This is a genomic window from Acinetobacter sp. WC-141 (assembly GCF_000313935.1).
Taxonomy (GTDB): Bacteria; Pseudomonadota; Gammaproteobacteria; order Pseudomonadales; family Moraxellaceae; genus Acinetobacter.
In genome coordinates, this window is sequence record NZ_AMSS01000088.1 from 57,672 (window position 1) to 250,346 (window position 192,675).

General features: G+C 38.3%; 172 protein-coding genes, 2 tRNA genes and 2 pseudogenes (1 of these 176 cut by a window edge). 83 read left to right on the plus strand and 93 right to left on the minus strand.

Annotation, left to right across the window (positions count from 1 at the left end; all coding sequences use genetic code 11):
- The 3 genes from hemL to ACINWC141_RS17515 form a co-directional block, all read right to left on the minus strand.
- Positions 1-159, minus strand: partial view of a glutamate-1-semialdehyde 2,1-aminomutase gene (gene hemL, locus ACINWC141_RS17505; protein WP_009393469.1) — the beginning only. The gene continues 1,140 nt to the left of window position 1, outside the view; only the first 159 of its 1,299 coding nucleotides appear in the window; its start codon is at positions 157-159; its stop codon lies off the left edge, out of view.
- Positions 160-201: 42 nt separating this feature from the next.
- A complete protein-coding gene (gene thiE, locus ACINWC141_RS17510; protein WP_009393527.1) occupies positions 202-813 on the minus strand; it encodes a thiamine phosphate synthase in 612 nt (203 codons plus the stop codon).
- A gap of 116 nt (positions 814-929) precedes the next feature.
- Positions 930-1,313, minus strand: coding sequence for an Mpo1-like protein (locus ACINWC141_RS17515; RefSeq protein WP_052018277.1), 384 nt, complete (start codon positions 1,311-1,313; stop codon positions 930-932).
- 165 nt (positions 1,314-1,478) lie between these two features.
- Between ACINWC141_RS17515 and ACINWC141_RS20585 the strand changes: the two genes are divergently transcribed.
- Positions 1,479-2,942: a CYTH and CHAD domain-containing protein gene (locus ACINWC141_RS20585; RefSeq protein WP_009393644.1), complete on the plus strand. Its 1,464-nt coding sequence runs from the start codon at positions 1,479-1,481 to the stop codon at positions 2,940-2,942.
- Positions 2,943-2,977: 35 nt separating this feature from the next.
- On the opposite strand, the gene ACINWC141_RS17525 is transcribed toward ACINWC141_RS20585, so the two are convergent.
- Positions 2,978-3,610, minus strand: a complete 633-nt coding sequence (locus ACINWC141_RS17525) for a hypothetical protein (protein ID WP_009393435.1) — start codon at positions 3,608-3,610, stop codon at positions 2,978-2,980.
- A 107-nt stretch (positions 3,611-3,717) separates the two neighbouring features.
- On the opposite strand from ACINWC141_RS17525, the gene ACINWC141_RS17530 reads away from it, so the two are divergent.
- Positions 3,718-4,101, plus strand: a complete 384-nt coding sequence (locus ACINWC141_RS17530; RefSeq protein WP_004790823.1) for a DUF3144 domain-containing protein — start codon at positions 3,718-3,720, stop codon at positions 4,099-4,101.
- A 61-nt stretch (positions 4,102-4,162) separates the two neighbouring features.
- Here the strand turns inward: ACINWC141_RS17530 and ACINWC141_RS17535 are convergent, their stop codons facing one another.
- The 4 genes from ACINWC141_RS17535 to ACINWC141_RS17550 all read right to left on the minus strand — a co-directional run bounded on the left by ACINWC141_RS17535 (position 4,163) and on the right by ACINWC141_RS17550 (position 10,491).
- Entirely contained in the window at positions 4,163-6,925 is a 2,763-nt protein-coding gene (locus ACINWC141_RS17535) for a M16 family metallopeptidase (RefSeq protein WP_009393457.1), read from the minus strand.
- Positions 6,926-7,047: 122 nt separating this feature from the next.
- Positions 7,048-7,863 (minus strand): PhzF family phenazine biosynthesis protein, encoded by an 816-nt coding sequence (locus tag ACINWC141_RS17540; RefSeq protein ID WP_009393675.1) that lies wholly within the window; start codon positions 7,861-7,863, stop codon positions 7,048-7,050.
- A gap of 146 nt (positions 7,864-8,009) precedes the next feature.
- Positions 8,010-9,401: an L-cystine transporter gene (locus ACINWC141_RS17545; RefSeq protein WP_009393531.1), complete on the minus strand. Its 1,392-nt coding sequence runs from the start codon at positions 9,399-9,401 to the stop codon at positions 8,010-8,012.
- A 208-nt stretch (positions 9,402-9,609) separates the two neighbouring features.
- Positions 9,610-10,491, minus strand: a complete 882-nt coding sequence (locus tag ACINWC141_RS17550; protein ID WP_009393714.1) for a LysR family transcriptional regulator — start codon at positions 10,489-10,491, stop codon at positions 9,610-9,612.
- Positions 10,492-10,539: 48 nt separating this feature from the next.
- Here ACINWC141_RS17550 and ACINWC141_RS17555 point away from each other — a divergent pair, with 48 nt between their 5' ends.
- Positions 10,540-11,766, plus strand: a complete 1,227-nt coding sequence (locus ACINWC141_RS17555; RefSeq protein WP_009393686.1) for a YbfB/YjiJ family MFS transporter — start codon at positions 10,540-10,542, stop codon at positions 11,764-11,766.
- Entirely contained in the window at positions 11,763-11,888 is a 126-nt protein-coding gene (locus tag ACINWC141_RS19915) for a hypothetical protein (protein ID WP_009393577.1), read from the plus strand. Before ACINWC141_RS17555 ends, ACINWC141_RS19915 begins: the two co-directional genes overlap by 4 nt.
- Before the next feature lie 39 nt (positions 11,889-11,927).
- Here ACINWC141_RS19915 and icd read toward each other — a convergent pair whose 3' ends face one another.
- Positions 11,928-13,184 carry an NADP-dependent isocitrate dehydrogenase gene (gene icd, locus ACINWC141_RS17560; protein WP_009393694.1) on the minus strand — a complete coding sequence of 419 codons (1,257 nt, stop codon included), beginning with the start codon at positions 13,182-13,184 and terminating at the stop codon, positions 11,928-11,930.
- Positions 13,185-13,380: 196 nt separating this feature from the next.
- Between icd and ACINWC141_RS17565 the strand changes: the two genes are divergently transcribed.
- Complete coding sequence (locus tag ACINWC141_RS17565) at positions 13,381-14,169, plus strand: rRNA large subunit pseudouridine synthase E (protein WP_034679063.1); 789 nt, start codon at positions 13,381-13,383, stop codon at positions 14,167-14,169.
- Between the two features lie 117 nt (positions 14,170-14,286).
- Here the strand turns inward: ACINWC141_RS17565 and ACINWC141_RS17570 are convergent, their stop codons facing one another.
- Positions 14,287-16,524 (minus strand): NADP-dependent isocitrate dehydrogenase, encoded by a 2,238-nt coding sequence (locus ACINWC141_RS17570; protein ID WP_009393692.1) that lies wholly within the window; start codon positions 16,522-16,524, stop codon positions 14,287-14,289.
- A gap of 398 nt (positions 16,525-16,922) precedes the next feature.
- The gene (locus ACINWC141_RS17575; RefSeq protein WP_009393616.1) at positions 16,923-18,626 is read right to left on the minus strand and encodes a M61 family metallopeptidase; all 1,704 of its coding nucleotides are present in this window, start codon (positions 18,624-18,626) and stop codon (positions 16,923-16,925) included.
- A 170-nt stretch (positions 18,627-18,796) separates the two neighbouring features.
- Between ACINWC141_RS17575 and ACINWC141_RS17580 the strand changes: the two genes are divergently transcribed.
- From ACINWC141_RS17580 to ACINWC141_RS17620, 9 genes and pseudogenes are all read left to right on the plus strand, one after another.
- The gene (locus ACINWC141_RS17580; protein ID WP_009393456.1) at positions 18,797-20,116 is read left to right on the plus strand and encodes a D-alanyl-D-alanine carboxypeptidase PBP6B; all 1,320 of its coding nucleotides are present in this window, start codon (positions 18,797-18,799) and stop codon (positions 20,114-20,116) included.
- A 100-nt stretch (positions 20,117-20,216) separates the two neighbouring features.
- Complete coding sequence (locus ACINWC141_RS17585; RefSeq protein ID WP_009393578.1) at positions 20,217-21,503, plus strand: NAD(P)/FAD-dependent oxidoreductase; 1,287 nt, start codon at positions 20,217-20,219, stop codon at positions 21,501-21,503.
- Positions 21,504-21,638: 135 nt separating this feature from the next.
- Positions 21,639-22,121, plus strand: coding sequence for an FKBP-type peptidyl-prolyl cis-trans isomerase (locus ACINWC141_RS17590; RefSeq protein WP_003650377.1), 483 nt, complete (start codon positions 21,639-21,641; stop codon positions 22,119-22,121).
- Between the two features lie 116 nt (positions 22,122-22,237).
- Positions 22,238-23,680: pseudogene (locus tag ACINWC141_RS17595) on the plus strand (cryptochrome/photolyase family protein).
- A 190-nt stretch (positions 23,681-23,870) separates the two neighbouring features.
- Positions 23,871-24,614: a hypothetical protein gene (locus ACINWC141_RS17600; RefSeq protein ID WP_009393419.1), complete on the plus strand. Its 744-nt coding sequence runs from the start codon at positions 23,871-23,873 to the stop codon at positions 24,612-24,614.
- Entirely contained in the window at positions 24,614-25,510 is an 897-nt protein-coding gene (locus tag ACINWC141_RS17605) for a hypothetical protein (RefSeq protein WP_009393630.1), read from the plus strand. The genes ACINWC141_RS17600 and ACINWC141_RS17605 overlap by 1 nt, the downstream gene beginning before the upstream one ends.
- Positions 25,497-26,747: a glycosyltransferase family 2 protein gene (locus ACINWC141_RS17610; RefSeq protein WP_009393707.1), complete on the plus strand. Its 1,251-nt coding sequence runs from the start codon at positions 25,497-25,499 to the stop codon at positions 26,745-26,747. Before ACINWC141_RS17605 ends, ACINWC141_RS17610 begins: the two co-directional genes overlap by 14 nt.
- Positions 26,748-28,592 carry a hypothetical protein gene (locus tag ACINWC141_RS17615; RefSeq protein WP_009393455.1) on the plus strand — a complete coding sequence of 615 codons (1,845 nt, stop codon included), beginning with the start codon at positions 26,748-26,750 and terminating at the stop codon, positions 28,590-28,592. It abuts the gene before it with no gap.
- The gene (locus tag ACINWC141_RS17620) at positions 28,570-29,490 is read left to right on the plus strand and encodes a hypothetical protein (protein WP_034679068.1); all 921 of its coding nucleotides are present in this window, start codon (positions 28,570-28,572) and stop codon (positions 29,488-29,490) included. Before ACINWC141_RS17615 ends, ACINWC141_RS17620 begins: the two co-directional genes overlap by 23 nt.
- On the opposite strand, the gene wecB is transcribed toward ACINWC141_RS17620, so the two are convergent.
- The gene (gene wecB, locus ACINWC141_RS17625; RefSeq protein WP_009393602.1) at positions 29,475-30,617 is read right to left on the minus strand and encodes a non-hydrolyzing UDP-N-acetylglucosamine 2-epimerase; all 1,143 of its coding nucleotides are present in this window, start codon (positions 30,615-30,617) and stop codon (positions 29,475-29,477) included. The two genes, ACINWC141_RS17620 and wecB, sit on opposite strands and share 16 nt — an antisense overlap.
- 1 nt (position 30,618) lies before the next feature.
- Complete coding sequence (locus ACINWC141_RS17630) at positions 30,619-31,836, minus strand: tetratricopeptide repeat protein (RefSeq protein ID WP_034679070.1); 1,218 nt, start codon at positions 31,834-31,836, stop codon at positions 30,619-30,621.
- Between the two features lie 266 nt (positions 31,837-32,102).
- Between ACINWC141_RS17630 and ACINWC141_RS17635 the strand changes: the two genes are divergently transcribed.
- Complete coding sequence (locus tag ACINWC141_RS17635) at positions 32,103-32,804, plus strand: VIT1/CCC1 transporter family protein (RefSeq protein WP_009393429.1); 702 nt, start codon at positions 32,103-32,105, stop codon at positions 32,802-32,804.
- 117 nt (positions 32,805-32,921) lie between these two features.
- Positions 32,922-33,968 carry an NAD(P)H-dependent flavin oxidoreductase gene (locus tag ACINWC141_RS17640; RefSeq protein WP_009393610.1) on the plus strand — a complete coding sequence of 349 codons (1,047 nt, stop codon included), beginning with the start codon at positions 32,922-32,924 and terminating at the stop codon, positions 33,966-33,968.
- Between the two features lie 37 nt (positions 33,969-34,005).
- Here the strand turns inward: ACINWC141_RS17640 and dusB are convergent, their stop codons facing one another.
- The gene (dusB, locus tag ACINWC141_RS17645; protein ID WP_009393525.1) at positions 34,006-35,031 is read right to left on the minus strand and encodes a tRNA dihydrouridine synthase DusB; all 1,026 of its coding nucleotides are present in this window, start codon (positions 35,029-35,031) and stop codon (positions 34,006-34,008) included.
- A gap of 83 nt (positions 35,032-35,114) precedes the next feature.
- On the opposite strand from dusB, the gene ACINWC141_RS17650 reads away from it, so the two are divergent.
- Both ACINWC141_RS17650 and ACINWC141_RS17655 read left to right on the plus strand, forming a co-directional pair.
- Positions 35,115-36,323 (plus strand): DUF1615 domain-containing protein, encoded by a 1,209-nt coding sequence (locus ACINWC141_RS17650; protein ID WP_009393680.1) that lies wholly within the window; start codon positions 35,115-35,117, stop codon positions 36,321-36,323.
- On the plus strand, positions 36,290-36,946 hold the full coding sequence (locus ACINWC141_RS17655) for an HAD-IB family hydrolase (RefSeq protein ID WP_009393596.1): 657 nt from the start codon (positions 36,290-36,292) through the stop codon (positions 36,944-36,946). The genes ACINWC141_RS17650 and ACINWC141_RS17655 overlap by 34 nt, the downstream gene beginning before the upstream one ends.
- 27 nt (positions 36,947-36,973) lie before the next feature.
- Here ACINWC141_RS17655 and proB read toward each other — a convergent pair whose 3' ends face one another.
- The 8 genes from proB to uvrB all read right to left on the minus strand — a co-directional run bounded on the left by proB (position 36,974) and on the right by uvrB (position 46,524).
- Positions 36,974-38,107 (minus strand): glutamate 5-kinase, encoded by a 1,134-nt coding sequence (gene proB, locus ACINWC141_RS17660; protein ID WP_009393721.1) that lies wholly within the window; start codon positions 38,105-38,107, stop codon positions 36,974-36,976.
- A 15-nt stretch (positions 38,108-38,122) separates the two neighbouring features.
- Positions 38,123-39,346, minus strand: a complete 1,224-nt coding sequence (cgtA, locus tag ACINWC141_RS17665; RefSeq protein WP_009393540.1) for an Obg family GTPase CgtA — start codon at positions 39,344-39,346, stop codon at positions 38,123-38,125.
- Between the two features lie 182 nt (positions 39,347-39,528).
- Entirely contained in the window at positions 39,529-40,203 is a 675-nt protein-coding gene (locus ACINWC141_RS17670) for a hypothetical protein (protein WP_009393498.1), read from the minus strand.
- Positions 40,204-40,214: 11 nt separating this feature from the next.
- Positions 40,215-40,940 carry a hypothetical protein gene (locus ACINWC141_RS17675; protein ID WP_009393449.1) on the minus strand — a complete coding sequence of 242 codons (726 nt, stop codon included), beginning with the start codon at positions 40,938-40,940 and terminating at the stop codon, positions 40,215-40,217.
- 149 nt (positions 40,941-41,089) lie between these two features.
- Positions 41,090-42,547, minus strand: a complete 1,458-nt coding sequence (locus ACINWC141_RS17680) for a glyceraldehyde-3-phosphate dehydrogenase (protein ID WP_009393547.1) — start codon at positions 42,545-42,547, stop codon at positions 41,090-41,092.
- A gap of 222 nt (positions 42,548-42,769) precedes the next feature.
- On the minus strand, positions 42,770-43,711 hold the full coding sequence (gene rarD, locus ACINWC141_RS17685) for an EamA family transporter RarD (protein WP_081400210.1): 942 nt from the start codon (positions 43,709-43,711) through the stop codon (positions 42,770-42,772).
- 110 nt (positions 43,712-43,821) lie between these two features.
- A complete protein-coding gene (locus ACINWC141_RS17690) occupies positions 43,822-44,409 on the minus strand; it encodes a lipocalin family protein (RefSeq protein WP_009393636.1) in 588 nt (195 codons plus the stop codon).
- Between the two features lie 93 nt (positions 44,410-44,502).
- On the minus strand, positions 44,503-46,524 hold the full coding sequence (gene uvrB, locus ACINWC141_RS17695; protein WP_009393438.1) for an excinuclease ABC subunit UvrB: 2,022 nt from the start codon (positions 46,522-46,524) through the stop codon (positions 44,503-44,505).
- Between the two features lie 180 nt (positions 46,525-46,704).
- Here uvrB and ACINWC141_RS17700 point away from each other — a divergent pair, with 180 nt between their 5' ends.
- Together ACINWC141_RS17700 and ACINWC141_RS17705 are read left to right on the plus strand one after the other, a co-directional pair.
- Positions 46,705-47,496, plus strand: a complete 792-nt coding sequence (locus tag ACINWC141_RS17700) for an A1S_2505 family phage non-structural protein (RefSeq protein WP_009393627.1) — start codon at positions 46,705-46,707, stop codon at positions 47,494-47,496.
- 173 nt (positions 47,497-47,669) lie between these two features.
- Complete coding sequence (locus tag ACINWC141_RS17705) at positions 47,670-49,109, plus strand: sensor domain-containing diguanylate cyclase (RefSeq protein ID WP_009393617.1); 1,440 nt, start codon at positions 47,670-47,672, stop codon at positions 49,107-49,109.
- A gap of 29 nt (positions 49,110-49,138) precedes the next feature.
- Here the strand turns inward: ACINWC141_RS17705 and ACINWC141_RS17710 are convergent, their stop codons facing one another.
- Positions 49,139-49,318, minus strand: a complete 180-nt coding sequence (locus tag ACINWC141_RS17710; protein WP_009393483.1) for a hypothetical protein — start codon at positions 49,316-49,318, stop codon at positions 49,139-49,141.
- A gap of 206 nt (positions 49,319-49,524) precedes the next feature.
- Here ACINWC141_RS17710 and ACINWC141_RS17715 point away from each other — a divergent pair, with 206 nt between their 5' ends.
- Positions 49,525-50,760 carry a pyridoxal phosphate-dependent aminotransferase gene (locus tag ACINWC141_RS17715; protein ID WP_002118408.1) on the plus strand — a complete coding sequence of 412 codons (1,236 nt, stop codon included), beginning with the start codon at positions 49,525-49,527 and terminating at the stop codon, positions 50,758-50,760.
- Between the two features lie 53 nt (positions 50,761-50,813).
- Here the strand turns inward: ACINWC141_RS17715 and ACINWC141_RS17720 are convergent, their stop codons facing one another.
- Entirely contained in the window at positions 50,814-51,653 is an 840-nt protein-coding gene (locus ACINWC141_RS17720; RefSeq protein ID WP_009393729.1) for a DMT family transporter, read from the minus strand.
- Between the two features lie 238 nt (positions 51,654-51,891).
- Between ACINWC141_RS17720 and ACINWC141_RS17725 the strand changes: the two genes are divergently transcribed.
- Positions 51,892-52,329 carry a PaaI family thioesterase gene (locus tag ACINWC141_RS17725; RefSeq protein WP_009393470.1) on the plus strand — a complete coding sequence of 146 codons (438 nt, stop codon included), beginning with the start codon at positions 51,892-51,894 and terminating at the stop codon, positions 52,327-52,329.
- A gap of 15 nt (positions 52,330-52,344) precedes the next feature.
- Here the strand turns inward: ACINWC141_RS17725 and ACINWC141_RS17730 are convergent, their stop codons facing one another.
- Both ACINWC141_RS17730 and ACINWC141_RS19925 read right to left on the minus strand, forming a co-directional pair.
- Positions 52,345-52,776 carry a hypothetical protein gene (locus ACINWC141_RS17730; RefSeq protein WP_009393624.1) on the minus strand — a complete coding sequence of 144 codons (432 nt, stop codon included), beginning with the start codon at positions 52,774-52,776 and terminating at the stop codon, positions 52,345-52,347.
- A gap of 41 nt (positions 52,777-52,817) precedes the next feature.
- Positions 52,818-52,964, minus strand: a complete 147-nt coding sequence (locus tag ACINWC141_RS19925; RefSeq protein ID WP_081400212.1) for a hypothetical protein — start codon at positions 52,962-52,964, stop codon at positions 52,818-52,820.
- A gap of 46 nt (positions 52,965-53,010) precedes the next feature.
- On the opposite strand from ACINWC141_RS19925, the gene ACINWC141_RS17735 reads away from it, so the two are divergent.
- Positions 53,011-53,086, plus strand: a tRNA-Asn gene (locus ACINWC141_RS17735).
- Positions 53,087-53,278: 192 nt separating this feature from the next.
- Here ACINWC141_RS17735 and ACINWC141_RS17740 read toward each other — a convergent pair.
- From ACINWC141_RS17740 to ACINWC141_RS17800, 13 genes are all read right to left on the minus strand, one after another.
- Positions 53,279-54,037 carry an SDR family oxidoreductase gene (locus ACINWC141_RS17740; protein WP_009393481.1) on the minus strand — a complete coding sequence of 253 codons (759 nt, stop codon included), beginning with the start codon at positions 54,035-54,037 and terminating at the stop codon, positions 53,279-53,281.
- Between the two features lie 273 nt (positions 54,038-54,310).
- Complete coding sequence (locus ACINWC141_RS17745; protein ID WP_009393638.1) at positions 54,311-54,955, minus strand: MiaE family protein; 645 nt, start codon at positions 54,953-54,955, stop codon at positions 54,311-54,313.
- A gap of 6 nt (positions 54,956-54,961) precedes the next feature.
- Positions 54,962-55,687 (minus strand): pyridoxine 5'-phosphate synthase, encoded by a 726-nt coding sequence (pdxJ, locus tag ACINWC141_RS17750; RefSeq protein WP_009393543.1) that lies wholly within the window; start codon positions 55,685-55,687, stop codon positions 54,962-54,964.
- Between the two features lie 13 nt (positions 55,688-55,700).
- Positions 55,701-56,414 (minus strand): DNA repair protein RecO, encoded by a 714-nt coding sequence (gene recO / locus ACINWC141_RS17755; protein ID WP_034679079.1) that lies wholly within the window; start codon positions 56,412-56,414, stop codon positions 55,701-55,703.
- Positions 56,415-56,423: 9 nt separating this feature from the next.
- Positions 56,424-56,627: an NF038104 family lipoprotein gene (locus ACINWC141_RS17760; RefSeq protein WP_004790744.1), complete on the minus strand. Its 204-nt coding sequence runs from the start codon at positions 56,625-56,627 to the stop codon at positions 56,424-56,426.
- A gap of 17 nt (positions 56,628-56,644) precedes the next feature.
- A complete protein-coding gene (era, locus tag ACINWC141_RS17765) occupies positions 56,645-57,667 on the minus strand; it encodes a GTPase Era (RefSeq protein WP_081400221.1) in 1,023 nt (340 codons plus the stop codon).
- Between the two features lie 11 nt (positions 57,668-57,678).
- Positions 57,679-58,371, minus strand: a complete 693-nt coding sequence (gene rnc, locus ACINWC141_RS17770; RefSeq protein WP_034679083.1) for a ribonuclease III — start codon at positions 58,369-58,371, stop codon at positions 57,679-57,681.
- Positions 58,343-58,717 carry a DUF4845 domain-containing protein gene (locus ACINWC141_RS17775; protein WP_009393539.1) on the minus strand — a complete coding sequence of 125 codons (375 nt, stop codon included), beginning with the start codon at positions 58,715-58,717 and terminating at the stop codon, positions 58,343-58,345. The genes rnc and ACINWC141_RS17775 overlap by 29 nt, the downstream gene beginning before the upstream one ends.
- Positions 58,718-58,741: 24 nt before the next feature.
- On the minus strand, positions 58,742-59,569 hold the full coding sequence (lepB, locus tag ACINWC141_RS17780; RefSeq protein WP_004790734.1) for a signal peptidase I: 828 nt from the start codon (positions 59,567-59,569) through the stop codon (positions 58,742-58,744).
- Positions 59,570-59,645: 76 nt separating this feature from the next.
- Positions 59,646-61,463: a translation elongation factor 4 gene (lepA, locus tag ACINWC141_RS17785; protein ID WP_009393568.1), complete on the minus strand. Its 1,818-nt coding sequence runs from the start codon at positions 61,461-61,463 to the stop codon at positions 59,646-59,648.
- Positions 61,464-61,635: 172 nt separating this feature from the next.
- Complete coding sequence (locus ACINWC141_RS17790) at positions 61,636-62,184, minus strand: GNAT family N-acetyltransferase (RefSeq protein ID WP_009393471.1); 549 nt, start codon at positions 62,182-62,184, stop codon at positions 61,636-61,638.
- Between the two features lie 16 nt (positions 62,185-62,200).
- On the minus strand, positions 62,201-62,656 hold the full coding sequence (locus tag ACINWC141_RS17795) for an acyl-CoA thioesterase (RefSeq protein ID WP_009393650.1): 456 nt from the start codon (positions 62,654-62,656) through the stop codon (positions 62,201-62,203).
- A gap of 124 nt (positions 62,657-62,780) precedes the next feature.
- Positions 62,781-64,157: a Do family serine endopeptidase gene (locus ACINWC141_RS17800; RefSeq protein WP_009393584.1), complete on the minus strand. Its 1,377-nt coding sequence runs from the start codon at positions 64,155-64,157 to the stop codon at positions 62,781-62,783.
- Positions 64,158-64,387: 230 nt separating this feature from the next.
- Here ACINWC141_RS17800 and nadB point away from each other — a divergent pair, with 230 nt between their 5' ends.
- Complete coding sequence (nadB, locus tag ACINWC141_RS17805; protein ID WP_009393724.1) at positions 64,388-66,031, plus strand: L-aspartate oxidase; 1,644 nt, start codon at positions 64,388-64,390, stop codon at positions 66,029-66,031.
- 57 nt (positions 66,032-66,088) lie between these two features.
- Here the strand turns inward: nadB and ACINWC141_RS17810 are convergent, their stop codons facing one another.
- The 4 genes from ACINWC141_RS17810 to pabC all read right to left on the minus strand — a co-directional run bounded on the left by ACINWC141_RS17810 (position 66,089) and on the right by pabC (position 69,136).
- Complete coding sequence (locus tag ACINWC141_RS17810) at positions 66,089-66,505, minus strand: PaaI family thioesterase (RefSeq protein WP_009393656.1); 417 nt, start codon at positions 66,503-66,505, stop codon at positions 66,089-66,091.
- A gap of 137 nt (positions 66,506-66,642) precedes the next feature.
- Positions 66,643-67,242 carry a dTMP kinase gene (gene tmk / locus ACINWC141_RS17815; RefSeq protein ID WP_009393551.1) on the minus strand — a complete coding sequence of 200 codons (600 nt, stop codon included), beginning with the start codon at positions 67,240-67,242 and terminating at the stop codon, positions 66,643-66,645.
- 9 nt (positions 67,243-67,251) lie between these two features.
- The gene (mltG, locus tag ACINWC141_RS17820) at positions 67,252-68,322 is read right to left on the minus strand and encodes an endolytic transglycosylase MltG (RefSeq protein WP_009393661.1); all 1,071 of its coding nucleotides are present in this window, start codon (positions 68,320-68,322) and stop codon (positions 67,252-67,254) included.
- A gap of 1 nt (position 68,323) precedes the next feature.
- Positions 68,324-69,136, minus strand: a complete 813-nt coding sequence (gene pabC, locus ACINWC141_RS17825) for an aminodeoxychorismate lyase (protein WP_009393629.1) — start codon at positions 69,134-69,136, stop codon at positions 68,324-68,326.
- A gap of 263 nt (positions 69,137-69,399) precedes the next feature.
- Here pabC and ACINWC141_RS17830 point away from each other — a divergent pair, with 263 nt between their 5' ends.
- The 6 genes from ACINWC141_RS17830 to ACINWC141_RS17855 all read left to right on the plus strand — a co-directional run bounded on the left by ACINWC141_RS17830 (position 69,400) and on the right by ACINWC141_RS17855 (position 74,909).
- Complete coding sequence (locus tag ACINWC141_RS17830) at positions 69,400-70,407, plus strand: sulfate ABC transporter substrate-binding protein (protein ID WP_009393632.1); 1,008 nt, start codon at positions 69,400-69,402, stop codon at positions 70,405-70,407.
- Between the two features lie 30 nt (positions 70,408-70,437).
- Positions 70,438-71,046, plus strand: coding sequence for an alpha/beta hydrolase (locus ACINWC141_RS17835; protein WP_009393545.1), 609 nt, complete (start codon positions 70,438-70,440; stop codon positions 71,044-71,046).
- 80 nt (positions 71,047-71,126) lie between these two features.
- A complete protein-coding gene (gene cysT, locus ACINWC141_RS17840) occupies positions 71,127-71,960 on the plus strand; it encodes a sulfate ABC transporter permease subunit CysT (RefSeq protein ID WP_034679088.1) in 834 nt (277 codons plus the stop codon).
- The gene (gene cysW, locus ACINWC141_RS17845) at positions 71,957-72,841 is read left to right on the plus strand and encodes a sulfate ABC transporter permease subunit CysW (RefSeq protein ID WP_009393600.1); all 885 of its coding nucleotides are present in this window, start codon (positions 71,957-71,959) and stop codon (positions 72,839-72,841) included. Before cysT ends, cysW begins: the two co-directional genes overlap by 4 nt.
- A gap of 11 nt (positions 72,842-72,852) precedes the next feature.
- Positions 72,853-73,914: a sulfate/molybdate ABC transporter ATP-binding protein gene (locus tag ACINWC141_RS17850; protein ID WP_009393420.1), complete on the plus strand. Its 1,062-nt coding sequence runs from the start codon at positions 72,853-72,855 to the stop codon at positions 73,912-73,914.
- A 71-nt stretch (positions 73,915-73,985) separates the two neighbouring features.
- The gene (locus tag ACINWC141_RS17855; RefSeq protein WP_009393590.1) at positions 73,986-74,909 is read left to right on the plus strand and encodes a CysB family HTH-type transcriptional regulator; all 924 of its coding nucleotides are present in this window, start codon (positions 73,986-73,988) and stop codon (positions 74,907-74,909) included.
- Positions 74,910-74,997: 88 nt separating this feature from the next.
- Here ACINWC141_RS17855 and carO read toward each other — a convergent pair whose 3' ends face one another.
- Positions 74,998-75,738, minus strand: a complete 741-nt coding sequence (gene carO / locus ACINWC141_RS17860) for an ornithine uptake porin CarO type 3 (protein ID WP_009393424.1) — start codon at positions 75,736-75,738, stop codon at positions 74,998-75,000.
- Between the two features lie 294 nt (positions 75,739-76,032).
- Here carO and dapD point away from each other — a divergent pair, with 294 nt between their 5' ends.
- The 8 genes from dapD (at position 76,033) to ACINWC141_RS17900 (ending at position 81,110) form a co-directional block, all read left to right on the plus strand.
- Positions 76,033-76,854, plus strand: a complete 822-nt coding sequence (gene dapD, locus ACINWC141_RS17865) for a 2,3,4,5-tetrahydropyridine-2,6-dicarboxylate N-succinyltransferase (RefSeq protein ID WP_009393559.1) — start codon at positions 76,033-76,035, stop codon at positions 76,852-76,854.
- 78 nt (positions 76,855-76,932) lie between these two features.
- Positions 76,933-77,643: a 7-carboxy-7-deazaguanine synthase QueE gene (queE, locus tag ACINWC141_RS17870; protein ID WP_009393676.1), complete on the plus strand. Its 711-nt coding sequence runs from the start codon at positions 76,933-76,935 to the stop codon at positions 77,641-77,643.
- Positions 77,644-77,683: 40 nt separating this feature from the next.
- Entirely contained in the window at positions 77,684-78,352 is a 669-nt protein-coding gene (queC, locus tag ACINWC141_RS17875; RefSeq protein WP_004643680.1) for a 7-cyano-7-deazaguanine synthase QueC, read from the plus strand.
- A 16-nt stretch (positions 78,353-78,368) separates the two neighbouring features.
- The gene (locus ACINWC141_RS17880) at positions 78,369-78,785 is read left to right on the plus strand and encodes a hypothetical protein (RefSeq protein ID WP_003650267.1); all 417 of its coding nucleotides are present in this window, start codon (positions 78,369-78,371) and stop codon (positions 78,783-78,785) included.
- Between the two features lie 95 nt (positions 78,786-78,880).
- A complete protein-coding gene (locus tag ACINWC141_RS17885; protein ID WP_009393696.1) occupies positions 78,881-79,567 on the plus strand; it encodes a Dph6-related ATP pyrophosphatase in 687 nt (228 codons plus the stop codon).
- A gap of 18 nt (positions 79,568-79,585) precedes the next feature.
- A complete protein-coding gene (locus ACINWC141_RS17890) occupies positions 79,586-80,050 on the plus strand; it encodes a peroxiredoxin (RefSeq protein WP_009393569.1) in 465 nt (154 codons plus the stop codon).
- A gap of 116 nt (positions 80,051-80,166) precedes the next feature.
- Positions 80,167-80,736, plus strand: coding sequence for a CAP domain-containing protein (locus ACINWC141_RS17895; protein ID WP_009393513.1), 570 nt, complete (start codon positions 80,167-80,169; stop codon positions 80,734-80,736).
- Between the two features lie 11 nt (positions 80,737-80,747).
- Positions 80,748-81,110 (plus strand): glyoxalase superfamily protein, encoded by a 363-nt coding sequence (locus ACINWC141_RS17900; RefSeq protein ID WP_009393633.1) that lies wholly within the window; start codon positions 80,748-80,750, stop codon positions 81,108-81,110.
- A 15-nt stretch (positions 81,111-81,125) separates the two neighbouring features.
- Here ACINWC141_RS17900 and ACINWC141_RS17905 read toward each other — a convergent pair whose 3' ends face one another.
- On the minus strand, positions 81,126-81,698 hold the full coding sequence (locus tag ACINWC141_RS17905) for a nicotinate-nicotinamide nucleotide adenylyltransferase (RefSeq protein WP_081400213.1): 573 nt from the start codon (positions 81,696-81,698) through the stop codon (positions 81,126-81,128).
- A gap of 109 nt (positions 81,699-81,807) precedes the next feature.
- Between ACINWC141_RS17905 and ACINWC141_RS17910 the strand changes: the two genes are divergently transcribed.
- A complete protein-coding gene (locus ACINWC141_RS17910; protein ID WP_009393496.1) occupies positions 81,808-82,608 on the plus strand; it encodes an enoyl-CoA hydratase-related protein in 801 nt (266 codons plus the stop codon).
- Here the strand turns inward: ACINWC141_RS17910 and ACINWC141_RS17915 are convergent.
- The 4 genes from ACINWC141_RS17915 to purL form a co-directional block, all read right to left on the minus strand.
- A complete protein-coding gene (locus ACINWC141_RS17915) occupies positions 82,601-82,921 on the minus strand; it encodes a YqfO family protein (protein WP_009393705.1) in 321 nt (106 codons plus the stop codon). The two genes, ACINWC141_RS17910 and ACINWC141_RS17915, sit on opposite strands and share 8 nt — an antisense overlap.
- Before the next feature lie 68 nt (positions 82,922-82,989).
- Positions 82,990-83,115, minus strand: coding sequence for a KGW motif small protein (locus tag ACINWC141_RS20635; RefSeq protein ID WP_005307535.1), 126 nt, complete (start codon positions 83,113-83,115; stop codon positions 82,990-82,992).
- A 200-nt stretch (positions 83,116-83,315) separates the two neighbouring features.
- Positions 83,316-84,521 (minus strand): multidrug effflux MFS transporter, encoded by a 1,206-nt coding sequence (locus tag ACINWC141_RS17920; protein ID WP_009393728.1) that lies wholly within the window; start codon positions 84,519-84,521, stop codon positions 83,316-83,318.
- Positions 84,522-84,603: 82 nt separating this feature from the next.
- Positions 84,604-88,437: a phosphoribosylformylglycinamidine synthase gene (purL, locus tag ACINWC141_RS17925; RefSeq protein ID WP_009393558.1), complete on the minus strand. Its 3,834-nt coding sequence runs from the start codon at positions 88,435-88,437 to the stop codon at positions 84,604-84,606.
- A 309-nt stretch (positions 88,438-88,746) separates the two neighbouring features.
- Between purL and ACINWC141_RS17930 the strand changes: the two genes are divergently transcribed.
- The 10 genes from ACINWC141_RS17930 (at position 88,747) to pal (ending at position 98,546) form a co-directional block, all read left to right on the plus strand.
- Positions 88,747-90,087 carry a deoxyguanosinetriphosphate triphosphohydrolase gene (locus ACINWC141_RS17930; protein WP_009393671.1) on the plus strand — a complete coding sequence of 447 codons (1,341 nt, stop codon included), beginning with the start codon at positions 88,747-88,749 and terminating at the stop codon, positions 90,085-90,087.
- Between the two features lie 93 nt (positions 90,088-90,180).
- Complete coding sequence (gene ruvA / locus ACINWC141_RS17935) at positions 90,181-90,780, plus strand: Holliday junction branch migration protein RuvA (protein WP_009393659.1); 600 nt, start codon at positions 90,181-90,183, stop codon at positions 90,778-90,780.
- Between the two features lie 7 nt (positions 90,781-90,787).
- Positions 90,788-91,792, plus strand: a complete 1,005-nt coding sequence (gene ruvB, locus ACINWC141_RS17940) for a Holliday junction branch migration DNA helicase RuvB (protein ID WP_009393711.1) — start codon at positions 90,788-90,790, stop codon at positions 91,790-91,792.
- A gap of 204 nt (positions 91,793-91,996) precedes the next feature.
- Positions 91,997-93,331, plus strand: a complete 1,335-nt coding sequence (locus ACINWC141_RS17945) for a M20 family metallopeptidase (RefSeq protein ID WP_009393573.1) — start codon at positions 91,997-91,999, stop codon at positions 93,329-93,331.
- A gap of 210 nt (positions 93,332-93,541) precedes the next feature.
- On the plus strand, positions 93,542-93,949 hold the full coding sequence (gene ybgC, locus ACINWC141_RS17950; RefSeq protein WP_009393444.1) for a tol-pal system-associated acyl-CoA thioesterase: 408 nt from the start codon (positions 93,542-93,544) through the stop codon (positions 93,947-93,949).
- Positions 93,950-93,972: 23 nt separating this feature from the next.
- Positions 93,973-94,671: a protein TolQ gene (gene tolQ, locus ACINWC141_RS17955; protein ID WP_003650232.1), complete on the plus strand. Its 699-nt coding sequence runs from the start codon at positions 93,973-93,975 to the stop codon at positions 94,669-94,671.
- Positions 94,671-95,123 carry a protein TolR gene (tolR, locus tag ACINWC141_RS17960; RefSeq protein WP_003650231.1) on the plus strand — a complete coding sequence of 151 codons (453 nt, stop codon included), beginning with the start codon at positions 94,671-94,673 and terminating at the stop codon, positions 95,121-95,123. The genes tolQ and tolR overlap by 1 nt, the downstream gene beginning before the upstream one ends.
- Positions 95,124-95,126: 3 nt before the next feature.
- Entirely contained in the window at positions 95,127-96,584 is a 1,458-nt protein-coding gene (locus tag ACINWC141_RS17965) for a TonB family protein (protein WP_009393691.1), read from the plus strand.
- A 93-nt stretch (positions 96,585-96,677) separates the two neighbouring features.
- Positions 96,678-97,958, plus strand: coding sequence for a Tol-Pal system beta propeller repeat protein TolB (tolB, locus tag ACINWC141_RS17970; RefSeq protein WP_009393565.1), 1,281 nt, complete (start codon positions 96,678-96,680; stop codon positions 97,956-97,958).
- Positions 97,959-97,985: 27 nt separating this feature from the next.
- Complete coding sequence (pal, locus tag ACINWC141_RS17975; protein WP_009393712.1) at positions 97,986-98,546, plus strand: peptidoglycan-associated lipoprotein Pal; 561 nt, start codon at positions 97,986-97,988, stop codon at positions 98,544-98,546.
- A gap of 58 nt (positions 98,547-98,604) precedes the next feature.
- On the opposite strand, the gene ACINWC141_RS17980 is transcribed toward pal, so the two are convergent.
- Positions 98,605-98,790 carry an NF038105 family protein gene (locus ACINWC141_RS17980; protein ID WP_009393678.1) on the minus strand — a complete coding sequence of 62 codons (186 nt, stop codon included), beginning with the start codon at positions 98,788-98,790 and terminating at the stop codon, positions 98,605-98,607.
- Positions 98,791-98,974: 184 nt separating this feature from the next.
- On the opposite strand from ACINWC141_RS17980, the gene ACINWC141_RS17985 reads away from it, so the two are divergent.
- The 5 genes from ACINWC141_RS17985 (at position 98,975) to ACINWC141_RS18005 (ending at position 102,245) form a co-directional block, all read left to right on the plus strand.
- The gene (locus ACINWC141_RS17985; protein ID WP_009393508.1) at positions 98,975-99,946 is read left to right on the plus strand and encodes a class 1 fructose-bisphosphatase; all 972 of its coding nucleotides are present in this window, start codon (positions 98,975-98,977) and stop codon (positions 99,944-99,946) included.
- Positions 99,947-100,005: 59 nt separating this feature from the next.
- The gene (locus ACINWC141_RS17990) at positions 100,006-100,782 is read left to right on the plus strand and encodes a TrmH family RNA methyltransferase (protein ID WP_009393594.1); all 777 of its coding nucleotides are present in this window, start codon (positions 100,006-100,008) and stop codon (positions 100,780-100,782) included.
- Between the two features lie 159 nt (positions 100,783-100,941).
- Entirely contained in the window at positions 100,942-101,556 is a 615-nt protein-coding gene (locus tag ACINWC141_RS17995) for an RNA polymerase sigma factor (RefSeq protein WP_004790645.1), read from the plus strand.
- A complete protein-coding gene (locus ACINWC141_RS18000) occupies positions 101,546-101,866 on the plus strand; it encodes a hypothetical protein (RefSeq protein WP_004643705.1) in 321 nt (106 codons plus the stop codon). Before ACINWC141_RS17995 ends, ACINWC141_RS18000 begins: the two co-directional genes overlap by 11 nt.
- A complete protein-coding gene (locus ACINWC141_RS18005; RefSeq protein ID WP_009393622.1) occupies positions 101,856-102,245 on the plus strand; it encodes a DUF3106 domain-containing protein in 390 nt (129 codons plus the stop codon). Before ACINWC141_RS18000 ends, ACINWC141_RS18005 begins: the two co-directional genes overlap by 11 nt.
- A 95-nt stretch (positions 102,246-102,340) precedes the next feature.
- Here the strand turns inward: ACINWC141_RS18005 and ACINWC141_RS18010 are convergent, their stop codons facing one another.
- The 4 genes from ACINWC141_RS18010 to cxpE all read right to left on the minus strand — a co-directional run bounded on the left by ACINWC141_RS18010 (position 102,341) and on the right by cxpE (position 108,870).
- Positions 102,341-104,758, minus strand: a complete 2,418-nt coding sequence (locus tag ACINWC141_RS18010; protein ID WP_009393690.1) for a CSLREA domain-containing protein — start codon at positions 104,756-104,758, stop codon at positions 102,341-102,343.
- A gap of 15 nt (positions 104,759-104,773) precedes the next feature.
- Positions 104,774-106,624 carry a rhombotarget A gene (gene rbtA / locus ACINWC141_RS18015; protein WP_009393557.1) on the minus strand — a complete coding sequence of 617 codons (1,851 nt, stop codon included), beginning with the start codon at positions 106,622-106,624 and terminating at the stop codon, positions 104,774-104,776.
- A gap of 330 nt (positions 106,625-106,954) precedes the next feature.
- A complete protein-coding gene (gene hda / locus ACINWC141_RS18020; RefSeq protein ID WP_003650214.1) occupies positions 106,955-107,653 on the minus strand; it encodes a DnaA regulatory inactivator Hda in 699 nt (232 codons plus the stop codon).
- A gap of 20 nt (positions 107,654-107,673) precedes the next feature.
- The gene (gene cxpE, locus ACINWC141_RS18025; RefSeq protein ID WP_009393553.1) at positions 107,674-108,870 is read right to left on the minus strand and encodes a chloramphenicol efflux transporter CxpE; all 1,197 of its coding nucleotides are present in this window, start codon (positions 108,868-108,870) and stop codon (positions 107,674-107,676) included.
- A 135-nt stretch (positions 108,871-109,005) separates the two neighbouring features.
- Between cxpE and purM the strand changes: the two genes are divergently transcribed.
- Positions 109,006-110,076: a phosphoribosylformylglycinamidine cyclo-ligase gene (purM, locus tag ACINWC141_RS18030; RefSeq protein WP_009393601.1), complete on the plus strand. Its 1,071-nt coding sequence runs from the start codon at positions 109,006-109,008 to the stop codon at positions 110,074-110,076.
- Positions 110,073-110,702 carry a phosphoribosylglycinamide formyltransferase gene (gene purN / locus ACINWC141_RS18035; RefSeq protein WP_009393679.1) on the plus strand — a complete coding sequence of 210 codons (630 nt, stop codon included), beginning with the start codon at positions 110,073-110,075 and terminating at the stop codon, positions 110,700-110,702. Before purM ends, purN begins: the two co-directional genes overlap by 4 nt.
- Before the next feature lie 69 nt (positions 110,703-110,771).
- On the opposite strand, the gene ACINWC141_RS18040 is transcribed toward purN, so the two are convergent.
- The gene (locus tag ACINWC141_RS18040) at positions 110,772-111,581 is read right to left on the minus strand and encodes an alpha/beta fold hydrolase (protein WP_009393517.1); all 810 of its coding nucleotides are present in this window, start codon (positions 111,579-111,581) and stop codon (positions 110,772-110,774) included.
- 21 nt (positions 111,582-111,602) lie between these two features.
- Positions 111,603-112,619 carry a signal peptide peptidase SppA gene (gene sppA, locus ACINWC141_RS18045; protein WP_009393720.1) on the minus strand — a complete coding sequence of 339 codons (1,017 nt, stop codon included), beginning with the start codon at positions 112,617-112,619 and terminating at the stop codon, positions 111,603-111,605.
- A 133-nt stretch (positions 112,620-112,752) separates the two neighbouring features.
- Between sppA and ACINWC141_RS18050 the strand changes: the two genes are divergently transcribed.
- Positions 112,753-113,736, plus strand: coding sequence for a lysophospholipid acyltransferase family protein (locus ACINWC141_RS18050; protein ID WP_009393703.1), 984 nt, complete (start codon positions 112,753-112,755; stop codon positions 113,734-113,736).
- Here ACINWC141_RS18050 and ACINWC141_RS18055 read toward each other — a convergent pair.
- The 3 genes from ACINWC141_RS18055 to ACINWC141_RS18065 all read right to left on the minus strand — a co-directional run bounded on the left by ACINWC141_RS18055 (position 113,689) and on the right by ACINWC141_RS18065 (position 118,119).
- Complete coding sequence (locus tag ACINWC141_RS18055; RefSeq protein ID WP_034679097.1) at positions 113,689-116,121, minus strand: DNA internalization-related competence protein ComEC/Rec2; 2,433 nt, start codon at positions 116,119-116,121, stop codon at positions 113,689-113,691. The two genes, ACINWC141_RS18050 and ACINWC141_RS18055, sit on opposite strands and share 48 nt — an antisense overlap.
- An 83-nt stretch (positions 116,122-116,204) precedes the next feature.
- Positions 116,205-116,891, minus strand: a complete 687-nt coding sequence (gene lolD / locus ACINWC141_RS18060; protein WP_009393586.1) for a lipoprotein-releasing ABC transporter ATP-binding protein LolD — start codon at positions 116,889-116,891, stop codon at positions 116,205-116,207.
- On the minus strand, positions 116,884-118,119 hold the full coding sequence (locus ACINWC141_RS18065; RefSeq protein WP_034679099.1) for a lipoprotein-releasing ABC transporter permease subunit: 1,236 nt from the start codon (positions 118,117-118,119) through the stop codon (positions 116,884-116,886). The genes lolD and ACINWC141_RS18065 overlap by 8 nt, the downstream gene beginning before the upstream one ends.
- Before the next feature lie 149 nt (positions 118,120-118,268).
- Between ACINWC141_RS18065 and ACINWC141_RS20595 the strand changes: the two are divergent.
- A pseudogene (locus ACINWC141_RS20595) lies at positions 118,269-118,349 on the plus strand (PilZ domain-containing protein); the annotation flags it as partial.
- 29 nt (positions 118,350-118,378) lie between these two features.
- Here the strand turns inward: ACINWC141_RS20595 and ACINWC141_RS18070 are convergent.
- Both ACINWC141_RS18070 and ACINWC141_RS18075 read right to left on the minus strand, forming a co-directional pair.
- Positions 118,379-119,287: a DMT family transporter gene (locus ACINWC141_RS18070; protein WP_009393637.1), complete on the minus strand. Its 909-nt coding sequence runs from the start codon at positions 119,285-119,287 to the stop codon at positions 118,379-118,381.
- 7 nt (positions 119,288-119,294) lie between these two features.
- Positions 119,295-119,783 carry a YaiI/YqxD family protein gene (locus ACINWC141_RS18075; RefSeq protein ID WP_081400224.1) on the minus strand — a complete coding sequence of 163 codons (489 nt, stop codon included), beginning with the start codon at positions 119,781-119,783 and terminating at the stop codon, positions 119,295-119,297.
- A gap of 245 nt (positions 119,784-120,028) precedes the next feature.
- Between ACINWC141_RS18075 and ACINWC141_RS18080 the strand changes: the two genes are divergently transcribed.
- Positions 120,029-120,970, plus strand: coding sequence for a hypothetical protein (locus tag ACINWC141_RS18080; protein WP_009393649.1), 942 nt, complete (start codon positions 120,029-120,031; stop codon positions 120,968-120,970).
- 33 nt (positions 120,971-121,003) lie between these two features.
- Positions 121,004-121,150: a hypothetical protein gene (locus ACINWC141_RS20325; RefSeq protein ID WP_171061988.1), complete on the plus strand. Its 147-nt coding sequence runs from the start codon at positions 121,004-121,006 to the stop codon at positions 121,148-121,150.
- 58 nt (positions 121,151-121,208) lie between these two features.
- Here ACINWC141_RS20325 and serC read toward each other — a convergent pair whose 3' ends face one another.
- A complete protein-coding gene (gene serC, locus ACINWC141_RS18085) occupies positions 121,209-122,288 on the minus strand; it encodes a 3-phosphoserine/phosphohydroxythreonine transaminase (protein ID WP_009393618.1) in 1,080 nt (359 codons plus the stop codon).
- Between the two features lie 386 nt (positions 122,289-122,674).
- Here serC and ACINWC141_RS18090 point away from each other — a divergent pair, with 386 nt between their 5' ends.
- From ACINWC141_RS18090 to ACINWC141_RS18125, 8 genes are all read left to right on the plus strand, one after another.
- Positions 122,675-124,162, plus strand: a complete 1,488-nt coding sequence (locus tag ACINWC141_RS18090) for a TolC family protein (protein ID WP_034679102.1) — start codon at positions 122,675-122,677, stop codon at positions 124,160-124,162.
- A 12-nt stretch (positions 124,163-124,174) separates the two neighbouring features.
- Positions 124,175-125,296, plus strand: a complete 1,122-nt coding sequence (locus ACINWC141_RS18095) for an HlyD family secretion protein (RefSeq protein ID WP_009393598.1) — start codon at positions 124,175-124,177, stop codon at positions 125,294-125,296.
- A gap of 3 nt (positions 125,297-125,299) precedes the next feature.
- Complete coding sequence (locus ACINWC141_RS18100; RefSeq protein ID WP_204388722.1) at positions 125,300-126,427, plus strand: ABC transporter permease; 1,128 nt, start codon at positions 125,300-125,302, stop codon at positions 126,425-126,427.
- A complete protein-coding gene (locus tag ACINWC141_RS18105) occupies positions 126,427-127,518 on the plus strand; it encodes an A1S_2622 family ABC transporter permease subunit (protein ID WP_009393611.1) in 1,092 nt (363 codons plus the stop codon). The genes ACINWC141_RS18100 and ACINWC141_RS18105 overlap by 1 nt, the downstream gene beginning before the upstream one ends.
- A 260-nt stretch (positions 127,519-127,778) precedes the next feature.
- Positions 127,779-128,573 carry a ChbG/HpnK family deacetylase gene (locus ACINWC141_RS18110; protein WP_009393628.1) on the plus strand — a complete coding sequence of 265 codons (795 nt, stop codon included), beginning with the start codon at positions 127,779-127,781 and terminating at the stop codon, positions 128,571-128,573.
- Complete coding sequence (locus ACINWC141_RS18115; RefSeq protein WP_009393452.1) at positions 128,570-129,550, plus strand: glycosyltransferase family 2 protein; 981 nt, start codon at positions 128,570-128,572, stop codon at positions 129,548-129,550. Before ACINWC141_RS18110 ends, ACINWC141_RS18115 begins: the two co-directional genes overlap by 4 nt.
- On the plus strand, positions 129,550-129,930 hold the full coding sequence (locus tag ACINWC141_RS18120) for a GtrA family protein (protein ID WP_009393634.1): 381 nt from the start codon (positions 129,550-129,552) through the stop codon (positions 129,928-129,930). The genes ACINWC141_RS18115 and ACINWC141_RS18120 overlap by 1 nt, the downstream gene beginning before the upstream one ends.
- Before the next feature lie 9 nt (positions 129,931-129,939).
- The gene (locus ACINWC141_RS18125; protein ID WP_009393432.1) at positions 129,940-131,586 is read left to right on the plus strand and encodes an ArnT family glycosyltransferase; all 1,647 of its coding nucleotides are present in this window, start codon (positions 129,940-129,942) and stop codon (positions 131,584-131,586) included.
- 52 nt (positions 131,587-131,638) lie between these two features.
- Here ACINWC141_RS18125 and gyrA read toward each other — a convergent pair whose 3' ends face one another.
- The 6 genes from gyrA to xerA form a co-directional block, all read right to left on the minus strand.
- Positions 131,639-134,353, minus strand: a complete 2,715-nt coding sequence (gyrA, locus tag ACINWC141_RS18130; RefSeq protein ID WP_009393504.1) for a DNA gyrase subunit A — start codon at positions 134,351-134,353, stop codon at positions 131,639-131,641.
- A gap of 415 nt (positions 134,354-134,768) precedes the next feature.
- Positions 134,769-135,728 carry an MBL fold metallo-hydrolase gene (locus ACINWC141_RS18135; protein WP_009393592.1) on the minus strand — a complete coding sequence of 320 codons (960 nt, stop codon included), beginning with the start codon at positions 135,726-135,728 and terminating at the stop codon, positions 134,769-134,771.
- A 90-nt stretch (positions 135,729-135,818) separates the two neighbouring features.
- The gene (locus ACINWC141_RS18140; protein WP_009393451.1) at positions 135,819-136,661 is read right to left on the minus strand and encodes a helix-turn-helix domain-containing protein; all 843 of its coding nucleotides are present in this window, start codon (positions 136,659-136,661) and stop codon (positions 135,819-135,821) included.
- 76 nt (positions 136,662-136,737) lie between these two features.
- Entirely contained in the window at positions 136,738-137,670 is a 933-nt protein-coding gene (locus ACINWC141_RS18145; RefSeq protein ID WP_009393589.1) for an electron transfer flavoprotein subunit alpha/FixB family protein, read from the minus strand.
- Positions 137,671-137,687: 17 nt separating this feature from the next.
- Positions 137,688-138,437: an electron transfer flavoprotein subunit beta/FixA family protein gene (locus ACINWC141_RS18150; protein WP_009393511.1), complete on the minus strand. Its 750-nt coding sequence runs from the start codon at positions 138,435-138,437 to the stop codon at positions 137,688-137,690.
- 455 nt (positions 138,438-138,892) lie between these two features.
- Positions 138,893-139,789, minus strand: a complete 897-nt coding sequence (gene xerA, locus ACINWC141_RS18155; protein WP_081400225.1) for a site-specific tyrosine recombinase/integron integrase — start codon at positions 139,787-139,789, stop codon at positions 138,893-138,895.
- Positions 139,790-139,959: 170 nt separating this feature from the next.
- On the opposite strand from xerA, the gene ACINWC141_RS18160 reads away from it, so the two are divergent.
- Positions 139,960-140,583: a LysE family translocator gene (locus ACINWC141_RS18160; RefSeq protein WP_009393555.1), complete on the plus strand. Its 624-nt coding sequence runs from the start codon at positions 139,960-139,962 to the stop codon at positions 140,581-140,583.
- 49 nt (positions 140,584-140,632) lie between these two features.
- Here ACINWC141_RS18160 and ACINWC141_RS18165 read toward each other — a convergent pair whose 3' ends face one another.
- The 5 genes from ACINWC141_RS18165 to ACINWC141_RS18185 form a co-directional block, all read right to left on the minus strand.
- Positions 140,633-141,238, minus strand: a complete 606-nt coding sequence (locus tag ACINWC141_RS18165) for an alpha/beta fold hydrolase (protein ID WP_009393550.1) — start codon at positions 141,236-141,238, stop codon at positions 140,633-140,635.
- A gap of 100 nt (positions 141,239-141,338) precedes the next feature.
- Entirely contained in the window at positions 141,339-142,184 is an 846-nt protein-coding gene (gene dapF / locus ACINWC141_RS18170; protein WP_003650169.1) for a diaminopimelate epimerase, read from the minus strand.
- A gap of 5 nt (positions 142,185-142,189) precedes the next feature.
- Positions 142,190-143,440, minus strand: a complete 1,251-nt coding sequence (gene lysA / locus ACINWC141_RS18175; protein ID WP_004643799.1) for a diaminopimelate decarboxylase — start codon at positions 143,438-143,440, stop codon at positions 142,190-142,192.
- 22 nt (positions 143,441-143,462) lie between these two features.
- Positions 143,463-143,687: an LPS translocon maturation chaperone LptM gene (gene lptM / locus ACINWC141_RS18180; RefSeq protein WP_005038802.1), complete on the minus strand. Its 225-nt coding sequence runs from the start codon at positions 143,685-143,687 to the stop codon at positions 143,463-143,465.
- 140 nt (positions 143,688-143,827) lie between these two features.
- Entirely contained in the window at positions 143,828-145,234 is a 1,407-nt protein-coding gene (locus tag ACINWC141_RS18185; RefSeq protein ID WP_009393603.1) for an amino acid permease, read from the minus strand.
- A 488-nt stretch (positions 145,235-145,722) separates the two neighbouring features.
- Between ACINWC141_RS18185 and radA the strand changes: the two genes are divergently transcribed.
- Together radA and ACINWC141_RS18195 are read left to right on the plus strand one after the other, a co-directional pair.
- Positions 145,723-147,111, plus strand: a complete 1,389-nt coding sequence (radA, locus tag ACINWC141_RS18190; RefSeq protein WP_009393526.1) for a DNA repair protein RadA — start codon at positions 145,723-145,725, stop codon at positions 147,109-147,111.
- An 82-nt stretch (positions 147,112-147,193) separates the two neighbouring features.
- Positions 147,194-148,183, plus strand: coding sequence for a Tim44 domain-containing protein (locus tag ACINWC141_RS18195; RefSeq protein WP_009393436.1), 990 nt, complete (start codon positions 147,194-147,196; stop codon positions 148,181-148,183).
- 58 nt (positions 148,184-148,241) lie between these two features.
- Here the strand turns inward: ACINWC141_RS18195 and epmA are convergent, their stop codons facing one another.
- The 5 genes from epmA to ACINWC141_RS18220 all read right to left on the minus strand — a co-directional run bounded on the left by epmA (position 148,242) and on the right by ACINWC141_RS18220 (position 154,199).
- Positions 148,242-149,216: an EF-P lysine aminoacylase EpmA gene (gene epmA, locus ACINWC141_RS18200; protein WP_009393502.1), complete on the minus strand. Its 975-nt coding sequence runs from the start codon at positions 149,214-149,216 to the stop codon at positions 148,242-148,244.
- Positions 149,213-150,280 (minus strand): 4-phosphoerythronate dehydrogenase, encoded by a 1,068-nt coding sequence (locus ACINWC141_RS18205; RefSeq protein WP_009393657.1) that lies wholly within the window; start codon positions 150,278-150,280, stop codon positions 149,213-149,215. Before ACINWC141_RS18205 ends, epmA begins: the two co-directional genes overlap by 4 nt.
- A gap of 106 nt (positions 150,281-150,386) precedes the next feature.
- Entirely contained in the window at positions 150,387-150,779 is a 393-nt protein-coding gene (locus tag ACINWC141_RS18210; RefSeq protein ID WP_009393458.1) for a YkvA family protein, read from the minus strand.
- Positions 150,780-150,930: 151 nt separating this feature from the next.
- Positions 150,931-151,713 carry a formate dehydrogenase accessory sulfurtransferase FdhD gene (fdhD, locus tag ACINWC141_RS18215; RefSeq protein ID WP_009393685.1) on the minus strand — a complete coding sequence of 261 codons (783 nt, stop codon included), beginning with the start codon at positions 151,711-151,713 and terminating at the stop codon, positions 150,931-150,933.
- Positions 151,714-151,790: 77 nt separating this feature from the next.
- On the minus strand, positions 151,791-154,199 hold the full coding sequence (locus ACINWC141_RS18220) for an FdhF/YdeP family oxidoreductase (RefSeq protein WP_009393418.1): 2,409 nt from the start codon (positions 154,197-154,199) through the stop codon (positions 151,791-151,793).
- 397 nt (positions 154,200-154,596) lie between these two features.
- On the opposite strand from ACINWC141_RS18220, the gene ACINWC141_RS18225 reads away from it, so the two are divergent.
- Both ACINWC141_RS18225 and ACINWC141_RS18230 read left to right on the plus strand, forming a co-directional pair.
- Entirely contained in the window at positions 154,597-155,739 is a 1,143-nt protein-coding gene (locus tag ACINWC141_RS18225) for a glycerate kinase (protein WP_009393621.1), read from the plus strand.
- Positions 155,740-155,790: 51 nt separating this feature from the next.
- Positions 155,791-156,399 (plus strand): nitroreductase family protein, encoded by a 609-nt coding sequence (locus tag ACINWC141_RS18230; protein WP_009393677.1) that lies wholly within the window; start codon positions 155,791-155,793, stop codon positions 156,397-156,399.
- A 268-nt stretch (positions 156,400-156,667) separates the two neighbouring features.
- Here ACINWC141_RS18230 and ACINWC141_RS18235 read toward each other — a convergent pair whose 3' ends face one another.
- Entirely contained in the window at positions 156,668-157,228 is a 561-nt protein-coding gene (locus tag ACINWC141_RS18235; RefSeq protein ID WP_034679114.1) for a TetR/AcrR family transcriptional regulator, read from the minus strand.
- A 678-nt stretch (positions 157,229-157,906) separates the two neighbouring features.
- Here ACINWC141_RS18235 and ACINWC141_RS20600 point away from each other — a divergent pair.
- From ACINWC141_RS20600 to ACINWC141_RS18255, 3 genes are all read left to right on the plus strand, one after another.
- Entirely contained in the window at positions 157,907-158,413 is a 507-nt protein-coding gene (locus tag ACINWC141_RS20600) for a hypothetical protein (protein ID WP_227617001.1), read from the plus strand.
- 197 nt (positions 158,414-158,610) lie between these two features.
- Positions 158,611-159,129 carry an SRPBCC domain-containing protein gene (locus ACINWC141_RS18250; RefSeq protein WP_034679117.1) on the plus strand — a complete coding sequence of 173 codons (519 nt, stop codon included), beginning with the start codon at positions 158,611-158,613 and terminating at the stop codon, positions 159,127-159,129.
- A 21-nt stretch (positions 159,130-159,150) separates the two neighbouring features.
- Positions 159,151-159,567: a MerR family transcriptional regulator gene (locus ACINWC141_RS18255; protein ID WP_009393689.1), complete on the plus strand. Its 417-nt coding sequence runs from the start codon at positions 159,151-159,153 to the stop codon at positions 159,565-159,567.
- Positions 159,568-159,647: 80 nt separating this feature from the next.
- Here the strand turns inward: ACINWC141_RS18255 and ACINWC141_RS18260 are convergent, their stop codons facing one another.
- The 4 genes from ACINWC141_RS18260 to ACINWC141_RS18275 all read right to left on the minus strand — a co-directional run bounded on the left by ACINWC141_RS18260 (position 159,648) and on the right by ACINWC141_RS18275 (position 167,248).
- Positions 159,648-160,430, minus strand: coding sequence for a hypothetical protein (locus tag ACINWC141_RS18260; protein ID WP_009393431.1), 783 nt, complete (start codon positions 160,428-160,430; stop codon positions 159,648-159,650).
- 292 nt (positions 160,431-160,722) lie between these two features.
- Positions 160,723-161,601, minus strand: a complete 879-nt coding sequence (locus ACINWC141_RS18265) for a MetQ/NlpA family ABC transporter substrate-binding protein (RefSeq protein ID WP_009393726.1) — start codon at positions 161,599-161,601, stop codon at positions 160,723-160,725.
- Positions 161,602-162,067: 466 nt separating this feature from the next.
- Positions 162,068-166,066, minus strand: a complete 3,999-nt coding sequence (posA, locus tag ACINWC141_RS18270; RefSeq protein WP_009393528.1) for a delta-poly-L-ornithine synthetase PosA — start codon at positions 166,064-166,066, stop codon at positions 162,068-162,070.
- 279 nt (positions 166,067-166,345) lie between these two features.
- On the minus strand, positions 166,346-167,248 hold the full coding sequence (locus ACINWC141_RS18275) for a LysR family transcriptional regulator (RefSeq protein ID WP_009393614.1): 903 nt from the start codon (positions 167,246-167,248) through the stop codon (positions 166,346-166,348).
- Positions 167,249-167,355: 107 nt separating this feature from the next.
- On the opposite strand from ACINWC141_RS18275, the gene ACINWC141_RS18280 reads away from it, so the two are divergent.
- Both ACINWC141_RS18280 and ACINWC141_RS18285 read left to right on the plus strand, forming a co-directional pair.
- Complete coding sequence (locus ACINWC141_RS18280) at positions 167,356-167,679, plus strand: nuclear transport factor 2 family protein (protein WP_009393473.1); 324 nt, start codon at positions 167,356-167,358, stop codon at positions 167,677-167,679.
- Positions 167,679-168,461 carry an SDR family oxidoreductase gene (locus tag ACINWC141_RS18285; protein WP_009393623.1) on the plus strand — a complete coding sequence of 261 codons (783 nt, stop codon included), beginning with the start codon at positions 167,679-167,681 and terminating at the stop codon, positions 168,459-168,461. Before ACINWC141_RS18280 ends, ACINWC141_RS18285 begins: the two co-directional genes overlap by 1 nt.
- 106 nt (positions 168,462-168,567) lie before the next feature.
- Here the strand turns inward: ACINWC141_RS18285 and ACINWC141_RS18290 are convergent.
- Positions 168,568-168,657 (minus strand) — tRNA-Ser (locus ACINWC141_RS18290).
- 89 nt (positions 168,658-168,746) lie between these two features.
- The gene (gene greB, locus ACINWC141_RS18295; protein WP_009393688.1) at positions 168,747-169,241 is read right to left on the minus strand and encodes a transcription elongation factor GreB; all 495 of its coding nucleotides are present in this window, start codon (positions 169,239-169,241) and stop codon (positions 168,747-168,749) included.
- A gap of 372 nt (positions 169,242-169,613) precedes the next feature.
- Between greB and ACINWC141_RS18300 the strand changes: the two genes are divergently transcribed.
- Complete coding sequence (locus ACINWC141_RS18300) at positions 169,614-170,726, plus strand: MltF family protein (protein WP_034679120.1); 1,113 nt, start codon at positions 169,614-169,616, stop codon at positions 170,724-170,726.
- Positions 170,727-170,817: 91 nt separating this feature from the next.
- On the opposite strand, the gene ACINWC141_RS18305 is transcribed toward ACINWC141_RS18300, so the two are convergent.
- Complete coding sequence (locus tag ACINWC141_RS18305; RefSeq protein WP_002118641.1) at positions 170,818-171,201, minus strand: SCP2 sterol-binding domain-containing protein; 384 nt, start codon at positions 171,199-171,201, stop codon at positions 170,818-170,820.
- Positions 171,202-171,406: 205 nt separating this feature from the next.
- The gene (gene ttcA / locus ACINWC141_RS18310; protein ID WP_009393631.1) at positions 171,407-172,312 is read right to left on the minus strand and encodes a tRNA 2-thiocytidine(32) synthetase TtcA; all 906 of its coding nucleotides are present in this window, start codon (positions 172,310-172,312) and stop codon (positions 171,407-171,409) included.
- A gap of 505 nt (positions 172,313-172,817) precedes the next feature.
- Between ttcA and ACINWC141_RS18315 the strand changes: the two genes are divergently transcribed.
- Positions 172,818-173,678 (plus strand): lytic transglycosylase domain-containing protein, encoded by an 861-nt coding sequence (locus tag ACINWC141_RS18315; protein ID WP_034679122.1) that lies wholly within the window; start codon positions 172,818-172,820, stop codon positions 173,676-173,678.
- Between the two features lie 247 nt (positions 173,679-173,925).
- Entirely contained in the window at positions 173,926-174,831 is a 906-nt protein-coding gene (htpX, locus tag ACINWC141_RS18320) for a protease HtpX (protein ID WP_005307880.1), read from the plus strand.
- Between the two features lie 51 nt (positions 174,832-174,882).
- Here htpX and ACINWC141_RS18325 read toward each other — a convergent pair whose 3' ends face one another.
- Together ACINWC141_RS18325 and ACINWC141_RS18330 are read right to left on the minus strand one after the other, a co-directional pair.
- Complete coding sequence (locus ACINWC141_RS18325) at positions 174,883-175,458, minus strand: DUF4112 domain-containing protein (protein ID WP_009393446.1); 576 nt, start codon at positions 175,456-175,458, stop codon at positions 174,883-174,885.
- A gap of 72 nt (positions 175,459-175,530) precedes the next feature.
- Positions 175,531-178,626, minus strand: a complete 3,096-nt coding sequence (locus tag ACINWC141_RS18330) for a multidrug efflux RND transporter permease subunit (protein WP_009393561.1) — start codon at positions 178,624-178,626, stop codon at positions 175,531-175,533.
- A 263-nt stretch (positions 178,627-178,889) separates the two neighbouring features.
- Here ACINWC141_RS18330 and ACINWC141_RS18335 point away from each other — a divergent pair, with 263 nt between their 5' ends.
- Positions 178,890-180,032 (plus strand): glycerophosphodiester phosphodiesterase, encoded by a 1,143-nt coding sequence (locus ACINWC141_RS18335; protein ID WP_009393701.1) that lies wholly within the window; start codon positions 178,890-178,892, stop codon positions 180,030-180,032.
- A gap of 46 nt (positions 180,033-180,078) precedes the next feature.
- Here the strand turns inward: ACINWC141_RS18335 and ACINWC141_RS18340 are convergent, their stop codons facing one another.
- Positions 180,079-181,041, minus strand: a complete 963-nt coding sequence (locus ACINWC141_RS18340) for an MBL fold metallo-hydrolase (RefSeq protein ID WP_009393454.1) — start codon at positions 181,039-181,041, stop codon at positions 180,079-180,081.
- A 106-nt stretch (positions 181,042-181,147) separates the two neighbouring features.
- Here ACINWC141_RS18340 and ACINWC141_RS18345 point away from each other — a divergent pair, with 106 nt between their 5' ends.
- Positions 181,148-181,522 (plus strand): diacylglycerol kinase, encoded by a 375-nt coding sequence (locus ACINWC141_RS18345; RefSeq protein WP_009393710.1) that lies wholly within the window; start codon positions 181,148-181,150, stop codon positions 181,520-181,522.
- Between the two features lie 171 nt (positions 181,523-181,693).
- On the opposite strand, the gene groL is transcribed toward ACINWC141_RS18345, so the two are convergent.
- The 3 genes from groL to ACINWC141_RS18360 all read right to left on the minus strand — a co-directional run.
- Positions 181,694-183,328 (minus strand): chaperonin GroEL, encoded by a 1,635-nt coding sequence (groL, locus tag ACINWC141_RS18350; RefSeq protein ID WP_004790490.1) that lies wholly within the window; start codon positions 183,326-183,328, stop codon positions 181,694-181,696.
- A gap of 58 nt (positions 183,329-183,386) precedes the next feature.
- Positions 183,387-183,677: a co-chaperone GroES gene (locus ACINWC141_RS18355; protein WP_002120604.1), complete on the minus strand. Its 291-nt coding sequence runs from the start codon at positions 183,675-183,677 to the stop codon at positions 183,387-183,389.
- A gap of 240 nt (positions 183,678-183,917) precedes the next feature.
- The coding region (locus ACINWC141_RS18360) for an Ig-like domain-containing protein (protein ID WP_009393533.1) at positions 183,918-192,675 on the minus strand (8,758 nt) is incomplete at its 5' end.

The following is a 192,675-nucleotide window of genomic DNA, read 5'->3' on the forward strand; positions in this document are numbered from 1 at the left end:
CTTACCATCTACATCCCATAAATAAGCACCTTTTGCTTTCTCGATGAAAACAGGTGTTCCTCCAACGCCATTAAAGGCACGTACCGGAGAGTTCACACCACCTGGAATGTGTTTGCTGGCTTGTTTAAATAACTGTTCTTGCTTTGGAGATAAACTCATGGAAATGCTCGTCTTAAATATCTAAAAAATAATTTTGAAAGCTTAAGAAAATAATTGTGCCCACGCTTGTACACGGGCAGGAATTTCAGCAGTTGATCGGCCTAATATATCACTAATGACTGCACACAGGTCAGCCCCAGCCTCAATCACAGGCTTTGAGTTTTCAACCGTTAAACCACCAATCGCACAAATTGGTAAATCATATTGGGCTGCTGCTTGCTTAATCACATCGATACCCACATTACCTGCTTCAGGTTTTGTAGAGGTCGCGTAGACTGCACCAAATGCAATATAAGTCGCGCCATCTGTAATTGCTTTTTGTGCAAGCTCTAAAGAATTTAGGCAAGTACGACCGATAATAACACCTTCCGGTAATTGCGATTTTGCATCGGTAATTTCGCCATCACTTTGCCCTAAATGCACACCTAATCCAAACTGAGCGGCCAGTTTTAGGTCATCATTAATCACAAAAGGAACCTGATATTTTTCACATAAAAGTTTGATTTGTTCGACTTCAGCAGGCTGGTCGGCTTTGTCTATTTTCTTACGGCGGTACTGCAAAATTGCGACCTGTTTGGTAGCGAGCGCGGCATCTAGTTTTTCTAATAATAATTGGATTGGGTCATCGTTGGTAATGAGATATAAACCGCGCATACTCTACTCTCGTTTTAAAAAACTTCGCTAGTATAACGGATTTATAGAACATCATAAGTACCGATTGATATAGGCTTACCAGTACCAATCGGTATATTAAAATTAGAAAGTAAATATTAGCTCAGAATTTTGTCGTGCTTACGGTCAACCAAACTCAAACGACCACGTGCAACATCAGACAACATTCGCCAATCAGAAATAAAGCTATAGAAAGGTTGTTTAAAACTGGCAGGCTTATTTTTTTCAAACACAAAATGTCCAACCCATGCATTTGCATAACCCGCTACCAAACCATAGAGCACATATTTGGCTTGTTTTTTACGAATGGCTTTAGAAAAAAAGTATAGACCAATGCTACTGCCCACCACATGTAAGCGTCTGCTCATGATGTTACGGTGTTCAGTTAAATAAAAATGATAAAATTCCTGATAGTTTTTAATCGGCAATTCAAACTCTGGCTGAGCTTCATGGTTAAAATTCACTGGTGCATTCACGATCATCTTCCTGATTTTTATTTGATCAAAACATCACCTGATTGTACACCTAAATAAAAGTGTAGCGTCATATGTTTGATTGTAACTTTCTCTATCAAAACCATTATTTTTAGCACTAAGCTATTATACTTATTCAAGATAGTTTAAATACCTGATTCAGGGAGATATATTATGGTCGAAGTCGAGCTAAAGTTTCAGTTACCTGAATCGAAGAAAAAAACTGTCCAGCAATACTTAAAAAAACATAAAGCAAAGAATATTCACTTACAGGCAAAGTATTACGATACCCCTGATCGTTTACTTGCAAAAAATGGCATGGCCCTACGTCTACGTAAAGAAGATGATCAATGGGTACAAACATTTAAAGCCGCAGGGCAAAGCCACCTACACCGTGTTGAAGAAGAAATTCATTTAGGTGTGTGTGACCAAGAGCCCAACTTAAACCTTGAGCTATATCAAGATAATAAAGTCATAACTGATTTAATTAATACAGCTCTAGGTAAAGAAGCCGAAAAGTTAAGTTTGCAATTTGAGACGGATGTACAACGTACTTATCATGTATTTGAAGCAGACAATACAGCTATTGAAGTTTGCCTTGATGACGGTGTCGTAAAAACAGCAGATGCACAAAGTGTAATTTGCGAAGTTGAGTTTGAACTCAAGCAAGGCGCAGTGAAAACGCTCATTCAGTTTGCACAGCAATGGATTAATCGTTATGCCCTTTGGCTTGATGTAAGAAGTAAAGCCGAGCGTGGTAATTTATTAGCACTGGGGCAAGCAGCCTCACCTGCTGTTCATGCTAAAGCGCTGACATTAAATAAAGATATTACTGCTGAACAGGCCCTCAAAAAGATTGTTGAAAACTGTTTAGGACAATTTTTACCAAATATGGCTGCAATTGCCGATGGTGTTGCCGAAGCTGAACATATTCATCAGGCGCGTGTGAGTTTGCGCCGTTTACGTAGTGCACTTAAGCATTTTTCTGGCTGGTCAAGCGAGTTAAATCCCCTTTGGGAAGAACAAATTGCCGAGCTTTTTCGCCAGCTTGGCGACACTCGTGATGAAGATGCTATTCGTACTGAAGTGTTACCTACTATTCAAAAACATGGCTCACCTGAGCTTTTACTGCCAGTTTCAGCACAGCCCACAAAGGAACTCTCAACACTCTTTACTTCTGCGGACACGATTAAGCTATTACTCGATTTATTAGCATTTGCGTATTCAGAAGAAGATTCAAAGAACAAAACAGGTGGCTTAAAAAAACATATTAAAAAGAGTTTAGATAAGCTACATCATAAAGTGATCAGTAATGCTGAACATTTCTCTGAACTTGAAGTTGCTGAACAGCACAAAATACGAAAGCAAGCTAAACAGTTACGTTATTGTGTTGAGTTTATTTCAAGTCTTTATCCCGACAAGAAAGTACAGCAATATTTAAAACAGCTACAACCAGTACAAAATACCTTAGGTCACTATAACGACTTATTTATTGCAGAAGGTATTTTCAATAAAGTTGTCGAAAATGACTCGTCTTTCTGGTTTGCTCTAGGCTGGGTAAAAGCAAAACAGCCTCACCTACAAAAGCGCTCGGCAAAAGCTTTACAAACTTTTAGTCAGGCTGAAACTTTCTGGTAATTTATAAAAAGTCGCTGCGTGTTTACAGCGACTTTTTATCGATACTTACCAAATACTTTCCATACACCGTTATCTGCTAACGGATCACTATAGCTATCACTACGTTGCTTTCTTGGCTTATCGCGAGCATCGACCAATTTAAAATGTGGCTCAACTCCTAACACAATACCATTGGTGTAAAACCGTGAACGTGTATATTCGCTTTGCCCATGCTGGAATACATAGGTTCTTAAGTCGATGAACTCACGATGAGCAACCAAAGCCGCAGTATCATCGCTCTGCAACCATTCTTGCATCGTAAAAATCTGGTCTGTTTCGAACTGTCCGCATTTTTCAATAAGACTCGCAACACCACGGAAAGTTTTAGATTCTTTTGCGCGTGTTTTATTAATCCGAATTCGGTCTACATGAAAAAAGAATAGCGGTAAATTTAAATGGCTTGGCAAATGAATCGCATCTGGTAATTCATCTTCCATAAATGGCTGAAAAAGTTCTTGTGCCCTTTCAATTAGCCCCTGCCATTGCTGGTAATAATTTTCGACTTCTTCTTGCAACCCATAATAAATTGGCAGCCCTTCAACATGTTCTAAATATTGAGGGGGGAAAATATGCTGGCGTAATAAAGCAATGTCTGTTTTTAAACTTTGAATCGCAATTGCATCTTGCATATTAGTCTCTCCTACCAATACTTAGGCTATTTACAGACTAAGTCAAAGGTTTTGTTTCCGCAAGCGTTTGCCTATAATAAGCAGCTCTATTTTTGCGGGAATAAGTCATGTCTCAAAAGATTAATGCAACAGATATTACTGAAGAAGAAGCATTAAATGCTGTTTTCTTTGAGCGTGCGGATGAATTCATTAAACAAGCCAATGATTTTTGTCGCCCGCCAAAAGGTGAAAAGCCTGATCCAGCCGAGCTGCGTGGTCAAGTAAGTGCCGCAATGTTGTTTGCGAGTGCGCGTTTTAACACATGGGTAGCAGCAAATAATTTTAAAGATGGCGAAGAAATGCGCGCTGCTAAAGATCAAGTCATGTCTTATCTTGTGCAACAATTTCAAATGATGCTTGAAGATAACTTTGATGAATATTGTGAACAGTTCGAAAATTATTTACGTTTCCGTAAAAATGAAGATTTTCACGCGCATAAACATGATCATTAAGATGATTTAAATAGCCAAATAAAAAGCCACAATTTAGTGGCTTTTTATTTAAAAGAAGACTTTATTTTTTTGCTGCCTGACCATATTGATCAGCCATAACTTCAACTAAATGTTCAAGTTTAATATACTTTTTAATGACTTTATTTACGTCTGCAACAGTCAGTTTAGTCAGCTCTAGATCATGTCGAATTCGATCTTGTAATGTTTTATCAGACTCGAGCTGAAGATTTAACATACCATGAATATTACGTTCATCTTCTAATGCCGTAACTCGTTTCTTCATGATATCTGCTTTAGCAGCTTCAAGCTCTTGCTCAGTCACACCTTTTTTCAACAAGTCATTTAATACTTTGTGTATTGAAGCAGAAACTTGCGCTGAACGACCCGAAGTATAATTTGCGCTAATGCTTAAGGCTCCAACATTCGTATCACGATCAAGCTGTAACCCACTTCCAAAACCATACACTAATGCATTTTTCTCACGAAGCTCTTGAGCCAAACGTGATGAAATTTGAGACTCACCTAAAATATAGTTGAGTAAAATTAAAGCAGATGCATCAGGATGATTTTTCCCGACTGGTAGAGCGAGCACACTTTGGTAGCTACCAAATTCACGCTGCTCAGATAAAACATGCACTTGCTGAGCCGGAAAATCTACATGATCAATCAAGATTTTTTGATAAGGCTGCTTCCCATTCCAACGTCCAAACTCCTGATTAAGTAATTTCTGCATTTTTTTCGCATCAAATTTACCCGTAATGGCAATTTGAGCGTGGTTCATTGCAAAGAAACGCTCATACAACTCTTTCACTTGCTCTTGAGTTGCATTCTTCAATTGCTGTTTTGCCAGTTCAGGTTCAAAGTGATAGCGCAAATCACCCGGTTGATATTCTTCAAGCAAACGTGAAAGTGTTAAGCCTGCTACTACATCTGGCTCGGTATAAGGACGATCTAGACTTGATAAACTCTGTGATTTAATTAAATCAAATTGAGATTGCTCAAATTTCGGATTTTTCATCACATCAAGAACAAACTTAAAAAACTCATCAAATTTTTCTGATTTAGACTGAATGTTAATGGTCATGCCATTGCCATCGGCACTTGCATAGGCCGCACCACCTGCATCAATCGATTTATCAGCAATATCTTGCAAACTGTATTTATCAGAACCACGTAGTAATAAATATGAGGTTAAATCGACGACCGTACCTTTATTAAATAAAGATTTTTCTGTCCCGAAATCCATTGTAATCGTTGCATAAGTGCGATCATCACGTGTTTCGACTGGGAATAAAGCGTACTTCATTCCATTTTTCAGTTTTCCACGAATAATCTTTTTCTCATTACTTTCTACATATTGTTTTGAAGCTTTTAAAAACTCTGTCACTTCTTGTTGATAAGCTTTCGGGTCTTTTAAAGGCTCTGCCTTTGCTTCTACCTGATCGAGAGTTTTAGGTGCCTCTTTTGAATTTTGCTGTTGAGCTTTTTTCTGGTCTTCAGGTGTTGGTAAAATATCACCATCAATACGATGATCAGCAACAAGGAACTGTTTTAAAGTTTGATTTACTTGATCTAACTTAACATTTGCTACTGAATCTAAATCTTTAAAATATTGATCCCATTGCCCACCAGCGACAGTGTAATCACTCAAACGTGACCCAAGTGCTACTGCATCTTTAGTGATTAAATCGCCTTGTGTTTTCATTAAACTCTTAACACGATTTAACTCAACTTCAGTGAAAGGCTTCCCTTTCTCAATACCTGCAAGCAAAGAACTCTCAACTTTTTTAGGGTCATTACTTGGCGCATAAATGGCACCCAGAAATACCACATTAAAATCTTGATCTAACCAAGTACTCGCCTCAACATTGGTGGTAATACCTGTTTCAACCATGTTCTGATATAAATGACCACTTGGTTGCATGGTATATAACAAAGGAGCTAACGCGAGTGTCGGCTGAATTTTGGTATTTTTACCATTCATATAGATATGGAATTTAGCGAGATCACTCCCCTTTTTCACCACAAACTGACGATCTTTTATTTTTGTAGAGTCAAGCACAGGAATCTGTACAGTCTTCGGGACTTCTCTTGCCGCAATTGGACTAAAATATTGATCAATTGTTTTTAAAACATCTGTTTTATCAAACTTACCTGAAATCACCATGACTGCATTATTGGGTGCATACCAGCTACGATAAAAGCGGTCTAGCTCAGCCATTTTAATCGATTTAAGCTCAGGTAAATCCCCAATCGGTAAACGACCTAAATATTGATTACCATAAGCCGATTTCCACATTTGATCCATCAAGACAGCAAATGGCTGATCCATACGGACTTCGCGTTCACGTTTTACGATTTCAATTTCTGAAGGAACAAACTTTTCTTGTAAAACTAATTTATCCATACGTTCCGATTCAAGATACAGCACTTGATCTAGTGCAGTCTTTTCTGGACGAACGATATTGGTATATTTGGTCGAATAATAATCTGTGCTGGCGTTCGTCATTAACGTATATTGATCTAAACGACGCTGGAATTCTTCCCCTTTAACGTTCTTGGTGCCCTTAAAAGCCAAGTGCTCAAGCAAATGAGCTAAGCCACTTTTGCCTTGGGGGTCATTTAATGAACCTGTTAAATAAATGGTATTAATAAAGATTTTATTTTCTTTGTCATTCGGTGCAAGTACAACCCGAAAGCCATTATCTAATTTATATTCCTCAATATTTTGCTTACTTTTTACTAATGTAGTTTGTGCCCAAGACGCAGCACTTAAACCAAGAATACACAGGGAGAGAGTCAGTTGTTTAAACTGCATAAACATATAAATACCAATTAATTTGAATAATAAAAAATCAATAGTTGTGGGGCTATAGTAGGAAATTTAAGCTGACTTTCATAGTAAAGTTTTGAAAAAAAAGCCGTTTATTTAAACGGCCTTATATTTTAAGGAAAAATTTCAGCTTGCATATAAAGTTTCCCATAACCTGAAATTTCAATACGATCTTCAGACAGGATATTGCAATATAAAACCCCACCGCGGCTAGAAGCCTGATAAGCCATAATATTATTTTTGCCCAGCTTTTCTGCCCATAACGGCGCTATAGCAGTATGGATTGAGCCTGTAACAGGGTCTTCATCAATACCAGCGACAGGAGCAAAATAACGAGAAATGCAGTCATATTGCAGGTCGGCTTTTGAAGTTATTGCCACGTCCATACCTGTAGTTGTAATTGCAGTCCGTTTACCTAAATTTTTGAGTAAGTTCATGTCAGGTTGTTCATCTAATACATCTTGAACTGACTCATATTCAACAATGTAAGCTTGAACATTTTGATAAACGGCTTTAAAGGGCTTAGTTAATGCCTCACGTAAAACAGCCGGATAATCTTCGACTTGATGAGCTTTACGAATCGGAAAATCCATTCTGATTTTGCCATCATCATCTTGATGAACGATAAAAAGACCTAAGTTTCGTACATGAAAATTAATCGTCTTCTTGTCAGTAAAATCTTTAAATATTACAAAAGCGCTAGCCAGTGTGGCATGCCCACAAAAATCGACTTCAACCGTTGGCGTAAACCAACGAATTTCATAATTTTCAGCATCTATAATTTTTACAAAGGCAGTTTCAGATAAGTTATTTTCAAGTGCTATCTTCTGCATTAGCTCTTCATTTAGCCATTCTTTTTCAACAACGATAGCAGCGGGATTGCCACGAAATAACTCTTTTGTAAAAGCATCGACTTGATACATTTTCATGATATTTAACTCTTATAATTTAGCTCATTTTCTTCAATTTTTTTAAATATAAACAGACATAGATTTTAAAAAATTAGCATCACAGTCATCATTCACTCGTAAAAAAACGACCCAATCAAATTGATTGGATCGTCTCTTACAGTGTATTAGTGATGTGTTAATTCAATTTCATCTTCACTGTTTAATATGTCTTTATCTGTCTGGCCCATCAATTGACTGGTCACAACACCAGCAGTCATCGAACCATTTACGTTTAACGCAGTACGGCCCATATCAATGAGTGGTTCGATTGAAATAAGAAGTGCAACTAAAGTCACAGGTAAGCCCATAGCGGGAAGAACAATCAGCGCAGCGAAAGTCGCACCACCACCTACTCCGGCAACACCAATTGAACTTAAGGTCACAATACCCACTAACGATGCAATCCACATTGGGTCTAATGTGTTAATTCCCATGGTTGGCGCAACCATAACTGCTAGCATTGCTGGATATAAACCCGCACAACCATTTTGACCAATGGTCGCACCAAAAGAAGCAGAGAAACTTGCAATAGATTCAGGAATACCTAAACGGCGAGTTTGCGCTTCAATACTCAGTGGAATACTGGCAGCGCTTGAACGGCTGGTAAATGCAAAAGTCAGAACAGGAGCAACTTTTTTAAAGAACTTAAGTGGAGAAACACCTGTCAGGGTCAAAATAATGGCATGCACAACAAACATGATGGCTAAACCTAAATAAGATGCCACCAAGAAGCCGCCTAAGTTTAAGATATCTGCGACATTCGAACTTGCCACAACTTTGGTCATAAGCGCAAAAACACCGTAGGGTGTTAATGTCATAACGAGACGAAGCAACTTCATGACCCAAGACTGTAAAGTCTGGATTGCGGTTAAAATACGCTGACCTTTTTCTTCATCATCTTTCATTAGGTTGAGCGCTGCTATCCCTAAAAAGACAGCAAAAATAACCACACTAATAATTGAAGTTGGGTTGGCACCAGTTAATTCAGCAAATGGATTACTTGGAATAAAGGAAAGAATAAACTGCGGTACACTTAAATCGGTAACTTTACCCACATAATCTGTATTAATGGCAGTTAAGCGTGCAGTTTCAGCAGCGCCTTGCACCAAACCTTTCGCCGTTAAGCCAAACAGGTTAGTAACAAATACCCCTACCAATGCAGCAATGAGCGTTGTAAAGAGTAAAGTGCCGATCGTATAAAAACTGATTTTGCCTAATGACGATGCTTGGTGTAGTTTTGCAACCGCTCCCAAAATAGACACAAATACCAAAGGCATAACAACCATTTGTAAAAGTTTTACATAGCCGTTTCCAACGATATTAAACCAGCTAATAGATTCAGCAAGAATCGGATGGCCACCGCCATAAATCAAATGTAGTCCTAAACCAAACACCACACCGAGAATTAAGCCAGCCAGAACTTTTTTCGATAAGCTCCAATCTGTTTTACGTGTTTGGGCGAGTAAAAATATTAACCCGACGAAAACCACAATATTGATGATTAAGGGTATATTCATTCCCAAACTCCAAATTATTGCTTGTGTCATCTTTCAAGGGGGCATATTTGACCATAGCCGGCCTATATAAACTACCCTTTTCCACAATTTTATAGCATCAAGATGATTACAAACTTGCGTGAGAATATAAAATGACTTTTAAATACATATATATCACTTTTAATTTATAAATTACGTAGGATATTTATGTATAAAAATCAACCTCTACCTAAGCAACCTTTAATTCAAATTGTTGCTCAATAAAATAAATAAACTGCTTTAAATTGCTTCCCCAGGTTTCTGGTGACTGGGCAACTAAATATGTAGTGAAATAAGCAGATTCAGTATTTAGATCAAAACAATTGACTGACACTTTATCTGCAACTTTTGTGAGATATGACTTCGGTAATAAAGCAAAACCCACTCCCAGCTCTACACAGCTCACGATTCCATCCAGACTTCCCATTTCCATAATTTGCGAGGGTGGAATACTAAAGTCATTCAAGAAAAGCTCTATGGCATGTCGATATGAGCAACCTTGTCGAAAGGCAATAAATCTAGTTTTTGCAAGGGTTGCCATGTCTGGAAAGCTTTCTTGTTGCTTAGGACAAACCAGAACCAGCTCTTCATGCCACACAGGAAAACTATATAACTCAGGAATAGAATGTTTAGATGCCATAAAAGCACAGTCTAATTCACCCTGATGTACTGCATTTAATAAATAACGCGTCGGATGAGTTTGGAGCTCAATGGGTAAAGTAGGATATTGCTGCATACATTGATTGAGTAACTGTGGCAAACGTATTGCGGCAGTTGTCTCCATGCTTCCAAGGCGAATTATTTCAGTAGGATCAACTCCACCTTCTTGAAAGATCTTCTTAGCTTTATTGTGTAGTGCAATCATTTGAACAGCATAACTATGTAGCTGTTGTCCGGCATTCGTTAAAGTCACAGGATTATTACGATTGAATAAAATCACCCCTAACTCTTCTTCAAGTTTTTTTATATGACTCGTAATGTTCGATTGAACCGTATACATTTTTTGCGCAGCTAATGAAAAACTTCCACTCTCTGCCACTGCTAAAAAAAACTCTAGAGACTTAAGCAACATACTACTATCTCAAAACAAGATAACTACAATCATATTAAATCATTTTTAATGATGAAGAAACTCGCTTTTAATAATAAAAAAATTGAGCGTCTTCTCATGTCTACGTTTTATCGAATGAGCTTACTTGTCTTTTTGGCAACTTGTTTGGGAATTGGTGTTTTTAGATTTTCCTATACTGCGCTTATGCCCATCATGATCGAGCAATACCATTGGACCCATGATTTTGCCAGTTACTTAGGCAGTGCAAATTTATTGGGATATCTCATAGGTGCTTTATTGGCGTTATTGAGTATTAAAGAAAAGTACATTCCATTCATGATCGTACTCTCAACTATTGCGGGTAGCGTCAGCCTACTAGGCTGTTCATTCATGGATATGCCTCTGGCATGGTTTATTTTCTGGCGTACGATTTCAGGTATTGCTGGAGGCTTACTTATGATTTTAGCCCCTAGCTTTGCGATGAAATACATTCCAGCCAATCAAAGATTAAAAGTTAATTTTTTAGGATTTAGCGGGATTGGTGTGGGCGTTTTATCTGCCACTATTATTATTCCCCTACTTAAAAATATGCCTGTGCAGTATGTTTGGGATATTTTTGCTAGTCTTTCTCTATTAGGAAGCTTAACTCTTTATCAATTATTAAGCACTAATAAGGCTCAGATGATTAAGCCGCATTCTACAACGCTGCAAGTCTCCCAAAAATCACGTTTAGGCCTTGTCATTATTATTGCCTATATGTGTAGTGCCTTTGCCTATATTCCACATTCTTTGTTCTGGATGGATTATTTATCTGGGACTCTGCATTTTCCATTACAGCAAAGGAATTTATTTTGGGTTCTCTATGGAGTGGGAAGCTGCATTGGTGCATTTGTCGCTTATTGCTTAAGCCGAATAGTGGGATATATACAGGCGATTAAATGGTTATATGGCATTTACTGCCTAGCCGTTGTTTTACCTTTCCTTTCACAGACCACTTCTTTACTCGCCCTATCTTCTTTTCTGACCGGCTTACTGACCCCCGCAACGGTGTTTATTAGCTCTTATAGCTTGCTACAGATTTATGAACAGCGTTATCAAAAGCTCTGGAGTCTTGCCACGATTGGGTTTGCTAGCACTCAGCTTTTAGGTGGCGTAGTCATTAGTACTTTGCATCATTTGCATTGGTCTTATGCCCACCTCTTTCTTTTGGGTGGAATCGTTCTTCTCTTTGCAATTTGCCTTTTACTACCTGTACGCCCTTCTTTCACCTCAACTCTCGGAGAAACCGAATCATGAAAACTCTGCTCTTTCCTTTATTTCTAGTTGCTTTCGTTCTCGTTATTCAGGCCCTAGATCAGAGTTATCAAAAGAAAATCGGTCTTATTAAAACTCCGAAACATCCCGAATTTATGCAATAAAAAAAGCCCTCAACTGAGGGCTTGCTTATACAAGATTTTTCAATCTTCCATATGTTTTATAATCGCACCACCAAATTCAGAGCAACGTAACAAGGTTGCACCTGGCATTAAACGCTCAAAATCGTAAGTTACGGTTTTAGCGGCAATCGCTCCTGAAATCCCTTTAATGATCAGATCAGCAGCTTCTGTCCAACCCATATCACGTAGCATCATTTCCGCAGAAAGAATGATAGAACCCGGGTTTACTTTATCCTGACCCGCATATTTAGGTGCAGTACCATGCGTCGCTTCATAAACTGAAATTGCACCACCAATATTTGCACCCGGTGCAATACCAATGCCGCCTACTTCTGCCGCTAAAGCATCGGAAATGTAGTCACCATTTAAGTTAAGCGTTGCAATAACAGAGTAATCGGCGGGACGCATTAAAATTTGCTGTAAAAACGCATCTGCAATCACATCTTTAATGATGATGTCTTTACCAGTTCTCGGATTTTTAATTTTAACCCATGGGCCACCATCAATCAGCTCACCGCCAAAACGATCTAGAGCCAGCTCATAACCCCACTCTTTAAATGCCCCTTCGGTGTATTTCATGATATTGCCCTTGTGAACAAGGGTCACAGAAGGCTTGTCATTTTCAATTGCAAACTGAATGGCTTTACGCACTAAACGCTGAGAACCTTCTTTCGATACAGGTTTAATTCCAATGCCACATCCCTCAGGGAAACGGATTTTCGTCACACCCATTTCTTCTTGAAGAAATCTAATTACTTTTTTAGCTTCTTCAGAATCGGCCTTCCATTCAATCCCTGCATAAATATCTTCCGAGTTCTCACGGAAAATCACCATGTCAGTTAATTCTGGGTGTTGAACTGGAGAAGGAACACCTTCAAACCAACGCACTGGACGTACGCATACATACAAATCTAACTCTTGGCGTAAGGCAACGTTGAGTGAACGAATACCACCACCTACGGGGGTGGTTAAAGGACCTTTAATGGATACAACAAACTCACGAAGCGCTTCAAAAGTTTCTTCTGGCATATAGCTGCCATAAATTTTATTTGCTTTTTCACCGCAATACACTTCCATCCATTCGATCGAACGTTTGCCACCGTAAGCTTTTAAAATAGCAGCATCTACGACTGCTTTCATGGTTGGTGTAATATCCACACCAATACCATCACCCTCAATGAAAGGAATAATTGGATGATTTGGTACGTTCAGTGACAGGTCTGCATTTACTGTAATTTTGTCGCCATCTGCAGGAACCACAATCTTCTGATAACCCATTGTGTGTTTTCTCCCTTTTATAATATTTAATTAACTAAAAATAATTATCGATACACAATACTTTCAACGCTTCTTAACGCATAATAGCTTAATTGAATTTAATCATTTTTGGGATTTATATGAGAAATAATAAAATTTCTCACTTAAATAAACCTCAATGTTTTCTCTAGTTATTTGAAAGAAGAAGCCATTTTTTATGAAAATTGTCATTCTCAACAAACCATATGACGTTCTCTCCCAGTTTCGTAAAGACGAAGCGCATATGACCGTCTCTGACTTTGTTGATGACCCGACTTTGCGTTTGGCAGGCCGTCTTGATATGGACTCTGAGGGTTTAGTTTTTTTAACCGATCATGGTGGTCTGAATCAGTTCATTACCAACCCTGCGAATAAAAAATACAAAACCTATTTAGTTCAAGTTGATGGCGATGTAACTGAAGAAGCGCTTGAGCAGCTTCGTAAAGGTGTAGAACTTAATGATGGTATGACGCTTCCTGCCACAGCCATTAAAGTAAGTGAGCCAGAATGGTTATGGGAACGTAACCCACCTGTACGTTTTCGTGCAAATATTCCAACATCTTGGATCGAAATTTCAATTTGCGAAGGCCGCAACCGTCAAGTTCGTCGTATGACTTCTGCGGTTGGTTTTCCAACTTTACGTTTAATTCGTACTAAAATTGGTTCAATTGATCTAGTTCAACTCGGCTTAAAACCAGGCGATGTTAAAGAAATTGAACCTTTGCTTTACCCTGACTTTAAAGATGTTCCAGCTGAAGAACCTTATCGTTCACGTTCATATGTGAAAAAACCAGGTGGTACTGGCGGTAAACCAATGGTTCGTAAGAATAAAGATGGTTCTGCGAAAAAGTCTGGTACAAAACGTATTTGGCAGATGGATGAAAGTGAGAAGCCGCGTCGTAAGACCAACGGTACAACTCGTCCAAATGCTAAAGCCCCACGTGGTCGTGGACGCAATGCTCGATAAGATCTAAATTTTCAAAGCTCACCTAGGTGGGCTTTTTTAATGCCTTTTATTTTTATAAAAATAAAAAAGCCGGTGTATAAACACCGGCTTTTGAGCTATTTACTAACGAATTAGTAATTAAGCTTCAACAGTTGCAAGAGCTGCATTAAATGTAGCACTTGGACGCATTACAGCATCTACTTTTGCTTTATCAATTGCATAGTAACCACCGATGTCAGCTGGTTTACCTTGTACTTGAGCAAGTTCAGCAACAATCTTCTGTTCTTCTTCAGCTAAAGTTTTTGCAAGAGGAGCAAATTTAGCTTTTAACTCAGCATCTTCGTCTTGTGCAGCAAGCGCTTGAGCCCAGTAAAGTGACAAGTAGAAATGGCTACCACGGTTGTCAATCTCCCCTGTACGGCGTGATGGTGACTTACCATTGTCAAGTAACTTGTCAGTCGCTTCATCAAGAGTCTTCGCAAGCAACTTAGCACGAGCATTATTTTCTTTAATACCCATTTCTTCTAAAGAAGCCGCTAAAGCAAGGAACTCTCCAAGTGAATCCCAACGTAAATGGTTTTCTTCAACAAGCTGTTGTACGTGTTTTGGCGCTGAACCACCTGCACCAGTCTCGTACATACCACCGCCCGCCATAAGCGGAACAATGGACAACATTTTTGCAGAAGTACCAAGTTCCATAATCGGGAACAAGTCAGTTAAGTAGTCGCGTAAAATGTTACCAGTCACAGAAATAGTATCTAGACCACGTACTACGCGTTCAAGTGTGTAACGCATTGCACGTACTTGAGACATAATCTGGATATCAAGACCAGTCGTGTCATGATCTTTTAAGTACTTTTGTACTTTTTTGATCAATTCATTTTCGTGTGGACGGTACGGGTCAAGCCAGAAGATTGCAGGCATGCCTGAGTTACGTGCACGAGTTACTGCAAGTTTTACCCAGTCACGAATCGGAGCATCTTTAACCTGACACATACGCCAGATATCGCCTTCTTCAACATTTTGAGTCAATAACACTTCACCAGTGTCAAGATCGGTAATGTTTGCAATACCAGCTTCTGAAATTTCAAAAGTCTTGTCGTGAGAACCGTATTCTTCAGCTTTTTGAGCCATCAAACCAACGTTCGGTACAGTACCCATAGTCTTCGGATCGAAGTTACCATGCCACTTACAGAAGTTGATCATTTCTTGGTAAATACGGGCAAATGTTGATTCTGGCATAACGGCTTTAGCATCATATTGCTTACCATCAGCACCCCACATTTTACCACCAGCACGGATCATTGCTGGCATAGAAGCATCAACGATGATGTCGTTTGGTGAGTGGAAGTTAGTGATGCCTTTTGCCGAGTCAACCATTGCAAGTGCAGGACGGTGTTCTTGACAAGCATGTAAGTCTTCAATGATTTCTTCACGTAATGACGTTGGAAGAGTTTCGATTTTCTCGTATAACCCAGCCATACCGTTATTAACGTTAATACCTAATTCGTCAAATAACTTACCATGTTTTTCGAAAGCTTCTTTGTAATAGATTTTCACACAGTGACCGAAAACAATCGGGTGTGAAACTTTCATCATTGTCGCTTTTACGTGTAAAGAGAATAAAATTCCTGCTTCTTTACAATCATCAAGTTCTTTTTCATAGAAATCACAAAGTGCTTTCTTGCTCATGAACATTGAGTCAATAATTTCGCCTTCTTGAAGCGCAACTTTTGGCTTAAGAACAATGCTCTTACCACTGTTCGTGATAAGTTCCATTTTCACATCACGTGCGCGATCAAGTGTCATTGATTTTTCGCCATGGTAGAAGTCACCTTCTTCCATATGTGAAACGTGAGTTTGTGACCACTGTTTCCACTCGCTCATTGAATGAGGGTGTTTTTTCGCATAGTTTTTAACTGCTGCTGGAGCACGGCGGTCAGAGTTACCTTCACGAAGGACAGGGTTTACTGCTGAACCAAGGCACTTACCATAACGAGCTTTGATTGATTTTTCTTCTTCGGTTGCAGGATTTTCCGGATAATCAGGAATTGCATAACCTTTTGATTGAAGCTCTTTGATACATGCAGTTAATTGCGCAACAGACGCACTAATGTTCGGGAGTTTGATAATGTTAGTATCTGGATCTTGTGTAAGACGACCAAGCTCTGCAAGGTTGTCGGATACCTTTTGCTCTTCACTTAGGTAATCAGCGAATTCTGCGAGCACACGTGCAGCTACAGAGATGTCACTTTTAATAATCTCGATGCCAGCTGGCTTAGTAAAGGTCTCAATGATCGGCAGTAGCGAATAGGTCGCCAATAGTGGCGCCTCGTCAGTCAGTGTGTAAATAATAGTTGACTTTTCACCAGCCATATATAGCCCCTTCCGTTTGATTGAGTGTTGAGGACCGAGCTTTTGACCCAGTGCCTACGAACCGATATGCTTAAATAAAACCCTGAGAGTATCGGCTCTCATTGCCTTCCAGTCAACGAAATATCCAGTGATAACGACATTTCGCAATGAAATAATACATAATTCAAATGTATAGATAATTTTCTGATATCTAAGTCATTGTAATACGCATATACAGATTACATTTTAGACATTAAACATCATTAAAATACATGAGATATCTTTCAGTGTTCTGACAATTATTATACTTTTCATTCAAAATAAACTCAAAGGTAAATCGGATTTCACCATTGGGAAGTACATAAAAGTAAAAACCGATGTGCAAAACATCGGTTTTTTATAAACTATTTAGCTTTAATTTAAGCTTTTAACCATTTTTCAGTTTTAGCTTGATCTTCAACGATGAGTTCAACTTCAGTTAAATCAGTTGTAGTGCAATCGACTTCAAAAGATATTAACTCATCACGACGGAAAGCAAAGACAGTATACGTACCACCTTGTTTTGAATATTTCTCAATAAGCTTGGTGGTCGCTTTTAAACCATCAATTGCAACAATCACATCATTGGCAGAAATACCTGCTTTCGCTGCTGCACTATCACGGCGAGCACTTTGCACAAGCACACCTTCTGGTTTATCGACAAGTTTTAAGCCTAATGGCAAAGATTTATCGGTTTTAACTCTATAGCTTAAGCCAAATTCAGGAAACAATTGATCAAGCGGTAATTCATCAGTCGTGTTAATCAAATGATTAATTTGTTCAATCCAATTATCACCCGTTAGTTCTTTACACAAATCAAAAATGGTTCTTTCATTTACTTGCATACCATTTTGAGTATTTTCATATAATCGACGCATTAAAGCATCAAGACTAGAACCACGTAGACGTAAACCTAAATCTAGGCACAACGCAACTAAAGCACCTTTATTGTAATAACTGGTGCCTGCGTTATTTGAGTTCTCATCTTGACGATAAAATTTAATCCATGCATCAAAACTTGATTCAGCAACGGTTTGAACAAAACGGCCCGGGTTTTGCAAATAACGGTCAATTTGTGCTTTAAGTAAATCAAGATAAGACTTCTGAGAAATTACGCCACTACGCAATAAAATCAGGTCATCATAATATGAAGTAAAGCCTTCAAATATCCAAAGCAAAGAAGTGTAGCCTTCTTGATGCAAATTATAGTTTGCAAAGTTTTCTGGACGGATAAACTTTACCAACCATGAATGAAAATATTCGTGACTACATAAGCCTAAAAAGCGTTGATAATCTTTAGAAGGTTCAGTTGGTTCATTCGATTTTGGCAAATCTTCGCGTGGTGTAATCAGACTGGTGCTATTGCAGTGTTCTAAACCACCATAACTATTCCCGGTTGCCATCGTCATAAAGGTATAGTTTTTAAATGGCGCTGAACCGAACATATTTATTTCGGCTGCACAAATCTTTTCAATGTCGGCTTTTAAGCGCTCCGTATTGGCATTATGTGGGCCGGAAATTACAAACTCATGTTCAATGCCATGTGTTTCAAAATTAAAGCGTGTTTGATCAGCCAACTCAAACGGGCTATCAATCAGTTGATCATAATGATCAGCTTTTAAAGTAAAGCGACCTTTGACTAGGCTTTTTGAGGCTAAGCCTGTTGCTAACTGAAAATGCTTTAATTCATCTGGCAAGAAAACTTCGACTTCACAAGCAGACTGTTCTTGCCCTTCTAATGCTAAACATACACACGCCGGATTAATATATAAGCGCGTCTGGTCTACATAGGCACCGCGTACAGACAAATCATATGCATAAACATCATATTCAATTGTCATTAATTCATGATCTGTATTAAATAAACGCCAACGATTTTTGCTCGTTTTTTTAATATCCAGCATACGTCCTGCTTCATCATAAGCTTTAACGGATTCAATGTGTTTTGAGAACTCTCGAATTAGATAACTACCCGGAATCCACGTTGGCAGCCACAGCTCCTGATTCGGATTGGCTAAAAAACGAATTGTTACGTGAACAAGGTGCTGTTTGTAATCATCGAACTCAATTTGATAATGCAACATAAATTCTTCAATTTAAAATAAGAACGGCTTCACATTAGCTTAGCATTTTTTTATATCGTCTTGCGTAGATGTATTTTTTGGCAACAATTCCCACTAGCCTTCCACGAAAAAAAGGCATAGCATGCTGTGCATCTGTGCCCCGTATTTGCTCGTAAAAGTTAAGGTCATCCGTGAAATTTTTTCTATCTCTTTTTACCCTCTTCAGTATTTTTTGCACTACCCTAACCAATGCTGCGTTACTCAATATTGCACCTGAAAGTGTAGAAGCCGCAGCATGGACTATTGTAGATACTCAATCGGGTCAAATCATTGCCGAGCATAATAGCCATGTGCAACGCGCACCAGCATCTTTAACAAAAATGATGGTTGCTTATATTGCTTTAAAAGAGATTAAAGCTGGAAGGCTTAAAAAAGAAGAAATCATTACTGCAACGCCGGTGGTTGGTGTGGTGCAGTGGGATGAATCACAAATGTATCTTAAAGCTGGTGAACAAATTTCAGTTGATCAGTTATTAGCAGGTTTAATTGTGATGTCGGCAAATGATGCAGCTGTGACTTTAGCTGAAAAAATTTCTGGCGATGTTCCTCACTTTGTACAACGTATGAATCAGGAAGCTCAAGCGTTGGGCATGAAAGATACTCACTTTAGTAATCCTCCCGGGATTACAATGCCGGATCATTACACCACAGCGCATGATTTAAGCTTATTAGGTCAGGCTGTAATTAAACAAACTCCTGAATATTTACATTATTCAAAAATGCCAAGCTTTAGCTACAACCAACGTTTCCATCATGCGACTAACCTTGCACTGAAATATGACCCATCTGTTGATGGCTTAAAAACGGGTTACACGAAAGCAGCGGGTTATAATTTGGCATTAACGGCATCTCGTCCTTCATTTTCATCTGACTTAGCTCAAAGACGTTTATTGGTGATTGTTTTAGGTACACCGAGTGCGGTAAAACGCGCTGAGATCGCAGATAAATTAATGAATCTTGCTTATGCCTATACACGCGATGAAGTCATTATTCCTGAGCAAAAAATAATTGCCGAACTGCCTGTTGTAAAATCGACTTTAAAAATGTTTAAGGTAGCAACAAAGCAACCGACAATTGTCACGACGTCTTTATATGCTGACCCAGCACCGATTGACTTAAATACTTTTGATAATGTGACTCAACGCGTTCAAGTGCTTGATAGCAACCTGCAACCAAAGGTTATTGCTCCACTTGAAACGACACAAACACGTGTAAATATTGAACTCAATGAAAAACAGTTAACTGCGCCATTAATGAAAGTCATGAGTTTGGCAACAGTATCTATTTATCAAAACAACCAGCTTATCCGTAGTCTTCAAATTGAAGATAACGTGCATATTGAAGAAGCCAATATTTTCCAAAAAATCATGATGTGGTTTTCTAGCCTTTTCTCTATTTTTTCATCGAGTGAACATAGTGCCGCAAAACTCTACCCTGTAGATTCGCACTAAAAACATCAAATTGTGCACAGACGCACAATAAATTTTATAAAAAAAAGATGGCATAATTCAGCCATCTTTTTTTTTATAGAAAAATAATTAGGTGATAAAAATGACCCAAAATTTACATCATATTGTAATTGTTGGTGGTGGTGCTGGAGGCTTAGAACTGGCGACACAACTGGGTGAAACTTTTGGGAAAAATCGTAAAGCGAAGATTACGTTAATTGACCAAAACCTAACGCATATCTGGAAACCTTTACTTCATGAAATTGCTGCTGGATCTTTAAACCCACACGAAGAACAAACTAATTATTTTGCACATGCAGAAAAGCATCATTATGAATTTGTGCTTGGAACCTTAACCGGGGTCAATAAAGATAAAAAATTAATTGAGTTAATTCCCCCTCAAGTGTCTAAAGATCAACAGAATCATCCGCAAGAGCTCAGTTATGACACGCTTATTTTAGCGCTTGGTTCAGTATCAAATGATTTTAATACCACAGGTGTGCGTGAAAACTGTCATTTCCTCGACAGCAGAAAGCAAGCCGATGTTTTCCAGCAAGACTTATTACATCTTTATATTGAAGCTCAAAATCAGCCAAATCAGCGGACTTTAAATATCGGAATCGTTGGGGCTGGAGCAACTGGTGTAGAACTTGCAGCCGAATTAATTGAAACAACAAAAAACTTTTATAAATATGGCTTAAAAAAGATTCATCCTAACCAAGTTAAAATTACACTCATTGAAGCATCTGAGCGCATTTTACCTGCGCTGACCGATAAAACTGCTGAACACAGTGCCGAGCAACTCAAAAAAATGGGCGTTGAAATTTTAACTCAACATCGCGTTGAAAAAATTGATAAGCATTGCATCTATTTTAGTAATGGTAACCAATTAAAAAGTGATATTACGGTCTGGGCTGCGGGCGTAAAAGCACCTAAAGTACTAGAAAACTTTACTGATTTTAAACGCGATAACATTAACCGTTTAATGGTCTATGCAACTTTACAAACTTATTCCGATCCAAATGTTTTTGCCTTTGGTGACTGTGCGCATTGCCAACTTGATGCGAGACAACCTCCACTTGGGCCGCGTGCACAGGTTGCAAGCCAGCAAGCGAGCTTTTTAGTCGATGCGATGGCAGCTCGATTAAACAATCGTTCACAACCTATGTTTACCTTTAACGACAAAGGTTCTCTCGTGTCTTTAAGTCGTAATAAAGCCGTTGGAGAATTACTGGGCGATGTAAGTATACAAGGCTATATTGCCAAAACCATGTATGTATCTTTATATCGTTTACATCAAGCAACAATTCATGGATACACTCAAGCTGGACTACTCACAATGAAAGATTTACTTACAAGACGTGTACGTCCAAAAATTAAGCTGTATTAAGTTGAATTTTTTAAATTCATCCCTATTTATATAAAAACGCATCAGAAAAAGTGACAAAGATTAAGATTTTGTAGTCTACAAAATTTATTTTTCACTTTATGATGTACGCTTTAATTGATTGAATGGATCAAAAACATGACTGCTATTGCAAATAACCACGTGGTTTCATTCCACTACAAATTAACAAACGCTGAGGGTGAAACACTTGATCAATCTCAAGGTGAACCACTTGCCTATTTGCACGGTGCAGGCAATATCATTCCTGGTCTAGAAAATGCATTAACAGGTAAAACTGTTGGTGAAAAATTTACTGTTAATGTACCAGCAGCTGAAGGTTATGGCGAATACAACCCAGACCTAGTACAAGAAGTTCCAGCTCAAATGTTCCAAGGTGTTGAAAACATTCAACCTGGTATGCAATTCCAAGCGCAAACAGATGACGGCGTTCAGATCGTAACTGTTAAAGCAGTTGAAGGCGACAACATTGTTGTTGATGCTAACTTCCCACTTGCTGGTCAAGATTTAACTTTTGAAGTTGAAATCGTAGAAATCCGTGAAGCTTCTGAAGAAGAATTAGATCACGGTCACGTACACGGTGCGGGTGGTCATCACCACTAATTCATCTTTCAAGATAATAAGAGCAAAGCTTCGGCTTTGCTTTTTTTATGTATTTATTTTATATAATATTTTGATAATAAACCTCTAACTCACTCAACATTATAAGGGTAGCTTTCATGTCAAACGTAAATCAGCTGATTTGGTTTCGTCAGGATTTGAGAGTTCGGGATCATGCTGCCTTATGGCATGCCTGCCAGCAAGGACCTTCGATCGGGTTAATTATTTTGTCGCCTGAATAGTGGAAAATACATCGCGATGCGCCTATAAAAATTAATTTCTACTTACTTCAGCTTCAACAACTTAAAAAAGAATTAGAACAGCTTAATATTCCACTTATCATTCAAGTCATTCCCTACTGGCAAGATATTGCAGATTATATTTGCGAGCTTACACATCAACTTCATATCGAAAATGTTTACTCAAATATAGAAGTCGGTGTGAATGAATTAAAAAGAGATAAAACTGTACAACAAGCTTTGAATCAGCAGAATAAAGAACTTTTTTTATTCCATGACCGTACCATTTTTCCTTTACGTTCCATTCGCAATCAGTCACAGCAACCCTATCAAGTTTTCGGTGCATTTAAAAAAGCATGTTATTCGAAACTAGATATAAGTGGTTTGCCTCAGTGCTATCCCATTCCCGGAAAGCAAACAGCCAATCCCGAGTCTGATTCAAATATCAAAAGTTTAGGTCTAGAAGATATTGAAGCTTTTTTCGACTCATCTGTTTCTAAAGAGCAACAAGACCTATGGCCGACTGGAGAAGATTATGCTCTGGAGCAGCTCGATTTATTTATTGAAGATCATTTATCTCATTATAAATCAGAACGTGACTTTTCAAATGTAAAGGGAACTAGCCAACTTTCTCCGTATTTAAATCTTGGAATTTTGTCTATTCGTCAATGCTTACAAGCCCTTTTTCGAGCTGAGCATGGCAACTTCCATCTTGCAAACGAAGGTCAGCAAACATGGTTAGATGAGCTTCTTTGGCGCGAGTTTTATCAACATATTTTGTTTGATTTCCCAAAGGTTTCTAAGCACTATCCTTTTAAACAAAATATGCAAAATATTAAATGGGAAAATAATCAAGCGCACTTATTGGCTTGGCAAACTGGCCAAACAGGTATACCGATTATCGATGCAGGTATGCGTCAGCTACAAAAAACAGGATGGATGCATAATCGCGTCCGCATGATTACCGCTATGTTTTTGTGTAAAAACTTACTCATCGATTGGCGAATAGGTGAACAATGGTTTATGCAGCATTTAATTGATGGTGATTTAGCGGCGAATAATGGTGGTTGGCAATGGTGTGCCTCAACTGGAACTGATGCTGTACCCTATTTCCGAATTTTTAACCCTATTGCTCAATCTAAGAAATTTGATCCAAACGGTGACTATATTCGTCAATGGGTGCATGAGTTAGCTCATCTAGACAATAAAATGATTCATGAACCCTACTCAATCAAAACTCCTCTTCAGTTGAATTATCCAAAGCCAATTGTTGATTTAAAAGAAACTCGTATAAAAGCAATTGAAACATACAAGAACATTTAGATGCCACTTCAGTCTTTTGTGTTTATTTTTGATTAAAAAAATACGAGAAATTTGACTATATTGTGACTTTAATCTAAATATAATTCTAAAGGGATTTATAAAAGGACAAACACAACAATAATTTCAAAAGTCATCACAGTTCATTATAAAAGTATAAAAATTAACATTACAAAATAGGCGCATATCTCGCATGCAACAAAAAAACCCGGGAAGAACACTCATCTTATGGATTATCGCAGCTCATCTATTTATGGGCATGGTGGCATATGAGTGGTTGCCTGTGAGTTTTAGAGGAAGCTGGATTTTTATTCTCATTCTTTTAATTTCTGGGGCTTTTTTAGAAGTCGGTGCCTCTTTAATTGTAGGTTTAATCGCTTTTGTAGGCGTTGCAGTATATTTTCTACTAGATTTAGGTGCACAAACCCATATTGAACGGCAGCTTCTTTTACTTTTTATTATCCCCCTGATTCCTCTTTTTCTTAGTGCTGTACGCCACAATATTGAAATTAATGTCCAAAAATACCGTGATATTCAAAGTTATGACCGTAATTACCGCCGTGATATTTTTCCACTTAGCGCACTAAAGTATTTTCAACGTAGTTTCTTTAAACTTCTAGATCATCATCAAATACAAGATTATGAAGTCTTTGAAATTAGGATTCTCAATCGAAGCTTAATTAAAGAAATGTTAGGCGATGATGTATGGAAAACCACTCAAAATGAAATGATTAAAATTTTGAGTCAGCATCTTCCACAAGAAATTATTTTCCAGTTTGCTGATGATGATCTTGAAAAGATATACAGTATTGTCATTCGTAAACAAAAAACGGAAGAAGAACCCGATTTTATTAAAAAGCTAAGAGAAATTATGACGTTACGGCTTGAGGTAGAATATAAGATTATTCAGATTCCACCTGAAGAGGAGACTACTTAATGTCTAACCTTCTTAATATTTGTGGAATTATTATTGCCTCTAGCCAATATCCGGATGGCACTTTACAGCAGTTCTATCGTCAATATTATCATTGTGAAATTAAATCTGAACAAACAAAAACCGAGGTTCAGAGTATTAACGACCTTTCCATGTTTTTCCCCTCGCAGGACACATGGTGGCCGATTTTTACAATTGACCAAATTAGTTCGGACAGCTTTCAAAGGCTTATTCATAAAGGGATAAAGCCCGGCATCATTCTACCGGATGAAGTTTTTAGCTTTTCTCATTATTTCTTATTAAAAGAAGCAGTCAGCCAAGGTGCAATTCCTATTGCGCATTTTAAATCGGAACAACCCCAATATTTTGCGGCCAAAGCGACTTTCTCGACTGCAATAGGATTACGGCCTATGGCTGCTTTTGTTTCAACAGGTTGGGATGAAAACTTAATTTCACAAACCGCTGGCAGCTATATTATTCAGTTTAATCCACTGGAACTTCCTCTCCCCTCTAGAGAGATTAAACAAAAGCAGCACTTATTTTATTCGGCTAAAAGTTTTAATGGCCATGTTTCGGGTTATGAAATTATTATTAACCCACCTGCTGATCTACCAACCACAAATATTCGATATCCTCAACTCGGCATTTCATGGAAATTTAACAATATTAATTATATAAGCACACCTGAACATATAAAAACTAGTTTTCTTGGGTATCTTTTTATTGGTTTAAGCACAGTCGTGGTTCCACTCGATCTGATTTTAACCACGACCTATCCTGACCTTCTGGGCACCTTCGGCAGCTATATTTCATGGTTCTCGTTGGTCATCGGGGTGATTTTATTGTTATTGCTGATCTCATCTATTATTAGGAGGGTTAAATCAAATGGCTCCCATTGATATTCTCTTCCTATTTGGATTTTTAGGAATCTGGATTCCTCAAGCATTTTGGGCATGGTTAAGTTATCAGGCTTGGAAATACTCAAAAACAGCAGAGAAAGAGTTACAGAACCTGCCTGTGCCAGATAGATGGCCCGTTTTGAGTGTCTTGATTCCTGCCTATAATGAAGGCATAGTCATTGAAGATACTTTACATGCAATCGCTCAACAGGATTATCCTGCCGAAGCATATGAAGTTTTACTTATTAATGACGGCTCTAAAGATAACACCCTTGAAATAGCCGAAAAACTAGCACAGATTTACCCTTGCATAAAAATTGTCAACGTTCCTAAAGGAATGGGAGGCAAAGGTAAGTCTAGAACACTTAATAATGGCCTACCCCATGCCACAGGTGAACTCATTGTCGTCTATGATGCAGACAGTACACCTGAACCCGATTGCGTAAGGTTATTAGCTCAAACCTTACTTGCCGATAAAAAATTAGTGGCTGTAAATGGCAAAGTCAGAACCCGTAATTGGCAAGATAGTATTTTGACTCGATTTATTGCCATCGAATTCATCTTTTTCCAATGGATTTTCCAAGGGGGGCGTTGGCAACGATTTGAGCTATCCACATTAATGGGTACTAACTATGTTATTTGGCGAGATGCATTAGAAACCTTAGGTGGTTTTGATGAGAAGTCATTGGTCGATGACACTGAAATGAGCTTTCGGATTTTTATCGGCCAAAAACGAATTAAGTGGGTTCCCTATGCAATTGGTTGGCAGCAAGATCCACCATCTTTGAGTGTATTTGTTAAACAACGCTCACGTTGGACTCAAGGTAATTTTTATGTGACTCGTAAATATTTACCTGTCGCGTTAAGAACACCTTTTCCAATTGGCATTGAAATTCTAAATAATATTATGTGCTACATACTTTTCGTACCCGCTTTATTCTGGAGTCATATCACTTTAACGCTTGGTTTACTGGGTATCGCAGGCATTTCAGTTCCGGGTCCATTTACCACCTTGTGGGGTCTCTCATTTTGCCTGTACGTTGCGCAAATGTGGTTTACTCTTTCTTTAGAAAAGGTCAAACCAGAACTCTACTTTTACTCTGTTTTATCTTATGTAAGTTACTCACAAATTTTTCTATTTATTGTTTTTAAAGCCGCATATGACATGCTTAAAAATAAAATACAGGGCAACTCCCTTCAATGGTACAAAACGGAACGTAGCAAGGAGAAAAAATAAATGAAATACCCTTCAAATTTCTACCAAATGGTTCAAGTACTCCTTGCCAGCACCAGTTTTATATTTATTGCTCCTAGTTATGCAAATACATGGAAACTGGATGATATTAGTACCTCAACCAAATATACGGTCGAGCCACATTTTTTCTATATTGGAAAAGGTGCCCAATGGGAAAAAACGCAGTTTTCAAGTGATTATTCGACTGGAAGTGATACAACTTTATTAGTTAAATATGATGATAAGCTCATCTACAACACAACGCTGAGTGGCGATGGTCAATTTAAATTTGATATTCCCCCAAGTCAAAGTGGTTTCCACCGTCTAGATTTTATTATTCAGCAATATTCTAAGCCTACCTCTTTAAATCAAACCAAAGAAACATTCTGTACAGAAGATATTGATCATTTAACTTATTTAAGTAACTCTCAAATCGATTTTACGCCTATTCGCAACGAATACCGCTTAAAAGACTTACCCGATGCCTTATTTAACCCGCAAGCAAGACGACCTACCCCATTTGTTGGCATCTTAAAATATAATCGTAAAGAAATTACAGAAGCTTCCATGCTTGCTAGGCTAGCTAGTTCGTGGAGTTCTATAACACCAATAGAATGGGTCGATTCAGGACAAATCAACTTAAATCCTGAAACCAATTTTATTATTGAAGTGAACCACTCAGCTACTCCACTCAAAGGAGGTGCTTTAGTCCAAATTGCAAAACCAGCAGACGGCGTGGCAACTCTTTCAATTACCTATCACACCCAACAAGAACTCACTGCTGCCATAAATGGATTAATTAATCCTTCTTATGTCCAGCAACTTAATACAGGAAGTGCAGTTTTCCCTACAACAATTTCCAATCCGACTTGGGCGCAATTTAAAAAAATTAATACACTTGCAGACTTAGGTATTGAAGACTTCAGATTAAATCACGCTGAAAAGAACTTATTTCTTGATTTCCCGGCAGTATGGCAACCCACCGATATCTTGCAAGGACAAATTGCACTTCGAATTCAAAGTGGTTTATTGCAAGGTTCAAATATTACGGCTTGGATTGATGGCGGTCTCGCAGGAAGTATGAAAACAGCCGACCTTGCTTCAGATCCGGTAAACCGTCAATTCAATATTTTTGCCAAAGCGATTTCAAATACGACTAATTTTAGTCTAAAACTTGAGAATTCAGTCATTGCTAACTCTCAGTGTCTACCCAATGCCCATGGGTCACTCTGGATTGATACAGCCAAATCTACTTTAAAACTACCGCATAAACTCAAAAATGGCGTAGCTGCAATTTCAATGACTTTGGCAACCACCCCAACCATTGCGATTGATGACCAATCTGGTGCCTTAAATATTGCTATTGTGTTAGGACAAGTTGCTAAAAAAATGCTTTTAACACAAGCACCAATGCCTTTGAATCTAGTTCGTTATACATCCAATGCCCCACAATCAATAAATGTTCGAGTGAATAAAGATATTTATAAACAGCAAGTATTAATGCATCAAGATATTATTTATGCACCTGCCGCTGTGAATGGGTTTATTGTGAGTTATAACAATAACCGTTTTGATGTTATTACCGATTCAGAAGGTGGTGCACAAAGCTTTATGCATCTTTGGGAAAAAATACAGCATAAAATTCCAAATAATGTGACCAAAATGTTGGTTTCAGAAAATGGGAATATTTATGTTTTACAAAAACTCATTGTCGGCAATCAAAAAGCACCTTTAGTTCAACAATCTTCGTTCTTCTTATTGGTTATGATTATATCTGCCATTATGATAATAATTATCTTCTTGTGGTACTGGTTAAGACGAAATAATGAAAAAACAGATACCAATTAAAATAGCTGCTTTTATTATTTTAATTATATGTAGTGTCATGGTTTACGCGGGGTTGTTCAAACATCAAGGACAAGCCCCGCGTATTGAAGGAATTTTTTGGCAGCCTGACAATAACACTAGTCCACCAGAGGGAAACTGGCATTACTTGGGTGTCAATACATTTGTTCCTCAGTGGTCTGTTGTTGAGTCTAAATCATGGTGGAAAGAATCAAACTTTCCTCAATGGGAAAAAGCCATTAATTTAGAAAAAATTAAACAAGAGCCATGGGCTAAAAATGTAATTTTGGGCTTAGCAGGCGAATATAACGAACCTAAAGCTCGAGCAAATGTAACTGAATTAGGGGAAAAATCTGCTCAAATTATAAAAGAGCAAAAAACAGCGCTTAAAGGTTATTATTTTCCAGTAGAGGCAGATCCAACTTGGTTAAGAGTAAGTGCTTTAGGTCAGGTTTTAACCACGCTCCCAGTACCAGTTTGGGTGAGTATTTATAGTGGTGAAAGCGAACCCGAACATTATGATTTATGGGTTAAAAGCTGGTTACCGGAACATAACGGCGTTTTCTTCCAAGATGGGGTTGGTGTAGGTGTAAGATCACCTAAGCAAGCCAAACATATTTTAGACCAACTTGAACAAAGGCTTGGAAAAGATAAAGTCATTATAGTGCTAGAAGCTTTTAGAGTGAAAAATAATGGGCAATTTAGAGCCGCATATCCTTGGGAGATTATTTCTCAACTAAAAGCATATGAAGGTAAAACCGTCTATATTTTTGATGGTCCACACTACATGAATCGCTGGTGCGTTAATATTGTGAGCTTGTGGTACCGACTCACTTATGGGGGTAAAAGCACCTTCATAAATGAGAATAAATCCTTAGCTCACAATTATGCTAATTCATAAGATTTAGCAATTTGATCGAGAATACGCCGAGCAGCTTGCCCGTCACCAAATGGATTTTCTACATGTGCCATTTTTTCATAGTGCTGTTGGTCGGTGAGTAGCTTTTCAGCTTCTTCAATAATTTTTTGCTGGTTTGTACCCACCAAAACACCTGCTCCAACTTCAACAACTTCAGGTCGTTCTGTAGTGTCTCGCAAGATTAAAACTGGCTTATTAAATGATGGACTCTCTTCTTGTAAACCACCTGAATCCGTCAAAATAAAAGTAGATCGATCTATCACTGCCAATAAACTTGGATAATCTAATGGTTTAACAAGATGGATTTGAGGATGATCATTAAACTTATTATGGACGACATCATGTACTGCCGGGTTTAAATGGACTGGCCAAATAAAATGTAAATCAGGATGTTTGTTAGCTAAATGCTCAACCGCATTACAAATATTTTGAATTCCTTCTCCAAAGTTTTCACGGCGATGAGCCGTAATAAGTACAACTTTGTCATTTTGTTTTAACTGAATTCCATAGGGTTCAAGCTGATTTTTCAAACCCGATTTTTTAGAAATTAATTTGCGTCCTAAATATACGGCATCAACAACGGTATTGCCTGTAACAGTAATGAGCTCTGACGGAATTTGCTCATTAAGTAAATTTCTTTTTGATTGTTCAGTCGGGGCAAAATGCCATTTGGTAATACGAGAAACTAACTGACGATTTCCCTCTTCTGGAAAAGGATGATCTAAATCATAAGAACGTAAACCAGCTTCGACATGCGCAACAGGAACTTTCATTGAAAACGCAACTAAACCTGCCGCTAAAACAGTTGTTGTATCTCCCTGAATAACAATTGCATCTCTTTTTTGCCCATCAGTGTATACATTCTCGATTTGGCTCAAACCATGTATTAATAGCTGATTTAAACTTTGTCCAGCATTCATAATTTTAAGACGGTGATCAATTTCAACCCCAAAGAAATCTATCGCATCTCTTACCAATTCGTCATGTTGCCCAGTAAAAATGACTTCAACTTGAAAGCGAGGGTCTTGTTTTGCCAATAAAATAACAGGAGCAAGTTTGATTAATTCAGGACGGGTTCCAAATACAATAGATATAAAAACTTTCTTCATTTTAGAAATCCTTATAAAAGACGAGTTCTACTCGAGTATTGTTGTAATGATCTTTTGTATTTACTGGCACATCTTTAAAGTAATTGCCATATAGTCGTTCTACACGTAATTTTATAGGTTGATAATTAAAAGGCTGCCATGAAATGCCTGGGCCATATTCGAATAAATTATTGTAATATTCATCTTTACTGTCAGCCAAGCCATGCAACTTCACATAAGCCTGTACATTTCCATTTTCGCCTTTATAGACATTTAAGCCCGTACGTAAGCGCAAATCGCCAATAACGTTATAATCTTCTCTAGAATAAGTCGCTGCATTGCCATATAAGTCGGTAAAGTAATCATTAAAGCAAAGTGCATAATTACAATTATTTTGAGAATACCATTCTTGATAACCTGTCACCCCACCGACCACACTTTCACGAAATTTATCTCTATTTCGATCAATCAGATCGTAGCTTCCCCCCACCTCTAAATACATGCGCACAGGTATAGATGTCCAAGGCTGATAATTAGCGCCCACACCTAGAGTTACTGCATTTTCATCAATAATTTCAGGTCGTACACCACCTTGAGATTGAGTATCGCGGTTTAGGTTTAAAAAGCCATACACCTGTGCTCGACCATTATCAAGATTCTTACCATAACGGGCTTTCAGTGGGAAAATCACATCGTCATAACGCGACTCATATGAAGGTGCAAAATAAACATCACGGAAATAAGTTTTGACCTCCCCACCACTCAGATTTTTTACAGCTTGTGTCGCTTTATTGGCAATATCAGTATCTTTAGATTGCGTAAGCTCCTTAAAAACTAGTAAAGCTTCTTTATTATTTTTCTGAGAATTAAGCAGATACGCTTCTTGTAATTTTAAATTATCGTCAGCTGGGTCTAATGCCTCTGCTTTTCTTAAACTTTGTAAAGCTGCTTCTTGTTTCCCTATTCTAATCTGTAAATAAGTTAAACTTTTCCATACCTTAATATCTTGTGGAGTCATATCTCCGAGTTCTAATAATAATTTCTCAGCATTTTCCGGTTGAGTCTTCTCAATTTTATAAAATTGATCCCATTTATCATAAATTGGATTACCTGGTTTATATTCTTGATTAACAATCTCTTGGGCAAATGTAGTCTCCATACTTAAGAGGCCTAAAGCTGGACAGATTGAACCGATAACGATAAAGGAACGGGTTAGAGATTTTATTGTTTTGCTATTCATCGAGACCTCTAGAGTAAATTGAATAGAATCTAAGCGTAGAAATAAAGTTAAAATTTAATCAATAAATACTATAGTCAAGCTCATAAATTACACGATTTAGGTAAATGGAAGAATCCCATAAGTTAGACATTTTATCTCCTTTTATATTATGTTTTAAAAAGTACTTATCTGATTGTTTTTCCTATAATGACACATTTTTTAATCGTATTATTGTAAATAATCTTATAGGATAAGATAAAAAGTTATAACTACAATTAGGTAAAATCATGTCCTTTTCTCAACATCCAGAACATCATTTTATTCACCGCTCAGGTTGGTTAAGGGCAGCTGTTTTAGGGGCTAATGATGGAATTATTTCCGTTACTAGTTTAATTATGGGAATGGCTGCAAGTGGCGCTTCTGCTCATACTCTTTTTATTGCTTGTATTGCAGGTTTAATTTCTGGTGCAACCTCCATGGCCGCCGGAGAGTATATTTCTGTAAAATCCCAAGAAGATATTGAAAAAGCTGACTTAAAATTTGAAGCACAAGAATTAAAGAAACATCCTCAACGTGAACTAGATGAACTCACTCAAATTTATATAGCCAGAGGGTTAGCACCTGATTTAGCTCGACAAGTTGCTACCGAACTTACAAATCATGATGCCTTAGGTGCTCACGCACGTGATGAAATTGGTATTCATGAAAATACTGCAGCAAATCCTGTTCAAGCCGCACTAGCTTCAGCTGGCTCATTTTCATTTGGGGCCTTGTTTCCTATGCTCGCTATTTTACTCAGCCCAGATATTTGGGTTGAAAAAATGGTCTTACTATTTGGCATTATCTCATTAGCTTTTTTAGGAGCGCTATCAAGCCATTTCGCGGGTACTTCTAAGCTTAAAGGAAGTTTACGCATTACCTTGTGGGGAATTTTAGCAATGGCTTTTTCAAGCTGGATCGGATCTTTGTTTCATGTTACTCCCCTTTAAAAAACCTGAACTTATAAATGTTTAAGAACTAAATATTTAAAAACTAAATGCCCAATATTATTTGCTCTTGGTTCTGATTTCACGTTATGGTGAAGAGAAAGAAATGAGGTGAATAAAATGACCCTGTTACAACAACTTGAAATTAAACATCCGATTTTTCTTGCTCCAATGGCGGGCGTATCTACACCTGAACTTGCCGCAGAAGTTTCTAATCAAGGTGGACTTGGGTCATTAGGACTCGGAGCAAACACGGCACAAAGTGCTCGAGAACAGATTTTAAAAACCCAAACACTTACAGAGAAATCATTTCAGGTTAATTTTTTCTGCCATCAACCCGAGCAACTTAATCCTCAAATTTCAGCACAATGGATTGAATATTTACGTCCACAATTTGAAAAGTTTGGAGAACAGCCTCCTCAAAACTTAAACTGTATTTATCCAAGTTTTCTTGATAATGATGATTTTCTAAATGTCGTATTAGAAACCAAGCCTAAAGCTGTCAGTTTTCATTTTGGCATTCCCCATCCCCATCAAATTCAGGCATTAAAAGATGCCGGAATTATAACAATGGTTTCTGCTACCAATTTGGTTGAAGCACAAGCCATTGGAGCAGCTGGTATCGATATTATTATTGCTCAAGGGATTGAAGCAGGTGGACACCGTGGAATCTTTAACAAGACCTTTGATGCAGCAATTAAAACCAGCGATTTAGTACATCTTATTGTGAAACATTGCAAACTGCCTGTGGTTGCTGCTGGCGGTATTATGAACGGTGCTCAAGCACGACATATGTTGAGCTTAGGTGCTAGTGCTGTCCAACTCGGAACTGCTTTCGTTCAATGCCTATCTTCGAACGCATCAAGTGAATATCGCAAAGCTCTATTTAATGAGTCTGTAACGCAAATTAGTGCCAGCCTTTCTGGACGTCCTGCACGTGGATTGCTCAACCATTGGCACACACAAATTGATTTACCGAATCGGCCGCCTCAACCAGAATATCCATATACCTATGATTTAGCCAAGCAACTCAATGCAATTGCAAGTAAACATCATGACTATGGTTTTGGCGCTTTTTGGGCGGGTAGTAATGTCTCACAAATACGTGAATTAGCTGCTGCCGATTTGGTTAACCAACTAGTGGTAGAAATGCTAGAAGATGAGTAAATCTTAAAAAGCCAGTCATCATATACTGGCTTTTTATTTAATGAGTTTGCAATAAATTAACCTGTTCAACTTGCACATCACTCATTAAATTGCCTTCGGCCAATAGCTGGTTAAAATAGTTTTCAACCACTAAAGCTTGTTCAGCTGTACTTTCAACTTTATACATATTTTGGCGAAACTCATTACTTGAATGTAATCCTTTTGTGTACCAAGCAATATGTTTACGGGCAATACGGCAACCTGAATATTCACCATAAAATTGATATAACTCAGACAAATGTCCTAAAAGTACATCTTTGACTTCTTCAATATTAGGCGCAGCTAAGTGCTCTCCAGTTTTTAAATAATGAGCAATTTCACGAAAAATCCATGGTCGACCTTGAGCAGCACGACCAATCATAATCGCATCGGCTCCTGTGTAGTCGAGCACATATTTTGCCTTTTCAGGACTATCAATATCACCGTTCGCAATGACTGGAATATTAATTAATTCTTTGACATGTTTGATCAAATCATAGCGGGCTGTATTTAAATACATGTCTTCACGGGTACGGCCATGTAAAGCCAATGCAGCAATTCCCGCTTCTTCCGCTCTTTTTGCGACTCTTAAAATATTTTCTTGACCATTTAAAAAGCCCAAACGGGTTTTTAAAGTCACAGGAACATCAACAGCCGTTACCACAGCATCAAGAATTCGGGCCACTAAGTCTTCATCTTGTAATAACGCAGAACCTGCGAGTTTATTACATACTTTTTTGGCAGGACATCCCATATTGATATCAACAATTTGTGCGCCATTTGCTACTTGATAACGTGCAGCCTCTGCTAATTGCTCTGGATCAGAACCAGCAATTTGAGCAGAGATTGGAGCGAGTTCGCCATCAAAGTTCGCACGGTAAAGGCTTTTCTTGCTCATCCGCAAAGTTTTATCGGCAGTCATCATTTCGCTGACTGCATGACCTGCGCCAAAATACTTGCAGAGCGTTCTAAATGGACGGTCAGTGACCCCCGCCATAGGAGCAACGATTAAATTATTTGACAGTTGATAGGGACCAATATACATATATATTCATACAATTGATGATCAACATAGTATACTTCATCCGCTTGATCGGCTCATCTTTTTATGCAGGTGTTTTCCTCGCCATGAACAAACCGTTGTCTTCCCGTTTTTTATTAAAATCATTCGGTATGGTCGCCGTGTGCATGAGTTTAGCTGCTTGTGGTGATAAAGCTTGGTGGTCAAACAATGATGAGCCTGAACTAGAAAACCAACAAATTAAACGTCTGATCCCATCGCGTGTGCATGACCGTGAGTCATGGGCTAAAGATATTGACGACATTATGAAAGACTTGGATATTCCTAAAACCAAGAAAAATGTTTGTAGTATCGTGGCTGTAGTTGATCAGGAATCTAACTTTGTAGCTAATCCTCAAGTACCGGGGTTAGGCCAAAAAGCAGTTGAAGAAGTTAGTACCCGTTTAAATGAAAAATTTGAAGATAAGCTCGGAAAAACTATTGGTGGAACAATTGCTGGTTATTTTGAAGAAGTGCTAAAAACCCAGCCCTCTCCTGATAATAACTATATGAGTCAAATGCGTAAGGTTAAAACCGAGAAAGACCTCGACTTACTTTATCGAGAAATTTTCGATTTTATGGCTAAGCATTACCATGTGAGTGCATTAACAGGTGCAGCCAAATTAGTTGGTCAAGATATTGGCGAGAAAATGAACCCTATTACGACCTTGGGTTCTATGCAGGTTCACATTAATTATGCAAAAGCCAATAAACGCTCAAGCATGAGCACTGCTGCTCTTCGTGATGATCTATATACCGAATATGGCGGTTTATATTACGGCATACATCGTTTAATGGTTTATCCAGCTAATTATGACAAAGCTATTTATCGATTTGCAGACTATAACTCAGGCATGTATTCTAGCCGTAATGCTGCTTTTCAAAGCATGCTAAATGACTTAACTGATACAGGAATAAGTCTTGATGGTGATCTACTTCTTTACACAAAAGATGGTGATCCACGCCCGACTCAAAGCCAGTCAGAAAGAGAGCTCATTACGGTATTTGCAAAAAATAATGTATTAGTTACCCCAAGACAAATTCGTGATGATCTTAAATTAGAAAAAGAGAAAAAGTTTGAAAGTACACAAACCTATATTGCCCTGACTAAACTTTATAAAGCGAAGAAAGGTAAAGAACCGATCTATGCCATTATGCCGCAAGTCGTTATTTCTGGGCCAAAATTAAGTCGTGACTATAATACTAACTGGTATGCAACCCGCGTAAACGGACGATATGAATCATGTATGCAACGAGCGAAACGAATAAGACTATAAAGAGTCTCGCCCTGTTCGATTTTGATGGAACCTTGTGTAGCAAAGATAGTTTTACAGGGTTCATCTTTTATGCTTTATCTAAGCGCCACATTGTTAAACAAGGCTTAAAAATTCTGCCATGGATTCAAGCCTACTATCTTAATTTTTATCCAGCCCATGCTATGCGCGCTAAGTTATTTCGCAGCATGTTCAAAGATACCCCCGCAATTGAATTGCAAAGATTAGGTGAAGAATATGCACAAGAGTTAGTCTCTGCGCTTTCACCTGAACTTTTCGCACAGTTACAACACCACCAGTTACGTGGTGATCGGGTGGTACTGGTTTCTGCTTCAATCGATGTCTACCTTGCCCCACTTTGCAAGTTACTAGATATCGAATTAATTTGTACCGAAACTCAAATTAAAAACGGCATGATGACGGGTTACTATTCCACCCCAGATTGTAGTAGTGAACAAAAAAAGTTAAGAATACATCAGCAATATACGCTACAGCATTACCATCAAGTTTATGCGTATGGTAATAGCTCAGAAGACCTAGATATGCTGAGTCTGGCGACACATCCATATATGGTGGGTGAAGATCGTGTTCTACCTCGTTTAACGCCAGAAAAAAAGCTCGCATAAAGCGAGCTTTTTTAATTTCACAACAAACTAGTAAATCGCCATATGATCACGATGAATCATTTCAAGTGAACGAGCTTCACCAAGTACTTGATAAACCTTATCAGAGGCTAGGCCTTTAATAATTTCAGCAGATCGCGAGCTAAAGTTCACTCGACCCACTGCAATACGTTTACCTTGTTTATCTACACATTCAACTACATCGCCACGATCAAAATGTCCTTCAACAGTCTTAACTCCAACAGGGAGTAAACTGCGATGTTTCAATTTAATCGCTTCAATAGCGCCATCATCAATCACAAGACGACCTGCTGTCTGCAAATGGGCAGCAAGCCACTGTTGATGAGCAGTCATACGGTCTTTATCTGTAGTAAACAATGTACCTAGCATTTCACCAGCCATAGCACGTGACAAGACATTATCACTTTCACCACTCGCAATGAGTGTTGGACAACCCGACTTAGCTGCTAAACGTGCGGCACGAACTTTAGTGACCATACCACCTCGCCCGAGTAAACCGCCGCCGCCGGCCATTTCGAATAAATCATCATCCATGGCACGAACAGTAGAGAGTAATTTAGCATCAGGGTTATGACGTGGATCTGAATCAAACATCCCTTGCTGATCCGTTAAAATGATCAACAATTCTGCATGAACCTGACCTGCAACCATCGCAGCTAAAGTATCATTATCGCCAAAGCGGATCTCATCGGTAGATACCGTATCATTTTCATTAATGACTGGAATTACACGCCAATCAATCAAATTTTGCAAAGCATCACATGAGTTTAAATAACGACGGCGATCTGCCAAATCATCATGTGTCAGTAAAACCTGAGCAGTACGAATGCCATGTTTTTCAAGCACACTAGACCAAGTATGAATTAAACCCATCTGCCCAATCGCAGCACAGGCTTGTAGACTGGGTAGATCGGTGGGTCGACTCGCAAGCTTCATACGAACCATACCTTCTGCTACAGCTCCAGAAGACACTAAAATAATTTCGTGTCCTGCATTGTGTAGATCTGCAATCTGTTTCGCCCAAAGCGAAATAGCATCCAAATCTAAACCTTGCCCATTGGCTGTGAGTAAAGATGATCCGATTTTAACAACGATTCGTTTACACTCACTGAGCTGACGTTGCCCATCGACCACTTCTATCATGTTTTCCTCGGTTTTCTAGTCACGAACGTAGATGATTTCTACATCATTGTCGTCGTCTTCATCATCGTCAAAATCATCATCATCGCCCAACATGCCTTCAAGACGTTGTGCTCGACGCATAGCGCGATATGCTTCTTTTGCCGCAATGGTTTGTTCACGTGTTTCAACTTCAAGTTGTTCGCGGAAAGCTTTTACTTCTGCTGCATATTCAGGATCTTCAACTTCGCGTTCACGTTGTTGTTCAATCTGATCCATGAGGTAATACACAACCTCTTTTGTTCCTTCACTTAATAAGCCTGATGTCTTAAAGACAGGTCCAGTCCACTCTAGTTCATCTAGAATATGCTGACACCACTCTTCACGACTTTCTTCAGCAATCTGATCAAGTTTATTGAGTACTAAAACAATCGGTAGTTTCGCCAAAGTAGGTGAAAACTTAGCTAACTCGTTCATAATTGCTTTGGCATTATGAGCAGGATCTGAACCATCAATTGGTTGCACATCAATAATGTGTAAAAGGATACGCGTACGTGCTAAATGCTTAAGGAAACGAATTCCCAAACCAGCACCTTCTGCTGCACCTTCAATCAACCCAGGAATATCGGCCATTACAAATGAACGATGACGGTCAGCATCTACAACACCAAGGTTCGGAACCATAGTTGTAAATGGATAATCTGCTACTTTTGGTTTTGCAGCACTTACAGCACGAATAAAGGTTGATTTACCAGCATTTGGCATGCCCAATAAACCAACATCTGCTAATACTTTTAATTCAAGGCGAATTTCACGGAATTCACCTTTGATGCCTGTCGTACATTTACGCGGAGCACGGTTAGTAGATGATTTAAAGTGGGTATTCCCCAAACCACCGTCACCACCACCTGCAACCAGAATTCTTTGGCCGTCTTCAACCAAATCGCCAATAATATCGCCTGAATCTGTATCAACAATTGTTGTACCAACGGGTACTTTTAAAACCACATCTTCACCACCACGTCCGGTACAGTTAGCGCCTGCACCATTCTTCCCGCGCTCAGCACGGAACTTACGTGTGTAACGGTAATCGACTAGCGTACTCGTATCATCATCAGCTTGAATATAGATACTTCCACCACGTCCGCCATCACCACCATCTGGGCCACCAAATGGTACAAATTTTTCACGGCGAAAACTGGCTACGCCATTGCCACCGTCGCCAGCCTCTACGGTAATGACTGCTTCATCAACAAAGCGCATCTGCCAATCCTCTAAAAACTCTAAAACCGCCTATTCTGCCATATTTTCATAAAATTCTCGAATAGAAAATGGGACAATTCCCATATATAACGAACTGTTTTTATCTTTAAGTCATCAAAAGCATTTTAGATTCACAAATATGAGCTTTACCCAAAATAAAATGCAACATGACTATTTAATTTTTAAGGATGAACATTGCGTAAAGGTAAAGTCATTTGCATATCAAGATTTGCTTTTGTTTTTGGAACCGAATTATACATAATGGCATTAAATGAAGAAATATTTCCCATTTCCATAGGATCATTCACTTCTAGGCTTGGTTTAAACTGATGTTTAACTGATAAATTTACTGGCTCATCAAATTCAAAATAAACAGGACCATCAAAAACAATTTTAACTGGAATGGTATAACTACGTTTTAAATTAAAAGGAACGTCCAACTTGATAGGAATATCCAGTTTAAGTGGAAATTTTGGTAAAAATTTACTTTGATAGATCAAATCAGTCGTTGTTTCAAGAGGCATAACCTGATCAATCTTTAGAGTCGTTGAATAATCAACACTTACCGTAATGGGCGTCTCTACAGCAAAACTTAAATCTGCTAGATATTTCCCTTTTAAAGGTAAAGTCAGTTGGCGATCTATATCTAATGTGGTATCAAGTTTACCAATGGACTGAACCTGCAAAGTATTGCCAACTTGGATCTTTGTTTCTAAAGAGTCAGGTAAACTAATATCTGCATTATGAGCCGATACGACTAAATTAGCTTGAATATTGAGGTATACCCAAAACATAACAGCAGCAAGGATCATCATTAAAAAGAAACTGATGAGCATACTTTTGAGTGAACGAAACATTAGCATCCACCCTATTGATCAGTTGTTGTCTGCGGTGTTTCTGAACCTACTACCCGATTTAACCGCATAGTGGAGAGAGGAATCTTTAACTCACCATTTGCAATCTTCACAGGCAATGTATTTTTCACATCAACCGAAGCATTTAGTGCTGTTTTAACAGGAACATTTAAATTACCCTCAATTGGAATATTAGTATCTAATCTTGCCTTTAGAGGAATATGTAAATTTTCTTTTAATACTGTCCGTACTGGTGCATCGAATTTTAAATGAACCTTTTGTTCAAGCGGAACATTAATATCAATCGGAACATCAAGTTTTAAGGGTATTGATCCCTTTAACGGCAACGTAATGTCACGCCCTAAAACTCTCACCTGAACCTTCGTATCGATTGGTAAATTTTGCTCAACTTTTAGTGTTTCTTTAACCGGAATTGTTGTGCTAATTGGCACCATATTATCGAAATAAACACGCGGTGTTAATGTTTGTGTTAATGGAATATTCAGTTTCTCATCAATTGGAATACTGGCATTTACCCGCCCTTTTACATCCACATTTAAAGCATCTTGCACTTTAACCTTAACTTGTAGAGGCTCTTGCAAATCAATAGCAACTGCTTGATTTTTCAATGGAATACAAATATTGAAATGCTTAAATACCCATATTGCAATGAGTACACCACATAGATTGGCAATAATGATGAATATAAAAACGACCAACAAACGTTTAAACTGCGACAATTCCTATCCCTTACTCTATTCTTTTTTTCCTTAATTCCTATTCTCATTTATTTACAAAAAATAGTCAGCATATATTTTGTACGGTTGTAAAAAAACCCAGTTTAAACTGGGTCTTTTTGTGAAAATCTTTTATCGATCGTTAAATGATCTTAAGCATTCAATTCTGCTGGGATTTTTTTATAGCTTACGCCGCACATTTGTTCAGCAATACGTAATACCTGACAGCTATAACCAACTTCGTTATCGTACCAAACGTAAGCAGTTAAACGGTTACCAGAAGTAATCGTTGCTTGAGCATCGTATACACCTGCTGTACGAGAACCGATAAAGTCACTCGATACAACTTCAGTCGAGTTGGTATAACCAATTTGACCTTGAAGGTTAGAGTTAATCGAAATTTGACGAATGTATTCATTCACTTCTTCACGATCAACTTCTTTATCAAGCGTTAAGTTCAAGATTGCAAGAGATACGTTTGGAGTAGGAACACGTACAGAGTTACCAGTTAACTTACCTTTTAATGCAGGTAATGCTTTAGCAACTGCTTTAGCTGCACCAGTTTCTGTAATTACCATGTTTAAAGTAGCAGCACGACCACGACGATCTGCTTTATGGTAGTTATCGATCAAGTTCTGGTCATTTGTAAATGAGTGAACAGTTTCAACATGACCGTTAAGAACTTTATATTTGTCATCCAATACTTTAAGAATTGGAGTAATCGCATTTGTTGTACAACTTGCAGCAGAGATGATTTTGTCTTCATCTAAGATGTCTGAGTTGTTTACGCCAAATACAACGTTTTTCATTTCACCTTTACTTGGTGCAGTCAATACAACACGTGCAACGCCTGGGCATTTCAAATGTTGGCTTAGACCTTCAGCATCACGCCATTTACCAGTGTTGTCGATTAAAAGTGCATTTTCAATACCGTATTCAGTATAGTCAACTTCACTTGGGCTAGACGCATAAATCACTTTAATGAAGTTACCGTTAGCAATAATTGCTTCGTTTTCTTCATCAACAGAAATTGTACCAGCGAAAGTACCGTGAATAGAGTCACGACGAAGTAAAGAAGCACGTTTTGCTAAGTCACCGTCAGAAGACTTACGTACAACGATTGCTTTAAGGCTTAAACCACGGCCTAAACCTGATTGGCTAATGATTAAACGAGCCAAGATACGGCCAATACGACCAAAACCGTAAAGAACTACATCTTTAGGTTGTTCAGAAGTTGCGCTTCCTTTGATTGACTCAACAGATTGAGCAACAAAAGCGTCAATATCACCGCCTTTTTCTTTATATTCAACAGCAAGTTTACCAATATCAACTTCTGCAGAACCAATGTTTTCAACTTTTGCTAAAGCTTCTAAAATTGGGAATGTATTTACAACAGAAAGCTCAACGTCTACAACACGTGTACGGCGGTGAGTTTTCAAAATTTGGATAACAGAACGGTTAATTAAAGAGCGACCGTAAACAGATACGACAATATTTTTTTCACGGTATAATTGACCGATTAATGCAATCATACGTTCCGCGATTTCTTCACGGTTTTTCCAACGGCCTTGGTGTTCAGCATGCAGGGCGATGATAGTGTCTTTGCTCACAGATACGTCCTCTAATTAATTATATCTAGGCGTGATTTTTTAAACCCCGTAATTGTAATGGAATTATTGGCAAGAATGAATCAAAAGCTGACGTTAGTGATTAGATTTTCCTAAAATTCATCATAAATTCATAAAATACCTATAATTATTTTTTATTATCTTATTGTTTAAAGCAGCTAAATTTTTGCTTTTTCTTACTTTTTAGTTTCTGATGCTCTAATTCTAAGCATCATTTTTTAATCTTTTTTGATATTTTGCGATATTTAGCTGCAAATTCTTGGCTTTTTGACGTTGTTGATAAAGGTGAACTGCGCCTTCTAAAACCAACACAAATACTGCGCACCAGATCGGAATATAAGTGAACCACTCTTCTTGACCAATACTCTCCCCTAAAACTAGAGAAGCCAAAGCAAGTAAGACAGGTTCCAAATATCCTAAAAGACCAAACACAACTAAGGGTAAAAAGCGGCTTGCTAGGATATAACTTCCCAAACCAATAGCACTTAAAATTCCAAGCCCAACAATGACGAATGTAAGACTCGGTTGGTCCATAAATTTGCTATAAGGGAGTAAACCTGTATGGGTCAAATAAATTACAATCGGCAGAATAATGACCAAATCCCACCAGAAGCCGCCTAAATTGTCTGTTTTAATTGTTTTACGTAATAAAAAGTAGGCAGAATAGCCAACCGCAACCAGTGCTGTTTCCCAAGCAATACTTCCTAAACGCCAGATTTCATGACCCACGCCAATAACAGCAAGAATAATGGCGACCCATTGAAATTTTGATATTTTTTCGCCATAAAGGACACTTCCAGCCAAGACAAGAACAAGTGGCAATAGAAAATATCCTAAAGATACTTGTAGGCCTCGCCCATGCATAGGTCCCCATAAAAAAAGCCAAAGTTGGACTGAAGTTAAAATGGAAGTCGTGATTAACAACAATAATAAAGAGGGCTTAGCTAAAATACGCTGATAGATAGTTTTGATATACGCTAAATCACCACTCCACCACATAAACAAAGTTAGAAATGGGATTGTTGCAATAATCCGCCAGCCAAAAGTCTGTTCACTATCAAGCTGACTTAACAATTGAGTATAAAAATAAAGTACACCAAAAGTGACAGATGCCATGACAGACAAGCTCACGCCCTTAAACATCATCACCCTCTTAGACTTTAGTAAAAACAGCTCACCACAATACTTGATTTATCCACTATAAAAAAGAAAAAACCATGTGAAAACATGGTTTTTTCTTAATCAGACGTATACAGTTATTCTGTATGCTCTGTACGGATAACATCACGAATATCAAAACCTAATGTTTTTGCATAATTTAGATATTCATCGACCACTTCTTGTTCAGGATGAGGCGTTCTTGATAAAACCCAAAGATATTTACGAGAAGGTTCCCCGACTAAAACAGTTTGATAGTCTTCGTCTATTTTTAAAATCCAGTAATCTCCACGAATAACTGGAATCCATCTCACAGCTTCGGGTAAGAAACTCACCTTCAATTTCGTGTTATAGGGTGGGTTAACCACGAAGGCTTCACCGATAGATTGCTGTAATTGTTTTCTATTGTCATAGCAGCGATTATCTACAACAACATTTCCATTTTCATTTAGGGTGTAAGTTGCAGATACGTTATAAGCACATTTTTTTTGGAAAAATGCAGGCTTACGGGCGGCTTCATACCAGACACCTAAATATCGGTCCAGTTCAACTTTATAAACAGTTTGCAAGGGTTTCGGCTGAGCATAGACATAGGTTCCAACAGCTAAACCAGCCAAAACGACACCGCCCAACGCAATTTTAGCCAAACGCCAACTGGCTTGCGGAACATTATTTCGAAATGCCATTGTTGCCCTCAACGATTAGTTGTGAATACAAAAGAACTCAAACATCTACAGTAGCTTGTTTTTTAAACACATTATGTAGCGTTATGTATTCGTTTATTGCAACATTTGCGCTTTTAATCGAATGATTTCATCACGTATCCGCGCTGCTTGCTCGAACTGTAAATCTTTCGAGGCCTTTAACATATCTTTTTCAAGCTTAGTGATATGTTTACTAAACAATTTTGGATCTGAAAGAATATGTCTTTCATCGGCACTCAATGCTTGTGCTTGTTCAAGTACTTTTTCATCAATCTCATCGTCTGAAAGTACCTCACCCGAGTCAATTTCTTTGATAGCCTGACGAACAGCACTACGTGGTGTAATACCATGCAGCTCATTAAATTCGATTTGTTTGGCTCTACGGCGATCAGTTTCATCTATTGCTTTTTGCATAGAGTCGGTAATTCGGTCAGCATATAAAATTGCTTTACCTTTCACATTACGCGCCGCACGACCAATCGTCTGAATGAGTGAACGTTCAGAACGTAAAAAACCCTCTTTATCTGCATCTAAAATAGCAACTAAAGAAACTTCTGGCATATCCAGACCTTCACGGAGCAGGTTAATACCGACTAAAACATCAAATACACCTGTACGTAATTCATGAATAATTTTGACACGTTCAACTGTATCAATATCTGAGTGGAGATAAGCAACCTTGACGCCATATTCTTTCAAATAAGAAGTCAGGTCTTCTGCCATACGTTTTGTTAAGGTCGTAATTAATACCCTTTCATTCAAATTCTTACGAATATTAATTTCAGAAAGAACATCATCTACTTGGGTTAAAACAGGACGAATCTCAATTTCAGGGTCGATTAGACCTGTTGGACGTACCACTTGTTCAACAATTTGATCTGACTTTTCTAATTCATATTTAGCAGGTGTTGCACTTACAAAAATGGTAGTCGGTACAATACGCTCCCATTCTTCAAACTTCATTGGGCGGTTATCAAGCGCACTTGGCAAACGGAACCCATAATTCACTAAGTTTTCTTTACGTGAGCGGTCACCTTTATACATTGCCCCAATTTGCGGAACCGTAACATGTGATTCATCAATAATGAGCAAAGCATCTTCTGGAATATAGTCGAATAAAGTCGGTGGTGCTTCACCAGACGGACGTCCAGACAAATGACGTGAATAGTTTTCGATACCATTGGTATAACCCAACTGTTGCATCATTTCCAGATCGTAACGTGTCCGTTGCTCAATACGCTGTGCTTCGAGCAATTTGTCATGTTCACGGAAGAATTTGAGCTGATCTTGTAACTCATCCTTAATTGTATCGATGGCACGAGTTAAATGATCTTTTGGTGTTACATAGTGGCTTTTCGGATAAATCGTAACTCGAGAAACTTTACGAACCATTTTACCTGTTAATGGATCAAACCAACGGATTGAATCGACCTCATCATCAAATAGTTCAATGCGAATGGCATGTTGATCGGATTCAGCTGGGAAAATATCAATAATTTCGCCGCGAATTCGATAAGTACCGCGTAAAAATTCAAGTTCATTACGCGTATATTGCATTTCAACCAAACGGCGGATGATTTCATCACGGCTTACTCGGTCACCTTCAACCACATGCAGTAACATTTGCATATAAGCATTGGGGTCACCCAAACCATAAATTGCAGATACCGATGCGACAATAATTGCATCACGACGTTCTAATAAAGCTCGTGTTGCAGATAATCGCATCTGATCAATGTGATCATTGATGGCCGCATCTTTTTCGATAAACGTATCCGAAGATGGAACGTAAGCCTCGGGCTGGTAGTAATCGTAATAACTTACGAAATATTCAACCGCATTATTAGGAAAGAAAGATTTAAACTCACCATAAAGTTGGGCCGCCAAGGTTTTGTTATGGGCCATCACAATTGTAGGTCGCTGTGTTTGGGCGATCACATTTGCCATGGTATAGGTCTTACCCGAGCCAGTTACCCCTAGCAATAACTGATTACGAAAACCCTGCTCGATACCATTGACCAGCTTTTCAATTGCCTGTGGCTGATCACCTGCTGGCTGATAATGTGTGACCAAATCAAAAGGTTGATTTTCGTTCAAAGTTATCTCTCTTTATGAAAAAATTGAATTTAACGTCTCCCTCATTAATGGGGATTTTTATCTTAATTTAAAGTGCAAATTGAGTTGGAAATTCAATGTAAAAGATTAAGCATCTTAACACTTGACCAATACTCTAATCAGTTGCAACATGAAGCTATCCATTAAATAAAAAGCATAACCATGACCTACCAATATCATGATGAAAGTATTGTAACCGAACTTCCCGAAGATACAGTTTTTGTGTTTGGAAGTAACCTTGCTGGACAGCACGGTAGCGGTGCAGCACGCGTTGCCAGACAACACTTCGGAGCAGTTGAAGGTGTAGGTCGCGGCTGGGCTGGTCAAAGCTTTGCAATTCCCACCTTAAATGAACATATTCAACAAATGCCTCTTTCACAAATTGAGCACTATGTTGAAGATTTTAAAATATATGCAAAAAATCATCCTAAAATGAAATATTTTGTCACTGCTTTAGGTTGTGGCATCGCAGGTTATAAAGTTTCTGAAATTGCACCACTGTTTAAAGATATTCATCACAACGTTATTTTTCCAGAATCTTTTAAACCCTATGTTGAAGATAATGCAGTTTCTCAATTTCCGACATTAACTGAAAAGATGGTAAAAAGTTTCATTAATGATGAAGTTATTTTTTACTTTAATCATGGAAGTGAATCTTTTGAAGAAGCCTTAGATAAAACAGATTTATCAAGTGCCGAAAAAGCCATTGCTCTTATTGTATTAAATGAAGAGCTATACCCTCGTGATCGTTATGGACGAGGCCGTGATCATGAGCTTCGTGATATTTTAGGTAAACTCAATGGTAAAATTTTTGACCTTCATGGAAACTCTGAAGGCGCCATGATTTTTGTGAGTGCTATTGTTGCCCTCATGGAACTTTACGATTTTGACGAGCAAGATTTTATCAAATTATGGCGTGGTGAAAAAAATATTGATCACCCCATTAATCGTTAAACTCTCTTATAAATTTATGAGCTAAGCAGAGCATTTCTGCTTTCTCATTATTTTATTTTACTTACATTTAATGTTTTTATTTTTAATTATTCTAATAAATTTAAGTTCTTTATTTCCCAAATCTTAATTTTTCTCATTATACTTTAAGACAAACTGAATACTTAAAGAAACATATGGAAACTTTAGATTCTTCAATTTTTGACCTTAGCCCAATTCCAATGTGGATTGAGGATTTCAGTGAAATTAAACAACAATTTGATTTATGGAGAAATCAAGGTATTGAAAATCTCCATGAATTTTTGAGTCAAAATAAAAATTTAATTATTGAATGTGCGCATAAAATTAAAATTGTTCGTGTGAATCAAAAAACATTAGAAATTTTTGAAGCACGAACTCACGAAGAGCTATATTCCAATTTAAATCTTATTTTTAAACAAGAAATGTTCGAATCACATATTCATGAACTTGAAGAACTATGGAGTGGTAAAACTCACTTTTCAAGTACGACAGTGAATTACACATTATCTGGTAAACGTATTGATGTTCAGTTAAGAGGCTCAATTTTACCTGGCTCTGAATCTACATTCGAACGTGTATTAATTACCACCGAAGACATTACGCCTTATCAAAATGCCCTTCGTGAAGAAGAAAAGAATCGTCGATTAGCAGAGTCTATGTTTATTTACTCACCGACGTCTCTTTGGGTCGAAGATTTCAGCCGTATAAAAAATAGAATTGATCAACTTAGACTATTAGGTATTGAAGATTTTAGAACTTTTCTAGACGTCCATCCTGAATTTGTCCGTCAATGTGTAGAAGATATTCTGATTTTAGATGTTAATCAGGCAACTCTTGATTTATTTAAGGCGCCTGATAAGTCGACACTTTTAAGAAATACACATAAGATTTTTGCTGAAGAGATGATTGAAACCTTTCGAGAACAACTTATCGAATTATGGCAAGGTAATATTCATCATAAACGTGAAGCCATTAACTATGCTTTAGATGGCCAAATAAGAAATGTCTTACTTCAATTTACCGTTTTTCCCGGTTATGAAGAAACTTGGGGACTGGTACAAGTTGCACTTACTGATATTACGGCGCGAAAAAAAGCAGAAAACTATCTTGAATATTTAGGACAACATGATGTTCTTACCAAACTATATAACCGCGCTTTTTTTACAGAAGAACTTAATCGTTTAAACCGAAGCATTATTCGCCCTGTTTCTTCAATTTTCTTAGATATGAACGGATTAAAAGAAACCAATGATCAGTTTGGTCATGATATTGGGGATGGGTTATTACGTCGCGTTGGAAATATTCTAGGTCAAGCTATTTTAAATACAGCCTATACGGCTTCTAGAATAGGTGGCGATGAGTTCGTGATTTTAATGCCAGGGGCAGATGAGGCGAATGTTCTCATTATGCTTCAAACCATTCAGGAGCTTTTTAATATCGACAATCAATATTATTCAAGCCACCCAATTAGCATCGCAATTGGACATGCGACTACGCAAGTCAATGAACAAATTGAGGACATGTTAAAACGAGCAGACCATCACATGTACCAAAGGAAAAAATCTTATTATCAGGAAATTTTATTTAATCAATAAAAAACAGGCATATTGCCTGTTTTTCAAAATTAGCGTTTTCCCATAGAACGACGAGTACCACGTGGCGGCATCCACGTTCTATCTGCGTATTGCTCTGGTTTAGGACGCACTTGGTTGTGTACCGCATCGTCGGCTTGATTGCTATCATTCGGCATTGGGAATGGCAATTTCACCAAAGCCTTTTTCTGTTTTGGCTGTTGCTCAGTCATGATTCTTTCTCGAAATTTCGATTGCGACCTATTATAAATGATTTTCTCACTTCTTTCTAAAAAAGCTTCAATTGAATAAATCTTGTTTAAGATGATTACTAAACTAAACTTTTTTACATCTGAAAAGGTTCACATCCGCAAATTGCTTAATTTTTGCGATAAGATAGAGTGCTTTTTATTTTTAATCCCATAAGAGGAATATTGCCGTGGACGTACGTCTTTCTGATCGTGTCAATGCCATCAAACCGTCCCCTACACTTGCTGTAACCAACAAAGCTGCTGAACTTAAAGCTGCCGGCAAGAATGTGATTGGTTTAGGTGCTGGCGAACCAGACTTTGATACCCCTCAACACATCAAAGATGCTGCAATTGAAGCGATTAATAATGGTTTCACCAAATATACGGCTGTAGATGGTACTCCTGGGTTAAAAAAAGCAATTATTGCTAAATTTAAGCGTGATAATAATCTTGATTATCAAGCGAATCAGATTTTGGTTTCATGTGGTGGTAAGCAAAGCTTTTTTAACTTGGCACTTGCACTATTAAACAAAGGCGATGAAGTTATCATTCCAGCACCTTTCTGGGTAAGCTATCCAGATATGGTCATTATTGCTGAAGGTACTCCAGTCATTGTGAAATGTGGTGAAGACCAACGTTTCAAAATTACTCCTGAACAATTAGAAGCTGCGATTACGCCTAATACTCGTTTAGTTGTATTAAACAGTCCATCTAACCCAACAGGTATGATCTATAGCAAAGCTGAATTAGAAGCTTTAGCTGAAGTTTTACGTCGTCACCCACAAGTATTTGTTGCATCTGACGATATGTATGAACCAATTCGTTGGGAAGATGAGTTCTACAACATCGCAACTGTTGCTCCAGATTTATATGATCGTACGATTGTTTTAAATGGTGTTTCTAAAGCATATGCAATGACAGGTTGGCGTATTGGCTATGCAGCCGGTCCAGCAAAAATCATTGGTGCAATGAAAAAAATCCAATCTCAATCAACTTCAAACCCAACTTCTATTTCACAAGTTGCTGCTGAAGCTGCATTGAATGGTCCACAAGATGTTTTACAACCGATGATTGAAGCGTTTAAACGCCGTCATGACTTAGTTGTAAATGGCTTAAATGATATTAAAGGTATCTCTTGCTTACCTGCTGACGGTGCTTTCTATGCCTATGCAAACATTCGCCCTCTTATTCGCGCAAAAGGCTTAAAGTCTTGCACAGAGTTCTCTGAATGGTTACTAGAAGAAACTGGTGTAGCAGTCGTACCTGGTGATGCATTTGGTTTAGGCGGCTTTATGCGTATTTCATATGCAACAGCTGACGAAGTGCTTGTTGATGCGTTAGCACGTATCAAAAAAGCTGCTGACTCAATTGAAGGTGTAGATGCTGCTATCGCTTCAATTGAAGCTGAAAAAGCTGCGAAATAAACTGCATTTTTACATAAAAAGGGTTCTATTAAGAGAGCCCTTTTTTAATTGACCTATACGTTACCTTTCTTCGGCGTCATATAAATAACCAGCAAAATTCCAAACAAAACCATAAAACTAGACAAAATCACTCGCCCTGTTACAGCTTCATTTACAAACAGGCTTCCACCTATAATTGCCAAACATGGCACACTCAACTGTACGGTACTGGCCGTCACGCGATCAATATGCTTCAAAATTGCATACCAAACTACATAAGCCCCACTTGAAGTCACGCCACCAGACAAAATTGCTAACATCCAACCTTGCAAATCAATATACTGCTCTTGATTAAACAATATATTTACCAACAAAACGATTGGTACAGCCAATATAAAATTTGCCAATGTACTACCAACAGGTTGCGTCATGTTACGGCCAGCAATACTGTATCCTGCCCATGCCAACCCAGACATCATCATAAGCAAAGCATAGTTCCAATGAGGCGCTTGAGCACCGGGTAATAACAAAACAATAATTCCGGCTAAAGCTATACATAAACCTATGCCACGGTATATACCAATCTGTTCACCATGCCAATAACCGTAAAGCACCATGGTCAGTTGTACAACACCAAATAAGAGTAAAGCACCAATGCCAGCATCGATTTGAAGATAGGCACAAGAAAATGCCAGAATATAAACCGCTAGAAAAAATGCATTCTTAAAACTCCAATGAACAAGAGTTTGAGACGATCTGGAATAAAAAAACAGTCCGAATAAAACAACTGCGCCACTCACTACTCGTACAAGGCTAAAACTCATTGGGTCAATATGATGTCCTGCTAAAGCCAAACGGCATAACACAGAATTTGCTGCAAAAGCCCCCATCACAAGTGCAATTCTAAAAAGCATTATCCTTATGCTCCTGTTATTTTTTATAGTGTATAAGAAGACTTACTTATCTATCTAATTCATTATGCAACTAATTTACTTCTATTTTTATCATAAAGACATTTTATATTAATAATTAAGCTTTTAATATTTAACTTGTCAGTTCAATCTTTAACTCATGGAATTGACATATCGATGACTTAATAATAGGCTAATATCAAGTTCCGTTTTAGAACTCATAAAATTAAAGGACTCAAAAATGAAAAATCCTATGGAAATGACTGGTCTCGAATTTTTACAAGCTATGATAGATGGCCATATTCCAGCAGCAAGTATTAGCAAAACTATACCTATGCAACCTACTGAAATTTCAGAAGGATCTGTTACATTTAAAGCCCAAGCAGATCATAACCATTTAAACCCACTCGGTGGCGTACATGGTGGTTTTGCTGCTACAGTTTTAGACTCTGTAACTGGGTGTGCAATACATACGATGTTACCTGCAGGTGTAGGCTACGGAACAATCGATCTTAACGTAAAAATGTGCCGCCCTCTTCCAAAGAACCATCCTTTAATTGCAACAGGTAACGTCATTAACTTAAGTAAAAATTTAGGTATTTCCGAAGGAAAGATTATTGATGAGGAAGGTAAACTGTATGCCTATGCAACAGCAACCTGCATGATTATTCGTCCATAGTCATCAAAGGCAGCCTTAAACCGCTGCCTTTTTTATTGAGTAATCTTGATTATCTGGACGTTCACAAGTTTGTGCAATCACATACGGTGCCCAAATGTTTTTAAGTTGAAGTTCTATAATTTCTTGATGTTCAGTAGACCAAGCGAGAACTTTATTTTTGCCCAACAATAATTCCCCTTCTAACTGAAAAATATATAAGGGTTTAGAGGAATTTAATACTTTTGAACTTTTTAAAACTTTTAGTGAGCTATGTACATTCCATTTAGAACTGAACCAAAGCTGCAATAAATCGCCTAAATATAAATCTTGTTTTTTGAAAGGATAAGCATCAATCCATGCATCTTCTACAGGCGTGTAATAAGACTCTGAATGACTTAAGAAACTGAGATAATTACGTTGATAAAAATCAAAATTAGAAAAAATAGAGGCAACAGTAAGTGTTTTCATACTTATCTCCGATTTAGCCATTTTAGTGCTGGCAAGTTGGTTTAAATCCACACTGTTTGAATTTCTTCAAACGTTTGTTCTGTCTCGAATCTAGCAATTGATTTTTTAAAGTGCAAGTAATTTCTCAGCTCACTACTTAACTGATCAAATAAAAAGCATACAACACAAAAATGAAGTAAACATGACAATTTAGACTTGACCCTTCTCAAAATCTCCTTATAATCGCATGCAGATTCTCCCATAGCTCAGTCGGTAGAGCGACGGACTGTTAATCCGCAGGTCCCTGGTTCGAGCCCAGGTGGGAGAGCCAAATACTAAAAAGCCCGCAGCATTAAAGCGGGCTTTTTTTTGCCATCAATATATCCCCATCTATAAAAAATCCCCTATCAGCACATAGAGGATTAGAGTTTAATGCTTAGACTATTCGCTTAATTTAATGACCTAATTCAAGTCTAAAAGATATATCACCCTCTATCCTCTTCTTAGATCATTTTAAAACCCATTATTCTACTTCAACCACTTTTAAAGGATTAAAAGACTGGGTGGTCGGCATCATTTCAATACGGTTAATATTAATATGTGGAGGTTGTGAAGCAACCCAAGCTACCGTATTTGCGATATCTTCAGGCAAAATTGGGTTCTTTTTATCATAGAGACTATTCACTTTCTCTTGATCACCTTTAAAACGTACCAAAGAAAACTCTGTACCACCACAAAGGCCTGGTTCAATGTTAGTTACTCGAATGCCTGTACCAGACAAATCCGCACGAAGATTTAAACTAAATTGCTCCACGAATGCTTTGGTTGCACCGTAAACGTTACCACCTGGATATGGGTATGTACCTGCAATTGACCCCATATTGATAATTAAGCCAGACTTTTTCTTTACCATGCTTGGCAAAATTAGTCGGGTAACAGTAATAAGCCCCTTAACATTGGTATCAACCATGGTGTACCAATCATCTAAATTTGATTTATCTGCTGACTCCAACCCTAATGCCAATCCGGCATTATTAACCAATAAATCAATTTGACTAATTTGAAATTCGGCGGGTAAATCAACCAATGCCTTATTTATATTTTCTGCCGTACCCGTCATATCAAATACTAAGGGATAAAATTTTTCACCAAGCTCTTGTTTTAATTCTTCTAGTTTTTCTGCCCGTCGTCCGCAACCAATAACTTTATAGCCTAACTCAATCAGTTTTTTTGAAATGCTATAACCAAAACCTGCCGATGCACCTGTAACTAATGCTAACATTCTTATATCCTTAGAAATGATTAACTATTTCAGTTGAATTCATGATGAACATATCAGCCTTTATATTTACACAATATTTATTATTAGCCTAAAAAAATAAAAGTTTTTTAAAAAAATTTAAGAGAAATTAAAACCTATAAAAATATATTTATTAAATAATTATATGCATTAAAAAACTAAAAGCAGAAGATGTCTACCGTCGAAGAGATAAAGCTCACCTAATAAAAAAGTTTACCGTGAAAGGTAAACTTTTTTAACTTGAAGCGTTCAAGATTATGCAGGCACGCCGCTGTGAAAACGAAAGGTATCATCAGGCGTTAAAATCAGATTCTTTTCAACCTCACGAATATGATCAATGCGCTGCTGAATATCCTCTTTAGGATTTTTCATTTTTGCAGTTTTTGCAACATCAAGTGCAAGTGCCAAATAGTCCTCGAAATGACGAGACTCTGACTTAAGTAAATAACGATAATAGCGTCCCAACTCTTCATCTACGCGCGGGGCAAGCGCATGAAAACGTTCGCATGAGCGAGCCTCAACAAAAGCACCTACCACAAGCACATCAATTAAAGCTTCCGGCTCATAAGTACGAATTTCTTTACGGAGTCCACCAGCATAGCGCCCTGCACTTAACCCATCCCATTTCTGACCACGCTTGGCCATAAGCTCAAGCACTTGCTCATAATGGAGCATTTCTTCCCGTACCAATTGTGCAAGCTTTACTTGTAAATCAGGGAAAAAACTATAACGGAACATTAAGTTCATTGCTGTACTAGCTGCTTTTTTTTCGCAATTAGCATGATCTTGCATCAAGATATCTAAATTATTGATTGCCTCATCTAACCAAGCGTTTGGTGTTTGACAACCCAAAAAAGCCAAGACAGGTTGCATTAATTCATCGTAATTGATACTCGACATAACCGATTAACCTGCCACCTGAATTGCTGCTTTCATATCTTTAACAGCTTGAACCAGACCTACAAAAACACTTTCAGCAATAATTGAATGCCCAATATTTAATTCATGAATTTGTGGAATAGCTGCAATTGGCGCAATATTTTTAAGATTAAGGCCATGACCAGCATTTACAACTAAGCCTTTTGAAGCTGCGTATTCAACACCTTTGATAATACGCGCCAACTCAGCCTGTTGCTCTTGCTCTGTTGCCGCATCTGCATATGCACCGGTGTGTAACTCAATCGTAGGTGCGCCACATGCAACTGCTGCATCAATTTGAGCTAAATCGGCGTCAATAAATAATGATACGTCGCAACCAATAGCCGCCAAAGTCTGAGTTGCAGCTTTAACTTTTTCAAAGTTACCGACTACATCTAAACCACCTTCCGTTGTTACTTCTTGGCGTCTTTCAGGAACAAAGCAGACATGCTGTGGTTGAATTTCTTTCGCAAACTCGACCATTTCATCAGTAACAGCCAACTCTAGATTCATACGTGTTTTTAGTAATGGTCGCATACGACGCACGTCATCATCTTGAATATGGCGACGATCTTCACGCAAATGCAAGGTAATCCCTTCTGCACCAGCTTGTTCACAAATAAGAGCAGCTTCTACAGGGTCGGGGTAAGTAGTACCGCGCGCCTGTCTTAAAGTAGCAACATGGTCTATGTTTACACCAAGCAATGCAGCCATAAATAAATCCTAATTACGATTGAGTTTGAGTATTTTGAATCCACAATTGTCGACTTTTTAGGGGACGGTCTCCTAAAAGCGATGTAATCATTTGACGGTATAGTTTACCTAATAATTGCAATTGTTCGTGAGAAAAATCCTGCCCTTGCTCATAATCCAACATAGACAAAATTGCTTTCCCTGACAAAGAAGAACGACCCGCTTGCACAACAGGAGCGAAGCCTTCTGTCACTTGAAATTGATAAAACTGATGAGCCTGAATCGGTTGTTGTTGGGTATCAATTGAGAAATCAATCGCGTATCCAAGTTCAGGAAGTAAAACATGCTCGAATTGGCGCAAAATCTGCCTAAGAAAAAGGTCAGGATTTTCATGAGAAGATAATTGTTGTAATTGAAGTAAGGTTAACTGATATTGCTCAAAAGTTTGTGGCATTGTCTCTTCTAACGGACAAAGTCTAAGAACAACTTCATTTAAATAAAATCCGGCAAAAAAAGCATCACCAAAAAAGAAAACTGGCTGATTTAAGATTTCAAGCTTAGTAAAGTTCTTTAATTCACTTTTACCCGTTGCCTGCAATCGGATAGGTTGATACTGAGGGGGCGGAGTCTGTCTTAAAATACCATCGACTCGCCCATACTCCTGAGTAAAAAGATGCACAATATGACTTTTCTCACGGTACTTACGGTGGTGAATCATATATCCATGGAGGACTTCATTGCGCATCATAAAAAGAAACTATTCCTCAGATTCTTTTTCTTTTTTGTCATCCTCATCATCGCCATCAGGAATTACCGCCCCTACAACCGCTGCTGTACCTTTGACAACACCTTTTGTAGTTTTATAGGCGATACCTACTGGTACGGTTACAAGCTTATATACACAACCTTGCAACATCAAAGTACATCCAATTATAGCGACCAATGATGTAATTGTTTTCATACCAGTATCCTTATCCTTTAGATATCACTATATCCTAAGCTTTTTAAAGCACGCTCGTCATCAGACCAACCGCCCTTCACTTTTACCCAAAGTGTGAGCATAATTTTTTGCTCAAACATCTTTTCCATGTCTTTACGAGCATCCATACCGATTGTTTTAAGCTTGGCACCTTTTTCACCAATCACAATCGCTTTTTGGCCCGCACGATCTACAAAAATCGTTGCATCAATATAAGTACAAGCTGGTTTTAAACGACCAGTTTTTTCATTAACAGTCTCTTCTTCCGTTTTAAAAGATTCAATTTGTACTGTTAAATCATAAGGTAGCTCTTCACCTAACTGACGCATGATTTTCTCACGAATAATTTCGCTAGCTAAAAAGCGTTCAGAACGGTCAGTAATCTGATCAAATGAATACAACGGTGCTTGATAAGGAAGGTACTTCTCAATTGTTTCGCTCAAGTGTTCCAGATTTGCTCCGCGTAATGCAGATACAGGAACGATCTCGGCAAAATTCATAAGCTTGGCACGCTCTTGAATTAAAGGAAGAATATCTCTTTTATCTTCAAAAGTATCAGCCTTGTTAATCACCAAAATAACTGGCATTTCAGCATTCTTGAGTTTTTCAAGCACTAAGTCGTCATTTGGGGTCCACTTATAAGCATCAATAACAAATAAGACCAAATTGACGTCACGTAATGCAGAATGAGCTGCACGGTTCATCATTTTATTAATAGCGCGTACTTCTTTTTTATGCATACCTGGGGTATCTACATATACCGCCTGCATTTTTTCACGCGAATCAATACCAATAATTTTATGACGTGTTGTTTGAGGTTTACGCGAAGTAATAGAAAGCTTTTGACCTAATAAATGGTTCATGAGGGTAGATTTACCCACATTTGGACGTCCTACAATCGCCACAAATCCGCTCTTAAAATCCGAAGGAATTGTCACGCCTTTGGAACTAAAAAATTGATCAATCAGATTATTAGGATCTTGGTTATCATTTGAATCTGGATTGATTTGATCAGAATGCATCGACATGCAGGTTATTGCTCCAATAACTTTAAAATTTCCGCCGCTGCTGCCTGCTCGGCAAAACGACGACTTGAACCCTCACCATGAATCTTTGATAAACCATCTATCAAACATTCAACTTTAAAGTGCTGGTGAGGTGCATCACCCTGAATATCTACAACCTCGTAAACAGGGAGAGGTTTTTTACGTGCTTGTAGATACTCTTGTAAACGTGATTTCGGGTCTTTAAGTTGATCCGTAGGTTCGATATGGTCTAAATAGGGTACATACCATTTTAGCACAATATCTGTAAGTAAGTTGAGATCACCACTATCAATATAAATTGCACCAATAATGGCTTCTACCGTATCAGCCAATATTGACTCACGATGATGACCGCCAGATTTCAATTCGCCCGTACTTAATATTAAACACCGGCTAAGTTGCAAATCGGTTGCAATCTTACCTAAAGCTTCCTGACGTACTAAAGTCGCTCGCATACGCGTTAAACGACCTTCGTTTTCATTTGGATAGGCATGATATAGATAATTGGCAACAATCATGCCTAGTAATGAATCGCCCAAAAACTCCAAGCGCTCGTAATTGTATTTATGACTCACCGAACGATGAGTCAAGGCTAACTGTAACAATTCAAGCTGCTTGAATTGATATCCGATTCGACTCAATAAGCGAGGATCACTTAGTTTGAACTGATGTTTTATCAAAACTCTTCTCAAATGTTAAAACTAAATCAATATTTGATAAGAAGGGTTTTCTTACCTCATATTTCTTTTGGACTTTTAGACCAGACTCATTAAACACTTGCGCAATCTCTTTAAAATGAAGATCACGAATATTATTCATGTCCAGTCGCTGATCCATTTGTGTCATAAACTTCTGCGGGGTGATGTCAGAAGAGCTTTCTTGTAAAAGCTCTTCTATTTGATTATTAATCAATCGATCATCCCAATATGCTGGCCAAACTGCAAGTACAGCTTTTACTGCAACCGCAAATATAACCACCCCAAATAAAATTGCTAAATACGAAGTACCTTGTTGTGCCTTACGCATTTCTTTTTTTCCTAATGGTTGTTTTTAATCTATTTTTCCATTTCGGCCAAAGTTAGGAAGATGTAAACCCGGTTCTTTATGCATCCAGACATAGAATGCTCGTCCTGTTAAATTTTCTTCAGGAACAAAGCCCCAGAAACGACTATCTGCACTTTGATCACGGTTATCCCCCATTGCAAAGTAATGTCCTTTTGGAACAGTCACTTCCCAATATAAACCGTCTTGGTTTGCATATTTACCATTTTCAACATAGTTGATAAACGGTGCTTGACGCGCCACATTTACGCCTTCAAGTTCACGCATTGTAAAGGTGTGCGTACCAATCGTCTCTTTATGATAAATAGACGTTGGTGTATCTAATACATCTTTTTCACGGCTAAACTGTGTTAATACTTTCGGTACTTTTTGTCCGTTAATAATCAATTGTCCATGATCATAAACAAGATGATCACCTGGCAAACCGATTACACGTTTAATATAACTGATGGTAGGTTGAGGTGGATAACGGAATACAATCACATCACCACGCTTTGGTTCTCCCACATCAATAATTTTCTTATTAACGATAGGTAAACGCACACCATAATCAAATTTATTAACCAGAATAAAATCACCAGTTTCTAAAGTAGGTACCATAGAGTCTGATGGAATATTAAATGGTTCGTAAAGGAATGAACGAAGTACAAGTACTACAGCTAAAACTGGCCAAAAGTCATAAGCCCATGTAATAACAAAATTTTCGTTCCCGCGCCCTTTATTTGCACGCTGTTTGAATACAAGTTTATCTAACAACCACACTGCAAATAGAATCAGCGTAACTGGAACAAGAATTAAATTAAAATCAAAATCCACACGACCTCACTCGCAGCCTAGCTGCTTGTCTTAAAGTAGGGGAAAGTAATGTCTTACTCCCCCCGACCTTCATTTCTTATCTTTCTACTTTCAATACAGCCAAGAACGCTTCTTGTGGAATTTCAACGCTTCCCACTTGTTTCATACGTTTCTTACCTTCTTTTTGTTTAGAAAGTAGTTTTTTCTTACGTGAAACGTCACCACCATAACATTTTGCTAATACGTTTTTACGCATCGCTTTTACAGTAGAACGAGCAATAATTTGTGCACCGATAGCTGCTTGAATAGCAACGTCGTACATTTGGCGAGGAATCAAATCTTTCATTTTCTCAACCAATGCAATACCACGATGACGCGCGTCATTACGGTGACAAATCATAGCCAAGGCATCAACCTTGTCACTATTAATTAATACATCAACCTTAACTAAAGCTGAACTTTCGAAACGCACAAAGTTATAGTCTAGCGATGCAAAACCACGCGAGCATGATTTTAATTTATCAAAGAAATCCATAACGACTTCAGCCATTGGGATTTCAAAGGTAATAGAAACTTGATTACCCAAGAATTTCATATCTTTTTGAACACCACGGCGTTCAATACAAAGGGTCATTACATTCCCTAAATATTCTTGCGGAACAAGGATATGACACTCTGCAATCGGTTCACGCAAATCTTCTACAGTAGATCCGTCTGGCATTTTTGATGGACTATCGATATAAATCGTTTCGCCCTTCTTGGTTAATGCTTCATAAATTACGGTAGGTGCAGAACTGATGAGATCAAGATCATACTCACGCTCTAAACGCTCTTGTACAATCTCCATGTGTAGCATCCCTAAGAAACCACAACGGAAACCAAAACCTAATGCATCTGAACTTTCTGGTTCAAAGAATAGAGCCGAGTCATTAATCTGCAATTTTTGTAGCGCTTCACGGAATGGCTCAAAATCACTCGCATCAATCGGGAAAAGACCAGCATAAACCTGTGGTTTAACCTTTTTGAAACCCGGTAAAATCGCAACATCAGGTGTAGATGCAAGCGTAATAGTGTCACCTACTGGTGCACCAAAAATATCTTTAATACCCGCAATAACAAAACCTACTTCACCAGCTTCAAGAATATCTGTTTCAGTATGCTTAGGATTAAATACACCCACTGAAGTTACCGGATGAGTTTGACCTGTCGATTTAACCAACATTTTGTCGCCCTTACGGATACGACCTTGTTTAATACGTACAAGAGAAACTACGCCTAGGTAGTTATCAAACCATGAGTCGATAATTAATGCTTGCAATGGAGCATCACGATCGCCTTCAGGCGCTGGAATAACATCGACTAAACGTTCTAAAACACCTTCAACACCTAAACCAGTTTTTGCCGAACAGGTTGGTGCATCAGTTGCTTCAATTCCGATAATTTCTTCAATTTCATGAATTACACGTTCAGGTTCAGCCTGCGGTAAATCAATTTTATTTAAAATAGGAAGAACTTCGAGACCTTGTTCAATCGCCGTATAACAGTTTGCAACTGATTGTGCTTCTACGCCTTGTGCAGCATCTACAACCAATAGCGCACCCTCACATGCAGCTAATGAACGAGAAACTTCATACGAGAAGTCTACGTGTCCAGGAGTATCAATAAAGTTAAGTTGATATTCCTGACCATTAGGATGGGTGTAATACAGCGTGACAGAAGCGGCTTTAATGGTAATCCCACGTTCGCGCTCAAGCTCCATTGAGTCTAAGACTTGAGCTTGCATTTCACGATCTTGTAGACCACCACACATCTGAATAAAACGGTCAGCCAATGTAGACTTACCATGGTCAATGTGAGCAATAATCGAGAAATTTCGTATATTTTTGATATCGACGGATTTTTTAGCTTGCGCCATGGGTTACCTTGAGAAAATATAGAGTGCTATGTAGCTTGTTTTAATACACAGCCAAAGCAGTTAAATAAATTGCGTGAGATTATAACAGATTGCAGATATGAAAAAGACATAAATTCTTTCTTTTAAAAAAGCTTTCTAAACTTCTCAACATAACAAACTATTTCGCTTTAAATCAGTACAGCTTCAGCTCAAATTTAAGCAGACTTGCAGATAAATTATTGGCAGTATTACTAGCTGTCTTTCCAATCAATTCGAATCCAAGTTTGTAAACAACTTGCTGAGATCTAATGTTTGGTTCAAAAATTTCAGCCCAAACATATTTTATTTGTTGTCGGAATAACCCCTCTTGTTTCAGATAGTGGATTAGGCCTGTAAGCGCTTCTTGCATATATCCCGCACCCCATGCACGAGGATGAAGCTCATAGCCAATGACTACCGCAAAATCATCACCAATCGGTTTGATGGCATTTACCCCACATGTTCCCAGCATAGTTCCATCTTGTTTAAGACGAATAGCATGTCGAAAACCTAGCTGTTCGTCCCATTTTTTATGCATTTTTTCAATCAAAGCCTGAGCTTCTGCTAATGAAGTAAAAGCTTTTAAATCATAAAATTCGAGTACGTTTGAATTTGAAAATAATTCAAAGACAAAATTCTTGTCATCTTCAGTAAGATTACTTAAGACTAATCGATCAGTTTCTATAGAAAATAAATACTCCAAATTTCAGCCTCTCTTTTTACTTGTGAGCATACGAAATAGTAAAATCATACGGATTTATGTTTGAATCAAGCGGCTTGTATGCATGAGTAAAAGTTGGAGACATTCGTTTTGGGCGTCCTGTGGCAATTTCAATACATGCCCATTTAGTATTTCCAACAAATAATACAGCCTGATCTGATGGACGGAAAAATACATACTGGCGGAACGAATAAAGAGCGTTAATGTCATCTAACCATGTGCGCAATACAAGTTGTTCGCCTTCAAATGCAGCTTTACGATATTGCACATGATGCTCAACCGCGACCATTGCATGTTTTAGCTCAAGATATTTAGTTACCCCTACTCCTAATGTTTCAACATGAGCAGCAGCGACATCTTGCATCCACTGTACATACATCACATTATTCACATGTCCTAACGCATCAATATGATGTGGCTGTACCTGAATATGTAAATCAAAAATACTACTCACAAATGTTCACTCTTATTTATTAACTTTTAAACTGAAATAAGTGTAGGTAGATATCACTATACGCTCAAGATAAATAACAAAAAACCACCCATGTTTAGGGTGGCTCATTGTTGCTTTTTTAAGTTTATTGGATACGTAAACCCAGCATTGCACGTTGTCCTTGACGAATAATGGCAACACGAGCTACCGTATTTTTTTGCAAGTTAGAAACAACTTTTGCAAAATCCTGACTATTTAAAATCTGGTTATTGTTGACTTGAACAATCACATCACCCGGAATGATATTTGACAATGATGCTAAGCCACCACGGCGAACATCTTGTACATAGATACCACCTTTTACACTTAAAGCACTTTTCTCTGGTTCAGCCAAATCACGAATACTCATTCCTAAAACTGGTCCTTTAGATACAGCACTTTGCGCACCTGTGGCAGGTGTTTCATCTGGAGCGGTCGTTAAGGTCGCAGAAATATTACGGGTTTTATCATCACGTAATACTTCGAACTGAACAGTTTGATTTGGCTGTACTTTGTTTAACGCATAGAGTAAATCACTCGTACGAAGTACAGATGCACCATTTAATTTTAAAATCACATCCCCAGCTCTAAGACCTGCTTTTTGTGCAGGCGAGTTCGGAGAAATTTGAGTAATTAAAGCACCTTCAGGTTTTGGTAACTTATAGGCCTCTGCAAGGTTTCGGTCAATATCTTGCATCATCACACCAAGATAAGAGCGTGTTACCTTACCTTTAGTTTTAAGCTGTTCGGCAACATCCATCGCTACGTCAATCGGGATAGAGAAAGACAAGCCCATATAGCCGCCAGTACCACTAAATATTCGAGAGTTTACGCCGACCACTTCACCATTTTGGTTAAACAATGGACCACCAGAGTTACCCGGGTTTAACGCAACATCAGTTTGAATAAATGGTACCGAAGTTTCACCACTCATATTTCGTGATTTAGCACTGACAATACCTGCCGAAGCTGAGTAATCAAAACCAAAAGGCGAACCAATGGCTAAAACTGGTTCTCCGACACGTAAACGGTCAACATTCCCTACTCGTAAAGCTGGGTAGCTATTTCCGGTCACCTTTAATAAGGCAACATCTGTACGCTCATCACTACCAACCACCGTTGCATCAATTTCACGGCGGTCATTTAAAGTAATACTGATGCGTGAGGCATTTTCAATCACATGGTGGTTGGTGAGTAGATAACCATCTTTACTAATAAAGAATGCACTACCATATGCGGTTTTTTCTTGTGGACCTTGTTGCTGTGGAATGATGACCTGATTTCCAAAGAAACGTTTTAAAATTTCAGGAACTTGCTGCTGCAATAATTCATCCTGAGTCATTTTTTTTACGACGTTTACACTCACCACTGCTGGACTAACTTGTTCAACGAGGTTTGAAAAATCAACAGCAGCATTTGCCTGAACAGCAGCAACTGTAAATACCGCTGCATACATTCCTTGTTGTAAATAGCGAGTTTTCATTCGGTGCTCACCCACAATTGGTCTACGAGAATAAGAATAAAACTGTTGTATCACAACACTTTGGGGTTGTGCGTAACAATATGTTTATTTGTAAGACATCATCACAATCATTATTTTACGCATTGCAACTTTTTAAGCCAATTGCAATTTTTCTCTGAGTTAGAGCGCTTAGGCTCTTGCCTTTTTAGATAAAAAGGGGTGTCATTAGCGGACGTTTTAGATTGTTGCGAATGGACATGCCTAATTTACAGACAATTCACCACTTTGACGTGATTATTGTGGGCAGCGGCGGTGCTGGTTTAAGTCTGGCTTTATCGTTACCAAATCATTTTAATATTGCAGTTTTAGCCAAAGCTGCTTTAACCGAAGCAAGTACCTTCTATGCCCAAGGTGGTGTTGCTGCTGTTCTGGATGAGACCGACTCTATTCAACAGCACATTAATGACACTATGATTGCAGGTGCTCATTTATGTGAAATGGATGCGGTACAACATACTGTAGAAGGCGGCCGCCCTTCTGTTGATTTTCTTTTAAAACAAGGCGTGCAATTTACTCTCGATGAAGATGAACAACTTCACTTAACTCGCGAAGGTGGTCACTCTCAGCGCCGCATTATCCATTCAGCTGATGCAACAGGTAAAGCCATTTCAACCACCTTGGTTGAACGTGCTAAAGAACGTAAAAATATTACTATTTTTGAAAACTATATTGCGATTGATTTAATTACTTCGCATAAGGTAGGTTATACCGACCAAGCGAATCGCGCTATTGGTTTATATGCATTAGATGAAAATACTGAAAAGGTTCATACCTTCCTTGCACCATTCACCGCGCTAGCTTGCGGCGGTGCGATGAAAGCTTATCTATACACATCTAATCCAGATATTGCCACAGGTGATGGTATTGCAATGGCCTTCCGTGCAGGATGCCGTGTAGCCAATATGGAATTTAATCAGTTCCATCCAACTTGCCTGTACCATCCACAAGCCCGCTCTTTTTTAATTACCGAAGCTATGCGTGGTGAAGGTGCTTATTTGCGCCTACCTGATGGCGAACGTTTTATGTTGCGTTTTGACGATCGTGCAGAACTGGCTCCTCGCGATATTGTGGCACGTACAATTGACCACGAAATCAAGCGTCTCGGTATTCGTCACGTGTGGTTAGATATTACCCACAAATCACCTGAGTTTATTAAAGAGCACTTCCCTACACTTTATGCACGATTGCTTGAGTTAGGTATCGACATTACCAAAGACATGATTCCAGTGGTGCCAGCAGCTCACTATACATGTGGTGGTGTTGTAGTTGACTCAAATAGCCAGACAGATATTGAAGGCTTATATGCGATTGGTGAGACTTCTTATACGGGTTTACATGGTGCAAACCGTATGGCAAGTAACTCATTACTTGAGTGCTTCGTTTATGGTATGAGCGCAGCAAAAGATATCGAAAATAAATTTGATGAAAACTTCAAATTACCTGAAGTACCCACTTGGGATGACTCACAAGTAACCAACCCTGATGAAGATGTGGTGATTTTACAAAACTGGGATGAGTTACGTTCGACCATGTGGAACTACGTTGGTATTGTAAGAACTACAAAACGTTTAGAACGTGCTTTGCACCGTATTGAAATGTTAAAGCGTGAAATCACTGAGTATTATCAAGACTACCGTGTTAGCAAAAACCTGATTGAGCTACGTAACCTTGTTCTCGTTTCGGAAATGATTGTTCGCTGTGCTATGCAACGCAAAGAATCACGCGGTCTACATTACACGCTTGATTATCCAGAAACGTCGAGTGAGATTCGTAAAACAGTTCTAACACCGCCAAATTTTGCAGTAGAACAGCCATTGGTTAATACTGATATTTAAGCTGTTTTTCTATAAAAAAGCACAGTTCAGACTGTGCTTTTTTATTTGCTTTGATATTTATGGTCTAGGTGGAATTGAATAAGTCGCGGTCACATGCGCAACAGGTTCATCCAAACCGACCGAATAAATCCAAACCTCACCCACCACTAAACTCTTTCCTACTTTCATGAGCTTACATTCACTACGTAAGTCTTGATCACCAGCAGGTTTTCTTAAAAAATTAATATTAAAGTTGGTGGTTACAGCTAAACCAACAATACCGATTTCCCCTAATATCGCAATATATAAAGCAAAGTCTGCCAAAGTCATCATGGTTGGACCAGATATGGTGCCACCAGGACGTTGATGTCTTTGATCGACATGATAATAAACAACCGCTGCTTTGGGTGTGACTGATTCAATCGTGCAATGTTCAAGACTTGGTGGAAATTCCTTTTCAAGAAATGCCACGATTTCTTCTTTTGAGCTTTTCATCCTTGTTATTCTTCAATCTATAAATCATATGTAAGATAGCATAAGAAAATAACAGATATTTTCTATGACGTTTTAAATCAGAATTAACGTCATTTTTCACCACTCCCGTAAAATATGAGAGTGGCTCACCCAATTACTTAGCCTAAATATTGCAAAGCTTGCTCAAATACCTGATCAGGACTTTGTGTTGCATCTAATCGCTTAATACGCTCCGGTTCAGCTTTCCACAAGGTTTCATAACCTTCACGAACCTTAGTAAAAAAACTTAACTTTTCTTGTTCAAAACGATCTAAAGCTCCGCGTTCACGTGCACGGTCCATCCCGAGTTCAATCGGGGCATCTAACCAGAAAGTCACCTCTGGCATGCGTAAAACAAAGTTCTGATTTAAAAGCTGTAATTTATGTTGGCTTAAACCACGACCAGAACATTGATAAGCAAAACTTGCATCAGTAAAACGATCGCTTAATACAATTTTATTAGATTCTAGAGCTGGCAAAATGACCTGTTGTAAGTGTTGAGCACGTGCCGCATAAATGAGTAGCAACTCTGTATCATGACTCATATTTTCGTCATGGTTCACTGCCAAAAGCATAGAACGTATTTGTTCTGCTAACGGCGTACCCCCCGGTTCACGTGTTAAAACAACTTGTTTACCTTGCTCTTCAAAATACTGATGAATTTTTCGAATGAGTGTAGTTTTACCTACCCCTTCCGTGCCTTCAAAGCTAATAAACATCTCTTTTCCTTATTTCTTCGATCTCAACACGGATAAGTACTCTTGCACCGCTTGATTATGCGCTTGCAAGCTTGCCGTAAATTTATGCCCACCATTGCCAGTCGCTACAAAATAGATGTTATTTGAGTCATCTGGGTGTAACGCTGCTTCAATTGCTTTTTGGCTTGGTAAAGCAATTGGCGTTGGCGGTAAGCCATTAATAGTATAAGTATTATATGCAGTTGGGGTACGGAGGTCTTCTCGAGTAATATTGCCTTTATAATTATTACCCATACCGTAAATAACAGTTGGATCCGTTTGTAAACGCATACCAATTTTTAAACGACGAACAAAAACGCCTGAAACTTGTGTAAGTTCACTGTCTAAACTTGTTTCTTTCTCAACAATAGAAGCCATAATTAATGCTTCATATTTATCTTTATAAGGTAAATTCGGTGCACGATTTGCCCAAGCTGCATCTAGAGCTTTCATTTGACGGTGGTATAAATCGGTAAGAATTTTCTTATCTGTTTCACCTTTGGCAAAGAAATAAGTATTAGGTGCGAACAAACCTTCAGGATGCCCATAAGGAATCCCAAGCGCCTTCATCAGCTGATCATCTGGTAAATCTAATATTGTATTTTTTACGTTTTTATCATTTTTGAGTGCAGTAATAAGCTGTTTAAAAGTTGTACCTTCAATGACCAAGACACGGTTCATCTGAGCATTATCTGCATCAGATAGCATTTCTAATACTTCTCTTACACTCATTCCCTGTTCAATTTCATACACACCAGCTTTCATACTGTCATGAATCATAAACTTCTGATAAAGCTTTAATACCACTGGAAAGCTAATTTTGCCTTCTTTCGCCAAACGATCAATAAAACCAGAATAGGTTTCACCAGATGTAATGGATAACATCTGTTTTTTGCCTTCAATAGGATAAGCTTTAAATAGACTCGACCATAAAATGGCAAAAGTAGAAATTAAAATAATAAAAAGGCCAATTAGAACCAATCGCTTAGAAAATTTTGGAGCTTGTTTTTTGTTATTTTTCTTGGCGTTTTTTGCTTTCGCATTCACAGGTGGCTTCGGCATATTAATGAATCTGATTTAAGTTAAGGATATGAAATAAATCTATGCATGCCTGTGTTTCTAGCGTTTTCTCACCTAAATGAGTGACTACTCGCATAGGGTTTAAAGCATTACAAAAGAATAGACTTTGTATTTCAGATACTTCATCCAACTCAATTACACGTACTTCACAGGCAATACCATGGTGCTGCATACGCGCCAGAATTTCTGCCCGCATTACACCGTGGACGCCATTATAGCGAAGTTCCGGAGTAATCCATCTATCATTTAAGCGAATAAAACAATTACTGCTGACTCCTTCAACAATATAACCTTGTACATCAGTAACTAATGCTTCAGCCCACCCTAGTTGATCTGCTTCTTTTTTTAGCACTACTTGTTCAAGACGGTTTAAAGATTTAAGCCCGACCAAGCTCGGCATGGTTAAACCTAAAGCCTGATTTAAAACTCCGCACTGGATAAAGTCTGGCTGAAATTGCTCTAAAGCTTTCGGATAAAACCAGATATAAATATCGGCGTCATGCTTTGGCAAACTATAACCACGGTCACCTATCCCACGACTAATCACAATTTTTAAAGTGCCGTTCAGCACGAGGTTCTGCTTTTGTAGTTGTTGTAAGCTCTGCTCTATTAATTCAAAATCCGCAGTTAAAGACAGTTTTTGACATGCAAGTTTTAGACGCTCCCAATGTCTTTCTTGAAGCTCAATTTTATTTTCAAAAACACGAATTGTGGTAAAGCATCCATCCCCATAATGAAATGCTCGATCCAGTAAAGGAATGGTTTCAACAGGTTGCCCATTTTTAAAACACCACATGTTTAATTCACCCTTTGCTAAAAACCACCCAACAATACAACACCTTTCATTTAAATAATAAATGACTGATTTTAAAAAATTATACCGATTTCGTATCTACTTTTGAAACTTGTTATATATCAAGATTTAAGAATTACTTATCTCTTTTTACTATTTCTATTTTTTTCATATTAAATTCGTTTTTTATTATTTTTTTAGAATAAAGACTAGCGCTATTCTGCGTTCATGTTTTGAACATTTCATATTTTTTGAGGACTTATCTCATGCGTTTTTCTCAATTAAAAGTCGGGGTTATCGCTGCACTTCTATCTGTTTCATCATTTGCAGCTCAAGAATTTTTAAACGTTTCTTACGACCCTACTCGTGAGTTATATACAGATTTCAATAAACAGTTCGGTACTTACTGGAAACAACGTACTGGTCAAGATATTGAGTTCAAACAATCACACGGCGGTTCTGGCAAACAGGCGCGTGCAGTGATTGATGGCCTCAATGCAGATGTAGTGACATTAGCACTTGCGGCTGATATTGACGAAATTGCGGAAAAAGCAAAATTACTTCCAGCTGACTGGCAGAAAAAACTGCCACAGAACTCTACCCCATACACTTCAACAATTGTGTTTTTAGTGCGTAAAGGTAATCCAAAGCAAATTAAAGACTGGGCTGATTTAATCAAACCAGGCGTAGAAATTATTACGCCAAACCCGAAAACCTCAGGTGGTGCCCGTTGGAATTATCTAGCAGCGTGGGCTTGGGCAAAACATCAACCAGGTGGCAATGATGCAAAAGCACAAGAGTATGTTCGTCAAATTTATAAACATACTAAAGTTCTAGATTCTGGTGCTCGTGGCGCAACCACAACTTTTGCTGAACGTGGCATTGGTGACGTATTACTGGCTTGGGAAAATGAGGCTCATTTAGCTCTTCGTGAACAACCAGGCAAATTCGAAATTATTACCCCGTCTCTTTCAATTTTGGCCGAACCTCCAGTCGCAATTGTAGAAAAGAATGCAACTAAAAAAGGCAACTTAACCATTGCTAAAGGCTATCTCAACTACTTGTATTCACCAGCTGGCCAAGAAATTGCAGCACGTAACTTCTACCGCCCGCGTAATGCAGCCGTTCTTAAGAAATACAGCAATGTATTTAAGCCATTGAAACTCGTTACGATCGACAAAGAGTTTGGTGGTTGGACGAAGGTACAAAAACAACACTTCGACAATGGTGGTGTTTTCGATCAAATCGTGAAAATCAATAGTGCAGAGAAGTAATTCTTTGTACTAAAGATAAGGAGAACAGACATGATTCACACTGTAATTGTTCCGGGTGTAGGTGGAAGTGAACAACAGCATTGGCAATCTTGGTTGCAGCGTAAACTCGTGTCTAGTTCTCGTGTTGAGCAAAAAAACTGGGATAGACCCGTATTAAGCGAATGGGTTGAGCAATTCGTTAAAACAGTTCAAGTAGCGCCAGCTCCTATACAAATTGTTGCTCATAGCTTTGGTTGCTTAACAAGTGTGGCTGCTCTAGCAGAGTATCCAGAGTTAAAAAACCGAGTTAAGAAACTTATTTTAGTCGCTCCAGCAAATCCAGCACGCTTTGGGGAAGCAGGATTTGCTCGACATAGTTTGACCGACTTCAAAGAGTATTTTCATCAGTTAAAGATTGATGTGCCAACATCTCTTCTCATTAGTGAAAATGATCCATGGCTCGGTTTTTTTGATGCTTTACAACTTGCGAATGCATGGAAATTAAATCCGGTTAACCTTGGTGAAGTCGGCCATATTAATGTTGCCTCAGGTTTTGGACCGTTTCCGGATTTGCTGAATTATTTGATTCCAGAAGATTCGATGTGTAGTCACTCATCTATCGACCCGGTAAAGACTCATTTCTCTTTGAAATTTGCTTAATACCCATCCTTATATTGCACCGTTTATCTTTATTTATTCGCTTACTGGTTTCAGCAGGCTTTTCTCTTTGAGGAAATATCATGTCGCAGCGATCCCGAGTGCTGCCTGGGTTTGGTCTATCTTTGGGCTTCACCCTCGCCTATGTATCTTTTATTGTGCTTATTCCATTAGCCGCAGTCTTTATCAAATCATTTGGAATCGGATGGGACGGGTTATGGGAAATTTTAACGTCTGAGCGTATTTTAAAATCGCTTCAACTCAGTTTTAGTTCAGCTTTAATAGCAGCCTTTATTAATGTTGTGTTTGGCCTACTTCTGGCTTGGTGCCTTGTACGCTATAACTTTCCTGGAAAACGTCTGGTTGATGCATTAGTTGATCTACCTTTTGCCCTTCCAACCGCAGTTGCAGGTATTGCACTGACTTCGCTCTATGCCCCTACTGGCTGGCTTGGTCAATATTTAGAACCCTTGGGCATTCAGGTCGCATATAGTCCAATTGGTATTACATTGGCATTGGTTTTCATTGGTATTCCATTCATTGTAAGAACAGTACAACCTGTACTTAGTGATATTGAAACCGAGCTTGAAGAAGCAGCTTCGGCACTTGGCGCGAATCGCTGGCAAACTATTACTAAAATTATTTTACCGATATTACTACCGGCTCTATTCACAGGTTTTGCTTTAGCATTTGCCCGCGGCGTGGGTGAATATGGTTCGGTTATTTTTATTGCGGGTAACCAGCCATTTAAAACAGAAATTGCGCCACTTATGATCATTTCACGCCTTGAAGAATATGATTACGCAGGTGCAACCACTATTGCTGCGGTCATGTTAGTTCTCTCTTTCATTATTTTATTTGCCATTAATTTACTTCAAGCGTGGGCGAACCGTCGTACAGGGAGAAATGTCACATGAACCTACATACAGACAGCAATGCACTTGCCTTGAAATTGCAATCTCGTGACGCGACACGTGAGCCGACTTGGGTACGTTATACCCTAATTACCATTGCACTGATTTTCTTTCTCAGCTGCCTGATGTTGCCACTTATTTTGGTTTTCGTTGAAGCATTTAAACAGGGACTTGAAGTCTATGTTCAGGCTTTGATTGATCCAGATACATTATCAGCAGTGAAGTTAACATTACTCACCGCAGCAATTGCAGTTCCGATTAACGTGATATTTGGTGTGGCTGCAGCTTGGGCGGTTTCTAAGTTCCAGTTTAAAGGTAAGGCAATTTTAACCACTATCATTGATATGCCTTTTTCGGTTTCACCTGTTATTGCAGGCTTAATGATCGTATTGATTTTTGGCGCACAAGGTTGGTTAGGCGGCTGGTTAATGGACCACGACATTAAGATTTTATATGCCGTGCCTGGAATTGTTTTAGCCACTATCTTTATTACGGTTCCCTTTGTAGCACGTGAATTAATTCCACTCATGGAAGCTCAAGGAACTGAAGAGGAAGAAGCAGCAATTGTACTCGGTGCATCAGGATGGCAAACCTTTTGGAAAGTGACACTTCCAAACATTAAATGGGGTTTGATTTACGGCGTGATTCTGTGTAATGCCCGCGCAATGGGTGAATTTGGTGCAGTATCGGTAGTTTCCGGCCACATCCGCGGTGAAACCAATACCCTGCCACTTCATGTCGAAATTTTATATAACGAGTACACCTTTAGCGCAGCGTTTGCCGTGTCCTCATTACTTGCTTTCTTAGCCCTATTAACACTGATATTGAAAACGTGGTTAGAACTACATCAAGACAAACCAGAACCGCATTCAACTGATTCGTAAGGAATGAAATCATGAGTATTCAAGTTAAAAATATTGAAAAACACTTTGGTGCATTCCATGCGCTTAAAAATATTTCGCTAGATTTTCCGGAAGGTGAACTGGTTGCCCTACTCGGCCCATCTGGTTGCGGTAAAACAACCCTACTTCGAATTATTGCAGGTCTAGAATCAGCTGATGGCGGTCAAGTGTTACTTGAAGGTGAAGATGCAACCAATGTACATGTGCGTGAGCGTCAGGTCGGCTTTGTATTTCAGCACTATGCTTTATTTCGTCACATGACTGTGTTTGACAATATTGCCTTTGGATTACGTGTTCGTCCTCGTGCAACACGTCCTTCAGAAGCTGAAATTAAAAAACGTGTTACTCGTTTACTTGATCTAGTTCAACTTGGATTTTTGGCAGATCGCTACCCTGCTCAGCTCTCGGGCGGACAACGTCAGCGTATTGCTTTAGCCCGTGCTTTGGCAGTCGAACCACGAGTATTATTACTTGATGAACCATTTGGTGCTCTAGATGCCAAAGTCCGTAAGGAGTTACGTCGCTGGTTACGTAACTTGCACGATGAATTGCATATCACTTCAATTTTTGTGACCCACGATCAAGAAGAAGCACTTGAAGTTGCAGATCAGATTATTGTCATGAATAAAGGTAATGTCGAGCAGATCGGTTCACCGCGTGAAGTTTATGAAAAACCATCAACACCATTTGTATTTGATTTCTTGGGTCAGGCAAATCGTTTTGAAGGTGAAAACACAGACGGTATTATCCGTATTGGCAATGACCGTATTCAATTACCAACGTTAGTTGAAGCGCCTCAAGGAAAAGTGATTGCTTTTGCCCGTCCAGATGAGTTACATATTCACTCGCAACCGCAAGCGAATACGATTGAAGCGACGTTTGTACGTGAAATCTGGATTGCTGGAAAAGTTGTGGCGGAATTACAAGACCGTAATGGACGTTTAATTGAGATTGCTCTGAGCAATGAAGCTGCAAAATTACATGCGTTTAAACCAAATCAAACTGTTTGGGTGAGTGCATCTCAACTGCACTTATTTGCAGATCAAGTTGCTTAAGAAATATATTTGGTGAGGAAATATCTGGCGGAACTAAAGCCCGTCCTCACCTCTTTTGAGGAAAAGAGTTAATGAACTTTCAACAATTAAGAATTATCCGAGAAACTGTACGCCAAAACTTTAACTTAACCGAAGCATCGGCTGCACTCTACACGTCTCAATCGGGTGTAAGTAAGCATATTAAAGATTTAGAAGATGAGCTAGGTGTACAACTTTTTATACGAAAAGGTAAACGTCTTTTAGGTTTAACCGAACCAGGACAATCTCTTCTTGGCATCGTTGAACGCATGTTAGTTGATGCTGAAAATATTAAACGCCTTGCAGAAGACTTTAATAAAGTTGATGAAGGAACATTAACGATCGCGACTACCCATACTCAGGCACGTTATGTACTGCCTCCGATCGTCAATCAATTTAAGAAGTTATTTCCTAAAGTTCATTTAATTTTACAACAAGCTAGCCCTGTTGAAATTTCAGAAATGCTCTTACAAGGTGAAGCAGATATCGGAATTGCGACAGAGTCTTTAACAACTGAAGAAAATCTAGCAAGTATTCCTTACTATCAATGGCAACACAGTATTATTACACCGCAAAATCATCCTTTAGTGCAGGCAGAAAAGATTACGCTTGAACTTTTAGCGGACTATCCACTTATTACTTATCATGGCGGTTTTACAGGTCGATCTAAAATTGACAAAGCCTTTGAAGAAGCTCAACTTGATGCCGATATTGTAATGTCAGCTCTTGATGCGGATGTGATCAAGACTTATGTCGAGCTCGGCATGGGCGTTGGGATTGTCAATGATGTGGCCTATGACACAGAACGTGATCATCGCTTAAAACAAACTAAAACTGATATTTTTGGTGTCAATACAACATGGATTGCGGTTCGTAAAGGCCATTTACTACGCGGCTATGGTTACGAGTTTATTTCTTTATGCTCACCTGATGCTGATATTAAAGCACTTAAGAAAATTGCTTACCCAGATGAATAAAGATTAAAAATAAATAAAAGAGCTTTTTAGCTCTTTTATTTTATTAGACGTAAAAAAAACGAGCCGTAGCTCGTTTTTTTTTAAGATCTTACCAGTAGAAGTTCACACCAACTTTACCAACTGGTAACCATTGGTATTTATCGTCATTCGCGATTTTACGCGCTTCTGCATTTACTGCTTCTTCAAGCGATTGATCACCAGTTGTAACTGCTGAACCTGTTGAAACAAGTTTTACGGATGGATTCCCAGTATAGTAAGCACCGACCTCACCGAAAACACCCCAGTTTTTATTGATCTTAGGTGCAAAACCAAAACCTAAGTATGGAGCGATATCATTTTTGTAAGACATCTGACCATTAATTTTTACACCATCGGCACCCGCAATAAAGTCTTGATTATTGACACGGAATGAACGAGTTGCATCAACATTACGAGTCAAATCATAGTCATTATCAAGGTATGCTGCACCAGCTGCTACATATAAGCCTTGAGCCCAACGGTTAGTACTTGCACCCCATGGACGAATTTCGGCATTTAAATAAATATTGTTGTTATCCATGTCGATGTCATAAGTTGAGCCGTTGACTTTCACATCATCAGACCAAGAAATGTCACCACCATTATAACCAAGTGCCAAACCTACATATGGGTTTGCTTGCCACAATAAAGCACCGCCGTAACCAGTTGTACCTACCTCAGCACGCGCCCCCACAGGAATTAATTGGTTTTTGTCAAATGCGTAGCTGTCATGAACAACAGCTTCATCTGCCATTACAGCACCAGCAGCGAATAAAGCTGTTGTTGTTACTAATACACGTAATGCTTTCATAGTTTTCTCCTCAAAAGGCTCTGTTTTTAATTTATTCATCTTGTGACTGAAATCATAATAAAGAGAGCTTAGTGTCTTTTTTATACAAAAAGTGCTAGATTTCTGTTATTTTTTGATACAAATTGAGTTAAATTTTTATTTTCAAATCATTTTTGTGTAAAAAACACTTGATTATCTAATAAGCTTATTTTGATTTAACCTATTTATATCCTCAATTAAACGTAACACGTTTTTTCAAAGATTCTTGTCACAAATTAGTGTAAAATCTTTAAAATTTTTTATGGAAGGAAGATCATGTCTCAGCTTTCTACGATCATTGAGCAAGCATTTGAAGACCGCGCAAATTTTACTGCAGCAGATTGCCCAAGCGAAATCCGCCAAGCTGTTGAAGAAGCAATTGCTGGTTTAGATAACGGTACACTTCGAGTTGCTGAAAAAATCAATGGTGAATGGGTTGTTCATCAATGGTTAAAAAAAGCTGTTTTATTATCATTTAAACTCAATGACAATAAGCCAATCGAGTCATGTGATCTTCGTTTCTACGACAAAGTTGAAACTAAATTCTCTGGTTGGACTGAAGAACAATTTAAAGCTGCAGGTGTTCGTGTTGTTCCTCCTGCTGTGGCACGTCGTGGTAGCTTCCAAGCTAAAAACGTAGTGTTAATGCCATCTTATGTCAACATTGGCGCTTATGTAGATGAAGGCACAATGGTTGATACATGGGCAACTGTAGGTTCATGTGCACAAATTGGTAAAAATGTTCACTTGTCTGGTGGTGTAGGTATCGGTGGTGTTTTAGAGCCATTACAAGCGAATCCAACTATTATTGAAGACAACTGCTTTATTGGTGCGCGTTCAGAAATCGTTGAAGGCGTGATTGTTGAAGAAGGCTCAGTAATTTCAATGGGCGTTTTCATTGGTCAATCAACTAAGATTTATGACCGTGAAACTGGCGAAATCCATTATGGTCGTGTTCCAGCAGGTTCAGTTGTTGTAGCAGGTAGCCTACCTTCTGCTGATGGTAAATACAGCTTATACGCTGCAATCATTGTGAAAAAAGTTGATGCACAGACACGTGCAAAAACTAGTTTGAACGATTTGTTACGCGCTGACTAATTTCAGTTTGATCAAACATCTCTACGGTCAACACTGATCGTAGAGATTTTATTTTTTATATAGTGTGGTATTTCTAGAATGGCTTCCTTACGTTCCTCTGCAATTCCTGTCTCAGACCCTGCGTCCGGTTTACGCATTACCGAGATTTTTTACTCGTTGCAGGGTGAAGCAAACGCCTCTGGCCTACCGACTGTATTTATCCGTCTAACAGGCTGTCCGCTACGTTGTAGCTATTGTGATACCACTTATTCTTTTGAAGGTGGTGAACGCTTTTCACTTGAACATATCATTGAAACAGCTACCCAATTTCAAACGCCTTATATTTGTGTAACGGGTGGCGAACCTCTTGCACAGCCAAACTGTTTGATTTTATTACAACGTCTATGTGAAGCAGGCTTTGATGTTTCTTTGGAAACCAGTGGCGCGCTCGATGTCTCAAAAGTAGATTCGCGTGTTTCTAAAGTTCTCGATTTAAAAACTCCAACTTCTGGTGAAGAACATCGCAACCTCATCAGTAATCTTGATCATTTGACTGCACATGACCAAATTAAATTTGTCATTTGTAATCGCAAAGATTATGAATGGTCAAAGCAACAAGTTGAAAAATATCAACTGCATAAAAAAGTCAGTACCGTTTGGTTCTCCCCTGCCTTTGCAGTTGAAAAAGGTGCTGTTGGCCTGCCGCGTTTAGCACGTGATCTGGCACAGTGGATACTTGATGATAAACTCCTTGTTCGCTTCCAGCTCCAGTTACATAAACTGCTCTGGAACGATGAATCAGGACGTTAATCATTCAATAAAATAAATTATTCCGAATATGGAGAAAAATATGCGCCCTCGTGCCATTGTTTTACTTTCAGGCGGCTTAGACTCAACCACTTGCCTAGCTTGGGCACAAGCACGCTATGAATGTATTGCTATTAGTTTTATGTATGGTCAACGCTCAACCACTGAACTTGATGCAGCAAAAGCATTAACTCAACGTGCAGGGGTTGAGCATCGTGTAATTAATATCGATTTGGCTAATTTAGGTGGATCTGCACTTACAGATCACAACATTGCCGTACCAGAACAGTTACAAGAAGGTATTCCTGTAACTTATGTACCAGCGCGTAACACTATTTTCCTCTCTTATGCTCTAGCGGCAGCCGAAGTATTTAATGCCGAAGCGATTGTTATTGGTATCAATGCTGTTGATTATTCAGGATATCCTGATTGTCGTCCTGAATTTATTGATGCTTTTGCCAATATGGCACGCTTAGCAACTAAAGCTGGCGTAGAAGGAAAACCACTTAAGTTTGAAACACCCCTGTTACATTTATCCAAAGCGAATATCATACGTTTAGGGATTGAACATGGCGTAGACTATAGTCAAACGGTATCTTGCTATCAAGCAGATGCTCAAGGACGTGCGTGTGGCAAATGTGACAGTTGCCGTTTGCGTAAAGAAGGCTTTATCGAGGCTGGTGTTGCCGACCCAACACGCTATATACCGTAATAAGTAGGTAAAATTTATGAAGTTGTTAAAATCAAATCTTATTCTTTCATCTTTGTTTTCAACAGTTGCTCTTATGGCTGGTGCAGCACATGCTGCCGAAAACCCAGTTCAAGCAGCATATAAAAGTACTAACGTTAAAGGTGCATTAGTTAACGTTTGTAAAGATCAAACAGCTAAAGGTGGCAAACTAAGCTCATCTGAAGTGAGCAAATTCTGTAGTTGCCAAGTTGAAGCACAAGGTAAAGTGACTGAAGCACAAAAATGGGAAATCCAAAGTGCGATCAATGCGAAGAAAAGCCCAAGCTCTCTAGGATTTGTACAACAACAAAACCGTGATCTTAAAGCATGTTTCGGTCCTCAGTTAACAACTAAGCTTGAAAAATTAACTGAAGATGCAATGAAAGCAGCTCAACAACAAGCTCCTAAAAAATAATTTTTAGTTATTCCAAATTAAGCCTGCATTTATGCAGGCTTTTTTGTAGCTCTGTTAAAATAATATCGATTTGACCAATTCATTCGAAATAAACCATGCAAGAACAATGGAAAACCAATGCAATAAACAAAACGTCTATTGTCTCATTCAGTGGTGGTAAAGACAGCTCCCTTGCACTTTACCATGCAATGAAAACTGGCACGGTGAGTGGACTCATTATCATGCTTGAAGAACAAGGCCAACGCTCTCGTTCGCATGCTATGCCACTTGATATTATTCAAGCTCAAGCTGAAGCAGTCGGCCTACCCATATTTAGGGCTTCATCAAGCTGGAATGACTATGAAGCTAAATTTATTGAATTACTCATTCAGGCAAAACAACAAGGTGCCGAGGTACTTGTTACAGGTGATCTAGATATGCCTGAACATGGGTGTTGGCATGATCGAATTACTCAACAAGTGGGTCTTCAATTAGGAATGCCTCTTTGGCTCCGTCCACACCGTGAGGTTGTTGAAGAATTTATCAATCTTGGTTTCCGTAGTGTCATTGTGACAGTAAACTTAAAACTAGGAATGACAATTGAAGATTTAGGTAAAACCTTAACTTTAGAATATATCCGAGAGCTTGAAAACCGTGGCATTGATCCATGTGGTGAAGGCGGTGAATTTCATACAACTGTGATTGACGGACCAATTTTTAACAAACCAATTCCTGTAAGAAAGCTCGATATTGTTTATCATGAGGAATATGCTTTTTTACCACTTGAATTAGATCAAATTTAGCTTTTTGAAGGATGAGAAATGACTGAGAATATCCAATTACCAAATCAGGTGTTCCCAACAACGCAAGGTGAAGTGAACTTGAATGAGGTTGAAAATGAATGGTTAATCATTTACTTCTACCCTAAAGATTCAACTCCAGGATGTACAACCCAAGCAGTTGGTTTTTCTTGTTTGAAAGATCAGTTTGATGCTTTAGGTACGCGTATTTATGGTATTTCACGTGACTCAGTAAAAGCACATCAAAACTTTACTGAAAAGCAAGCGCTTACGATTGATCTAATTAGTGATAAAGACGAAGTATTGTGTCAGCACTTCGATGTAATTAAAGAAAAAAATATGTATGGGAAAAAAGTAATGGGTATTGAACGCTCTACTTTTATTTTCCATAACAAAACTTTAGTTAAAAGCTATCGCAAAGTTAAAGCTGCTGGGCATGCAGAACAAGTTCTAGAAGACTTAAAAACCCTCCAAACGGCTTCATAAACTTAACAAACAAAAAAGCGAGTTTCTTGCTCGCTTTTTTGTTTGCAAACTATTACCCAACAATTTGACTTTGGCGTATCATAAAAATATTAGAATAATTATTTTATGGCATTGATATGAGTCTACTCAAAACCTGCTCTTTACTGCCTGCTACTCTTTTTATGGGTGCATGTAGTGCAAATACATTAGTAATACCCACTGATAGCACCCCATCAATTGCTCAAATTCAAAAAAACTCCAATGAAATAAGCTGCCAAGATTTACAAAATTCAGCCTACCAACAAGCTGTACTAAACACAATTAATCAAATCCGACAGCAATCACGCCAATGTGGTCAGCAGTATTTCCCTGCAACCAAACCACTAAGTTGGAGTAACAATTTATATAAAGGTGCACTTTCTCATAGCCAAGATATGGCAGCACATAACTTTCTCGGACATGTTGGCTCAATGGGTCTAGACTTAAAATCACGCTTGAAACTTTATAATACACTCGGTAAAGCCAATGGTGAAAATGTCGCTAGTGGCCAGAAAACTTTAGGGCAAGTTATGTCTAAATGGCTGTCGAGCCCTCTACATTGTAGTAATCTAATGAATCCAAAATTTACAACTTACGCAATCGCTTGTGCTTCTGATCAGTCTGTAAAGCAAAAGAGTTATTGGACTCAACAATTTGGTACGCGTTAAAAGGAAAAATGATGCAATCTGGTTCAATCACTCCAATTTTAAGAATTTTTGATGTTGATTTAGCTCAATCATTTTATCTTGATTTCTTAGGTTTTCAGCTTGATTGGCAACATCAATTTGAAGAGAACTTTCCGTTATATTTACAAATTTCCAAAGATGATTGTGTCATTCATTTATCTGAACATTTTGGAGATGCGAGCCCCCATAGCGCAATTCGTATTTATTGGGAACCTATTTATGAGCTGCATAGTGAATTGAGTGAAAAGGAATATAAATTTTCTAAACCTCAGATTGAAAAAACCGACTGGGAAACACTTGAACTCAGTATCACTGATCCTTTTTCCAACCGAATTATTTTTTGGGCAGATGCTTAATGGATGTAGATTAATTCAAATCTCATCGAGATTAGAACGGTCATCTTCTTCAAATCTTTGCTGTAGTTGCTGATAAGTACGTGTTTTTTTAAATTCATCTAAAAATCGAATGGTTCCTACAGGGAAAAATTCTGTTTGGATTTCCCCCCGATAATAAGCTTCTCGCATTGGCGTTGCCGAAATTGAATCTTTTAAGCTATCAAGCTCAACCATAATCCATTCAGGAAATAGTCTCAAATAATAGGAAGACTCATCTTTGAAATGCCCAATCAAACCAACTTTTGAGTTGGGTTCAATCACACCATTCACTAAAGTTTTGACTTGTTTTACCCACTTTTCGTCGTTATAAACATCCACTACATGTACAAAAAGAATCCGCTTTTGTTCTTCCAATGAAAAATTTGACAAGATCATTTGCTCGCGCTCTACTGCTAAGAATGGATTCTTAATATTACGTTCCATTTGAGCAGAGCCTAAGGCTAAAACTACATAATGGCTTTGTTGTAACGCAATTTCAATTGTCTGCATATGAGCCAAATGAAATGGTTGAAAACGCCCTATAAAAACGAGATAGTCAAATTTATACATAATTAGATTTTCACTTTTTATGAACTCATCAGTAACGCTCATTGCAAAAAATATGCGCCATAATGAGAACCTAAAAATTAACAACGTGGTTTAAAGCAAGGATAGTACGATGACACTTAGCTGTATTCAACAACCTCATCAACATTTACACGCAAATTTAGAAGGTGGCGTACTCACCTTAGCCATAAATCGCCCAGATGCAAAAAATGCACTCTATGGCGAACTTTATTTATGGATTGCTCAAGCACTAGATGAAGCCGACCTTAATAAAGATGTTCGAGTAGTCATTCTACGTGGTGTAGAGCAAGATTTTACCGCTGGCAATGACATGAAAGATTTTATGGGTTTTGTACAAAATCCTAACATAGGTCCAGCCGGAGAAGTTCCGCCATTCGTTTTACTTAAAGCGGCTGCCAAATTATCAAAGCCACTTATTATTGCAGTAAAAGGTGTGGCAATTGGAATTGGCGTTACGATTTTATTACACGCAGATTTAGTTTTTGCTGACAACACCGCCCTTTTCCAAATTCCATTTGTAAGTCTTGGCCTTTCTCCAGAAGGTGGTGCAAGTCAATTACTCATTCAACAAGCGGGTTATCACAAAGCAGCTGAACTTCTATTTACTGCGAAAAAGTTCAATGCAGAAACCGCGGTACAAGCTGGGTTAGTTAATGAAGTCGTTGAAGATGCTTATGCCTCTGCTCAGGCAACAGCTCAGCATTTAGCAGCTTTACCACTTGCATCGTTAAAACAAACCAAAGCGCTTATGAAGCATAATTTAGAACAGATTATTGAATGTATTGATCATGAAGCTGAAATCTTTATGCAACGCGTTCACTCACCTGAAATGCTAGAAGCAGTGCAAGCATTTATGCAAAAACGCAAACCGGATTTTTCTCAGTTTAATTAAAATCAATTTCTATGATTTGAATAAACTCAAAGGCAGGCTCTTCATAAGGATGGCTTGCCTTTAGTGCTTTCGCTACGGCCTTGGCATTTTCTTCAATCACGATTGTTTCCACACGCCATTCTTCGACTTGTTCAAGTTCACCTAGTTCTCCGATATAAGGATCTGCGCCTTTAACTGGCTTAAACTGCCCTATTCCTTTCACTTGCCATGCGCAGTGTTCATAATTACCAATGCCACCTGCACCAGCAGAGAAAATGGCTTGTTTAGTCGACTCAAGATGTGAATCAGGTACGTAATAAATCAGCTTTAACATAAGCAAAATGACTCAAAACTAGTGGACTTGCTTTAAATCATACCGTTTAAAAAGCTTCAAAATCAAAGTCAGCTCATCATTACCAAATAATTTGCTCCAATAAAGAGTATTTGAATCGCAAGCGCTAAGCCAAATAAACGCCAGCCCATATCTTTTTTATAAAACGTTTTTATGTGATTTTCATTTTTCATCATTTTGATCTCCGATTTTTTATCGTTGTTACAGAGAAAGCAAAAATTGAACCAACCTCAAATAAAGCATAAGGGGTTAAATAGTAAGCTGTCTATACTCTTATACGTTTTTTTAAAATGCTTCAAGAGCTTCAACAATCCATATGCAGCTATTAGTTTGAAGAAATTTGAAAATTCAGTGATTTATCTTCATCCCTATAATTTTAAGCGTCCGATTTCTTTAAATATCTATTCTCATATATTGTCATAGCGAAAGCTAAACCACACAAAATGACAAAACCACAAGTCATTGGAATTAATGTACCGTTATATAATTGCCCAATAATAGAGGCAAGAATAAGTGACAAGACAGAGGAAGCTGCACCAATAATAGCCGATGCCATTCCAGCGACATGTCCCATTGGTTCCATCGCAATCGCGTTTAAATTACCAAATAGAGTTCCAAATAATAAAAATAAAATACAGGCATAAAGCATAAACATCCAGAATGATACAGCCACGCCTAAAAGCTGAATTCCCAAGAAAATCAAAGAAATTAAACATAAGCCTAAAAAGCCATAAATACAGATTGGGCGCATACCAAGCTTCATAACAATTTTAGAGTTTGTAAATGAGGCGATTCCCATCACACCTGCAAGCACAGCAAAATAAGCACTAAATTCTTGTCCTGTTTTACCAAACTGCTGCATAAAGATTTGTTGAGAAGTTCCCAAATAACCAATGAATCCACCAAAGCAAAAACCTGCACATAGCAAATAGCTCATGGTAGTTTTATTACTTACAACTTCTTTAAAGCCCTCTTGAAATGCTTGCAACCGCATAGGTAAGCGATTTTCAGGCATTAAGGTTTCTTCTAATCGTAAAGCAACCCATGCTCCAATCACTGTGGCATAGACCATATATAAAACAAAGATCTCACGCCAACCAAAGAAATGAATAATGAGTTGCCCTAGACTCGGTGCAACTGCTGGAGCCACCATAAATACCATCATGATTAAAGACATGATGCGAGCCATTTGAGCTCCGCTGTATTTATCTCTAACAATTGAAATAGTAGCAACATAAGGCCCTGAAACACCAATACCTTGAATAAAGCGTCCAACTAAAAACCACTCAAAACTTTGTGTTGTAAAGCACAATAAACTTCCCAGAAAATAAATAATAATTCCTGTGAATAAAATGCGTTTACGCCCAATCGCATCGGATAGAGGCCCCGCAATGAGCTGCCCAATGGTCATGCCAGAAAAAATACCAATAATGACCCACTGCGACTGGTTATTATTTTTTAATTCAAAAATACGTCCAATTTCGCCTAAAGCAGGCAAAACTGCATCTATCGAAAAAGAAACAATCGACATAAGCAAGGCCATAAGCAATGCAAATTCACGGAAATGGATTTTTGATTTCATTTTTCTTCTCTACTATTTATTCTATTTACATTGTACTACATACAAATAAGCCACCTTACGGTGGCTTATTTCAATTTTTATATTAACCAATAAACTTACGAGCATTACGGAACATACGTAACCATGCACCGTCTTCAGTCCACTCTTCTGGTTTCCAAGAATGCTGAAGCGCACGGAAAGTACGCTCAGGGTGTGGCATCATAATCGTTGCACGACCATCTTTAGAAGTCACACCAGTAATCGCTTCAGGTGAGCCATTCGGGTTCAATGGATAATGCTGAGTCGGGTTACCAAGGCTATCAACATAGCGTAATACAACTTGGTTACCTGCATTTAAACCAGCAAGTGCACTTTCACTAGCAACCGCACGACCTTCACCATGTGCTACAGCAATCGGTAAGATTGATCCTTCCATGCCATCAAGTAATACAGAAACAGATTTTTCAACACGAACGTTTACGCTACGAGCTTCAAAAACTTCTGACATATTGCGGTGGAAACGTGGCCAGTGTTCAGCACCCGGAATAAGTGGCGCTAATTGTGACAACATTTGGCAACCATTACAGATACCTAAGCTGAACGTATCTTCACGATGGAAGAATTGTTCAAACTGATCACGTAATTTAGCGTTGAACAATACTGATTTTGCCCAACCACCACCAGCACCCATTACGTCACCGTAAGAGAAACCACCACAAGTCACTAAACCTTCAAAATCACTTAGGCTAACGCGACCAGCAAGTAAATCACTCATATGCACATCAATAGTATTGAACCCAACCTTATCAAAGGCTGCTGCCATTTCAATATGACCATTTACACCTTGCTCACGCAAGATCGCCATATTAGGACGACGTGTATTAATGAACGGCGCTTCAATAGGTTCATTCAAATCGAATGTTGGTTTAGCAATTAAACCTTGGTGTGCATTATCAGTAATTAATGAAAATTCCTGATCAGCAGTTTCTACGTTATCACGTAGACGTTGGATCTGATGAGATACCTCAGACCAAGCTTGTTGTAATTCAGCACGATCTAAAGTTAAACCATTTACAGACAATTGATCTGAGTTATTTACACGACCAACTACAGCAATTGCATCTTTTAAGCTAGAAGCTTCGATTTCTGCTTGTAAAGCTTCCCAATCAGTTGCTTTGATTTGAAGTACTGCACCAATTTCTTCTGCAAATAAGCCTGCAGTAGTCTGGTTTTCTAACGCAACACCTAAACGTGCAGCAAACATCATTTCAGCTACAGAAGCTAATAAACCACCATCACCGATGTCATGGTAAGCTTGAATCAAGCCACGATTGTTCCAGTCTTGGATTAAAGCAAAGAACGCTTTGAAGTCATCAAAACTATCAACGTCTGGAGTGGTTGAACCGATTGCTTTATATACTTGAGCAAGAATTGAACCGCCTAGACGGAACTGACCTTTAGATAAATCAATACGTACAAGTACAGAATCTTCTAGATTCTTAAGTTCAGGCGTTAAGGTCTTACGAACATCTGTCACTGGAGCAAACGCAGTGATTACACCCGTCATTGGAGAAGTTACAGCTTTATCTTCGCCGTTGTCATTCCAAGTCGTGCGCATTGAAAGTGAGTCTTTACCTACCGGAATTGCAATTCCTAAAGCAGGACACATTTCCATACCAATTGCTTTCACGCCTTCAAACAATGCTTGATCTTCACCTTTTTGACCAGCAGCAGCCATCCAGTTTGCAGAAAGTTTAATATCGCTAATTTGTTCAATGTTTGCACATGCAATATTGGTAATTGCTTCAGCAACTGCCAAACGAGCCGATGCTGCTGGATTTAACAATGCAACTGGTGGACGTTCGCCCATTGCCATTGCTTCACCAGTGAAACCTTGCAAACTTGTTGTCGTTACTGCTGCATCTGCAACAGGAACCTGCCAACGACCAACCATTTGATCACGAGCAACCATACCTGTAATTGAACGGTCGCCAATTGTGATCAAAAATGACTTAGATGCAACTGTCGGGTTTTTCAATACACGGAAAATCGCATCTTTCAAATCAACTTTTGAAGCATCAAAATCATCGCCACTACGTTCAATAGTTTCATAAGAACGCTGCATGCGTGGTGTACCACCAAGCATTACCTGCATTGGGATATCAACAGCATCATTTTGGAATAATGGATCTTCAACTGTTAAGTGACGTGCTTCAGTTGCTTCACCCAACACTGCAAACGGACAACGTTCACGTGCACAGATTGCTTCGAACTGCTCTAAAGATTCTGGACGAATAGCAAGAACATAACGCTCTTGTGCTTCATTTGACCAGATTTCCATTGGGCTCATGCCCGGTTCTAATGAAGGAATCTTACGAAGGTTAAGAACTGCACCTAACTCATGATCATTCACAAGTTCAGGCATAGCATTTGATAGACCGCCCGCGCCAACGTCGTGTACAGAAACGATTGGGTTGAAGTCTTCTAAGCGCCAGCAAGTATCGATCACTTCTTGACAACGGCGTTCCATTTCTGGGTTTTCACGTTGTACTGAAGCGAAATCAAGGCTTTCACCCATTGTACCGCTATCTACAGAAGATGCTGCACCGCCACCAAGACCGATTAACATCGCAGGACCACCCAATACAATGAGTAAATCACCTGGTTGAATCGCATCTTTTTCTACATGGTCAGGACGGATATTACCGTAACCACCAGCGATCATGATTGGCTTGTGGAAGCCCTTCACTTCACCATTTACATTCTGTTCGAAAGTACGGAAATAACCATTTAACGCAGGACGACCAAATTCGTTATTAAATGCCGCACCACCTAATGGACCTTCAATCATGATTTGTAATGGCGATGCCATACGTGAAGGTTTACCGTAGTTTTCTTCCCAAGGTTGTTCAAAACCAGGAATGTTTAAGTTCGAAACTGTGAAACCTGTTAAACCAGCTTTTGGTTTACCACCACGACCTGTTGCACCTTCATCACGGATTTCACCGCCTGAACCAGTTGCAGCACCAGCAAATGGAGAAATTGCTGTTGGGTGGTTGTGAGTTTCAACCTTCATTAAAATATGAGCAGCTTGGCTCTTATATTTATAAACAAAGTGACCATTTTCATCCGCTTTCGGATAAAAACGCATCGTGTCATAACCTACAATTACTGACGCATTATCTTTATATGCCGATAAAACATCAGTTGGTGATTCTTTATAGGTGTTTTTAATCATCTGGAACAATGATAATGGTTGTTTTTCACCATCAATTGTCCATTCAGATCCAAAGATTTTATGACGACAGTGCTCAGAGTTTGCTTGTGCAAACATCATCAACTCGATGTCATTTGGATTACGACCAAGCTTACCGAATGCTTCAGTTAAGTAATCAATTTCTTGTTCAGACAACGCAAAACCGAACTCATTGTTTGCTTTAACCAAAGCTTCTTTGCCTTGACCCAAGATATCAATTGAATTTAATGGTTTTGGAGCAGTTTCTGAAAATAATGCTTTTGCATCATCAATTTGAGCAAAAACTGTTTCTGTCATACGATCATGAAGTACTTGTTTAACTTCATTAGAAATCTCAGAAACACCTTTTAAAGTAAACAAAAGACCACGTTCTAAACGATGTACTGGCGTATTACAGTTCTTGAAAATATCAGTTGCTTTAGAAGACCAAGGTGAAATAGTACCCACACGTGGCGTAACTAAAATCTGAATCTCATCACTTGCAGATTGACGAAGTTCAAAAGACTCACCGTCATTTAATAATTGCAAAGCAGATTGATGTTGCTGCTCGTTGAGCGCTTGATCAAACAAATAGACCCACTGGCTGTCAAAAGATTGAACAGAACTAATTGACGATAAACGTGTTAATAGTTGAGCTTTCTTAAAAGAAGAATGTGCTGCTGCACCGGCCACGATAAACATGTTGATTTTGGCTCCACGGGCAGGTCTTGTGAACCTTACCGCAATGTGACTTTAGAGAGAGCGCATATTCTACTGCGTCTTGCTAAAATCAGCTAGATGTAGAATCAGTATTCTGTAACCTAATTCTGCAAGAAGTGATGAGTTTTTTGTTCAAAATCATTTTTTTAGGCATTCTGGCTAAAAATAAATTGTTTCATGTTTAGTCAATAACATAATAAAACCTGAACTAAGACAAACTATGTCGCACCATGCTAGTGCTTTTAACTTTTTTTTGGCATGATCAGGTTTTATAGTTTTGAATAATGATAAATGGAACAAATGCGTTGGTTAGAGCTGCTTTCTGCAGTTCGTTTAGGTAGTAAAAAAAGTAGTACAGAACTGGCTCGTAGCCCATTCCATAAAGATTATGATCGCATTATATTTTCTCAAAGTTTTCGTCAGCTAAACCGTAAGACGCAAGTTCACCCACTCGCACAGCATGATGGCATTCACACCCGTTTAACTCACTCACTTGAAGTTTCCTGCATTGGCCGCTCAATGGGCATGCTTGCAGCAGAAAAAATAAAAAATGAATTACCTGTCTGGATTTCTCCTGCCGATGTTGGTGCAATTATTCAAGCAGCCTGTCTAGCTCACGATATTGGTAACCCTCCTTTCGGTCATGCGGGTGAATATGCAATTCGAGAATGGTTCGATGATGCTTCACATAATGATTTTTTAAAAAAATTAAGTCCAGAAGAAGAAGCAGACGTTCGCCAGTTTGAGGGTAATGCTCAAGGATTACGTTTATTAAGTCGTATTGATTATCATCCGAATGATGGAGGAATGCGCTTAACCTATGCAACCTTAGGGGCTTATTTAAAGTATCCATGGCTTTCAAAAACCATTGCTTCACAAGGTGATCGCCCTTCTCATCAACGAGCAAAGTTTGGGTGCTATCAGTCTGAAAAAGAAATTTTAAAACAAATTGCTGAACAGCTCGGGCTTATTCAGTTAGGTGAATATCACTACTGCCGTCACCCACTGACCTACTTGTTAGAAGCTGCTGATGACATTTGCTATGCCTTAATTGATTTAGAAGATGGCATTATCTTAAATATGCTCACTTACCAAGAAGTTGAACCAATTTTCTTAAATCTTATTGCCGATTATGGGCAGCCCGAAGAATTGTCACACCCGAACAGTACGTGGCAACAAAAAATTTCGGCACTACGTGGTCGTGTCATGAAACGTCTAGTTGATGAAGTCACCACAGCCTTTGCTAAACATCATTATGAAATCATTACCGGTCAGCTTAAAGGCAACCTTTTACAATATTGTTCACCCGATATTGCAGTTGGTATCGAAACAGCCAAAAATCTGGCACGAGACAAAATTTTTGAACATCCACAAAAATCAGGGCTAGAAATTATTGCGCATCAAAGTTTGCAAACGATTTTGGATGCATTTGTACCGCTGACTACCCCACATAAATCTTTAAGCTTTAAAGAACAACGTTTAATGTCTATCCTTAGTCTATATGGTGCTAACTTTAGCAATAATCACTACAGCAATATTATGCAAGTACTCGATATTATCAGTAAGTTCTCAGATCATCAGGCTTATAGCTTGGCGCAAGAGTTGCAAGGTAATAAAATAGGTTTGTTTTAAGCTGGCTTAATATAGAAAGAAATAAAACCAGTGTCGTTTTCAATTAATGTTAAAACGACCAGATTTACAGTTATGAATAAGTGAAACTACTCTATGATCGGATGTTTAATTGGCGAAGTGTTTGCCCTAGAAGCCCCTACTGTATTACTAAATGTAAATGGTGTGGGTTATGAAATTGATACGCCACTTTCAACATTTTGCCAATTACAAAAAGGCCAGAAAGTTACGCTATGGACGCATTTGGTTGTCCGTGAAGATGCACAGCAACTCTACGGTTTTAGTGATGCTCAAGAAAAAACTATTTTCCGCACCCTATTAAAAGTAAATGGTGTCGGTCCGAAAATGGCATTAGGTATTTTGTCGACATTAAGCATTGAGTTGTTAGTGCATACGATTGAGCATGACGATATCAACACGTTAGTCAAAGTTCCGGGCGTTGGCAAAAAAACAGCCGAGCGTTTAATGATTGAGCTTCGTGACCGTTTCAAAACATTGGCTCAAGGAACTTCTACTTCAGCTACCCTGCCTCAAATTCAGTTTGCTGCAAACTCACCTGTAGCAGAAGCAGAAGCCGCTTTGCAATCTTTAGGTTATAAGCCACTTGAAGCACAAAAAGCTGTTGCTGCGGTTAAAGCCGATTACACCGAATCAGCCGATATTATTCGTGCTGCTCTAAAATCAATGATGAAGTAAAACACTTATGCAAGACCGTTTAATCAGTGGAGCAGAAAAACCAGAAGATCATTTTGATCGGGCGATTCGACCGACTTCACTTGCCGACTACATTGGACAACCTGTAGTACGCGAGCAAATGGAAATTTTTATTGGCGCAGCTCGCGGTCGTGGTGAAGCACTCGACCACACGCTAATTTTTGGTCCACCGGGCTTGGGTAAAACCACACTTGCCAACATTATTGCGCGTGAAATGGGCGGTAATCTTAAATCTACTTCAGGGCCAGTTTTAGAGCGTGCGGGCGACTTAGCGGCAATGCTCACCAACCTTGAAGAAGGCGATGTCTTGTTCATTGATGAAATTCACCGTCTTTCTCCAGTGATTGAAGAAATTTTGTACCCAGCAATGGAAGATTACCAATTAGATATCATGATTGGTGAAGGTCCTGCTGCTCGTTCAATTAAACTAGATTTACCACCGTTTACACTGGTCGCTGCAACGACTCGTGCGGGCTTGCTTACATCACCACTACGTGACCGTTTCGGTATTGTGCAACGTCTTGAGTTTTATTCTGTAGAAGACTTAACTCATATTGTGTCACGCTCTGCAAACTTAATGAATGTGCCAACTACAGTTGAGGGTGCAGAAGAAATTGCACGTCGTGCACGTGGAACACCTCGTATTGCCAATCGATTATTACGACGTGTGCGTGACTATGCACAAGTGAAAGGTACAGGTGAAGTGACCCACGAAATGGCGCAACGTGCTCTTGATATGCTCAATGTTGATAAGGCAGGCTTAGACACTCTAGACCGCCGTTATTTGAGTATGCTGTTAGAGCGCTTTGATGGTGGTCCTGCAGGAGTTGAAGCGTTAGCAGCCGCAATGGCTGAAGATAGTGGCACACTTGAAGACGTGATTGAACCCTATTTAATTCAACAAGGTTATGTTATGCGTACCGCTCGAGGACGTATTGCAACTAATCAGTCTTATTTACAATTTGGACTGACGCCACCCGAGCCTAAAAACTAGCCAAAGGAAGAGAACTTTCTCTTCCTTTTTAGTCTCACTATACTTTCTTAAATAAAATAATAATTGTCTTATCAATCAATTAGCGAATCGATACCTTTTAAGTCTTTCTTTATACCTTATTGATTTTTTAATTTTTTTAAAAACTGAATTATAAGAAATCTAGATATTAAATCTTATGAACAATAATATTTTTAGGATAAGGACATGTATAAAAAAGCCGCTTTATTTTTGCCACTCGCCTTCATGAGTCAGCTGAGCCTAGCAGATTGGGTTAACGATGCTACTCAACAAAATGAAAATCAGGTCATTCAGCTAAGACAAAACATTCACCAACATCCTGAACTGGGCAATATGGAATTTAAAACCTCTGCACTTGTTCAAAAAGAATTAAAGTCTTATGGCATTCAAGTCAAAACAGGCTATGCGAAAACCGGTGTAATTGGCATCTTAAAAGGCAACAAACCAGGCCCTATTATCGCACTTCGAGCGGATATGGATGCTCTACCCATGGAAGAAAAAAGTGGTGTTCCCTTTGCCAGTAAACAAAAGGCAATTTATCAAGGTAAGGAAACTTACGTAATGCATGCTTGTGGTCATGATGCACATACTGCAATGTTATTAGGCGCAGCAAAAATTTTAGCTGCGAATAAAGATAAAATATCGGGCACCGTTATTTTTGTTTTCCAACCTGCTGAAGAAGGTGGTGCAGATATAGATAACTTCACTCAGGGTGATCAAATCGGTTCACGAAAAATGATCGCAGACGGTGCATTTAAAGATTATAAACCCGAGGCTATTTTTGGAATGCATGTCATATCTGGTATGCAAAGTGGGCATCTTTATTACAAGGATGGTGCTATTTTAAACAGCGCAGATCACTTACGTATTCAGGTCAATGGCAAACAGGTCCATGGCTCTACCCCATGGTTAGGTAGAGATCCGATTTATGCATCGGCACAAATGATTAATAATTTACAGAGCCTTATTAGCCGAAGAACTGATCTAACCAAAGGTATGGGTGTAGTCAGTATTGGTAATATTCAAGGTGGTACAGCAGGAAATGTGATTCCCGAACAGGTTAATATGATCGGTACCATTCGCTCTAATAACGAAGAAATAAGAAATAACATCTTAAAAAGTCTACCGGTCATGATAGAGCATAATGCTCAAGCCAATGATGTAACTGCTAAGGTTGAAATTGCACCTTATGCACCAGTGACCATGAACGATAAAACCCTTACTCAACTTATTCAGCCAACATTAGCCAAAGTTGCTGGAGATTCAAAACTGCATGTGCTTGATCACAATGCCAGCGCTAGTGAAGATTTTGCCTATTATGGCAAGTTAATGCCCTCATTTTTTGTTTTCTTAGGTGCAACTCCAGTAAATCAAGACTTAACTCAGGCTACGCCAAATCATAGTCCTTATTTTATTGTAGATAACAAGGCCTTAAAAACTGGAACAGAGCTGCATGTAAGATTCGTATTAGATTATCCGAATATATCAAAACAGGTTCAAACCGCATGGAAACCGTCATAATTTAAAAGCATACTCGCCATGAGATGTACCGTTTTTAGACCAGAAATACAGCAATCGCAATTGAAAGGTTGTGCCATAGGACTTAGTATGCAATCTGCTAAACTGCCCCGTATTTAAAGCATATACGTGGCCTCGAATAAAATTGATGTTTTATTCAGCAGTCACAATTTAAATGCAAAGCTCTATAGTGAACTAAAACGGAATCCTCTCATGGCGAATCATTTTGAATTCAACATTCGTGTTTATATTGAAGATACGGACGCAGGTGGCATCGTTTACCATGCCAACCACATTCGCTATATGGAACGTACTCGTACAGAGTGGCTCCGTGCCGCTGGCGTTGATCATTACTGGCATCAAAAAGACTACAACTTTGTCGTACACAAAATTGATGTAAAATACATGCGTCCTATTTTAATGGATGATTTAATTACTGTTACAGCACGTGTAGTTTCATGTAAAGCTGCGTCATTTATGTTGCAACAAAATATTTATCGTGGTGAAATCTTGCTTGCTTCTGGTGAGGTCGAGTTGGCATGTTTAAACAAAGAAATGATGCCTCGTCGTCTTCCAGAAGAAATACGTGATCTTATTCGTAAAGAATTGGAACAAGACTAAAAAAACAACCGGCATATGTAACTATGGCAACAAACATTGAATCAACCCTGCATATTTCTGACCTTATTTTACAGGCAAGTCCAGTCGTTCAGTTGGTCATGCTAATTTTATTGTTAGCATCAATCTTTAGTTGGTATCTGATTGCCAAGTTACATATGAGTTATAAAAAAGCACATCAAGAAGACGAGCATTTCCAAAAAATGTTCTGGTCGGGTGCTGAACTCAATACGCTTTACAACAATGCTCAGCTCAACTCAAAACGCTCAGGTCTTGAAGACATCTTTTATCAAGGGTTGAGCGAGTTTTTTAAACTTAAAAAACGTCAGGCTCCTGTTTCACAAACCATTGAAGGGACTGAACGTATTTTACGTGTAGGTTTGAGTCGTGATCAGAGCCATCTAGAATATGGCTTAGGTAGTTTAGCCAGTATCGGTTCTGTAGCGCCTTACATCGGTCTATTCGGTACCGTTTGGGGAATTATGAATGCCTTTATCGGCTTAGCTGCTGTTGATCAAGTTACTCTAGCAACTGTTGCACCGGGTATTGCCGAAGCACTTATTGCAACTGCAATTGGTTTATTTGCTGCAATTCCTGCCGTATTGGCTTTTAACCATTTCACTTCTAAAAGCGAAAGTGTTTACTCTGATCGCGCTTTATTTGCTGAAGAGATGATTGCTTTATTGCAACGTCAGTCTGTGGGTTCGTCACAGGAAGATGCATAATGGCAATTCAGCGTTCAGGGCGCTTTGAGCGCATAAAAAAACCACTAAAAAGTGATATGAACGTCGTACCCTATATTGACGTTATGCTCGTACTTTTGGTTATTTTCATGGTGACTGCTCCCATGATTACTAGTGGTATTAAAGTCGATTTACCTCAAGCAAATAACCATCCAATTGAATCAAAAGATATGCCAGCCATGGTAACGATTGGTAAAGATGGCAATATTTATCTTCAATATGAAGATTACAAAGATAGTGAACCATTGTCTCGTGAAAAACTTGAAGAAGTTTTAAGCGATGCTCAAAAACAAGCTGAACAAGAAAATAAACAACTCACAGTTTTAGTCAATGGTGATAAGTCTCGTCCTTACGGGGAAGTCGTATCATTGATGGCAAGTTTACAAGAAGCAGGTTTAACTCAAGTTGGCCTTCTGACAGAGCCTTTAAAATAAGCTATGAATAAAAATCAAAAGCCACACTTTAAACAAAATGCGATTGCATTGAGCTTTACACTAGGAGTTCATGCAATTGCCATTGTTGGCTTGCTTTTTTTAGGCTTGAGTAAACCACCTGAACAGCCAAAAAAGCTCACAACTATTTTAGTTAAGCCAGAAGATTTACCTCCTCCGTTAGCAAAAGAAGTTGAACAACCGACTACAGCTACAAATGAAGCAAAAGAGGTGTTAACCCCTATTGTGGATGAAACGCTTCCTCAAAATCTTCCAGTTACGCCTCCTCCTCCGACAGCTCAACAACTTGCTGCTCAAAAGCAAAAGGCCGAACAGGCACAGCAAGCAAAATTAGCTGAACAAAAGCGTAAAACTGAAGAGGCTGCAAAAGCTAAACAAGCGGCAGAACAGCAACGTATAGAGGAAATACAAAAGCAACAGGTTGAAGCTAAGCGCCAAGCCGAGGCTAAAGCAAAATCTGAAGCTGAACAAAAACGTAAGACCGAACAAAGTGCGAAAGCCGAAGTAGAAGCTAAGGCCAGACAAAAAGTTGCTGAAGAGGCTAAGCGTAAAGCTGAGACTGATGCAAGGCTAAAACATGAGGCCCAAAAAGCCGAAAACGCTAAACTTCAAGCACAGCAAGACGCTAAACGCAAAGCTGAAGCAGACGCCAAAGCTAAACAGCAAAAAGCCAATGAAGACGCTAAGCGTAAAGCTGAAGCCGATGCAAAAGCTAAACAGCAAAAAGCCAATGACGATGCTAAGCGTAAAGCTGAAGCAGATGCTAAAGCTAAACAGCAAAAAGCTAATGACGATGCTAAACGTAAAGCTGAGGCTGATGCAAAAGCTAAACAGCAAAAAGCTGATGACGCTAAACGTAAAGCTGAAGCAGATGCTAAAGCTAAGCAGCAAAAAGCCAATGATGATGCTAAACGCAAAGCTGAAGCAGACGCTAAAGCTAAACAGCAAAAAGCCAATGAAGACGCTAAACGTAAAGCTGAAGCAGACGCTAAAGCTAAGCAGCAAAAAGCTGACGACGCTAAACACAAAGCTGAGGCTGATGCAAAAGCGAAACAGCAAAAAGCTGCTGATGATGCTAAACGTAAAGCTGAAGCAGAGGCCGAAGCAAAAGCTGCATCTGCTCAAAAAGCACAAGAAGAAGCAGCTCAGAAGAAAGCCGAAGCTAAAAAAATTGCTTCTTCAGCTAGACGTGATTTTGAGCAAAAAATTCGACGCTCTTGGGATGTCCCAACAGGCAGTAGCGGTAAAACAGTGAGTGTTCGTTTTACCCTCTCAGATTCGGGAAGCGTTAATTCTATTGTAATCACACGTTCAAGTGGCGATGATGCTTTAGATGCAAGTATTAAGGCTGCAATTCAAGCCTCTGCACCATATCCTATGCCATCAGACCCAGATGCAAGACGCGAAGCAAGAAGTGTTAACTCTACATTTAGAGCGCAATAATTTTGAAAGAGTTACATGCTTTAAATAGTTTAAGGCATGTAACTATGCTACAAAATCAACAGTCACAAAAATACCAGCTATGACTTTAAACTTATGAATACGAGCCGCAAACACCTGCTATCTTTAGCATTAATCACCGCCTTAAGCCCTATTGCTTCTACAACTGCTTTTGCTCAGTTATATCTGGAAATTGCTAAAGCACCAGATCAGGCACCAAAAATTGCTATTGTTCCGTTTAACAATGACAATGGGCTCTCCCCTATTGTCGAAACTGACTTAAACCGTTCTGGACGCTTTACAAGCTCATCTAAAAATTTACCGGCTAATGCTGCAATCAATCAGATTCAAGCTTCTGACTGGCAAGCTGCCGGAATTCCCTATGTAGTTACTGGACAAATTAAACAGACAGCTACAGGTTTTGAAGTTCATTACCAACTTTATGATGTACAAAAGCAGCAATATATTTTAAATGAACTTTTAAATGTGCCTGCTTCACGCATACGTCAAGCTGGCCATATGGTAAGTGATGCTATTTATCAGGCACTTACTGGTATTCCAGGTGATTTTAGCGGCCGTATTGCGTATGTACTGAGAAATCCGGCCACTCCTGCTGAACGTTATACTTTACAAATTGCAGATACAGATGGTGAACAACCAAAAACTGTTTTGTCATCTCGTGACCCAATTCTTTCTCCGGCATGGACACCTGATGCCAAGAAAATTGCTTATGTTTCTTTTGAAACCAAACGTCCAGCAATTTATCTACAAGATTTATCTACTGGAACACGTGAAGTACTCACGAGCTTTAAAGGTCTAAATGGCGCACCGAGTTTTTCACCTGATGGCCAATCAATGCTATTTACAGCATCTATGAATGGCAATCCAGAAATCTATCAAATGGACTTATCAACTCGCCAAGTCAAACGTATGACAAATGACTCGGCAATTGATACAGAAGCACGTTATACACCAGATGGAAAATCGTTTATTTTCACTTCTGACCGTGGTGGTTCAGCCCAAATCTATCGTTATACCTTTGCTGATGGGTCAGTAAAACGTATAACGTTTAAAGGGTCATTTAATGCACGTGGAACTTTGAGTGCAGATGGCAAAAAGATTGCTCTTGTTCATCGTCCAAGTGGCAGCAGTTATAAAGTTGCAATTCAGGACATTAATACTGGTATCACCAATATTCTTACTCCAACCAGTTTAGATGAATCACCAAGTTTCTCACCGAATGGGCAAATGGTGGTCTATGCGACTCGTGAAGGCAACCGTGGCTTGTTATCTATCATGTCTACTGATGGACGTTTCCGTATGAATTTACCAAGCGAACAAGGTGAAGTACGTGAACCAGCTTGGGCACCAAAATAACTTTTAATTCCATTGATGGAGATAGTCATGAAATCAATCAAATATTTAGCTTTACCCTTTCTTAGCGTAGCGCTTGTGATGACAGGTTGTGCTAGCCGCAAACCTGCAGCAACTACAACAACTGGTACAAATCCAAGTACAGTTAACACTTCTGGTTTAAGTGAAGATGCAGCATTAAATGCTCAAAATTTGGCTGGTGCTTCATCGAAAGGTGTAACTGAAGCAAATAAAGCTGCTTTAGCTAAACGCGTTGTTCATTTTGATTATGACAGCAGTGATTTATCTACTGAAGACTATCAAACTCTCCAAGCTCATGCTCAGTTCCTTATGGCAAATGCAAATTCAAAAGTTGCTTTAACTGGCCATACAGATGAACGCGGTACACGTGAATACAACATGGCCTTAGGCGAGCGTCGTGCTAAAGCTGTACAAAGCTACCTAATTACCAATGGTGTAAACCCACAGCAACTTGAAGCTGTAAGCTATGGTAAAGAAGCTCCTGTGAATGCAGGGCATGATGAATCTGCATGGAAAGAAAATCGCCGCGTTGAAATTAATTACGAAGCAGTACCCCCTTTATTAAAATAAGGGAATATGCATAAAAAAACGCTCATAAAATATGAGCGTTTTTTTATAAAAACATAACTTAAGAAGATTTCTTTTCTTCTTCAGTATGTTGCATAGATTCAATCAAATCATGCTTATTAAAATCTTTATATTCAGGTTTTGCTTCATAATCTTTCCACGCTTCCTGAACATTCTCTTTCGAAATTTCATCTAGATTGATTGGTTCACCTGCCGTGGGGGTCGCATCAAACTTCTTTGTTGTCATTTCGATTCTCCTAAAAATATACAGTCCGTTGTCATGTAATCAACATACCATTTAAAATGGGGGTTGTAAGCATAAATCCAACACAAATAAAGTAAGATAATTTTTATTTTGTGACATTCTCATCTAGAATATGCCTCGTATTTATCTGACTCATTTTGATGCTTGAAGCACAGGAGCTTTTTTTATGTCCAACCTCACATTGTCCCAATTTTTACAACAACAAAAAGGGAATCTAACACCTGAGTTGGCTCAAGTCATCGACACTATCGCCACTACCTGTAAAACAATCGATCAAGCCTTACAAAAAGGTGCGCTCGCTGGTATTTTGGGTAGTGCTGGTAATGAAAATGTTCAAGGTGAAACACAGAAAAAACTTGATGTAATTTCAAATGACTATTTAATTGATGCTTTAAAAGTTCATCCACAAGTGGGTGGCCTTGCTTCTGAAGAGCTTGATGAGTTCACACCTGCACAAGAAAATGGTAAATATTTGGTTTTATTTGATCCATTAGACGGCTCAAGTAACATCGATATCAATATGTGTGTAGGCACAATTTTCTCTATCCTGCCTGCAAAGAATGCGGTAACTCAAGCAGAAGATTTCATGCAAGCTGGTACACAGCAAGTTGCTGCTGGTTACGTACTTTATGGCCCATCAACCATGATGGCCTTAACTGTAGGAAATGGCGTAGTATTCTTTACTTTAGATCCAGAAACTCAAACATTCTTGCTAACTACTGACAATGTTCAAGTTTCAGCAGATACTCAAGAGTTTGCAATTAACGCGTCTAACCAGCGTCATTGGGAAGAACCAGTAAAACAATATATTGATGAATTACTTGCAGGTAAAACATCTATACGTGAAAAAGATTTCAATATGCGTTGGGTAGCATGTATGGTGGGTGATATTCACCGTATTTTATGTCGTGGTGGTATTTTTCTTTATCCATATGACTTAAAAGATCCTAAAAAAGCAGGTCGTTTACGTTTAATGTATGAAGCAAACCCAATGAGTATGCTCATTGAACAAGCTGGTGGCTCATCAACAACTGGACGTGTTCGCATTTTAGATATTGAACCGACAGAACTTCACCAACGTGTTCCTGTAATTATTGGTTCTAAAAACGAAGTTGAACGCGTAACAAGCTATCATTAATAATTTTAATTATTTAGGGCATCATAGTATGATGGTGCCCTTTTGTTGGATATTTTCTTATGGCGGTTATTTTTTTAGAATCAAAAGACAATGCAAAAATTAAACATTTGCGTGGGTTAATCGAACTTAATAGCGCCCGAAAAAAGCACCAACAAACTGTCCTTGAAGGTACCCATCTCTGCTTGACGTGGTTACAACAGCAAAAGAAGATTTTTTCTTTATTTACGACAGAACAAGCATTAGAACATACTGATTTAAAAAAAATAATTGAACTGCATCAAGGTCATATCTTTGTTATTAGCGAAGTTTTATATAGAGATTTGAGCACACTAGGTACAAGCTTACCTTGTTTAGCTATTATTGATTTACCTAAAACTGCATCAACAATTGACTATAAAGTAGATACTTTAATTCTGGAAAATATACAAGATCCAGGTAACGTAGGCACATTACTACGTTCAGCAGCGGCAGCAAATATTAAACAAATTATTTGCACACAAGGATCTGCATCACTTTGGTCGCCACGAGTTTTAAGAGCAGGCATGGGAGCTCATTTTAGCTTACATTGTTTTGAAAACTTTCAACTGACAGATATTCTTCCAAAATTTCATATTCCAGTTTTTGTTACAAGCTCACATCGCTCAACCAGTATCTACTCAAAAGATCTTTCCAAACCATGTGTCTGGATTTTAGGAAATGAAGGTCAAGGTGCAAGTGATTACGCCTTAGAGCATGCAGAATCGGTGACTATTCCTCAGCCAGGTGGACAAGAGTCATTAAATGTAGCAATTGCAGGTTCTATTTGTTTTTTTGAAATGGTTCGTCAGCGCCAATAAAACGTTAATTTATTTTACATCTCACATATTTGTGAAAAAAATCAATTACACTAGTAAAAAATAACCGATTGTTGTCAACCTCCCACCTCTTTTCAACGTTATATAAGAGATATATTGAAGATAAGGTGGGTATGTCCAATGACAGGATTTTCCATCTCCATGGATTTAGCACCGAAAAAGTCTCGATCGGAAACATCTAGTGCTCATGCAAGCACGGCTGAGCAACGCCTGAAAGTTTTCATGCAAGATGTAACTGGTCGTGCTTTGGTGATGATGGAGAGTGCTACCCAAGGTCAACAAGGTATTGCAATGGATTTGGTTCAAGAAGCATTTATTGCTTTACACAAATCTTATGCCGATAAAAGTACTGAAGAATGGTATCCCCTGTTTTATACTATTTTAAACAACAAACTTCAGGATTGGCGCCGCAAAGAATCTCGTAGAGCAAACCCATTTTCATTCTTCAAAAAAGTTAGTCTGGACAATGACGACGACGAAGTTATTGATGTAGTTGATGAAAAAGCCATCAATCCTGCAGATTTTCTTGATCAAGCAGTGACTATCGAAGAAATTCGAGAAGCAATTTCAAAGCTACCTGTTCGTCAACAACAGGCATTTATGTTACGTGCATGGGAAGGTTTTGACACACACACAACAGCTCAGATCATGAACTGTACTGAAGGTAGTGTTAAAACCCATTATCACCGAGCAATTCAGGGACTTAGAGAGTACTTAGCCCATTTAAATCCCTTGGGAGGTTCTGATGAATCATGATGATTTCACTAAAAAGGTGACGTCTAAACTTGATAGTTTGGCACATCACCATAAAAATAAAACAGTGGTCATGAATCATGTGCTTGACCATATTCAACAAAAACCAGCCTCTTTTTATAGTGTCTGGAAAATGTCTGGTTTTGCACTTGCAGCTGCGATCACAGGTTTTGTAATTTTACCTAATTCAGCAGATATTGTGGATAAGCCGCAAAATCAAGTGATTGTAAATCCTAAATTATCTCCACAAATGGTAGAAGATTTAGAAATGCTAATGGTGTTGGGTGAGGATAAAGTACAACATGGCAGCTAAAAAATTAGCACTTATCCTGTGTTCATTAAGTTTCTTGCAAACCAGTTTTGCAGGTTTTGAACGATTTTGGATTTTTTCTAAGGATGCCAATACACAAGTTGATGACACATGGAATGCTCTTTCTGAAGAGGAACAACGTGCAGTTATTAAACGCTACCAGAGCTTAAAAGAGTTACCAGCGAACCAAAGTACGAACCTACAGCAACGTATGGACTGGTTTACTCAGCTCCCCGAAGCTGAAAAAGAAAAAATGCGTGAAGCATGGCAAAAAATGAGTACACAAGAGCGTAATGATTTACGCCAGCGTATGCTTAAAGCGAATGGCGAAGAAAGAACAGCTATTCGTGAAGAGTATATGAATAAGTATTTAGAACATTAAATATAACTCTGTAAAATTCGCATGTAGTAGATTTAATGCCTTAAATAATTTTCTATAAAAAAGCCTCCAATTGGAGGCTTTTTATTTTATATCGTTTATTTACGGTAGCGTCTATAGACCGCTAAACCAAGTAAAGATGCTAAAGACAACATTCCTAAGCTACCACCACCGCCCCCACTACTATTTCCACCAGCGGCAGTATTACTGCTAACTAAACTCAGAGTACCAGCATTTGAAATTTTATTATCAGCGTCATATACGTAATAAGTTAACGTATCATTGAAGTTATTAAAACTGTTCTTAGCCTGAATATAAATATTACCACCATAACAAGTATTATCCTTATCTTCACCTGGGCAAGGGCCTTCTCTATCTGCCTTCACGACCGTAAAAATTCCATCTTTTGAGCTTTTACTTGGTAAATAGATAGGTAAATCTGCAAACTGAGGTTTATTTGGCTTTGTAATAAGTGTATTAGCTGGACCATCCCCATCATCATTTGCATATTTAAGTAAGTTTAATGGAATGATTTCATTTGCTAAATATTGAAATACCACCTTACTATCATTTGCTACTGGTGCAACATTATCAAATCGGGCTTCTAGCAGTCCTGATGATTGAATAGACCCATCTTTAGTACTAACCGTATATTTACAATAATTGTAATCGCCAGCTTGGGTAGTAATATCATCCGATCGATAAAATATAATTTGCTGCAAAGCACTATTCCACTCACAAAAAAGTTTATCGTCTTTTTTCGTGCTTGAAACTTTGTCGTCTATCAATCCTGTTCCAACAGATTCAAGATTAATATTATAGTCCGTGCTATTAAAAAATTTGAGAAGATGGCTACTATCTTCATTTGGCAAAGGCAAACCATTTGCCTTCAAATCAATATAGATCGCTCGATATTTTGCATTGGCCTTAGTTTGATCAAGAAGATTTTTATAATTTGCCAAATCTATTTTTAAGGCATCCCCCAAATATGAATAAAGTGGATTAGTCAGATTTTTTTCTACTGTATCATATTGTTTTTGATATCTCTCAAGTAAAGTAGTAAGTGATTCATTACCTAAACCTCTTAAATCACCAGCAGTTAATTTCATTAATTCTATAGAGCCTATATCACAGCTATTACGAGCAATGGTATCTGGCTGATAATATAGTTTATTAGTTGGGAGCCGGGCTAAACCACGTTGATCTATATTAGCGCATATAGCTTTACCATCAGAGTCTACATCTATCAGATCTTCTTTTCCTGCTGGCAATTTTAATGGAAAATAAAGTGGCAAGAAGCCTGTTACTGCGGCAGCTTCATGGCGCTCAAGTAAAGAGTTAAAGGAAACACCTGAAATATCAATTGTCTTATTAGCTGAAGAAAGTACTTCTGTTGGTAAATCACATTTGTCTGTGCTCGTACTTAAATTTAGTGCATTAAAGGATAATCTGAGACCAGAGTTTTTCAAATCAGCTGCTGAGCCTGCCAGATATCGACAAGCATAACCAACTGGGTTATATCCAATTATGTTAAAATTCAATTCTTTCCCACCTAAACTATCATAAAGAAAAGTAGTATTGGCACTGTTTTGGACAATAGTATTATTTTGTAGTTTTAAACTACTTCCACCACTTAAAATGGTTGATGGATTCGTTGTAGCACCAGGAATCGCATCTCCTGTAAATTTCAAAATCACCCCATTTACAGTACTTGCAATATTTTGAGCAATCGTATTAATAGTAAATTCAGCTTTCGGTTCACCACAAAATTCAAATGTACTCGCAGAATTACTTGAACCATTCTTGATAATACTTGAAGATGTAAAAACAACATCTCGTTTGGCATATTCAGTACCGTTGCTACAACCCATTGCTAACACACTACCAGTTGTTGCCTGATTGCCTTGCAAAAGGGAATGAGTTACCGATAAATTTACTCCACTACCACCAAGAAAAACAGCTCCACCTTTTGGAGCTTGAGAGTTTAAAATTTGAGCATTTAATAATGTAACATTACCACCCGCATAAATAGCCCCACCTTGATTTGAAGCCATACCATTTTCTAAAATAATATTTTGTAGAAATAGAGCTTTTTGATTTTCTGCTGTGTTAAATATACGCGACTTACCCGCAGCATTAATACGTGTTTTAAGTTCTGGTAAAGCAGGATAGTCATTTGTTAAAACATTCTTTTCTGACCAAATTTTATCTTCTTCACGCTCACCATAACCATAAATAGAAATATTAGCATTTGGGACTAATTCTTTATTTAACGTATAAGTTCCTGCTTTTAGCTGAATTACCTGATCAGTATCAAGACTAAAAACAGTACATCCATAAGCAGATTTTCGAGTTCCTGCAACTTTAATCGCTTCTCTTAATGAACATGCATTCGCATTTTCACCATCTTCATCAGCAAAAGTTGTAACCTCAATTCTCTTATTTGTGGTATCAGCAAAAAGTGGCATATTTGCAAGCACAGCTAATGCTAATAATGCTTTTTTATAATTTTTCATAGTCCTCATCCCTGATCATGACTTGAAACGGCGTAAAGCAATTAAACCCAATAGACTTAAAATAAAGCCGCCACCAATACTACCTCCACCTCCAGCACTCACAGATTTGTCTTCAATTCCAGATACAGGGTCCTGAACAATTCTTGTCGGGATAGTAATATATTGAAACTCTACGCCTTCATTAAAACGAGACACACTCGTAACAACCTGAATGCTAAAAATATCTGCACCATGCCAGTTACCATTTGGCGTATAAATTACATTCCCATTTTGATCTAGAGTTATAGTGCCTTTCGAAACTGGGGTGTCTATACTTTGTTTAATTCGAAGACATCCAGGTTGCCATTCTTTTCCATCAGCCCGCTCACCAAACAATCGCTTACATGTAGCTGGAGTCACCAGATCTGCTTCACTTAAAGAACCCAGAATATTAAATTTTGCAACTTGCCCGTATCTAATATCTTGACCTACTGAGGATATCTCTGTATCTAAAATATATTCGATTGCACCAAGATCACACAGCTCATCATAACCGCTACGTTTTTTCCCACGTTGATCAACATTTTCACAGCTTGCTAATCCCACTGAAGTGCCGTCACTATATAAACGACCTTTATTAATAATTAGGGAGTCAGCTAAAGTATTATAGCTCTCTAACAATCGAGGCTTGAAGAAACCCAGAAAGCTATCTTTAGGCGTGCTAAATGGGCATAACAATCCTTCTTTTGCTGTTACATCACAGACACCTTCATCTGTAGATCCCGCAATTAATTTTTCATTAGTGGGATAAAGTATATTAGGAAGCTTAGATGTCGCATTCCTATTACATTCTGTTGTCACTAAATTACTTTGTATAATTGCTTTATCAGTAGAACTAGCTTGACAGTTGATCGTATTTCCAACTAAAACACTATTTGAGATAGAAGCATTACCTTGCGGAGCATCTAGAAATAATCCTTTATCATTTTTAATCATCGTAATGTTATTAACAAACATTCCATCTTGAACATTTGCAATAAAACCTACTTTATTATGAAAAAAAGTACTGTTACTCAGTCCTGTAGCGCGCTGACTTAAGTATCCACCTGTGCTTGCATCATCAAATTTACTTGCACTGAAGAAAAGTGCTCCAGCAGCAGAACTAACTTCATTATCTCGAATCACAGACTGAGTGACCAAATACAAAGGCTGCTCGCTATGAATTACGCTACCTTGTGTTGCTTTATTATTTTGAATAAGAGTATTGGTAATAGTGACAAAACCATAAGTCTGGCCACTTTTCGTGACTAGCCCACGATTATAAATTGCTCCCCCTTGAGCTGCATATCCATTGATTAAACGAGAGTTTTGGATCTTCAACATTTCATGATTATCGATCAATCCACCAGTAACGGCTTTAGATTTTAAACCTGCGCCTTGTAAGTTAAGATCAGTTAACGAAACAGAAATTGATGCTTTTTCAATACTCTCATCATCAATTTTAAATAATTGATCTGTACCAACCATTTTTATTGTAGCGTTATGCGCACCTGGTTGATCGGTATCAACTAACGTAGAATCATTCTTAACAGTACTGATTGTTAAAGGGGCTGTAATCTTTATTTTTTCATTAAGTGTGTACTCTTTATCTCTTTGCAAAATAATATTGTTTGAGTCACCACTAGCACAGCCACGATAACCATCTTTTACAGACGCAACAACCTTAGAATCACTTGAGTTAAGTCTATTTAAAAGTTCAACAGCCTCTCGTAATGAACAGACTGTGTTATCGACATCTTCATCAGTTGTAGTTGTGACTTGAATATCGGCAGAATAAGCGTGTCCAGCAGCAGCCAATAAAGCAAAAGCAATGCTCCGTTTGAGCATACCCATCTCCTTACATCTTTTTTCATTTTTTTTGTCAATATTGCAAAATTTTCACTTTTGCAATCGCATCCTTTGTGCGTACTTTGTCACAGCAAGTAGAATTTCTCAAGACATTTTGGTCGGTCTATAGAGTCATTTTTGAGTCAGATTACAAAAAGCTTCATACCCTAAAAAACTTTTTTAAATACAAAAATTCACTCATTTAAAAATTAGAAGGGATTTAAAAGACATAAAGATAAGTACTCTAAAATTAGCGATCTTTTATCAGAAAATCTTTTTTAATAGGTTTTATAAACTTAGGCCAAGCAATAAGCCCAAATGAAAGAATATCTATTGTTGATATTCATCAATCAAAGCATAAATTTGCCTTAAAGTTGCATTCGAAAGTTTTGTTTTTTCGCCTTTGAGTAATTTTTCTAATTGGGCAACTGTCTGTAGCAAAAGAGAGGCTTGGTGAGGGCCATGTAACAATAAATAGTCAACAATTTGCTGATCAAAATGAATACCTCGTCTAGACATTACAGAGGTGACTAACGCATAACGGTCTGCATATAGACTTCCACTCGGCACTTTAACGCTGACAGCTTGGGTCAGTCTTGACTGTAAATCGGGTAATTCCAACTTTAATTCGATAGGCGCTACACGCGAAGAAAATACTAACTGTCCTTCATGATTATTCATCAAATGAAAGACAGCTTTTTGCCAATGAGGCACGCCACTAATCGATTCAATATCATCTAAAGCAACAAGGTCATAATGTTCTAAAGAAGTAATGGCTTCGATAGGTGCATCAAGGAGTTCAAGTAAAGAAACTTTAATTGCAGATTTGCCTATTTCTAAATAAGAGTCACAAATTGCGGAAAGTAAATGACTCTTACCTGTCCCTGCTCCACCGTAGATGTAAAACCTACTGACCAGACCAGCATGTAGTTGACGCACAGCATCGACTACATTCCCCCAACTTGGTCCCGAAAAATCACTGATTCGAGCATCAAGTTGAGGTTCTATATCCAGTTGGAGTTGACGCATATATTGAATTAACCTTGAAATTATTTCTGGTCAGATGGTTTCACTTTATCTGTATCTTGCTGTGTTTTAACCTCAAGATCAAGCTTAGTGCTTTCGGTTTCTACATGAATTTGCTCAATATTGCCGCCTTCTTGTATCAATAAAGTAGAAGGTGGAGCATATAATGAACTACGCTCATAATTATCTCTTAAATGTTTTAACAGCACTACAATAACAGCCGCAACAGGTAATGCAATTAACATTCCCAAGAAACCTGCAAGCTGTGCACCAGCTAGTACTGCAAAGACAACTGCTACAGGAGATAGACCAATTTTGTCGCCCAATAGGAATGGCTGTAGGATATAGCCTTCTACAACTTGGCCAATCATAAAAACTACACCAACAAGTAATAAATGCATCCAGTCCAATCCAAACTGGAATAAGCTTGCGATAACTGCAGCAATAATACCTACTGCAAATCCTAAATAAGGAATAATACTGGCAAGGCCAGCCACCATACCAATAATAAGACCAACCTCCAAACCAATGAGCTGCAAACCAACTGCATAGACCACGCCTAGCAATAGCATAACGAGGAACTGACCTTTAACAAATGCTCCTAAAACGCTATGGCATTCGCCCACTATCTGTAAGGTAGTGGCTTCATATGGACGTGGAATGAGACGACGTAAGTTTTGTAGCATACGGTCCCAATCTAGTAAAAAATAAAAGGCAATAATTGGAATTAAAACAACTGTCCCACCGATCTGAATAAAATTAAGACCCGATTGCGCAAGCTTTAATAAGACAGCTTGAATACTATCAGCACTGTAATTTGTCTGAACATAGTCCATGACCGCTTTGGACATTTGATCGGTATCAATTTCCATTTGCTGAACATTAAATGTCGAAGAAACCCAGGGTAATAGTTTTGCATTAATCCAGTGAATACCCGCTGGAATGCTATCTCGAGCGTAGACCAATTGTTTCCAAATCAGGGGAACCAAATACCAGAGTGCAATAGTTAGGGTAACGCCTATTCCTATAAACACCGCACTAATCGCTAACCAGCGAGGCAATTTGATTTTTACCAGAACATCAACAAGTGGGCTGAATAAATAAGCCAGGAAAAAAGCACCGATAAAAGGAATGACTACAGGCTTGAGTAAGTACAATACCCATACCAGCAATACAATACCTGCGAGTAAAAGAATACGGCGCAGTATACGATCTTGCATAAAATCTAGCCTTTTTTGATTTAATCGTTATAAATGAAAAAATATTTTTATTAAAGATAGCATTTTCGAGCATAAATAACATAAGAGTTTCGTATATTCAGGTTATAATCTGCCGCCAATGCGGAGACTTCATTTATGAGCAACTCAACTTCTACCCCAAATACCGGTTTAAGCTATAAAGATGCGGGTGTCGACATTGAAGCGGGCGACGCACTGGTCGATCGTATCAAGTCAGTCGCTAAACGTACAAGTCGTCCTGAAGTAATGGGCGGTCTTGGTGGCTTTGGTGCACTATGCAAAATTCCTAAAGGTTATGAAGAACCTGTTTTAGTTTCTGGAACCGATGGTGTAGGAACTAAATTACGTTTGGCACTTAATCTCAATCGTCATGACACAATCGGCCAAGATCTTGTGGCTATGTGTGTAAATGACCTTTTAGTTTGTGGCGCAGAACCATTATTCTTCCTTGATTATTATGCAACAGGTCACTTAAATGTTGACGTTGCTGCAAATGTTGTTACTGGTATTGGTAAAGGTTGTGAGCTTGCAGGTTGTGCACTTGTAGGTGGGGAAACCGCAGAAATGCCAGGCATGTATGAAGGCGAAGATTACGATCTTGCTGGTTTTGCCGTTGGTGTTGTTGAGCAAAGCAAAATTATTGATGGCTCTAAAGTAAAGTCTGGTGACGTACTTATCGGTGTTGCATCAAGCGGTGCTCACTCGAATGGATATTCATTACTACGTAAAATTTTAGACGTTAAAAATGTTGATTTAACTCAAACGATTGATGGTCGTCCTCTTGCAGACGTTGCAATGGAACCAACACGTATTTATGTAAAACCAGTTCTTGAGCTTTGCAAACAAGTTGATGTACATGCTATGGCACACATCACTGGTGGCGGTTTACCTGGTAACTTACCACGTGTATTACCAAATGGTGCTCAAGCAGTTATTGATGAATCGTCTTGGGAATGGTCTGAGTTATTCCAACTTCTACAACGCGAAGGCAATGTAGAGCGCTTTGAAATGTACCGTACGTTTAACTGTGGCGTAGGTATGGTCATTGCTGTTGATGCAAATGATGCAGAAAAAGCAATTGAAGTGCTTAATGCTCAAGGTGAAAAAGCTTGGAAAATTGGACACATCCAAGAAAATGCTGAATCAGTGGAAGGTGCAGACGAAAAAATTCGTGTGATCTTTGCATGATAAAAATTGCTGTTCTAGTCTCTGGGAACGGCAGTAATTTACAAGCCTTGATAGATGCAAATCTATCAGGGCAAATTGTAGGTGTACTGTCTAATAAAGCAGATGCTTATGCCCTAGAGCGTGCTCAAAAAGCCAATATTGCTACGGCCGTTATTTCTCATAAAGACTTTCCAACTCGTGAAGTGTTTGATGAAGCAATGCATCAACAGCTCTTAGCTTGGCAAGTGGATGTGGTTATTTTAGCCGGTTTCATGCGCATTTTAACTCCCACCTTTGTCAACAAATGGCAAGGGAAAATGCTGAACATACATCCCTCACTTCTTCCAGCTTATAAAGGTGTGAACACTCATCAACGTGTTTTAAACACAGGTGATCGTTTACATGGTTGTACCGTACACTTTGTAACGGCTGAACTGGATTCTGGTCAATCAATTGCCCAATCCGCTATTTCAGTTAAAGAACATGATACTGCCGCTTCATTAGCAGATCGAGTGCATACACTTGAGCACTTTATCTACCCACAAGTAGCAGAGTGGTTATGTAACGGTCAACTTACATGGAAAAATGGCCAAGCTTATTTCCGTGATCAAGTTCTTGAACACCCTATTCGTTTTGCAAATTGGTAAAACTTTTTACTCAAAAGCAAAAAATAAAAAAAGGACATGCCAGCATGTCCTTTTTTATAAGTCTAAAAATTAATTTGGCTGATGATGAATCAATTTTTTTATAGAATTCACTGTATCAATAGGATGTTCTAGAGGAAACATATGCCCACCCTCAACCACAGTAAACGGAATTCCCATTTTTCGCTTTGCCATTTGAGGAAAGCCTCTTTTTAAGAAATCACTTCCTTTACCCACAACTAAATGCACAGGCATCTTAGGTTTTGGCATAGGCAACCACCACCAAGAAGGATTCTTACGGAAAATTGCAACTTCATCCTCACGAGAAATCGTTAAAGTTACTCCACCGCGAACCGAATCTTCTTTCAAAGCATAGTCGATGTAGGCTTGAAAACAATCTTCATCAAAATCTTTATAAAATCCTTTAGGACGTAGTAACTCAGCAGCCTGCTCTCTCGTTTCCCAATGTTCACGACGACGTGCAGATAAGCCCGCTGGTGTCATCGCATCAACCAATTTAGGACGAAATAGTTTTGCCATATGAAAAGCAAATGAATATCGTCCTAAAATAAGAGGTGGATCTAACATAATGACTTGAGAAAAGAGTTCAGGACGCTGAAATGATGCCATCAATGTTAAAACCGAACCAAGAGAATGGCCCAATCCAATGACTTTACGTCCTTTCGCCTGACGCACAATACTATCAATCACCTGGTCAACTAAAGCAGGCCAATGATTCGTCACAGGATAACGTTTATCAGGACCAATCAAGGGAACATAAATAACGTCATATTCCCCTTTCAATTGGTCAAACAGTTTTTGATACACTTTTGAGGGTACGCCATTGGCATGAGCAAAGTGTATAACTGGTTTCATTGACATACCGCTATCCTAAAACAGATTTTATTGTAATTTTGCGCTTTGACGAGTCTGCACTTCTTGAGCAATAGATTCACTTACCCCTTGCCCGATTTGTGCACCCATACGACCTAAAATGGATTGTAATGGGTTGCGCTCAATTGTGTAGTCAACTTTATTATCAAGGTTTAGTTCACGCATCAAGCTTGTAATGTTACCTGAACGGTCAGCAACGCCTAATTGGATTGCTTGTTCACCAGTCCAGAATAAACCAGAAAAAATAGCTGGATCATTCGATTTCAAACGCTTTCCACGCCCTTCTTTAACTGCAGTGATAAAGTGAGTATGGACATTATCAAGAACAGATTGAATATGTTGCTTTTGCACAGGATCAATCGGTTTTGTCATACTTAAAATGTCTTTATTCGTTCCTGCGGTTAAAGTGCGATCTTCAATACCAAGTTTCTGAGCTAAACCAGTAATTCCATAGTTAGGCATGATCACACCAATTGAGCCCACCAAACTTGATGGATTGACGATAATCTCATCAGCAGCAGACGCAATATAGTACGCACCCGATGCACCCATATCACCAATAACAGCGTAAACCTTCTTATCTGGATGCTGTTTTTTCAAATAACAAATTTCCTGCCAGATTTCATCAGACTGAACTGGAGAACCGCCAGGTGAGTTAATATTAAGTGCAATAGCTTTACTGTTTGATGCTTCAAAAGCACGCTTAAGCGCTTTATTTGTATCTTCACTATTTACCGCTTGATTGCTTGAAGCATCAATAGTGCCCACAATATCAACGACTGCCAGATGAGCACCACTACTACCCACAGCTGAGCCATCTTTATTGGTTGAGCAGCCTTTACCCATGAGTACAATAATGAATAATAAGTAAATAAAAGTTAATGTTTTAAAGAAGATACCCCAACGACGACTACGACGTTGCTCCTCTACAGAGGCAAGTACAGCCTTCTCGAGAATTTGCCATTCTTGTCCATTCTGTTTAGGAGTTATAGGTTCATTTTGTGGTTTTGGTGGCCAATCGGACATAAAATTCCAATCCAAATTAATCTAAAATGATGTCATTATATACGTTGATTTGATAAAAACTGTCTAAATAATATGATTTCATTTATAATAATTTTATCTTTTTTTAATTGTTGCTTCCTTTTTCCCGCGATAGATGACCAAATTAGATTCAAAAAGCATGAACTATTACCTACTCAAAACTTTTAGCCGTCAGCCAATTAAATTTGGACGTTTTATTGCTCGTATGTTGGCAGGGTTAATCAATACTTTAAAAATCACTAAAACATCAAAAAGTATAGAACTAAACTTACAAATCGCCCTTCCACATTTAACGCCACAGCAGCGAATAGAGATTACGCAACAAGCTATTCGTAATGAAATAACCTCATACTTTGAATTTTTAAGTATTTGGGGTTCATCAAATAGTCAGAATATCGAGAGAATTCACCATATTGAAGGTGAGCACTACTTTCATGAAGCGCTGGCAGCCAAAAAAGGTGTGGTCTTGATTGTTCCACATTTTGGCACATGGGAAATCATGAATGCTTGGTGTGCCCAGTTCACTTCAATGACAATTTTATACAAACCTGTAAAAAATGTAGATGCAGACCGTTTTGTTCGTGAAGCGCGTAGTCGTGAACAGGCCAACTTAGTACCTACCGATGAAACAGGTGTTAGACAAATTTTTAAAGCGTTAAAACAAGGCGAAACTACTGTAATTTTACCCGACCATACACCGAATGTTGGTGGGGATATGATTAATTACTTTGGTGTTCCACTTGCCTCAAGCAATTTAAGTGCTAAGCTCATCCAAAAAACAAAAGCCAAAGCATTATTTCTTTATGCAATTCGTAATGAACATGACGGTTTTACGATGCATATTGAACCAATGGATGAGAAGATTTATGAAGGTAGTGCGGATGATGGAACCTTTGTTATTCATCAAGCCATAGAACAACTGATTCAACACTACCCAGATCACTATCACTGGAGCTATAAACGTTTTAAAGCAAATCCTGCTTTAGATAATATTTATAATATTGATCCAACTGAAGCTCTTCAAATTGTGGATAAGCTTAAAGCTGAAGCTTCACCAATTTCTGTGAAGCCACGTACGCTCGAAACGTCGAGTGTATAAAATCATTTGATGATTCTCGGATACAAAACTTAATGTTCCTTGCTCAACTGTGCTTTTAAACGGAATATTAAGTGCTTGTATTCTCGCTAAAACCTCTTTGCTTGGATGACCATATCGGTTATTAAAACCAGCAGAGGCAACAACAAGCTTTGGCTTTAAAGTCGCTAAGAAGTCATAGGCTGAACTATGTTTACTACCATGATGACCTAATACCAAAACATCTACTTTTAGATCAGGATATTCTTTTATCAATTGATATTCTGCTTCCCATCCCGCATCCCCCATAATTAAATAATTTTGATATCCCCCTACTTGTTTCAAATGAATATAAACCACACAAGAATATTGATTTTGATTTGAAGAAACTAAATTTAAATCTTTTTCTTTAGGCCAAAGTATCTCAATATCTATCTGTGGATATTGCCATTTTTGCCCTTGATGACAATAAGTAAATGGTTGTGTCACCTGCTCTGCCCATAGCTCATTTGATATGACTTGTTTAATAGGAAAAGCCTGAGCGATAAAAGGAAATGCCCCACTATGATCTTGGTCTAGATGAGATAACACCACATGATCTAGTTGTTTAATACCTTTCTGACGTAAATATGGAATCACTACATTTTGACCAATACTAAAAGCCTTCTCATCATAAGAACCACCCGTATCAATTAACCATGTCTGCTCTGGATGTTGTAGAAAAATCGCTTGTCCTTGGCCTACGTCTATAATATTTAATTGAATTTGCTGAGAGGCTTTATTCGGAATGACTAAGGGTAAACAACATATAAAACTCCAAGATTTTGGTAAAACACCACGTGGTAAAAATAAAATAATAATGACACAGCTAAGACCCAACAAAGCAACTGGTGTCAGGCTAAAACCTTGCAACGGTAGAGATAATTTCTCTAAAAGACTAAAGCATGTCAGCACCATACTGAGCAAAATATCATTAATCTGAAAGAGTGTATTTCCAAGTGAATTAAAAATAAGCCACACACAAGCAGCGAAAATATTTAAAGGAACAATAACTCCTCCTAATAGAGGAATAGCAATAATATTTGTGAGAGGTGCTACCCATGAAATCTGCTGAAAGAAAATCAACATTAAAGGATATAGGGCGATAAATATTTTACCCTGAGATTCTATTAAGGTTTTAGTTAAAAGAATTATTCTAGATAGCACACTCACTGAAACAAGATTTGGAGTCTGTACAATAGTTTGATAAATGCGTAATAAAATAAAGCAAGAACCATAAGAGAGCCAAAAACCTGCCGATAAGACACTAAATGGGTCGAAAAGTAAAAGTAGACTTGCGCTGTAAACTAAGAGCGAAAATGGCTTGATAGGCACTTTAACCAACAATAAAAAAGCAAATAAAAATATTGAAAGTAAAGTTCTTAAGGCTGGAATTTCAAAGCCCACGAAAGCCGTATAAATTAAAACCCCAAAACATAATGGAATCATGGCCAATATTTGTTTGGGTTGCCATAAATAAATCTGCGGATAATAACGTCGTATGAGTTGGTGTAATCCCCAAGACAACATGATAGAAAAAATAAGGACATGGGGTCCTGAAATGGCCAATAAATGAGAGACTCCTAACTGCTTAAATTGATTTTTAGTTTCTTCATTTAAAAGACTTTCATCCCCTGTTAGGAGCGCTAATAACAATCCTTTATTCTGAAAGGGAGATTTTTTTAGCATTAATCTAAACATAAGGCGAAGTTTTTCTATATTTAATTGTTGCCTAATAAAAAACTTTTGTTGCTGTTGTAAATGATTTTGATATCCCAACCGATAAATTTCATCAGAGCTCAAAGATTGAATATGCTGAACACTGAAACCTGACATTATATTTCGTTGAATGAACCATTGTTCTTGATCAAAGGCACCTGATACCGCGTAACTATGAGCTGGTCTGGTTTTACCCGAAATTCGATAGTAGTGGCCTAATTGTAATTTTGGCCCCTCTATCAATGCGTTTTCATTTTCATTTTTTAAATATAATAACCAATTCACCACATGAGATGACTGCCCTAGAACCTGGGCAAGTTGCTGCGTCTTATTATCTTTTTCTTCGCTTATTCGGTCTATATAGACAACAATGTCTAAAGATTCAGGCTGCATTTCTCTTAGCTGTAACCTTTCATTTAAGGCATGCTGCGCATACTGATGACCTATAACAAAAAGGCTTAGACCACAGATTAGGCAATAAACTGCCTTTAATATGGGGCGATTTACAATTATGGACCGCTTAAAAATATAAAAAATAAAGCTAATAAAGAGCAGAACTTTACCAATCCAACCATATTGCATTACTAGAGGAATATTTACTCCCATGAATGCAATACCTACAACCCACCCCACTAAAATAAGTTTTAACATTTAAAGTCATATCGTTATCTTTTTAGGGGCAAAATTAAAGCCCAACTGAGTGGGCTTTAACAATGTGATTTAATGACAATTTTTTAAGAACCGCTCACCCACAGACCATCTTCCATATGCAAGATTGAATCTGCTGTCTGAGCCAACTGCTCATCATGAGTCACAATAAGCATAGCCATATTGAGCTCTTTCTTAAGATCGGTCAGTAATTCAAAAATACCTAGAGCTGTTTTACGATCGAGGTTTCCTGTTGGTTCATCGGCCAGAACAACAGCAGGTTGAGTGACCAAAGCACGAGCCAAAGCAACACGCTGGCGCTCACCGCCTGAAAGTTCACCTGGCTTATGATCCATACGATGAGATAACCCCACCCGATCTAGTAAATATTCAGCTTGTGCCTTTACCGATTTGAATTGGCTATCTGGTCGAAGCATAAGAGGCATTGCCACATTTTCAAGCGCAGAAAACTCAGGTAACAAATGATGAAATTGATAAACAAAACCGAGATATTTGTTACGTTGGAAGCCACGTTCGGCTTCACCTAAATTATCAAAACGCTGACCATTTAAGAATACTTGTCCTTGGGTTGGTTGCTCTAAACCACCTAGCGCATGAAGCAAAGTACTTTTACCTGAACCACTCGCACCAACAATCGAAACAAACTGTCCTGCTTCAACTTGTAAAGAAAGACCTTTAATGACTTCAACCTTAGATTTACCATCATCAAAATGTTTATAGATATCTTTTGCTTCTAAAACAATTTTACTCATAGCGCAGTGCCTCGGCAGGTTGAACTTTGGCAGCACGAAGCGCCGGATAAATAGTTGCCAAGAAGCTTAAGAGTAAAGACACAGTCACAATAATTGTCACATCTTGCCATCTTAAATAAGAAGGTAGGTAATGCACAAAGTAAGCATCAAATAGATTTAAACCTAACACATTGTTAAACCATGAAATGATATCGCTAATGGTTAAAGCCAAAATAACACCTAAAACCGTACCAGCAACTGTACCAATCACACCAATGACAGTACCTTGCACCATAAAGATTTTAGTAATCATCGATGGCGAAGCGCCTAGTGTACGCAAAATGGCAATATCAGATTTTTTATCAGTCACAACCATGACTAACGACGAAACAATATTAAATGCTGCAACAACGATGATAAGTACAAGTAACAAACCAACTAGTGTTTTTTCCATTTGAATGGCATTAAATAGGTTGCCATGCGTATAAGTCCAGTTCGTTGCGTAGAAATTGCTCGGCAAACTTTTTACCAAGTCATCGGCAACTTGTGGCGCGGCAAAAATATCATCGAGCTTTAAACGAACGCCTTGAGCACCATCTGGTAAACGTAATAGGGTTGACGCATCATAGAGGGCGATATAACCCACCATAGAGTCGACTTCGGCCCCTACACTAAAAATACCAACCACTTTAAAACGTTTAAAGCGAGGTACTACACCCGCTGGAGATGGCGTTGCTTCAGGTAAAACCAAAGTCACACTGTCATTTAAACGCAAACCTAATGAATCGGCCATATCCTTACCAAGGACAATACCAAACTCACCTTTTTTAAGTGAATCTAAGCTACCCGCAACAATATGATTTTGAATAATAGAAACATTCTTTTCATATTTTGGGTCAATACCTGTCACCATAATACCAGCGACTTGCCCTTGCGCAGTTAACATACCTTGCAATTGGGTAAAAGGTGCAACCCCAGTCACATGTGGATGATGTTCAACTCGTTTTACCAGTTCAGGCCAATCCGTGAGGATTTGTGTAGATGAAACTGTCGCTTGCGGAACCATTCCCAAAACACGGTTTTTTAATTCGCGATCGAAACCGTTCATCACAGAAAGTACCGTAATCAGCACAGCGACACCTAGTGTCAAACCGACCATCGAAACCAATGCAATAAAAGAAATAAAATGATTACTGCGTCTTGCGCGAGTATATCTCAACCCTATATACAGTGAGATTGGTTTAAACATACCTTCTAAATCCAAGGTGATTGATGGGAAATAGCAGATGCTAATGTCAAATTACATCCTCATCTACTATTTGACCATATCGTTAGATGCTGTATTAAGGTTTAAAAATCAGTAAGTTCTGACCTTTCCTTAACAATCCTAATATTATATTGCTGCGCTATTTTCTACTACTTGAGTTGGGAGATCAATTTGATCATGCATTTCGCTACGAATTAGAACAATTTAATGAATAAGCTCAACAAATTACCCAAATCTTCTCCTATTTAGACTTAATATGTCGAACAAAATTTCGATTTGCCTGAATGTCTTTATAGAAATATAAAAAGAGTCCAAACAAGATAATTAAAGCCCCCACAAAAACCATAATCGAAAGTTGTTCGTGGTTTAAAGCAGCTCCAATCATCATGGCTAACATGGGGGTAATTACTGTTGTTAAAGATAAAGTCGTTGCCTGAATATTTTGTATAAGTTTGAAATAACAGAACATAGCAACTAATGAAGCCATAAGTACCGTATAAATTAAGGCAAATAAAGATTTTGCTTCTGGCAAATGTGTCGGTGCATATTGCCAAATAAATGGAATAAGACAACTTGCTAAAATTGAAGAAACTAAAATAGAACCTGTTGCCTGAGCCATCGGCTGAATCTGTGCATTAACTTTCTTAACCCAGAAAATTGAAAAAGAATAAACAAACACACTCATCAGCATGAGAACAATACCAAACGGATGCACATGCTGATTTGCGCCACTCAAACAAATAATGGCTAAACCACTGACTGCAATTGCCATACCTAGCCATTGCAACTTATAAAGTTGCTGGCCAAATGCAAAGCGGCCTATAAGCCCTGCCATAATGGGGGCTAAACCAAACATAAGCGCAATCATGCCTGAGCTTAAATATTGGGTAGCAGCATAGGTAAAAATTTGAGAACCAATTAAGCTAAAAGATCCGGCAACGTAACTATGAATTGCTTGTCGATGAGTCGGAAAAGGTGTTCTTAAAATTAGTAATATGATTACTGCTAAAGGCAATGCAATAAAAAAGCGTAACAACAATGCCCACATCAGATGTAAATCAGACACACTCCAAACAATGGCCAATGGAGTCGTGGCCCAGATAAACACTAACAAGGCATAAGTTAAAGCCAAATTGGTTTGCGATGGCATGCGATGCTCACTTAGCTGTTTTACGTTTTTGCTTTAAAATTGTTTGATCTAATGCACTCGAAAATTCACGTTTATCCCGCTCGGAAATAGGTGGTGGTCCTCCCGTTTGTACACCCGCGCCACGTAGCGTATCCATGAAATCACGCAGATGTAATCGCGCTTTAACATTAGCAGTTGTATAGACTTCACCTCGGGGATGAATCGCAACGCCACCCTTTTCAATTACCTGAGCTGCTAGTGGAATATCCTGTGTAATGACGATGTCATTTTCACTCATACGATCCACTATTTCTTTATCTGCTTGATCAGCACCACTTAAAACCTGTATTGACTTGATCCGAACAGAAGGCGTAATTCCAACATTTTGATTGGCAACAAAGATGACTTCTAACTGATAACGATCTGATGCACGCAAAATCACTTCCCGTAATATTCTTGGTAAGGCGTCTGCATCTACCCATAGCTTAAATGGCAGCACGTTATTCTCTATTTCCACTAAAAATGTAAGTCTAACAGATGCTTTTCCAAGGTGAATAGTAATAAACATTAAACTTATTTTTAATTTCAACATTAAAGTTTTTATAGATTAAATTTAGTTTTAATCTATAAATATAAGCAGTATTTCTCTTTAAATGACTAAATACGTGCTTTTACAAGAGAATTTACATATGGCGACTTGAAAAATAGTAAACACCCTCGATTTAATATAACAAGTAATGTGAACCCAACAGCATCGTGCTTATGAAAAATCAAAACAGTCCAGAAGTAATTAAAGTAAATGACCAAAATTTTGGTAGTCATGGCGAACATTGGAATCTATTGACGTCCCATCCTGAAACAGATGTACCAAAATGGTTAGGACTAGCACTTGATGCACCTGTCATGCCAATGGGCTTATGTGAACATGAAGAAGACATGGACCCATCTTTTTGGTTGATTCAAGGTCCAAAAGACCAGAAAGTTACAATCAATCAGATTATTGCGGTTGAGAACCAAAAACCTCGTGCACTTAAAACTGCCTTTCCAAGTTTTGAAAGCCCATATCAATATAATGCAAAAATTGAACGTATCATTACTTGTGATTCTGCAACACAAGCCGTGTTAAGTTTAAGACTAAATAAAAATACAACTGTTTATGCATTTGATAATTTATTTAGCGTTAACGCTTGTCAATATGACAAAACTCAAAACTATCAAGTCCAATTTAATGCATGGGCTTATGAATTAGAATCTGTTCCAGCCGGTGAAAAAATTGTTGTTGATGACCCAGCCTCAATTAAACATCACCGTGCATTAAATGCAATTTTAACTGAACATAATGGTGTTGCTCCTGAAAACTTACAGGAACTCATTAATGAATGGCAGCCAAAAACTCCAGAAGATCAAGAACCTGTAACCGTTGATTTTTCTAAAATGGTTGCTTATTTATATGGCGAAAATCTTGGTCAAGAAGATGAAGCATGGTTCCAAGGTAATATTGTTGGTAAAACTTCTATGACATTTATGGGGGCAGAATATACCCTTTATGATGTTACTTTAGTTTTAGAGGATGAACTTCCTGCTATATTGGTGCGCATTGCGACCAAAAACGATTTGTATAAAAACTTTAATATTGGCGAATATATTCGCGGTAATATCTGGATTCAGGCGACTATTTGTGCTAAAAAGGGTGAAACTAATTGAATTTCACTAATATTTTAATAATTAGGTTATTGAATGAAGATTATACCCGAACAAACGACCAGCCTCATTCAATCTAGTAGCCTGCGCATAAAGGTCGATACTGGTGCGTTTTGCTTTTTTGTATTGGGTATGTTCTTAGCTGCCATATTCATGCACCAGTTTGGTTTAGTGCCTTTTTAATTGATAACTTATTCAATAAATAAAGCCCTCATTTGAGGGCTTTATTTATTTGATTTACTTAACCATTACGCTTTGCAAAATCATCCATAAAGCTAATTAAAGCCTGTACGCCTTCTAATGGTACAGCATTGTAAATACTTGCACGCATACCACCTACAGAACGGTGTCCAGCTAAATTCAACAAATGATTTGCTTCTGCTTCTTTTAAGAATTGCTTGTCTAAAGCTTCATCTGCCAAAGTAAACGGTACATTCATAATTGAACGGTTTGGAATGGCAATCGGGTTGTTGTAGAAATCACTTGAGTCGATATAACCATATAACAACTGAGCTTTTTCAAGGTTAATTTTATGGATAGCATCTACCCCACCCTGCTCTAGTAACCATTCAAATACTAAACCAGACAAGTACCAAGCGTAAGTCGATGGTGTATTGACCATAGAACCATTTTTCGCTTGGTCACCATATTTTAAAATGCTTGGAATTTCTGGTTTAGCTTGATCAAGTAAGTCATCACGAATAATGACAATTGTTAATCCAGCAGGACCAATATTTTTTTGTGCGCCAGCATAGATCAAACCAAACTTGGTCACATCTAATGGAGCAGATAAAATGCTTGATGAATAGTCACAAACGAGTGGTGCTTTTACATCAGGAATTCCTGCGAACTGTAAGCCACCAATTGTTTCATTATCTGCATAATGTACATAAGCTGCGTCGTCAGACAAATTCCATTCGCTTTGCTCAGAAATTGCGAACTTGCCATCTACTTTAATACCAGCATTTACAACATTAATGTCGCCATAACGTTTTGCTTCTTTTAATGCTTTTTCAGACCAGATGCCAGTATCAATATAATCAGCTTTGCTGTTCTTACCTAAAAGGTTTAAAGGAATCGCAGAAAATTGTAATGACGCACCGCCTTGTAAAAACAGTACTTTATAGTTTTCTGGAATATTCATTAGCTTGCGTAAATCTGCTTCAGCTTTTTCAGCCACAGCAACATAGTCAGCACTACGGTGACTCATTTCCATGATGGATAGACCTTTACCCTGCCAATCCAACAATTCTTGTTGAGCTTTTTCTAAAACGGCAGTAGGTAATGCAGCAGGACCAGCACAGAAATTGTACGCGCGCATGATTTTTCCCTTGTATAAAGTCAAACACAATAAAAATGGCATTTAACCACAGATTGCTTAAGCTTGCAGCAGCTTCTCAAGTAAATATTTCAATGCTGGACTGTATTTAGGTTTATTTTTTCAATTAGTGTGATCGTTATTTTTTAGTTTTAATTAACACTTTCCAAATTTAAAAAATTTTTTAATCAAAAAGATCAGCTTGACTTGAGATTATGATTTCACATACTTTGATAAGGATTACAAATATATAGGCTTCGTCATATTCAATAATTAAAGTGAGGTTAAAACTACAAGGTTTTTATACAAATGTATAAGAAACAAGATGATAATTGAATTTAATAACAAGAAATTTAAACTATAAGGGATGCCAAAAATTGTTATTTAAAATGCCAACACATCGATATAGACAGTCTATTTGCCCTTTTTTCTTTAAACCAAAACATCTTGCTTTGGCTTTAGGCTTTTTTTTCACAAATCATTTATATGCCGCAAGCATAAGCTATGCTGAAGCAGAGCAGCAAGCTTTAAAGAGTTCATATAGTACTCAAGCCAATCAAGCTTTACAGCAAGCATCTCAATTAGAAGCTGAAGCTGTAAAAGGACTCGGATTACCTCGAGTTGATTTAAATGTCAGAGCATATGCTTTTCATAGCGAAACTGACGTACCGCTTGGCTCTTTTAAACAGAAACTTGAGAATGATTTAAGTCAGGGATTCAACGATAAACTTTCGCAGTGGAACAATGTCATTCCATCAGATGTGCTGGGGCAAGTCCAAGAAGGCGCAAATCAAACTATCCATGATGGAATAAATCGCTTTCCCGATTATGCGAATCTGACCATAGAAGATCAGGTCGTACGCCCTTCTATTTCGGTCGTAATGCCACTTTATACAGGCGGCTTAACCAGCAGTGCAAAAAAAATAGCCAATATCCAAGCACAGCGTTCTGAACTTTCAAGCCAGCAACAACAAGATATACAGCGTTTTGAAGTGGTACAAAGTTATTTTAATGTTCAATTACAGCAGCAATTGGTAGCAAGTAGTTTATTTAACTTCAATGCCATGCAAAAACATTACAGCAATGCCCTAAAGCTCGAACAACAAGGGTTTATTAGTAAAGGGCAACGCATGCAGTTTGAAGTAGCTCGTAATAATGCAGAACGTACTTTACAAAGTACTCAAGCCAATTTAAATGCTAGCCGCTTTAGTCTTAATAATCTTTTACATCAACAAAATAATGTAGATTTAAGTACACCCTTATTTGTAAATAACACGCCAAGCCAGTCTTTAGAGTCACTTCTAACCAGTTATTCGCAAAAGTCCAGCCTTGTACAAAAAATGCAGATGGATACTCAACTGGCCAATGTAAATATTCAAGCTCAACAAGCCGCAAAAAAACCAAGTTTATTTGCCTTTGGTGAATATGCCCTTGATGAAAATGAAAACTGGATTGTAGGTGTAATGGCAAAATACAATCTATTTTCAGGTGTAGATAAAAATAAGAATATCCATGCTGCCGAATTGAAGCGCTACGCTTCTGAACTCTTGACTGAACGAACTAAACAAGAGATTGAAGGTCTTTTGAATAAGTCATATAACGAACTCAACTCTGCTCAACAAAGCCATCAGCTTTTACAAAGAAACCTAAATGCCGCTCAAGAAAATTTGCGTATTCAAGAACTTTCTTTCCGTGAAGGAATGGGTACAGCAACCCAAGTAATTGATGCACAAAATGCATTAAGTGCTTTAAAAACAGAAATGGCTTTAAATGCTTATAAATATGTCATGTCACTCGCGACTTTACTACAAAGTCACGGCTCAATTGATCAATTTAAAGCTTACGTTAATCAACCACATACCGACTATATCCGTTAATAGGAGCATAAAATGAATCAAGAATCATCTCATTCAGAACAAGATTCTCTTGCTACGGATACGGTAGAAACAAATCAATCTCCAAAAAATGATCAAACAAGTGAAAATCCAGAATCAAGCATCAATAGAGGTGACTCTCAACCACCTAAAAACTCCAAAATTAAACTGATTATTGGTTTAATCATTATTGCGCTGTTAGGTTTAATTATTTTTGGTTTGTGGAAAAGCTATCAACCTAAACCTATTGAACTACAAGGTCGTGTTGAAGCTGAAACTATTCACGTAAGTACAAAAGTTCCGAGTCGTATTGAAGAAATATATGTGCAAGAAGGCCAAAAAATTTCCAAAGGCCAGCCACTTGTTCGTTTAGTCAGCCCAGAAATAGAAGCTAAAAAGCAACAAGCCTTGGCAGCCTTACAATCAGCTTTAGCATTTCAATCTACGGTAGACCGCGGTTCTCAACAAGAAAATATCGATACTCTTTATGCCAACTGGCAAAGCACGAAAGCACAAGCAAATCTTGCAAAAACGACTTATCAACGTGGTGAAAATTTATATAGACAAGGTGTCATTTCACGTCAAAGACGAGATGAAATGCTTGCGGCGCAAACTTCCGCTCAAGAGTTAAGCGAAGCCTCTTATCAACAATATGCTCGTGCAAAACGTGGCAGTACGAGCCAACAAAAATCTACAGCAGATGCACAAGTTGAAATTGCAAAAGCAGCTGTAGGTGAAGCAAAAGCGTTAGAGGAAGAAACACGTTTACTCTCCCCTATTTCAGGTACGGTTTCAAAAACTTACGGTAAGCCTTCTGAGTTAGTCGCTATGGGTGTGCCTGTTGTCAGCATTTTAGAAGATGATGATTTATGGGTGAGTTTAAATGTAGGTGAAAATCAATATGCATCCGTTTATAAAAATAAAACCCTTGAAGGTTTCATTCCGGCTCTTAATCAGAATGTGAATTTTAAAATTAAGAATATTGATGCTGAAGGTGAATTTGCCACCATTAAAACGACTCGCCAAACTGGAGGCTATGATATTCGTAGCTTTAAATTACATCTGGTACCTGAAAATCCTGTCAAAGATTTAAGGGTTGGCATGAGTGTTCTATTTAAAATTAAAGAAGAAAAATAAAGCATGTTTGCCAGTATATTACGTGAACTAAACTATCTAAAAAGCAACAAATGGGATTTGTGTATGGTGACACTCATCCCCGCTTTTATCATTTTTTTGTTTAGCAGCATGTTTTACGCAGGTAAAGCTGAACATTTACCCATTGCTATTATTGACCAAGACCAAAGTGAACTCAGCCGTAACATTGAAAAGTATCTTTCATTAAATCATACGGTAGATATTAAAACGATTACGGCAAGCTCAACTGAAGCTGAACAATTACTTAACGAAACTAAAATCTGGGGCTATATTTTCATTCCAGACGGTGCTGAAAAACGCTTTGTGAAAGCGCAAGATGCTCAAATCAGTATTGCTTTTAACCAGTCTTTTTTTAGTGTCGGGAACACGATTTCCTCTGCAATGCTGGTGAGTACACTCAATGCTTTAGCAGACTATGCAGGTCAAAGTTATCTTGCAAATAATATTCCCTATTTAGATGTACCTACTGCGCATGTCAAAATCTCAACGCTCTATAACCCCAGCATGAGCTATGAGTTTTATTTAGAACCCTTCATGGTTCCAGCGGTACTGCATCTATTGTTATGCTGCTGTGTTGCCTTTGCAATTGGACAAGAACTAAAACGTGGCACACTTACTCAATGGGTAAACCGAGAAAGTTTTATTCAAGGCTTATTGGCTAAAAATTTGCTCTATAGCCTTATTTTCTGTTTCTGGACATGGTTATGGATGTTCTGGCTGGTTGAAATTCGTGGCTGGTTCGTAGCAGGTTCTCTTAGTTTATTGCTATGCGCACAGTTCCTACTTTATTTTGCCTACGCTTTGATTAGCAGTACGGTCATTCTTGCCACTAAAAATTTAAGTAAAACTTTTGGCTTTATTGCTGTCTATGGTGGGTCATCTTTAAGTTTCGCAGGCGTTACTCTTCCTTTGAATAATGCTCCTATTTTTACCAAGTTTTGGTCACTTATTATTCCCTACACTCCTTATGCCAAACTGCAAACTGAACAATGGGTCATTGGAAGTCCAATTTTCATTTCACTCACTCCATTTTTAATACTTCTGGGTTACTGCCTTATTTACTTCTTTTTAAGTTATGTGCTGCTTAAAAAATTAATTCGGGGAGCAATTTAATGAAAGATTTTTTTCAGGCATATTTGCAGACTTTTAAAGATATTGTAAGTAATAGTTCGGTTTTCACGACACTCATTTTATCGGTCATTCTTTATAGTTTTTTTTATCCCACTGCCTATAAAGCTGAGCGTGCAGAATCAATTCCTATCGTGATTGTTGATGAAGAGCAAAGTCTCTTAACTTCTCAATTAATAGGCCAAAGTGCCAATAGTCCTCATGTTCATATCGTTAGCGTTACAAGTAATTTTTTACAAGCAGAACAAATGGTTCGTGAACAAAAAGCCGATGGTATTTTACTTTTACCAAGTAACCTAACGCAAAGCTTACGCCGAGGAGAAACAGGCGGAATTGGCTTATATTTAAGTACAACCAACTTTTTAAAAACTAAAGAAATTGGTTTAGGTCTCGCCACATCTATTGAAGCGACCTTAAAAGAATATATTGAAAAATTTGGAGAGCGCACGCATTTCCAGCCAGCACTTTCTATTCATCAAGTCCCGTTATTTAACCCCCTTTCAGGCTATGGAAGTTATATTTTTCCGGCTGTGGCGTCTTTAATTATTCATCAAACGATTGTGCTAGGTTTAGCGATGCTAATCGCAAGCTACCGTGAACAAAATCAAAAAATTACAGCCGTTCGCTTTGCTGGAATTTTCGCAAGTATATTGACCATTGGCTGTTTAGGATGTTTTTATCTTTTTGGTTTTACCTTGTGGTTCAACGACTATCCACATGGTGGAAATTTTATAGGTCTACTCGTCGCCGTTCCAATTTTTATTAGTTGTGTGATTGGACTAGGCATGTTGATCGGTTCACTTTTAGATATGCCAGAACGCGCTGGACATATTATTGTGTTTAGCTCTGTACCTCTATTCTTATTAACAGGCGCTGCATGGCCTCATCATGCAATGCCCGAATGGTTACAATGGTTTGCGTGGTGTTTACCATCAACACATGCGGTACAAATGTTTGTACAACTTAATCAGATGGGGGTTCCGTTAGCCACAGTTGTACCAAAACTAATATTTCTTGCGACAATTGGTCTTATTTTTTTAATCTGGGCATATTCACGTTTAAAAGCATCCAAGTGAAGAGTTCTCTAAACTTGGAGCATAAATTATATTTTTATTTACTATAAAAGCTTATAGTTGAAACTCATTTCTTAAAAATCATTGACCATAAAAATATAAAAAAAACGAATAAATTCAATTTTTTAATTAATAACAATTGTCATAAAACCTTAAAAAAACTTTAAGTTGAAATTAAGAAAATTTCTACATAGTAAAACTGTTTAGTTTTCCAGCAGCCTAAAAGGGTAACTCTGCTACCCTGCTCTATGACGGAATTTGATATGGCAAAGGTATGTTATTGCGCAGATGACTTTGCAATGAATGCAGAGATATCTAGTGCAATTATTGAGTTAATTGAAAGGGGGGTACTCCAAGCGACCTCATGTATGACCCAGTCTGAACTATGGGAAACTGCTGCTGCCAAACTTAAGCCCTTCTCAAATCAAATTGATATCGGATTACATTTAAATTTTACTCATGCCTTCACTTCAGGTAATACAGTTTTTTCATTACCAGCACTTATGTTACGTGCTTGGTCATCAAATCTTAACCGTGAATTAATTACTCAAAGTATTGAAGAACAGTGGAATGCTTTTGTTTCCGTCATGGGAAAACAACCCGATTTTATTGATGGGCACCAACATATTCATCAATTCCCGTTTATACGAGATATTTTGCTGCAACTTTTAAAAGAGAAAAATTTCACTGGTTGGATACGTAATTTAAAAGATCCAATTTATCTTCCCCATTATCGTTTTAAAACTCAAATGCTTTCTGCACTTGGTTCAAATGCCTTAGCAAAAGCATGCCAAACCTACCAGTTTAGCCAAAATGAATATTTCGCTGGTATCTATGACTTTAAACAAACTGATTATGCCGAACTTAACCAATATTGGCTTGCTCAAGCAAAAGATCACTTACTGATTATGTGCCATCCCTCACTTTCTATACCAAGTGAGCAAGATCCAATTCAGCATGCACGCATCCAAGAATACCAATATTTTTCTTCTGATCAGTTCCCTCTTGATTGCCAAAAAAATGGCATCCAACTTACCAGACTAGGGGCAATGCAATGAGCACAAAACCTTTTTTATCCTGCGTTGTTCCCGCTTATAACGAAGCAGAGAATTTAAAGACATTTATTCCAGCTTTGGCAAACAGCTTAAAGCAACAAAATCTTAGCTATGAAATCATTGTGGTCGATGATGGAAGCAAGGACGATACCATTCCAATTCTGCAAACGATGATCGAAGATTATCCTTTAGTGGTGCTGGAATTATCACGAAATTTTGGCAAGGAAGCTGCATTAAGTGCGGGTTTAGACCATGTCAATGGTGAAGTCGCATTGCTCATTGATGCTGACTTTCAACACCCTTTTGAAGCAATTCCAACCATGATTAACCTCTGGAAAAATGGTTATGATATGGTCTATGGCATTCGTAATCGTACCACTGAATCATGGCTAAAACGAACCTTAACCCAAGGTTACTACCGTATCTTAAATTTAAGTTCTCCTATTGATATTCCTGAAAATGCTGGTGATTTCAGACTTCTTGATGCAAAAGTTGTTGAAGCGATTAAACAATTACCCGAAAAAAATCGCTACATGAAAGGTCTCTATGCATGGGTCGGTTTTAAAAGTATCGGGATTAATTTCTCCGAGCAAGATCGTCAACATGGTCGTTCTAGTTTTAATGCGAAAGCATTATTTAATCTGGCCATGTCTGGTTTAACTGGGTTTTCAGATTTACCTTTACGAATTTGTATTTATCTAGGTGCCTTATTAGCTTTTGGTGCGATGAGTTACGGTGTTTGGATCATTATTAAAACACTGATTGAAGGAATCTCAGTGCCTGGTTGGGCAACACTTGCGGCAGGCATGACACTCTTAGGTGGGATTCAATTGCTATTTATTGGGATCGTGGGGGAATACATTGGTCGAATTTATGCAGAGGTTAAAAATCGACCAAAATATATTGTTTCAACCGAACATTCTCATATTAAGCAAGAACACCCAATCTCTCACCCCGAAAATACTTTCTCTAGTTTTTAATGTTTGCTCATCTTTTTCAGCTCGCGCGGTTTACCACGACTGGGGCCGCAGCGGCACTTACACACTATAGTATTGTCATGCTCTTGTTTAAACGAAACATTGCATTGCAGTATGCCAATTTAATTGCCTTTCTACTTGCCTATTGGGTGAGCTATTTTGGGCATCGCATTTTTACTTTTAAAGCACAGCATATAGCTCATCGACAAACACTACCAAAATTTACTTTAGTCGCTGGATTAGGTTTTTTATTCAATGAGAGTTTTCTCTTGCTTTCTAATCTGTATTTCAACACCCCTGTTTCAACATTAGTTTGTGTTGCTATTGTCCTGACTTCAATTTTGACTTTCTTGCTTAACCGTTTTTTTGCATTTCACCATTAAGGATTATGTATGCAGCAATGGCTTCGTAGTTCCAAATTCTTATTAATATTTTTACCTATTTGGCTGTTTGTCTTGTCTTGGATAAGACCCCTCTCTGTACCAGATGAAGGGCGCTACGGAGATATTAGTCGGTCTATGTTTGAGTCGGGAGATTGGTTGATTCCCCGTATCAATAGCTTGCCATTTATGCATAAACCTCCTTTATTACATTGGTTAAGCTCTATATTTATGGAACTTTTCGGTATGCATATTTGGGTATTGCGATTAGTTCCTGTATTAGCTGGCACACTCATGCTAGTCAGCCTATTCTTATTCGTTAGAAAACATATTTCAGAACGTGTAGCACAGCTTACTGCCGTTATCTTAGGCACAAATCTGCTTTTTTTTGGTAGTAGCGAATACATTAACCATGATCTACTCCTTGCTTCATGGATTACAGTAAGTGTTTTATGTTTTGTCGATTTCACAATTTCAGCACGTAAATCTATTTTATTTTTAGGCTATTTTGCGGGTGCGGCAGCGTTCTTAAGTAAAGGTCTGATTGGTGTGTTAATTCCCGGTATGATTCTCTTACCGTGGTTGCTCTACACTAAACAATGGAAAAAAATCCCTTCATTGCTCAACCCTTTTGCTATTTTGTTCTTTATATTATTGGTTAGTCCATGGCTCTACGCAGTACAAAGTAAATATCCTCAATTTTTACATTATTTCTTTATAGACCAGCAATTTAGCCGTTTTAGTTCAAAAGAGTTTAATAATAAGCAACCATGGTGTTTCTATCTGATTATTTTAATGTTCAGCTTTTTACCATGGATTCTCTCGAGTAGATTTCAATCTATTAAAGCCGTATTTCAAAATTACAAGCAATCCGCTTTACTTGCACTGCTTGTATGGTGGTTTATTTCTGTCACAGTTTTCTTCTCTATTCCTCCTTCCAAACTAGCGGGCTATATTTTACCTGCTGTGCCCCCACTTGCTATTTTCTTGGCACTTGTGATCAATCAAGTTATTAAAAGCGACTACAAAACCAAATTACAGGTTTGGGGCCTGCCTATATTTATTATGCTTGTCGGAATAGGTATTACTGCTACACCGCATTTCATTCGTACACATCAACCTTTTTTCCAAAGCCAAGCCCTGTTTATTTATATCATTGGCACTCTATTAATTGTGCTTCCATTGGCTTTGGTCTGGTTATATAAAAAGCAGAAATTAAACTATTTGAACTATATTTTTATCAGCTTAATTGTTCTGTGTAGTTCAGTCCCTTTTGCCGTTCGTATTTTAGATACCAAAAATAATGTGGGACAAACGAGTTTTTCTGAATATATGACACCATCAACAAAAATAGTTTTCTACAATTACTATTTCTACGATGTGCCATTTCTTTTACAACTTAAACAGCCTGTATATATTGTAAACCAATGGGATACAGTGCATTCAGATAGTGCCTCTTTAGAAATTAAAGATGGTTTGTTGTTTGAACCACAACGCAAAAAATACTTATGGAACGAGCAACAGCTTGAAACTGCTTTAACCCAAAAGCAAGATTTGATTGTCGTAAGTCAACCCCATAATTTCGTGACTAAAAATCCATCTGTTAAAACTCTGCATTATCGAAATTATGATGTGTTTATCTTTCATAACTCTAAATAAACCACCCATAAAAAAAGGAAGCTTACGCTTCCTTTTTTTATTTAATTACGACTTACTCTTCTGATACATCGTCATTCGTAGAAACTGCTTCTTCACCATCTACTTCTGAAGTATCCACTTCTCCTTCGAGAAACTCTTCTTCATCTTCAACAGCTTCAATAGAAACAACACCCACTAAGGTTTCCTCTTCGCTTAAACGAATCAGACGTACACCTTGTGCATTACGACCAGTCATTGCAACTTCTGCAGCACGAGTACGTACTAATGTACCGCCATCAGAGATAAGCAACAGTTCTTTGCTTTCATCAATAGATACTGCACCTACAAGCTCACCATTACGTTCACTTGTCTTAATCGCAATAACACCCTTACCACCACGTTTTTTGGTTGGGAAGTCATTTACAGGAGTACGTTTACCATAACCATTGGCACTTGCACACAGCACTTCACCCGTTTCAGGAACAACAACAAGCGATACGATGCGGCTTACTACACTTAAATCTGCTGAATCTTCATTATCATCAGATTCATCATTTTCAACTTCTGCATCTTCTTCACTTAAAGTGCTGCTTGCAAAACTAACACGCATACCACGGACGCCTTTAGCAGTACGACCCATTGAACGCACGTCAGTTTCTGCAAAACGAATTGCCTTACCTTCATTTGAGAACAACATGATTTGCTGATTACCATCAGTAATCGCAACACCAATTAAGGTATCTTCTTCATTCAATTCAATTGCACGTAAGCCATTTGAACGAATGTTAGCGAATTGCTCCAAATCAACACGTTTAACCGTACCTGAAGCTGTCGCCATAAATACGTAATGGTTTTCTAGGAACTGGGTTAACGGCAAGATAGCAGTTACAGTTTCATTCGCATCTAAAGGTAACAAGTTTACAATCGGGCGGCCTTTTGCACCACGTGAAGCTTGAGGCACTTCAAATACGCGAAGACGATAAACTTTACCTACGTTAGTAAAGCAGAGTACAGTCGCGTGGTTTGAAGCCACGATGAGATGTTGAATAAAGTCATCATCTTTCATTGAGGTTGCAGACTTACCACGTCCACCACGGCGCTGAGCCTGATAGTCAGAAAGCGGTTGAGTTTTTGCGTAACCTGTTTGTGAAACCGTTAATACGACTTGCTCTTCTGGAATTAAATCTTCACGACTAAAATCAATACGTGATTCAATAATTTCAGTACGACGTCCATCACCATACTGTTGCAGTACTTGCGCTAATTCTTCACGAATCACAGCCATCAATAAATTGAAATCATTAAGAATTGCTGTAAGTTCAGCAATTTGGCCTAAAATTTCAGTATATTCTGCATGTAACTTATCTTGTTCAAGACCCGTTAAACGATGTAAACGCAATTCTAAAATTGCACCCACTTGCGTTGGCGATAAACGGTAAATTGATTCAGTTAAACCAAATGGACGATCTGGGTTTTCACCTTCGATTTCATCTGGACGTACAGAAATAGCACCAGCTTTTTCGAGTAAAGAAACAACACCACCGCCAGCCCACTCACCTGCAAGCAAACGCTCACGCGCTTCACTTGGGTTAGCAGAAGTTTTAATGGTTTCAATAATTTCATCAATATTGGCTAAGGCAACGGTTAAGCCTTCCAAGATATGGCCACGTTCACGTGCTTTACGCAATTCAAACATGGTACGGCGTGTCACAACTTCTTGGCGGTGACGAATAAATGCCGCAATAATATCTTTCAGATTCATCAATTTTGGTTGTCCGTTATCAAGACAAACCATATTGATGCTGAATGAGTTTTCAAGCTGTGTATTTAAGAATAAGTTATTTACGATGACTTCTGCGTTTTCACCGCGTTTCAAGTCAATCGCAATACGCATCCCGTCTTTGTCAGACTCATCACGAAGCTCTGAAATGCCTTCAAGTTTTTTCTCTTTAACTAACTCGGCAATACGCTCAATAACTCTTGCCTTGTTGACTTGATATGGAATTTCAGTAAAGACGATAGTTATACGACCTGTCTTTGCATCTTCTTCGAAATGGTATTTACCACGAATGTGTAGTCGACCTTTACCTGTACGGTAAGCATCAACAATACCTGATTTACCGTAAATAATACCGCCTGTAGGGAAATCAGGACCAGTAATATATTCCATCAATCCTTCAATCGAGATATTCGGATTGTCAGCATAGGCTAAACACGCATTCACAACTTCTGTCATGTTATGTGGTGCCATGTTTGTTGCCATACCTACAGCAATACCAGCAGCACCATTAATTAACAAGTTTGGAACACGTGTCGGAACCACCTGGGGAATACGCTCAGATCCGTCGTAGTTATCTTCCCAGTCAACAGTGTCTTTTTCTAGATCTGCAAGAAGTTCGTGCGCCAACTTAGTCATACGGACTTCGGTATAACGCATTGCAGCTGCGCTATCGCCATCAATCGAACCGAAGTTACCCTGACCATCTACCAATAAGTAACGTAAGCTAAAGTCCTGAGCCATACGTACAATGGTTTCATAAACAGCTGAGTCACCATGAGGGTGATATTTACCGATTACGTCCCCAACAACACGTGCAGATTTCTTGTAGGCTTTGTTATAGTCATTGCCCAATTCGTGCATGGCAAATAGCACACGACGGTGAACAGGTTTTAGACCGTCTCTCACATCCGGCAATGCACGAGATACGATTACACTCATCGCGTAATCTAAATATGAATGCTTGAGTTCATCCTCAATGGCAATCGGTCGGATTTCCGATACGCTCATGCATACTCCTTCTTACAGATAGAAATTTCTATCTGCTTATATGTCTTGATCTTGCAAAAAATTTAGTTCCGAAAACTGAACTAAAATCGAAAAAAATATAGCTGTATACTATAGCACAAACTGCTTGATAACTGGGAGTTTAGCACACTGAAAATAGCATTTTTTTACAATAAAAATCCCATTAGAATTAATAAGTTAAAATTGGAGAATTCTAGTTTTAAATGTATTTCTTAAAACCCAACAGTTCGACCAAAATATAGACAATATAAAAGTGCTCACTTTAGAGCACTTTTCACCTATTCTTAAAAATAAAACTTATTTTATTATCTAAAATAAATAATATTTAGGTTGAATATGTATGCCTTTATACAAATCTATTCTTCAGTTAACTTCTTTAAATAATAGGTTTGACATGTCATTTCACGGGCCGATATTGAGCAGGAATCCACTGATATCCCATTGAATTTTTACCAATATGTCCTATACCGGGAAAAGTGACATGCGCAGCTCCCACCCACCATTGGTTTTTATAGGCTTGCTCAAAAATACTTTTACGGATAGCTCTCGCACGATTTGAGTCAGTATCTGGCTTGTAGCTGGCTTCAGGATAAGGAAACTGTACTGCACCATAATGTACAACATCACCAAGACCTAAAAACTTTTGACCGTTTTGTCCATCTACTAAATAAGATGAATGACCTTCAGTATGACCATGGGTAACGATAAGTTGAACATTCGGTACGTTAAAAGAGGTTTTGGTAAAAGCGACGAGTTTTCCTGCCTTTTGATATGGCTGCAATGCATCTCTCGTCATTTTAAATATTGGCTTAAAAAAATCAGTAGCTTTTGCTTCATTCGCTGGCGATGTCCAAAAATCTACATCTTCTTTAGCCAAGTAAACTTTTGCATTGGGATAAGCCATTTTGCCATCAAGTGTAATACCGCATAAATGATCGGGATGAGCATGTGTAATCAAGATGGTATCTATTTGTTCAGGTTGTACTCCTGCCTTCTTCAAATTTTCAAGCACATGGCCCAAGGTTGGACCAAAACATTTTGCAGTTCCAGCATCAATTAAAATATTTTGTGTGGGTGTTTGAACAAGATAGGCAGAGAAATCTGTGACAATATGATTATGTTCATCTACAGGAACAAAGTTTTCTGCAAACAGTTGATTGGCTTTTTTAGCTGAAATACCCAGCAAATCACTACGAGGTAATCCGAGTTCACCATCAAATAATGCCGTCACTTTAAGATTGCCTACAGGTTGCAAAAAATAACCATCAACCTGATGCACATTTGTATTTTGTTCAGCAGATGTGAACGCACTAGCACTTAATAACAATAATGTTGCAATTGATTTTAATGTTTTCACAATAGAGTCCTTAATATTTTAATAACTTAACTCTATCGGCTTTTATTTATTTAAATCGCTCAACAAGCTACACAAATCGCTCAAACTGAGTTATTCAGCAGCTAGCACAGTCGGATCTATGCCATAACGCTGTATAAAACGTTCACGAAAAGTAGAAACAGATTGGTAACCCGATTTGGCTGCAATGGTCTTCATTGGCAACTTATTTGAATATAACAGCTCAAGTGCATAAGCTAGGCGTGCATACGTAATCGTTTCTCTTAAGGATGTGTCTTCATGCTTAAGTTTGCGGCGAAGAGTGGCACTACTCAGACCTAAACGCATTTCAATCTCACTAGATTGCCAATGGTGCTGCGGATTATCGGTTACCCAGTCATGAATTATTTTTGTTAATTTAGGTGGAGGTACAATTAACACATCTGAATAATGCTGTTGGCATAATTGCACAAGTATAGAAGCAATACTTAAACGTGCTTTCACCAGATCATTATCAAACAATGCTGTCTGCCATTCAGCAAGATGGCTAGCAAAATCATCAATTGAAAATTTTAATATGGCTTCAGTTCTATCCACGACTGGCTTAGCCCAAATCATCTGTGCAGCTTGAATCACCTCTTCACACATGGGTACAAGAATGGTTAAGTATTCACCCGTCACGGGATCTGGCCGATTAACTGCATCAATAATCGTATCGGGTTTGACAATATAGAGGTGACCAGCACTTAAGTTGATTTGTTTTGTTTGAATATTGAGTTGTTGTTGACCATGTAAAATGATGCCCATGTGCAACTGGTTCACTTTAATATTTGACAGACCATGCTGGCTTTTTGATCGAATACACAAATAATCTCGCGCCATATCTGCTCTTGCCAATCTCACAAGTGATTGATGCAATTGATGAGCCTCTACGGAAGCAGAAAAATTGATATTCATAATGATGATCTAAATAAAAAACGCCCTTGGCTATTTATAGCACAAGGGCGTTTTTGAATAAGTGACAAGCTGTAAATTACAACTTGCTTACTAACTCAGGTACTACAGTGTTCAAATCACCAACTAACCAGTAGTCAGCAACACTGTTGATTGGCGCTTCTTCGTCTTTGTTGATTGCAACAATAACTTTAGAATCTTTCATACCAGCTAAATGCTGGATCGCACCAGAAATACCTACAGCAACATACAGGTCAGGCGCAACGATTTTACCAGTTTGACCAACTTGGAAATCGTTAGGTACAAAGCCTGCATCAACTGCTGCACGTGAAGCACCTTGTGCTGCACCAAGCTTGTCAGCTAATGGATCAAGTACTTTGTGGTAGTTCTCACCAGAACCAACACCACGACCACCAGAAACAACAATACGTGCAGCAGTTAACTCTGGACGATCAAGTTTCACGATTTCTTCGTTTACAAACGTAGAAATACCAGCGTCTTTTGCTTCACTTACTGCTTCAACGGCAGCAGAACCACCTTCAGCAGCAACTGGATCAAATGCTGTACCACGAACTGTACCAACAATGATTGCTTCGTCAGATTGAACAGTTGCAATCGCGTTACCTGCATAGATAGGACGCTTGAATGTGTTCGCAGATTCAACAGAAATAATGTCTGTGATCATGCTTACATCAAGAAGAGCAGCAACACGTGGAAGAATGTTCTTACCAGTCGTTGTAGAAGCAGCTAATACGTATTTGTAACCTTTAGCCAAATCAGCAACTAAAGCAGCTACGTTTTCAGCTAACTGGTTTGCATAAGCTGCGTTGTCAGCAAGTAATACTTTGCTTACACCAGCAACTTTAGCAGCAGCATCAGCAACTGCCTGAGCACCAGAACCAGCAACTAATACAGTAATATCACCACCGATTTTTTGAGCTGCAGCAACAACGTTTAAAGTAGCACCGTTAAGTACTTGGTTGTTGTGATCAGCGATAACTAAAATACTCATGATTTTATCCTTCCGTATTAGATCACTTTCGCTTCATTTTTCAATTTTTCAACAAGCTCATCTACAGATTTCACTTGTACGCCAGCTTTACGTTCTGCTGGAGCTTCAACTTTAACAGTCTTAAGCTTAGTACCAGCTGTAACGCCATAGTCAGCAGGAGATTTAGTATCAAGTGGCTTCTTACGAGCTTTCATGATGTTAGGCAATGCTGCATAACGTGGCTCATTCAAACGCAAATCAGTTGTAATGATTGCTGGAAGCGCCAGTTCAACAGTTTGTAAACCACCGTCAACTTCACGAGTTACTTGTACTTTACCGCCATCAACTTTCACTTCAGAAGCGAATGTACCTTGACCAGCACCCAATAATGCGCCAAGCATTTGGCCTACTTGGTTAGAGTCATCGTCAATTGCTTGTTTACCAAGAAGGATAAGCTCTGGCTTTTCAGCTTCAACTACACCTTTTAGAATTTTAGCAACTTCTAAAGCGCCAATTTCATCAGTAGTTTCAACCAAAATACCACGGTCTGCGCCTAGAGCCATTGCAGAACGGATTTGTTCTTGAGCTTCTTTAGGACCCACAGAAACAACAACGATTTCTGATACTGTTCCTTTTTCTTTTAAGCGAACCGCTTCTTCCACTGCGATTTCACAAAATGGGTTAATTGACATTTTAACGTTGGTAAGGTCAACCCCACTATTGTCCGGCTTAACACGAACTTTAACGTTGGCATCAACCACGCGTTTTACAGCAACAAGAGCCTTCATGTAATCCTCGGCTGTTCTAGCAAAAGTAAATGTTGAGAAAAGTATATTAACTCTTCAATTAAAATTTTTTAGGTGCCCTATCTTGCAATGTGTTTGGCATTTCGGTCAAGTCACAATTTTCCAGAACAGCACAAAAAAGATGGAACCATGAGTTCATAAAAAAAATATGAGGCCTTAGTAGGTGCTATTTTATTCTTTTTGCTCTCTATTTTATATATTGATTTCTATTATCTTTTTATCTTATTTAGCTTATTAGTTAGAAACATAAGTTTGACCCAAAATAATCTAAATTAGATGTTTTAAAGTCAGGGGGAGCGATAAAATATCCAAAGATCAAAATGGTCAATTTGACTATTTCTACGATTTCTCTTAAACAAATTTGTAAAAAAATACAAATGATTTCTACATTCGCCCCAAGCTCGTCAGATTAAACAACTTTTTATTAAGACAATTTTTTAGAACTCTTCACTTTTTTGTGCTCTCGGATGAGCTTGATCATAGACTTGAGCTAAATGATCAAAATCGATATGCGTATAAATTTGTGTCGTAGACAAATTACTGTGGCCTAACATTTCTTGCACCGATCGTAAATCACCACTACTTGATAACATATGGCTAGCAAAACAATGCCGTAATAAATGAGGATGTAGATCTACATTTACACCTGCTCGTTGTGCTTGAAGTTTTACACGGTTCTCGATTTGTCGTGGAGTTAACACGCCACCTTTTTGAGAAATAAAAACAAAAGCATTTTGATCAAAATGGCCTTTCCAGATTTTGTAAATTTTCAGCCAATTCAATAGGCTTTCTTTCGCCTTTTTTCCAAACGGTACAATACGGGTTTTATTTCCTTTACCCGTAATACGTACCAGTTGACGATTAAAATCAATATCTTTAATTGTTAAGCCTTGTAGTTCCGCCAGACGCAAACCACTTGAGTAAAGTAACTCCAGCATGGCTTTATCACGTAACCACAATTGCTGATCAATTGGTTTTTCAGGCATAGGTTGATCTAAAATCTGATTAACCGTTTCTATGTCGATCATACCGGGTAAAGGTCTAGGCTGACGTTTAAGCTTAAAATCATCAGTAGGGTTAATTTCTAGATATTTTCCCTGTTCAGCCCATTTCATAAATTGGCGAATTGAAGTGAGATGGCGCTGCATACTACTTGAACTTAACTGGTCCTGCTCGACACGCTGAGCCAAATATTCACGTAAATCTGAAGCTTCAATATTTCTTAAATCAATTTGTTTGAGTTCGCAGAATTCAAGAAAGCTTTTAACATCTCTTTCATAAGCTGTAATCGTGTGCTCAGACTGGTTCTGAATTTTTCTTTCTTTTAACCACATTGAGAGCAGCTGTAATGCAAAATCCAAATTGCTCTCCATTTTATTTGCTCATTTTATTTTTTCAGTGTATCAAAAAGTAGTTGTTCAGGAAAATTGAGATCGTACTGCATAAAGACTCACTACCTTATATATTACACTTCATCTTAAGTATTTGTCGGAACCCTGCTGTCATGACCACCATACTCCTTCCCTACTTAATTGCGATTACATTACTTACCCTTACACCAGGTCTGGATACGACTTTAATTATTCGTACCGCTACTCTTGAAGGTAAATCGAAAGCGTTTCAAGCAGCAGTAGGTATTAGCCTTGGCTGTATTGCATGGGGAATTGTGGTCGCTTGTGGTCTGGGTGCTTTGCTCATGGCTTCTGATTTAGCTTTTAATATTCTGAAATGGATGGGGGCTGCTTATCTTGCATGGTTGGGTTTGAATATGATTTTAAAACCACGTAGCCAACTTACAGACATGCAAGGGAATAATTCAGATACAGCTTCTTCCCAGAACTGGTTTATTAAAGGTTTCTTGGGTAACTTACTCAACCCGAAAGTCGGTATTTTTTATATTTCATTTCTTCCACAATTTATTCCACCACAAGCATCGGCTGTTACTTGGGTCATGGGACTCGTAATGATTCATGTGGTGATTGGAATAGTATGGTCAATTTTATTAATTTTGGCCATGCAGCCGCTGTCACGTTATCTAAAGCAACCTAAATTTGTGAAATATATGGACCGGATTACGGGCAGTATTTTTGTGTTGTTTGCTTTGAAATTGGCTTTGAGTAAAAGATAAATTTTAAAAAGCGTGCTGACATATAGCACGCTAAATAATACTTAAAAAATTACATTAGTTTTTCTAAGTAGGTTTTTATTTGAACTGAAACTTCATCGGCATGTTTTTCTGCTAATTGATGGTCACCATTTTTCACAACATATAACGTCGAATTTTCAAACTTTTGATTTAAATATTGACCCACCTGAACAGGGCTCACTGGATCGTTATCGCCCCATATCAATAAAGTTTCAACATTTATATCTGATAAAAACTCTTCATAGTTGGTATTAGTGGTAACAAACCAATCTGGATATTTTAAAAATGCTTGGCGGTATGCTTCACGCCAGTCCTGAACATTAAACGGACTCAAATCTATTCCGCCTGATGTAGCAATCAGGACTAAACCTTTAATCATTTGAGGTTTCTTTAACGCTGCGGCAACAGCAAAAATCCCCCCCATAGATTGCGCAACAATTACAGATTTCTCATTAATTTGATCGACTACATAATTTGTTAGGTCTTCAAAACTTTTGACCTCAAGGGATTCTGGTGTATCGCCAAAACCGGGGTAACCAATAATTTTTGTCTGGTAATGCTGAGGTAATTTTTCAATTAAGGGATGCCAAAATGTCGTACTGCCTGATGCACCGGGTAAGAAAATTAAATTATTCATATTCTTATAAAGTAATTAAATCAAATAGTATTGTACATATAAAAGAAAGCCTATTTTATCACTTTAACTGATGAAAGAGGCTTCTATTTAGGTAATGCTATTAACCTTGGAAATAACGTAAATCCAAACGCCCATCATACACATGGGTTGTTGGACCAGTCATCCAGACCACATCGCCTTCTTGCCATTCGATTTGTAGCTTACCGCCAGCCAATTCAACTTCTACTGAATTAGCAAGTAAGCCACGGCGCATACCACTTACCGCAGCAGCACAAGCACCTGTACCACATGCAAGTGTTTCACCTACACCACGTTCAAATACACGAAGGCGCACATGGTTTTCATCAATTACTTGCATAAAACCAGCATTAACACGCTCAGGAAAACGTTTATGTGACTCAACTTGTGGACCTATACCAGCGACATCTGCTGTGAGTACATCTGGAACAATAGTTACAGCGTGAGGATTGCCCATATTGACCACATCAATACTAATGTTTTGGTCATTGGCTAACTCAAGTGTATATAAAGCTTCCGGTTGTTCAGCAACAAAAGGAATTTCATTTGGTAAAAATTTCGGGTAACCCATATTCACGCGTACCCAACCATTTTGCCCCAGTTCTGGCTTTACAATACCGGCTTTGGTTTGAACAGTAATATTGGTTTTGCTCGTTAAATGACGCTCATGTACAAAACGAGCAAAACAACGGACACCGTTACCACACTGTTCAACTTCAGAACCATCAGCATTAAAAATACGATATTTAAAATCTGCTTCTGGTAAATCTGGTGGTTCAACAATCAATAGCTGATCAAAACCAATACCAAAATGACGGTCAGCTAAGCGTTGAATTGTTTCTGTATCTAAATAAGCACGTTGGCTAATCAGATCAACCACCATAAAGTCATTGCCTAAGCCATGCATTTTAGTAAATTCTAATAACATCTCATTTACTCCTCAGGCAATAAACGTTCTTTTTCCCAAAGGGATTCAACTGTCTCACGCTCACGAATCAAATGAGCTTTATCGCCTGATACCATTACTTCAGCGGCACGTCCACGTGTATTGTAATTTGAACTCATTACAAAACCATAAGCACCAGCACCGAGAACAGCTAACAAGTCATTTTCTTTTAAAGCCAATGAACGATCTTTACCAATGAAGTCACCTGTCTCACAGATTGCACCAACAAGATCCCAAGTTTTTTCTTCAGTATCTGAACTTGGTACCACAGGTTGGATATCCATCCACGCTTCATATAATGCAGGGCGAATCAAATCGTTCATTGCGGCATCAATAATGGCAAAGTTACGGTGGCTCGTTGGTTTAAGCAAATCAACTTTTGTTAAAAGCACACCGGCATTTGCGCTAATGCTACGGCCCGGCTCCATATAAACCTTAAGACCTAACTTTTCTAAAGCAGGTTTCATTGAGTTGGCATATTCTTCGACACTTGGTGGCGTCTCATCTTTATAACAAACACCTAAACCACCGCCAATATCAATATGTTTAAGATTGATGCCAAGTTTTTTTAATTCATCAATCATCAACATGACACGATCTAAAGCATCAACAAATGGCTTAGTCTCGGTTAATTGCGAACCGATGTGGCAGTCAATCCCAATAATTTCAAGGTTGGGTAAAGATGCAGCATATTGATAAGTTTCATAAACGGTATCACTTGGAATACCAAATTTATTTTCTTTAAGACCTGTTGAAATATAAGGATGTGTTTTTGCATCTACATCAGGATTTACACGTAAAGAAATAGGAGCTTTCTTACCCAAACGAGCCGCAACTTTTTGAAGACGGTCTAGTTCCGCATAAGACTCTACGTTAAAGCAGGCAATACCCGCATTTAATGATGTTTCAATATCAACTTCGGTTTTACCTAAACCTGAGAAAACAATTTTAGATGCATCCCCACCCGCTTTTAAAACACGTGCAAGCTCACCACCAGATACGATATCAAAACCCGCACCAAGTTTTGCCAATACATTAAGAACAGCCAAATTTGAGTTAGATTTCACCGCAAAACAGATTTGATGATCAATAAAGTCAAAAGCACGGTCCATATCTAGATAATGTTTTTCAAAAGCTGTTTTTGAATAAACATACAACGGTGTGCCAAATTGCTGCGCAAGCTGCTCCAGAGAACATTGCTCTGCGTGCAATACTCCATTAATGCGGGTGAAACTCATGAAGGTGTCCTTATTTCAAAGCTTAAGGTGATGTTGTTTGGGTTGGAGCTGTTGAAGATTCGGCTGACTGTTCAGCCTTTTCATCGTTTTGCACAACTTGTTTTGGTTCTTTATTACGATAGAGCAAGTATTTTGCACGTTTGTCATAATTTGGATCAGAAGGTAGTTGTAATACTCCTGACTGACCACAAGCACTAAGCAAAACACTGCTGCTCAATAAACTGATGAGGCAAATGACACGACGCATCTGAGCACCTGATTTAAACAATTCGATGCAGTATACCGTGATCATGCAAGCGGCTAAAGAGTAAACTTAAAGAGAAAAACAATATGCATAAAAAACGCCAGCTTTTCAGCCGGCGTTTAGTCATAACCAAATAAGTTTAATTATTTTTTATTGCGTGGTTTATAGAAGAAGAAATAACCAATAATCAAGATAACAAACCAAATTGGACTGACTTTAAGCGCTTTAAACGTATCTGGCTCTAAAGACAACACGTAAATCATACCAATAAAGAAAATAATCGTGATCCAACATGTAAATAGGCCGCCCGGCAATTTAAATGTTGATTTTGCATGCAACTCAGGACGTGTAGTGTAGTAACGGATATAACTCCAGATAATGAGTAACCACACGCAAATGAATAGAATCGTTGAAAGTGTGGTTGCAAGCGTAAATGCCTCAACGGTATTCGGTACGAAATACTGTAATGCTGCACCTAACAATAAACACGCAGCAGAGAAATACAATGCATTTGCAGGTACTGCACGTCGGTTAAGTTTACCAAAAGCTTTTGGTCCCTGATCCTCACGTGATAAACCAAATAACATACGACTTGTTGAAAACACGCCACTGTTCATTGATGACATCACTGATGACAACACCACTAGGTTCATTAAGATTGCTGCGGCAGCAACACCTGCTTGACTAAACAAGTTTACAAATGGGCTGATCGCTGGATCAATTTTATTCCATGGTGTTACTGACATTACAATAATCAATGCGAACACATAGAAAATAATAATACGAATTGGAATTGAGTTAATGGCTTTAGGCAAATTACGTTCAGGATCTTTAGTTTCCGCAGCCGTTGTTCCAACAAGCTCTACACCCACGAAAGCAAAAATTGCAATCTGGAAGCCTGCCAAGAAGCCATGCACACCCGTCGGGAAGAAACCACCATTTGCCCACAAATGAGTAAAGGATGCCACTTCACCAGTAGTCGAGGTAAAGCCTGTAAAGATCATCCATAAACCCACAGCAATTAAAATGACAATTGCCAGGATTTTGATAAGCGCAAACCAAAACTCCAACTCACCAAATAGGCGAACTGTTAACAAGTTCAAGCCCATAATGAATACAATGGCTGCCACACTAATCATGGCACCTTCGACAGGCGAAAAAGGTAGACCATTATTGAAGAATTGCAGGTAATAAATAATTGCAGAAAGATCGGCAATACCAATGGTGATCCAACACAGCCAATAGGTCCAGCCTACAAAATATCCTGCCCATGGACCAATTAAATCTGTGGTGAAATCAATAAATGATTTATAGGCAAGATTTGAAAGAAGTAGTTCGCCAAGCGCACGCATGACAAAAAACACCATCACACCAATGATTAGGTAAATGAATAAGATTGAGGGGCCAGCAAGACTAATCGTTTTGCCCGATCCCATAAACAATCCCGTACCAATTGCACCGCCAATCGCGATCAGCTGTAAATGCCGATTTGAAAGGCTACGATGGAGCTCACCTTGTTCATGAGGCTCATTCAGATTTTGATTCGACATCTTATCAATACACTCCAGTAATTTTTTTTAGTCCGTTAGCTAAAATCAAAAAGACGATATCGCACCATTTGCAGGTATCTTTTAAATGTATATTTTTTGATAATTTTTCAGCTAACCGATTTTTATCTGTATTGCTGATGATTTCAAGCTACATACAATTAAATCTGATAATACGCACAAGCCCATAGCAATACAACGCACTTTACGGTCTAAAAACATGACTTGAACTTGTCTGATTTTTAAATTAAAAAGACGACTCAATTGACCGTTTTTCTAATATTTAATTTCATTTCAGTCCTTCATCTGTTTATTAAAAACACCCCTGCTCGACCTTAATCTTTTAAATTAACTAACACATGACAATGACCTGATATTTTCGTTGTTTTAAATTAAGCAAAATGTATTCCACTTCAAAACTGATTCTCTATTTTGGTTTTGTTATACTCCGTTTCTACTATTAATTAAGAAGTTTTTAACTGAAGTCGAATATGAGCAAAGTCAAAACTGTTTACCGTTGCGAACAATGTGGTGCTGACCACCTTAAATGGGCAGGTCAATGTTCAGAGTGTGGTGAATGGAATTCTTTGACTGAAGTCAAACTTGAACCTACCACTGCTCACCGCGCACGTCCCAAAGTTGGGGGCTATGCAGGCCAAGTTGCCAATATTACAACGCTCAATAAAGTTACTTTTTCCCATGAAACCCGCTTACAGACAGGTATTAGCGAATTTGATCGCGTACTTGGCGGTGGCTTAGTCACGGGTTCAGTTGTATTGATTGGTGGTGACCCCGGCATTGGTAAATCGACCATTCTTTTGCAAACCGCAACTTATATGGCAAGTGCAAAAAGCTCTGCACTTTATATTACCGGTGAAGAATCTTTATCTCAGGTTGCGCTTCGTGCTCAACGTCTTGACTTGCCTACTGACCAGTTAAAAGTCATGGCAGAAACCTGTGTTGAACGAATTTGCGAAGTTTTAGAACAAGAAAAACCTGTCGTGGCTATCTTAGACTCGATTCAGACACTTTATACAGAAACACTTCAGTCTGCTCCGGGCGGTGTTTCACAAATTCGTGAATCTGCTGCTTTATTAACTCGTTATGCAAAAAATAGTGGCACTGCACTCTTCATTGTTGGTCACGTGACCAAAGAAGGTGCATTGGCAGGTCCACGTGTTTTAGAACACATGGTGGATTGCGTACTTTACTTTGAAGGCCAATCTGACTCTCGCTACCGAATGATTCGTGCAGTTAAAAACCGTTTTGGTGCAGTCAATGAGCTTGGCGTATTTGGCATGACAGATAAAGGTTTACGCGAAGTTGCCAACCCTTCTGCCATTTTCTTGAGTCGTTATGATGAGGCAATCCCCGGTTCAATTGTCATGATTAGCCGTGAAGGGACTCGTCCGCTTTTAGTTGAAGTACAAGCTTTAGTTGATGATGCTCAAGGGCAACCTCGTCGCGTCGCATTAGGTCTTGAACAAAACCGTTTAAATATGCTTCTTGCTGTCATGCATCGTCACGGCGGTGTTCAAACCACTGGTCAAGACGTCTATGTGAATATTGTGGGTGGCTTAAAGATTACTGAAACAGGTTCTGACTTAGCCGTTTTACTTGCATGCGCTTCAAGTTTACGAACTAAAGCTTTGCCCCAACAGCTTGCAGTTTTTGGAGAAGTTGGCCTTTCTGGTGAAATTCGTCCTGTACCAAATGGTCAAGAGCGTTTAAAAGAAGCTGCAAAACATGGCTTTAAATATGTCATTTTACCAAGAGGTAATGCGCCGCAAAAAGCAATTCCAGGCGTACAAGTCATTGCGGTTGCCCGCCTGCATGAAGCATTGACAGAAGCAATGCAACTTAGTGATGAATTGACATAAAAAAACATACTTTTATGGTTGAAATTTAGCGTAAATACCTTCATAAATACTATTACAATTTAACTTTAGACAGGAATTTCCTATGGAAGTACACCAGCGTGGCTTGATTACCGGTATTTTAATGGCTGCTTTAGCAATTTCGCCTCTTGCTGAAGCTAAACGTGCAGGTGGTGGTAAAAGCCACGGTATGGCACGCTCAACTACTTCAAGCCAGTCTTATCAACAACCTCGTCAAGTGACTCCTGCTCAACAACCTGCTACTGCACCTCAACGATCAGGTCCAGGTGTTGGTTCAATGGTTGCAGCTGGTGTAGCTGGTGCTGCCGTAGGTGCTGTTGCAGCAAATGCTTTAGCTGATGACAAATCAACATCAACTGAACATCAAGCGACTCAAGCTGGAAATGAACAAGCTGCTCAAGCCCAAGAAGAGAAAAAAGGCGGAATTCCTGGCTGGATTTGGGTATTACTTGCAGCAGCTTTAGCCTTTTTTGTGTTTCGCAAATTGGGCGCAAAAAAAAAATTAGCAGGTAACAATCCTTACGCACCAAATAATAACGGTCAAAACCCATTTGGCCGTTCTGCTGCCCCACAAGCTGCTCCACGCAATGCTGGAGATAATACAAATATCTTTGGTCAATCTGTGGGTGGCGGTGCAGCAACCCAAGCGCCTTTTGGTGGTGCAACAACGAGCAATGGTAATCAACTTCCTGATGGTAGCGAACCTGCTGCGTTCTTGCGTATTGCACGTCAACGTTTTAATCACATCCAGTCGATGAATACTGCAAGTAATATCGAAGAAATTCGCCGTTACTTAACACCAGAACTTTATAGTTCTATGTATAACGACATCATGGAAAACCAAGATCAAGACGTTGCTGAATTTAGCAATCTGAATGCGATGGTTGTAGACAGTGCAACTGAAAATGGTCAATACGTTGTAAGCGTACGCTTCACAGGTACTGTAAGTGAAGACTTAAACAGCTTGCCACAACCATTTACTGAAATTTGGCACTTTGTTAAGCCTGCTGGCTCTCAGCAAGACTGGGTTGTTGCAGGTATTCAACAAGCTTAAGCTAAATAAATCCTCAATAAAAAAGCCACAATATTGTGGCTTTTTTATTTGTCATTTTTTAAGCAATTTCAGCTGGGAATGTAATGACTTTTTCAATTTTAACCTGATCCATTGCAACCATGAGTAACCGATCTACCCCTAAAGCAATTCCTGAACATTCTGGCATATGAGGCAACGCTGCTAACAAGTGTTCATCTAAAGGCATGACATGAAGGCCTTGCTTAGCCCGCTCTGCATTGTCCGCTTCAAAGCGTGAACGTAACACCTCTGCATCGAGCAATTCATCGTAGGCATTTGCGAGCTCTAAACCTTCAATATAAACCTCAAAACGTGCTGCTACCTCTTCCCCATCTTCATCCACTTTCACTTTTGCCAAAGAGGCCATTTCTGGTGGAAAGTCAGTTAAAAAGACAGGCGCATCAAACCCTAAACTTGGCTCCACAAAATGAGAAAATAACAAATCCATATAAGCTAAACGGTCATCGCCTAAATCAAGGTTTAACCCCACACGATTTGCCGTATCTTTGAGTTGCTTCAATGTTGCTTGCAACGGATTAATATCGAGACGATCTTGAAAGGCATGCTTATAACTTAAAATAAACGGACGAACTTCACCAAAACGATGCTGCAAACAAGTCTGCAATAAATCGGCGGTTTCATGCATTAATGCTTTTAAGTCTAGACCCGGACGGTACCATTCGAGCATGGTAAATTCACTATTGTGTTTACGCCCGTGTTCATCATCTCGAAAAACCTTACAGATTTGGTAAATCGGCCCACTGCCACTCGCCAACAAACGCTTCATGGCAAACTCTGGAGAAGTCTGTAAATATTGAGTCTGCAATTTACCATTAATATGACGTAAAGCCTGAACCGAAGCTAAATGCACATCGGTGACACCTGCTTGTGAAACAATTGGTGTTTCGACTTCCATGACATCACGTTCAGCAAAAAACTGACGAATCTGGCTATAGAGCTTGGCACGCGCTTTTAAGGCATCAATTGAACAAGTTGGTTGATAACTTAAATTCATGCCTGCGGCCCTCCATGCGCTGCCCACTCACGGCGCAGCGGATAATTCTTACGCAATAAATCAAATGCTTTTTGCTCTACTTTGCCCTCTTTAATGCAGGCACGTATGTTGGCGTCATCTTGAGCAATATCATAAATTTGAGTTAATTTTTGCTTTAAAACTGCTTTTAAATTATTTCCTGAAAAATAGTCGTCACATGCAGGCAATTGGGACTCGAAACGCTTATTGATGTCGAATCCGAACTTTTGGCAGAATGCTTCATAAATCATTTGCGTACCGCGGGCCTTCCCTTCGAGGCTATAACCTGCAATATGCGGTGTTGCCAAAGCCAACATATCGATAAGCTCTTTTGAGATGACTGGTTCATGTTCAAATACATCGAGCACAACTTTACGCTGGGTACGTTGAATATCTTCGATTAAAGCAGATTCTTTAACGACTGGACCACGCGCACTATTAATTAAAATTGTATTAGGTTGAAGTGCTGCAAACGCTTTTTCATCAAATAAATGATATGTCGCATGCTCACCATTTTTGGTAAGTGGCACATGAATTGAAACTGCGTTGGCTTGTTGCAACAGAGTTTCTAAACTCACATTTTTAATTGAATCTAACTGAACAAATGGGTCAAAGCCAATCACATTCCAGCCAAGTAACTGCGCCATATAGGCCAAACGTTTACCGACGTTTCCAAGCCCCACAATGCCTAGGGTAAATTTTTCTTGTTGCTCTAAAAAGGTGATGTCTAAATGCAGCAAAGCAGTAATGACATATTCAGCAACTGCCTGTGCGTTACAACCTGCGGCATTTGCCCATGTAATTCCTTGTTTTTCTAAAGCCGCGATATCTAAATGGTCGGTGCCGATTGTCGCGCTACCCACATATTTTAATGCAGTATTTTCAATTAAGCTTGCATTCACTGCGGTTACCGAGCGGACCAATAATGCTTCTGCATCTTTTACATCTGCATGAGTTAAGGTGCGTCCCGCATGGTGTTGAATATCGCCAAACTCAGAAAAAAAGTAGTCGGTAAATGCCAAATTTTCATCTGCGACGATTTTCATTGTCTGCAACCCATAGCTTATAAAAACATTATTATCCTTTGAGTTGTAGCAAAGCACAATGTTAATGCCTTTAAATTCACGATTCTACATTTTGATAAGTTGCGAACTACAATCCACCGCCAAAATAGAAATAAGCCATGACCGCCAAAGTTATCCAAACTAGAATAATCAGCACAGCGACCAAATAATTTTGAGGTCGACGTTCCTGCTGTTCTAGCCACTCTTCAGCTTGTTGTTCTGCCTCTAACATGACTTGCTTAGGCGTAAAGCGTACAGCTAACCAGATGAGGATTGGCAAAATTAAAGCGTCATCAACAAAACCTAAAATAGGGATAAAATCTGGAATTAAATCAATTGGACTAAAAGCATAAGCAACAGCAATTACCGCTAAAACTTTCGGCAATAACGGCATTTGAGGATGCTTTGATGCAAACCAAAGCATAATAATTTGTTTTTTTAGGCGTTTTGCCCAATCTTTTAGAGACTGTAACCAAGTCATTGGCCCACACTCTGACCTACAAAAATCTGATCATAATGTATAAAGCTCATGTTTAACTTAAAATTAGGCAAAATAGAAATGTATATCTCGATTATTTTTGAGCCTTCTTTTCACTTGAGCTTACCTAATTAATCCTTTGTACGCGTCTTGCTTAGGTATATAAAACAAAATCATCTCCACGACAAAAACTTGCCAAAGTTAAGCCAGAAGTTTTTGCGAGTCGAATTGCCATGCTGGTTGGGGCAGAAATAGAGGCCAATAAACCAATATTGAGCTGAGCACATTTACGAATTAGTTCATAGCTTGCCCGACTGGTCATGACCACAAAACCCGAACTGGTGTCATAGTTTTCTTGAGCTAAATAACCCAACAATTTGTCTAAGGCATTGTGGCGACCGACATCTTCAAATAAAGCTATGATTTTGCCTTGAATCACCCAAGCTGCTGCATGCGCTCCGCCAGTTAAGGCTGTAATTTTTTGCTGATCTTTTAAATGAGAAATCGCGATTGGAATTTGCTTGAGCCATTCTTTAGAAGGCTCGGTTGTAATTTTAGGAATATCGAGCTGAAACTGCTCTAAACTTTCAATGCCACATAAACCACAACCTGTACGACCCACCATCATTCGACGATGTTCTTTTAATGCGGCAAATGCTCTAGATGAAATGGTCATCTCAACCGTAATACCCAATTCATTTTGATGTACATCAAGAGCATATAGCTCTTTTAAGCTCGTCAAAATGCCTTCCGACAAACTAAAACCTTTAGCAAACAAATTCACATCGGTCGGTGTTGCCATCATTACAGCATGGGAAATACCGTTATATACCAAAGCAATTGGATATTCTTGAACAATATTATCTAAAACACTTTCAGATTCGGTTTTCTTAAACCGCTGTACTTGTAATGTTTCAACCCCATAAGAAGGTGTCAAAATAATTTCCTTTATCTTGGAATGGCGCCATTAATAGCGCCATGGGTTTGAGTTAAATTTTTGGTATCGCTGTTGATTTAAAGGTTGCTTACTTTTCTATCCGCATCTTCAGGGTCAACTGCTGTTGCCAAGTTGAAGTGCTCTGGCGCATTGCCGGGATGCAAAATCACAGGAACACTTTTTGAAGCCGGAATTTTGGCGTATTTATCATGACTACTTAACGCCACCAAAGGATTGGTTTCCGGATAGTAAGCGGCTAAGCTGCCACGTGGAATGTTGTACGGCACAATACGGAAACTATGCACAATACGTTTAACACCATCAGAGAAAACGCTTTCGATATCGACCCATTGATTTGCCTCAAAGCCAGCTTCATCAATATCAGCCTGACTCATAAACAAGACACGGCGCTGCCCAAAGACACCGCGGTAACGGTCATCAAGACCATAGAGCGTGGTGTTGTACTGATCGTGAGAACGAGTGGTCATTAAGGTATAAACTTTGCTCTGGGTATAGGCAGCAGCATATTGATTTTCTTTATCGCCATAGACTTCATTCAGTGGTGTAATCATAAACTGGGCTTTACCACTTTTTGTGTTCCAGATGTGCTGATTGGCTGGATGCTCTAGATGGAAACCACCTGGGTTATAAACACGTAAATTAAAATCATGGAACTCATCAAACACTTCAGCAATTGAGTCACGAATACGATCATAACTTTCAATGTACCATTTCCATTTAATCTGGCTGTCTGGAAGCACTGCTTCAGCCATTCTTGCCACAATGTCTGGTTCAGATAAAATATTTTCAGAAATTGGAGTATTACGCCCAGCCGACAAATGAATATTACTCATCGAATCTTCGACTGAAATGGCCTGCGGACCATGAAGCTGCTCATCAATTTCGGTACGCCCTAAACAAGGCAAAATGAGTGCCTCTTTACCACACACCAAATGGCTTCGATTTAACTTAGTTGCCACATGAACAGTTAAATTACATTTTCTGAGCGCTTCTTGCGTATACGGCGTATCGGGAGTTGCAACTGCAAAGTTTCCACCTAAACCAATAAAGACTTTGACCTCACCCTCAGCCATGGCTTTAATGGTTTCTACGACCCCAAAACCATTTTTTCTTGGCGATTTAATACCGAACACACGGTCAATGTTGTCGAGTAATTTAGGGCTAGGAAGTTCATTAATGCCCATGGTTCGGTCACCTTGCACATTACTGTGCCCACGAACCGGACATAGACCAGCACCTGGTCTGCCAATTTGCCCACGTGCCAACAACAAATTCGCTAACATGTGAACATTGGCTGTTCCGTGACGATGTTGGGTAATACCCATCCCCCAACAAAAGATTGAGCGCTCAGACTCTAAAAACAGTTTGGCTAATTTTTCTAGATGTTCAGGTGATAGACCTGAGTGTTTATAAATATCTGCCCACTCTGTTTTTTCAACCTCAGCAATCATCTCATCAAAACCGATTGTATTGACTGCAATGAAATTTCGGTCAAAAACACTTGGTTTACCTGAAGCAAGGGCATTTTTATCCCACTCATTTAAGTGCTTTAACATCCCTAACATCAGTGCATAGTCACCACCAATTTTAGGCTGGAAATAATAACGACTAATTGGGGTACTGCCGTTAGTCATCATTTCAAGTGGTGCTTGTGGGTCTTGGAAACGCTCTAAACCCCGTTCTTTAATCGGATTAATCGCAATAATGTTACCGCCACGTTTAGACACTTCTCTTAAAGTACCTAACATACGTGGATGGTTGGTTCCCGGATTATGCCCAAAACTGAAAATTGCATCGGCTAAATCAAAATCTTCTAGCGTAACTGTGCCCTTTCCTAAACCAATCGAGTCAAGCAACCCAACACTTGTGGTTTCATGACACATGTTCGAACAGTCTGGAAAGTTATTTGTACCGAAGCTTCGCACAAACAGTTGATATAAAAATGCAGCTTCGTTACTCGCACGGCCCGAAGTATAAAATGCCGCTTGGTCTGGATGGTCTAGCGCATGTAAATGTTTGGCAATAATCTGAAATGCTTCATCCCATGAAATTGCGACATATTTATCAGTTGCTGCATCGTAGCGAACTGGGTCGGTTAAGCGGCCTAAATCTTCAAGAAAAAAATCACTTTGTTCAGACAACCAACTGACTGTGTGGTTGGCAAAATATTCAGGAGTCACTGTTTTACTGGTCGCTTCAAATGCGACAGCTTTTGCACCGTTTTCACAGAAGTTAAACGCATGAGCATTTTTCTTTTCAGGCCATGCACAGCCTGGACAGTCGAACCCCGTAGGCTGGTTAATATTGAGTAAGGTAATTGAACCTTTTTTTAAAATATCTTGTCGTTTTAAGTTTCGGGCAACACTCAGAAGCGCACCCCATCCGCCAGCAGGATGAGTATAGGGTTCAATTCGTGCAAAGCCGTTATTTTCTTGTATGTGCTTTTGTTCTTCAGAATTATCCACTTTGTCATCCTCTTATTTCTTTTTACACTTTCAGCAGGTGCAATAAATTCATAAATAATTATGGTTATATCTATGCTTTCTGCTGCTTATCTTAATTAAGTAAAAGTCCACTTTTATCTTATCCATGATATTTAGAAGCAGCCTCAACTCTTCTTATAATATGTGCCATATTTTTTATAATTACAATCATTCAGCCAAAACCAAAAAATTAATTAAATTCAATAATAACAATACTCTAAAAACACAAAGATCTGTTTTTTACAGATAAAAACATAATTCACTTTATATTTTTTAAAAATGGAAATGAGGTTGCGAACTAAAATTTACGTCATTTTAAGTAGGTTTTTATGGGTTTAAGCAGTATAAATTAATTGGAAAAAACAGATTTAGAGAACTTATGAAGGTTGTGATTGCACCAGACTCTTTTAAAGATAGCCTATCGGCTTTGGGCGTCGCTCAAGCAATTGCTCAAGGATGGCATGAAGTTTTTCCAGAGGCTGAAACGCTTATATGCCCAATGGCAGACGGTGGTGAAGGTACAATTGAAGCCGTGTTAGAAGTCTGCGAAGGTCAATGGCGTGAAAAAAGCGTAATTGGACCACTAGGGCAGCCTGTTCAAGCAAAATGGGGATGGTTAGAAAAACAAAAAATCGCCATGATTGAAATGGCTCAAGCCAGCGGCATACAGTTAGTTCCACCCTCAGAACGTGATGCCTGCCAAAGCACAACATTTGGAACAGGCCAGCTTATTTTAGAGGCGTTAGACGCAGGTGCAAAAGACATTATTTTAACTGTGGGTGGCAGTGCAACCAATGATGGAGGCACTGGACTACTCCGTGCGCTAGGTGCATTGTTATTAGACTCGAACCAACAGGTTTTACCCGATGGCGGCCTCGCGTTACAAAGATTGTCAAAAATTGATTTAACACATTTCGACCCGCGTATTCAGCAAACACGTTTTTTATTGGCTGCCGATGTCACCAATCCACTCTGCGGTCCAAACGGGGCATCGCATATTTTTGGTCCACAAAAAGGTGCTTCCCCTGCTCAAGTACAATTACTTGACCAAGCCCTTGCCCATTTTGCCGATGTCTCTGCGGAGCTTTTAGGTTTCGATAAACGAGATGAAGCAGGCTCTGGCGCTGCGGGAGGTTTAGGCTTTGCAGCCAAAAGTTATTTAAATGCAGAGTTTAAGGCTGGAGTTGAAGTTGTGGCTGAACTCAATCAGCTTGCCAGTAAAATCGCTAACGCCGACTGGGTGATTACAGGTGAAGGAAAATTTGACCGACAGACTTTAAATGGCAAAACAGTTTTTGGTGTGAGCCGAGTCGCGAAAATGCAAAATATACCTGTTATTGTGATTGCAGGAACTTTAGGTGAAGGCTACCAAGCGCTTTATGAAAACGGCGTTACGGCTGCTTTTTCACTGACAAATGGCCCCATCACATTAGAACACGCCTGCGAACATGCATCAGAACTCATTCGCGAGAGAACAATTGATATTGCCAGATTAATTCAGTTTAATCTGAAACAACACTAAACATTACTTCGTTATCTTTAAAACGGTTAAACCAACAAATAGGAATGTCTTATGAACGTTATTGATGCCATTCAGAAACGTCGTGCAGTTAAACGCTTCGACCCTTCGTTTCAAATTTCTGAAGAAAATAAACAACAGTTATTACAAGAAGTTTTAGCCAATGCACCAAGTGCATTTAATTTGCAGCACTGGCGTCCAGTCATTATTGAAGATGCTGAGTTAAGACAAAAAATTCGTACCATTGCATGGGACCAACCACAAGTTACCGAAGCTTCTTTACTGATTGTGTTATGCGCAAAAGTAAGCTCGTGGGAAACCGATGCTAAACGTGTGTGGGATGGCGCTTCTCCGGAAGTTCAAAATATTATGGTAGGCGCGATTGACCAATATTACCGTGACCGCCCACAAACCCAACGTGACGAAGTTATGCGTAGTGCGGGCATTTTTGCTCAAACCTTAATGCTGCTTGCTCAAGAGCATGGTTTAGACAGTTGCCCAATGGACGGTTTTGACTTTGATGCGATGGCGAAGCTCATTAACTTACCTGAAGATCATGTGGTGTGTTTAATGATTGCAGTGGGTAAGTCGGCATCTCAGCCTTACCCACGTGTGGGCAAACTTCCTTACGATGATGTCATTATCCAAAATACATTTGAATAACAAAGAAAAGGCCAAAAATTCTACCTCATATGAGTTGTGTATGTAGAATAAAAAAGTATTTTTTGATTATATTTCAACCTTTAAAATTAGAAGCGTTCATTCTGTTTTACTGCCACAAATAAGATGAGCGTAGAACTTATGAGTGTTCTGCTCGAATTTAAAGAGTGCATCGAATTGAATAAAATATCGATTTTTAATAATAAAAAAGCCCATTCTCTTTTTTAAAACAGGCTTTGAGAAACCTATAAAAACCATAGAGGCATGCACACTACGTCGATATAAACTGATTCAAAAAACAATCTAACGACGTCTCTCTTTGCTCTGCCCGATCTGAGCTTAAAAGCTGAATAATTGTCCCTTCAATCATATATAAAAATAGTTTGGCGTCATGAAACGAAGCATCGGTATTTAGCTTTATGAGCTGACTATAAATTTCATTGATGAGCCACGTTCTATATCTAACCGCGGTTTGATAGGCTTTTGGATAGCCTAGTTTCGTTTCAAAAATGGCTTTAAATAATAAATAGTAAAGCCCCTCTAAATTTGTATGTAAGTAATAAAACGCTTTGAGTTTATCAACCGCGCTTGTGTAGTGCATGTGCTCAGTAATGGAAATTACTTTTTGTTTTAAACGCTCTTTTTGCACGGTTAAGCAGATATCAATCAACCGCTCTTTAGAGTGAAAGTAATTATAAAAAGTCGCTTTTGGCATTTCACACTCTTTAATAATTCTATTGACCCCAACCGTATGGAACCCGTGCTGGTGAAATAAATGAATTGATATATTAACGGCTTGTATAGCACGTGAAGAGAGAACTAAATTTGGCATATTTTTACCGTTATAAATTCTTGTTGTTTCTAAAAGAGATACTTTTTTGGGAGAAAAAAAGGCACAGCAAAGCCGTAAAGACTGTGCTTGGCACATCTCAAGTTTTATTGTTGATACAAATTTTTTGAGCAGTAATGACTTAAAGCCTGAGAACCTTTTGGCTATCAAGCTGCTTTAAATTTTTAAGTTGTGTCGTTATAGCTTTTGGCAAAGGCTGCCAAGAAATAATGGATGTACAAAGCCAACTCCTTTTTTATTGGGAGTTCTGCCAGACATTAAATTATGGTGGCAGAACGAAAGGGGGTTAGCAGACTGGCTCAAGACCCAGCACACCCGAAGGTGTCCCCCTTCCGTCCTACCGCAACAAAAGGGAGACGAACGGGTCTACATTAAAAAAACGAAGTTTTTCAATGTACTTGAGCACGGTCTGCTAAAACCGGCTGGCAATGTAGGCCAGCAGGCAAAGAATAGTGCCCAACCCTTTTGCAGTCAAGCACACAAAATGGTATTTGTTTTAAATTAGATCATTAAAAAGTAAGGATAAATAATGAGTGAGTTATTGTTAAATGAGGGTTTATAAAGGAGGAGATAATTGGCTTGGAAGGTTGTTTTATTCAGCTGTAAAGATTACGTACTAGGTGTATTATGTTTATTTTTAAATAATCTAAATTATTCAATATGAAAAAATTAGATGTTCAAATAAGTAAGATAACAGAAGTAAAAAATCCTATTTACTATGGAGATGATCTCTTACATTTGTATATTCATACTGAACAAGCAAGCTATATTCAATTTTTTTGCTTGGATTTGTTTTATTACATAGACAATATTAATGAGTTACTTGCATGTATTCTTAATCAAGAAACAAGGGGAGACTATTCATTTAGAGAATGGATTGTTAATACAGAATTTAAAGAAATATCTATCCAAGAATTAGTAATACAAACCAATGGTCTAATAAATCAATTAGATATGATTTTAAAGGAGTCTCCAGAGAGCTTAGGTGCCAAATTCTTGAAAGAATACTTATGTACTTTAAATTTTGAAAATACTACAAATAGTTATGAAATCTTAGGTTGTTCTAAAATTGTTCCGAATAGTCCTGATGAAGGTGGCCCCAATTATCAGTTTTTTTGGGAAAATAAGGGAAAATTATATTTTTTACATATTCATTTAGAATCATAAATTCTTCTATTTAATACAATGGGCATTATCTGAATTATAAAAAATAAAAAAGTGCTCCGCCCTTCTTTCTAGCTTTCAAAAAAGAGATTCTCATTAGATACAACCTAATTTACTGTGCAGGTAAAAATTTTACTTGAGCTTAGAGTAAGCTCTAATCTTAGAATCATCATAGTATTTAGCAATAAAGGTACTATTTGATGAAATTAATTTTAACTATCGTTGTATTTTCTGTGTTCATTTTTTTATTTCGTCATGAAAGAATTGAGACAAAGATTGTTATAAATCAGCCAATAGATCATGTTTGGCAAGCTTTCACATGCACATCATCGTATCCAAAATGGAATACATTATTTGGTATTGATAGATTTCCGACGCATGTAGATCAACAAATCACTGTAGATTTATACAAAGAAAATAGAAATGTGCAATTTACAATGCGACCAGTAATAAAAAAACTTGAGAAATATCACTTAGAGTGGGAAGGTAAATTATATATAAATGGATTATTTAATGGTCGACACCAGTTTATTTTCACTAAAATTAATGCCAATACAACTCAATTAGTTCAAGCAGAAGATTTTAATGGGTTACTTGTACCTATATTAAATTATTTCGTTATTCAGCCTACACAGTTCAATTTTGATAAAATGAATAGATCCTTCAAAAAATATACTGAAGACCAGACCTTAAACAATGATATCTGTAAAATATCTTAGTTAAAAAGTAAGGGATAATGAATGAATATTAGTCAATTTTCAAAAAAATATGGGCTATCATTAGATACTTTACGTTTTTATGAAAAATGTGAAGTATTGGTTCCCGATCGATTAACAAATGGATATAGAAATTATCAGGACATACATGAACAAAAAGTTAAGTTAATTATATGCTTAAAAAGCATTGGATTTACACTAGATGAGATTAAACAACTCATTAAACTTGAAACAAAGCCTCCTTCTGAAGAATGCAATATTATCTCCAATCAATTGATTGATAGAAAAATAGAGATGATTAGTCAGCAAATTAAATTATTAGAATATGGAAAAGATACTCTTCAAGATGTTAAAAAACATATTATAGATAATACTTTTGTTAAAAATCAGGACATCATTCAAAAGATGATTGAAAACTTGTATAAGCTTTCAAAAAAATAAATATAAAACCGACATCTAGTTTTTTGAATTATCTTTTCCGCATTTTGCGTTATTAACACGTAGGATGACAGCATTAGTTATTAAGGTTGAAACCAAGGTTTTTTGGGTTTAGTCCCAATGTAGGCAGGGCTAACTTTAATTGGTCCTTGACCTTTTTCGCATTGTTGAACACCCCACTCACTCGGGCGAAAACGTGCATTAGCTCCATCAGGCTCAGGTTTACCAAACTCTTTTGCAATATCGTGATCAATTAATGGAATTTCAAGCAGCACGATGTCTCCACGAGAACAGGCGATGGTAGGACGTTTCGTATCGTAAACCCATTTACCATAGCCATTTTCCCCATTAGGATCAAAACGCATGACTGGACCTACATGCTGATCCCATGCCAATTCCATTCGAGGAGGCTCCATCGCAGTTACCCACATTCCTGCAACTTGTACAGGGTGAGGAAAGCGTACAGCCTGTAATCCCCGTAAACTCAGAGGTAATTGTGGCTCACCGTTGTCAAAAGCATCGTAACGACTAATTAAGCTTCCTTTGGGAATTAACAGTTCTCCATATTGCGCATCTTGAGATAAAACGAAATGACGGCGACTTTCCTTATAATGCTGCTCAAGTGCGAACTCATACTTTACTGATTCAGTTATATAAAATAAATAACCTGCCCACAGGTCACATATCAATGCCAACAGCACAATGAACAATGTCTTTCGAGAAAAAAAACTCACAGGATTCTGAGTTTTCTTTTGCCAAAAGAATATTGCTTTCAGCAATAAGCCTAATGTTAGTACAACTCCAACTAATGGAATAATAAATAACAGAAAAATTGCAAAAAAAGAGAATGGCTGTACGGGTATCATAATTTTTAAATCTTTAACTTCATATTTTTCAAAGGTGGATCGCCAAGAAAATTGTATATACCTATATTAAAAAAATAGACATTGCTATTTAGGACTTACATTACAAAATAGGGAAAATTATTTCCATTTTTACTTATATTTTTAAAAATATATCTTTTTCTCAATTTAAAATAATAGGCGTTATATGAATTATAAAAATAAAACGAAAACTAATAACACTAATTTATATAAAAAAGCTAAGCCCCGATTACCGAGGCTTAGCTTTGAAAAATAATTTTAATTAAAAAATTACTTATTTGATGTCAGTAAACTCTGAAACAGGTTTGTTCACTTCAACTTTAGTACCACCGAATTTTTCGCTCACAAATTTTTGTACTTTAGGTAAGTGGTAAAGTTCACCTAACTTCGTATAGATCGGGTCATTTTTATTTGCTTCAGCAACACCTAATAAGTTCACATAAAGCTTTGTAGACTGGTCAACAGGCTCGCGGAAGATAGAATCTTTCAGAACGTTTAAACCGCCTTCAAGTGCCAATGTATTACCCAATACAATTGCATCTACATCGTTTTTAACACGAACTGCTGTCGTCATTTGAATTGGTTTTAATTTCAAATTTTTAGGGTTTTCAACGATGTCATTTACAGTCCCTTTTACAGGGTCAAAGTCTGGTTTAAGTTTAATGAGTTTAGCAGACTGTAATAATGTTAATGCACGAGCTTCGTTGGCAGTATCGTTTGGAATTGCGATGGTAGCGCCTTGTGGGAACTCATCAACAGTTTTCGCTTTATTTGCATAAAGGCCCATTGGTTCCAAGTACGTTGTCGCAACAGCAGCAACTTTAGCATTATTTGAAGCATTGTAAGCTGCCAAATAGTTAAATGACTGGAAGGCATTTACGTCTTGTTCGCCACTTGCTACAGAGGTGTTCAACACAACGTAGTCAGTCAGGTTGGTCACTTCGAGTTTAATGCCCGCTTCTTTAGTCTCAGGAAGCGTTGCAACATATTTCCATACATCAGTATCTGAACCTGTTGAAACAAGTTTAATTGTGCGAACTGACTCAGTTTTGTCTTTAGCTGGTGCTGTATTTTCAGTTTGTGCAGGTTGCTTGTTACATGCAGACAGCGTGAGTACAGAAGCGCTGAACAGGACACTAAATAATTTTTTCATAGATACATCCTAAAATAGGAAACGCCTACTCTACAAAAGAGTGAGACATTCCCAACCATTTGGTCAAAATGCAAAATTTGGCTGGAAATAATTTCCAGATATATACGGGTTTAGAAGCCTGAATTCAGCCTTATTTCTTCCTTGATCTTGCTCGCTGAACAATAGAATTATGTTTTGAATCAGTTTCTAAATATTGGCTCATCATATATCAATAAGTGAATATTCTACAAATAACTTGCTTGATTTTGATATATAGACACGTTCACAGTAAGACATTGAAAATAAAAAATATATTATATGAATATAGCAATTTTGATTAAAATATATACTTATTTGATTTATATGAAATTTTCAGGATTTGTTAGCAATAATTAAGCTAACTATGACTGTAATTTATGTCCTATGCATAAAAAAAGCCCCTGTTTTCACAAAGGCTTTTAAATTAGTTAGTTAAACTTAGTTTCAATTATTTATGAACCCAAGGTACAGCTGGCGAACCAATCCATGCAGATTTAGCAGGAATATTTTCACCTTTCATAACCAAAGTTAATGGTCCTAACACTGCATGATGGCTCACATTGGCGTTATATAAAATAATACTACGTGAGTTTACGACCACATCATTTCCAACATTGACCTGTCCAATTTTCATAATACGATCTTCAAACAAGTGGGTTTGTGGACCTGAGAAGCTATTAAACTCAGCACGGTCACCAATGCTTACACAGTCAAACTCAGTGATATCAGCCGTATCCATGTAAACATCTTTACCAATTCGAACACCCAAAATACGCAAGAAAAATGGCAGCATTGGCGTGCCTCTTAAGTAATTTAAGAAGTTTGGAATCGCAACTGATTCATATAGGCTAGTAATCCCTTCACTTAACCATACAAACATGGTCCACATTGGCGCCGAACGCGGTTGATAACGACCAATTAAAGTCCACTTCATCAATGCAACAATAACGAAGCAACCAACGCCATAGAGCAGCCCTGCAATGGTTAATGCTAATAGGCCTTTTGCAATTCCGTAGTTATTAATAACATCGATTACGTCTAATACAATCATATAACCCACACCAATTGCGAGTGCAGCGGGTAATACAACACGAAGTCCTTCAATGAAACCACGCATGAAACGGCGCTTGAAGCTTGGTTTAAACGTTAAATGGTCAGGATATTTTTCAGCAGCTTCACGTGCAGGCAATAACAATGGCGGAGAACCAAACCAAGTTTGGCCATCATACATTTCAAGGTTATCTGGTGTTTTTGACTGTACGCCAATTAAAACGTTATCTGGTAAAACAGTTCCATCAGCAATATAAGCACTGTTTCCGACAAAGCTACGGTTACCGATTTTGGTCGATTTTAATGTCATCCAACCGCCTTTGATCTCTTCATCACCTAACATCACAGCATCAGCAATAAAGCTTTCTTCGCCCAAAGTCAGCATTTCAGGAATAACACCATTTGCTGTAGAAATTTCGGTATTTTTACCTACTTTCGCCCCTAACATACGGAACCATGTAGGTGCATAAATGGTCGCAAACAAGCCATGAAGTGTTTGTAAGCTTGTTTCTAAAATTTGAGATGCAAACCATTTCCGATAGTACGTTCCGCCATGAACAGCGTATGTTCCGGTTTCAAGGCTCGGTAATACAATTTTGCGTAGACCAGAAGAAATGACGGCCGTAATCATCATCATCATTGCACTAGCAGGAATCGCTAAAATGAAATAATAAATTGCGATTTGTAGGTGGTTATTCGGGTTGATATTAAATACATTTACATCTAACCAATCGACCAAAAGAAAACTTGGGAAAATTGGAATAAAGAAGATACAAGCAATAATTAATGCACTAACTCCATAATATCCATATTCAGCAATTTTACGAATAAACGATAATTTAGGACGTTCAGCTAATTTAACGTGTTCATCGACATGCCCTATTTTTTTAGCGGGCGTACCATCCCAAATTTCTCCGGCTGGTACAACCGTGTCATATTCAATTGAAGTTAGGGCATTTACATGAGCTTGTTTTTCTAACACTGTATTTTCTTCTAATACAGCATATGAACCAACATAGCTCTCTTCTTTAAGGTGGATTGAACCTAGCACCAAATGACCATGTTCGACTTTGGCATTTTCTAAATTCACTTGAGAGCCAATGCTCACCCCATCTTCAACAGTGAGTAAAGATGGCATGCGAATATGAACCGAACTAATGGTGACATCATGTCCGATTTTTGCGCCCAGTGCTTTTAAATAGAGGTTAAGTAAAGTTGAACCTGACAATAGATAAACTGGTGAAATATTGCTAATACGGTCTGCTAACCACCAACGGAAATATGTCATTCCCCAAAGTGGATAACGTCCTGCACCAATGCCCAACATTAATAATCGTTTCACCGTAATTGAAAGCACAAAACTGCTCATAATAACGCTGATATAAACCAATAAAGACAACGCAATTGCATATGGAATGCTGTCTCGGGTTCCACCTGTAAAATAGTGATAGGTAAAGAATGGTGCCAACCACTGCAAAATATTAATCGAGATTAAAACTGGAATAGTTGCAAACTGAGCAATCCCACATAACCATTTATAAGTTTGATTACGCGGATTGTCTTGCCCAATCTGGCTATCAAATAAAGTTGGCTCAGGCTGCTCCAACATTAAAGCAGCAATAGCTCCCACTCTTCGGGCCTGATATAAGCTTTGAATGGTAAGATGGCTATATTCTTGATGTTCACGCAGGTTAGAAATTAAAACGGCTGCTAATAGCGAATGACCACCTAAATCATCAAAGAAATCTGAATCTAGTTTAATCGGCATGTTCGGAAACAGACGAGTTAAAATTTCAAATAATATTTCTTCGGCTGGATTTTGTGGCTGGTCAGATTCACTGCGGTCAATCACACTCGTAAGCGGTCTTGCTTTTAAAGCCTTACGGTCAATTTTTCCAGATAATAAACGCGGTACTTCTTCAATAATCTCAAAACGATTCGGCACCATATAAGGTGGTAAACGTTGACCAAGGTTATGTCTAAGCTGTTTAATTTCTATCGGTTGTTTTGCATCAAGCTCAGCTGCAATAAAGGCAATGAGCTGATCAATTCCATCTTCTTGACGTAAAATTACCGCTGCTGTGCCAATACCTTCAATATCACAAAGTGCCGCTTCAATTTCACCGAGTTCAACACGGAAACCCCGAATTTTCACCTGATCATCCGCACGCCCTAAACAGTGCACTTGACCAAATTCATCAATTTTTGCCAAATCCCCAGTACGGTAAAGCAACTCTTCATCCGCACTCATTGCCCAAGGGTTTTCAATAAACTTATCAGCCGTTAAATCAGGTCTGCCTAAATAGCCGGGCGCCACACTCGGACCGAAAATACAGAGCTCACCTGTCTCCCCTTGAGCCAATAATTCTCTTTCAGCATTAATCACCAGCATGCCGTAGTTGGGCAAAGGTTTACCAATGGTGACGGGTTTGCCACGTTCTAACGACTCAAGGCTTGCAGTAACCGTAGTCTCAGTGGGGCCATAGGTGTTAAACATTTGATGATGAGGTAATGCCCAACGGTCAACCAGTGAATCCGGGCACATCTCTCCACCTAAGTTAATAATTCTTAAATTAGGTACATCTTCAGGGAATAAAGCCAGTAATGTTGGAACAGCATGTAAAACAGTAATTTGTTCCTGCTTTAATGTTTGGCATAACCGCTCAGGGTCACTGACAAGCGACTTAGGTGCAATCCACAAAGTTGCACCAACCAAATAAGACAGCCAGATTTCTTCAAATGACATATCAAAAGCAACTGAAAAGCCTTGATAGACTTTATCTTGCTCTTGAATATCTAAAATATTATTTTCACTACGTAGAAAGTGACAAATATTTTTTTGAGTAATTACAATCCCTTTCGGCTTACCTGTTGAGCCTGACGTATAAATAATATACGCAGGTTGATCGGAGGTCGTTCTAGCTAAAGGAATATTTTCACTAAGTGGCTTTTGAAGTTCAGTATTTGTCCATTTTGTTTGCGGGACTTCTGCTAAATGTTCATACCACTCATCTGTAGTAATCATGCCTACAGCTTCAGCATCTTCAAGACAAACCGCAATACGGTCTGCTGGCGTATCCATATCAAAAGGAAGCCACGCTGCCCCACTCAAACAAATTGCCAGTTGTGCTTTTAAAAGTTCAATGCCTCTTGGTAGCCATAACCCAACAATATTCCCTGCTTTTACCCCATTTAAAGTCAGTTGTTGCGCCATGACTAAAGCTTGCTGATATAACTCTCCATAACTCAGCGTTTTATTTGCTTCAATTAAAGCTGTTTTATCTGAGAGATTTTGAGCAGTTTGAATAAAAATATCGGCGAGTACTTCATCTTGCAAAAATTCGGGGTGAAATTTACCACGAATAATATTCTTCGAACTTGTTACGAATTGGTTCATTTTTTATAACTCACTTTAATTTTTTGATTTAGCTAAAATAAAGTCATGTTTGAGTTTTTCTGACCTATTAAAGAAATCAATTGCTATGTAATAAATTAAAGAGTTGAACTTAAATGAAGATTAAAGATTTTATTTTAAGAAAGGAGAATGGCTTATTAAATGAAAAGAACAATCGATTTTTATTACTTATAAATCAAACTAAGATGACAATAAGGAAAAATATAAGCACATATTTTTATAAAAATTAAATAGCGTTATTCAAAATTGATATATAACAAATTACTCATTACACAACGCTACTTCACGAACTAGGGCAAGAAAGGCTTTCAAACCAGCAGATTGGTTGCGTCTTCCTGAATAATATAAACAGAGACCAGACATACAAGGCATCCAATCGTCCAAAACAGAAATAAGTTGACCTGACTCAATTTCAGCACGAACATCTTGTTCCATAAAGTATCCTAAGCCAATATTCTCTAATACTGTAGCTCTTGATAAGCTTGCTTCATCAAGGGTAATCGGTCCTTGCACATCAATTTGAATAATTTCTCCATTTTTTTCAAACTTCCAGCTAAATAGTGCACCATCAGGAAGACGTACTCGAATACATTTATGTCTAAAAAGATCTGTTGGTATTTTTGGCTTTCCGTAACGCTCCAAATACTCAGGTGAACCAACAACAACATATCTTTGAAGTTTACCAAGAGACACCGCAATCATGTCACTTGGAACAAGATGGGCAACTCGAATACCTAAATCAAAACCATCAGCAATAATGTCAACAAGTTTACCCTCGGTCACTAAATCAATATTCATTTCTGGGTAACGTCGAAGAAATTCGATAATCACAGGAGAAATAATCTCTCTCGCTGCAAATGCAGCCGCATTGATTCTTAATGTACCTGAGGGTGTTTCTCTCTGCGAACGTACAATATCTAAGGCACTATGAATATCCTGAAGAGCAGGCCCGACTTGCTCTACAAAAAGTCTGCCCGCCTCTGTCAATGAGACACTACGTGTTGTCCGATTAAACAGACGTACACCCAAATTTTCCTCTAATTTACTAATTGCATGACTTAAAGCTGTTGTAGACATCCCAAGTTCAATCGCAGCGCCACGAAAAGTTCCTCGCTTGGCGATTGCCATTACTGCTTTTAGATCATTTAAATTTGCTCGTTCCATTATCCTGATTTATTCAACTAAACATCCCATTTTATACGGATTGTTAGAACAATCGTCAAATTATAAAATTTAAAACATCAATTTAGATTATTCAAAAAGAGCGACTCATGAAAGATATACCAGAAGTGGTTAGTGCATACTTTGATGCTGATCAAGCGAACGACGTAGATGCTTTAAACCAAATTTTTTCTGACTCTGCCATTGTTGAAGACGATGGCAGTCTATACAGAGGAATTGTGGAAATTCGCACATGGTTGCTAACAATGAAAGAAAAATACCAGTACTCTATTGAAATTATTGAGGTTTCTAATAATGACCATATCAGCACGGTTTTAACACAAGGGAGTGGCAACTTTCCAAATAGCCCTGTGAAACTTACGTTTCAGTTCACACTTGAAAATGGCAAAGTTGTTAAATTGAGGATTTATTAATGGAAGATTTTATTACTTTAAAAGGAAAACGTACCTTAATTACTGCGGGTACAAAAGGTACTGGCGCAGCCACAGTTCAATTATTCCATGAACTCGGCGCAACAGTACTAACTACTGCTAGAACTCAACCAGATTATTTACCGAATAATACACATTTTGTTTCTGCTGATCTCACAACTCGAGAAGGTTGTGAAGCTATCGTCCAAGCAGTACAAGAGATATTAGGTGGTGTGGACATAATTATACACGTACTTGGTGGTTCATCTGCACCAGCAGGTGGATTTGCAGCATTGACCGATGAAGAGTGGTATAAAGAACTTCACCTAAATCTGATGCCTGCAATACGTATTGATCGTCAATTAATTCCCGATATGATTCAGCAAGGCCAAGGTGTTGTAATCCACGTTACGTCAATACAACGCTCACTTCCTTTACCAGAAGCTACGACAGCTTACGCTGCTGCAAAAGCAGCACTAGCGACTTATAGTAAAAGCCTGTCAAAAGAAATATCTCCCAAAGGTATTCGGGTTGTTCAAGTCTCGCCAGGATGGATTGAAACAGAGGCATCTATTGCTCTTGCAGAGCGACTGGCTTTACAAGCTGGCACAGATTACGAGGGTGGTAAAAAGATAGTTATGGATTCAATCGGAGGAATTCCTATTGGACGACCAGCTAAACCTGATGAAATAGCAAATCTTATCGCCTTTTTGGCCTCATCCCGTGCGTCTGCAATTACAGGTACTGAATATGTGATTGATGGTGGGACGATTCCTACTGTTTAATAGTTATGTTGAATCACGCTATATTATATTTTTTCTTCACTTGAGCAGTTTAGAATTACAGGTATAAAAAAAGCCCTTGTCATGAACAAGGGCTTTTTAAGAATTTTGGCGGAAGCGGTGAGATTCGAACTCACGGAGGACTCACACCCTCGTCGGTTTTCAAGACCGGTGCATTAAACCGCTCTGCCACGCTTCCAACGAGCGCTATAATATAAACAAAAACACAAGTTGGCAAATCTTTTATTTAACTTTTAATTCAAACGCTCAAAATAAGTACAAATTAATTTAGTTTTCTGGGTTTTCGTTCTTTTCATAGCGAATTGTATTGATATACCAAAGCTTTTTTCCAGATGGCGTATGTACTTCAATCTCATCATCGACTTCTTTGCCGAGCAGTGCACGGGCCATCGGCGATTCAATCGAAATATGCTGCGGGTGATGATCATAAATTTCATCGATGCCGACAATACGTAAAGTTTTTTGCTCTCCCTCTTCGTTTTCAATCTCTACCCAAGCTCCGAAATAAACTTTACCGTCTTGCTCAGGCGCATAATCAACGATTTTTAATTCTTCTAAACGTTTTCCTAAATAGCGTACTCGTCGATCAATTTTTCTAAGGAGCTGCTTATTGTATTGATAATCGGCATTTTCACTGCGGTCACCTAAGCTTGCAGCCCAATTCACTTTCTTTGTGATTTCTGGTCGTTCTTCATGCCAAAGTTGTTTTAATTCAGCAACTAATTTGTCATGCCCTGACCGAGTGATTAAGTTAGATTTCATGATTAAAAACCACTGTTCAACAACATATCGCTTACAAGATGTAGCATTTTATACCCTATTTTCTCATATCAGAAGTGTATAAATTTTCTTCCTTAAGAAATTCATGTGTTTATGATGATATATCGAATATTTAATTGTACGAAATTTGACAATACTTTTTTTCAATACTATGATGCGCGCAGATTAAATGTTGAGCGTTTTTTAACCTTCTAGAAAACTATGTAGATTTTCTACACAGTTTGTTTTTTTCATTTCATGTCATTTTGAATGACGTCATGACTGCCCACCCCTTATTGAATTTATCAACTTTTAGAAGTTATGGCAGCTTATTGTCTGACTTTTGGGGCATAAATTATCTGTAGCGGAGACAACATGCACAGTAATTCAAGTTCAGGGTCGAGGCTTTGCCTTAACTCTTTATTTTCCTCTCTCCCGTTAAAAGCACTTGCACTCAGTACTATGCTTATTCCATTTCATAGTATTAATGCAGGAAAAACCCTACAGTACAATACTGTAGTAAATACAAACACTCTAACTGTTGTTGCGGTAGAAAGCCCGACAACCGTTTTCAAAGAAGACCAGTTTTTACATGGTTTTGGTTACGACTTAGCACGTAACTATGCGCAAACCCTTAATGTAAAGCTGGACTTTAAAATCGTGGCAGACAATGCCACTGCACTTAGATGGGTTCAGCAAGGTAAAGCAAACTTTGCCATGACGACCGCAGGTTTAAGTACCATCGAGAACAAAGGTTTAATGTCTTTTTCTGCAAGTTGTGGTGACATAGTCAATTTGCAAAAAAATGGTTTAAATCCTGAGTTAAGCTGGGTGTTTAAACAAGCTGATGACCCCCTCACCCAGACTGCCAGTGGCTTTGTATGCCAAAGTAAGCAAAATGGTGTGACTCAGCAACTCGCTTCTTTCTATAACCGCAATGTGGTTAAACCAGAAGCTTGGTCAACCATTCAACGTGACTTAACGACGCGTTTACCGATTTATAAAGCGAGCTTTAAACAAAGCGCAGCTAAATATGATCTCGACTGGCATTTACTTGCCGCGATTGGTTATCAAGAATCATACTTAAAGCCAGAATCTGTTTCTCCCACAGGTGTTCGTGGTTTGATGATGCTGACCAATAGTACTGCTCGAGCAATGGGTGTGAGCAATCGTAGTGATCCTGCCCAAAGCATTCAAGGTGGCGCGAAGTATTACGACCAGATGCTAAGTGAATATGATGATATTCCTTTCCCTGATCGGAACTGGTACGCGCTGGTGGCCTACAATATGGGACCGGGTGCGGTAAACCAGATTCAGAAACGTTTGCAAGCACAAGGGAAAGATCCAAACCAATGGGTTAATCTCTACAATTATTTGCAAAGTAATAAAGCGCGTAATGGTCGATATAAGCAAGCGGTTCAATATGTCACTCGTATTCGTGCTTATCTTGAACATATTAAAACGGCGCAAACAAGAATCAATATCTAATTTTTATTATTTAAAAGTTGATAAATTCATTGTTTGTACAAATAAAAAGCTTACCTCTTTGGGTAAGCTTTTTATATAAATTCTTTTAAGTTTAAGCAGTATGCTCTAATACTTTTTTGAACAAATCTTTTTGTTCTTGGCTTGGCTTAGCTGTTTGTAAAGCCATTAATTGAGACATATCGCCTTGAACTTTAATTTTACCAGTCATGAATGCCTGCATAGCAGCAGCCATATCAAACTCTAAGAATACTTTACGTAAAGTTTCAGCATCCATATTTAAAGTTGTTTTGGCATTTGAAGACAAACCTTTTTGGATTTTACCCCCATCTAAAGCTAATTCGGTATTTCCAGAAGCATCTGTAACTACTAAATTAATTGCCAAATTCGCAAGAGCAGGTGGCAAATTAAGATCCCCTGCTTCAGCAGTTAATTTTTCGACAGTAGCAAACCAATCTTCAGTTAAAAATGCAGGCATGATTCTTCCTCAAATTTATTTGTTCAATTTCTCTAGTTGTCTATCCAGACAACATCATGTGAAGCAATTCTGCTTGAGCGTTGTTATAGCATGTAATTTAAATTTTGGGCTATGACTTTTTGTACGGAACATTCATTTTTTAGTATTTTGATACATTAAAGGCACTTGTTTATAAAGTGCCTTTAACATTCTTTAGGTCTAGCGTTTATTCAGCAGCAAAGCTTAAGTTCACGACATCTAAACGGTTTTTAAGCTCTTCCGGATCTTTAAAATCCAGCTCACGCTGAGAATCTAGTGCTTCGAAATCAAACAATTCACGGTCCGCTAACTGAGACGGAGAAACGTTTTGTAACGCACCGAAAATACTGTGTAAGCGTTTCGGATATTGTTTATCCCAGTCACGTAGCATTTCATTGAGCATGGCACGTTGTAAATTTTCCTGCGAACCACAAAGGTTACATGGAATGATTGGGAACTGACGTAACTCGGCATATTTGATGATGTCTTTTTCTTCAACATATGCCAATGGACGAATCAGAATATTCTTTTTATCTGATGATAAAAGCTTTGGAGGCATCGCCTTTAAACTTCCGCCATGAAACAGGTTTAAGAAGAACGTTGCAAGAATATCATCGCGGTGATGTCCTAAAGCAACTTTAGTCGCCCCAATTTCTTGTGCAAAACCGTACAAAGAACCACGGCGTAAACGGGAACATACTGCACAGTAGGTTTTACCTTCTGGTGTTAAACGCTTAGTAATGGTGTAGGTGTCTTTTTCTAAGATGTAATATGGAATGTTATTTTCTTCCATATAACGAGGTAGGACATCTTCTGGAAAGCCGGGTTGCTTTTGATCAAGGTTAACCGCAACTACATCAAAATTGATTGGTGCAATACGTTTAAACTGCAACAAGATATCGAGCAAGGTATAACTGTCTTTACCACCAGACACACACACCATGACCTTATCGCCCTCTTCAATCATCTTGAAGTCACGAATAGCATGCCCAACTTGACGGCGAAGCTTCTTGAGCAAACGGTAATAGGCCGAGCTTGTTGGAAGTTCAGGCTTAAAATTAAATCCCTGATTAGACTCAACTGGCGCGTACATAGACGAGATATACCCATAAATAAAAATACCGCGCAATTTTATATGATTCAGAAGAGAATCGCACCAAAAGAATAGTTTCAATTCTTGAAGTCGTCACATTGCTCATGCATGATGCAAAAGTGATGCTCTATTTTTGACTGAAGAGTTCAAAAAATGTGCAAAATGCTTACTTTTTGGACTTTTCCACAGTTTTCCACAAAACCTGTGGATAAAATTGTGGATTTCTTCGTACTTGACAAACTGTTTTGACCTTCTGTTAAGGGTTTTATTTAAATTGATCATTTTTTAACCAATGTTTTTTACCCTTTAATATCAACATGTTATTCAAGTCAATAGAATCATTTTAAAAATAATTTTTAATTTTTTTTGATGAGCATTCGAACAAAATAGCTTGATTTTTTGAAAGAGTCGAAATAAAAAAAATTACACAAAACTTCTTTAAGTAATATTTTTTGATAAACTCTTTGGCAAGTTTTAAATACCTTAAAATTGTGAATAACATAAAATGAAAAATTCGGTTCAATTTCTTATTTCTTGTTTGCTGGGGATGACCACTTTTACGGTCGGCATAACGTCGAGTTCAGCAGGCCAAATGTATATTTACCAAGATAAAAATGGTAGTACATTGCTGACTAACCGAAAAAGTTATGATCAATCACTTAAAAAAGTAAAAGTGACTTACTACCCTGATAGTAATATTCATAGTTATACGAACTGGGGAGCATCAGAAGCTTCTGTTCTGCCAAGCTACAATAAAAATAAAAATGCTTTTGATCATATTATTAAACAAGCTGCTCTACAGCATGGTGTGTCTGAAGGCTTAATTAAGGCCGTTATGCATACTGAGTCAGGTTTTAATGTAAATGCTCGTTCACCAGTCGGCGCACAAGGCTTAATGCAGCTTATGCCTGCGACTGCACGTCGATTTAACGTGACCAATGCATTTGATGCACAGCAAAATATTTTTGCCGGTGCGAAATATTTAAGCTGGTTGCTCAAGCGTTTTCGTGGCAATACCCAAATGGCGCTTGCTGCTTATAATGCAGGTGAAGGTAACGTTGATAAATACGGCGGTATTCCACCTTTCCGTGAAACACAAGATTATGTACGCCGTGTAACGAGTCGATATCAAAACTTATATGCATCTGGTGTAGGTTTCTCATCTTTTTCTAATACTACAGCGCAAGACACTTCTCACACTTCTAATTTAGCGGAAAACACAACAGCTCAAATAGCAGCACCGGCACCTAAATATTCCTCTTCTCGTCAAATTGTGACTTTATCTAATGGAACAATTACTGATGCACCTACGGGTACTTATGTCACGAATAATGCCACTGCAATTGCACATATTCGAATAGAATAAAAACGTTTACTGACAGTTCTATTGCGTCAAGTCCATGTGCTTTAAATTGTAATGATCTATTACCTGATCTTTACCATTTAGGCGAATTTAGCCAATAATTCTTTAAATTTAGGTACATTCTACTCTGTGAAAGAATGTATCAATTCCTTATTTTTTTCTTGAATTTTTCCCCTAAGCCCCGCATATTAGCTGCATGATTTAGAATTTGTAAATCAGATAACATTTTATTTATAAGAGGGTTTTCTCAATGATGCGGATTGGTTTGTTTTTGCTTACCAACCTCGCGGTACTGGTTGTAGCTGGCATTATTTTGTCACTCTTCGGTGTCGGTAGTTACCATGGCGCGGGTGGCTTGAATCTAGGCAACCTTTTAGTGATCTGTTTTGTATTTGGTATGGTGGGATCTTTAATCTCGTTATTCATGTCAAAATGGATGGCTAAGAAAACGACCGGTACAGAACTAATCGACCCGAATGCTCCTCGTAACCAAGCTGAAAGCTGGTTATTGCAAACAGTCGCTGAACTTTCTCAACGTTCTGGTATTAATATGCCAGAGGTTGGTATTTTTCCATCATATCAATCCAATGCCTTTGCAACAGGCTGGAACAAAAATGATGCCTTAGTTGCCGTTTCATCCGGTCTACTTGAGCGTATGAATAAAGATGAGCTACGTGCTGTGCTTGCGCACGAGATTGGTCACGTTGCGAATGGTGATATGGTTACCCTAGCACTCATCCAAGGTGTCGTGAACGCCTTTGTTATGTTCTTTGCTCGTGTAGTCGGTGATTTTATCGACCGTAATGTTTTTGGTCGTCAAGATGATCAAGCCCCAGGTATGGGTTATTTCCTCATTACCATGGTATTAGATATCGTCTTTGGTATTCTCGCTTCTGCGATTGTGATGTGGTTCTCTCGTTATCGTGAATATCGTGCTGATGAAGCAGGTGCACGTTTAGCAGGTAAACAAGCAATGATTTCTGCATTATTACGTCTACAAGCTGAGACAGAATTACCAGATCAAATGCCAAAAGAAATGAAAGCTTTCGCGATTGCGGAAGGTAAAGAACAAGGCTTTAGCTTAGCTGCTTTGTTCCAAACCCACCCAACAATTGAACAACGTGTGGCAGCTTTACATCAATTAGATTGCCCATAAAACGTTTAACGTGAAGAAGTAAAGCCTCCATTTGGAGGCTTTATTTTTTTATTACATGGTTTGATAGAGACCCCAGAGATAACTCGCTCCCCACCAAACAGCCAAACCAATTAAAAGCAGTACAAACGCACCTAATAAATCGGGTATATGCAACCATAACCAACTCACCACAGGATTACGCCAGAAGGCTGAGTGTTGCTGCTTCTTTTCGAGCTTTTCATGTAAATATGGATGAACAACATGAATATCACTTTGAATCGCATATTCTTCGCGTATATGCGTATGAACCACATCTAAGGCTTTTCGACTCGGTCGTATAAATATATCGAAAATAGTCCCTGCAACCGGAACAAACCCCACCACAGCATCTACAACAGCGAGTTTGATGACTGGAGTTAATTTATGTTGAGGCACACCAATCTGTTTAGCTTTATAAATGGCATAACACGTCAGCACGAAACCAGCGATATCACCGGCAATTGGAATCGTGCTTAGTGCAGCATCAGCACCAATGCCCTGCTTTGTAAAAGGAATACGTACCGCGCTGTCCATCATGGTGGCAAACTTGGCAAGGTCTCGTTCTAGTGCGATGACCTGTTGCTCTGTTAATTTTTTTTCTTGAGGCATCTAAATCAAATATATGAAGAGAAGTTAAACTTAATATACTTGATTTAGTGCCTGTTTTTAAATTGTTTACGTTTAACTAGAAACTTTCGATCTAAATAGTGAACGCAATAATACGTACATAACTGGAATAAAGAATAAAACCAGCACCGTACCAAACATGACTCCACCTAAAATACTGATACCAATTTCTTGACGGCTCACAGCCCCTGCGCCTTGAGCAAATACAAGAGGAAGCACACCAGCACCAAAAGCTAAAGATGTCATTAAAATCGGTCTTAAACGCAAGCTCGCGCCTTCTAAAGCAGCTTGTATTGCACTCTTACCTTTTTCTTGAGCTAAGGCGGCAAACTCAACAATTAAAATTGCGTTTTTACATGACAATCCAATCGTAGTTAACAGTGCAATCTGGAAATACACATCATTGGGTAGTCCAAAAATATAAGAGAAAATGACACTTCCCCCTACGCCCAACGGAATAGAGGTCATCACAGCAGCTGGAATGCTCAAGCTTTCATATAGAGCAGCTAGACATAAGAAAATAAAGCCTGCCGAAATTAAATATAACCAGACGGCCTGATTTGTCGACTTCTGTTCTTCAAAAGATAAACCGGTCCACGCTAAACCAACATCCTTTTGTTGGTTCACGAGTTGTTCAACATCTTTCATTGCCTGACCTGAACTGCTGCCACTCGCAACATCAGCTTGTAGCTGTAAGGCACTATAACCCATGTAGCGTTTTACAATTTCAGGCGCCCCGCCCCAGCTAAAGTTAGCAAATGAACTAAAAGGCACCATTTCATTTTGGTTGTTACGCACAGACCAGTTATATAAATCTTCAGGTTTTGATCTGAACTCGGCATCACCTTGAATCATGACACGCTTAATACGGCCACGGTCAATAAAGTCATTTACATACGTTCCGCCCCACGCACTCGACAAAGTGTTATTAATTGCAGGAATTTCTAAACCATTTGCTAACGCTTGTTTCTGATCAATTTTGATATTGAGATTTGCTTTACTATTGGTTGATTGCTTATCAAAGTTTTCAAAAGTTGAGTAGCTTTTACTTTGAGTTTGCAACTGACGGAAAGTGCTATCTAGGAAATCTTGTCCCTGCCCATTTAAATCTTGAATCCATAAATCCATACCATCAGTTTGACCTAACCCATTTACTGAAGGAGGTAAAGTCACATTGATTTGAGCATTATTAAAATGGCTAAAATATTTCATTGCACGCTTTTGTATAGCATCCGCTGAGTTTTCTTTTCCAGTACGTACATCCCACGGTTTTAAAGCAATAAACCCTTGCGCCAAGTTCTGCCCTGTACCCGAATTGTTTCGACCATAGCGAATTAAGACTAAGTCGACATTTTTATCTTCTTGAGATAAGAAATATTGACGAACTTGTTCACCAATTTTCTGACTTTGAGAAATCGGAGCACTATCAACAAGCTTAATTTGAACGCTTAAAATCCCTTGATCTTCTTTAGGAATAAATCCACTTTTTAAACCACTATAGAACAGCATAAAAACAGCAATCAGAGCTACAAAAATCACAACAACTGATTTACTGTAATCAATGCTTGTTTGAACGATCTTGATATATTGATTTTTAAGTTGATCAATCTTTTGGTTAAACCAAATTGCCCAACGCATAGGCTCAGGGTTAGGTTTTAAAATTAAGGCGCACAAAGCAGGTGTTAGAACTAATGCAACGACGAGTGATAGCGCCATAGCTGCCACTAAAGTAATGGAAAACTGTCGGTAAATCACCCCAATTGAACCGCCTAAAAAAGACATTGGAATAAAAACAGCAGTTAATACCAATGTAATCCCAATTAAAGCACCACTAATTTCGCCCATTGACTCAATGGCTGCTTCTTTCGGTTTTAAATGCTGCTCATGCATGAGCCGTTCAACGTTTTCTACGACTACAATAGCATCATCCACTAACAAGCCAATGGCGAGTACCAGTGCAAATAAGGTTAAGGTGTTAATACTAAAACCAAGCACATATAAAACAGCAAAAGTTCCTAAAATAACAACCGGAACGGTAATACTCGGAATGAGTGTCGCGCGCCAGCTTTGCAAGAACAGAAACATTACCAGAATAACTAAAATAATCGCTTCAATAAGCGTCTTTACGACTTCCTTAATCGACTCTTGAACAAACGGCGTGTTATCTCGTGGATAAACAATTTTATAACCCGCAGGTAGTTTAGTTGTAAGCTGATCTAGAGTTTGATGGATGAGTTTAGAGGTCTGAATGGCATTTGCACCCGAAGATAGTGAAATACCTAAACCTGCGGCAGGATAACCATTAATGGTGTTAAAAGACTGATAGTTTTCTGCACCTAGCTCAACTCTAGCAATATCTTTTAAATAGACATAGCTCGCTGTTTGATTTGATTTGACTACAATATTTTTAAAATCTTCGACTGTTTTTAGTCGAGAACCAGCTGTAACTTTAGTATTTAAATATTGACCGTCGACTACAGGTAAATCACCAATTGCACCCGCAGCCACTTGGGTATTTTGAGAAGTGATTGCACTAGCAACATCACTTGGCATTAAATTATATTGTTTTAATTTATCAGGGTTTAACCAGATTCGCATTGCATATTGCGAACCAAAAACATCAGACTCACCCACCCCTTCAATACGGTTCAGGTTATCTACCACGTGTGTCGTTAAATAGTCTGATAGCTCAATATTCCCCGCTTTACCAGACGAGTCATATAAACCTACCACCATAAAAGTATCGCCCAGAGACTTACTTACTGTCACCCCTTGGCGTTGTACTTCATCTGGTAAACGTCTTATCACGCCACTAATACTATTTTGTACTTGTACCTGTGCTGTATCTGGATTTGTTCCATTATCAAAACTGATCGTAATTCGGCTACGTCCCGACGAATCGCTGGTAGAGCTGAAATAAAGTAAGTGATCAATACCTTGTATTTGCTGTTCTAAAATCTGAGTAACACTTTGCTCAACTGTTTGTGCATCTGCCCCACTATAACTCGCCGATACTGTAATTTTTGGAGGTGCAATATCGGGGTAGCGTTCTACTGGCAAATTCAGAACCGAGAAAATACCAAATGCCATAACAATAATTGCGAGTACACTGGCAAAAATAGGGCGCTGAATAAAAAATTTAGATAGCATGGCTGCTCAGAATTAAGTCGTCAATTAACAGGTGGCAATACCGAATTCGGCATCTTGATCATCAACGAGCAATATATAAAAGACAAGTAGAATTAACACAATAAATGCAATTAGGACAAAAACAAAGCAGGAATGGCTATTTCCTACAAACCCATAAAGAAGGTTTTAACAAGTGTCACTGAAAATTCATGAATTCTTCATGATCACGTCAAGTTCAATGAGCAGACTAGAGCCGTTTCAACTAAAACAATATGAGTAGAATTATGTTTAAAAGAGCAATTTTATGCTTAAGTTTAATTAGCTTGGTTGGTTGTAATGACGATGATAAAACTGAAAACACGCCAACTACACCAGAATATCAACTTCCTAAGATTTTAGTGATTGGGCACCGTGGCGCTAGCGCTTTACGCCCTGAACACACACTAGCCTCATATCAAAAAGCCATTGATGATGGTGCAGATTTTATTGAACCAGATTTAGTGTCTACAAAAGACGGTGTATTGGTTACTCGTCATGAAAATGAGATTGGTGGAACAACTAACGTAAGTACTTTAACTCAGTTTGCAGACCGTAAAACAACAAAAAATATTGACGGCAAAGACTTAACAGGTTGGTTTACAGAAGACTTTACTTTAAGTGAATTAAACCAACTTAAAGCGCGTGAACGTATTCCAGAGTTCCGACCTGCAAACACAGCCTATAATGACCTTTACCCTGTTCCAACTCTAGAACAAGTGATTGAGCTGGCTGAAGCAAATTATAAAAAAACAGGAAAAATTATTGGTTTATATATTGAAACCAAACATCCGACTTACTTTAAAAATCATAATCTGGCTATGGAAGATACCCTTCTTAAAACATTAGCCAAATATAAATATACACGTGATATTGCACCTGTCTATTTACAGTCTTTTGAAGTAAGTAATTTAAAATATTTAAAAGAACAGCTGGATCTTCATAAAACTATTAAACATGCACAAATTATTCAATTATATGATGCTAAAACCTCTCAACCAGCCGACTTTGTTGAATCTGGAGAAACTAAAACTTATGCCGATTTAGCCACAGCAGAAGGCTTAAAAGACGTAGCTAAATATGCAAACGGTGTAGGACCAAGTAAAGGTTATATTCTGAACTTTAATGACAATGGTTCAGTTCAAACGACTTCGTTTATTTCTGATGCTCATGCAGCTGGCTTAAAAGTACATCCTTATACTTTCCGTCCAGAAAATAATTTCTTACCAAAGCCTTTAAAATGCAGTCAAGATAAACCAGCTGAGCGCTGCCCAACTGGTGCTTTAAAAGAGTTTGAAGTCTACTTCAAAGCGGGTATTGATGGAGTCTTTACAGATGACCCAGCACTTGGCCGTGAAGCTGTTATTAATTATGAAAAAGCCGCAAAATAATTAAAGCTTTTAATAAAAAAACAGGGCAATAAATGCCCTGTTTTTTTTATTTCTCTACGACATTATCAAAATAAAGTGGGATCCACTGATATTGCTCAGCGTTTACTTTATAAACATGGCCAATGCCTGGGAATGGTAAATGTGGTGCTGCGACCCATTGCTGTTTATTTGAAATTTCAGCGAACATTTTTAAACGGGTATTAATCGCCTGCTCAGAATTCACATCAAAATCCACACCAGTTTTTGGAGCATCAAACTGCAAAGAATGTGAGTGAACAATGTCTCCAACAAAAATAATTTGCTGATCATTACTCTTTAAGCGAAAGCTATGATGCCCAGGTGTGTGACCGCGCGTATCAATCACTTCAAAACCTTGAATAACATCGCCATCTTTAAATGTCTTGAATGCTTTTGTTGCTTGATATGGAGCAAGTGCAGCTTTTATATTTTTCACCGTACCTAAGTAGCTTTCTTTTTTATCAGCTGGCACTGTTTTTTCAGAAGCTGGATTTAACCAATAATCAGCCTCGCGTTCATGTGCATAAACGGTTGCATTTGGAAATACAGCTTTCCCATTTTGGGCAATACCACACACATGGTCAGGGTGTAGATGTGTGAGCAACACTGTTTTTACATTTGCAAGTTGATAACCTGCCAATTCAATATTTTTTGCAATCGAACCGAGTTGTGGCCCAAAGCAGCTTGCTGCCCCACTATCGACAAGCGTCAAACTTTTGCCATCATCTACTAAAAATGCATTAACCGAAGTTTGAATCCCCTTCTCATTCACAGCAGCATATTTAGTTAATATTTTAGTTTTCTGAGTCTGATTTAAGTTTTTAAACAAGTTAGGATTTAGATAGATGGTGCCATCAAGTAAAGACGTTACACGGTATTTGCCAAATTGATGCTTATAATATCCAGGTACTTGTTGAGTAGGAGTTTGCTCGGCATACACAGCATGCATGCTACAAAATGCAAGACCCAAAGCTACACATAATTTTTTCATCTCTTCTTCTCTATTCAGTTATAAAGTCAAAATCTTTAAAAAAGATTTAATAATTTTTTAAGACCCAAATTATATAATGCATCAAATGTGTCAGAAATATAAGTAAATGAATAGCTATTCTCCTTATAAAGGCAAAACTGGTCTTAAGCGTATATTAAATGCAACCGGCTACTCGATTTCCGGTTTTAAAGCAGCGTATAAAAATGAGGCAGCTTTTCGTCAAATTGTTTTGATTAACCTTATTTTAATTCCAGTTAGTTTTTTTCTTGATGTAAGTCGTAGTGAACATGTATTACTCATTATTGTATGTTTGTTTGCAATGATCGTTGAACTGTTCAATTCGGCTATTGAAGCAGTCGTTGACCGAGTTTCTCTTGAAAAACATCAGCTTTCTAAAAATGCAAAAGACATGGGAAGTGCTGCTCAATTTGTTGCACTTTCTATCATTGCCATTACATGGTTGTTCATTTTATTAGGATAAAAAAAACCATGCTTATAAGGAAATAAGCATGGTTGTAACAAAGAGGAACTTCTAGCTGCTGTTCCTGTTTTTTAATATAAGTTATTGAACTTAACTATTTCTTAAAATCACATAAAAATAAAAAATCCCTGCTTAAGCAGGGATTTTTTTGGTTAAAGCGTTGATGCGTTATTACATCATTCCGCCCATACCACCCATACCGCCCATATCTGGAACAGCTGGTTTATCTTCTGGAATGTCAGTAATCATACATTCTGTAGTTAACATTAAACCAGCTACAGAAGCAGCGTGTTCAAGTGCAGAACGAGTTACTTTAGCTGGGTCAAGAATACCCATTTCTAACATATCGCCATATTCGCCAGTTGCAGCGTTATAACCGAAGTTACCTTCACCCGCTTTAACTGCATTGATAACTACAGATGGCTCATCACCAGCATTTGAAACGATTTGACGAAGTGGAGCTTCGATCGCACGACGTAAAATATTGATACCCGCTGTTTGATCTTCGTTAGCACCTTTTAGGTTGTCTAATACATTTACAGCACGTACTAGCGCAACACCACCACCAGCAACCACACCTTCTTCAACTGCTGCACGAGTTGCATGAAGTGCGTCGTCTACGCGGTCTTTCTTCTCTTTCATTTCAACTTCAGTTGCCGCACCGATTTTAATTACAGCAACACCGCCTGCTAATTTAGCAACGCGTTCTTGTAATTTTTCACGGTCGTATTCTGAAGAAGATTCTTCAATTTGAGCACGGATTTGCTGAACACGCTCAGCAATAGCAGCTGCATCACCAGCACCATCAACAATTACAGTGTTTTCTTTAGAAACAGTGATCTTGTGTGCAGTACCTAAATCTTGAAGAGTCGCTTGCTCTAAAGACATACCAACTTCTTCAGAAATAACAGTTGCGCCAGTCAAGATCGCGATGTCTTGAAGCATTGCTTTACGGCGGTCACCGAAACCAGGAGCTTTAACAGCACATACTTTGATAATACCGCGCATGTTGTTTACAACAAGTGTAGCAAGCGCTTCGCCTTCAACATCTTCAGCGATGATAAGAAGTGGTTTACCAGTTTTCGCAACTGCTTCTAAAACAGAAATCAATTCACGAATATTACCGATTTTCTTGTCAACAAGAAGAATGAACGGGTTTTCAAGCTCAGCTGTTAAAGTATCTTGCTTGTTTGCAAAGTACGGAGAGATATAACCACGGTCAAACTGCATACCTTCTACAACGTCTAAAGCGTCTTCGAAGCCAGAACCTTCTTCTACAGTGATTACGCCTTCTTTACCTACTTTTTCCATCGCTTGAGCGATAAGTTTACCAACAGTAGTGTCAGAGTTAGCAGAGATAGAACCAACTTGTTCGATCGCTTTAAAATCATCAGCAGGTTTTGCATTTGAACGGATATTTTCAACTACAGTTTTTACTGCGATATCGATACCACGTTTTAAATCCATTGGGTTCATACCTGCAGTTACAGATTTGATCCCTTCATTTAAAATTGCTTGAGCAAGTACAGTTGCAGTTGTTGTACCGTCACCAGCGATATCGTTAGTTTTGCTAGAAACTTCACGAACAAGTTGAGCACCCATGTTTTCAAACTTGTCTTTTAATGAAATTTCTTTAGCAACAGTTACACCGTCTTTAGTGATGTGCGGAGCGCCGAAAGAACGGTCAATAACAACGTTACGACCTTTAGGGCCTAAAGTCACTTTAACAGCATCTGCAAGTACGTTTACGCCTGCAATCATTTTTGAGCGAGCTGAATCACCAAATTTTACGTCTTTAGCTGACATATTAAACTCCGAATCTTTTTAAATACTGAATCTGATAATGAATTGAGTTATGGATTGATTAGCCTTCCAATACAGCTAAAATGTCTGACTCTTTCATGATTAAGAGTTCTTCACCACTTACTTTCACTGTTGTACCTGCATAAGTACCAAACAATACTTTGTCACCAACTTTAACATCCAAAGCACGTACGCCATTCTCAGTGATTTGACCATTACCTACTGCAATTACTTCACCTTGAGATGGTTTTTCAGCAGCAGAACCTGGAAGTAAAATACCACCAGCAGTTTTGGTTTCTTCTTCTACGCGACGAATTACAACGCGATCATGTAATGGACGAATGTTGCTCATAATTAACTCCATCAGACTAAGTCTTTTTGATTAATCGTTACTGCCATAATCCATAGCAATAACAAAATATTTAGATGTCACTTTTGTGGGGATGAAAAAAAACGCTTCAAGGGGAAAATGAAAAAAAACTTATCTTTTTTGGTCATTTTTTAACAGGTTGTGAAGAGTTTTTATTAAATTTAAAGCACAAAATAAAAGGGACTATTTTCATAGCCCCTTTTATTAATAGAAATAACAATATTAAACAACAAGTTGTTGGTTATTCAACAGTTCATGCAATGTTGTATTTACATGATTCAAAGTAATCAATGAAATACTACTAAACATTGTACCTTCACCATCTCGGTCAAGACTAATAGTCGTGTTTCCAGCGTCTTGCTCTACAGTAATAAATTTCGCTAATGTGCTCACATCTTTAGAATAGTCAATTAATAGTTCACTTAAATCAATTATGTCTGCTTGAGTATCAGTTCTTACATCACCTAAAGTAAAATCTAACACTGTGTCATGTCCATTTCCGCCAGTCGCATCTTGGCTATTTAGCAATTGGAACAGAATGGTATCGGCACCTTCATTAGTCATATAGGTATCGTTACCTTCACGCCCATTCAAAACGTTATTACCAGAGTTACCTGTTAAAAGATTATCTAAAGCATTGCCTGTTGCATTTAGATGAGCAGAGCCAACTAACTCCAAGTCTTCAACATAACGACCACTTTCCAAAAACGAATCTACAGTCGTTGGATCATTTACTGTTTGATATAAACCAACCAAACTGTAATTAACAGAACTGATAATTTTATCGTGTCCCCCTAAATCCACATCCTTATAATCAAACCCAACTAGTTGAGGTTCCAAATAACCATTTTGGACCCAAATACTTTCATAATGGCTTGTATCAATCCAAGTCTCTTCATTATGACCATCAAACACATATTGTTGCTCATAATAGCCTTGCTCAATCCATTGAGATTCATAATGCCCATCTTGAACGAACTGTTGTTCAAAATGTCCTATCTCTTCAGTATAAGGACCCGTTAGTCCATATCCTGGCTGCCATTGATTTAAATTACAATCATAATAACTATTAACATATTGATTATACGAACCATCATCCAAATAGTAATTTACGCCATGTTGATCAGTATAGACATCTCTTGTGCCATCAACGATCCATATATCTTGATAATAACTTGTATCAATCCAAATATCTTGGGGGTAACTTGTGTCAATCCAAACATTCTCAAAATGGCTTGTATCTACCCATATATAATCAGTATAACCAGAAGCTACCCATTGCTCCTCATAATGACTTGTATCTATCCAGACATCCTCAAATACTTCAACAAGAGCAACTCCATACTCTTGAACAAAATCACTTATATGATCAACTACATACGTATTATCCGTAGCATCACCTTTAAACTGATCAACAGTGATTGTAGTTAAATCACTAATTGCTTTATTGATAGTTTCACTACGATTTCCAGCACGATCAATAACGGTAAAGTCAAATGATGTTGCATTCCCATACATATAATTAGAAAAAGTTCCATCTGCCATGACCGTAGTACTCGTTACAGAAGGTTCTTGATTAGCAAAATAATAAGTGACTTCAACAGTAGCATTGCTTTCGGCATGTCCTACCAGCCAATTACCCCCTTCATTTATGGCAAGCTGGGTGACCACTTTCGGTGCTGTTGTATCATTTATAGCAACAACCGTTGTACCCACACTCACATTTTGATTGGTATCAACTACTTTTACCGTCAATGTTTCGCCATGCCAATATTGTGACCATAATTGTGTTAAGAAACTACCTTCTCTTCCGACAGTAGTTTGCCCAACCTGATTATTATTAGCATCAAAAATATTAACAATTGAATATGCTTCCGCTTGTCCTGAAAGTACATTTCCATCTTCTAACACAAGCTGAGTTGCTGCATTTGGCGCGACAATGTCTATAGGTGCCTTAATTTCGGTGTAAGCGCTTTGATACCCATTATGCTCCACAACAACGCGTAAAGTTTGCCCATTAGCCTGCGGCGGGTATAACTGGATATTAAAATGCCCCACTTCATCTACATAACCACTGGCAATAGGATTACTATGTATATCAAAAATACGCACACTACTATCTGGTGTAGCAGTTCCCTCAATAAAGAAACCATTTGCAGATACGATAACATGATCTGCTGATGGTGGTGCATTAGTGTCTAGATTAAAAGTAATATTAAATGGGGTACTTTTATTGTTAGCTAAATCCGTTGCCGTGATAAATAACTGCTCTCCACGTAATAGGGGTGGATAAATACTAGTACTGAAATATCCTAATTCATCCGATTGAGATTCTGCTCGTAAATTCCCATCCGCATCCATTACCTGAATGATTGCTTTTGAATCAGTTTGCCCAGTAATACCATATCCATCATTGTTAATTATCACTTCATTAATTACTGGAGCAATATTGTCTAAAGGCGCAATAATTTCAGTGATTAGGCTATATTGATTGGTATTATGGTCATAAACTCGAACTTGTAATGTCTGCTCCTGTAAATAATAGTCATTTAACTGAATAGCAAAACTACCATCCTCATTCACTGTACTGTCCCACAACCAATTAATGCTCTGACCATTGACTGATGTTACAGCGACCATCATCCCCGCTGTTGCCTTTCCTGTCAGAATATGGCCATCTACATCCAGTTTTAGCTCTGTTGCAGCAATTGGTGAGTTGGTTAATAAAGGTACTATTTCGTGAACAACTTCACTGCGGTTACCAGCTTTATCTTTGACAACGATACTTAAATTTTGTGTCTGGTATTGACTCAAATTGATCCATTGATTAAAGACCCCACCATATCCAACATCAGTTGTTGTGATAACTGCACCATATTGATCAATAATTTCAATCGTTGCATTTGGCTCAGCCTCACCAAAAAGCAATCCGTCTGACGTTAACGTAATATTTGAAGCAGTTGGCGGTGCAACATTATCAATTAAAGCATTTTGTTTAACTTCTATACTTCGGTTACCCGCTTGATCAATTACAACAAAAGTAAGCTCTTCCCCATGTAAATAAACCTGATATAAATAACCCGAAGCCTTACCAGTACTGTCTACATAACCAGAACCTATCACGTCACCAGCAGCATTTTTAACTTCGATATGACTATTTGCTTCAGCTTGTGCTGAAAAGTTTTGACCATTTTCATTGAAAATGACGTTTTCAATCGGATTTGGCATAACGTCATCAAGTAAAGCATTTAACCTCACTTCAGCACTACGATTACCAGCACGATCTACTACAAAAAAAGTAAGCTCCTCTCCATTTAAATACACTTTATAAAAAGAGCCTGATACATTACCCTCACTGTCTACATAACCAGAGCCTATAACTTCACCAGCAGTATTTTCAACTTCGATTCGATTTTCTGCTTCTGCTTGTGCACTAAAACCTCGTCCCTCTATATCAAATATAATATTTTCAATTGGATTCGGTGCAATATCATCAATCAAAGCATTTTGCTTAAATTCACTACTTTGATTGCCTGCTTTATCCATAACGGTAAAAGTGAGTTCCTCACCTTTTAAATAAACTTGGCTGAAGTGACCTGAAACATTACCAGTACTATCTACATAACCATAGCCTATAAACTCACCCACAGCATTTTTGACACTAATAAAACTATTTGCTTCTGCTTGTGCTGTAAAGCTTTGGCCATCTATACCAAATATAATATTTTCAATCGGTTCTGGCGTAATGGTATCCACCAAAGCATTTAACTTAAGTTCGACACTGCGATTACCCACTCTATCTATAACAACGAAAGTTAATTCTTCTCCATGTAAATAGACTTGATAGAAGTAACCCGTCACATTACCAGTACTATCTACATAACCATATCCTACAGATTCACCAGCAACATTTGTGATTTCTATATGACTATTTGCTTCTGCTTGCGCTGTAAAGTTTTGACCGTTCGCATCAAATATAATATTTTTAATCGGATTTGGTGCAACATCATCAAATGGAGACTTAACTGTAATAGCTTCACTCACATTTCCAGCTCGGTCTTTAACAGTAACTGTGAACTCTTCACCATGTAAATGGTAATTACCTAGAGAAATGTTGAATGTACCATCAACATTTACGCTCTGACTCCACGTATTCACCTGTTGACCATTCTGATCAAAAATCTGGATGAAGGTATTTGGCTCAGCTACACCAGAAAGGGATGAACCATCTTCACTAAACATGAGATTACTTGCAGCCAAAGGAGCAACATCATCAATCGGTGCTTTTACAGTAACCCCACCACTCAAATTACCAGCCCGATCTACTACAACTACTTTAAACTCTTCACCATGCAAGTAGTTACTGTATAAAGAGATGTTAAATGTTCCATCCCAATTAACATTATTATTCCACTGATTTACCAATTGCCCATTCTGATCAAATATTTGAATTGTCGCATTTGGTTCAGCGATACCAGTTAGATATGAACCATCTTCGCTAAATACTAAATTAGTCGCATTTTCTGGTGCAGTATTATCAAGAAAGGCTGTTTGTTTTACTTCAACACTGCGATTACCAGCTTGATCAATCACAACAAAAGTGAGCTCCTCACCTTTTAAATAAACTTGATTCAAGTAACCCGAGACATTACCAGCACTATCTACATAACCAGTACCTACAACCTCACCTACAGCATTTTTAACTTCAACTTTGCTATTTGCTTCTGCTTGCGCTGTAAAGTTTTGACCATTTTCATTAAAGATAATGTTTTCAATCGCGTTCGGAACAATATCATCAATCAAGGCATTCTGCTTGACCTCTGTACTGCGGTTACCCGCTCGGTCAACGACAACAAAAGTGAGTTCCTCTCCATGTAAATAGACTTGATATAAATAACCTGAAACATTCCCCATGCTATCGGTTGAACCAGATCCTATGACTTCACCAGCAGCATTTTTGATTTCAATCTGAGTGTTTGCTTCTGCCTGAGCTGTAAAGTTCTGTCCGTTCGCATCAAGTACAATATTTTCAATTGGATTTGGTGCAATATCATCAGTTAAAGCGTTTTGCTTAACTTCTGTACTACGGTTACCCGCTCGGTCAACGACGACAAAAGTGAGTTCTTCTCCATGTAAATAGACTTGATATAAATAACCTGACACATTACCAGCGCCATCTACATAACCAGAACCTACGACCTCACCTGCAGCATTTCTAACTTCAACTTGAGTATTCGCTTCCGCTTGTGCTGTAAAGTTCTGTCCGTTTGAGTCGCATACAATATTTTCAATCGGATTTGGCGCAATATCATCAATCAAGGCATTCTGCTTAACTTCTGTACTACGGTTACCCGCTCGGTCAACGACAACAAAAGTGAGTTCTTCTCCATGTAAATAGACCTGATACAAGTAACCTGAAACATTGCCCATGCTATCTGCGGAACCATACCCGATTACATCACCATTGGTATTTTTAATTTCAATCTGGCTATTTGCTTCAGCCTGAGCTGTAAAGCTCTGTCCATTGATATCTAATACAATATTTTCAATGGGATTTGGCGCGGCATCATCATTCAAAGCACTCTGCTTGACCTCTGCACTGCGGTTACCAGCTCGATCTACTACAACAAAAGTAAGTTCCTCACCGTGTAAGTAAACTTGCGGGAAATAACCAAATACATTACCTAAGCTATCGGTATAACTAGTAGTAATCTTATTTCCATCCTGATCGAATACATCAATAGAGCTTCCAGCTTCTGCATGAGCTGTAAAGCTTTGGCCATCTTCGTTGAAGATGATATTTTCAATCGGGTTTGGTGCAATGGTATCAATTAAAGCATTTTGCTTAAATTCGATACTGCGGTTACCAACTCGATCTATGACAACAAAAGTAAGCTCTTCACCATGTAAATAGATTTGATTGAAAAAGCCTGAGACATTACCCGCACTATCTGTAGAGCCCCAACCCGTCTGATTACCCAATGAATCAAAAACTTCAATCTGACTATTTGCTTCTGCTTGTGCTGTAAAGTTTTGACCGTTTGCATCAAGTAAAATATTTTTAATTGGATTTGGTGCAATATCATCAAGTGGAGCTTTAATTGAAACAGCTTCACTCACATTTCCGGCTTGATCTTTAACAGTGATCGTGAATGCCTCTCCATGTAAATTATTGCTACCTAAGAAAACAGTAAATGTACCGTCCGAGTTTATGGTGTTATTCCATATATTCACGAGTTGACCATTATGATCAAAAACCTGAATCGTAGTATTCAGTTCTGCTACACCCGTAAGATATGAACCATCTTCTGAGAAAACTAAATTACTGGCTGGTGTAGGAGCAACCGTATCAGCGGTAATTACAGTATCGGTGCTTACTTGCCCACGAGCATCCTTAATTGATAAGAACAACTGCTCACCATCAACAAGAGGGCGATCAAGCTGGAGCTTAAAATAACTTGATCCATTCCAGCTATTATCTTCACCAACTTTAATCTCAGCTACAACTTCACCTTTGGCATCTTTAACAATGAGAGTACTATTATTTTCAGCTTGCCCACTTATCACTCCGTCTGAAGTAAAGCTATCTACATAGGGAGCAAAAGCATAGTTAGGCGCCTGTATCTGCGCTGCTAAACTTACATTTCCATTTACATCGGTAGCCGTGACATAGACCGTCTCAGCATTAGTTAAAAACATACCTAATTCTATCGAGAAACTTCCACTCTCGTCGGTCCAGTTATTCCAAAACCATTTATTAAGAATGTTTCCTTGTCCATCTTTAACTAAAATTTCAGAGAAAGGTTCTGCATGACCATAAACTAAATCGCCAGCATCATTGAAATTTAAATCTGTCGGAACAGGTGGAGGAGTCAGATCTACAACAATATTCTGATCAGGGCTAGTCAAACCTTTATTATCAATAATTTGAACGGATATTTGCTCTCCATCAATTAAAGGTCGGTTTACACTCAAGCTAAAATGACTAAATTCATTCCAACTATTGTCATCACCTAATGTAACCTTTCCTAATTCATTACCGTCAGCATCACGCACAATTACCGTACTATTATCTTCAGCAAACCCAGAAATTAAGCCTTCTTGTGTAATACGTTCAACATGTGGAATATAAGCAAAGTTTGGTACTTCAATTAGGGTTTCACTTGTATTTTGATTTTTATCTACTACTTGTACGGTAACCGATTCGCCTTCTTTTAAAAACTGGAACACATGTAAACTTGCAAAACCTTGCTCATCTGTAACACCTGTAGCAATTAAATTGCCATCTCCGGAAAATGCACGAATAAAGCTGTTCGGCTCATTAACATGTACTGATAAAGTTTCACCACTAATATCAAACTGTGGAGTTTCTAAGAAAATTGCGGGCGTATAGTCTGCGGTTATGTATTGTGGATGACCTGAAACATTATCTTTATCGGTAGAGATAATAATTTGAGTACCTTCCTCCAAAGATTGATCGAGGGACAAAGTAAATGGTCTGACTTCACCTAATGCCATTATACTAAAAGGCGTAATACCTGAGCCCTCAAATGCAGTAGAGTTAAACTCTTGTAGAATATTTCCATTCTGATCTTTTACAATAAAATGACTGCCTTCGGTCGCATAACCAGTGATCACACCTTCTGGAGTAATTCTTGTAATACGAATAGCAGGAACTTCAGTAACTAGGCCAATTGACGAATTTTCACTGCTGTATCCATTATAAGTAGCGACTGCATAAACCTCATCATTTGAGCTAATTGAAAGATTTTGTAAGGTGAAGTTACCCTCTTCAGTAGCTATTGTAGTTGCAAGCCAGTCACCATTTTTATTGTAGATATCGACCTTACTTCCTTTATATGCGCTACCCGAGATGATAGCTCCATCTATATTATTAAAGGTTAGTGAATCTAGTGTTGGTGAATTCGGAGTATGATCTACATTATAATTTTGAATCTGTTTAATAATCGCTGTATTGCCAGCTTGATCAGTAAGGCTAATATCTATTGATATATTGGTTTGCGATTCTTCTGACCACAGGAACTCTGCTGGAATTTCAGCAACCCATTCTTGGGTTAACTCATCAAAATGAAAGTTATAAACAACATCATTTAATGTCGTATTTATTGAAGTCAGTGAGCTATTTAAATCTGTTGGTAGATTATCTACGTCCAGTCTTATAGAAATAACTTGATCTTTTTCATCCAGGCTTATTGCATTGTCTTCAGTAATCGGCTTTACAGTTATTGTAGTTAATTCAATATTTAAGGAATTATCTACAACTACTTTTTGCACAGCAGTTTCTGATGTGTTACCCGCAAGATCCGTCACCACAGCTTTATATTGATAAATACCATCAGCTAAATCTTTTTGTTCAGCTCTTGTTTCCTGCCAAGTTTTTCCGTCATCTTTTGAAACTTCATAGTGGTCTAGTAAAGCAGCTTGTTCACCGATCACAATTGGTTGAGCTAGCTTCAAAGTAAAATTATTATCTTGTGTAATCTGGTCTGTGGCCAAAATACCTGTATCAATTAAATCAGATAAAGTCAGTTGACCTGCTTGCGGTGCCGTTGTATCGACAACCACTTTTTGTACAGCCGTTTCCGATGTATTGCCTGCAAGATCAGTCACTACAGCTTTATATTGGTAAACTCCATCAGCTAAATCTTTTTGAGCGACCGTTGTTTCCTGCCAAGTTTTTCCTTCATCTTTCGATAGCCAGTACGTGATTTGACTATTCACTTCTTGTCCACTAACTTTTAAATCAAAAGTTTTATCTTGTGTAATTTGATCCGTTGCTGAAACACCTGTATCAATTAAATCAGATAAAGTCAGTTCACCTGCTTTCGGCGCTGTAGTATCTACCGTGACTTTTTGTATAGCGGTTTCCGATGTATTACCTGCAAGATCAGTCACTACAGCTTTATATTGGTAAACTCCATCAGCTAAATCTTTTTGAGCGACCGTTGTTTCTTGCCAA

Coding starts and splice junctions, on each gene's coding strand:
- ACINWC141_RS18260 (WP_009393431.1), bottom strand. CDS start 160,430: ATGATACCCGTACAGCCATTCTCTTTTTTTGCAATTTTTCTGTTATTT.
- ACINWC141_RS17570 (WP_009393692.1), bottom strand. CDS start 16,524: ATGGCTGGTGAAAAGTCAACTATTATTTACACACTGACTGACGAGGCG.
- ACINWC141_RS18355 (WP_002120604.1), bottom strand. CDS start 183,677: ATGAGCAACATTCGTCCATTACATGATCGCGTTGTAATTCGTCGCGTA.
- ACINWC141_RS18280 (WP_009393473.1), top strand. CDS start 167,356: ATGAAAGATATACCAGAAGTGGTTAGTGCATACTTTGATGCTGATCAA.
- ACINWC141_RS18070 (WP_009393637.1), bottom strand. CDS start 119,287: ATGCCATCGCAAACCAATTTGGCTTTAACTTATGCCTTGTTAGTGTTT.
- ACINWC141_RS18230 (WP_009393677.1), top strand. CDS start 155,791: ATGAACGTTATTGATGCCATTCAGAAACGTCGTGCAGTTAAACGCTTC.
- ACINWC141_RS18300 (WP_034679120.1), top strand. CDS start 169,614: ATGCACAGTAATTCAAGTTCAGGGTCGAGGCTTTGCCTTAACTCTTTA.
- proB (WP_009393721.1), bottom strand. CDS start 38,107: ATGATAGAAGTGGTCGATGGGCAACGTCAGCTCAGTGAGTGTAAACGA.
- icd (WP_009393694.1), bottom strand. CDS start 13,184: ATGGGTTATCAGAAGATTGTGGTTCCTGCAGATGGCGACAAAATTACA.
- ACINWC141_RS18160 (WP_009393555.1), top strand. CDS start 139,960: ATGACCACCATACTCCTTCCCTACTTAATTGCGATTACATTACTTACC.
- ACINWC141_RS18195 (WP_009393436.1), top strand. CDS start 147,194: ATGGAAGTACACCAGCGTGGCTTGATTACCGGTATTTTAATGGCTGCT.
- ACINWC141_RS17515 (WP_052018277.1), bottom strand. CDS start 1,313: ATGATCGTGAATGCACCAGTGAATTTTAACCATGAAGCTCAGCCAGAG.
- ACINWC141_RS18100 (WP_204388722.1), top strand. CDS start 125,300: ATGTTTGCCAGTATATTACGTGAACTAAACTATCTAAAAAGCAACAAA.
- htpX (WP_005307880.1), top strand. CDS start 173,926: ATGATGCGGATTGGTTTGTTTTTGCTTACCAACCTCGCGGTACTGGTT.
- ACINWC141_RS18090 (WP_034679102.1), top strand. CDS start 122,675: ATGCCAACACATCGATATAGACAGTCTATTTGCCCTTTTTTCTTTAAA.
- ACINWC141_RS18345 (WP_009393710.1), top strand. CDS start 181,148: ATGAATAGCTATTCTCCTTATAAAGGCAAAACTGGTCTTAAGCGTATA.
- cgtA (WP_009393540.1), bottom strand. CDS start 39,346: ATGCGCTTTGTTGATGAAGCAGTCATTACCGTAGAGGCTGGCGACGGT.
- ACINWC141_RS18275 (WP_009393614.1), bottom strand. CDS start 167,248: ATGGAACGAGCAAATTTAAATGATCTAAAAGCAGTAATGGCAATCGCC.
- ACINWC141_RS17930 (WP_009393671.1), top strand. CDS start 88,747: ATGGAACAAATGCGTTGGTTAGAGCTGCTTTCTGCAGTTCGTTTAGGT.
- ACINWC141_RS17980 (WP_009393678.1), bottom strand. CDS start 98,790: ATGACAACAAAGAAGTTTGATGCGACCCCCACGGCAGGTGAACCAATC.
- queE (WP_009393676.1), top strand. CDS start 76,933: ATGGCTTCCTTACGTTCCTCTGCAATTCCTGTCTCAGACCCTGCGTCC.
- queC (WP_004643680.1), top strand. CDS start 77,684: ATGCGCCCTCGTGCCATTGTTTTACTTTCAGGCGGCTTAGACTCAACC.
- ACINWC141_RS17605 (WP_009393630.1), top strand. CDS start 24,614: ATGTCTAACCTTCTTAATATTTGTGGAATTATTATTGCCTCTAGCCAA.
- ACINWC141_RS20600 (WP_227617001.1), top strand. CDS start 157,907: ATGAAAAAATTAGATGTTCAAATAAGTAAGATAACAGAAGTAAAAAAT.
- pal (WP_009393712.1), top strand. CDS start 97,986: ATGAAATCAATCAAATATTTAGCTTTACCCTTTCTTAGCGTAGCGCTT.
- gyrA (WP_009393504.1), bottom strand. CDS start 134,353: ATGAGCGTATCGGAAATCCGACCGATTGCCATTGAGGATGAACTCAAG.
- ACINWC141_RS17710 (WP_009393483.1), bottom strand. CDS start 49,318: ATGACTGAGCAACAGCCAAAACAGAAAAAGGCTTTGGTGAAATTGCCA.
- ACINWC141_RS17555 (WP_009393686.1), top strand. CDS start 10,540: ATGATGAAGAAACTCGCTTTTAATAATAAAAAAATTGAGCGTCTTCTC.
- ACINWC141_RS18305 (WP_002118641.1), bottom strand. CDS start 171,201: ATGCCTGCATTTTTAACTGAAGATTGGTTTGCTACTGTCGAAAAATTA.
- ACINWC141_RS18080 (WP_009393649.1), top strand. CDS start 120,029: ATGAAAAATCAAAACAGTCCAGAAGTAATTAAAGTAAATGACCAAAAT.
- ACINWC141_RS17590 (WP_003650377.1), top strand. CDS start 21,639: ATGACTGCTATTGCAAATAACCACGTGGTTTCATTCCACTACAAATTA.
- ACINWC141_RS18110 (WP_009393628.1), top strand. CDS start 127,779: ATGGCAAAGGTATGTTATTGCGCAGATGACTTTGCAATGAATGCAGAG.
- dapD (WP_009393559.1), top strand. CDS start 76,033: ATGTCTCAGCTTTCTACGATCATTGAGCAAGCATTTGAAGACCGCGCA.
- ACINWC141_RS18010 (WP_009393690.1), bottom strand. CDS start 104,758: ATGAAAAATTATAAAAAAGCATTATTAGCATTAGCTGTGCTTGCAAAT.
- ACINWC141_RS17630 (WP_034679070.1), bottom strand. CDS start 31,836: ATGAATAGCAAAACAATAAAATCTCTAACCCGTTCCTTTATCGTTATC.
- ACINWC141_RS17920 (WP_009393728.1), bottom strand. CDS start 84,521: ATGAAATCAAAAATCCATTTCCGTGAATTTGCATTGCTTATGGCCTTG.
- ACINWC141_RS17880 (WP_003650267.1), top strand. CDS start 78,369: ATGAAGTTGTTAAAATCAAATCTTATTCTTTCATCTTTGTTTTCAACA.
- cxpE (WP_009393553.1), bottom strand. CDS start 108,870: ATGCAAGATCGTATACTGCGCCGTATTCTTTTACTCGCAGGTATTGTA.
- ACINWC141_RS17850 (WP_009393420.1), top strand. CDS start 72,853: ATGAGTATTCAAGTTAAAAATATTGAAAAACACTTTGGTGCATTCCAT.
- ACINWC141_RS17775 (WP_009393539.1), bottom strand. CDS start 58,717: ATGCGTAAGGCACAACAAGGTACTTCGTATTTAGCAATTTTATTTGGG.
- cysW (WP_009393600.1), top strand. CDS start 71,957: ATGAACCTACATACAGACAGCAATGCACTTGCCTTGAAATTGCAATCT.
- recO (WP_034679079.1), bottom strand. CDS start 56,414: ATGATGCGCAATGAAGTCCTCCATGGATATATGATTCACCACCGTAAG.
- ACINWC141_RS18105 (WP_009393611.1), top strand. CDS start 126,427: ATGAAAGATTTTTTTCAGGCATATTTGCAGACTTTTAAAGATATTGTA.
- ACINWC141_RS17890 (WP_009393569.1), top strand. CDS start 79,586: ATGACTGAGAATATCCAATTACCAAATCAGGTGTTCCCAACAACGCAA.
- ACINWC141_RS17760 (WP_004790744.1), bottom strand. CDS start 56,627: ATGAAAACAATTACATCATTGGTCGCTATAATTGGATGTACTTTGATG.
- mltG (WP_009393661.1), bottom strand. CDS start 68,322: ATGCCGAAGCCACCTGTGAATGCGAAAGCAAAAAACGCCAAGAAAAAT.
- ACINWC141_RS18120 (WP_009393634.1), top strand. CDS start 129,550: ATGTTTGCTCATCTTTTTCAGCTCGCGCGGTTTACCACGACTGGGGCC.
- purM (WP_009393601.1), top strand. CDS start 109,006: ATGAGCAACTCAACTTCTACCCCAAATACCGGTTTAAGCTATAAAGAT.
- ACINWC141_RS17985 (WP_009393508.1), top strand. CDS start 98,975: ATGTCCAACCTCACATTGTCCCAATTTTTACAACAACAAAAAGGGAAT.
- epmA (WP_009393502.1), bottom strand. CDS start 149,216: ATGAATTTAAGTTATCAACCAACTTGTTCAATTGATGCCTTAAAAGCG.
- ACINWC141_RS17830 (WP_009393632.1), top strand. CDS start 69,400: ATGCGTTTTTCTCAATTAAAAGTCGGGGTTATCGCTGCACTTCTATCT.
- ACINWC141_RS17525 (WP_009393435.1), bottom strand. CDS start 3,610: ATGCAAGATGCAATTGCGATTCAAAGTTTAAAAACAGACATTGCTTTA.
- ACINWC141_RS17545 (WP_009393531.1), bottom strand. CDS start 9,401: ATGAATATACCCTTAATCATCAATATTGTGGTTTTCGTCGGGTTAATA.
- ACINWC141_RS18050 (WP_009393703.1), top strand. CDS start 112,753: ATGACCAAATTAGATTCAAAAAGCATGAACTATTACCTACTCAAAACT.
- ACINWC141_RS20325 (WP_171061988.1), top strand. CDS start 121,004: ATGAAGATTATACCCGAACAAACGACCAGCCTCATTCAATCTAGTAGC.
- hda (WP_003650214.1), bottom strand. CDS start 107,653: ATGCGTCAACTCCAACTGGATATAGAACCTCAACTTGATGCTCGAATC.
- ACINWC141_RS18005 (WP_009393622.1), top strand. CDS start 101,856: ATGGCAGCTAAAAAATTAGCACTTATCCTGTGTTCATTAAGTTTCTTG.
- lptM (WP_005038802.1), bottom strand. CDS start 143,687: ATGCGTCGTGTCATTTGCCTCATCAGTTTATTGAGCAGCAGTGTTTTG.
- tolR (WP_003650231.1), top strand. CDS start 94,671: ATGGCAATTCAGCGTTCAGGGCGCTTTGAGCGCATAAAAAAACCACTA.
- ACINWC141_RS17740 (WP_009393481.1), bottom strand. CDS start 54,037: ATGTTAGCATTAGTTACAGGTGCATCGGCAGGTTTTGGTTATAGCATT.
- ACINWC141_RS18235 (WP_034679114.1), bottom strand. CDS start 157,228: ATGCCAAATTTAGTTCTCTCTTCACGTGCTATACAAGCCGTTAATATA.
- ACINWC141_RS17650 (WP_009393680.1), top strand. CDS start 35,115: ATGAACAAACCGTTGTCTTCCCGTTTTTTATTAAAATCATTCGGTATG.
- ACINWC141_RS20585 (WP_009393644.1), top strand. CDS start 1,479: ATGGTCGAAGTCGAGCTAAAGTTTCAGTTACCTGAATCGAAGAAAAAA.
- ACINWC141_RS17915 (WP_009393705.1), bottom strand. CDS start 82,921: ATGTTAAAGCTGATTTATTACGTACCTGATTCACATCTTGAGTCGACT.
- ACINWC141_RS17565 (WP_034679063.1), top strand. CDS start 13,381: ATGAAAATTGTCATTCTCAACAAACCATATGACGTTCTCTCCCAGTTT.
- purL (WP_009393558.1), bottom strand. CDS start 88,437: ATGTTTATCGTGGCCGGTGCAGCAGCACATTCTTCTTTTAAGAAAGCT.
- era (WP_081400221.1), bottom strand. CDS start 57,667: ATGCATTCTGATCAAATCAATCCAGATTCAAATGATAACCAAGATCCT.
- carO (WP_009393424.1), bottom strand. CDS start 75,738: ATGAAAGCATTACGTGTATTAGTAACAACAACAGCTTTATTCGCTGCT.
- groL (WP_004790490.1), bottom strand. CDS start 183,328: ATGTCAGCTAAAGACGTAAAATTTGGTGATTCAGCTCGCTCAAAAATG.
- ACINWC141_RS17600 (WP_009393419.1), top strand. CDS start 23,871: ATGCAACAAAAAAACCCGGGAAGAACACTCATCTTATGGATTATCGCA.
- ACINWC141_RS17705 (WP_009393617.1), top strand. CDS start 47,670: ATGGAAACTTTAGATTCTTCAATTTTTGACCTTAGCCCAATTCCAATG.
- ACINWC141_RS17725 (WP_009393470.1), top strand. CDS start 51,892: ATGAAAAATCCTATGGAAATGACTGGTCTCGAATTTTTACAAGCTATG.
- ACINWC141_RS17635 (WP_009393429.1), top strand. CDS start 32,103: ATGTCCTTTTCTCAACATCCAGAACATCATTTTATTCACCGCTCAGGT.
- serC (WP_009393618.1), bottom strand. CDS start 122,288: ATGCGCGCGTACAATTTCTGTGCTGGTCCTGCTGCATTACCTACTGCC.
- ACINWC141_RS18330 (WP_009393561.1), bottom strand. CDS start 178,626: ATGCTATCTAAATTTTTTATTCAGCGCCCTATTTTTGCCAGTGTACTC.
- nadB (WP_009393724.1), top strand. CDS start 64,388: ATGGACATGCCTAATTTACAGACAATTCACCACTTTGACGTGATTATT.
- ACINWC141_RS17540 (WP_009393675.1), bottom strand. CDS start 7,863: ATGAAAATGTATCAAGTCGATGCTTTTACAAAAGAGTTATTTCGTGGC.
- ACINWC141_RS18340 (WP_009393454.1), bottom strand. CDS start 181,041: ATGAAAAAATTATGTGTAGCTTTGGGTCTTGCATTTTGTAGCATGCAT.
- ACINWC141_RS17530 (WP_004790823.1), top strand. CDS start 3,718: ATGTCTCAAAAGATTAATGCAACAGATATTACTGAAGAAGAAGCATTA.
- ACINWC141_RS18165 (WP_009393550.1), bottom strand. CDS start 141,238: ATGAATAATTTAATTTTCTTACCCGGTGCATCAGGCAGTACGACATTT.
- ACINWC141_RS17690 (WP_009393636.1), bottom strand. CDS start 44,409: ATGGCATTTCGAAATAATGTTCCGCAAGCCAGTTGGCGTTTGGCTAAA.
- ACINWC141_RS18000 (WP_004643705.1), top strand. CDS start 101,546: ATGAATCATGATGATTTCACTAAAAAGGTGACGTCTAAACTTGATAGT.
- ACINWC141_RS17640 (WP_009393610.1), top strand. CDS start 32,922: ATGACCCTGTTACAACAACTTGAAATTAAACATCCGATTTTTCTTGCT.
- ACINWC141_RS17535 (WP_009393457.1), bottom strand. CDS start 6,925: ATGTTTATGCAGTTTAAACAACTGACTCTCTCCCTGTGTATTCTTGGT.
- ACINWC141_RS17585 (WP_009393578.1), top strand. CDS start 20,217: ATGACCCAAAATTTACATCATATTGTAATTGTTGGTGGTGGTGCTGGA.
- ACINWC141_RS18205 (WP_009393657.1), bottom strand. CDS start 150,280: ATGAAAATCGTCGCAGATGAAAATTTGGCATTTACCGACTACTTTTTT.
- thiE (WP_009393527.1), bottom strand. CDS start 813: ATGCGCGGTTTATATCTCATTACCAACGATGACCCAATCCAATTATTA.
- ACINWC141_RS18145 (WP_009393589.1), bottom strand. CDS start 137,670: ATGAGTATTTTAGTTATCGCTGATCACAACAACCAAGTACTTAACGGT.
- ACINWC141_RS18265 (WP_009393726.1), bottom strand. CDS start 161,601: ATGAAAAAATTATTTAGTGTCCTGTTCAGCGCTTCTGTACTCACGCTG.
- ACINWC141_RS17910 (WP_009393496.1), top strand. CDS start 81,808: ATGACACTTAGCTGTATTCAACAACCTCATCAACATTTACACGCAAAT.
- tolQ (WP_003650232.1), top strand. CDS start 93,973: ATGGCAACAAACATTGAATCAACCCTGCATATTTCTGACCTTATTTTA.
- ACINWC141_RS17615 (WP_009393455.1), top strand. CDS start 26,748: ATGAAATACCCTTCAAATTTCTACCAAATGGTTCAAGTACTCCTTGCC.
- ACINWC141_RS17965 (WP_009393691.1), top strand. CDS start 95,127: ATGAATAAAAATCAAAAGCCACACTTTAAACAAAATGCGATTGCATTG.
- ACINWC141_RS18150 (WP_009393511.1), bottom strand. CDS start 138,437: ATGAAGGCTCTTGTTGCTGTAAAACGCGTGGTTGATGCCAACGTTAAA.
- rbtA (WP_009393557.1), bottom strand. CDS start 106,624: ATGCTCAAACGGAGCATTGCTTTTGCTTTATTGGCTGCTGCTGGACAC.
- ACINWC141_RS17990 (WP_009393594.1), top strand. CDS start 100,006: ATGGCGGTTATTTTTTTAGAATCAAAAGACAATGCAAAAATTAAACAT.
- ACINWC141_RS17945 (WP_009393573.1), top strand. CDS start 91,997: ATGTATAAAAAAGCCGCTTTATTTTTGCCACTCGCCTTCATGAGTCAG.
- ACINWC141_RS17670 (WP_009393498.1), bottom strand. CDS start 40,203: ATGTTTCGTTCACTCAAAAGTATGCTCATCAGTTTCTTTTTAATGATG.
- ACINWC141_RS17700 (WP_009393627.1), top strand. CDS start 46,705: ATGACCTACCAATATCATGATGAAAGTATTGTAACCGAACTTCCCGAA.
- ttcA (WP_009393631.1), bottom strand. CDS start 172,312: ATGTACGCGCCAGTTGAGTCTAATCAGGGATTTAATTTTAAGCCTGAA.
- ACINWC141_RS18335 (WP_009393701.1), top strand. CDS start 178,890: ATGTTTAAAAGAGCAATTTTATGCTTAAGTTTAATTAGCTTGGTTGGT.
- ybgC (WP_009393444.1), top strand. CDS start 93,542: ATGGCGAATCATTTTGAATTCAACATTCGTGTTTATATTGAAGATACG.
- lysA (WP_004643799.1), bottom strand. CDS start 143,440: ATGAGTTTCACCCGCATTAATGGAGTATTGCACGCAGAGCAATGTTCT.
- radA (WP_009393526.1), top strand. CDS start 145,723: ATGAGCAAAGTCAAAACTGTTTACCGTTGCGAACAATGTGGTGCTGAC.
- ACINWC141_RS17995 (WP_004790645.1), top strand. CDS start 100,942: ATGGATTTAGCACCGAAAAAGTCTCGATCGGAAACATCTAGTGCTCAT.
- ACINWC141_RS18140 (WP_009393451.1), bottom strand. CDS start 136,661: ATGAATATCAATTTTTCTGCTTCCGTAGAGGCTCATCAATTGCATCAA.
- ruvB (WP_009393711.1), top strand. CDS start 90,788: ATGCAAGACCGTTTAATCAGTGGAGCAGAAAAACCAGAAGATCATTTT.
- ACINWC141_RS20635 (WP_005307535.1), bottom strand. CDS start 83,115: ATGATGAAAAATGAAAATCACATAAAAACGTTTTATAAAAAAGATATG.
- sppA (WP_009393720.1), bottom strand. CDS start 112,619: ATGTCCGATTGGCCACCAAAACCACAAAATGAACCTATAACTCCTAAA.
- ACINWC141_RS18185 (WP_009393603.1), bottom strand. CDS start 145,234: ATGTCGAATCAAAATCTGAATGAGCCTCATGAACAAGGTGAGCTCCAT.
- wecB (WP_009393602.1), bottom strand. CDS start 30,617: ATGAAGAAAGTTTTTATATCTATTGTATTTGGAACCCGTCCTGAATTA.
- dapF (WP_003650169.1), bottom strand. CDS start 142,184: ATGTTATTAGAATTTACTAAAATGCATGGCTTAGGCAATGACTTTATG.
- ACINWC141_RS17730 (WP_009393624.1), bottom strand. CDS start 52,776: ATGAAAACACTTACTGTTGCCTCTATTTTTTCTAATTTTGATTTTTAT.
- ruvA (WP_009393659.1), top strand. CDS start 90,181: ATGATCGGATGTTTAATTGGCGAAGTGTTTGCCCTAGAAGCCCCTACT.
- ACINWC141_RS17720 (WP_009393729.1), bottom strand. CDS start 51,653: ATGCTTTTTAGAATTGCACTTGTGATGGGGGCTTTTGCAGCAAATTCT.
- xerA (WP_081400225.1), bottom strand. CDS start 139,789: ATGTGGTTAAAAGAAAGAAAAATTCAGAACCAGTCTGAGCACACGATT.
- ACINWC141_RS17810 (WP_009393656.1), bottom strand. CDS start 66,505: ATGAAAAGCTCAAAAGAAGAAATCGTGGCATTTCTTGAAAAGGAATTT.
- ACINWC141_RS17855 (WP_009393590.1), top strand. CDS start 73,986: ATGAACTTTCAACAATTAAGAATTATCCGAGAAACTGTACGCCAAAAC.
- ACINWC141_RS17575 (WP_009393616.1), bottom strand. CDS start 18,626: ATGTTGCATTATCAAATTGAGTTCGATGATTACAAACAGCACCTTGTT.
- pdxJ (WP_009393543.1), bottom strand. CDS start 55,687: ATGGCTGCATTGCTTGGTGTAAACATAGACCATGTTGCTACTTTAAGA.
- ACINWC141_RS18255 (WP_009393689.1), top strand. CDS start 159,151: ATGAATATTAGTCAATTTTCAAAAAAATATGGGCTATCATTAGATACT.
- ACINWC141_RS17835 (WP_009393545.1), top strand. CDS start 70,438: ATGATTCACACTGTAATTGTTCCGGGTGTAGGTGGAAGTGAACAACAG.
- ACINWC141_RS18250 (WP_034679117.1), top strand. CDS start 158,611: ATGAAATTAATTTTAACTATCGTTGTATTTTCTGTGTTCATTTTTTTA.
- ACINWC141_RS17800 (WP_009393584.1), bottom strand. CDS start 64,157: ATGAAAACTCGCTATTTACAACAAGGAATGTATGCAGCGGTATTTACA.
- pabC (WP_009393629.1), bottom strand. CDS start 69,136: ATGTGGTGTTTTAAAAATGGGCAACCTGTTGAAACCATTCCTTTACTG.
- ACINWC141_RS18315 (WP_034679122.1), top strand. CDS start 172,818: ATGAAAAATTCGGTTCAATTTCTTATTTCTTGTTTGCTGGGGATGACC.
- ACINWC141_RS18225 (WP_009393621.1), top strand. CDS start 154,597: ATGAAGGTTGTGATTGCACCAGACTCTTTTAAAGATAGCCTATCGGCT.
- purN (WP_009393679.1), top strand. CDS start 110,073: ATGATAAAAATTGCTGTTCTAGTCTCTGGGAACGGCAGTAATTTACAA.
- ACINWC141_RS17905 (WP_081400213.1), bottom strand. CDS start 81,698: ATGTATAAATTTGACTATCTCGTTTTTATAGGGCGTTTTCAACCATTT.
- ACINWC141_RS17620 (WP_034679068.1), top strand. CDS start 28,570: ATGAAAAAACAGATACCAATTAAAATAGCTGCTTTTATTATTTTAATT.
- ACINWC141_RS17900 (WP_009393633.1), top strand. CDS start 80,748: ATGCAATCTGGTTCAATCACTCCAATTTTAAGAATTTTTGATGTTGAT.
- cysT (WP_034679088.1), top strand. CDS start 71,127: ATGTCGCAGCGATCCCGAGTGCTGCCTGGGTTTGGTCTATCTTTGGGC.
- ACINWC141_RS17895 (WP_009393513.1), top strand. CDS start 80,167: ATGAGTCTACTCAAAACCTGCTCTTTACTGCCTGCTACTCTTTTTATG.
- ACINWC141_RS17655 (WP_009393596.1), top strand. CDS start 36,290: ATGTATGCAACGAGCGAAACGAATAAGACTATAAAGAGTCTCGCCCTG.
- ACINWC141_RS18210 (WP_009393458.1), bottom strand. CDS start 150,779: ATGACTTGGTTACAGTCTCTAAAAGATTGGGCAAAACGCCTAAAAAAA.
- ACINWC141_RS18095 (WP_009393598.1), top strand. CDS start 124,175: ATGAATCAAGAATCATCTCATTCAGAACAAGATTCTCTTGCTACGGAT.
- rarD (WP_081400210.1), bottom strand. CDS start 43,711: ATGATGTTTAAGGGCGTGAGCTTGTCTGTCATGGCATCTGTCACTTTT.
- ACINWC141_RS19915 (WP_009393577.1), top strand. CDS start 11,763: ATGAAAACTCTGCTCTTTCCTTTATTTCTAGTTGCTTTCGTTCTCGTT.
- tolB (WP_009393565.1), top strand. CDS start 96,678: ATGAATACGAGCCGCAAACACCTGCTATCTTTAGCATTAATCACCGCC.
- ACINWC141_RS17550 (WP_009393714.1), bottom strand. CDS start 10,491: ATGTTGCTTAAGTCTCTAGAGTTTTTTTTAGCAGTGGCAGAGAGTGGA.
- lepA (WP_009393568.1), bottom strand. CDS start 61,463: ATGGCGCAAGCTAAAAAATCCGTCGATATCAAAAATATACGAAATTTC.
- ACINWC141_RS18115 (WP_009393452.1), top strand. CDS start 128,570: ATGAGCACAAAACCTTTTTTATCCTGCGTTGTTCCCGCTTATAACGAA.
- dusB (WP_009393525.1), bottom strand. CDS start 35,031: ATGTATATTGGTCCCTATCAACTGTCAAATAATTTAATCGTTGCTCCT.
- ACINWC141_RS18325 (WP_009393446.1), bottom strand. CDS start 175,458: ATGCCTCAAGAAAAAAAATTAACAGAGCAACAGGTCATCGCACTAGAA.
- ACINWC141_RS18125 (WP_009393432.1), top strand. CDS start 129,940: ATGCAGCAATGGCTTCGTAGTTCCAAATTCTTATTAATATTTTTACCT.
- ACINWC141_RS17610 (WP_009393707.1), top strand. CDS start 25,497: ATGGCTCCCATTGATATTCTCTTCCTATTTGGATTTTTAGGAATCTGG.
- ACINWC141_RS17745 (WP_009393638.1), bottom strand. CDS start 54,955: ATGTCGAGTATCAATTACGATGAATTAATGCAACCTGTCTTGGCTTTT.
- tmk (WP_009393551.1), bottom strand. CDS start 67,242: ATGTTTATTAGCTTTGAAGGCACGGAAGGGGTAGGTAAAACTACACTC.
- ACINWC141_RS18040 (WP_009393517.1), bottom strand. CDS start 111,581: ATGTCAATGAAACCAGTTATACACTTTGCTCATGCCAATGGCGTACCC.
- posA (WP_009393528.1), bottom strand. CDS start 166,066: ATGAACCAATTCGTAACAAGTTCGAAGAATATTATTCGTGGTAAATTT.
- ACINWC141_RS18285 (WP_009393623.1), top strand. CDS start 167,679: ATGGAAGATTTTATTACTTTAAAAGGAAAACGTACCTTAATTACTGCG.
- lolD (WP_009393586.1), bottom strand. CDS start 116,891: ATGAGTAAAATTGTTTTAGAAGCAAAAGATATCTATAAACATTTTGAT.
- ACINWC141_RS17885 (WP_009393696.1), top strand. CDS start 78,881: ATGCAAGAACAATGGAAAACCAATGCAATAAACAAAACGTCTATTGTC.
- ACINWC141_RS18065 (WP_034679099.1), bottom strand. CDS start 118,119: ATGTTTAAACCAATCTCACTGTATATAGGGTTGAGATATACTCGCGCA.
- ACINWC141_RS18055 (WP_034679097.1), bottom strand. CDS start 116,121: ATGTTAAAACTTATTTTAGTGGGGTGGGTTGTAGGTATTGCATTCATG.
- greB (WP_009393688.1), bottom strand. CDS start 169,241: ATGAAATCTAACTTAATCACTCGGTCAGGGCATGACAAATTAGTTGCT.